This window comes from Acidovorax sp. Root70 (assembly GCF_001428225.1).
Classification (GTDB): Bacteria; Pseudomonadota; Gammaproteobacteria; order Burkholderiales; family Burkholderiaceae_C; genus Acidovorax.
The window spans coordinates 1-226,019 of sequence record NZ_LMHQ01000030.1 but is presented as its reverse complement, the minus strand read 5'-3'; the positions used below and the strand labels follow the sequence as shown (position 1 = coordinate 226,019).

Annotated in this window: 209 protein-coding genes and 2 tRNA genes (1 of these 211 running past the window's edge); 119 read left to right on the top strand and 92 right to left on the bottom strand. The window is 63.5% G+C overall.

What is annotated here, in order from left to right; genetic code table 11:
• The 5 genes from ASD94_RS19445 to ASD94_RS19425 form a co-directional block, all read left to right on the top strand.
• A protein-coding gene (locus ASD94_RS19445; RefSeq protein WP_056646482.1) for an ABC transporter ATP-binding protein crosses the window boundary here: on the top strand, window positions 1-729 show its 3' portion. The gene continues 66 nt to the left of window position 1, outside the view; only the last 729 of its 795 coding nucleotides appear in the window; its start codon lies off the left edge, out of view; the stop codon is at window positions 727-729.
• A gap of 2 nt (window positions 730-731) precedes the next feature.
• Window positions 732-1,460 carry an ABC transporter ATP-binding protein gene (locus tag ASD94_RS19440; protein WP_056646480.1) on the top strand — a complete coding sequence of 243 codons (729 nt, stop codon included), beginning with the start codon at window positions 732-734 and terminating at the stop codon, window positions 1,458-1,460.
• 211 nt (window positions 1,461-1,671) lie between these two features.
• On the top strand, window positions 1,672-2,034 hold the full coding sequence (locus ASD94_RS19435) for a DMT family protein (protein WP_015013099.1): 363 nt from the start codon (window positions 1,672-1,674) through the stop codon (window positions 2,032-2,034).
• A 170-nt stretch (window positions 2,035-2,204) separates the two neighbouring features.
• Window positions 2,205-2,852, top strand: coding sequence for a DUF47 domain-containing protein (locus tag ASD94_RS19430; RefSeq protein WP_015013100.1), 648 nt, complete (start codon window positions 2,205-2,207; stop codon window positions 2,850-2,852).
• Window positions 2,853-2,871: 19 nt separating this feature from the next.
• A complete protein-coding gene (locus tag ASD94_RS19425) occupies window positions 2,872-3,882 on the top strand; it encodes an inorganic phosphate transporter (RefSeq protein ID WP_056646479.1) in 1,011 nt (336 codons plus the stop codon).
• 150 nt (window positions 3,883-4,032) lie between these two features.
• On the opposite strand, the gene ASD94_RS19420 is transcribed toward ASD94_RS19425, so the two are convergent.
• Window positions 4,033-4,479: a TM2 domain-containing protein gene (locus tag ASD94_RS19420; RefSeq protein ID WP_056646477.1), complete on the bottom strand. Its 447-nt coding sequence runs from the start codon at window positions 4,477-4,479 to the stop codon at window positions 4,033-4,035.
• Window positions 4,480-4,492: 13 nt separating this feature from the next.
• Complete coding sequence (locus ASD94_RS19415; protein ID WP_056646475.1) at window positions 4,493-5,014, bottom strand: GNAT family N-acetyltransferase; 522 nt, start codon at window positions 5,012-5,014, stop codon at window positions 4,493-4,495.
• A 144-nt stretch (window positions 5,015-5,158) separates the two neighbouring features.
• Between ASD94_RS19415 and rpsP the strand changes: the two genes are divergently transcribed.
• From rpsP to ASD94_RS19385, 6 genes are all read left to right on the top strand, one after another.
• Window positions 5,159-5,410 (top strand): 30S ribosomal protein S16, encoded by a 252-nt coding sequence (rpsP, locus tag ASD94_RS19410; protein WP_015013104.1) that lies wholly within the window; start codon window positions 5,159-5,161, stop codon window positions 5,408-5,410.
• A 74-nt stretch (window positions 5,411-5,484) separates the two neighbouring features.
• On the top strand, window positions 5,485-6,057 hold the full coding sequence (gene rimM / locus ASD94_RS19405) for a ribosome maturation factor RimM (protein ID WP_056646474.1): 573 nt from the start codon (window positions 5,485-5,487) through the stop codon (window positions 6,055-6,057).
• Between the two features lie 29 nt (window positions 6,058-6,086).
• Window positions 6,087-6,845: a tRNA (guanosine(37)-N1)-methyltransferase TrmD gene (gene trmD / locus ASD94_RS19400; protein ID WP_056646472.1), complete on the top strand. Its 759-nt coding sequence runs from the start codon at window positions 6,087-6,089 to the stop codon at window positions 6,843-6,845.
• Between the two features lie 128 nt (window positions 6,846-6,973).
• Window positions 6,974-7,357 carry a 50S ribosomal protein L19 gene (gene rplS, locus ASD94_RS19395; RefSeq protein ID WP_056646470.1) on the top strand — a complete coding sequence of 128 codons (384 nt, stop codon included), beginning with the start codon at window positions 6,974-6,976 and terminating at the stop codon, window positions 7,355-7,357.
• Window positions 7,358-7,437: 80 nt separating this feature from the next.
• The gene (locus ASD94_RS19390) at window positions 7,438-8,157 is read left to right on the top strand and encodes a CoA pyrophosphatase (protein WP_199226469.1); all 720 of its coding nucleotides are present in this window, start codon (window positions 7,438-7,440) and stop codon (window positions 8,155-8,157) included.
• Window positions 8,158-8,214: 57 nt separating this feature from the next.
• The gene (locus ASD94_RS19385) at window positions 8,215-9,201 is read left to right on the top strand and encodes a CobD/CbiB family protein (protein ID WP_056646468.1); all 987 of its coding nucleotides are present in this window, start codon (window positions 8,215-8,217) and stop codon (window positions 9,199-9,201) included.
• A gap of 51 nt (window positions 9,202-9,252) precedes the next feature.
• Here the strand turns inward: ASD94_RS19385 and rsgA are convergent, their stop codons facing one another.
• From rsgA to ASD94_RS19370, 3 genes are read right to left on the bottom strand one after another with little or no spacing between them, the layout of a single operon-like run.
• Window positions 9,253-10,197 carry a ribosome small subunit-dependent GTPase A gene (rsgA, locus tag ASD94_RS19380; RefSeq protein ID WP_056646466.1) on the bottom strand — a complete coding sequence of 315 codons (945 nt, stop codon included), beginning with the start codon at window positions 10,195-10,197 and terminating at the stop codon, window positions 9,253-9,255.
• 12 nt (window positions 10,198-10,209) lie between these two features.
• Window positions 10,210-10,548: a 4a-hydroxytetrahydrobiopterin dehydratase gene (locus ASD94_RS19375; RefSeq protein WP_056646464.1), complete on the bottom strand. Its 339-nt coding sequence runs from the start codon at window positions 10,546-10,548 to the stop codon at window positions 10,210-10,212.
• On the bottom strand, window positions 10,545-11,852 hold the full coding sequence (locus ASD94_RS19370; RefSeq protein WP_056646646.1) for a M48 family metallopeptidase: 1,308 nt from the start codon (window positions 11,850-11,852) through the stop codon (window positions 10,545-10,547). The genes ASD94_RS19375 and ASD94_RS19370 overlap by 4 nt, the downstream gene beginning before the upstream one ends.
• A 37-nt stretch (window positions 11,853-11,889) precedes the next feature.
• On the opposite strand from ASD94_RS19370, the gene orn reads away from it, so the two are divergent.
• The 3 genes from orn (at window position 11,890) to ASD94_RS19355 (ending at window position 16,288) form a co-directional block, all read left to right on the top strand.
• Window positions 11,890-12,483, top strand: coding sequence for an oligoribonuclease (gene orn / locus ASD94_RS19365; protein WP_056646642.1), 594 nt, complete (start codon window positions 11,890-11,892; stop codon window positions 12,481-12,483).
• A 310-nt stretch (window positions 12,484-12,793) separates the two neighbouring features.
• Complete coding sequence (locus tag ASD94_RS19360; RefSeq protein WP_056646462.1) at window positions 12,794-14,674, top strand: DEAD/DEAH box helicase; 1,881 nt, start codon at window positions 12,794-12,796, stop codon at window positions 14,672-14,674.
• A gap of 144 nt (window positions 14,675-14,818) precedes the next feature.
• Window positions 14,819-16,288: a diguanylate cyclase domain-containing protein gene (locus ASD94_RS19355; protein WP_082576947.1), complete on the top strand. Its 1,470-nt coding sequence runs from the start codon at window positions 14,819-14,821 to the stop codon at window positions 16,286-16,288.
• 12 nt (window positions 16,289-16,300) lie between these two features.
• On the opposite strand, the gene ASD94_RS19350 is transcribed toward ASD94_RS19355, so the two are convergent.
• From ASD94_RS19350 to ASD94_RS19340, 3 genes are all read right to left on the bottom strand, one after another.
• On the bottom strand, window positions 16,301-17,533 hold the full coding sequence (locus ASD94_RS19350) for a multidrug effflux MFS transporter (protein WP_056646458.1): 1,233 nt from the start codon (window positions 17,531-17,533) through the stop codon (window positions 16,301-16,303).
• 312 nt (window positions 17,534-17,845) lie between these two features.
• A tRNA-Lys gene (locus ASD94_RS19345) sits at window positions 17,846-17,921 on the bottom strand.
• Between the two features lie 82 nt (window positions 17,922-18,003).
• Window positions 18,004-18,888, bottom strand: coding sequence for an NAD(P)-dependent oxidoreductase (locus ASD94_RS19340; protein ID WP_056646639.1), 885 nt, complete (start codon window positions 18,886-18,888; stop codon window positions 18,004-18,006).
• 210 nt (window positions 18,889-19,098) lie between these two features.
• On the opposite strand from ASD94_RS19340, the gene ASD94_RS19335 reads away from it, so the two are divergent.
• Complete coding sequence (locus tag ASD94_RS19335) at window positions 19,099-19,980, top strand: alpha/beta hydrolase (protein WP_056646457.1); 882 nt, start codon at window positions 19,099-19,101, stop codon at window positions 19,978-19,980.
• Between the two features lie 30 nt (window positions 19,981-20,010).
• On the opposite strand, the gene ASD94_RS19330 is transcribed toward ASD94_RS19335, so the two are convergent.
• Window positions 20,011-20,988, bottom strand: coding sequence for a GMP reductase (locus ASD94_RS19330; protein WP_056061124.1), 978 nt, complete (start codon window positions 20,986-20,988; stop codon window positions 20,011-20,013).
• A gap of 204 nt (window positions 20,989-21,192) precedes the next feature.
• Window positions 21,193-21,918, bottom strand: coding sequence for a hypothetical protein (locus ASD94_RS19325; protein WP_056646455.1), 726 nt, complete (start codon window positions 21,916-21,918; stop codon window positions 21,193-21,195).
• A 43-nt stretch (window positions 21,919-21,961) separates the two neighbouring features.
• Between ASD94_RS19325 and ASD94_RS19320 the strand changes: the two genes are divergently transcribed.
• Entirely contained in the window at window positions 21,962-24,427 is a 2,466-nt protein-coding gene (locus tag ASD94_RS19320; protein ID WP_056646633.1) for a UvrD-helicase domain-containing protein, read from the top strand.
• Between the two features lie 211 nt (window positions 24,428-24,638).
• Here ASD94_RS19320 and ASD94_RS19315 read toward each other — a convergent pair whose 3' ends face one another.
• The 5 genes from ASD94_RS19315 to ASD94_RS19295 form a co-directional block, all read right to left on the bottom strand.
• On the bottom strand, window positions 24,639-26,591 hold the full coding sequence (locus ASD94_RS19315) for a PhoX family phosphatase (protein ID WP_056646453.1): 1,953 nt from the start codon (window positions 26,589-26,591) through the stop codon (window positions 24,639-24,641).
• A gap of 260 nt (window positions 26,592-26,851) precedes the next feature.
• Window positions 26,852-27,643 carry a FecR domain-containing protein gene (locus ASD94_RS19310; RefSeq protein WP_056646451.1) on the bottom strand — a complete coding sequence of 264 codons (792 nt, stop codon included), beginning with the start codon at window positions 27,641-27,643 and terminating at the stop codon, window positions 26,852-26,854.
• A complete protein-coding gene (locus tag ASD94_RS19305; protein WP_056646450.1) occupies window positions 27,591-28,445 on the bottom strand; it encodes a BPSS1780 family membrane protein in 855 nt (284 codons plus the stop codon). The genes ASD94_RS19310 and ASD94_RS19305 overlap by 53 nt, the downstream gene beginning before the upstream one ends.
• A gap of 167 nt (window positions 28,446-28,612) precedes the next feature.
• Window positions 28,613-29,566 (bottom strand): homoserine kinase, encoded by a 954-nt coding sequence (locus ASD94_RS19300; protein ID WP_056646448.1) that lies wholly within the window; start codon window positions 29,564-29,566, stop codon window positions 28,613-28,615.
• A gap of 105 nt (window positions 29,567-29,671) precedes the next feature.
• Window positions 29,672-30,034: a hypothetical protein gene (locus tag ASD94_RS19295; protein WP_056646446.1), complete on the bottom strand. Its 363-nt coding sequence runs from the start codon at window positions 30,032-30,034 to the stop codon at window positions 29,672-29,674.
• A 64-nt stretch (window positions 30,035-30,098) separates the two neighbouring features.
• Between ASD94_RS19295 and polA the strand changes: the two genes are divergently transcribed.
• The 3 genes from polA to ASD94_RS19280 all read left to right on the top strand — a co-directional run bounded on the left by polA (window position 30,099) and on the right by ASD94_RS19280 (window position 34,140).
• Window positions 30,099-32,897 (top strand): DNA polymerase I, encoded by a 2,799-nt coding sequence (polA, locus tag ASD94_RS19290; protein WP_056646444.1) that lies wholly within the window; start codon window positions 30,099-30,101, stop codon window positions 32,895-32,897.
• Between the two features lie 218 nt (window positions 32,898-33,115).
• Window positions 33,116-33,838, top strand: a complete 723-nt coding sequence (locus ASD94_RS19285) for an AzlC family ABC transporter permease (protein ID WP_056646441.1) — start codon at window positions 33,116-33,118, stop codon at window positions 33,836-33,838.
• Window positions 33,835-34,140 carry an AzlD domain-containing protein gene (locus ASD94_RS19280; RefSeq protein ID WP_056646438.1) on the top strand — a complete coding sequence of 102 codons (306 nt, stop codon included), beginning with the start codon at window positions 33,835-33,837 and terminating at the stop codon, window positions 34,138-34,140. Before ASD94_RS19285 ends, ASD94_RS19280 begins: the two co-directional genes overlap by 4 nt.
• 348 nt (window positions 34,141-34,488) lie before the next feature.
• Here ASD94_RS19280 and ASD94_RS19275 read toward each other — a convergent pair whose 3' ends face one another.
• The 6 genes from ASD94_RS19275 to ASD94_RS19250 are packed head-to-tail and all read right to left on the bottom strand — an operon-like array spanning window position 34,489 to window position 39,779.
• Window positions 34,489-34,842: a RidA family protein gene (locus ASD94_RS19275; RefSeq protein ID WP_056646435.1), complete on the bottom strand. Its 354-nt coding sequence runs from the start codon at window positions 34,840-34,842 to the stop codon at window positions 34,489-34,491.
• A gap of 36 nt (window positions 34,843-34,878) precedes the next feature.
• The gene (locus tag ASD94_RS19270) at window positions 34,879-36,183 is read right to left on the bottom strand and encodes an FAD-binding oxidoreductase (RefSeq protein ID WP_056646432.1); all 1,305 of its coding nucleotides are present in this window, start codon (window positions 36,181-36,183) and stop codon (window positions 34,879-34,881) included.
• 23 nt (window positions 36,184-36,206) lie between these two features.
• Entirely contained in the window at window positions 36,207-36,974 is a 768-nt protein-coding gene (locus ASD94_RS19265; protein ID WP_056646630.1) for an ABC transporter ATP-binding protein, read from the bottom strand.
• 20 nt (window positions 36,975-36,994) lie between these two features.
• Window positions 36,995-37,759, bottom strand: a complete 765-nt coding sequence (locus ASD94_RS19260) for an ABC transporter permease (RefSeq protein WP_369818080.1) — start codon at window positions 37,757-37,759, stop codon at window positions 36,995-36,997.
• Window positions 37,760-37,776: 17 nt separating this feature from the next.
• A complete protein-coding gene (locus tag ASD94_RS19255) occupies window positions 37,777-38,763 on the bottom strand; it encodes an ABC transporter substrate-binding protein (protein ID WP_056646426.1) in 987 nt (328 codons plus the stop codon).
• Window positions 38,764-38,816: 53 nt separating this feature from the next.
• Complete coding sequence (locus ASD94_RS19250) at window positions 38,817-39,779, bottom strand: LysR family transcriptional regulator (RefSeq protein ID WP_156391483.1); 963 nt, start codon at window positions 39,777-39,779, stop codon at window positions 38,817-38,819.
• 454 nt (window positions 39,780-40,233) lie between these two features.
• Between ASD94_RS19250 and yghU the strand changes: the two genes are divergently transcribed.
• The 3 genes from yghU to ASD94_RS19235 all read left to right on the top strand — a co-directional run bounded on the left by yghU (window position 40,234) and on the right by ASD94_RS19235 (window position 42,806).
• Window positions 40,234-41,136, top strand: coding sequence for a glutathione-dependent disulfide-bond oxidoreductase (gene yghU / locus ASD94_RS19245; RefSeq protein WP_056646420.1), 903 nt, complete (start codon window positions 40,234-40,236; stop codon window positions 41,134-41,136).
• 21 nt (window positions 41,137-41,157) lie between these two features.
• Complete coding sequence (locus ASD94_RS19240; RefSeq protein WP_056646628.1) at window positions 41,158-41,790, top strand: glutathione S-transferase family protein; 633 nt, start codon at window positions 41,158-41,160, stop codon at window positions 41,788-41,790.
• Between the two features lie 86 nt (window positions 41,791-41,876).
• Window positions 41,877-42,806, top strand: coding sequence for a LysR family transcriptional regulator (locus ASD94_RS19235; protein ID WP_056646417.1), 930 nt, complete (start codon window positions 41,877-41,879; stop codon window positions 42,804-42,806).
• A gap of 74 nt (window positions 42,807-42,880) precedes the next feature.
• Here ASD94_RS19235 and ASD94_RS19230 read toward each other — a convergent pair whose 3' ends face one another.
• Window positions 42,881-44,095, bottom strand: coding sequence for a D-amino acid dehydrogenase (locus ASD94_RS19230; protein WP_056646414.1), 1,215 nt, complete (start codon window positions 44,093-44,095; stop codon window positions 42,881-42,883).
• Between the two features lie 359 nt (window positions 44,096-44,454).
• Here ASD94_RS19230 and ASD94_RS19225 point away from each other — a divergent pair, with 359 nt between their 5' ends.
• Window positions 44,455-45,345: an amino acid ABC transporter substrate-binding protein gene (locus ASD94_RS19225; protein ID WP_056646411.1), complete on the top strand. Its 891-nt coding sequence runs from the start codon at window positions 44,455-44,457 to the stop codon at window positions 45,343-45,345.
• An 11-nt stretch (window positions 45,346-45,356) separates the two neighbouring features.
• Window positions 45,357-46,169: an aspartate/glutamate racemase family protein gene (locus tag ASD94_RS19220; RefSeq protein ID WP_056646625.1), complete on the top strand. Its 813-nt coding sequence runs from the start codon at window positions 45,357-45,359 to the stop codon at window positions 46,167-46,169.
• 97 nt (window positions 46,170-46,266) lie between these two features.
• Here the strand turns inward: ASD94_RS19220 and ASD94_RS19215 are convergent, their stop codons facing one another.
• Both ASD94_RS19215 and ASD94_RS19210 read right to left on the bottom strand, forming a co-directional pair.
• Window positions 46,267-47,157, bottom strand: a complete 891-nt coding sequence (locus ASD94_RS19215; RefSeq protein ID WP_056646408.1) for an NAD-dependent epimerase/dehydratase family protein — start codon at window positions 47,155-47,157, stop codon at window positions 46,267-46,269.
• A gap of 93 nt (window positions 47,158-47,250) precedes the next feature.
• Window positions 47,251-49,641: a GGDEF domain-containing protein gene (locus tag ASD94_RS19210; protein WP_056646405.1), complete on the bottom strand. Its 2,391-nt coding sequence runs from the start codon at window positions 49,639-49,641 to the stop codon at window positions 47,251-47,253.
• A 261-nt stretch (window positions 49,642-49,902) separates the two neighbouring features.
• Between ASD94_RS19210 and ASD94_RS19205 the strand changes: the two genes are divergently transcribed.
• The 3 genes from ASD94_RS19205 to arsA all read left to right on the top strand — a co-directional run bounded on the left by ASD94_RS19205 (window position 49,903) and on the right by arsA (window position 53,834).
• On the top strand, window positions 49,903-50,799 hold the full coding sequence (locus ASD94_RS19205; protein WP_056646402.1) for a dienelactone hydrolase family protein: 897 nt from the start codon (window positions 49,903-49,905) through the stop codon (window positions 50,797-50,799).
• Between the two features lie 346 nt (window positions 50,800-51,145).
• Window positions 51,146-51,973, top strand: a complete 828-nt coding sequence (locus tag ASD94_RS19200) for a ZIP family metal transporter (RefSeq protein WP_056646400.1) — start codon at window positions 51,146-51,148, stop codon at window positions 51,971-51,973.
• Between the two features lie 52 nt (window positions 51,974-52,025).
• Entirely contained in the window at window positions 52,026-53,834 is a 1,809-nt protein-coding gene (gene arsA, locus ASD94_RS19195; protein ID WP_056646397.1) for an arsenical pump-driving ATPase, read from the top strand.
• A 126-nt stretch (window positions 53,835-53,960) separates the two neighbouring features.
• Here arsA and ASD94_RS19190 read toward each other — a convergent pair whose 3' ends face one another.
• Together ASD94_RS19190 and ASD94_RS19185 are read right to left on the bottom strand one after the other, a co-directional pair.
• Entirely contained in the window at window positions 53,961-54,710 is a 750-nt protein-coding gene (locus tag ASD94_RS19190; RefSeq protein ID WP_056646394.1) for a LytTR family DNA-binding domain-containing protein, read from the bottom strand.
• Window positions 54,691-55,941 (bottom strand): sensor histidine kinase, encoded by a 1,251-nt coding sequence (locus tag ASD94_RS19185; protein ID WP_056646391.1) that lies wholly within the window; start codon window positions 55,939-55,941, stop codon window positions 54,691-54,693. The genes ASD94_RS19190 and ASD94_RS19185 overlap by 20 nt, the downstream gene beginning before the upstream one ends.
• A gap of 52 nt (window positions 55,942-55,993) precedes the next feature.
• Between ASD94_RS19185 and argH the strand changes: the two genes are divergently transcribed.
• The 3 genes from argH to ASD94_RS19170 all read left to right on the top strand — a co-directional run bounded on the left by argH (window position 55,994) and on the right by ASD94_RS19170 (window position 60,170).
• Window positions 55,994-57,481, top strand: a complete 1,488-nt coding sequence (gene argH / locus ASD94_RS19180) for an argininosuccinate lyase (RefSeq protein ID WP_056646388.1) — start codon at window positions 55,994-55,996, stop codon at window positions 57,479-57,481.
• 41 nt (window positions 57,482-57,522) lie between these two features.
• Window positions 57,523-58,512, top strand: coding sequence for a Bug family tripartite tricarboxylate transporter substrate binding protein (locus tag ASD94_RS19175; RefSeq protein ID WP_056646385.1), 990 nt, complete (start codon window positions 57,523-57,525; stop codon window positions 58,510-58,512).
• A 200-nt stretch (window positions 58,513-58,712) separates the two neighbouring features.
• Entirely contained in the window at window positions 58,713-60,170 is a 1,458-nt protein-coding gene (locus ASD94_RS19170; protein WP_056646382.1) for a diguanylate cyclase domain-containing protein, read from the top strand.
• A gap of 119 nt (window positions 60,171-60,289) precedes the next feature.
• Here the strand turns inward: ASD94_RS19170 and ASD94_RS19165 are convergent, their stop codons facing one another.
• Window positions 60,290-60,898, bottom strand: a complete 609-nt coding sequence (locus ASD94_RS19165; RefSeq protein WP_056646379.1) for a hypothetical protein — start codon at window positions 60,896-60,898, stop codon at window positions 60,290-60,292.
• Between the two features lie 42 nt (window positions 60,899-60,940).
• Window positions 60,941-63,064, bottom strand: coding sequence for a catalase (locus ASD94_RS19160; protein WP_056646376.1), 2,124 nt, complete (start codon window positions 63,062-63,064; stop codon window positions 60,941-60,943).
• A gap of 221 nt (window positions 63,065-63,285) precedes the next feature.
• On the opposite strand from ASD94_RS19160, the gene ASD94_RS19155 reads away from it, so the two are divergent.
• The 6 genes from ASD94_RS19155 to ASD94_RS19130 all read left to right on the top strand — a co-directional run bounded on the left by ASD94_RS19155 (window position 63,286) and on the right by ASD94_RS19130 (window position 76,885).
• On the top strand, window positions 63,286-69,258 hold the full coding sequence (locus ASD94_RS19155) for an MG2 domain-containing protein (protein ID WP_056646373.1): 5,973 nt from the start codon (window positions 63,286-63,288) through the stop codon (window positions 69,256-69,258).
• A 79-nt stretch (window positions 69,259-69,337) separates the two neighbouring features.
• Complete coding sequence (locus ASD94_RS19150; RefSeq protein ID WP_056646370.1) at window positions 69,338-69,706, top strand: hypothetical protein; 369 nt, start codon at window positions 69,338-69,340, stop codon at window positions 69,704-69,706.
• Window positions 69,707-69,876: 170 nt separating this feature from the next.
• Window positions 69,877-70,746, top strand: coding sequence for a methylglyoxal synthase (locus ASD94_RS19145; protein ID WP_056646367.1), 870 nt, complete (start codon window positions 69,877-69,879; stop codon window positions 70,744-70,746).
• A gap of 24 nt (window positions 70,747-70,770) precedes the next feature.
• Entirely contained in the window at window positions 70,771-73,176 is a 2,406-nt protein-coding gene (gene pbpC, locus ASD94_RS19140) for a penicillin-binding protein 1C (RefSeq protein ID WP_369818079.1), read from the top strand.
• 84 nt (window positions 73,177-73,260) lie between these two features.
• Window positions 73,261-75,549: a diguanylate cyclase domain-containing protein gene (locus ASD94_RS19135; protein ID WP_056646362.1), complete on the top strand. Its 2,289-nt coding sequence runs from the start codon at window positions 73,261-73,263 to the stop codon at window positions 75,547-75,549.
• A 169-nt stretch (window positions 75,550-75,718) separates the two neighbouring features.
• Entirely contained in the window at window positions 75,719-76,885 is a 1,167-nt protein-coding gene (locus ASD94_RS19130; protein WP_056646619.1) for an alpha-hydroxy acid oxidase, read from the top strand.
• Window positions 76,886-76,900: 15 nt separating this feature from the next.
• On the opposite strand, the gene ASD94_RS19125 is transcribed toward ASD94_RS19130, so the two are convergent.
• On the bottom strand, window positions 76,901-77,314 hold the full coding sequence (locus ASD94_RS19125) for a cytochrome c family protein (RefSeq protein ID WP_056646617.1): 414 nt from the start codon (window positions 77,312-77,314) through the stop codon (window positions 76,901-76,903).
• A gap of 243 nt (window positions 77,315-77,557) precedes the next feature.
• On the opposite strand from ASD94_RS19125, the gene ASD94_RS19120 reads away from it, so the two are divergent.
• From ASD94_RS19120 to ASD94_RS19100, 5 genes are all read left to right on the top strand, one after another.
• Window positions 77,558-78,133, top strand: a complete 576-nt coding sequence (locus tag ASD94_RS19120) for an RNA polymerase sigma factor (RefSeq protein ID WP_056646358.1) — start codon at window positions 77,558-77,560, stop codon at window positions 78,131-78,133.
• 7 nt (window positions 78,134-78,140) lie between these two features.
• A complete protein-coding gene (locus tag ASD94_RS19115) occupies window positions 78,141-78,932 on the top strand; it encodes an anti-sigma factor domain-containing protein (RefSeq protein WP_056646615.1) in 792 nt (263 codons plus the stop codon).
• Window positions 78,933-79,079: 147 nt separating this feature from the next.
• Window positions 79,080-80,036: a DUF3034 family protein gene (locus ASD94_RS19110; RefSeq protein ID WP_156391482.1), complete on the top strand. Its 957-nt coding sequence runs from the start codon at window positions 79,080-79,082 to the stop codon at window positions 80,034-80,036.
• Between the two features lie 10 nt (window positions 80,037-80,046).
• Window positions 80,047-80,523, top strand: coding sequence for a group 1 truncated hemoglobin (locus ASD94_RS19105; protein ID WP_056646352.1), 477 nt, complete (start codon window positions 80,047-80,049; stop codon window positions 80,521-80,523).
• Between the two features lie 79 nt (window positions 80,524-80,602).
• Complete coding sequence (locus tag ASD94_RS19100) at window positions 80,603-81,292, top strand: hypothetical protein (protein WP_056646349.1); 690 nt, start codon at window positions 80,603-80,605, stop codon at window positions 81,290-81,292.
• A 116-nt stretch (window positions 81,293-81,408) separates the two neighbouring features.
• Here the strand turns inward: ASD94_RS19100 and ASD94_RS19095 are convergent, their stop codons facing one another.
• From ASD94_RS19095 to ASD94_RS19060, 8 genes are all read right to left on the bottom strand, one after another.
• Window positions 81,409-82,392, bottom strand: a complete 984-nt coding sequence (locus ASD94_RS19095) for a c-type cytochrome (protein WP_056646347.1) — start codon at window positions 82,390-82,392, stop codon at window positions 81,409-81,411.
• Window positions 82,393-82,585: 193 nt separating this feature from the next.
• Entirely contained in the window at window positions 82,586-83,656 is a 1,071-nt protein-coding gene (locus ASD94_RS19090; protein ID WP_056646344.1) for an ABC transporter substrate-binding protein, read from the bottom strand.
• Between the two features lie 50 nt (window positions 83,657-83,706).
• Complete coding sequence (locus ASD94_RS19085; RefSeq protein ID WP_056646340.1) at window positions 83,707-84,864, bottom strand: FAD-binding oxidoreductase; 1,158 nt, start codon at window positions 84,862-84,864, stop codon at window positions 83,707-83,709.
• Window positions 84,861-86,249 (bottom strand): NAD(P)/FAD-dependent oxidoreductase, encoded by a 1,389-nt coding sequence (locus ASD94_RS19080; RefSeq protein ID WP_056646337.1) that lies wholly within the window; start codon window positions 86,247-86,249, stop codon window positions 84,861-84,863. The genes ASD94_RS19085 and ASD94_RS19080 overlap by 4 nt, the downstream gene beginning before the upstream one ends.
• A complete protein-coding gene (locus ASD94_RS19075; RefSeq protein WP_233247278.1) occupies window positions 86,246-86,542 on the bottom strand; it encodes a (2Fe-2S)-binding protein in 297 nt (98 codons plus the stop codon). Before ASD94_RS19075 ends, ASD94_RS19080 begins: the two co-directional genes overlap by 4 nt.
• A gap of 15 nt (window positions 86,543-86,557) precedes the next feature.
• Window positions 86,558-87,352, bottom strand: a complete 795-nt coding sequence (locus ASD94_RS19070; protein WP_056646331.1) for an ABC transporter permease — start codon at window positions 87,350-87,352, stop codon at window positions 86,558-86,560.
• Between the two features lie 5 nt (window positions 87,353-87,357).
• Window positions 87,358-88,230, bottom strand: coding sequence for an ABC transporter permease (locus ASD94_RS19065; protein ID WP_056646328.1), 873 nt, complete (start codon window positions 88,228-88,230; stop codon window positions 87,358-87,360).
• A complete protein-coding gene (locus ASD94_RS19060; protein ID WP_056646325.1) occupies window positions 88,227-89,336 on the bottom strand; it encodes an ABC transporter ATP-binding protein in 1,110 nt (369 codons plus the stop codon). Before ASD94_RS19060 ends, ASD94_RS19065 begins: the two co-directional genes overlap by 4 nt.
• A 284-nt stretch (window positions 89,337-89,620) precedes the next feature.
• Between ASD94_RS19060 and ASD94_RS19055 the strand changes: the two genes are divergently transcribed.
• Window positions 89,621-90,466: an IclR family transcriptional regulator gene (locus ASD94_RS19055; RefSeq protein ID WP_056646322.1), complete on the top strand. Its 846-nt coding sequence runs from the start codon at window positions 89,621-89,623 to the stop codon at window positions 90,464-90,466.
• Window positions 90,467-90,521: 55 nt separating this feature from the next.
• Here the strand turns inward: ASD94_RS19055 and gcvA are convergent, their stop codons facing one another.
• Window positions 90,522-91,433: a transcriptional regulator GcvA gene (gcvA, locus tag ASD94_RS19050; protein ID WP_056646319.1), complete on the bottom strand. Its 912-nt coding sequence runs from the start codon at window positions 91,431-91,433 to the stop codon at window positions 90,522-90,524.
• A 136-nt stretch (window positions 91,434-91,569) separates the two neighbouring features.
• Here gcvA and ASD94_RS19045 point away from each other — a divergent pair, with 136 nt between their 5' ends.
• Window positions 91,570-92,505 (top strand): DMT family transporter, encoded by a 936-nt coding sequence (locus tag ASD94_RS19045; RefSeq protein ID WP_235510710.1) that lies wholly within the window; start codon window positions 91,570-91,572, stop codon window positions 92,503-92,505.
• Window positions 92,506-92,732: 227 nt separating this feature from the next.
• Here ASD94_RS19045 and ASD94_RS19040 read toward each other — a convergent pair whose 3' ends face one another.
• Window positions 92,733-93,644: a LysR family transcriptional regulator gene (locus ASD94_RS19040; RefSeq protein WP_200954258.1), complete on the bottom strand. Its 912-nt coding sequence runs from the start codon at window positions 93,642-93,644 to the stop codon at window positions 92,733-92,735.
• A gap of 244 nt (window positions 93,645-93,888) precedes the next feature.
• On the opposite strand from ASD94_RS19040, the gene ASD94_RS19035 reads away from it, so the two are divergent.
• The 5 genes from ASD94_RS19035 to ASD94_RS19015 all read left to right on the top strand — a co-directional run bounded on the left by ASD94_RS19035 (window position 93,889) and on the right by ASD94_RS19015 (window position 100,574).
• Window positions 93,889-95,424: an aldehyde dehydrogenase family protein gene (locus ASD94_RS19035; protein WP_056646313.1), complete on the top strand. Its 1,536-nt coding sequence runs from the start codon at window positions 93,889-93,891 to the stop codon at window positions 95,422-95,424.
• A gap of 23 nt (window positions 95,425-95,447) precedes the next feature.
• Window positions 95,448-96,644 (top strand): FAD-binding oxidoreductase, encoded by a 1,197-nt coding sequence (locus ASD94_RS19030; RefSeq protein ID WP_056646309.1) that lies wholly within the window; start codon window positions 95,448-95,450, stop codon window positions 96,642-96,644.
• Between the two features lie 76 nt (window positions 96,645-96,720).
• Complete coding sequence (locus ASD94_RS19025; RefSeq protein WP_056646305.1) at window positions 96,721-97,638, top strand: amino acid ABC transporter substrate-binding protein; 918 nt, start codon at window positions 96,721-96,723, stop codon at window positions 97,636-97,638.
• Window positions 97,635-98,861: a pyridoxal phosphate-dependent aminotransferase gene (locus ASD94_RS19020; protein WP_056646301.1), complete on the top strand. Its 1,227-nt coding sequence runs from the start codon at window positions 97,635-97,637 to the stop codon at window positions 98,859-98,861. Before ASD94_RS19025 ends, ASD94_RS19020 begins: the two co-directional genes overlap by 4 nt.
• A gap of 27 nt (window positions 98,862-98,888) precedes the next feature.
• The gene (locus ASD94_RS19015; RefSeq protein WP_056646299.1) at window positions 98,889-100,574 is read left to right on the top strand and encodes a thiamine pyrophosphate-binding protein; all 1,686 of its coding nucleotides are present in this window, start codon (window positions 98,889-98,891) and stop codon (window positions 100,572-100,574) included.
• A 39-nt stretch (window positions 100,575-100,613) separates the two neighbouring features.
• Here ASD94_RS19015 and ASD94_RS19010 read toward each other — a convergent pair whose 3' ends face one another.
• Window positions 100,614-101,495 (bottom strand): LysR family transcriptional regulator, encoded by an 882-nt coding sequence (locus ASD94_RS19010; protein WP_056646297.1) that lies wholly within the window; start codon window positions 101,493-101,495, stop codon window positions 100,614-100,616.
• Between the two features lie 135 nt (window positions 101,496-101,630).
• Here ASD94_RS19010 and ASD94_RS19005 point away from each other — a divergent pair, with 135 nt between their 5' ends.
• The 4 genes from ASD94_RS19005 (at window position 101,631) to ASD94_RS18990 (ending at window position 106,007) form a co-directional block, all read left to right on the top strand.
• A complete protein-coding gene (locus ASD94_RS19005; protein WP_082576945.1) occupies window positions 101,631-102,578 on the top strand; it encodes a DMT family transporter in 948 nt (315 codons plus the stop codon).
• 18 nt (window positions 102,579-102,596) lie between these two features.
• Window positions 102,597-103,931 (top strand): DNA polymerase IV, encoded by a 1,335-nt coding sequence (locus tag ASD94_RS19000; protein WP_082576944.1) that lies wholly within the window; start codon window positions 102,597-102,599, stop codon window positions 103,929-103,931.
• Window positions 103,932-104,079: 148 nt separating this feature from the next.
• Window positions 104,080-105,639: a PAS domain-containing methyl-accepting chemotaxis protein gene (locus tag ASD94_RS18995; protein WP_056646294.1), complete on the top strand. Its 1,560-nt coding sequence runs from the start codon at window positions 104,080-104,082 to the stop codon at window positions 105,637-105,639.
• A gap of 101 nt (window positions 105,640-105,740) precedes the next feature.
• Window positions 105,741-106,007 (top strand): hypothetical protein, encoded by a 267-nt coding sequence (locus ASD94_RS18990; protein WP_056646291.1) that lies wholly within the window; start codon window positions 105,741-105,743, stop codon window positions 106,005-106,007.
• A gap of 33 nt (window positions 106,008-106,040) precedes the next feature.
• Here ASD94_RS18990 and queF read toward each other — a convergent pair whose 3' ends face one another.
• From queF to ASD94_RS18970, 4 genes are all read right to left on the bottom strand, one after another.
• Complete coding sequence (queF, locus tag ASD94_RS18985) at window positions 106,041-106,886, bottom strand: NADPH-dependent 7-cyano-7-deazaguanine reductase QueF (RefSeq protein ID WP_056646289.1); 846 nt, start codon at window positions 106,884-106,886, stop codon at window positions 106,041-106,043.
• 97 nt (window positions 106,887-106,983) lie between these two features.
• The gene (locus ASD94_RS18980) at window positions 106,984-107,895 is read right to left on the bottom strand and encodes a 2OG-Fe(II) oxygenase (protein WP_056646286.1); all 912 of its coding nucleotides are present in this window, start codon (window positions 107,893-107,895) and stop codon (window positions 106,984-106,986) included.
• A gap of 36 nt (window positions 107,896-107,931) precedes the next feature.
• Window positions 107,932-108,717: a peroxide stress protein YaaA gene (yaaA, locus tag ASD94_RS18975; protein ID WP_056646283.1), complete on the bottom strand. Its 786-nt coding sequence runs from the start codon at window positions 108,715-108,717 to the stop codon at window positions 107,932-107,934.
• Between the two features lie 230 nt (window positions 108,718-108,947).
• The gene (locus tag ASD94_RS18970) at window positions 108,948-112,091 is read right to left on the bottom strand and encodes an Rne/Rng family ribonuclease (RefSeq protein ID WP_056646280.1); all 3,144 of its coding nucleotides are present in this window, start codon (window positions 112,089-112,091) and stop codon (window positions 108,948-108,950) included.
• Between the two features lie 599 nt (window positions 112,092-112,690).
• Between ASD94_RS18970 and ASD94_RS18965 the strand changes: the two genes are divergently transcribed.
• From ASD94_RS18965 to ASD94_RS18950, 4 genes are all read left to right on the top strand, one after another.
• A complete protein-coding gene (locus tag ASD94_RS18965; RefSeq protein ID WP_082576943.1) occupies window positions 112,691-113,692 on the top strand; it encodes an RluA family pseudouridine synthase in 1,002 nt (333 codons plus the stop codon).
• A 19-nt stretch (window positions 113,693-113,711) separates the two neighbouring features.
• Window positions 113,712-114,386, top strand: coding sequence for an HAD family hydrolase (locus ASD94_RS18960; protein WP_056646276.1), 675 nt, complete (start codon window positions 113,712-113,714; stop codon window positions 114,384-114,386).
• A gap of 30 nt (window positions 114,387-114,416) precedes the next feature.
• Window positions 114,417-114,794, top strand: a complete 378-nt coding sequence (locus ASD94_RS18955; RefSeq protein ID WP_056646272.1) for a Rieske 2Fe-2S domain-containing protein — start codon at window positions 114,417-114,419, stop codon at window positions 114,792-114,794.
• A 97-nt stretch (window positions 114,795-114,891) separates the two neighbouring features.
• Window positions 114,892-115,938, top strand: a complete 1,047-nt coding sequence (locus ASD94_RS18950) for a S49 family peptidase (RefSeq protein WP_056646269.1) — start codon at window positions 114,892-114,894, stop codon at window positions 115,936-115,938.
• A gap of 264 nt (window positions 115,939-116,202) precedes the next feature.
• On the opposite strand, the gene ASD94_RS18945 is transcribed toward ASD94_RS18950, so the two are convergent.
• Both ASD94_RS18945 and ASD94_RS18940 read right to left on the bottom strand, forming a co-directional pair.
• Window positions 116,203-116,979 carry an SAM-dependent methyltransferase gene (locus ASD94_RS18945; RefSeq protein WP_108627270.1) on the bottom strand — a complete coding sequence of 259 codons (777 nt, stop codon included), beginning with the start codon at window positions 116,977-116,979 and terminating at the stop codon, window positions 116,203-116,205.
• Window positions 116,976-117,575, bottom strand: a complete 600-nt coding sequence (locus ASD94_RS18940; protein WP_056646262.1) for a Maf family nucleotide pyrophosphatase — start codon at window positions 117,573-117,575, stop codon at window positions 116,976-116,978. The genes ASD94_RS18945 and ASD94_RS18940 overlap by 4 nt, the downstream gene beginning before the upstream one ends.
• A 25-nt stretch (window positions 117,576-117,600) precedes the next feature.
• On the opposite strand from ASD94_RS18940, the gene ASD94_RS18935 reads away from it, so the two are divergent.
• From ASD94_RS18935 to nagZ, 21 genes are all read left to right on the top strand, one after another.
• Entirely contained in the window at window positions 117,601-118,149 is a 549-nt protein-coding gene (locus tag ASD94_RS18935; protein WP_056646259.1) for a DUF177 domain-containing protein, read from the top strand.
• A 112-nt stretch (window positions 118,150-118,261) separates the two neighbouring features.
• Window positions 118,262-118,444, top strand: a complete 183-nt coding sequence (rpmF, locus tag ASD94_RS18930) for a 50S ribosomal protein L32 (protein ID WP_005794249.1) — start codon at window positions 118,262-118,264, stop codon at window positions 118,442-118,444.
• Between the two features lie 107 nt (window positions 118,445-118,551).
• The gene (plsX, locus tag ASD94_RS18925; RefSeq protein WP_056646256.1) at window positions 118,552-119,604 is read left to right on the top strand and encodes a phosphate acyltransferase PlsX; all 1,053 of its coding nucleotides are present in this window, start codon (window positions 118,552-118,554) and stop codon (window positions 119,602-119,604) included.
• Window positions 119,604-120,581, top strand: a complete 978-nt coding sequence (locus ASD94_RS18920) for a beta-ketoacyl-ACP synthase III (protein ID WP_056646253.1) — start codon at window positions 119,604-119,606, stop codon at window positions 120,579-120,581. Before plsX ends, ASD94_RS18920 begins: the two co-directional genes overlap by 1 nt.
• Before the next feature lie 59 nt (window positions 120,582-120,640).
• On the top strand, window positions 120,641-121,591 hold the full coding sequence (gene fabD / locus ASD94_RS18915) for an ACP S-malonyltransferase (RefSeq protein ID WP_056646250.1): 951 nt from the start codon (window positions 120,641-120,643) through the stop codon (window positions 121,589-121,591).
• On the top strand, window positions 121,588-122,346 hold the full coding sequence (fabG, locus tag ASD94_RS18910) for a 3-oxoacyl-ACP reductase FabG (RefSeq protein WP_056646245.1): 759 nt from the start codon (window positions 121,588-121,590) through the stop codon (window positions 122,344-122,346). Before fabD ends, fabG begins: the two co-directional genes overlap by 4 nt.
• Before the next feature lie 103 nt (window positions 122,347-122,449).
• On the top strand, window positions 122,450-122,689 hold the full coding sequence (gene acpP, locus ASD94_RS18905) for an acyl carrier protein (protein ID WP_056646241.1): 240 nt from the start codon (window positions 122,450-122,452) through the stop codon (window positions 122,687-122,689).
• A 48-nt stretch (window positions 122,690-122,737) separates the two neighbouring features.
• Window positions 122,738-123,982 (top strand): beta-ketoacyl-ACP synthase II, encoded by a 1,245-nt coding sequence (gene fabF, locus ASD94_RS18900; protein WP_056646238.1) that lies wholly within the window; start codon window positions 122,738-122,740, stop codon window positions 123,980-123,982.
• A 643-nt stretch (window positions 123,983-124,625) separates the two neighbouring features.
• Complete coding sequence (gene rpoE, locus ASD94_RS18890; protein ID WP_056646232.1) at window positions 124,626-125,252, top strand: RNA polymerase sigma factor RpoE; 627 nt, start codon at window positions 124,626-124,628, stop codon at window positions 125,250-125,252.
• A gap of 9 nt (window positions 125,253-125,261) precedes the next feature.
• Window positions 125,262-125,915, top strand: a complete 654-nt coding sequence (locus ASD94_RS18885) for a sigma-E factor negative regulatory protein (protein ID WP_082576942.1) — start codon at window positions 125,262-125,264, stop codon at window positions 125,913-125,915.
• Window positions 125,916-125,951: 36 nt separating this feature from the next.
• Window positions 125,952-127,013, top strand: coding sequence for a MucB/RseB C-terminal domain-containing protein (locus ASD94_RS18880; protein ID WP_082576941.1), 1,062 nt, complete (start codon window positions 125,952-125,954; stop codon window positions 127,011-127,013).
• Between the two features lie 159 nt (window positions 127,014-127,172).
• Window positions 127,173-128,642: a DegQ family serine endoprotease gene (locus ASD94_RS18875; RefSeq protein WP_056646229.1), complete on the top strand. Its 1,470-nt coding sequence runs from the start codon at window positions 127,173-127,175 to the stop codon at window positions 128,640-128,642.
• A gap of 510 nt (window positions 128,643-129,152) precedes the next feature.
• Window positions 129,153-130,961: a translation elongation factor 4 gene (lepA, locus tag ASD94_RS18870; RefSeq protein ID WP_056646226.1), complete on the top strand. Its 1,809-nt coding sequence runs from the start codon at window positions 129,153-129,155 to the stop codon at window positions 130,959-130,961.
• Window positions 130,961-131,935 carry a signal peptidase I gene (gene lepB / locus ASD94_RS18865; protein ID WP_056646223.1) on the top strand — a complete coding sequence of 325 codons (975 nt, stop codon included), beginning with the start codon at window positions 130,961-130,963 and terminating at the stop codon, window positions 131,933-131,935. Before lepA ends, lepB begins: the two co-directional genes overlap by 1 nt.
• A gap of 37 nt (window positions 131,936-131,972) precedes the next feature.
• A complete protein-coding gene (locus tag ASD94_RS18860; RefSeq protein WP_056646220.1) occupies window positions 131,973-132,335 on the top strand; it encodes a DUF4845 domain-containing protein in 363 nt (120 codons plus the stop codon).
• Complete coding sequence (gene rnc / locus ASD94_RS18855; RefSeq protein ID WP_056646217.1) at window positions 132,336-133,019, top strand: ribonuclease III; 684 nt, start codon at window positions 132,336-132,338, stop codon at window positions 133,017-133,019.
• A complete protein-coding gene (era, locus tag ASD94_RS18850) occupies window positions 133,016-134,020 on the top strand; it encodes a GTPase Era (RefSeq protein WP_056646215.1) in 1,005 nt (334 codons plus the stop codon). Before rnc ends, era begins: the two co-directional genes overlap by 4 nt.
• Before the next feature lie 92 nt (window positions 134,021-134,112).
• Window positions 134,113-134,877: a DNA repair protein RecO gene (gene recO / locus ASD94_RS18845; protein ID WP_056646212.1), complete on the top strand. Its 765-nt coding sequence runs from the start codon at window positions 134,113-134,115 to the stop codon at window positions 134,875-134,877.
• Window positions 134,874-135,656, top strand: coding sequence for a pyridoxine 5'-phosphate synthase (locus ASD94_RS18840; RefSeq protein WP_056646209.1), 783 nt, complete (start codon window positions 134,874-134,876; stop codon window positions 135,654-135,656). Before recO ends, ASD94_RS18840 begins: the two co-directional genes overlap by 4 nt.
• 58 nt (window positions 135,657-135,714) lie before the next feature.
• Complete coding sequence (acpS, locus tag ASD94_RS18835) at window positions 135,715-136,122, top strand: holo-ACP synthase (protein ID WP_056646206.1); 408 nt, start codon at window positions 135,715-135,717, stop codon at window positions 136,120-136,122.
• Window positions 136,123-136,185: 63 nt separating this feature from the next.
• Entirely contained in the window at window positions 136,186-137,277 is a 1,092-nt protein-coding gene (gene nagZ / locus ASD94_RS18830) for a beta-N-acetylhexosaminidase (protein ID WP_056646203.1), read from the top strand.
• Window positions 137,278-137,338: 61 nt separating this feature from the next.
• On the opposite strand, the gene ASD94_RS18825 is transcribed toward nagZ, so the two are convergent.
• The 18 genes from ASD94_RS18825 to ASD94_RS18755 all read right to left on the bottom strand — a co-directional run bounded on the left by ASD94_RS18825 (window position 137,339) and on the right by ASD94_RS18755 (window position 156,991).
• Window positions 137,339-138,007 (bottom strand): mechanosensitive ion channel family protein, encoded by a 669-nt coding sequence (locus ASD94_RS18825; RefSeq protein ID WP_056646602.1) that lies wholly within the window; start codon window positions 138,005-138,007, stop codon window positions 137,339-137,341.
• A gap of 62 nt (window positions 138,008-138,069) precedes the next feature.
• Entirely contained in the window at window positions 138,070-139,107 is a 1,038-nt protein-coding gene (locus ASD94_RS18820; RefSeq protein WP_056646200.1) for a diguanylate cyclase domain-containing protein, read from the bottom strand.
• Between the two features lie 63 nt (window positions 139,108-139,170).
• Window positions 139,171-140,715 (bottom strand): lysine--tRNA ligase, encoded by a 1,545-nt coding sequence (gene lysS, locus ASD94_RS18815; RefSeq protein WP_056646197.1) that lies wholly within the window; start codon window positions 140,713-140,715, stop codon window positions 139,171-139,173.
• Between the two features lie 64 nt (window positions 140,716-140,779).
• The gene (locus ASD94_RS18810; protein WP_056646194.1) at window positions 140,780-141,412 is read right to left on the bottom strand and encodes a sugar transferase; all 633 of its coding nucleotides are present in this window, start codon (window positions 141,410-141,412) and stop codon (window positions 140,780-140,782) included.
• A gap of 2 nt (window positions 141,413-141,414) precedes the next feature.
• Entirely contained in the window at window positions 141,415-142,572 is a 1,158-nt protein-coding gene (locus ASD94_RS18805) for a DegT/DnrJ/EryC1/StrS aminotransferase family protein (RefSeq protein ID WP_056646191.1), read from the bottom strand.
• Entirely contained in the window at window positions 142,569-143,264 is a 696-nt protein-coding gene (locus ASD94_RS18800) for a bifunctional 2-polyprenyl-6-hydroxyphenol methylase/3-demethylubiquinol 3-O-methyltransferase UbiG (protein ID WP_056646188.1), read from the bottom strand. The genes ASD94_RS18805 and ASD94_RS18800 overlap by 4 nt, the downstream gene beginning before the upstream one ends.
• Window positions 143,261-144,475: a glycosyltransferase family 4 protein gene (locus tag ASD94_RS18795; RefSeq protein ID WP_056646600.1), complete on the bottom strand. Its 1,215-nt coding sequence runs from the start codon at window positions 144,473-144,475 to the stop codon at window positions 143,261-143,263. Before ASD94_RS18795 ends, ASD94_RS18800 begins: the two co-directional genes overlap by 4 nt.
• A 255-nt stretch (window positions 144,476-144,730) precedes the next feature.
• On the bottom strand, window positions 144,731-146,149 hold the full coding sequence (locus ASD94_RS18790) for a lipopolysaccharide biosynthesis protein (RefSeq protein WP_056646185.1): 1,419 nt from the start codon (window positions 146,147-146,149) through the stop codon (window positions 144,731-144,733).
• On the bottom strand, window positions 146,127-147,464 hold the full coding sequence (locus ASD94_RS23795) for a glycosyltransferase (protein WP_158274185.1): 1,338 nt from the start codon (window positions 147,462-147,464) through the stop codon (window positions 146,127-146,129). Before ASD94_RS23795 ends, ASD94_RS18790 begins: the two co-directional genes overlap by 23 nt.
• 19 nt (window positions 147,465-147,483) lie before the next feature.
• Entirely contained in the window at window positions 147,484-148,110 is a 627-nt protein-coding gene (locus ASD94_RS23735) for an acyltransferase (RefSeq protein ID WP_108626863.1), read from the bottom strand.
• Window positions 148,111-148,128: 18 nt separating this feature from the next.
• Complete coding sequence (locus tag ASD94_RS23385; protein WP_082576939.1) at window positions 148,129-149,256, bottom strand: DegT/DnrJ/EryC1/StrS aminotransferase family protein; 1,128 nt, start codon at window positions 149,254-149,256, stop codon at window positions 148,129-148,131.
• A 14-nt stretch (window positions 149,257-149,270) separates the two neighbouring features.
• Window positions 149,271-150,299 (bottom strand): NAD(P)-dependent oxidoreductase, encoded by a 1,029-nt coding sequence (locus ASD94_RS18785; RefSeq protein WP_199226475.1) that lies wholly within the window; start codon window positions 150,297-150,299, stop codon window positions 149,271-149,273.
• 145 nt (window positions 150,300-150,444) lie between these two features.
• The gene (locus tag ASD94_RS18780; protein WP_056646179.1) at window positions 150,445-151,584 is read right to left on the bottom strand and encodes a DegT/DnrJ/EryC1/StrS aminotransferase family protein; all 1,140 of its coding nucleotides are present in this window, start codon (window positions 151,582-151,584) and stop codon (window positions 150,445-150,447) included.
• On the bottom strand, window positions 151,577-152,170 hold the full coding sequence (locus ASD94_RS18775) for an acyltransferase (protein ID WP_056646176.1): 594 nt from the start codon (window positions 152,168-152,170) through the stop codon (window positions 151,577-151,579). The genes ASD94_RS18780 and ASD94_RS18775 overlap by 8 nt, the downstream gene beginning before the upstream one ends.
• Window positions 152,167-153,114, bottom strand: a complete 948-nt coding sequence (locus ASD94_RS18770; RefSeq protein ID WP_056646173.1) for a Gfo/Idh/MocA family protein — start codon at window positions 153,112-153,114, stop codon at window positions 152,167-152,169. Before ASD94_RS18770 ends, ASD94_RS18775 begins: the two co-directional genes overlap by 4 nt.
• Before the next feature lie 4 nt (window positions 153,115-153,118).
• Complete coding sequence (locus ASD94_RS18765) at window positions 153,119-154,423, bottom strand: nucleotide sugar dehydrogenase (RefSeq protein WP_369818077.1); 1,305 nt, start codon at window positions 154,421-154,423, stop codon at window positions 153,119-153,121.
• A complete protein-coding gene (locus tag ASD94_RS18760; RefSeq protein WP_056646598.1) occupies window positions 154,420-156,330 on the bottom strand; it encodes a nucleoside-diphosphate sugar epimerase/dehydratase in 1,911 nt (636 codons plus the stop codon). The genes ASD94_RS18765 and ASD94_RS18760 overlap by 4 nt, the downstream gene beginning before the upstream one ends.
• A gap of 22 nt (window positions 156,331-156,352) precedes the next feature.
• A complete protein-coding gene (locus tag ASD94_RS18755) occupies window positions 156,353-156,991 on the bottom strand; it encodes an LON peptidase substrate-binding domain-containing protein (RefSeq protein ID WP_056646597.1) in 639 nt (212 codons plus the stop codon).
• Window positions 156,992-157,070: 79 nt separating this feature from the next.
• Between ASD94_RS18755 and ASD94_RS18750 the strand changes: the two genes are divergently transcribed.
• Entirely contained in the window at window positions 157,071-157,622 is a 552-nt protein-coding gene (locus ASD94_RS18750; protein ID WP_056646596.1) for a YggT family protein, read from the top strand.
• Window positions 157,623-157,736: 114 nt separating this feature from the next.
• Here the strand turns inward: ASD94_RS18750 and accD are convergent, their stop codons facing one another.
• The 16 genes from accD to grpE form a co-directional block, all read right to left on the bottom strand.
• Window positions 157,737-158,609 (bottom strand): acetyl-CoA carboxylase, carboxyltransferase subunit beta, encoded by an 873-nt coding sequence (gene accD, locus ASD94_RS18745; protein ID WP_056646167.1) that lies wholly within the window; start codon window positions 158,607-158,609, stop codon window positions 157,737-157,739.
• 115 nt (window positions 158,610-158,724) lie between these two features.
• Window positions 158,725-159,534, bottom strand: coding sequence for a tryptophan synthase subunit alpha (trpA, locus tag ASD94_RS18740; RefSeq protein ID WP_056646164.1), 810 nt, complete (start codon window positions 159,532-159,534; stop codon window positions 158,725-158,727).
• A complete protein-coding gene (trpB, locus tag ASD94_RS18735; RefSeq protein ID WP_056646160.1) occupies window positions 159,535-160,818 on the bottom strand; it encodes a tryptophan synthase subunit beta in 1,284 nt (427 codons plus the stop codon).
• Entirely contained in the window at window positions 160,796-161,593 is a 798-nt protein-coding gene (locus tag ASD94_RS18730; RefSeq protein WP_235510709.1) for a phosphoribosylanthranilate isomerase, read from the bottom strand. Before ASD94_RS18730 ends, trpB begins: the two co-directional genes overlap by 23 nt.
• Window positions 161,590-162,411: a tRNA pseudouridine(38-40) synthase TruA gene (truA, locus tag ASD94_RS18725; RefSeq protein WP_056646157.1), complete on the bottom strand. Its 822-nt coding sequence runs from the start codon at window positions 162,409-162,411 to the stop codon at window positions 161,590-161,592. Before truA ends, ASD94_RS18730 begins: the two co-directional genes overlap by 4 nt.
• Before the next feature lie 53 nt (window positions 162,412-162,464).
• A complete protein-coding gene (locus ASD94_RS18720) occupies window positions 162,465-165,077 on the bottom strand; it encodes a FimV/HubP family polar landmark protein (RefSeq protein ID WP_056646154.1) in 2,613 nt (870 codons plus the stop codon).
• A 288-nt stretch (window positions 165,078-165,365) separates the two neighbouring features.
• Window positions 165,366-166,496 (bottom strand): aspartate-semialdehyde dehydrogenase, encoded by a 1,131-nt coding sequence (gene asd, locus ASD94_RS18715; protein ID WP_056646151.1) that lies wholly within the window; start codon window positions 166,494-166,496, stop codon window positions 165,366-165,368.
• 399 nt (window positions 166,497-166,895) lie between these two features.
• The gene (leuB, locus tag ASD94_RS18710) at window positions 166,896-167,969 is read right to left on the bottom strand and encodes a 3-isopropylmalate dehydrogenase (protein ID WP_056646148.1); all 1,074 of its coding nucleotides are present in this window, start codon (window positions 167,967-167,969) and stop codon (window positions 166,896-166,898) included.
• Between the two features lie 78 nt (window positions 167,970-168,047).
• Window positions 168,048-168,698 carry a 3-isopropylmalate dehydratase small subunit gene (gene leuD, locus ASD94_RS18705; RefSeq protein WP_056646145.1) on the bottom strand — a complete coding sequence of 217 codons (651 nt, stop codon included), beginning with the start codon at window positions 168,696-168,698 and terminating at the stop codon, window positions 168,048-168,050.
• Between the two features lie 11 nt (window positions 168,699-168,709).
• The gene (locus ASD94_RS18700) at window positions 168,710-168,835 is read right to left on the bottom strand and encodes an entericidin A/B family lipoprotein (RefSeq protein WP_005795904.1); all 126 of its coding nucleotides are present in this window, start codon (window positions 168,833-168,835) and stop codon (window positions 168,710-168,712) included.
• A gap of 12 nt (window positions 168,836-168,847) precedes the next feature.
• Window positions 168,848-170,269 carry a 3-isopropylmalate dehydratase large subunit gene (leuC, locus tag ASD94_RS18695; protein WP_056646142.1) on the bottom strand — a complete coding sequence of 474 codons (1,422 nt, stop codon included), beginning with the start codon at window positions 170,267-170,269 and terminating at the stop codon, window positions 168,848-168,850.
• Between the two features lie 21 nt (window positions 170,270-170,290).
• The gene (locus ASD94_RS18690) at window positions 170,291-171,268 is read right to left on the bottom strand and encodes a LysR family transcriptional regulator (protein WP_056646139.1); all 978 of its coding nucleotides are present in this window, start codon (window positions 171,266-171,268) and stop codon (window positions 170,291-170,293) included.
• 229 nt (window positions 171,269-171,497) lie between these two features.
• Window positions 171,498-172,862, bottom strand: a complete 1,365-nt coding sequence (locus ASD94_RS18685) for an MBL fold metallo-hydrolase (RefSeq protein ID WP_056646136.1) — start codon at window positions 172,860-172,862, stop codon at window positions 171,498-171,500.
• 153 nt (window positions 172,863-173,015) lie between these two features.
• Window positions 173,016-174,161 (bottom strand): molecular chaperone DnaJ, encoded by a 1,146-nt coding sequence (dnaJ, locus tag ASD94_RS18680; RefSeq protein ID WP_056646134.1) that lies wholly within the window; start codon window positions 174,159-174,161, stop codon window positions 173,016-173,018.
• Window positions 174,162-174,245: 84 nt separating this feature from the next.
• Window positions 174,246-176,195 (bottom strand): molecular chaperone DnaK, encoded by a 1,950-nt coding sequence (gene dnaK, locus ASD94_RS18675; protein WP_056646131.1) that lies wholly within the window; start codon window positions 176,193-176,195, stop codon window positions 174,246-174,248.
• A gap of 93 nt (window positions 176,196-176,288) precedes the next feature.
• A complete protein-coding gene (gene grpE, locus ASD94_RS18670) occupies window positions 176,289-176,840 on the bottom strand; it encodes a nucleotide exchange factor GrpE (protein ID WP_056061476.1) in 552 nt (183 codons plus the stop codon).
• Between the two features lie 306 nt (window positions 176,841-177,146).
• Between grpE and rpsF the strand changes: the two genes are divergently transcribed.
• The 5 genes from rpsF to dnaB all read left to right on the top strand — a co-directional run bounded on the left by rpsF (window position 177,147) and on the right by dnaB (window position 180,178).
• Window positions 177,147-177,524 carry a 30S ribosomal protein S6 gene (gene rpsF / locus ASD94_RS18665; RefSeq protein ID WP_056646128.1) on the top strand — a complete coding sequence of 126 codons (378 nt, stop codon included), beginning with the start codon at window positions 177,147-177,149 and terminating at the stop codon, window positions 177,522-177,524.
• A 15-nt stretch (window positions 177,525-177,539) separates the two neighbouring features.
• Window positions 177,540-177,830, top strand: a complete 291-nt coding sequence (gene priB, locus ASD94_RS18660) for a primosomal replication protein N (RefSeq protein ID WP_056646124.1) — start codon at window positions 177,540-177,542, stop codon at window positions 177,828-177,830.
• Between the two features lie 17 nt (window positions 177,831-177,847).
• The gene (gene rpsR / locus ASD94_RS18655) at window positions 177,848-178,129 is read left to right on the top strand and encodes a 30S ribosomal protein S18 (protein WP_005795932.1); all 282 of its coding nucleotides are present in this window, start codon (window positions 177,848-177,850) and stop codon (window positions 178,127-178,129) included.
• A 12-nt stretch (window positions 178,130-178,141) separates the two neighbouring features.
• Window positions 178,142-178,594, top strand: a complete 453-nt coding sequence (gene rplI / locus ASD94_RS18650; protein ID WP_056420937.1) for a 50S ribosomal protein L9 — start codon at window positions 178,142-178,144, stop codon at window positions 178,592-178,594.
• A gap of 171 nt (window positions 178,595-178,765) precedes the next feature.
• The gene (gene dnaB, locus ASD94_RS18645) at window positions 178,766-180,178 is read left to right on the top strand and encodes a replicative DNA helicase (RefSeq protein ID WP_056061481.1); all 1,413 of its coding nucleotides are present in this window, start codon (window positions 178,766-178,768) and stop codon (window positions 180,176-180,178) included.
• Window positions 180,179-180,299: 121 nt separating this feature from the next.
• Here the strand turns inward: dnaB and ASD94_RS18640 are convergent, their stop codons facing one another.
• The 4 genes from ASD94_RS18640 to ASD94_RS18625 form a co-directional block, all read right to left on the bottom strand.
• Window positions 180,300-180,689: a hypothetical protein gene (locus ASD94_RS18640; RefSeq protein ID WP_056646121.1), complete on the bottom strand. Its 390-nt coding sequence runs from the start codon at window positions 180,687-180,689 to the stop codon at window positions 180,300-180,302.
• A gap of 1 nt (window position 180,690) precedes the next feature.
• Window positions 180,691-182,451 carry a PhoH family protein gene (locus tag ASD94_RS18635; protein ID WP_056646118.1) on the bottom strand — a complete coding sequence of 587 codons (1,761 nt, stop codon included), beginning with the start codon at window positions 182,449-182,451 and terminating at the stop codon, window positions 180,691-180,693.
• 248 nt (window positions 182,452-182,699) lie between these two features.
• Window positions 182,700-183,185: a peroxiredoxin gene (locus ASD94_RS18630; RefSeq protein ID WP_015013251.1), complete on the bottom strand. Its 486-nt coding sequence runs from the start codon at window positions 183,183-183,185 to the stop codon at window positions 182,700-182,702.
• Between the two features lie 225 nt (window positions 183,186-183,410).
• Window positions 183,411-183,782, bottom strand: coding sequence for an Mth938-like domain-containing protein (locus ASD94_RS18625; RefSeq protein ID WP_056646115.1), 372 nt, complete (start codon window positions 183,780-183,782; stop codon window positions 183,411-183,413).
• 149 nt (window positions 183,783-183,931) lie between these two features.
• Here ASD94_RS18625 and ASD94_RS18620 point away from each other — a divergent pair, with 149 nt between their 5' ends.
• From ASD94_RS18620 to moaD, 7 genes are all read left to right on the top strand, one after another.
• A complete protein-coding gene (locus ASD94_RS18620) occupies window positions 183,932-185,176 on the top strand; it encodes a pyridoxal phosphate-dependent aminotransferase (protein WP_056646112.1) in 1,245 nt (414 codons plus the stop codon).
• Between the two features lie 36 nt (window positions 185,177-185,212).
• On the top strand, window positions 185,213-186,241 hold the full coding sequence (locus ASD94_RS18615) for a DUF1176 domain-containing protein (RefSeq protein WP_056646109.1): 1,029 nt from the start codon (window positions 185,213-185,215) through the stop codon (window positions 186,239-186,241).
• Between the two features lie 72 nt (window positions 186,242-186,313).
• Window positions 186,314-187,648, top strand: coding sequence for a homoserine dehydrogenase (locus ASD94_RS18610; protein WP_056646106.1), 1,335 nt, complete (start codon window positions 186,314-186,316; stop codon window positions 187,646-187,648).
• Window positions 187,648-189,078 (top strand): threonine synthase, encoded by a 1,431-nt coding sequence (thrC, locus tag ASD94_RS18605; protein WP_056646103.1) that lies wholly within the window; start codon window positions 187,648-187,650, stop codon window positions 189,076-189,078. Before ASD94_RS18610 ends, thrC begins: the two co-directional genes overlap by 1 nt.
• A 162-nt stretch (window positions 189,079-189,240) precedes the next feature.
• On the top strand, window positions 189,241-189,810 hold the full coding sequence (gene mobB / locus ASD94_RS18600; protein WP_056646100.1) for a molybdopterin-guanine dinucleotide biosynthesis protein B: 570 nt from the start codon (window positions 189,241-189,243) through the stop codon (window positions 189,808-189,810).
• Window positions 189,795-191,057: a gephyrin-like molybdotransferase Glp gene (gene glp / locus ASD94_RS18595; protein ID WP_056646097.1), complete on the top strand. Its 1,263-nt coding sequence runs from the start codon at window positions 189,795-189,797 to the stop codon at window positions 191,055-191,057. The genes mobB and glp overlap by 16 nt, the downstream gene beginning before the upstream one ends.
• Window positions 191,058-191,062: 5 nt before the next feature.
• Window positions 191,063-191,314 (top strand): molybdopterin converting factor subunit 1, encoded by a 252-nt coding sequence (gene moaD, locus ASD94_RS18590; protein ID WP_056646094.1) that lies wholly within the window; start codon window positions 191,063-191,065, stop codon window positions 191,312-191,314.
• Here moaD and dapA read toward each other — a convergent pair.
• From dapA to ASD94_RS18575, 3 genes are all read right to left on the bottom strand, one after another.
• Window positions 191,301-192,188 carry a 4-hydroxy-tetrahydrodipicolinate synthase gene (gene dapA, locus ASD94_RS18585; RefSeq protein ID WP_056646091.1) on the bottom strand — a complete coding sequence of 296 codons (888 nt, stop codon included), beginning with the start codon at window positions 192,186-192,188 and terminating at the stop codon, window positions 191,301-191,303. The two genes, moaD and dapA, sit on opposite strands and share 14 nt — an antisense overlap.
• A 248-nt stretch (window positions 192,189-192,436) precedes the next feature.
• Entirely contained in the window at window positions 192,437-192,769 is a 333-nt protein-coding gene (locus tag ASD94_RS18580) for a hypothetical protein (protein ID WP_056646089.1), read from the bottom strand.
• A gap of 7 nt (window positions 192,770-192,776) precedes the next feature.
• Window positions 192,777-193,031: a hypothetical protein gene (locus ASD94_RS18575; RefSeq protein WP_056646086.1), complete on the bottom strand. Its 255-nt coding sequence runs from the start codon at window positions 193,029-193,031 to the stop codon at window positions 192,777-192,779.
• Between the two features lie 87 nt (window positions 193,032-193,118).
• On the opposite strand from ASD94_RS18575, the gene ASD94_RS18570 reads away from it, so the two are divergent.
• Window positions 193,119-193,349 carry a hypothetical protein gene (locus ASD94_RS18570; protein ID WP_056646083.1) on the top strand — a complete coding sequence of 77 codons (231 nt, stop codon included), beginning with the start codon at window positions 193,119-193,121 and terminating at the stop codon, window positions 193,347-193,349.
• Between the two features lie 48 nt (window positions 193,350-193,397).
• The gene (locus ASD94_RS18565; RefSeq protein ID WP_056646081.1) at window positions 193,398-193,874 is read left to right on the top strand and encodes a molybdenum cofactor biosynthesis protein MoaE; all 477 of its coding nucleotides are present in this window, start codon (window positions 193,398-193,400) and stop codon (window positions 193,872-193,874) included.
• Window positions 193,875-193,970: 96 nt separating this feature from the next.
• Here ASD94_RS18565 and ASD94_RS23380 read toward each other — a convergent pair whose 3' ends face one another.
• Window positions 193,971-194,273: a hypothetical protein gene (locus ASD94_RS23380; RefSeq protein WP_235510708.1), complete on the bottom strand. Its 303-nt coding sequence runs from the start codon at window positions 194,271-194,273 to the stop codon at window positions 193,971-193,973.
• 294 nt (window positions 194,274-194,567) lie between these two features.
• On the opposite strand from ASD94_RS23380, the gene rpsO reads away from it, so the two are divergent.
• The 22 genes from rpsO (at window position 194,568) to ASD94_RS18455 (ending at window position 215,315) form a co-directional block, all read left to right on the top strand.
• A complete protein-coding gene (gene rpsO, locus ASD94_RS18560) occupies window positions 194,568-194,834 on the top strand; it encodes a 30S ribosomal protein S15 (protein ID WP_005793232.1) in 267 nt (88 codons plus the stop codon).
• A gap of 207 nt (window positions 194,835-195,041) precedes the next feature.
• Window positions 195,042-197,285 carry a polyribonucleotide nucleotidyltransferase gene (gene pnp, locus ASD94_RS18555; RefSeq protein ID WP_056646078.1) on the top strand — a complete coding sequence of 748 codons (2,244 nt, stop codon included), beginning with the start codon at window positions 195,042-195,044 and terminating at the stop codon, window positions 197,283-197,285.
• A gap of 95 nt (window positions 197,286-197,380) precedes the next feature.
• A complete protein-coding gene (locus ASD94_RS18550; protein ID WP_056646075.1) occupies window positions 197,381-198,367 on the top strand; it encodes an NAD(P)H-quinone oxidoreductase in 987 nt (328 codons plus the stop codon).
• 4 nt (window positions 198,368-198,371) lie between these two features.
• The gene (gene tpiA / locus ASD94_RS18545) at window positions 198,372-199,121 is read left to right on the top strand and encodes a triose-phosphate isomerase (RefSeq protein WP_056646072.1); all 750 of its coding nucleotides are present in this window, start codon (window positions 198,372-198,374) and stop codon (window positions 199,119-199,121) included.
• A 42-nt stretch (window positions 199,122-199,163) separates the two neighbouring features.
• A complete protein-coding gene (secG, locus tag ASD94_RS18540) occupies window positions 199,164-199,529 on the top strand; it encodes a preprotein translocase subunit SecG (RefSeq protein WP_056646069.1) in 366 nt (121 codons plus the stop codon).
• Between the two features lie 115 nt (window positions 199,530-199,644).
• Window positions 199,645-199,729: transfer RNA gene (locus ASD94_RS18535), tRNA-Leu, on the top strand.
• 73 nt (window positions 199,730-199,802) lie between these two features.
• Entirely contained in the window at window positions 199,803-200,162 is a 360-nt protein-coding gene (locus tag ASD94_RS18530; protein WP_056061547.1) for an NADH-quinone oxidoreductase subunit A, read from the top strand.
• A 24-nt stretch (window positions 200,163-200,186) separates the two neighbouring features.
• Entirely contained in the window at window positions 200,187-200,666 is a 480-nt protein-coding gene (locus ASD94_RS18525) for an NADH-quinone oxidoreductase subunit B family protein (protein WP_007849129.1), read from the top strand.
• Between the two features lie 10 nt (window positions 200,667-200,676).
• Window positions 200,677-201,285 carry an NADH-quinone oxidoreductase subunit C gene (locus ASD94_RS18520; RefSeq protein ID WP_056646593.1) on the top strand — a complete coding sequence of 203 codons (609 nt, stop codon included), beginning with the start codon at window positions 200,677-200,679 and terminating at the stop codon, window positions 201,283-201,285.
• A gap of 27 nt (window positions 201,286-201,312) precedes the next feature.
• Window positions 201,313-202,566, top strand: a complete 1,254-nt coding sequence (locus ASD94_RS18515; RefSeq protein ID WP_056646066.1) for an NADH-quinone oxidoreductase subunit D — start codon at window positions 201,313-201,315, stop codon at window positions 202,564-202,566.
• The gene (gene nuoE / locus ASD94_RS18510; protein ID WP_056646063.1) at window positions 202,563-203,075 is read left to right on the top strand and encodes an NADH-quinone oxidoreductase subunit NuoE; all 513 of its coding nucleotides are present in this window, start codon (window positions 202,563-202,565) and stop codon (window positions 203,073-203,075) included. The genes ASD94_RS18515 and nuoE overlap by 4 nt, the downstream gene beginning before the upstream one ends.
• Window positions 203,072-204,427 (top strand): NADH-quinone oxidoreductase subunit NuoF, encoded by a 1,356-nt coding sequence (gene nuoF, locus ASD94_RS18505; RefSeq protein ID WP_056646061.1) that lies wholly within the window; start codon window positions 203,072-203,074, stop codon window positions 204,425-204,427. Before nuoE ends, nuoF begins: the two co-directional genes overlap by 4 nt.
• A gap of 14 nt (window positions 204,428-204,441) precedes the next feature.
• Window positions 204,442-206,577, top strand: a complete 2,136-nt coding sequence (nuoG, locus tag ASD94_RS18500; RefSeq protein WP_056646058.1) for an NADH-quinone oxidoreductase subunit NuoG — start codon at window positions 204,442-204,444, stop codon at window positions 206,575-206,577.
• A complete protein-coding gene (gene nuoH / locus ASD94_RS18495) occupies window positions 206,574-207,656 on the top strand; it encodes an NADH-quinone oxidoreductase subunit NuoH (RefSeq protein ID WP_056646055.1) in 1,083 nt (360 codons plus the stop codon). Before nuoG ends, nuoH begins: the two co-directional genes overlap by 4 nt.
• Before the next feature lie 12 nt (window positions 207,657-207,668).
• Window positions 207,669-208,181: an NADH-quinone oxidoreductase subunit NuoI gene (gene nuoI / locus ASD94_RS18490; protein ID WP_010463942.1), complete on the top strand. Its 513-nt coding sequence runs from the start codon at window positions 207,669-207,671 to the stop codon at window positions 208,179-208,181.
• A gap of 50 nt (window positions 208,182-208,231) precedes the next feature.
• Window positions 208,232-208,900: an NADH-quinone oxidoreductase subunit J gene (locus ASD94_RS18485; RefSeq protein WP_056646051.1), complete on the top strand. Its 669-nt coding sequence runs from the start codon at window positions 208,232-208,234 to the stop codon at window positions 208,898-208,900.
• Window positions 208,897-209,205: an NADH-quinone oxidoreductase subunit NuoK gene (gene nuoK, locus ASD94_RS18480; RefSeq protein WP_005793248.1), complete on the top strand. Its 309-nt coding sequence runs from the start codon at window positions 208,897-208,899 to the stop codon at window positions 209,203-209,205. The genes ASD94_RS18485 and nuoK overlap by 4 nt, the downstream gene beginning before the upstream one ends.
• A gap of 31 nt (window positions 209,206-209,236) precedes the next feature.
• Window positions 209,237-211,276, top strand: coding sequence for an NADH-quinone oxidoreductase subunit L (gene nuoL, locus ASD94_RS18475; protein ID WP_056646050.1), 2,040 nt, complete (start codon window positions 209,237-209,239; stop codon window positions 211,274-211,276).
• Between the two features lie 12 nt (window positions 211,277-211,288).
• Window positions 211,289-212,764, top strand: a complete 1,476-nt coding sequence (locus tag ASD94_RS18470; RefSeq protein ID WP_056646047.1) for an NADH-quinone oxidoreductase subunit M — start codon at window positions 211,289-211,291, stop codon at window positions 212,762-212,764.
• A gap of 29 nt (window positions 212,765-212,793) precedes the next feature.
• Window positions 212,794-214,287: an NADH-quinone oxidoreductase subunit NuoN gene (gene nuoN / locus ASD94_RS18465; RefSeq protein ID WP_056646045.1), complete on the top strand. Its 1,494-nt coding sequence runs from the start codon at window positions 212,794-212,796 to the stop codon at window positions 214,285-214,287.
• A gap of 72 nt (window positions 214,288-214,359) precedes the next feature.
• Complete coding sequence (locus ASD94_RS18460) at window positions 214,360-214,665, top strand: DUF2818 family protein (protein WP_056646043.1); 306 nt, start codon at window positions 214,360-214,362, stop codon at window positions 214,663-214,665.
• 158 nt (window positions 214,666-214,823) lie between these two features.
• Window positions 214,824-215,315, top strand: a complete 492-nt coding sequence (locus ASD94_RS18455) for a DUF1178 family protein (protein ID WP_056646039.1) — start codon at window positions 214,824-214,826, stop codon at window positions 215,313-215,315.
• A gap of 62 nt (window positions 215,316-215,377) precedes the next feature.
• On the opposite strand, the gene ASD94_RS18450 is transcribed toward ASD94_RS18455, so the two are convergent.
• Complete coding sequence (locus ASD94_RS18450) at window positions 215,378-217,228, bottom strand: ABC transporter transmembrane domain-containing protein (protein ID WP_056646036.1); 1,851 nt, start codon at window positions 217,226-217,228, stop codon at window positions 215,378-215,380.
• Between the two features lie 373 nt (window positions 217,229-217,601).
• Here ASD94_RS18450 and ASD94_RS18445 point away from each other — a divergent pair, with 373 nt between their 5' ends.
• The 5 genes from ASD94_RS18445 to ASD94_RS18425 all read left to right on the top strand — a co-directional run bounded on the left by ASD94_RS18445 (window position 217,602) and on the right by ASD94_RS18425 (window position 222,338).
• Window positions 217,602-218,372 carry an ABC transporter ATP-binding protein gene (locus ASD94_RS18445; RefSeq protein ID WP_015013285.1) on the top strand — a complete coding sequence of 257 codons (771 nt, stop codon included), beginning with the start codon at window positions 217,602-217,604 and terminating at the stop codon, window positions 218,370-218,372.
• On the top strand, window positions 218,372-219,085 hold the full coding sequence (locus tag ASD94_RS18440) for an ABC transporter ATP-binding protein (RefSeq protein WP_056061588.1): 714 nt from the start codon (window positions 218,372-218,374) through the stop codon (window positions 219,083-219,085). The genes ASD94_RS18445 and ASD94_RS18440 overlap by 1 nt, the downstream gene beginning before the upstream one ends.
• A gap of 59 nt (window positions 219,086-219,144) precedes the next feature.
• A complete protein-coding gene (locus ASD94_RS18435; RefSeq protein WP_056646032.1) occupies window positions 219,145-220,341 on the top strand; it encodes an ABC transporter substrate-binding protein in 1,197 nt (398 codons plus the stop codon).
• Window positions 220,342-220,439: 98 nt separating this feature from the next.
• Window positions 220,440-221,324: a branched-chain amino acid ABC transporter permease gene (locus tag ASD94_RS18430; protein WP_056646029.1), complete on the top strand. Its 885-nt coding sequence runs from the start codon at window positions 220,440-220,442 to the stop codon at window positions 221,322-221,324.
• A gap of 12 nt (window positions 221,325-221,336) precedes the next feature.
• A complete protein-coding gene (locus tag ASD94_RS18425) occupies window positions 221,337-222,338 on the top strand; it encodes a branched-chain amino acid ABC transporter permease (protein ID WP_056646026.1) in 1,002 nt (333 codons plus the stop codon).
• Window positions 222,339-222,394: 56 nt separating this feature from the next.
• On the opposite strand, the gene ASD94_RS18420 is transcribed toward ASD94_RS18425, so the two are convergent.
• From ASD94_RS18420 to ASD94_RS18410, 3 genes are all read right to left on the bottom strand, one after another.
• Window positions 222,395-223,564, bottom strand: a complete 1,170-nt coding sequence (locus ASD94_RS18420) for a lipocalin-like domain-containing protein (protein ID WP_056646591.1) — start codon at window positions 223,562-223,564, stop codon at window positions 222,395-222,397.
• 20 nt (window positions 223,565-223,584) lie between these two features.
• Complete coding sequence (locus ASD94_RS18415; RefSeq protein ID WP_056646022.1) at window positions 223,585-224,640, bottom strand: PLP-dependent cysteine synthase family protein; 1,056 nt, start codon at window positions 224,638-224,640, stop codon at window positions 223,585-223,587.
• A 96-nt stretch (window positions 224,641-224,736) separates the two neighbouring features.
• The gene (locus tag ASD94_RS18410) at window positions 224,737-225,687 is read right to left on the bottom strand and encodes a hypothetical protein (RefSeq protein WP_056646019.1); all 951 of its coding nucleotides are present in this window, start codon (window positions 225,685-225,687) and stop codon (window positions 224,737-224,739) included.
• Window positions 225,688-226,019: the final 332 nt, after the last annotated feature.

The following is a 226,019-nucleotide window of genomic DNA, read 5'->3' as shown; positions in this document are numbered from 1 at the left end:
TTTGGCGGCCTGCAAGCCCTCTCCGACGTGGGCATCACCATTGAGCGGGGCCAGGTGTATGGCCTGATCGGCCCCAACGGCGCGGGCAAGACCACGTTCTTCAACGTGATCACCGGCCTGTACACCCCCGATGCCGGCACTTTCGAGCTGGCCGGCAAGCCCTACGAGCCCACGGCCGTGCACGAAGTGGCCAAGGCCGGCATCGCCCGCACCTTCCAGAACATTCGCCTGTTTGCCGAAATGACGGCGCTCGAGAACGTGATGGTGGGCCGCCACATCCGCACCAAGTCCGGCCTGCTGGGCGCGGTGCTGCGCACCAAGGGCTTCAAGGAAGAAGAAGCCGCGATTGCCAAGCGTGCCCAGGAACTGCTGGACTACGTGGGCATTGGCAAGTTTGCCGACTACAAGGCGCGCACCCTGTCGTACGGCGACCAGCGCCGCCTCGAAATCGCCCGTGCGCTGGCCACCGACCCGCAGCTCATCGCGCTGGACGAGCCCGCCGCCGGCATGAACGCCACCGAGAAGGTGCAGCTGCGCGAGCTGATCGACCGCATCCGCAACGACAACCGCACCATCCTGCTCATCGAGCACGACGTGAAGCTGGTGATGGGCCTGTGCGACCGTGTGACGGTGCTCGACTACGGCAAGCAGATTGCCGAGGGCAACCCTGCCGAAGTGCAGAAGAACGAAAAAGTGATTGAGGCCTATCTGGGCACCGGAGGACATTGAGAATGGCCGAAAAATCCAACAAGGTACTGCTGCAGGTCAAGGGCCTGAAGGTGGCCTACGGCGGTATCCAGGCCGTGAAGGGCGTGGACTTTGAAGTGCGCGAAGGCGAGCTGGTCTCGCTGATCGGCTCCAACGGTGCTGGCAAGACCACCACCATGAAGGCCATCACCGGCACGCTGCCCATGAACGATGGCGACATCGAATACCTGGGCAAGAGCATCAAGGGCAAGGGCGCCTGGGACCTGGTCAAGGACGGCCTGGTGATGGTGCCGGAAGGCCGTGGCGTGTTCGCCCGCATGACCATCACCGAGAACCTGCAGATGGGCGCCTACATCCGCAAGGACAAGGCGGGCATCCTGGCCGACATCGAGAAGATGTTCACCATCTTCCCGCGCCTGCGCGAGCGCAAGGACCAACTGGCCGGCACCATGTCCGGCGGTGAGCAGCAGATGCTGGCCATGGGCCGGGCGCTGATGAGCCAGCCCAAGGTGCTGCTGCTGGACGAGCCGTCCATGGGCCTGTCGCCCATCATGGTGGACAAGATCTTCGAGGTGGTGCGCGACGTGTACGCCCTGGGCGTGACCATCGTGCTGGTCGAGCAGAACGCCAGCCGCGCGCTGGCGATTGCCGACCGCGGCTATGTGATGGAGTCGGGCCTGATCACCATGACAGGCCCCGGCCAGCAACTGCTCAACGACCCCAAGGTGCGCGCCGCCTACCTGGGCGAATAAGCGACTGCAGCCTGCGCGCCGCTTGCGTGGCGCGGTGCTTTCCAGCAAGGCACTCCCTCGGGAGTGCCTTTTTTTGTGCCCGCTGGTACGGATGGTGGTGAGGGTTTTGCTATTGAAAATATAGCTATCAAAGCATGTAACACCGGCGCTATCAGGCGATTTTGTTCATAATCGGCCGCTTCGTTCACCCACCTGACTTCACAGCACGACCATGAACGCGCTCCAATCCCTGCCCATCTCGCTGCAAACGGTGTTGCTGCTCACGGCCAGCAACATCTTCATGACCTTTGCCTGGTACGGCCACTTGAAGAACCTGGCGTCCTCGCCGTGGTACGTCGCCGCCCTCGTCAGCTGGGGCATTGCCCTGTTTGAATACCTGTTGCAGGTGCCAGCCAACCGCATCGGCTTTACCCAGTTCAACGTGGGGCAGCTCAAGATCATGCAGGAGGTCATCACGCTGGGTGTGTTCGTGCCCTTTGCTGTGTTCTACATGGGCCAGCCCCTGAAATGGGACTACCTCTGGGCCGGACTGTGCCTAGTGGGGGCGGTGTATTTCATCTTCCGCGGCGCCTGAAGCCTGAACCGATCCCCCAGCCGCGTATTTATGGCCCCGCGCATGACTGCATGACGCGGTGGCATCGGCCCCCGCAAGGCGGACGGTTAAACTCGCCGGGTCACGAAAGCGTCATGGTTCTGTCATGGCGCGGCCTTTTCTCACCATTCGTTCCCGATCCAGGAGTCCCCATGCTGTTTGCCAAGCTGTTGCCACGCGAAGGCAATTTTTTCGAAATGTTCAACCAGCATGCGGACCGCATCGTTGAGGCGGCCCGGGCCTTCTCGCAACTGGTGGCCAACTACAGTGATCCGCACCTGCGCGACAAATACAACCAGGACGTGGACAACGCCGAGCGTGCTGCCGACCGCGTGACGCACGAGGTCAACAAGGCCATTCACAAGACCTTCATCACCCCCATCGACCGTGAGCAGATCCACACCCTGATCAACACCATGGACGATGTGGCAGACCTGATCCAGGACTCGGCCGAGACCATGGCGCTGTACGACGTGCGCCACATGACGGAAGAGATCACCCGCCTCACGGACCTGAGCCTCAAGTGCTGTGAGCGCCTGCGTGATGCCGTCAAGCTTCTGGAGAAGATCGCCGATCCGGCTGTGGCCGAGGCCGCGCTCAAGACCTGCGAGGAGATCGACAAGCTCGAATCCGACGCCGACCGCGTGATGCGCAGCGCCATGAGCAAGCTGTTCCGAGAGGAGCCCGATGTGCGCGAGGTGATCAAGCTCAAGGCCATCTACGAGCTGCTGGAGACCATCACTGACAAGTGCGAGGACGTGGCCAACTGCATCGAGGGCATCGTCCTCGAAAACTCCTGAACCCCGCAGGCTGACCAGTATGGAAACCGTACAGACGGCCCTCTGGGTTGTGGTTCTGCTTGTGGCCTTGGCGATCCTGTTCGACTTCATGAACGGGTTCCACGACGCGGCCAATTCGATTGCCACGGTGGTCTCCACCGGCGTGCTCAAGCCCGCGCAGGCGGTGCTGTTTGCCGCCTTCTTCAATTTTGTGGCGATCTTCATCTTCCACCTGAGCGTGGCGGCGACGGTGGGCAAGGGCATCGTGCAGCCCGGCATTGTGGACACGCACGTGGTGTTTGGCGCCCTGGTGGGTGCGATCACCTGGAACGTGATCACCTGGTACTACGGCATCCCCAGCAGTTCCTCGCATGCGCTCATCGGCGGCATCGTGGGCGCGGTGATTGCGAAGGCGGGGGCAGGTGCACTGATCTCTGCGGGCATCCTCAAGACGGTGGCGTTCATCTTTGTGTCTCCGCTGCTGGGTTTTGCGCTGGGTTCGCTCATGATGGTGGCAGTGGCCTGGATCTTCCGGCGCACGCGTCCGAGCAAGGTGGACAAGTGGTTCCGCCGGTTGCAGCTGTTGTCTGCGGGCGCCTACAGCCTGGGTCACGGTGGCAACGATGCGCAAAAGACCATCGGCATCATCTGGCTGCTGCTGATCGCCACGGGGTACTCGTCGGCGTCCGATGCGTCGCCACCCACATGGGCCATCATCAGCTGTTACGTGGCCATTGGCCTCGGGACCATGTTTGGCGGCTGGCGCATCGTGAAGACCATGGGCCAGAAGATCACCAAGCTCAAGCCCGTGGGCGGCTTCTGTGCCGAAACGGGGGGCGCCATGACGCTGTTCCTGGCCACCATGCTGGGCATCCCGGTGTCCACCACGCACACCATCACGGGCGCCATCGTCGGTGTGGGCTCCACCCAGCGTGCCAGCGCCGTGCGCTGGGGCGTGGCGGGCAACATCATCTGGGCGTGGATTCTGACCATCCCGGCCAGTGCGTTTGTGGCCGCCGTCGCCTACTGGATCAGCCTGCAGCTGTTCTGATGGCGAAGATGTCCTGAATGCTATTGAAAATATAGCGTCTGAGGTAATTAAAACGGGCGCATACGGCCTGTTGAAGCTCTTTCGAGTCCCTTTTGACGCCCCATCGAGTGCAAACTCGCTGGGGCGTCTGCTTTTGCGGCTGTCTCGAGGTTACTGCGAGATCTTGCGCGCTTCCTCGATCTGGTACTCAAAGTACCGCTGGAAGCTGAACGCCAAGCTGGCCATCAGTACCGTGGTGCCGATCAGCAGGGACACCACGATGGCGCCCACGGTGATCCACTGCGTCCTGCCGGGGGGGGCGTCGGGCGCGGCTGTGGGGTTGTAGCGGGCATTCCACACCTCCGGCGTCATCAACGCGTACAAGATGGCGCGCAGCGCGCACGCCGCAATGGTGAAGCCCAGCAGCGGGATCAGCACCCAGCTGTAGTGGTCGTCCTGGCCGAGTTGCTGCACCCGCTGGATGCCGTAAATGCCCAGGGCCGTGGGAATGGGCAGCAACCAGCCCAACATGTCGGACAGGCCATGCAGATAGAAGCGGTGCAGGCCCAGAGGCCCGCCCACGAAGGCGAGCCAGGCCGCCACGGTTTTGTTTTTCATGCGGGGCATTGTGTTACTCGGGAGAGGTGGTGTCGCCCGCACCCAGGGTTTTTTCCATGAGCACGATGTCGCGCCAGGCACCGAACTTCCAGCCCACCGAGCGCATGACGCCCACATCCGTAAAACCCAGCGCCCGGTGCACCCCGATGGAGCCGGCGTTGGCGGAGTCACCAATCACCGCCAGCAGTTTGCGTACGCCGACGGCCTCGGCCTGCACGGCCAGCTCGGCCAGCAGCTTGCGACCCAGACCCATGCCACGGGCGCTGTCGGCCACGTAGATCGAATCCTCGGCCGAGAAACGGTAGGCCGGGCGGGGCTTGAACCAGTTGGCGTAGGCGAAACCCAGCACCTGCCCGTCCTGCTCGGCCACCAGCCAGGGCAGGCCACGTGCCAGCACGTCAGCGCGGCGGCCCGCCATGTCGGCTTCGGTGGGTGGATCAATCTCGAACGTGCCCGTGCCGTGGAGCACATGGTGTTGGTAAATGGCGGTAATTGCGGAGATATCGCTGTCGGTGCTGGGGCGGATGGTGGACATTGGAACAAATAGATATAATCGCGGGCTTTGCAGCGTGTCGCTGGCCGGGTGGCCATGTCGCGTGTCTCAAGCGTTGCGAATATGGTTGCGAACACTGTGGCTTACGGCAAATGTTGCCGGAGTTCACCACCCGAAGGATAAATCATGGTCGTCATTCGACTCTCCCGCGGCGGCTCCAAGGGCCGTCCTTTCTTCAACATCGTCGTTGCTGACAAGCGCGTGCGCCGTGATGGCCGCTTCATCGAGCGCATCGGTTTTTACAACCCCACCGCCAAGGAATCCGAAGAAGGCCTGCGCATCGTGCAAGACCGTCTGGCTTACTGGGTGGGCGTCGGCGCTCAGTCCTCCCCCACGGTGGACCGCCTGATCAAGCAAGCCGCCAAGAAGGCTGCTTAAAGCTCCCTGAAAAGGGCGGGTTCCGTCGGCTAGCCTGGCGGAACCCGCCCTTTTCTCATTCTGGATTCACTGCCATGGCCACCACACCATTGACCCTCGAACCCGCAGAACTACCTGCCGACGCCATTGAAGTGGGGCGTATCGCAGATGCCTGGGGCGTCAAGGGCTGGTTCAAGGTGCTGCCGCACAGCAGCAATCCCGAGGCACTTTTTTCTTCCAAGCAATGGTATCTGCAGCCGTCCGAGCGGGGAGCCAAGACCTTCAGCGGCACGGTACAGCTGCCCATCCGCCAGGCCAAGGCCCATTCGGATTCCGTGGTGGCGTGGGCGCAGGGCATCGACGACCGCAATGGTGCAGAGGCGTTGCGGGGCGCGCGGATCTTTGTGCCCCGGTCCACTTTCCCGTCCACTTCGGATGACGAGTACTACTGGGTCGATCTGATTGGCCTGTCGGTCCTCAACCGCGAAGGTGTGGCGCTGGGCCAAGTGCGCGAGCTGATGTCCACCGGTCCCCAGACTGTGCTCGTGCTGGCCTATGAGCAGGATGGCAAGCCGCAGGAGCGCATGATCCCGTTTGTTTCGGCGTTCGTGGACAAGGTGGACTTGGCCGAAAAGCGCATCACCGTGGACTGGCAGCCCGACTACTGACAGGCGCTCCCCGAACCGCGCCGCGCACCATGCGCTTTGACATCATCACCCTTTTTCCTGAGCTGTTTGCCCCTTTCCTGGCGAGCGGCGTGACCCGGCGCGCCTACGCCAGCGGCCAGGTCGATGTGCGTCTGTGGAATCCGCGCGACTACGCAGATGGCAACTACCGCCGGGTGGATGACCGTCCGTTTGGCGGCGGCCCGGGCATGGTGATGATGGCCGAACCGTTGGCGCGCTGCCTCGTGGCTATCCGGGCGGAGCGGGGTGAACCCGAGGAGGCTCAGGCGCCTCTGGTGCTTTTTTCTCCCATTGGTGAGTCGCTGAACCACGCCGCTGTGGAACGCTGGTCTGGCGGCGAGGGGGCGGTGTTGCTGTGCGGTCGCTACGAAGGCATCGACCAGCGGTTCATCGATGCGCACGTGAATGTGCAGATGAGCTTGGGCGACTTCGTGCTCTCGGGCGGTGAGATTGCCGCCATGGCGCTGTTGGATGCCGTGGCGCGCCTGCAGCCCGGTGTGCTCAATGACGAGGGCAGCCACCAGCTCGACAGCTTCAATCCGGCGCTCGATGGCTTGCTGGACTGTCCGCACTACACGCGGCCCGAGGAGTGGGCGGGGCTGCCAGTGCCCGCTGCGCTCATGTCGGGGCACCATGCGCAGATCGAGCGCTGGCGGCGCGACCAGCGCCTGGCCACCACGGCCCGCCACCGGCCTGATCTCATCGATGCCGCGCGCAAAGCGGGGCGTCTGGCGCCTGCCGACGAAGCAGTATTGGCCAAGCTCGTCTGAATTGCTATAATCAAAGGCTTTTCGATCCTCTGGCCGGCCGTTTTGACTGGGAGTTCTCCCGCAAAACACTGAGGCGTCAATCCCGACGCAGCCATTTTTGGCGCGGACAAGATCACTAGGAAACTCACATGAACCTGATCCAGACCCTGGAAGCGGAAGAAATTGCCCGCTTGAACAAGACCATCCCCGAATTCGCCCCTGGTGACACCGTCATCGTGAGCGTGAACGTGGTGGAAGGTACCCGCAAGCGCGTGCAGGCTTACGAAGGCGTGGTGATTGCCAAGCGCAATCGCGGCCTGAACAGCGGCTTCACCGTGCGCAAGATCTCCAGCGGCGAAGGCGTGGAACGTACGTTCCAGACCTACAGCCCGCTGATCGCCAGCATCGAAGTCAAGCGCCGTGGTGACGTGCGCCGTGCCAAGCTGTACTACCTGCGCGAGCGCAGCGGCAAGTCGGCACGTATCAAGGAAAAGCTGCCTTCGCGCGTCAAGGCTGCTGCCACCGCCGCATAAGGCGCGGGCTCGTCCTGACAAGCCGCTACAGCATCTGCCTGTAGCGGCTTTTTGTTTTTTGGCCCGTTGAATCAGCATCCGTGAACCCTCCTTCCCCTCCCGCCGTCTCATCGGTCATTGCGCCTCTGTCGAGCCTGCCCGACTTTGACCCCCGCCTGGTGCCAGTCGTGGGTGTGGACGCGCACCTGCCCGCCGTGCCCCTGACGGTACAGACGCCCGATGCGCTGCGTGCGCGTTTTGCGCAGCCGCCGCAATGGGAGCCGGAGGTGGTGCTGGAAAAGAAGTTCATGAACCGCGAGCCAGCCCACGCGTCCGTGTTGCTGGCGATTGTGCTGCGCGAGCAGCCCATGGTGCTGCTGACGGAGCGCACCGCGCATCTGTCCACCCATTCCGGGCAGGTCGCCTTCCCCGGTGGGCGGGCGGACCCTGAAGATGCCAGTCCGGCCGAAACTGCCTTGCGTGAAGCGCAGGAAGAAGTGGGCCTGGGCCGTGAGTTTGTCGAGGTGCTGGGAGCGCTGCCAACTTATGTGACCGGCTCTTCGTTCATCATCACCCCGGTAGTTGCGCTGGTGCAGCCGGACTGCGTGCTGCGGCCCAACCCTTATGAGGTGGCCGATTTGTTCGAGGTGCCACTGGCCTTCCTGCTCGACCCCTCCCACCACCGCCGCCATGTGTTCGATCGCGATGGCGTGCACCGCGAGTGGTTCTCCATGCCGTACCAGCAGGGGGACAAAACCCATTTCATCTGGGGTGCTACGGCGGGCATGCTGCGCAATTTCTACCGGTTCATGCAAGCCTGAGCCTGCTGCGCACGCCGTGGGGTGCACCAGCGCGAAGCGCCAGTATCATTGCTCCCCATGAGTTTCTTCGCCATCCTGTTCGCTCTGCTGATCGAGCAGGCACGCCCCCTGGCCCGCAGCAATCCCATCCACGCAGGGCTGCGCGCATGGGCGCTGTCCGTGAGCCGTAATTTCGATGCGGGCAAGTCGCACCACGGCTGGGTAGCGTGGAGCCTCGCAGTCCTCGTTCCCGCCTTGGTCACATTGGCCATCCACTGGCTGTTGTTGTGGGGCCTTGGTTGGCCGTTTGCAGTGCTGTGGAGTGTCGCGGTGCTGTACGTCACGCTCGGGTTTAGGCAGTTCAGCCACCACTTCACTGGCATTCGCGATGCATTGGAGGAGGGCAATGAAGATGCGGCGCGCGAGCGCCTGGCGCACTGGCAGCAGGTGGATGTGGGCGTGCTGCCGCGCAGCGAGATCGTGCGCCACGTGATCGAGTATTCGGTGCTGGCGGCCCACCGGCATGTGTTTGGCGTGCTGGCTTGGTTCTCGGTGCTGGCTGCGCTCGGCCTGGGCCCCACGGGGGCCGTGCTGTACCGTCTGGCTGAGTTTGTGTCGCGCTACTGGCATTACAAGCAACGCGCGGGGGCGCTACCCGCCAGCGAATCCCTGCAGCAGGCCTCTGCGCAGGCCTGGACCGCCATTGACTGGCTGCCGGCGCGGCTCACTGCGCTGAGCTTTGCGGTGGTCGGCAGTTTCGAAGAGGCCATTGAAGGCTGGCGCTTTCATGCGCAGCGGTTTCCCAACGACAACGATGGCGTGGTGCTTGCTGCGACGGCGGGCGCCATCAATGTGCGCCTCGGTGGCGAGGCTTTGAAGGCGCGTTCTGAACTGCATGCGCCACAAGGTCTGGAGATCGACGCCGACATGGGCGACAGCGACTCCACCCCCGGCCGCGAGCCCGAGGTAGGCCACCTGCGCAGCGTGGTCGGACTGGTGTGGCGTTCGGTGGTGGTCTGGATGCTGCTGCTGGCGTTGCTCACCCTGGCGCGCTTGCTGGGTTAGCCGGGACGGGGCCTGGTAAGCCGCCTTGCGCAGCGCTGCGCAAGGCGTGAATCAATACCGGGTGTGGCTCAGTTCTTCAAACAGGTCACTATATATTTTGTAGCGTGAGGGGCTTATCCCTCCAGCACTTGGGCCATTTTTAACGGCATCCAATACGCCACAGCCCGGTTCATGCAGGTGGGTGCAGTTGTAGAACTTGCAGTCGGTGGCATGCTCGGCGATGTCGGGCATGCAGGCGGCCAGTTGCATGGGGGCGATGTGGTGCAGCCCGAATTCCTGGAACCCTGGCGAGTCGATCAGCGCCGTGGTGCGCGCTGCATCCATCCAGTACCAGTGGGTGCTGGTGGTGGTGTGCTTGCCAGAGTTCAGCGCCTGCGAGATCTCGCCCGTCAGCACAGAAGCACCGGGCACCAGCAGGTTGATCAGCGTGCTTTTGCCCGACCCCGAGGGGCCGAGCACCAGCGTGGTCTTGCCTTGTAGGTGTTCCATCAGCAGGGCACGGTCCACATCGCTGGACAGTGCCAGCGATAGCGGTAGCACGCCGTAGTGTTTGCCTGCGCCCATGTGCCGGTAGGGCAGCAGGCGCTCCCAGGCGCGGGCGAAGGGCTCGACCAGATCACTCTTGTTGAGAGCAATGATGGGCTTGATGCCTTCGGCTTCCGCCGCAATCAGTGCGCGGGACAGCTGGCTTTCGGAAAACACGGGCTCCGCAGCGATGAGGATGAGTACCTGGTCCAGGTTGGCGGCGAAGGATTTGGTGCGGATTTCGTCCTGGCGGTAGAAAAGGTTGCGTCGTTCCTTGACCTTTTCGATCGTACCTTCTTCACCTTGGCCGGGCGGCGGTGCCTGCCACAGCACATGGTCGCCCACCACGGCCTGGTTTTTTTTGCCGCGGGGGTGGCAGATGCGGCGTGCGCCATCCGGGGTTTCGACCATGCAGTGGCGCCCATGGCTGGCCACCACGGTACCTTCCATGAGGGCGCTGCGTTCAGCCATGGTGGGCCTGCGTCACAGTGCGACCAGTGCGTCGAACTGGGTGGCGCACTCGAAGTCGGTGCTGGAGATGCCGTGCACGTCGTGCGTGTTCAGTCGCACCACGCAGCGGTTGTAGTGCACCGACAGATCGGGGTGGTGGTCTTGCGCGTTGGCGATGAACGCCAGTGCGTTCACGAACGAGATCGTCTCGTAGTAGTTGGCAAAGTGGTAGGTCTTCTCGATGGCGACGTTGGCGCCGTCGCCGCTGAGGCTCCAGCCTTCCAGCTTGGCGAGGTTCGCTACTACTTCTGTCGCTGTCAGGGCGCGACGGGTCAACTTGGACCAGTCTTTTTTCTTCAACATGGTGGTCATGGGTGGGCAGGGGTTTGCATGCGCGCCAGACGTTCTGTGGCGGGTGGATGCGAGTAGTAAAACTTCACGTACACCGGATCGGGTGTGAGCGTGGAGGCATTGTCTTCATACAGCTTGAGCAGGGCCGACGACAGATCGGCGCCGCTGGCCTGGGCCACGGCATATGCATCTGCCTGGAACTCATGGCGGCGCGACTGCTGCGAGAACAGCGGCGAGATGAAGAAGGTGAATACCGGGACGACCAGCATGAACAGCAGCAGCGCCAGCGCATCATTGGGGGCAGCTGCCATGGCTGGGTCCAACGAAATATTGGGCCGTACGCCCAGCCCGGTGTAGAACCACACTTGGGTGGAGAGCCAGCCCAGCATCGCGAAGCCTGCCAGGCTCAGCGCAAACATCATCACGACGCGCTGGACGATGTGGCGGTGCCTGAAGTGGCCCAGCTCATGGGCCAGCACGGCTTCGACCTCGCCGGGGGCCAGCTGGCGCAGCAGGGTGTCGTAGAACACCACGCGCTTGGCGGCACCAAAGCCCGTGAAGTAGGCGTTGGCGTGGGCGCTGCGACGGCTGCCGTCCATGACGAACAGGCCCTTGGCCGAGAAGCCGCAACGTTGCATGAGCGCCGTCACCCGGGCTTTGAGCGATTCGTCTTCGAGCGGCTGGAACTTGTTGAACAGCGGTGCGATGAAGGTGGGGTAGATCACCATCAGCAGCAGGTTGAAACCCATCCAGAAACACCAGGCCCACAGCCACCACAGTGGGCCTGCAGCGCCCATCAACCAGAGTATCAGCGCGGCGATGGGCAATCCAATGATTGCGCCTACCAGCAGGCCCTTGAGCGCATCCGCCACCCACAGGCGCCAGGTCATCTTGTTGAAGCCAAACCGTTCTTCCACCACAAAGGTCTGGTACAGCGACAGGGGCAGGTCGATCAGGCCGCTGATGGCGGCAAAGGCCACCAGCAATGCCATCTGTTGCCACATGCCGCCGCCCAGCACGGCAAGCAGCGCCTGGTTCAATGTGTCGAGGCCGCCCAGCAAAGTCCAGCCCATCAGCACTGCAGCGCCCAGCGTCAGCTCCAGCATGCCCAGGCGCGCCTTGGTCACGGTGTAGTCGGCAGCCTTCTGGTGAGCAGCGAGGGAGATGCGTTCGGCAAACGGCGCAGGGACCGCCGCGCGGTGACGTGCCACATGCCGGATCTGGCGCGTGGCCAGCCAGAACTTGAGTGCCAGGCCCAGCAACAGCGCGGCAGCAAAGGCCATAGTGAGCAGCAAAGAGGGGGAAAGGTCGTCGGATGTGGGCATGTGCGGCGAGTTTAGGTCATCGGCGACAATGCGCGCCATGTCAGAAGCCAACAACCCCACCCCGCCCGCGCTTGCCAAATCCGACCAGAACCTCGTCTGGCTGGACTGTGAAATGACCGGCCTTGAGCCCGATACCGACCGCTTGCTGGAGATCGCCGTGGTCGTGACTGGCCCGAGCCTGGAACCGCGTGTCGAAGGCCCCGTATTTGCCATTCATCAGTCGGATGAATTGCTGAACAAGATGGATGCCTGGAACAAGGGCACGCACGGCCGCAGTGGCCTGATCGACAAAGTGAAGGCCTCTACGGTGACCGAAGAGGAGGCCGAGCAGAAGATTCTTGCTTTCCTGGCCCAGTACGTGCCCAAGGGCACCGCGCCCATGTGTGGTAACAGCATCGGCCAGGACCGGCGTTTCCTGGTGCGCTACATGCCCAAGCTTGAACGTTTCTTTCACTACCGCAACGTGGATGTGAGCACGCTCAAGGAGCTGGCCAAGCGCTGGAAGCCTGAGGCCTACACCAGCTTCAAGAAGGCGCAGAAGCACACGGCGCTGGCCGACGTGCACGAGTCCATTGAAGAGCTGGCCCATTACCGCACTCATTTGCTGTCGGTGGACGTGAAGGCTGACTGAGTTGGTGGGCGCGGGGGCTGCGTGATTGACGCTGCTGCCGCGCGGCTCATTCGAGGGGTATTGCGGGCAAACCCTTAATCGTGCGATAATCGCTGACTGCGCAGGAATCCCTCGCAGATTGTGCATCTCCCCTCACACACCGGGCTTGTCAGCCGACTGTCTATCGACAGTGCAGGACTGGCGAAAAACGCCCACCCGCTCCGGCCTTTTCTGAGCCAGCGCAGGTTTCGTTTGATGGTTGATGTTTTTTAACCATTTGACGAAGCCAATCGTGGGCTGCGCCCGCGACCGTCTTCGTGAGAGAAAAATCATGACCGACACCTCTTTGGTGCAGGGCGAATTCGCGCCTGCAGAGACTTCTTTTGCTGCCGACATTTCCGTGCAGTCTTCCCCTCTCGATGCTGCAGTGGCCGTGGCCGCTGAAGCGGACGCCGCTGTGACCGCAGAGCCCAATGGCTTTGTCGAGCTCGGCCTGGCTCCTCAGCTTGTGCAGGCCGTGGCTGATCTGGGCTACACCCAGCCCACGGGTGTGCAGCTCAAAGCCATTCCATTGGCCATGGGCGGTGGCAACGATGCCACCAAGTTCATCGACCTGATGGTCTCCAGCCAGACCGGCTCCGGCAAGACGGCTGCTTTTCTGCTGCCCGTACTGCACACGCTGATCAACCAGCAAGCGGCAGCCGAAGCCGAGGAGCGTGCTGCGTTTGAGCGTGCCACGGCCGAAGCCGCTGCTCGCGGCGAACCCGCTCCCAAGCGCCCCAAGCGCAAGGACCCCACCAGCTCGCGCAATTTCAAGGCGGCCACCCCCGGCGCCTTGATCCTGTGCCCCACTCGGGAACTGGCGCAGCAAGTTGCGCACGATGCCATCGACCTGGTCAAGCATTGCCGCGGCCTGCGCGTGGCCAACGTGGTGGGTGGCATGCCTTACCAACTGCAAATCGCCAAGCTGCAGAACGCCGACCTCGTGGTGGCGACTCCTGGCCGCCTGCTGGACCTGCAGCGCTCGATGCAGATCAAGCTCGACAAGGTGCAGTTCCTGGTCGTTGACGAAGCCGACCGCATGCTTGACCTGGGCTTCTCGGATGACCTGGCCGAGCTGAACCAGCTGACCAGCCAGCGCAAGCAGACCATGATGTTCAGCGCCACGTTCGCGCCGCGCATCCAGCAACTGGCCATGCGTGTGATGCACGACGGTGGTTCGTCGGTGCAAAAGGTGACCATCGATTCTCCGCAAGAGAAGCACGCCAACATCAAGCAGGTGCTGTACTGGGCCGACAATGCTCAGCACAAGCGCAAGATGCTGGACCACTGGCTGCGTGACACCACGATCAACCAAGCCATCGTCTTTGCCAGCACCCAGGTGGAGTGCGATGGCCTGGCCAACGACCTGCAGCAAGACGGTTTCTCCGCCGTGGCACTGCATGGCGCCCTGAGCCAGGGTCTGCGCAACCGCCGTTTGATGGCCCTGCGCGCCGGCCAGGTGCAGATCCTGGTGGCCACCGATGTGGCGGCACGCGGCATTGATGTGCCTACCATCACCCACGTGTTCAACTTTGGCCTGCCCATGAAGGCCGAGGACTACACCCACCGCATCGGTCGTACCGGCCGTGCGGGCCGCGATGGCCTGGCCATCACATTTGCCGAGTTTCGCGATCGCCGCAAGATCTACGACATTGAGTCGTACAGCCGCCAGCAGTTCAAGGCCGAAGTGATTCCGGGCATGGAGCCCTCGCAGCGCGCGCCGCAGGCACCCCGTGGTGGTGACTTCGGTGGTGGCCGTGGTGCACCGGGCCGCTCGTACGACAACCGTGACAACCAGTCGCGTGGCCGTTTCGGTGGTCCCGCACGCGGTGGCAATGACCGTGGTGGTTTCGGTGGCGGTTTTGGCGGCGGCTTTGCAGGTCGTGACAACCGTGGCGCTCCGGCCCGGGGTGAAGGCGGTGGTTTTGCTGGCCGCGATGACCGTGGTGGCGATCGTGGTTTTGCACAGCGCCGCGATGGCGAAGGCTACGGTCGCAAGCCCGGCTTTGGTGACGCAGGCCGTGGCGGTTTTGCTCCCCGTGGCGATGCGGGTGCACCGCGCGGTGATTTCGCTCCCCGCAAGCCTGCTTTTGCCAAGCCTGCAGGTGGCGGTAGCAAGCCGTTTGTGGCCCACGACGCTCGCAAGCGTCCTGCTCGCCCGGCTCGCTGATCGTTGATAGGTTGGTGGCGCTAGCGCCGCCCCTGTTGTCAAGGCTGGTACTGCAAGGTGCCAGCCTTTTTTCATGGCCGATACCTTGACAGTCCCAGATTGTGAGCGGTGGCTCGTCAATAATGGCCGCCGGAGGAATCTGCTGTGTCGTCTTCTTTATCTTCGGGTGCGGACTTTGAGCACATGTTCGGGCTGGCACCAGTGTCACTCTGGCTGGAGGACTACAGCGCACTCAAACAGCTTTTTGAGCAGTGGCGCGCTGAGGGTGTGACGGATATTCGCGCGCACCTGTCCCAGGACCCGGCCCGCCTGCGGGCCTGCAGTGCCGCACTCAAGGTGCTCAAGGTCAATCAGCGCACGCTGGACCTGTTTGCTGCCGAGAACCAGCAGGTTCTGGAGGCCAATCTGGACAAGGTGTTCCGTGACGACATGCACGACGCGGTGGCGCACGAGCTATCGCAGCTTTGGGACGGGCAGCTGGAGTTTTCAAACCAGACGGTGAATTACGCGCTCGACGGGCGGCGGCTCGATGTGCAGATCCGCGCGCGCATCTTGCCGGGCTATGAGGACAACTGGAGCAGGGTGCTGGTGTCACTGGAGGACGTGACCGCCACCGTGCGCGCAGGTGCCGAGCTGCGCCGCAGCGAGCAGTATGCGCGTGACCTGTTCGAACATTCGCCTGTGTCGTTGTGGGTGGAGGATTTCAGCGCGGTCAAAAGCCTGCTCGACGGCGTGCGCGCACAGGGCATCGACGACTTCAAGACTTTCATCCGGGTGCACCCCGAGTTTGTGACGCGCTGCATGCACGAAATCCGGGTCATCGACGTGAACCAGCAGACCTTGCGCATGTTCGGTGCGGCGAGCAAGGAGATGCTGCTGAACAACATTGGCCGGGTGTTCCGCGGGGAGATGCACGAGTCCTTTGCAGAGCAGTTGCTGGACCTGTGGGAGGGCAAGACCTTCCAGCAACGCGAAGTGGTCAATTACGCCTTGTCTGGCGATGCGGTGCATATCCACATGCAGTTCTCGGTGCTGGCTGACCACATGAGGGACTGGGGCCTGGTACTCCTGTCCCTGGTGGACATCACGGCGCGCAAAAAGGCTGAGGCTTATCTGGAGTACCTTGGCAAGCATGATGTGCTCACGCAATTGCGCAATCGCGCCTTTTACGCAGAAGAGCTCAATCGCCTGACCCGCAAGGGCCCTTGGCCGCTGTCCATCATCGCCATCGACCTCAATGGTCTCAAGGGGGTGAACGATGAGCAGGGGCATGCGGCGGGGGACTCCATGCTGCGCCGTGTGGGCGAGGTGCTGGCCAAGGCTGTGGACGCCCCAGCGTGCGCCGCTCGCATAGGGGGGGACGAATTCACGGTGTTGTTGCCTGGCACGGATGAACGCGGGGCTATGGCTCTGCAGGAGCGCATTTTGTCGATGCTCGAACTCAACAACCAGTTCTACCCTGGCCAGCATTTGAGCCTGGCCATGGGGATTGCCTGTTGCCCGTCTGGCGACGCGGTGGAGGCTGCGATCCACCGCGCAGACCAGGCGATGTATGCGGAAAAGAATCGCTATTACCAGCAAAAGAACGTGGACCGGCGGCAGCCAAGTCCCTGATCCGCGCCTTGATTAGAGGTTGACCGGCGTGCGGCCGATCTCGGGCCAGCGATGGTGCAGAAAGATCCAGGACAGCATGCCAATGCACAACATCAGAAATGATGACAGCGCCAGCAAAACGGTGGAGTGCATCACCAGCGGTGCAATGAGGCCCGCCACCAGCCCGTTGGCCGAAGAGCCGACAAACGCCTGCATGGACGAGGCCATGCCCCGTCGCTCCGGGTAGAGGTCCAGCACCAGAAGCGTCACCACGGGCACCATCAGCGCCCAGCCAAAAGAAAAGACCGCAATGGGCGCAAGGGCCCACCAGGCATGGGCGGTGAACAGGAGATTGGCGACCAAATTCAACACGGCCACCGAAAACATGATGACGAACCCGTGGCGGATCTGGCGCTTGGGTGGAATCCGTCCGGCCAGCCGTCCACTGAGCCACGCACCGCCCATGATGCCCGAGATGGTGAGCGCAAAAAACCAGAAAAACTGCGTGGGTGCCAGCGACAGGTGCTCCCCCAGAAAGGCGGGGGCCGACAGCACGTACAGGAACATGCCATTGAAGGGCACACCGCTGGCCAGCGCCAGCAGCACAAAGCGTGCGCTGGTGCCCAGCTGCATGTACCCGCGCATGAGGTGGCGCACATGGAAGGGCTGGCGCTGCTCCACATGCAGGGTCTCGGGCAGCAGCCGAAAGTTGGCGGTCCACAGGGCGACCCCTACCAGGGTCAGAAACCAGAAGATGCTGTGCCACCCGGTGTGGACGAACAGCCAGCCCCCGATGATGGGTGCAATCGCCGGGGCCACTCCGAAGTAGATAGTGACCTGGCTCATGACCTTCTGCGCTTGTGCCGGGGGGAACATGTCGCGGATCACCGCGCGGGAGACCACGATGCCCGCTCCCGTGGACAAACCTTGCAGCGCGCGGAAAAAGACCAGTTGTCCGATCGTCTGCGACAGTGCGCACCCGGCGGAGGCGATCGTGAACACCGCGATGCCCCACAAGATCACGGGCCTGCGCCCGAAGCTGTCCGCCAGCGCTCCATGGAACAGGCTCATGAACGCAAAGCCAAACAGGTAGGCCGACAGCGTCTGCTGCATTTCTACCGGCGTGGCTCCCAGCGCCGCGGCGATGCCCGAGAACGCAGGAATATAGGTGTCTATGGAAAAGGGCCCCAGCATGCCCAGCACTGCCAGCAGAATCGCCAGCGCCCAGCGGGGCGCTTTCCAGAGCAAATGGGCTTGTGGGTTCATGGGTGACGATGGGATGGGGTGAGAGTCGGGCACCCTCGGGGCATCGGCCTCTGACGCTGTGCAGGCCGGTGCCGGTTGCATGGGGATTATGCGGGACATACACGGCCCATGGCGGGTGAGCGCTGCGGAGCATCAAGCCTTGCACTCTTCGTAAAGAGTTCTGGGCGAGGGGGCGTTGCAAAGATAAGCCTGAGGAGGGCGGGTAGCGCCGGCGGCGATAGGCCAGGGTCCTCGGGCTGTCGCAAGCGAGCTAGAAACAAAAAAACCTGCTATTTGTGAATAGCAGGTTTTTTGTGCCTTGCGGCTTTGATTTGGTGGGTCCTGAGTGACTCGAACACTCGACCTACGGATTAAGAGTCCGCTGCTCTACCAACTGAGCTAAGAACCCAAATCTTTGAATTCGTCTGCATTGCTGCAGAGCCTCGAATTATGCACTAGTTTTTGCGACCTTTGCAACTAGCGCCCAAAAATTATTGCATCGCGTTCCGGCTGGCCAGCTCGACAAAGAGGCCGCTGTGGTCCAGTTCGCCCAGGCCGTGGTCCACGCCCTCGGCATACAGCGCTTCGAACAGGGCCGTGATGGGGGCGTCGAAACCTGTTTCGCGCGCGGTAGCCAGCGCGTTGCGCATATCCTTCAACTGGACGGCCATGCGACCCCGGGGCGCAAAGTCGCGGTCCACCATGCGTTGGCCATGTAGCTGCAGGATGCGGCTGTCGGCGAAGCCACCGCTGATCGCCTCACGGACCTTGGCCATGTCAGCACCGCCTTTGGCGGCAAACAGCAGGGCCTCGGCCACAGCGCCGATCGTGATGCCCACAATCATCTGGTTGGCCAGCTTGGCCAATTGCCCGGCTCCGTGAGGGCCCACATGCGTGGCGCGGCCCAGGCAAGCAAACACGGGTTGTGCGCGGGCGAAATCCTCGGGCCGTCCACCGGCCATGATGGCCAGGGTGCCCGCTTCGGCGCCGACAGTGCCGCCCGACACCGGTGCGTCCAGGTGGGCCAGGCCCAGCTCGTCCAAGCGGGCCGCATGGTCGCGGGCCTCGCTGGGCTGGATGGAGGCCATGTCGATGAAAAGAGCGCCTGGGCGCATCGCCTGGGCGGTGCCCAGTTCAAACAGGACCTGGCCCACGACCGGGCCGTTTTCGAGCAGGCTGATGACAAGGTCCACGTCCTTGACGGCATCGGCTGGGATGCTGTGCACAGTGACACCCCATTGCGCCAGCGGCTCTGCCTTGGCCCGGGTGCGGTTCCATGCGTGCACTTGGTGGCCTGCTTCGCTGAGGCGCCTAGCCATGGGCAACCCCATCATGCCAATGCCAAGAACAGCGATACGAAGCGGAGTGGTAGTCATGGCGTTGTTCTTCTTGGGAAAGGAGTTCAAGAGCGTCTCTGTTGCCATCATGTGCCTTTTTGGCGCTGCAGTCTGTCACGGAGCTTGCAGCGCACAGCGATTGGCCAGATGATTCTGCAGCGCCAGCGCCGTTACTGCGTCTGCCGAGCCTGTTGGCCGGGCCGCGGTATGGCACCGAAGGCCGCCCACACAACTCGGAGACCCTTGCCCATGACCTTGCCCCTGTACGACCCTGCCTGGCTGGAGCGCATGTACAACAACCGTGCCCTGGTCCCAGACCACATGGACTACTTTGAGCGCTGGGCACGAGACTCCGCCCAGGTACGTGCCAACATTCCCTGTGCGCTCGATGTCGCGTATGGAACAGGTTTGGGTGAAACCCTGGACGTGTTTCCCTCGGCCCGCGCCACCGGTGGGCCGGTGCCGGTCCTGGTGTTCATCCACGGCGGCTACTGGCGGTCCCTCGACAAATCCGATCATTCGTTCATTGCTCCGCCCTTTACCCAGGCGGGGTTTTGTGTGGTGGTGGTGAACTACGCGCTGTGCCCGGGCACCCCAGAGGCGCCGGTGACCATCCCTCATATCGCACGGCAGATGGAGAAAGCGCTGGGCTGGGTGTGGCACCAAATTGCCGCCCATGGTGGCGACCCCAAGCGGATCACGGTAGCGGGGCATTCTGCCGGCGGGCAGCTGGCGGCCTTGTTGCTCACCAGCGTATGGCCTCTCATTGGCAAGGGACTGCCCAATGGGCTGGTGCGTAACGCACTGTCGATTTCAGGTGTGCATGACCTGGAGCCCATCATGCACACGCCCATGTACCAGTCTGTGCTGAAGCTCACCGAGCAGCAGGTGCTGCAATGCAGTCCCGCGCGTTTGCTGGAGCCACCCACCGGCACGCTGTATTGCGCTGTCGGAGCCGATGAAAGCCCCGAATTTTTGCGGCAGAACCAGCTCATGCAGGACGCGTGGGGGAGCCATTTTGTGCCCCGCAGCGTGGCGTTGCCAGGGTTGAACCATTTCAGCGTCGTGGATGCCCTGGCCAAGCCCGGGCATGACCTGCACCACATGGCGCAGAACCTGCTGCGGGCCTGACCGCGCGTTGATCTGGGCCCGGGTGTGGGGTTACATCAGCAGGTGTTCACCTGCGTTGTCGCCGCCCAGGATCACGTAATTGACCTTGCGCACATCCATCAGCTTGGTGCCACCCGCATAGCTGATAGAGCTTTGCACGTCCTGCTCCATCTCGATCAGCGTCTCGGCCAGTTTGCCCTTGATGGGCTCCAGGATGCGCTTGCCTTCGACGTGCTTGTATTCGCCCTTGTTGAAGTCGCTGGCCGAGCCGTAGTACTCCTTGAACAGCGCGCCGTCCACTTCTACCGTCTTGCCCGGTGATTCCTCGTGGCCTGCAAACAGCGAGCCGATCATCACCATGCTCGCACCAAAGCGGATGCTCTTGGCAATGTCGCCATGGCTGCGGATGCCGCCGTCGGCAATGATGGGCTTGGTGGCTACTCGAGCACACCACTTGAGTGCGCTGAGCTGCCAGCCACCCGTGCCAAAACCCGTCTTGAGCTTGGTGATGCACACCTTGCCGGGGCCCACGCCCACCTTGGTGGCGTCGGCGCCCCAGTTTTCCAGGTCGATGATGGCTTCGGGCGTGGCTACGTTGCCAGCAATCACGAACGACTGGGGCAGGTGCTTTTTCAGGTAGCCGATCATGTTTTTCACACTGTCGGCATGGCCGTGGGCAATGTCGATGGTGATGTACTCGGGCGTGATGCCCTGGGCCACCAGTTGGTCCACGGTGGCGTAGTCAGGTTGCTTCACACCCAGCGAGATCGATGCGTAGCAACCCTTGGCATGCATGTCCTTGACGAACTGGATGTTGTCCAGGTCAAAGCGGTGCATGACGTAGAAGTAACCGTTCTGTGCCATCCAGGTGCAGATGGTTTCGTCCACCACGGTCTTCATGTTGGCGGGCACCACCGGCAGCCGAAAGCGGCGGCCGCCCAGCTCCACGCTGGCGTCGCATTCCGAGCGGCTTTCCACGCGGCACTTGCGGGGCAGCAGCAGGATGTTGTCGTAGTCGAAGATTTCCATGAGATTCCAAGCTCCATAAAGGGACGCCGCCAAACTATTTCGACGGCGGTGGGCGCTTGGCTGTCAGACCGGCTTTGCGGGAGTGAACGTGACAGTCACTCCGAACCCTGCTGAGCGCAGGCACAAAAAACCGGGCGTCAAGAAACTTGGGCCCGGTGATTGATTCTACCCGCCTGCCCAATGGCCGTCATAACGGCCCCGGTATTACCTGCATACGGATTGGGCGGCCGCCACGATGCGGCCCGAGGCGTCCTGTACCCAGCCAACCAGGTGCAGCCGCTCGGCCTGCGCGCCATCAGGGATGCGCATGGGACGGGTCTCCATCCACACCCGCGGCCGGCCTTTGTCGCGTTCAGACCGTTGGGCCTGGGGCCAGGAGCCCTCGAACTGACTGCGCACGATGTGGCGGGGCACGACCGTGCCGTCGGTGCCTGCTGGGATGGTTTCCACCAGCAGCAGGTGAAACGCAAGGGGCGCTGCTGCCTCCTGGCGCTGCATTGGCGCGGGAGAGGGCGTGAAGCTGATGCCTGTGCCCACATAGTCATTGAACGCAACCCCGTGGGCCACACGCAATCGCCCACTCGCCGCCCCATCGACCGAGGTGATGTGCACATCGGTGGAGGTGGGGGGCTTGCGCCCCAGGGCCTGGAGGCGGGGAAGGGCGTCGGTGGAGGCCGCCGCCGACAAAGGGGCGTCATCACCCGCCGTGCCGGGCACGATCCAGTCCAGCACCACGGCGCTCGAATTGGTCGACGGTGCCGGGGTGGCCGCATCGCCCCAGCAGGCTGCGCAGTCCGCGCTGATGAAGCGCTCGAACAGCGCGACGGGCTTTGGTGTGCCGTCGCTGCTGCAACTGGCCTGGGCCAGCGCCTGCGGGGCATGCACCAGTGTCAGTAGCAGGCTGGCCAGGGTGGGGGCAATGTTTTTCATGGTGCGTGGCGGCATGGGACAGGGCGCTTTCTACAATGGCTGCATGTTCCCACAAGACCCGTTTTCGGGTGTGCCAGATGCCCTGGTGCCCCCACACTCCGGTGCGCCCTCGGCCGCATCCCCCCTTCTGGCCAATCTGAACGACGAGCAGCTGGCTGCGGTGACGCTGCCCGCAGGCCATGCGCTCATTCTGGCGGGGGCCGGCTCGGGCAAGACCCGGGTGCTCACCACCCGCATCGCCTGGCTGCTGCAAAACGGCTATGCCACGCCCGGCGGCATTCTGGCTGTCACATTCACCAACAAGGCCGCCAAGGAGATGGTGGCCCGCTTGTCGGCCATGCTGCCGGTGAACGTGCGCGGCATGTGGATCGGCACCTTCCACGGCCTGTGTAACCGGCTGCTGCGCGCCCACCACAAGGCTGCAGGGTTGGCCCAGTCGTTCCAGATTCTCGACACGCAAGACCAGCTCTCGGCCATCAAGCGTCTGTGCAAGCAGCACAACGTGGACGATGAGCGCTTTCCGCCCAAGCAGATCGCGTACTTCATCGCCAACTGCAAAGAAGAAGGCCTGCGCCCCGCCAACGTGGAGGCCCACGACAGCGATGCGCGCAAGAAGGTCGAGATCTACCAACTGTACGAAGAGCAATGCCAGCGCGAAGGCGTGGTGGACTTTGGTGAGCTGATGCTGCGGTCTTACGAGCTGCTGCGCGACAACGACTCCATCCGCGAGCACTACCAGCGCCGGTTCCAGCACATCCTGGTCGATGAGTTTCAAGACACGAACAAGCTGCAGTACGCCTGGCTCAAGCAACTGGCGGGCAACGACGTGGGCGGGCGCTACGAGGCCCGGGGCAGCGTGATCGCCGTGGGCGACGACGACCAGAGCATCTATGCCTTTCGCGGCGCCCGCGTGGGCAACATGACCGACTTTGTGCGCGAGTTCGATGTGCAGCGCCAAATCAAGCTGGAGCAGAACTACCGCAGCTACAGCAACATCCTCGACTCGGCCAACCACCTCATCAGCCACAACAGCCGCCGCCTGGGCAAGAACCTGCGCACCACGCAGGGCGCGGGCGAGCCCGTGCGTGTGTACGAGGCCAGCTCCGACCTGGCCGAGGCGCAGTGGATGGTGGACGAGATCAAGCAGCTGGTGCGCAACGACGGCTTTGAGCGCAAGGAAATCGCCGTGCTCTACCGCAGCAATGCACAAAGCCGGGTGATCGAATCGGCGCTGTTCAATGCCAGCGTGCCCTACCGCGTGTACGGCGGCCTGCGGTTTTTTGAGCGTGCCGAAATCAAGCACGCGCTGGCGTATTTACGCCTCTTGGAGAACCCACATGACGACACCAGCTTCACGCGCGTCGTCAACTTCCCGCCGCGTGGCATTGGCGCGCGCAGCATCGAGGTGCTGCAGGACGCGGCCCGCGCCGCCGGCTGCTCGCTGCACGATGCGGTGAGCGCCGTGCCTGGCAAGGCAGGCGCCAACCTGGGCGCGTTTGTGGCCATGGTGGATGTGCTGCGCGAGCAGACCCAGGGCCTGAACCTGCGCGGCATCATCGAGCAGATGCTCGAATCCACGGGGCTGGTGGAGCACTTCCGCACCGAGAAGGAAGGCGCCGACCGCATCGAAAACTTGGAAGAACTGGTCAACGCCGCCGAGAGCTTTGTCACGCAAGAGGGCTTTGGCCGTGATGCGGTGGCGCTGCCGCTGGATGAGCACGGCACGCCGCTGACCCAAAGCACGGTCAGCCAAGGGCTGGACCCGAACGCGCCGGTGCTCGACGAGCCTTTGAAACCCGCTGTGCCCGGCATTGTGGACGCCGACACCGGCGAAACCCTCTCGCCCTTGGCAGCCTTCCTGACCCACGCCGCGCTGGAGGCGGGCGACAACCAGGCCCAGGCCGGGCAGGACGCGGTGCAGCTCATGACCGTGCACGCCAGCAAGGGCCTGGAGTTTGACTGCGTGTTCATCGGCGGCATGGAAGAGGGCCTGTTCCCCCACGAGAACTCCGCCAGCGACCGCGACGGCCTGGAGGAGGAGCGCCGCCTGATGTACGTGGCCATCACCCGCGCCCGCAAGCGCCTGTACCTGAGCCACTCGCAGACGCGCATGCTGCACGGCCAGACGCGCTACAACATCAAGAGCCGGTTTTTTGACGAGCTGCCCGAAGCGGCCCTCAAGTGGATCACGCCCAAGCAGCAGGGCTTTGGCTCGTATGCGCCCAGTTTTGCTACTAATTCAGGAGCTGGTGGCGCATACGGATCTAGCACTAGAGGCCAATTTGGCTTCAAGTCTGAGACATTTGCCAGCCCCCCAGTGCCTGCGCAGAAGGCTGCGCCATCGCACGGCCTGCGCGTGGGCATTGCCGTGTTTCACACCAAGTTTGGCGAGGGCAAGGTGCTGGCCATTGAAGGCACCGGCGACGACGCGCGTGCACAGGTCAACTTTCCGCGCCACGGCACCAAGTGGCTGGCGCTGTCGGTGGCCAAGCTGACGGTGGTCGAATAGCAGGTTTTGAGCCAAATCGCCTGGTAGTGCTAGTACCTTATGCCTGGGTAGCTATCGTTTGTATAGCTAACCAGCGCCACCAATGACAACGGGGCCCTCGGGCCCCGTTGGTTTTTGAAGCGGGCCGCACCGGGTGCAGCCCTGTTAGCCTCTAGCTCAGGCGGGTTTCAGGCTGAGTTCAGGCCTGGTTCAGGCCTGGTTCAGGCCTGGTTCAGGCCTGGTTCAAGCTGGGCTGTTTGGCAGCAGCCGTCAGGTAGCCCACGGCCGCGCCGTTCTTGTTTTTGTAGTTGGCCTTGATCATCGGGTCCAGCGTGTCCTTGACCACGCTGTGGATGCTGCCCCAGTCACCGGGGTGCTGGAAGTTGCTCATGATGTATGTCCAGCCGTTGATCTCGTCCACAGCGTGCAGGCCGGTGGATTCGCCGCCCGCGGGGATCGACATCACGCGCGACAGCTGCTTGGTGTCCACGTTGTAGGCCCACAGGAAGTTGTTGACGTGCTGGCTGCTGTCCTCGCCGATGAACAGCGTGCGCATCTTTTCGGAGAACTTGAGGTTGTCCGGGTTGGCGATGTTGTTGGGGTTGGCGGTGTTGCCCAGGGCGTCGGCGGTGATGTCTTCACCGGCCAGCAGCACCTTAGTGTCCACGGGCATCCATTCGCTGTTGATGTTGCCGCCAGCGGTGTCTTTCTGACCGCCACGCAGGTTCAGGGCGAAAACGCCACCGGCCACCAGTTGCTTGGGTACTGAGATGCCGTTGCCCGGCACGTTGGCGGCGTTGCCTGCCACCATGGACGACTGGATGTTCTGCAGCGCAGAGTAGGCAATCTTGTCCTTGGCGTTGACCGTGGTGCCTTCCATCTTGGTGAAGCCCAGGCTGGCGCCCAGGTAGGCGGCGTAGCGGTGGGTTTCCAGGAAGGCGGCGGCCTTTTCCATGCCGGGGTTCAGCTTGATCCACTCGGTCTTGCCGTTGGCCACGATCTTGGTGTAGCTGGCGTCGGCCGGGTCGGTGGTCTTCACGGTCATGATGTCCGTGGGCTTGAGCGTGTTGGCCAGGTTCTCGATCTCGGCGCTGGTGGCCGAGCCCATCTTGATCCAGGTGAGGGGCGCTGCCGTGCCGACCTTGGGGTCGATGGAGAAGCCGCTGCCCACCTTGGCAACGTACAGCGTGCCGGACGACAGGTCTTTTTCCTTGTCGGCCACGAACACGAAGTAGCCGCTGTTGGTGGCGTCGTCGCCCATCAGCGCCGTGCGGTTGTCAGGCATCACTTGCACCAGCTCGTGCGAGATGCGGCCCATGCAGAAATGCTTCTTGATGCTGGCGGTTCCGTCGGGGTTCACCGTCACTTCGGGCATGTGGCCGTAGTGGTAGGGGTTGGCCTTGGTTTCGTCGCCAAGCAGGTTCTTGCTGTAGGCCTTGAACATGGCGTTGCTGGCGATGCTGAACGCATCGGGTTCGTACTCTTCGCTCGACAGGTGGGTGCCCCAGGGCGACAGGCTGGCGCCGCAGGTGATCCAGAGGCCGTGCACCTTGGAGGTGTCCACGTTGTGGTACTTCACCAGGCTCAGCTTGCCGGTGGTCTGGTCCTGGTCCAGCGTCAGCACGGCGATGGGCGATGGCAGCTTGCCGTACATGTCGGTCTTGCCGTCTTGCGCCCAGGTGGTGTATTCAAACTGCACCACGGCAAACACGGCCTTGCCCTTGAGGCCGGTCACGGTGGGGTTGGCCACGGTCAGCAGCGAGGTGCCGTCAGGCGAGTCCGAGAAGTACTGGCGCTCCTTGCCAGCCACCGTGGCGTCGATGATGGGCTTGTTGTTGATGTCGTAGTAGCCGCCCGACAGGATGGTGCCGCCCTTGCCGTCGGACACCATGTCGCCCGTCACGAAGAACGGCTGGTAAGCCAGCTGGTACGAACGCACCGAGTCGTCGCTGAGCTTGAGGTTGAGCGTGGAGCCCACGGTGGTGGTGGCCATGGCAGCGGCGTTGGCCAGGGTAGGGGCTGCCATCGACGTGAAGCTGGCCGACACAAAGCTGGGCGCGGCGGAGTCGCTGCCACCGCAGGCGGTCAGCAGGGCGGCCGAGGCGCTGGCGCTGAGCGGCAGCATGGGAACTCCGGCCAGCAGTTGCAGGGCCTTGCGGCGGGTGGGCATCGTCGGTTGGGTCATTTTCGGGGTGTTTCCAAGTGGGTATGCGAACGGGCATGCCACGCCCTGATCCGACCGGGAGCCTTCTTGGAAAGGCGTGTGGGGCGGGTGGCATGGAGTCCAGCCCGCGATCCTAGGAACGCCCCGTGACAGTGGTTTGACGTTTGTGTGACGGTTTGACGCAGTGCCTGGCGCACTGCGTAAAGGCACCTCAAGGCCCGCCGCGCAGCCATCGCGGCGAGCGCTGCGGCTCAGCGCGGCAGAGTACCGCTGAGCAGCGTTCAGTCCCGAGAGCCGGGCGGGCCGTAGGAGTTGCCAGTTCCGTAGTTGTTGGCCGGTGCGGCCGCGCCACCGCTGCCATCCTTGACGCCCTTGCGGCCCGACACCTGCCACGCGGTGCGCTGGTTGACCAGCCCGGCCAAGAACTCCATCTCTTCGTCCGTGTGGTTGATGGCCCCTGCCGGTGTCAGCAGCCTGCCATTGCGGGGTGCGGGCTCAGCCCAGAACGCCTGGTGGTAGCTGGACTGGCTCACCAGACGCTCGCCGCCCGCCGTCAGCTCCACCGTGCCATAACAGTTGCAGAGGTAGCCGCGCTGGTCCTGGTCGGCAAACACCTCGGCATACACCCCTGTGCCGCGGATGCCTGCGGTGGCGGTGGGTAGCGCAATCTGCCGGTCAGGGCCGCGTCCCCACACCGTGGCCACCGCACCGCTGAGCAGGCGCAACAGCTTGACGGCCGTGGGGGTGTCGCTCTCCATCGCCATGCGTGAGTTCTGCCGCACCATGAAGGCGCTGTCGCCCACCGAGAACACCAGGCTGGCGCCCGGCCCGGTCTCGATGCGGTCGTTGGCGGTGACGGTGTGCTGCGCCGTCAGGGGCTCGCCATTGCGCAGCACGTCGCCGCGCACCTCCACGATGTTGCTGCGCGCCTGCGCATGGGCGGCAGCCCAGCCACCGCTTGCCACCCACAGCGCGGCGGTTTGCACCACGCTGCGGCGCTGGAACCAGACCAGCTCGTCGTCAGAGCGGCCCTGCAGGTGGTGCGTCGGGGGGGCTGGGGGGCGGGGTGTCATGGGGCGCCTCTTCTTGCTGGGGGGTGTAGGGGGGCTCGAAGCAGTCGCGGAAGGTGAAGACCACCGAGGTGAAGAACATGGCCGCCATCATCATGGCAGCGCCCACCATGATGCCACCGGCCATCGAGCCCGCAAGCCCCGCCACAGCCAGCAGGGCCGACACGATGCTGACCACCAGCCCGCCCAGCAAAAACACCCCCAGCCAGCCCAGTCCATAGACCAGAAACGCGCCAAAGTTGCGCACGCAGGCCACGATGGAGAAGAACAGCGCCTTGACTGGCGGCACGCCATGCCAGTGCACGAGGCCCGGTGCGTGCCAGAACAGCAGCGACAGCGGCAGGTACAGCAGCATCGACAGCCACATGGCGCGCTGGAAGTCTGGGTTCTCGGCAATCTCCCGGGTCATGGGCGCACCACCCAGGTACACCTGCGCAAACTGGCCGCCGTCAAGGAGGGCCGACAGGCCCATGATGCCAAGGAAAGCCACTGCATACAGCACGCCCAGTGTGAGCATGTCGCGCAGCCGCTCGCGCCCGGTGCGAAACGCCACCAGCAGCACCGTGGGCATCGGAAACCGCCCTTGCGTTGCCTGCGCCGCCGCCACCATCATGGCCAGCGTGGCCGAGGGCAGCAGTGCGAGGGCAATGGCCGGGCCCACCAGTGGGATCATGGTGGCCAGCGACATCGCCGCCATGGTCATGAAGAACAGCGCAGCCAGCGCCATGGGCTGCCGCCAGAACGCCCGAACGCCGAGCTTGACCCAGGCCATGCCAGTGCGTGCGGGAACGATGTGGAGTTTCATGAATACGTTGGAAAGGAGGAGAGGCCCGCACCGCTAGCTGTGCCCTGGCGCCAATAGGGGGCGCCGAGCGGCATCGGATGTCGGGTGGGCGAATAAGGTCGAATTTACCCCACCGCCCCAAACCGGTGGTTGGGCCAGGGGTTAGAGGCTGCTCGCCTGTGGTGGGCTCAGCCCGCGTGTACGGGCAGAGCCAGGCGCCCGCGCAGCACGCGCTCGAAGTGCGTGGGGTCGTGGGGCTTGAGCATGGAGGCCTCGCGCGGCAGGTAGAAGTCCCACAGGCGCGAGATCCAGAACCGCAACGCCCCGGCGCGCAGCATGGCGGGCAGCAGCTCGCGTTCGGCGGCCGTCAGCGGGCGCACGGCCTGGTACGCGTCGAGCATGCGCGTGGCGCGCTCGGCGTCGTGGGTGCCGGTGGGCAGGTCGATGCACCAGTCATTCAGGCACACGGCCAGGTCAAACAGCCAGGTGTCCACCCCTGCAAAGTAGAAGTCGAAGAAGCCCGTCAGCTCTTCGCCCTCAAACATCGCGTTGTCGCGGAACAGGTCGGCATGCACGGGCCCGCGTGGCAGGGCGGCATAGGCAGAACTGGCGGCCACATGGTTCTGATAGGCCAGCTCTGACCGCAGCAGTGCGGCCTGTGCATCGTCAATGTGGGGCAGTACCACCGGTACCGTCTCATTCCACCAGGGCAGCCCGCGCAGGTTGGGCTGGTGGCGGTCAAAGTCGCGGCCCGCCAGGTGCATGCGGGCCAGCATGGTGCCCACGGCCGCGCAGTGCACGCCTTGCGGGGCCAGCTGGCTCTTGCCGCGCAGCTTGTTGACCACGGCGGCGGGCTTGCCGCACACGGTGTGCAGGATGTCGCCGTTCTTGTCGGCACGCGGGTCGGGCACGGGTACGCCGCCGTGCGCCAGGTGCTTCATCAGGTACAGGTAGAACGGCAACTGCTCGGCCGTGAGGCGCTCGAACAGCGTCAGCACGAACTCGCCTTGGTCGCTGGTCAGAAAGTAGTTGGTGTTCTCGATGCCGCCCTCAATGCCGCGCAGCTCCACCAGCTCGCCCAGTTGCAAACGGCGCAGCAATTCGCGCGCCTCGGGATTGGAGACTTCGGTAAAAACGGCCATCGCTCAGGGGGTCGAAGAAATGAGAAAGGGAAGGGGCGGGACAACGAGTGGCAAGCGGAACTCAACCGGTGGCAGCGCAGTGTTTGCGCGCCACCCTGCAGTCCATCAGAACTTGAACACGTTCCAGACGCGGGGCGCCGTGGTGGTCTCGGCGCCATTGTTGCCACCGGCGCGGCTGCGCGCGCCGTCAGGAGACTGCACTTCGTAGGCGGGCAGGTTGCCGGTTTTGGGCTGCACCGAGATGTTCTGGGTTTGCCCGCCGACCCGCAGCTCATCCACACGGCTGCCTGCGTCTTCGATCTGGATGCGCTCCGTGCGCTGGTTGCTGCGGCCAGACAGGGGCTCCGGATCGGGCAGAGCCTCGCGCTGGGCGCCCGCAGCGGTGGGTGCAGGGGATGAGGGCGAGGTTTGGGCCAGGGCATTGCCGCAGGCCATGCCCAGCAGCAGGAGAAGGTGAACAGCGCGCATCGGGCGATTGTAGAGCGCCGCCCGGCAGGCGCTGCGATAGGCCCTGCCCGTGCACAATTGCCGGATGAGCAACAAAAAGACCCTGGTGCTGGTGGACGGCTCCAGCTACCTCTACCGCGCCTTCCACGCCATGCCCGACCTGCGGGCCGTGCCGGGCGACATGAGCAGTGCCGCCACGGGCGCTATCCGCGGCATGATCAACATGATGCAGGCCCTGCGCAAAGAGGTGGCGGCCGACTACGCCGTGTGCGTGTTCGACGCCAGCGGCCCCACCTTCCGCGACGCCCTGTACACCGAATACAAGGCCACGCGCTCGCCCATGCCCGACGACCTGCGCAGCCAGATCGAGCCCATCCACCAGGTGGTGGACCTGCTGGGCTGGAAGGTGGTGGCCGTGCCCGGCGTAGAGGCCGACGACGTGATCGCCACCCTGGCCCACACGGCCGCCGCGCAGGGCATTGAAGTCATTGTGTCCAGCGGCGACAAAGACTTGAGCCAGCTGGTCAACGAGCACATCACCATCATCGACACCATGAGCGGCAAGCGCCGCGATGTGGCAGGCGTGACAGCAGAGTTTGGCGTGCCGCCTGCGCTGATGGTGGACTACCAGGCCCTGGTGGGCGACACCGTGGACAACGTGCCCGGCGTGACCAAGGTGGGCCCCAAGACCGCCGCCAAGTGGCTGGAAGAATATGGCTCGCTCGACAACCTGATTGCCAACGCCGACGCCATCAAGGGCGTGGCGGGCAACAACCTGCGCGAAGCCATTGCCAGCGGTCAGCTGGCCTTGAGCCGCCAGCTCGTCACCATGAAGACCGACTGCGCGCTGGCCGACTACATCCCCGGCCTGCCCGCGTTTGACGACATCACGCTGGACGCGCCCGATAACACGGGCCTGCTGCCGTTTTACGAAAAATACGGCTTCAAGGGCCTGGCCAGCGCCATCAAGGGCGCAGCGGCCCCCGCCGCCACAGCCCCCACCGTCGCCATGCCCGGCCAAAGTGGCGACCTGTTTGCCGACCATTCCGCCAGCACCGTGGCCGAAGAAGCCCAGCACCGCACGGTGGTGTACGACACCATCCTCAACTGGGCTGACTTTGACCAGTGGCTGGAGCGCCTGCACAAAGCCCCGCTCACGGCCATTGACACCGAAACCGATTCCCTCGATGAAATGCGCGCGCAAATCGTCGGCATCAGCTTCAGCGTGCAGCCCGGCGAAGCCGCCTACATCCCTCTGCGGCATGAAGGCCCCGATGCGCCCGCGCAGTTGCCGCTGGATGAAGTGCTCGCCCGCCTCAAGCCTTGGCTGGAAGATCCCAAGCACCCCAAGCTGGGCCAGCACATCAAATACGACCGCCATGTGTTCGCCAACCACGGCATTGAGGTGCAGGGCTACGCGCACGACACCATGCTGCAAAGCTACGTGCTTGAAGTGCACAAGCCCCACAACCTGACCAGCCTGGCCGAGCGCCACACCGGCCGCAAAGGCATTACCTACGAAGACCTGTGCGGCAAGGGCGCGCACCAGATCCCGTTTGCGCAAGTGCCGGTGGACAAAGCCGCCGCTTACTCGTGTGAAGACTCTGACCAGACCCTGGACGTGCACAACGCCCTGTGGCCCCTGCTGCAGGCCGACGACAAGCTGCGCTTCATCTACGAACTGGAGATGCAGAGCAGCGAAGCCCTGTACCGCATCGAACGCAACGGCGTGCTGATCGACGCGCCCACGCTGGCCGCGCAAAGCCACGAGCTGGGCCAGCGCATTCTGCAGCTCGAAACCGAGGCGTACGAGATTGCAGGCCAGCCCTTCAACCTGAGCAGCCCCAAGCAACTGGGTGAAATCTTCTTCGACAAGCTGGGCATGCCCGTGGTGAAGAAGACCGCTACCGGCGCCCGCAGCACCGACGAAGAAGTGCTCGAAAAACTGGCCGAGGACTACCCCCTGCCCGCCAAGCTGCTGGAGCACCGCAGCCTCGTCAAGCTCAAAGGCACCTACACCGACAAGCTCGCGCAATTGGCCCTGCCACGCACCGGCCGCGTGCACACGCACTACGCGCAGGCCGTGGCCGTCACCGGGCGCTTGTCCAGCAACGACCCCAACCTGCAGAACATCCCCATCCGCACCCCCGAAGGCCGCCGCGTGCGCGAAGCCTTTGTGGCCCCCGCAGGCCGCGTGATTGCGAGCGCCGACTACTCCCAAATCGAGCTGCGCATCATGGCCCACCTGAGCGGCGACCACTCGCTGCTGCACGCCTTCCACGCCGGCCTGGACGTGCACCGCGCCACCGCTGCCGAAGTGTTTGGGGTGGAGGTGGACCAGGTCACCAGCGAGCAACGCCGCTACGCCAAGGTCATCAACTTCGGCCTCATCTACGGCATGAGCAGCTTTGGCCTGGCCAAGAATCTGGGCATCGAAACCAAGGCCGCAGCCGCTTACATTGACAAATACTTCCAGCGCTACCCCGGCGTGAAGCAGTACATGGACGACACCAAGGCCGCCGCCAAGTCCATGGGCTACGTCGAAACCGTGTTTGGCCGCCGCCTGTATCTGCCCGAGATCAACTCCCCCAACGGCCCCCGCCGCGCCGGGGCCGAGCGTGCCGCCATCAACGCGCCCATGCAGGGCACAGCGGCAGACCTCATCAAGCTGGCCATGGTGGCGGTGCAGAAAGAGTTGGATGCCCACAAGCCGGACATCCAAATGATCATGCAGGTGCACGACGAACTGGTGTTCGAACTGCCCGAGAGCGAGATGGACTGGCTCAAGACTCACGTCCCGCGCCTGATGGCGGAGGTGGCGGCGCTGAAGGTGCCGTTGCTGGCAGAGGTGGGGGTGGGGGCGAACTGGGACAAGGCGCATTGAGGGGCGGAAAGCCTTCCTGAAGCTGCTTTCCAGCTTTCCCTGTCTGGTGCGGCCCCGTGCTTCGGGGCTGTCTTTGCACCGGGGGCGCTGGCATAGGCACGGCGTCACCCACCCGCCAGACGCCCCAGCCGTTCAAGCGCCGTTCGGCTCGATATTGAAGCGTTATGGGCTTCTAGTGCCCATGATAAAAGCGCTAGCAGCTATCAAATTTGAAGCAAATGATCTCTCCCCCGCCCACTCTGCGACCGTCCACCTGGACGCCCGCCATCCGCATGGGTTTATCGATTGCCGCCGCCACCGGCCTCTACGGCATCTCCTTTGGCGCCCTGGCCGTGGCGGCTGGCCTCACGGTGGGGCAGGCCATGGCACTGAGCCTGCTCATGTTCACGGGCGGTTCTCAGTTCGCCTTCATCGGCGTCATTGCCGGTGGCGGTGCCGGTTCTGCGGCCCTGGGGGCTGCTGCGCTGCTGGGTGTGCGCAACGCGGTTTACGGCATGCAGATGAACGCCATGGTCGCTCCCACCGGCTGGCGCAAGGCCGTGGCCGCGCAGCTCACCATTGACGAATCCGCGGCCACCGCTGCAGGGCAGATGGCGTCGGATGAGCAACGGCGCGGCTTCTGGACGGCGGGCGTCGGTGTGTTTGTGCTCTGGAACCTGTTTACCCTGCTCGGCGCCGTGCTGGGCGACGCGCTGGGCGACCCGCGCCGCTGGGGCTTGGACGGCGCCGCCGTGGCCGCCTTTCTGGCCCTGTTGTGGCCGCGCCTGAAGCAGCGCGAACCCGTGGCACTGGCCTTGCTGTGCGGCGTGGCTACTGCACTGGCGGTGCCGTTGCTTCCACCGGGGCTGCCCATTCTGCTGGCCGCTGTGGCGGGGGCCGCCTGGGGCTGGTGGGTGCGCAGCCCGGACGCGCCGTCCGCGCGCGGGGAGGGCGCGCCTTGACGCTTTGGACCGCCATCGTGCTGGCTTGCGCCTCCACGTACCTCACCAAACTCGCGGGCTATGCCGTGCCCGCACGCTGGTTGCAAAACCCCCGCATGGCCCGCGTGGCGGGGGCCATCACCGTGGCCTTGCTGTCGGCGCTGACCGTGATGAACACGTTTGCCGCAGGCACCGCCTTGGTGATCGATGCCCGGCTGGCGGCGTTCGGGGTGGCAGCGCTGGCCCTGTGGTTGCGGCTGCCGTTTTTGCTGGTGGTGGTGCTCGGGGCGGTAGCCGCCGGGGCTGTGCGGTGGTGGGGGTGAGTGCCACGGGCCAGGAGTTGCTGCTGGCCCGGGGCGGAGCCAAGAGTCTTGCACTGCCTCTCACGGGACGGTCTCGCCAACGCGTTGAGCTTGGCCGGTGAATCGGCCAAGAGATCGATACCCTTTGGCAGATACGGTCTGATACGGCTTTGCCTTCAAACGCATGACGTCGTTAGTTCGCCTTGCCGTGCTACAGCACTGTCTGCGGCTTCCCGCCTGGTTATCCGATGGAATGCAAAACCGTATGAGCAGGCCGTTCGTGTGCTCATTGCAGCCTGACCCCCCGTAGGCTCTGTGGGTCACCTCAGCCAGTTCGGCACGCAGATCTACGGGTTGAGGTTTTGGGTGTTAGCTGGCCGCGGTGACGCAGATCTCAATCAACTTCTCCGGGCTTGCCAACCTGGCCTCGACGGTCGCGCGCGCCGGCGCATGGCCCTTGGCCACCCAGTTGTCCCAAACCTCGTTCATCTTGCTGAAGAGGCGCATGTCGGACAGGAAGATCTGGCACGAAAGAATGCGCTCCTTGGAACTGCCGTGTTCCTTGAGGATGCCGTCAATCGTACTGAGGACTTCCTGGGTCTGCTCGGTGATACCCACATCCACCTTGGTGGGGACCTGGCCCGCCAGATACAGCACCCCGTTGTAAGAGACCACGTTGGACATTCGGTGATTGCCACCGGTGCGGACGATGTCTTCTGTCATTGCTTTTTCCTGTTGAAGTGATGAAAAGGATGCTGCTCAGCGTTCGAGGCCAGCCTTGTGCTTTTGGTACTGGATGGCGCTCAGCACTGCGACACGGCGAATGGGGTCTGGAGGCAGCCACGTTGGTCGCTGGAAACCGAGTGCATCGGCCAGCTCGGTGGATTGATGGCCGCACGCCATTTCGCCCATGAGCTTCCCAAACATGCTGCCTTTCAACATGCCTGCGCCGTTGCAGCCAATGGAGATGTAGATGCCCTCATCCAGTCGGCCAAAGTAGAGGGCGCCATTGCGCGTCAATGCCGTGACTCCGCCCCAGACATGCTCCAAATCGTGGGACGCCATGTGAGGATAGCGATTGCGGTAGCACTCCTGGAGCATGGCGTGCACGGTCGTGAGCGACTGCTCCTTCTCATACGAGTAGGCGCTGCGCACCATGAAGCGGCCGCCAGCGGCCTTGCGCAGCGTGGTGCCCAGGCGGTTCGCCGGAATCACGCCCCACTCCTGGGTGTCACCCAGCTTGGCAAGCTCCCCCTCGTCCAGTTGAGGCGTAAAGGCTGCATATGTGTAGATGGTGAAGACGCGGTCCTTGGCGAACCCTAGCTTGCGCGCAAAGCCATTGTTTGCCACGACGATCCGTGGCGTGGTGATGTCCTTGCCGCGTGTTCTGATGCGATGAGGCTTGCCTTTTTCGATCGAGAGGACGGGCTCGTTCTCCCAAACGAAGACGTTCTCTGGCAGGTGGTCTATCAAGCCGCGAATCAACGCGGCAGGCTGCACGAAGATGTTGTTGTGTGAGTGGTACCCGTAGCGGTAGTACGAGGTACCCAACCGCTGCTCGAGCTCTGGTTGGCCCAGTTCTGTGTACTCAACTCCCCAGTCCTGGTACTGGTTCAGCGTGCTGCGCAAACTCTGCTCACCATCGGCTGTCGCGGCCGCGTGGTATTTGCCTACAGGGTTCCATCCACAGTCGATGTGGTATTGGTCAATGAGCGACTTCAGCCACTTCAAGCCAGTGTCGTAGAGCGCAATCTGCTTGCGGGCAATCTGCGCAGGGCTTCCGTGCCCGGACATGCCCGTGTTGTGCGGCAGATTGATCAGGAAGCCTGAGTTCCGGCCCGCAGAGCCCTCACCGGCCCCTGTCGCATCGACCAGCAGAATGCGGGAGCCCGGCTCCAGCTCGGCAATTCGCCGAGCGGCTGCCACCCCGGTGACGCCGGCGCCGATGACCACGGTATCGAAGTGCGTTTCTTTGGGAGCAGAGTCCCTTGGCGCCCTGTTTGGAAGCAAAGCATTCCACCCCGAGCCAGCTTGGTAGCTCGGAAAAGTCTGTGAACGGGTCATGGACTGTTCTTTCTTTATGGCCTTCAGTGGCTGGTCGCTTTGAGGCTGCGCATCACCTCGGACTGCACCGTGTCCCAGATCTGGGACTTGAGTTCGTTGTAGCGCGGCGAGAGCTGAACCTCCGCGTTTCTCGGCATCGGCAGGTCGTTCACCATGTCGGTCACTACCCGGCCCGGCCGTGCGCTCATGATGAGCATGCGCGTCGAGAGGAGCAGTGCTTCGTCGATGGAGTGCGTGATGAAGATGATGGTCTTCTTGCTCTTCTCGTAGATTTGGAGCAGCTCGTCCTGGAGTACCTGGCGTGTCATGGCGTCCAGCGCGGCAAACGGCTCGTCCAGAAGAATGACGTCTGGGTCGTTGGCCAGCACCCGAGCGATGGATACGCGTTGCCGCATGCCGCCGGACAGGGCGTTCGGGTACTTGTGCTCAAAGCCCTTGAGGCCGACCATCTCGATGAAGTGCGTGGCGGTCTTGTGCCGCTCGGCCTTGGAGATGCCCTTCATCTTGAGACCGAACGCGACGTTGTCGATCACCGTCAACCAAGGGAACAGCGCGTACTGCTGGAAGACCATGCCGCAGTGCGGGTCTACCTTGTTGACCTGGCGGCCATTGACAAGGATGCGTCCACCGGTGGGGCGATCAAACCCCGTCACGAGGTTCAGCAGGGTGGATTTGCCACAGCCTGATGCGCCGAGCAGCACCACGAATTCACCCTTGGCAATTTCCAGATCGACATGCTGAAGCGCTTGGAAGTCCCCGTAGTGCTTGGAAATTCCCTGAACGGAAATCATGGAGGAAGTGTCTGCTTGGCTCATCGTTGCCACCTCAATACCCGGTTTTCAAGGACACGAAATACAAAGTCGGTGACCAGAACAGTGATGCTGATGAGCAGCATGCCGAGCACCACAACTTCGGTCTGGAAGAACTCTTTGCCGTTCATGATGAGGAAGCCAAGGCCCTCGCGCGCCGCAACTAGTTCAGCGGAAATCACGCAGGTCCAGGCCAGGCCCAGGATGACCTTCATGCCGCTCAGGATCTGCGGGAGACTCCCTGGAAGAATCACTTCTTTCATCACCTGCCAGCGGTTGGCCCCCAGGTTTTGGGCTGCGCGAATCAGCAATGGGTCGACGTTGCGGGTCGCCTCGATCACATAGACGAGCGCGGGGGCGAATGTGCCCATGAACACGATGCTGTACTTCTGCGTCTCGGTGATGCCGAACCAGAGCAACGAGAGGGGGATCCAGCTCATGGATGGCAGCGGCCGCAGGAAGGACAGGATGGGGTCGAAGGCTGCCCTGGCATAGGTTGAAGTGCCCAGGATGATGCCCAACGGGATGGCCACGGCGGTCGCCGCCAGGAAGCCAATCATGACGCGACGGCCGGAAGCGAGCACGTTGCCAATCAGTGTGCCTTCGCCAACCATCCCCATGGCTTTGGCGAAGACGGCGCTGGGAGGAGGCAGGAAGATGGGGTCGATCCATCCAGCCCTGCAAATCAGCTCCCATACCGCGAGGAACACGATGATGGAGGCAGCGCTTGTGCTGAGCAATGCGCTGCGCGAAGGTGGTTTAGAAATCACGCGGATGCTCCTGCTCAGACAAAAGACGTGTCAATCCACTCTTTGACGGTGGGCGCCTTGTCAATCTGCTTGTGCGAGACCAGCAGCTCGGCGAGCTTTTGCAGGCCTTCGATGTAGGGCCCCTTGAGCAGTTCGGCCTGCTGGGCTTGGCTATACCAGTCGGCGCCCTTCACGGCGGCGAGCTGGTCTTCGGTGGACAGGTTGGTGAGCTTGGACAGCGGGCCCGCCGCCTGCTCTGGCTTGTCACGCAGAAGGGCGGTTGCCCTGAAATAGGCCGAAAGGTAGGCCTTCACGGCTTCTGGGTTCTTCTCCGCAAAGGCACGGCGCACCACCAGAACGTCGGGGCCAGGCGTGACCTTGTTGCTTTGGTACAGGCTGAATTGGGTGTCGTCAGCCAGCACCATCACACCAGGTTGCTTGCGGATAGCGTCGAACTGGGGCGTCCACGCGGCTGCCGCATCGATTTGCCCAGCTTGCATGGCGGCAGGCAGTTCTGGGGCTGGGACGTTCAGGACCGTGACTTCATCTGGCTTCAGTCCAGCCTTGGCGATGAGATCCAACACCAGCAGGTGGGCGCTCGACGCGAAGGTCACGCCGACCTTCTTGCCCTTCAGTTCCTGGATGCTTTTGACACCGCCCCGGACCATCAGGCCTTCGACCCGTCCGAAGTTCTCGGGAATGGCAATCACGGAGAACTGCTTGGCTCCCCGCGCCATCAATGCCAGCGCCGAGACGATGCCCGTGCAGGCGATGTCCACGCCGCCGGACATCACCGCGCTCATGCGGGACGAGGATGTGCCGAAGGATTGCCAGTCTTGCTCAATGCCTGCTTCCTTGAGGAAACCCTCCGTCATCGCCAGGTAGGCGGGGTAGTGCCCAAGCCAGGCGGAGCCGCCGTACTTGACCTGCGTAGCCGCAAGCGCGGTCAGCGGCATGCCCGCGACAGCAACGGCCGAACCGGCGGCCACGGTGTGCAAAAAAACTCGACGGCTGAAAGCCATAGTCATCTCCTTTTGTTGAAATAAATGGGGCGCGAAAGCAGGGTGGGTGACCGTCAGCACAGCGCTATGCCGCTGCGCAGCCAAGGAATAGACGCCCTGACTTCGGGGAAGATTTCCGATTCGAGGATGCTGCGGCTGACTTGAAAGCAGTTCTCCGCCATGTCCTCGTACTCACCTTCTCTGGACAGCTGATAGATCGTTCGACTGAGCTGGGGGCCCGGCAGGGGCAGCGTGGCGATTTGCGATTCGTACATCCGGCCTTGCAGCAGGCACAGCGGTGTCGTGATGGTCCAGCCGAGGTCTGCGGCCACCATCGACATCACGACGTCGGAGGTGTCTATCTCCAGGAAGGGGCGGGCCGTGTGCCCACTGCGGCGCAGGTGACGCTCGATGACCGCTCCGAAGTGCGAACGTGCGCTGAACCGGATGAGCGGTGCACGTTGAATCAGCTTGGTGAGGTCCGCGTCCTGAAATTCCTTCAGGCGAGCCCGGGGCAGCGCAATGACGAAAGGCTCCGTGAAGACCGCCCTTCGGACGATGTTGTCGACGTCTTCCAGCGAGTCAGAGGTGACGATGAGGTCCAGCTGCCGGTTCAAGAGTGCCTGGGCGTGGCTGTTGGCCAACCCCGACCAGAGCAGCAGTTGGCTCGCCGACGCCGTGATCCGCTTCACGATGGCGGGGCCCGCCGTTGCTGCGAACGAATCAATCATGCCGACCCGAATGGCGGGTCGGCTGGCCAAGTCTGCGTCTCGCACGTGAACCACGAGCCGGTCCATCTCGTCCACGATGGAGCGCGCCCGGCGGCTCAACGCGATGCCCGCAGGCGTGAGTTTGAACGGCCGGCGGGTCCGGTCAAACACCTGCGTGTCCAGAATCTCCTCGATTTGGCTGAGGGATTGAGACACTGCCGACTGCGTGATGCCGAGCAGTTTCGCGGCGGATGAAAGGCTTCCGGACGAGGCAACGGCCTCGAAAACTCTCAAGGCTCGGACGTCCAAGCCAACGGCTCGATTCATCTTGTCTCCGATTGATTATTAGAAGTTGTTTAGATGCTATTTGATCGATACGAATAAACAATTCACATTAAGTAAATCTAATAATGATGTTCAGACGATCTTCTGTTTGACGCCTTTAGAGCCATCTGGTGTTCGGGTAATCCCTCGGTTTGGCAGGCGACAACGTCTGTCGTGCGCTCGGTGTGTTGCTGGCAGCTTGGATGAGCGGCAGCGTGCGTCGTTTGCTGGATGGCGTGCCAGACATTGAGTCCCAGGCGCGTCTACCTCGGAGACCGCGTTGGTTTGGGGCCAGTGCGTTTGTGTCTCCAGATTCAAAGGCCGCAAAGCCTCCCCCTGCGAGGTCTGGTTCAGTGGGTTGCCGTATCCCTGCAGACCCGAAGCCGCATCGGTAAACTCATCCAGCAATTGGCTGCTCAGCCACCTTCCCTAACCGCTTTCCCCCGGGAGTCCCTGCATGTCTGACCCTACCCCTTACACCCCACCCGCCATCTGGCAATGGAACAAGGAAAACGGCGGCCAGTTCGCCAGCATTAATCGCCCCATCGCCGGGGCTACGCAGGATAAAGAGCTGCCTGTGGGCAAGCACCCGCTGCAGCTGTATTCGCTGGGCACGCCCAATGGTGTGAAGGTGACGGTGATGCTGGAAGAGCTGCTGGCGCAGGGTCACAGCGGGGCGGAGTACGACGCGTGGCTGATTCGCATCAACGAGGGGGAGCAGTTTGGCAGCGGGTTCGTGTCTGTGAACCCCAACTCCAAGATCCCCGCGCTGCTGGACCGCACCGACCCCGCCAGCCCGGTGCGCGTGTTCGAGTCCGGCGCCATCCTGATGTATCTGGCCGAGAAGTTCGGCAGCGCCTTCTTGCCCAAAGACGGCGCGGTACGGGCGGAGTGCCTGTCGTGGCTCTTCTGGCAGATGGGCAGTGCGCCGTTTGTGGGCGGCGGGTTTGGGCATTTTTATGCCTATGCGCCGGTCAAGATCGAGTATGCGATTGATCGCTATGCCATGGAGGCCAAGCGCCAGCTGGATGTGCTGAACCAGCGCCTGGCCGTGACCGAGTACGTGGCGGGCGATGAGTACACGGTGGCGGACATTGCGATCTGGCCCTGGTATGGCCTGCTGGTGAAAGGGCAGGCCTACAACGCGGGCGAGTTTTTGCAGGTGCACGAATACACGCATGTGGTGCGTTGGGCCGAGCAGATTGCCAAGCGCCCGGCCGTGCAGCGGGGGCGCAAGGTGAACCGTGTGCAGGGCGACCTGGCCAGCCAGTTGCGCGAGCGGCACGACGCCAGCGACTTTGACACCAAGACGCAGGACAAGATCGAGGCGGCAGCAGCAGCTTCTTCACCTGCACGCTGAGTGTTTTTGCAAGGCGTCACCATGATCACTTTGTACGACTGCGCCACGGCGCCCAGCCCGCGCCGTGCGCGCATCCTGCTGGCAGAAAAGGGCGTGGCCCACGATACCGTGCAGGTGGACCTGCGCAATGGCGAGCAACTGGGCGAGGCCTATCGCCAGATCAACCCGCAGTGCACGGTGCCTGCGCTGCGCGCGGAAGACGGTTTGCTGTTGACCGACAACGCGGCGATCACTGCGTATGTGGAGGCGCGCTACCCGCAGCCTGCACTGCTGGGCGAGACGCCCGCAGAAAAGGCCGAGATTGCAAGCTGGAACTGGCGCATGGAGTTCGAGGGCCTGCAGGCCATTGCCGAGGCACTGCGCAACAGCGCGCCCGCCATGGCCAACCGGGCCTTGCCCGGAGCGGTGGACTACCCGCAAATCCCGGCCCTGGCCGAGCGTGGGTTGGTGCGTGTGGGGCAGTTCTTTCAGCTGCTCAATGATCGCCTGGCGGGACGCGACTTCATTGCCACTGACCGTTTCAGCGTGGCCGACATCACGGCCGTGGTGGCGGTGGACTTTGCGCGTGTGGTCAAGCACAAGCCGGGTGAGCAGCACCCGCACTTGCTGCGCTGGCGTGCGGCCATGGCGCAGCGGCTGTCGATGTCGCTCTAACCATCGCGCTGCTCCATTCCCCGTTGGAGTCGCAATGGGTGGATGCAAGGATTGCGCATCGGGCCTGTTCCTTGCATTGTTAGTTGATGCGCCTTCGCCACATAGAAGTCTTCAACGCCGTCATGCTCACCGGCAGCGTGAGCGCGGCGGCTCGCCTCATCAACGTCACGCAGCCTGCGGTCAGCCGCATCCTGGCACATGCTGAACTGCAGCTGGGCTTTCCGCTGTTTCACCGGCTCAAGGGCAAGTTGGTGTCCACCACCGAGGCGCAGACGTTGTACCCGCACATCGAGCGCCTGTTCACCCAGCTGGATGATGTGCAGCGCTTGGCCAACAGCCTCAAGAGCGACCGGCGCGAAGGGGAGTTGCACATCCTGAGCGTGCTGGCGCTGAGCTACGAGGTGCTGCCGCGCGCATTGCGGTTCTTCAGGCAAAAGCACCCGGATGTGCAGGTCACCATCGATGCGCTGCACTCGCCCCAGATCGTCTCGGCCCTGGTGCTGCAGGAGGCGGATGTGGGTTTTGTGTTCAGCGCCATCGCCCACCCCGCGCTGACGCAAGAGCATCTGGCCGACGGGCGCATGGTGTGTGTGGCGCCCAAGGGCATGCTGGGTGCTGAGTTGGTGATGGCCGGGGTGGTGCATCTGGCCGACCTGGCAGATACACCTGTGGTGCGGCTGGATGTGCGCGACCCCATCGGCACGGTGGTCAACCACGCGTGCCGCGAGGCGGGTGTGGGCCTGCAGACGGCGTTCACGGTGCAGACCTACCACGCTGCACTGGCACTGGCACACCATGGTCACGCGGTGGCGCTGGTGGATGCCTGCACGGCGGCATCGGCCGACCGCAGCAAGGTGGATGTGCTGGCGCTCGCGCCGCACATTGCGGTACCCATCAAGTCGCTGCGCACCGTGAACCGGCCCAGCTCACTGCTGGCCAGTGCCATGACGCAATGCATGCGCCAGGCGGTGGCTGAGACGCTGGAAGCGGTGGGCCTGCAGCCCGAGGCGGAGTAAACGGGCGACCTGCCGAGGCAGGTGGTGCCTGTGTGGCTGCAGAGCGGAGGAGTATGGGTGTGCGTGCGGGTGGGTCAGGCGGGTGCCAGCAGCTCGGCCACCTGTGCCGCCGTGCCAAACGACAGCGTGAACCCCAAAGAACCGTGGCCTGTGTTCAGCAACAGGTTGTCGGGCGCGCCCGCCCACCGGCCCACCACCGGCAGCCCGGTCGGTGTGGCGGGGCGCATGCCGGTCCAGGCATGCGGGTCCCCGCCTTGATGGCAGTGGGGGAAGACGGCGCGGGTGGCGTCGCGCAGGCTCTGGATGCGCGCGGCAGGTATGCGGGCATCGTGCCCCACCAGTTCGGCCATGCCCGCCACCCGCAGGCGCTGGCCGATGCGCGCAAACACCACCTTGCGTGCAGCGTCGGTCACATTGACGCGAGGCGCTGCTGATGGTGCTGGGCTGGTGTCGAATGTGATGCTATAGCCCTTGAGGGGGTACACCGGCAGGCGAAAACCCATCGTCTGCACCACCTGGTGGCTGCGGCTGCCCAGTGCCAGCACAAACTGCTGCGCCTCGATGGCGCCTGCACTGGTCCGCACCGCAGCAATGCGGGAGCCCCGGCGCACAAAGCCCTGGACCGTGGTACCGACCATGAAGCGCACGCCCCGAGCGGCCAGCACCGCCTGCAAGCCTTGGCAGACCCGGAGGCAGTCGGCCGCGCATTCGCTGGGGGTGTAGATGGCTCCGGCAATGCGCGGCTGGTAGTGCTGCAGCGCGGGCTCGATCTCTGTGCAGCGCTGGGCTGACACCGCCTGTTGTTCGCAGCCCCACTGGCGCTGCAGGTCCATCTGGCGTTGCGCAGCGGCCAGGCCGGTGGCGGTGTCGTACAGCACCAGCTTGCCGGTGCGGGAGAAGTCGCAGTCCAGAGCTTCTGCCCGCAGCATGGCCTCGAAGTGGTGGCGGCTCAGGGCGGCCAGCGCCAGCAGCTGCGCGGTGCTGCGTTCAGAGGTGGGTCGGTTGCAGGCGCGCAGCAACTCCAGCCCCCAGCGCCACTGGTGGGTGTCCCACTGCAGGCGCAGCTTGAGCGGTGAGCTGGGCGAGAGCAGCAGCCGGGGCAGCTGCCGCCAGATGCTGGCGTCTGCCAGGGGCTGCACATAGCTGTAACTCAGCTGCGCGCCATTGCCACCGCTGGCGCCCGTGCCGGGCTGCGCCTGGTCGATGACGGTGACCTGCAGGCCGCGCTGTTGAAGTTCATACGCCGTGGCCAGGCCGACGATGCCTGCGCCCAATACACATACCTGCATCGGAGAGAGTGAAACGGTTGGAGGAGATGCCAACGAATGTAGGGGGCGATGCACCTGCTGAACAATGCCAAAGCCGTGCCTTGCCATGCCGGGAAGTTATGCGCATGTCCGCGCCGGGCGCATTCAGCCAGGCACGTGGATGAGGCGTTTGGGCTGCCGACGCCATGGTTCAAAAATGAGGGCGCGGCGGTCCACGATGGTGCATGGATGTGCACCGAAACAGAGCCATAACTTTTCATCATGGTGGACCCGTGCAAATGAATTGTTCAAGACCGCCGCAAATTTTTACAGTGCCCCTGCGTCTTGCTTTCTCGTCTATCCGACTGTCTGTTCACCTGCTTTTTTGCAAAGGGATTCCCATGAAGCTCTCCGCTGTCACCGCTGCTGTCCTCGTGGTCGCCGGTGTGCTGGCCAGTACCGTGGCCAGTGCCGACACCCTCAAGAAGATTGCCGACACCGGCAAGATCACGCTGGCCTACCGCGAGTCGTCCGTGCCCTTCAGCTATCTGGCGGGCCCGGGCAACCCGGTGGGCATGTCGGTGGACATCTCCAACGCCGTGGTCGATGCGGTGAAGAAGCGGTTGAACAACCCCGCTATCAAGGTGGAGCTGCAGGCCGTGACTTCGCAAAACCGCATTCCGCTGCTGACCAACGGCACCGTGGACCTGGAGTGCGGATCGACCACCAACAACACAGCCCGCGGCAAGGACGTGCAATTTGCCATCAACTATTTCTACACCGGCACCCGGCTGCTGACCAAGAAGGCCTCGGGCGTCAAAAATTACGCCGACCTTGCCAAGAAAACAGTGGCCAGCACCTCGGGCACCACCAACGCGCAGGTGATCCGCAAGTACAACCGCGATAACAATCTGGACATGGACATCGTGCTGGGCAAGGACCACGAGGACTCCCTGCTGCTGGTGGACACCGGCCGTGCAGAGGCCTTTGCCATGGACGACATCCTGCTGTTTGGCCTGATGGGCAACACACGCAACCCGGCCGACTGGGTGGTGGTGGGCGACTCGCTGCAGGTGGAGCCCTATGCCTGCATGCTGCGCAAGGATGACCCGCAGTTCCAGACGCTGGTCAACGGCGTGATCGGCGGGATGATGAAGTCCGGCGAGTTCGACAAGCTCTATGCCAAGTGGTTCATGTCGCCGGTGCCCCCGCGTGGCCAGAACCTCAACCTGCCCATGAGCAAGGAGCTGCGCGACAACCTGGTGGCCCAGAGCGACAAGCCTGCGCTGTGATGAGCGTGAGCATGTTGCCGCCCACCCCGCACTCCCAAGTCCCGCAGGTAGTGGGCATTCTGGGCGGCATGGGGCCTGCTGCGGGCGCCGACTTTGTGCGCCTGTTTGTGCAGGCCTGCACCGACCGCATGGCGGCCCTGGGCATCCCCGTGCACGACCAGGCCTACCCCGAGCACTGGCTGGCGCAGGTGCCCATTCCTGACCGCACGGCGGCCTTGCACGACACCCGCCCGGGCGCTCACCAGCCCGCAGACCCCATGCTGCAGGCCACGGGCCGACTGGCGGCGCTGGGCGCGCGCGTGGTGGCCATTGCCTGCAACACGGCCCACGCCTGGCATGGCTTGCTGCAGCAGCGCTTTCCGCAGCTGATGGTGCTGCACGGGGTGCAAGAGGTGGTGGCCGACCTGGCGCTGCGCGAGGTGCACGGCGTGGGCCTGCTGGCCACGCAGGGCGCCTACGAGGCGGGCCTGTACCAGCGCGAGCTGGAGCACCGCGACATCGACTGCTTTGTACCCGAACCCCGCGAGCGCGACCAGCTGATGCAGGGCATCTACGACGGCGTGAAGGCCGGCAACTACGCACTGGCCCGCCAGCGGTTTGAAGCGGTGTCGCTGGTGCTGCATCAGCGCTATGGGGTCTCCACCCTCATCATGGGCTGCACCGAGATTCCGCTGGCACTGTCGGAGCATTCCCGGCTGGAGGGGCTGACGCTGGTCAACCCGTCTCTGGTGCTGGCGGCCGCCTTGGCGCGGCATGCGTACGGAAATAGGGACACGGGTGTACCACCCGCCGTTGGGTCATCCGCCTCACGGGTTGTGGTGTAGTGCGCGAGCACGGCTGCTCCCGCGCGCCACGGCGTAAAGGCCGCTGCCCAGGTGGTCGGACGATGTGCCTGCGTGATTGAAGCCCAGGCTAAGCGAATCACCGCCAGGCGGTCGCCACCAGCTGGCTGTAGTGCACCCCCTTGCGACCCAGCAGTTGCTCGAATACTGCGGGGTTGCCCACGTTGTCGCTGCCCAGCATGCTCAGGGTCTCGGTGCACCAGGGAACGCTGGGCACCGCGTCGCCCAGGCGGGCGCTCAGCTGGGTCAACGGGTCGGGCAGGCGCAGCACATGCGCCTTGCCATAGCCCAGTTGCTGGCGCAGGCTGGCAATGAAATCGCCCATGGTCAGCGCCTCGGGCCCGGCGCATTCGATGATGCCCTGGGTGGCAACGGCGGGCCCCAGCAGCGCAACGATGGCCGCGGCCAGGTCGTGAACCGACACCGGCTGCACCCGCGCCGTGAGCATGGGGCCGGGGAACAGCGCGACCGGCAGGCGCGCCAGGTTCATGAACAGCGCACTACTGTCCCCGCCTTTGCCAAACACCACGCTGGGGCGCAGGACGGCGGGGTGCAATGCCCCTTGCCTGGCCAGCGCCAGCAGGTGGGCGTCGGCGGCGCGTTTGGTAGTGGCATAGCGGGTGGCGCTGCCCTCAATGCCCAAGGCCGAGATGTGTACCACGCGCCGCACGCCCGCCTGGGCGCATGCGTCAAACAGCGCGACCGGCGTGTGTTGGTGCACGGCGTCTATGGGGCGCGCGCGGCTGTCGCGCAGCACCCCTACGGCGTTCACAACGGCATCGATACCCGCGAGGCGCGGCAGCCAGGCCTGGGCAGAGGTGTCCCGCGCAAAGTCCATGGGTACTTGCAAGGCGCCGGGTGACTGGTGGCGGGGCGATACGCCGCCGTGCACCTGGTGTCCTGCCTGGGTGAGTGCGGCAGCCACGGTGCGGCCCACAAAACCCGTGGAGCCGGTGAGCAAAATGTTCATCAGCGTTGTCCTGCGAAGAGTGTGACGTGCGCAAAAAAAGGGAGGCCCTGCACGGACCCGCTCAGGCCTTCGGCACACCCGCAAGCAACACGGTCACTGCGGGGGCGTGAAAACCTCGAAGCGGTTGCGGCCCCCGTACTTGGCGCGGTACAGGGCCGCATCGGCCGCCTGCACCAGTGTGTCAGAACTGGTTCCGGGGCGTGGGACCAGGCTGGCAATGCCCGCACTGAGTGTGACGTAGGGGGCGGTGGGGGATCGGGGGTGGGCCAATGCGGCCTCGCGCAGGCTGGCCATGCATCGCTCTGCCACGGTGACGGCCTCGGGCAGCGGCACATCGGGCAGCAACAGCACAAACTCTTCGCCGCCGTAGCGTGCGGCCACCTCGTCGGCACGGCGAATGGTGCCCTGCAGCAGCTGGGCCACGCGGCGCAGGCATTCGTCGCCGGCCAGGTGGCCATAGTGGTCGTTGTAGAGCTTGAAGTGGTCGATGTCGATCAGGATCACGGCCAACGGCAGCTGGTGCCGCGCGCAGCGCATCCATTCGGTGGCCAGCCGTTCGTCAAAGCGCCGGCGGTTGCCGATGCCGGTCACCCCGTCGGTGGTGGACAGCAGGGCCAGCTTGGCATTGGCGGCGGCCAGCTCCTGCTCCTTGCGTACCAGCTGGGTCACGTCGGTGCGTACCCCCGCAATGCCGCCCTGGGGGGTGCGCCGTTCATCGGCCTGCAGCCAGCGGCCTTCGGGCAGGCGCTGCAGCACGGCGTGGTTGGCGGCGCGGTGGTCGGCCATGCGCTGCGCCAGCCAGGCTTCTTCGTTGCCCATGGCATCGAGGTACTGGCCGCGCTCGGCGCCATAGCGGGCGATTTGTTCAAACGTGCTGCCGGGCACGATCAAGGGAGCCGAGATGGGGTACAGGCGCCGGTACTGCGCGTTGCACACCACCAGCCGATCGTCGGCGTCAAACAGGGCAAAGCCTTCGGGCAGTGACTCCACAGCGTCCTGCAGCAACTGGCGCGCCTGCTGCGCGGCCTGCTGGGCAGCTTCCAGGGCCTGGCGCTGCTCGATGAGGTTGGTGATGTCCAGGCGCACGGCCACCACGTAGTTTTCGGGGGTGCGGGTTTCGTAGATGTTGATCCAGCGCCCATCGCTCAACCGTTGCACCAGCGTCGAGGTGCTGCTGCCATGCTCCGACAGGCGCTCCGCGATCCAGGCCTCTTCGCGTCCTTTGGCCGAAGGGATCAGGCCGCGCGAGACCGAGTAGCGCAGGATGTCCACAAAGCCCTTGCCCAGGTGCTCCGCATAGTCGATGTACGGGTACATGCGCGACAGCTGCTGGTTGTACAGCACCAGCCGGTCCTGCTCGTCGAAGATCTCGATACCCACGGGCAGGGCCTCCACCGCGCGCTCCAGCAGCTGGCGCATGCGCTGGCTCTCGTGGCGGGCAGCCTCGACCTTCTGGCGCTGTTCGATCAGGTCGCTGATGTCCAGGCGCACGCACACCGTCATGCCGGATGGGGTGCGGCATTCGTGCATGTGCATCCACGTGCCATTGGGGTAGTGGCGCACCTCGGGGCCGGGCCGGTGACCCCGGATGGCCAGCTCGTGGGCCAGCCACAGCTCTTCCTGACCCTTGGCCTCCTCGGGGATGCCATAGCGCAGGCCTTCACGCAGCAGCTCTTCGTAGGTCTTGCCCAGGGATTCCGCCACGGGCAGGTGCGGGCGCAGGCGGGCCATCTGGTCATTGCACAGCACCAGCCGGTCTTGCTCGTCATAGATGTCCAGCCCAGCGGGCATCGCATTGACGGCTTCGCGCAGGCTGCGCTCGGCGCGCTCGGCGTCGTGCAGGGCTTGCTTGAGTGCGCGCTCCTTGTGCACGGCGTCCGTGATGTCGGCGCGCAGGACCACCATGCCGCCCCCGTCCTGCAGGCGCTCGGTGATGAGCATCCAGCGGTCGCCCTCGACCTCCTGTACCTCGGGGTGGCCGGGGGAGCGGTGGCGGGCCATGCGGTCGGCCAGCCATGTACTGGTGTCCTGCCGCGCCGCCACGATGTGGCCCGATTCGGCTGCGCGGCGCAGCACGTCTTCAAAACGGGTGCCGTACTCCACGGCCATGGTGGTGCCGGGGCTGACTTCCCGGTACCTGGCATTGCACAGCACCAGGCGGTCGTCAGCGTCATAGATGGCCAGGCCGTCGGGCAGGATGTCGAGCGTGGCGCAGAGCTGGTTGGTGGCCCGCTGCGCGGCATCCTGGGCGGCACTGGCCGTTGCATGTATCGCCACCAGCCGCAGGCTGAGCCACCAGCACAGCACGGCACTGGCCACCAGCCCCAGCCCGGCCCCCACGCTGGCCAGGCGCATGGCGGGGTCCATGCTCTGGCGGGCCAGTGCCCAGGTCAGCAGCCCTAGGCCCCCCGCGCCGCAAATTCCGGCCACCAGCCGGACCAGCAGCTGTCCGTGCAGAGGAAAGGGTGTGGGAGTAGGGGGCATGCGCTCGGGCCGGTGCGGGTGGTCTGCAGGAAGTGGTCGGGCTTTGGAGTCCAAGAAGAAAGGTGGAAAAGGGGCGTGTGGGCAAGCGTCTGCGCGGTGATGTGCCAGTGGGGCACTCCCTGGGAGACGGTGCTCGCAGAAAGTCTAGCAGTGCTCCCCGTTTTTCGGTACCCGAAAATGCGGAGCCTCCGCAAACCCCATAGACTCCGGGGCTGGCACTTTCCGGCCCGTGGCCCATCCCCCCCTTTTTTGGAGAAACCGATGTTCAATGACGACCTCCATGCTGACGCCCAGGCGCTGTTGCCGGGCCGCACCACCGAAGCGGGCGCCACGCGTCGTACTGCACTGCAGGCGGCGCTGGGTCTGGGGTATGCGGCGGCGGCCGCGCCCATCATGGCGCAGACGGCCATTGCCACGCCGGCAGATGGCCTGACGGTGGGGGAGGTGAGCTTCACGGTCAACGGCTTCAAGGTGCCGGCCTACCGCGCGGCGCCCGCAGGCAAGACCGGCCTGCCTGTGGTGCTGGTGATCCAGGAGATCTTTGGTGTGCACGAGTACATCGCCGACACCTGCCGCCGTTTTGCCAAGGCGGGCTACCTGGCCATTGCCCCGCAGCTGTATGCGCGCCAGGGCGATGCCACCACCTACACCGACATTGCCAAGCTGATGGCCGACGTGGTGTCCAAGGTGCCCGACGCCCAGGTGATGGCCGACTTGGACGGCGCCGTGGCCTGGGCCACCGCCAACGGGGGCGATGCTGCCCGGGTGGGCGTCACAGGCTTTTGCTGGGGGGGGCGCATCACCTGGCTGTATGCCGCACATGGCCCCGTGAAGGCGGGCGTCGCCTGGTATGGGCGGCTGGTGGGGCAGGCGAGCGAACTCACCCCCAAGCACCCCGTGGACCTGGCGCCCATCCTCAAGGCGCCGGTGCTGGGCCTGTATGGCGAAAAAGACACCGGCATCCCCCTTGACACGGTTGATAAGATGAAAGCTGCCTTGTCCGGTGGCTCGCCACAGGCCAAGGCGTCGGAATTTGTGGTGTACCCCGATGCACCGCATGCCTTCCATGCCGACTACCGCGCCAGCTACCGCAAGGAAGCGGCCGAAGACGGCTGGAAGCGTGCGCTGGCCTGGTTCAAGACGCACGGCGTGGTCTGATGTCCAGACCCCTGGCCCGCTAGGCCACCCGCAGCCGCCCCAGACCCGGGGCGGCTTTTTTCATCTTGCATCGGGTGTGCAGATTTTGAATAAAAAATGAGCGCAAGAACCTGTTCAAGCTCTTGGGCTCGTGCCCATGCAAGCAGCCGGGGCGTTCAATCACCCGATTTCACTCCAACCCTTCGGGCAAGTGCCTTGCCGGGCGGTCTGCGGCGTTGCGGCACTTGTGGATAGCCGGGCTATCCACTGCGCCCCGTGCCTTGCATCCCATCCCGGCAAGGTACTTGTGCGGCCCTGAAAAGAGCTTGAACAGGTTCTTAGGCTTACAGATAAAGCGCAACAAGCTATGACTTTGGTAGCAATCATTTTGGCCACCCTGGCCGCTGGTATTGGCAGTGTGTGGCTGGCCGCCTTGCTCATGCGGCTGGGCCTGGGCGGGCGAGCCGATAGCGTAGGCCCGCAGCACCTGCTCAGCCTGGCGGCGGGCGCTTTGCTGGCCACGGCCTTCATGCACCTGCTGCCCGAGGCGTTCGAGAGCCAGGCGGGTGCGCACGACCTGTTTGCCACCTTGCTGGTGGGTGTGGTGTTTTTCTTTTTGCTGGACAAGGCCGAGCTGTGGCATCACGGGCACGAGCACAGCCACGCGGGGCCTGCCCCGCACAGCCACGCCCATCACGATCACGGCCATGACCACGGCCATGCGCACCACCACCACGGCACCCGCTCGGGCGGCTGGGCGGTGCTCACGGGCGACAGCGTGCATTGTTTTGGCGACGGCATCCTGATCGCCTCGGCCTTCATGGCCGACATCCGCCTGGGCGTGATCGCTGCCGTGTCGGTGCTGGCGCATGAGGTGCCCCACCACATGGGCGACCTGGTGGTGCTGCGCCAGACCAGCCCCAACCGCCGCATGGCGCTGGTCAAGGTGTCGCTGGCGGGTGCGGTGACGGCGCTGGGCGGCGTGGTGGGCTATTTTCTGGTGGGGCAGTTGCAGGACTTCTTGCCCTACTTTCTGGCCGTGGCGTCGAGCAGCTTTGTGTACGTGGCGCTGGCCGATTTGATTCCCCAACTGCAAAAACGCCTGACAGCGCGCGAAACCGTGCTCCAGATTGCCTGGCTGATTGCGGGCATGGCGGTGGTCACGCTGGTGAGCGGGGCGGCGCACGCGCACTGACGCACTTGACCTGGCTCAAGGCTGTGCCAGACGGCTATGCCATGCTGGGGGCATGACCGCACTGCACGCCACCACCGTTTCCCTGGGCCTGCTCGCTCAGCCCACGCGCTTCCTGTTCTTTACCGGCAAGGGCGGGGTGGGCAAGACCTCGCTGTCCACCGCCGCGGCCATCGCCCTCGCTGACGCTGGCCGACAAGTGCTGCTGGTCAGCACCGATGCGGCCTCCAATCTGGATGAAATGCTGGGCGTGCCGCTGTCCAACCAGCCAGTAGCTGTGCCGGGGGCGCCGGGGCTGTACATGCTCAACATCGACCCCGACACGGCCGCTGAGGCCTACCGACAGCGCGTGCTGGCACAGCTGGAGGCCACGGCCACCAGCGACGAGCGTGCCACCGTGCGCGAGCAGCTCTCGGGTGCCTGCACCACCGAGATTGCGGCGTTCGACGAATTTGCGGCATTGCTGGCCAGCGAGGGCGATGCGGCGGGCCACCGTTTCGACCATGTGGTGTTCGACACCGCGCCCACCGGCCACACGCTGCGCCTGCTGAGCCTACCCAAGGCCTGGACCGGGTTTCTGGCGGGCAACGACCGGGGGGCGTCGTGCCTGGGCCCGCACTCGGGGCTCAAGATGCAGGAGGCACGCTTCAACGCCGCTCTGACCGCGCTGAGCGACCCGGCCCTGACCACCGTGGTGCTGGTCACCCGCCCCGACCCCCGTCCGATGCAGGAGGCAGCCCGCACTGCGCGCGAGCTGCGCTCCCTGGGTCTGGCCAACCAACGCCTAGCCATCAACGGCGTGTTCCATGCCAACCAGCCGGGACAGGACGCGATTGCCGACGCCATTGAGGCGCTCGGCCGTGAGGCTGTGGACCAGATGCCGGATGCGCTTGCGCAGCTGCCGCGCGACGAGGTACCGCTGCGTCCCTTCGACACGGTGGGTTTGCCGGCGTTGCGGGCCTTGCTGGGTGGCGGCGACGTACCGAGGACCTTGCCCCCTGCGGCCGCGGGTGTTTCGCTAGAGGCCGAACCCCTGTCGTCCCTGGCCGACGTGCTGGCCGCCAAGGGCAACGGCCTCATCATGGTGATGGGCAAGGGTGGGGTGGGCAAGACCACCATTGCCGCCGCGCTGGCCGTGGGCCTGGTACGCCGGGGGCACAGCGTGCACCTCACCACCACCGACCCGGCGGCCCATGTGCAAAGCCAGCTGGACGGCACACTGCCAGGGCTGAAGGTGGGGCGCATCGACCCGCAGACTGAAACCCAGGCCTACATCGACAAGATCATGGCCACGCGCGGCAAGGTGCTGGACGACGCGGGCCGTGCCCTGCTGCTCGAAGACCTGCAGTCGCCCTGCACCGAAGAGGTGGCTGTGTTCCACGCGTTCAGCCGCGTGGTGAACGAAGCCCGCAGCGCCTTTGTGGTGCTCGACACGGCGCCCACGGGCCACAGCCTGCTGCTGATGGATGCCACCGGCGCCTACCACCGGCAGATGACGCAGCAGTACGAAGGCAGCGCGAACTCCAAACACATCATCACGCCGCTGATGCGCCTGCAGGACGCCGACATGACCCATGTGGTCATCGTCACGCTGCCTGAAGTCACGCCCGTGAGCCAGGCCGCCGCGCTGCAGGACGACCTGCGCCGCGCCCACATCGAGCCCTGGGCATGGGTCATCAACAAAAGCGTGGCGGCCACCGGCACCAGCGACCCGCTGCTGCAGGCCCGGCTGGCCGGCGAGCAACAGCAGGCTGCACGCATTGCCAACGGCCTGGCGCAGCGTACCTACGTGCTGCCCTGGCTGGCGACGCCACCCGTGGGGGTGGAGGCGTTGGGGCGACTGGTGGCCCCGCAACTCCCGTAGTGACAGGGGATCTGCTATCTCATTGATAGCTTCACAGGCATATGGAATTGGCGCTGGTGGCCAAAATGACCAGAAAAAACCTGTAGGGGCATGCAAGAGCCCGTGAGGGGCTGCTGGGGCCTGTTACTAGCGCGCCAGTTCCTCGCGCACGGCCGCCACCTGCCGTCGCGACACCGCCAGCAGCTCGGTCGATCCCTGCAGCCGCACGGCCCAGCCTTCGCCCTCTTCAGGGTCGTAGTGCTTCTCCAAAGCGCGCACGGCGCGGCGTGCCACCAGTGCATTGCGGTGGATGCGCAGAAAACGCGGCGCAAACTTGGTTTCCAGCTCGCTCAGCGATCCGTCCATGATGTAGCTGCGGGTGGTGGTGCGCACGGTCACGTACTTCTGCTCGGCCTTGAAGTACAGCACCTCGGCCAGGGGCAGGCGTTCGGTGCGGCCCCGGTCCTGGATCAGCAGGGTCTCGCCCTCGGGCAGTCCGGGCGCGACGCTGAGCGCGGCGGGGCGGCTGGTGCGCTGCACCTTGGCCAGGGCCTGTTGCAGGCGCTCGCGGCGCACAGGCTTTGTGAGGTAGTCCACGGCGTCCAGTTCGAACGCGCTCACGGCGTGGTCCGCATGGGCCGTCACAAACACCACGGCCGGGGGTTGGGGCAGGGCCTGCAGTGCATGGGCCAGCGCCAGACCATCCTGCCCGGGCATGTGGATATCCAGCAGCACCAGGTCAAACGCGCGGCCGCCCGTGGGACTCAGCAGTGCCATGGTCTCGGCGGCGTTGGAGGCCTCGGCCACGGTGCAGCGCTGGATGTCCGAGCAGTCGGACAGCAGGGTGCGCAAGCGGCTGCGCGCCAGGGCTTCGTCGTCAACGATCAGGATGTTCATGGGGTTTGGAGGGGGTAGGTGCGGTGGGCGCGACCACGCCACGGCGGGAGTTGCCCCGCAGGTCGCCACGCCCGCGCGGTGTAGTGCGCTGGCGGGACGCAGGGGTAGGGTCGGCAGCGGGCAGGGTGATGCGCACCTGGTACAGCCCGTCCTGCACGCCAGCGGTGAATTCGCCCTGCACGTCGTGCAGCAAGGCCAGCCGCGCACGCACGTTGGCCAGTGCGATGCCATGGCCCCGGGTGCTGGGCTCGTCGTGCTTGCCTGCTCGGCTTTCTTTGGGGGGCAGGGTGTTGGTGATGCGCACGACCACGCGGTTGCCGCGCAGCTCGGTCAGCACGCGCAGCTTGCCGCCCCGGGCGCTGGGCTCCACGCCATGTTTGACAGCGTTTTCCACCAGCGGCTGCAGCAGTAGCGGGGGCAGGCGCGCGCTGTCGGTGCGCGGGTCCAGGTTCCATTGCACTTGCAGGCGCGTTCCAAAGCGCACCTGCTCGATGCCCAGGTAGCGCCGCGCCAGCGTGATCTCCTCGGCCAGCGTGGTGGATTCGCCCTGCTCGACGAGGGCCACGCGGAACAGGTCCGACAAGTCTTCGAGCAGCGACTCGGCCTTGGCGGGCTCCTCACGCACCAGCGCAATGGCGCTGTTAAGCGTGTTGAACAAGAAATGCGGGCGGATGCGCGACTGCAGCTCTGACAGGCGCGCCGTGGTGGCGGCCGGGGTGCGCCCCCGGGCACGCAGCACCAGCGCGGCCACCAGCATGGCCGCCAGCAACGCGCCCGTGGCGGCGCTGGCCAGCCAGGGGGGCGATGCCGACAAGCCCACCAGCGCCAGCATGGCGCAGGCATAGACCCCGGCCACGGCGCCCAGCAGCACCCCGGCGGCATATTGCTGAGCGGTGGACAGGCGCTGCAGCAGCGTCTTGAGGCTGCAGGCCGTGATCAGCCACACCAGCGTGGCCGGCAGCGCACCGCCCGTCAGCAGCGCCAGGCTACTCAGCCATTCGACGGGGGTACTGACGCCATACATGGCGCCCACGCCGACCACCACCTCCACAAACAGCACGGCCCGCAGCACCACACCCACTTGGCAGGCATCGAACACCAGGGCCCGCCCACGTGGCGGCTGCCCGCCCGGCCCGGCTCCAGCGGCTGCCCGTACGCTGCGCGCAGGCCTGTCTGGCAGGGCGGAATCTGGCGGCAGGGGCGGGGTCGATAAAATTTGCGTATCTTGCATTGCGGCATCCGGACAATCCGGGTGTCTGAACCACCGGATTATTGCCCTCCTTATGTCCAATTCCCAAGCCATTGGCTCGGCCGCTGCGCCATCCCACAACCAGCTCGACACCAAGGCCCAGGCCTGGTCAGCCCTGTTCTCCGAGCCTATGAGCGATCTGGTCAAGCGCTACACCTCCAGCGTGTTCTTCGACAAGCGCCTGTGGCAGGCCGACATTGCAGGCAGCCTGGCGCACGCCGAGATGCTGGCCGCGCAGGGCATCATCTCTGCCTCCGACCACGCCTCCATCCAGCGCGGCATGGCGCAGATCAGCTCCGAGATCGAGTCCGGCGCCTTCGAATGGAAGCTGGACCTGGAAGATGTGCACCTCAACATCGAAGCCCGCCTGACCCAGCTGGTGGGCGATGCCGGCAAGCGCCTGCACACCGGCCGCAGCCGCAACGACCAGGTGGCCACCGACGTGCGCCTGTGGCTGCGCGGTGAGATCGACCTGATTGGCGACCTGCTGAAGGAACTGCAGGTGTCGCTGGTGGACGTGGCCGAGCAAAACGTCGAGGTGATCCTGCCCGGCTTCACCCACCTGCAGGTGGCCCAGCCCGTGAGCTTTGGCCACCACATGCTGGCCTATGTGGAAATGTTCAAGCGCGACGCCGAGCGCATGGCCGACGTGCGCCGCCGCACCAATGTGCTGCCGCTGGGCAGCGCAGCCCTGGCCGGCACCACCTACCCGCTGGACCGCGAACGCGTCGCAAAGACGCTGGGCATGGTGGATGCGAACGGGGCCCCCGTGGTCTGCCAGAACAGCCTGGACGCCGTGAGCGACCGCGACTTCGCCATCGAATTCACCGCCGCCGCCAGCCTGTGCATGGTGCATGTGAGCCGCCTGTCTGAAGAACTCATCATCTGGATGAGCCAGAACTTCGGCTTCATCAAGATCGCCGACCGCTTCACCACGGGCTCGTCGATCATGCCGCAGAAGAAGAACCCCGACGTGCCCGAACTCGCACGCGGCAAGACCGGCCGCGTGGTCGGCCACCTGATGGGCCTGATCACCCTGATGAAGGGCCAGCCCCTGGCCTACAACAAGGACAACCAAGAAGACAAGGAGCCGCTGTTCGACACGGTGGACACGCTCAAGGACACGCTGCGCATCTTTGCCGAAATGGTCGGTGGCCAGCTGAACCCTGCCACGGGCAAGAAAGAGGGCGGCATCACCGTCAACGCCCAGGCCATGGAGCAGGCCGCGCTCAAGGGCTACGCCACCGCCACTGACCTGGCCGACTACCTGGTCAAAAAGGGCCTGCCCTTCCGCGACGCGCACGAAACCGTGGCCCACGCCGTGAAGGCGGCCACCACCCATGCGTGTGACCTGTCCGAGCTGCCCCTGACCGTGTTGCAGGGCTTTCACCCGCAGATCGAGAAGGACGTGTACGAATGCCTGAGCCTGCGCGGCTCGCTCAATGCCCGCAACACGCTGGGTGGTACGGCCCCGGCCCAGGTGCGCGCCCAGCTGGCCCGCCACCGCGCCCGCCTGGCCTGATCCTTGCACCGCCGCTTGACCTTCTACCCTGGAGCTTTTTCATGACAACTTCTCGCCGCAGCCTGCTGTCTCGCCTTGTGCGCACCAGTGCTTTTGTGGGGGCCGCACTGGCCGTGGGCCTGGCGTCTGCCCAGCAGGCCAAGCCCATTCGCCTGCTGGTGGGCTTTCCGCCCGGCGGTGGCACGGACGCCATTGCGCGCACCTTGTCCGAGAAGCTCAAGGACGAGCTGGGCCAGCCCGTGGTGGTCGAAAACCGCCCGGGCGCGGGCGGCCAGATTGCCGCGCAGGCCCTCAAGGCCTCGGCGCCCGACGGCACCACGCTGTTCCTCACGCACGACCACACCATCTCTATCCTGCCCCAGGTGGTGAAGAACCCGGGCTACGAACCTGCGCGCGACTTTGTGGCGGTGGGCGGTTTTGCTACCTTCGTGAACGCGTTTGCGGTGTCGGGCGGCACGCCGGCCAAGTCGTTCACCGAGTACGTGGGTTGGGTCAAGGCCTCGGGCGGCGGCAAGGGGGCCGTGGGCATTCCCGCCCCGGCGTCCACGCCGGAGTTCCTGGTCAAGCTGATCGGACAGAAGTACCAGCTGGACCTGGTCTCGGCACCCTACCGGGGCAGCGCACCCATGATGGCCGACATGCTGGGCAACCAGATCAGCGCGGGCGTGGCCTCGGTGCAAGACTTCATGGAGAACCACAAGGCCGGCAAGGTGCGTGTGGTGGGTGTGCTGGGCACCAAGCGCCAGGCCTCCATGCCCGACGTGCCCACGTTCGACGAGATGGGCCTCAAGGGCTTTGAAGACCTGCCGTACTACGGCATCTACGCCCCCACCGGCACGCCGCAAAAGTTCATCACCGACTTCTCGAATGCGCTGGCCAAGGTCGTGGCCCAGCCCGATGTGCGCGAACACCTCACCGCCATGGGCCTCACAGTGGGCTACATGTCGCCCCAGCAGCTGGCCACGCGCGAAAAGGCCTACACCGAAGCCTGGACGCGCATCATCAAGACCAGCGGGTTCGTGGCGCAGTAAGGGCTGTCAAACGGGCGGCGGGTCATACACCTGACCCCGCCCGGATTCGCAGCGCCGGCGGTGCGGCCCCTGAGGGGCCGATGTGAAGTCCTTGCACTGACCGGCCTGGATGCCATCCCAGCGGCCGGCGACTGCGCATTCGGTGCTGGCTGGGCTGCGCAGACCATGGCACCATCCGGCACCCACCCCGGACCTCATTCATGCCCACCAGCCGCCTTCCTTCGAACTGGATCCATCACCGGTACCTGCCCCTTGCGGTGGGCGTGTGCAGCAGCACACTGGCTGCCTTGCTGGCCTGGGTGGTCATCGACATCTCCCACACCAAGGCGCGTGCCGAGATTGCCGCGCAGGCGCAGAGCCATCTGCTGCAGATCCGCGACCGCCTGGACCGGCAATTGCAGAGCACGCTGTCGGTGCCCGAAACGGTGTCGGCCTTCATTGCTGCACAAGGCAGCATGTCGCCCGACATCTTTGCCACCGTGGTGGGCCGCCTGCTGGAGCACCAGCGCAATATCCGCAACCTGGCCCTGGCGCCCGACAACGTCATCAGCGACGTGTACCCGCGCGTGGGCAATGAGCGGGCGATTGGCCTGCGGTACCTGGACAACCCGCAGCAGCGCGGCGCGGTGGAGCGGGCCATCCAGACCCGCCGCACGGTTGTTGCGGGCCCCATTCCTCTGGTGCAAGGGGGGCTCGGCATCATCAGCCGCACGCCGGTGTTTCTGGCGCATCCGCCGGGGCGCGCACCGGTGGGCGGGCCCCGTTACTGGGGCATCGTGTCGCTCACCGTCAATGCCGACACCCTGTTCGCCGATGTGGGCTTGAACTCTGACCAGATGGGCTTTCAGGTGGCGGCACGCGGGCTGGACGCGATGGGCGCGCAGGGCGCGGTGTTCATCGGCCGATCCCAGTTGTTCGACGAGAAGCCCGCCACGCTCGATGTGCCTTTGCCGGGGGGCGGCAGCTGGATTCTGGGCGCCGTGCCCACCGGTGGCTGGGGGGCTGCAGGCCGCGCACCCGTGCTGGTGGTGATGCTGGCCTATGCGTTTGCGCTGGTGCTGGGGCTGTTGAGCGCGCGGCTGGTGCGCGCCCACCAGCAGGTGCTGGCCTTGGCCAGCCATGACCGCCTGACAGGCTTGCCCAACCGGCGCCTGTTTGAAGACCGCTTGTCGCAGGCGGTGCTGACGGCCTACCGCGACCACCGTGCTGGCGCGTTGCTGCTGGTGGATCTGGATGGCTTCAAGGCCGTGAACGACAGTCTGGGGCATGGCAGCGGCGACCAGGTGCTGGTGCGTGTGGCGCAGCGTCTGGCCGGACTGGCGCGCGCCAATGACACCGCCGCCCGCCTGGGCGGCGACGAGTTTGCCCTGGTGCTGAACGCTGTGGCGTCCCCCGAGGCCGCTATGGAAATGGCCCAGAAGGTACTGGCAGCGCTGGTGGCACCCATCGGATTGGACAGTGGCCAACACGTGCTGACCGGTGCGAGCATTGGGGTCGCCTTGTTCCAGGGCCCTGCGGTGGAGTCCATGCCGGCGCTCATGGACCGGGCGGACCGGGCGCTGTACACCAGCAAGCGCAGCGGCAAAGGGCTGGCAATACTGGCCGAAGCCCCTGGAGTTGCCGAGCCGCCGCAGGAGACCTCCACGCCGTCGGCGTGAGGGGCGGGTTTTGCCGATCTCCAACGAAAATAGCTGCAAGCGCTAGTGCATCAAGCGCTTGCAGCTATATTTTTAGGAGCGCAGCCTGTCGCGAGGCTGCCGCTCAGCCCGCAACCCGGTCACAGCATGGCCGTGCGCTGCTGCTCGGCGCGCGATGCGCCGATGGCGGTCTCCACCTTTTTGACCTCTTCAGGCGGGGGCAGCACGGCGGGCATGCCCAGGGCCTGAATGGCCAGCTCGCGGCACCAGCCCTTGGTGTGGTACAGGTGGTGGTCCTCGTCTTTTTCCACGGCCTTGTGCGCCACTTTGAGGGTGTGGCCCACATCGCCCGTGGCCACCTTGGCCACCTGGCCCAGCAGCTCCCAGTTGGCATGGTCCTTGGTTTCGGCATGCACCACACATTCGCAGGCCACCAGCTGTGCGGCGTCTGGCGTGCCCGACTTTTTGGCCAGCTGCATCGCCTGGACCAGGGACGTGCCAATGTGCTTGACCACGGCCCGTGTGGGCGACTGCGCATCGGGGTCCAGGCCCAGGGCATCGCAGATGCCGCGCACCACGTTCTGGTGCGCCAGCGTTTCTTCCAGATAGCCTTCCCATTCCTTCTTCAGGTCGGGGTTGATGACGCAGGTGAGGGCGGTGCGGTACACCTGTTCGCCGCCGAGTTCGGTCTCCATCATCTGCAGGACGAGGTCGTCGAGTTGATGGCTGTCGTAGTGGCTTTTGGGCATGGTGACTCCTTGGGGGTGGGTGAACAAAAGGGGGCGATGCGGTCAGGCCAGGGTGCGCACCTGGGGCTCGCGGTCCCACTGGCGTGTCTGGGCGGCGGCGACGAAGCCCTGCGCATCGGCCGGGTCCACCACGCCTGCATCAGGTTCGATGCCACCGGCCTGCAGGATGGCCCGCGTGCCCTTGCAGGCGGCAATGGCCTTGAGGTGGCCAAACGCGTCGCGGAACCAGTCCACGGCCGCCGCCTCCTTGGCCAGCTGTGCGCCCATGTCGGGCGACAGGATGGAGGCCACGGCGTCAAACACCGCCGATGGGGTGCCGGCCAGTTGGCCGTCTGCGGGCAGCAACGTGCCGTCTTTCAGGATGGCGCCGCCCACCTTGGGTGCGACGATCTTCACGGTGGCGCCGACTTTCTCCAGCGCCTTGCGCAGGTTGGCCACCGAGGTGCCGTTGGAGCCGTCGGCCACCAGGATGCCGATGCACCGGCCCTGCAGCGTGGGCTTCATGCGGTCGATGATGCGCAGCGCGGGCGACAGGGGCAGGTCCTGCACCGGCTCGGTGGTGGTAGGGGCCGGCGGCAGGGTTTGCAGACCCAGGCCGTCGGCCACGCGCTGGGCCAGGTCGGCGTCCACATGCAGCAGATGGCCCACCACGGCTTCGCGCACATGGGGTGTGCCCACCTTGGACAGCTCGAACACCAGCGCCGACGCCATGTGCGCCTGCTCCAGCGGGCTCTGGCTGCGGTAGAACATGCGCGCCTGGCTGTAGTGGTCGGCAAAGCTCTCGGGGCGCACGCGGCCCTTCACGCCATCGTCGGCCTGGGCCACATGGCGAAAGCCTTGCGCCAGCGAGGCGCGGGGCGTGTCGCCTTGCAGGCTGCTGGGTTCGTAGTTGACGCGGCCTTTTAGCGCCTGCACTTGCATCTGCATGTGACCGTCGCGCTGCATGTTGTGGAACGGGCACTTGGGCGCGTTGATGGGGATCTGCGCAAAGTTGGGTCCGCCCAGGCGCGACAGCTGCGTGTCCAGGTACGAGAACAGGCGGCCCTGCAGCAGCGGGTCGTTGCTGAAGTCGATGCCGGGCGGCACGTTGGCGGGGCAGAACGCCACCTGCTCGGTCTCTGCAAAAAAGTTGTCGGGCCAGCGGTTGAGCACCATGCGGCCAATCGGCTGCAGGGGCACCAGTTCTTCGGGGATGAGCTTGGTGGGGTCGAGGTGATCGAACGGAAAGCGCTCGGCATCCTGCTCGGTGAACAACTGCACCGACAGCTCCCACTCGGGGAAGTCGCCCGCCTCGATGGCTTCAAACAGGTCGCGCCGGTGGTAGTCGTTGTCGGCCGACTGCAGCTTGACGGCCTCATCCCACACGGTGGACTGGATGCCCAGCTTGGGCCGCCAGTGGAACTTCACAAACGTGCTCTCGCCCGCCGCGTTGAGCAGGCGGAAGCTGTGCACGCCAAAACCTTCCATCATGCGCAGACTGCGCGGGATGGTGCGGTCGCTCATGGCCCACATGATCATGTGCATGCTCTCGGGCATCAGCGAGACAAAGTCCCAGAAGGTGTCGTGCGCGCTGGCAGCCTGCGGAAAACCCCGATCAGGCTCCATCTTCACGGCGTGTACCAGGTCCGGGAACTTCATCGCGTCCTGGATGAAGAACACGGGGATGTTGTTGCCCACCAGGTCCCAGTTGCCTTCGGGCGTGTAGAACTTGACAGCAAAGCCGCGCACATCGCGCGGTGTGTCCACCGAGCCCGCCCCACCGGCCACGGTGGAAAAGCGGGTGAATACAGGGGTCTGCACGCCGATCTCGGTCAGCACCTTGGCGATGGTGTACTTTTTGAGCGAGTGCGTGAGTTCAAAGAAACCATGGGCCGCTGTGCCCCGGGCGTGCACGATGCGCTCGGGAATGCGTTCATGGTCAAAGTGGGTGATCTTCTCGCGCAGGATGAAGTCTTCCAGTAGCGCCGGGCCGCGAGGCCCCGCGCGCAGCGAGTTCTGGTTGTCGGCGACCGGAATGCCCTGCTGCGTGGTCAGTACCGGGTGCTTGCCGCCAGCCTGTTGCTGCAGTTCGCCCGCGTTGCCGCGAAAGTTGTCGGACTGGGTGGAAGAGGGCAGGGCAGACGGCGATTTGTGAGCCGCGCTGCGCGAGGTAGGGGGTCGTGCCATGGGCGCTCCTGAGGGTGCATGGGGTAAAACGAAGCCGTTATCTTTGGACGCTGTGCAGGGGCAGCGGGTAGGACGTGGCCCCATCGGTACGTCGTCATGCGCAGGAGATGCCCGCTGGCCCGGTCGATACGTAAGTGCTTGCAACACACACCCGTGCGACATGGCACTTTGTTACGCTTGCCGGTTCCTTCGGAGGGGATAGCGTGAACGCAAAACAATGGATGTTGGCCGCCAGCCTGTCTCTGGTGGCCTGGGGGGCGCAGGCCCTGCAGATCACCAGCTTTTCGCCCCAGGGCGAGGTGGCGCGCGTGCGCCAGGTGGTGGCCAAGTTCGATAGCGCTGCAGTCAATTTTGGTGACCCCAAGGCGCCCGCGCCGCTGAGCCTGAGCTGCAGCGACGCCAGCGTGACCAAGGGCACGGGCCGCTGGACCGGCGAGCGCGAGTGGGTGTTTGACTTCGAGCGCGACCTGCCGCCGGGCGTGCGCTGCACCGCCAGCGTCAAGCCAGGCTTCAAATCGGCCGCTGGCGCAGAGCTGACGGGCGCCAAGAGCTATCAATTCAATAGCGGAGGGCCGTTTGTGCAGAACCTCCGCCCCAGCACCTACGAGCAGATCGACGAGGAGCAGTTCTTTGTGCTGTTCCTCAATGGTGCTGCCACCACGGCCAGCGTGCAGGCCAATGTGTGGTGCACGGCCGAAGGCGTGGGCGAGCGCATCCCCGTGCGCCTGATCGAAGGGGCCCCGCGCGCCGAGATCCTCAAGGGCCTGGGCCTGGAGAAAGACGCCGCACGCGATCCCTTGTCGTTTGCCACGCTGGCCTGCAACCGCCGGTTCACCTCGGGCTCGCGCATGCAGCTGGTGTTTGGCAAGGGTGTGGCAACCCCCAGCGGGGTGGCCAACACGGTGGAACGGCGCTTCGACTTCAAGGTGCGCGAGCCGTTCTCGGCCGAGTTCAACTGCGAGCGTGAAAACGCCCAGGCGGCCTGCCTGCCGATCCGCCCCATGATGCTGTCGTTCAATGCGCCCGTGCCGCGCAAGCTGGCCGCAGCCATTCGCCTGAAGTCCGCCAAGGAAACCCTCAAGCCCCAGATCGACGGCGGGACAGAAGGCGCGCAGGCCGATGCCGTGGTCAACAGCCTGCAGTTCAATGCGCCGCTGGCCGAGAACACGGCCTTCACTATCGAGCTGCCCAAGGACTTCAAGGACGCCTCGGGCCGCCCGCTGCGCAATGCGGACAACTTCCCGCTCAAGGTGTCCACCGGCGGCATGCCGCCGCTGGCCAAGTTTGCGGCAGCGCCGTTTGGCATCGTGGAGCGTTTTGCCGAAGGCCCCGCGTCGGGCAATCCCCCTGCGCTGCTGCCCGTGACGCTGCGCAACGTGGAGGCTGCGCTGCGTGTGCAGGGATTGCAGGCGGGCGCTGCCACAGCCAGCGCGCCAGCGGGCAAGGTGAGCACGCTCAAGCCCCGCACCGATGCGGACATCATTGCCTGGTTCCGCAAGGTGCAGCGCTACGACAGCTATGTGGTGAACCGCAAGCAGGCGCGCCAGGACGTGACCGGCCCCCTGCCCAAGGTGCTGGATGACGACAAGGAATACGTGCAGTCGCGCATGCTGTCGCTGCTGGCGGGCAAGGGTGGCGTCAAGACGCTGGACTTGCCCAAGCCCGCGAGCAACGACCCTCGCCCGTTCGAGGTGGTGGGCATTCCGCTCACGCCCGGCTTCCATGTGGTGGAGATCGCGTCGCAAAAGCTCGGCGCCTCGCTGTTGGACGACCGCCATGGCGAAAGCCGCACGATGTATGTGCGCACCTCGGCGCTGGTGACCAACCTGGGGGTGCATTTCAAGCTCGGCCGCGAAAACGCCATGGCCTGGGTCACCACGCTGGACAAGGGCCAGCCCGTACAGGGCGCCACAGTGCGCGTGTCGGACTGCCGGGGCAACGAACTGGCCAACGCCACCACCGATGCCCAGGGCATAGCCCGCATCGAAGGGCTCTCGCCCGAGCCACCGGGCTGCAATTCCAATTCTGAGGAGGAGGCCGGTCAGTCGTACTTTGTGAGCGCACGCCACAAGGGCGTGGATGGTGTCGAAGACATGGCCTTCACCTGGAGCGACTGGCAGCGGGGCATCGAGCCCTGGCGCTTCAATGTGCCCACCAGCCGGTCCCCTTCGCCGGACGAGCGTGCCCACACGATCTTTGACCGCACGCTGTTCCGCGCGGGTGAAACGGTGTCGATGAAACACCTGCTGCGCGCCGAAACACGCCAGGGCTTTGCTCTGTCCGCATCGCGCCCCGACACCCTGGTCATCACCCACCTGGGCAGCGGCCAGCAGTTCACCCAGCCTCTGGCGTGGCGCGGCACGGCCACGGGCGGTCTCAGTGCGCAAAGCACCTTTGCCATTCCGCCCACGGCCAAGCTGGGCGTGTACCAGGTTGAGCTGGCGGGCAACGGCACCGTCAACGGCAGCTTGGCGTCCGGCTCGTTCCGGGTGGAGGAGTTCCGCCTGCCCGTGCTGGAAGGGCGCGTTGCCCCGGTCGATAAAAAGGCGCTGGTGCGCGTGCGCTCGGTGCCCACCGATGTGCAGATCAACTACGTGGCCGGTGGCGGCGCGGCCAATCTGCCGGTGCGCGTGTCGGCCCTGGTGCGCGGCAAGTCCCTGGAGTTCAGCGACTACGACACCTTCCGCTTCAGCCCGCCGCGCAAGCGCGAGCAGAGCAATGCCAACAGCGACGACGAGGAAGCTTCCGCCAGCCAGGACGCGCGCGTGATTGCCGACAAGCTGCCGCTCACGCTGGACAAGAACGGTGCGGGCAAGGTCACCATCGACAACGTGCCCCAGGCGCGCCAGCCGCAGGAGCTGCTGCTGGAGGCCACCTATGCCGACCCCAATGGCGAGGTGCAGACCCTGCGCAGCACGCAGACGCTGTGGCCCGCCGGTGTGGTCGCGGGCATCAAGACCGAGGGATGGGTGTCTGCGCGCCAGAAGATTCGCTTCCAGGCGCTGGCGCTGCAACACAACGGCAAGCCGGCGGCCGACACCTCGCTGCAGGTGCAGGCCGTGGCGCGCATCACCACCACCACGCGCAAGCGCATGGTGGGCGGCTTCTACAGCTACGACAACCAGACCGAAACCAAGGACCTGGGCACGCTGTGCACCGGCAAGAGCGACGCGCGCGGCCTGCTGCTGTGCGAGGCCAAGCTCGACGAGGCGGGCGAGGTGGAACTGGTGGCCACGGCCACCGACAAGGACGGCAACACCAGTGTGGCCGCGTCGTCGGTGTGGGTGACGCGCCAGGGCGAGCTGTGGTTCGGCGGCGAAGACCACGACCGCATCGACCTGCTGGCCGAGAAAAAGAGCTACCAGCCCGGCGAGACCGCCAAGTTCCAGGTCCGCATGCCGTTCCGCTTTGCCACGGCCCTGGTGGCGGTGGAGCGCGAGGGCATCATCGACACGCAGGTGGTGCAGCTCAACGGCCAGGACCCCACGGTGAGCCTGAAGGTGCAGCCCGACTGGGGCCCCAACGTGTACGTGAGCGTGCTGGCCCTGCGCGGTCGCCTGCGCGAGGTGCCGTGGTACAGCTTCTTCACGTGGGGCTTCAAGGCGCCGCGCGAGTGGTGGAACTCGTTCTGGTACGAAGGCAAGGAATACCAAGCGCCCACGGCGCTGGTGGACTTGTCCAAGCCCGCCTACCGCCTGGGCGTGGCTGAAATCCGCGTGGGCACGCAGGCCCACCAGATCGACGTGAAGGTGCAGGCTGACAAGGAGAGCTACGCCGTGCGCGGCAAGGCCCAGGTCACCATCACCGCCACCCTGCCGGGTGGCAAGCCTGCCGCCAATGCCGAAGTGGCGCTGGCTGCCGTGGACCAGGCGCTGCTGGAGCTGATGCCCAACAACAGCTGGAACCTGCTCGAAGCCATGCTGCAGCGCCGCAGCTGGGGTGTGGAGACATCGACTGCGCAGATGGAAATTATCGGCCGGCGCCACTACGGCAAAAAGGCTGTGCCTGCTGGCGGCGGCGGCGGCAAGTCGCCCACGCGCGAGCTGCTGGACACCCTGCTGCTGTGGGAGCCTGCACTCAAGCTCGACGCCAACGGCCAGGCCAAGGTGACCGTGCCGCTCAACGATGCACTGACCACCTTCAAGATCGTGGCGGTGGCCGATGCATCCACCGGGCTGTTTGGCACCGGCAGCACCAGCATCCGTGCAACACAAGACCTGCAGATCATCAGCGGCCTGCCGCCGCTGGTGCGCGAGGACGACCAGTTCCGCGCGCAGATCACGCTGCGCAACACCACCAAGGCAGCCATGAAGGTAGAGGTGGCCCCGCGCGCCACGCTGCTGGAGCTGAAGCCCCAGACCATCGACATCCCGGCCGGAGAGGCGCGCGAGGTGGCCTGGGACGTGACCGCCCCCGCGCAGCTGGCGCAAACGCGCGCCGAGGCCATCCTGTGGGAGATCGAAGCCAAGGACCAGGTCAGCGGCGCCCGCGACGCCCTCAAGGCCCGCCAGCGCATCGTGCAGGCGGTGCCGCTCACGGTGCAGCAGGCCACGCTGGTGCAGGTGGACGGTAGCTACAACCTCGACGTGAACCCACCCGCCGACGCATTGCCCGGCCGAGGGGGGCTCAATATGTCGCTGCAGCCCAAGCTGGCCGAAGGCCTGCCCGGCGTGCGCGACTGGTGGGCGCGCTACCCGTTTGCCTGCCTGGAGCAAAAAACCAGCAAGGCCGTGGGTCTGCGCGACGGCGCGCTGTGGCAGACCGTGGTGGCGCAGTTGCCCACCTACCTCGACAGCGATGGCCTGGCCAGTTACTTCCCGCCGCGCGACGGCGACGCCAACCGGGGCAGCGACACCCTCACGGCCTATGTGCTGGCCGCCACGCACGAGGCCGCCAGCATTAACCCCGCGTTTGCCCTGCCCGATGAAGCCCGCGCGCCCATGGAGCGTGGCCTGATCGCGTTTGTGGAAGGCCGCATCCAGCGCAACTTCTGGAGCCCGCGCAAGGACCTGGACATGCGCAAGGTGGCCGCACTCGAAGCGCTGTCGCGCTACGGCAAGGCTCAGGGCCGCATGGTGAGCAGCATCACCATCGCGCCCAACCAGTGGCCCACCCACACGGTGATCGACTGGGTGAATGTGCTCAAGCGCGTGGCCGATGTGCCCGAGCGCGACAAGCGTCTGGCCGAGGCGATGCAGATCCTGCGCGGCCGCCTGTCGTTCCAGGGCACCAAGCTCATCTTCAGCAACGAGCAGGACGACTACTGGTGGTGGCTGATGCAGAACGGCGACGTGAACACCGCCCGCCTGATGCTGGCCGTGATGGACGACCCGGCCTGGAAGGACGACATGGGCCGCCTGGCCAACGGCTTCATCAGCCGCCAGCAGGCGGGCGCCTGGCACACCACCACGGCCAACCTGTGGGGCGGCCTGGCGTTGGAAAAATTCAGCGCCAAGTTCGAGGCCACACCCGTGTCGGGCACCACCAAGGCCAGCATGGGCGGCAACACCGCCAGCGTGGACTGGAGCAAGGTGGACCGCGTGAAGGCATCGGACGCCACCGGCGCTCCCAACCAGATCACCTGGTTTGGCGCGCCCGCATCGCCCGGCAATCTGAAGAACAACGGCATGTTCCTGCCCTGGAGCAAGACGGGCGGCAAGGAGCAGTTGGCCGTCACGCACCAGGGACCGGGCAAGCCCTGGCTCACGCTGCAGTCGGTGGCGGCCATCGATCTCAAGGCGCCGTTCGCGGCGGGCTATGCGATCAAGAAGACCATCACCCCGGTGGAGCAGGCCAACAAGTCGCTGCCCGCCGGCCAGTACACACGCGGCGACGTGCTGCGCGTGACGCTGGAGGTCAACGCCACGGCCGACATGACCTGGGTGGCCATCACCGACCCCATCCCGGGCGGCGCCACCATCCTGGGCAGCGGCCTGGGCCGCGACTCCGAGATCGCCACGCAAGGCGAAAAGAAGACCGGCGCGGGCTGGCCTGCGTTCGAGGAGCGCAGCTTCGAGTCCTTCCGCAGCTACTACGAGTACCTGCCCAAGGGCACCGTCAAGATGGAGTACACCGTGCGCCTGAACAACGCGGGCGACTTTGCGCTGCCGCCCAGCCGCGTCGAGGCCATGTACGCGCCCGAGATGTTTGGCGAGTCGCCCAACGCACGGGTGAAGGTGCAGGTGGCCAAATAAGCAGCGACGCCCCAACGCCACTCTGTCATAACGCCGCCATGCACCGCCTTGCCCATCGCCCACCCCGGGCCCATATGCCATGAGCCTCAGCGTCTTTCTGGAGCTGCGGTTCTGGCTGCTGGTGGGGTTCTCGCTGGTGCTGCCGGTGGGTATCTATGCGCTGCTGCTGGTCACCCGGTCGATCTCGCGCTGGGCGGTGCTGGGGTTTGGCGTGGCGCTGGTGCTGATCGCGGGCGTGGATGTGTATCTGCTGCAGTCACTGGCCGCGCAGGCCAAGAGCACCCTGTCGCCGGCGGATGACGCGTGGTTCAGCTCCGAGCTGACGATTGCGCTGTACCTGCTGCCGGTGGTGTTCGGCGGTATTGGCGTCAATCTGATCTCGCACGTGCTGCTGCGCCACCTGACCGAGGCCGAGGGGCGGTTTGACCGTGAGCACTCCGATCGCTGAGTCATTAGATCGGCTAACACAACTCCCCTGGCGTCGTTGTCTCGCCTTGTCGTACTACTTGTACTGCCTGCGGCGAAACGCCTGGCCAGGGCCGCTTTGCTGAGTTTTGTTAGCCGCTCTTAAGGGCTTACGATGCCTCGATCCCTTCGTTTTCAGAAAGTCAAACCGCCATGATCCTGGGTCTCGCTGCCAACCGCTTGCACCACCACACCGAAGACGCGGCGCTCTTTTCCTGGTTGCGCGCCTGCGAGGCGGGCATCCGGGAACTGCAGCTGGGGCTGCACGCCGTGGGCCGCACGCACGATGCCATCGTCGCTGCGGGCATGCTGCAGGGGTACCGTCCGCTGGTGCGCTATCCGTACGGGCGCGAAGGTGGGCTGATGAAAGTGGTGGCAGAGGTGGTGGGCATGGGGGAAGGGCGCACGCTCGATGGTGCGATTTACCTCACCGACCCTGTGGACCCTTCTTCCATCTTTCCCGAGGCGCTGGCGCTCAAGCGGCAGTGCGTGATCCATGGCAAGCCGTTTCTTTCTACCGTGGCCAGCGCACGCGACTGGATCGAGATGGAGCGCATCCACGCCGGGCTGCCGCCCGACCCGCAGGCCGACCGGTTTCATGACCATGGCAACCAGACACTGGCCCTGATTGCGCACGACGCGTGCAAACAGGCCATGCTCGACTTCGCGGATCGCAACTTTGATGTGCTGTCGCAGTTTCGCCACCGGGTGGCCACCGGCACCACGGGCCAGCGACTGAACGCCCTGGCGTGGAGCAAGGGCTGGCCCGAGGGGCAGCCCTGGGTGCAGCGCTTCAACAGCGGGCCGCTGGGTGGCGACGCGCAGATTGCCGACCTGGTGCTGGAACGCCGCTGCCACCGCGCTGTTTTTTTTGAGGACCCGCATGTGGCGCGCCAGCACGAGGCCGATATCCAGCTGCTGGAGCGCGCCGTGACCACTGCCACGTACGATGCGGTGTGTGTCACCGTGCCTGGCGTGGCGCAGCGCTGGTGCGACGCCGTGCGCCTGCGCGCAGCGCGCTGATGGCGCTTTCATTTCTGTGCGTTTGTGTTCCTTCCCTTCGATTTCTTCTTCACCTTGCGCCTGCGCACACAGGCCGCCGCTCTGGTGCTGGCGGCCTGTGCCTCGGGCGCCTGGGCTATCCCCACGTTTGACGAGGTGCGCGCGGACTTCAAGCCCTCGGACACCCTGATCCTCTCGCGCGAAGGCGAGGTCTTGCAGCGCCTGCGCACCGATGCCACCGTGCGGCGCGGTCAGTGGGTGCCGCTGGCCGACGTGTCGCCCGCGCTGCGCCAGGCGCTGGTGCTGAGCGAGGACAAGCGCTTTTTTGAACACAGCGGCGTGGACTGGCGTGCTGCGTCGGCGGCCGCCTGGGGCAACCTGTGGAACCAGCGCACGCGCGGGGCCAGCACCATCACCATGCAACTGGCTGGCCTGCTGGACGGCGACTGGCGCCAGGGCCCGGGCGGGCGCACCGTGGCGCAAAAGCTGGGCCAGACGGTGGCAGCCCAGGTGCTGGACCGGCGCTGGCGCAAGGACCAGATCCTGGAGGCGTACCTCAACCTCGTTCCGTTTCGCAGCGAGCTGGTGGGCATCGACGCGCTGAGCCGTACCCTGTTTGACAAGGCAGCCCACGGCCTGGACGACCGCGAAGCTGCGGTGGCAGCGGCCCTGGTGCGCGCGCCCAACGCGCGGCCTGCGCTGGTGGCACAGCGTGCCTGCGGCGTGCTGCGCGACATGCAGCAGCGCCCCTCCACCCCTTCCACCCCCGCCTTGCCCGCTGCACCGGCGGCGCGCGTGGACTGCGACGCACTGGACCTGTTCATCACGGCCGCGTTGCAGCGCCGCGCCTTTGATGCCAGCGAGGGGGTAGCGCCGCACTTTGCGCGCTACCTGCTGCGCCAGCGAGACAAGGATAGCGCCGTGCCCGAGCGAGTGACCAGCACCCTGCGCGCACCGCTGCAGCGTTTTGCCATGCAGAGCCTGCAGCAGCAACTGCGCGAGCTGCGGGGGCGGCATGTGGAAGACGGCGCGGTGCTGGTGCTGGACAACGCCACGGGCGCGGTGCTGGCCTGGGTGGGGTCGTCCGGCCAGCTCAGCCAGGCCAGCGAGGTCGACGGGGTGCTGGCGCTTCGCCAGCCAGGCTCCACGCTCAAGCCCTTTTTGTATGCCGAGGCGATTGCAGAGCGGCGGCTCACAGCGGCGTCGCTGGTCGAAGATTCGCCCGCGCAGATCACCACGGCGGGGGGGCTCTACATCCCGCAGAACTATGACCGCCAGTTCAAGGGCTGGGTGTCGGTGCGCACGGCGCTGGCGGCGTCGCTCAACGTGCCTGCGGTGCGGACGCTGGTCATGGTTACGCCCGATGCGTTTCACCGCCAGCTCGGTGCTGTCGGAATGCCGCTGCGCGAAAGTGGCGACTACTTTGGCTACAGCCTGGCATTGGGCAGCCCCGAGGTGCCGTTGCTGCACCTGACCAATGCCTTCCGCACGCTCGCCAACGGCGGGCGGGCGAGTCCTGTTGCAGGCACGTTCGCCAACGGCGGGCGGGCCAGTCCTGTTGTAAGCACGCTCGCCAACGGCGGGCGACAGGGCACCGTAGCCCCGGCCGATGCCAAGCCCCGCTTCACGCCCGCCATCGACCCACGCGCCGCGTTCATCGTGGGTGACATCCTGTCCGACGGCAATGCACGCGCACGCACCTTCGGCACCGACAGCGTGCTGGCCACCCGCTTCTGGACGGCGGTGAAAACCGGGACCAGCAAGGACATGCGCGACAACTGGGCAGTGGGTTGGTCGGAGCGCTATACCGTGGGCGTGTGGGTGGGCAACGCCAGCGGTGCAGCCATGCACGAGGTCAGCGGCACCAGCGGCGCAGCACCCATCTGGGCGGCGGTGATGGGCTTTCTGCACGCCCGCGAGCCCAGCCGGGCGCCCAAGACCCCTCCGGGCCTGGTGCGGGCGGCCGTGCGGTTTGGCCCGGGGCCGTCGTCTGGCGCAGGCGGCCCCCAGCCGCTGGAGGCTGCACGCGACGAGTGGTTTGTGCCTGGCACGCAGCAGCCGTTGTTTGCTATGGATTCAATAGCTGGTGAGGTATATGACACTAGCGCATCAAGCCAAAAAACCTCAAAAAGTGCCGCCCGTGCCCCAGCAGCGCCTGCGGCCGCTGTCCCGGCGCGCATCACCGCTCCAGCATCCGGCACGGTGATTGCGCTGGACCCGGACATTCCACCCGCGCGCCAGCGCCTGCAGTTCACGGCCACCGGCGATGCGGTGCAGTGGCGGCTGGACGGCAAACCCCTGGGTCGGGGCTCCCGGGTAGCCTGGCTGCCTTGGCCCGGGCGGCATCTGGTGCAGATCACCGACGCGCAGGGCCAGGTGCTCGACGAGGTCCGGCTGGAGGTGCGTGGCGCGGGTGTGGTGGCCGTGCCTCCCCGGGCAGGTGCGCATTGACTCGGACAAATCCGAGGAATAGGGTGTGACTTGGGGCTGAGTCCCGGTTAAGGCGACTGTTTAAAATAGTTACAAACTATCCATATGCCCTCGTTTCGCCAGTTCTTCTCTCACCGCCTGATCTGGCTGGCCTTGCTGGTGGCTCTGGGCATTGGTGCATTGTTTGCCCGCACCATCTGGACCATCCGCAACGACGAGTGGAGTTACGCGGTGCAGACCAACACCAACCTGGCACGCACGCTGGAGCAGGGCCTGGCCTGGTCGCTGGACTCGTTCGACAAATCCCTGGAGGGCGTGGCCCGCGAGGTGGCACGGCCCGAGGTGTGGGCGTTGCCCCCCGACCTGCGCTCGCGCGTGGTGTTTGACAACTCGCTGCGCGCACGCGGCGCGGGGGATGTGCTGGTGCTGGATGCGCAGGGCAACGTGGTGCTGGACTCGGGCTCCCTTGAGCCCCGCCGGGCCAACTTTGCCGACCGCGACTACTTTCTGGCAGGGCGTGACCATGGCGAGCGCGGGCTGTTCTTTGGCAAGCCCGTGCCTTCGCGGGTCACGGGACTGAACATCCTGCCCATCTCCCGCGCGTACTACCATCCGGACGGTAGCTTTGCCGGTTCGGTGGTGGGCGCCATCCGCCTGAGCTACTTCAACGAACTGTTTGGCTCGCTGGACCTGGGTCCCAACAGCGGTATCAACCTGTTCCGGCAGGACGGGGTAGTGATCTCCCGCTTCCCGTATGGCGATTCGGATGTGGGCAAAACGATTGCGGGCACTCCTAACCTGCTGCGCTTTCAGACGGAGGGCACGGGTTCTTTTGTGGGCAAGGCGGCGCTCGACGGCGTGGAGCGTCTCTACTCCTTCCGGCCTGTGGGCAACTACCCGCTGATCCTGAACGTGGCCCAGTCCACCGACACCATCCTGGCCAAGTGGACGAACAGTGCCTGGGTGCTGGGTGGCTTTGCCGTGCTGCTGATGCTGGGTTGCCTGGGCCTGGCCCTGCTGTTTGTCCGCGAGCTTCTGCTGCGCCAGCAGGTTTCCGCGCGCCTGGCGGAGGCAGAGCACGACCTGCGCACCATCCTGGACAACGTGCCCTCGATGATTGCCTATTGGGACGCCAATATGCGCAACCGCTTTGCCAACCGTGCGGCGCTGGAGGAGTTCGGCACCTACCCGGCGCCCGTGCAGGGCCGGCACATCAGCGAGCTGCTGAGTGACTCCCGCTACGCGGCCAGCAAGCCGTACTACGACCAGGCTCTGGCCGGCGCGCTGCAGCGCTTTGAGCGCACGGACGAGGACTCGCAGGGCCGGCAGCGGCACTGCATCGTTTCCTACCAGCCCGACGCCGACGAGCGGGGCGTGGTGACCGGCCTCTTTGTGCAAGTGACGGACATTACCGAGCGCAAGCGCATGGAGGACGAGCTGTTTGACGAGAAAGAGCGCGTGCGCCTGACGCTGCAGGCCATTGGCGACGCCGTGGTCTGCTCGGACGCTCAGGGCATGGTGACTTACCTCAACCCGGTGGCTGAGCGCCTGACGGGCTGGCAGGCGTTTGATGCCGCGGGCCACACGGTGAATGAAGTGGTCTGCCTGCGCAGCCCCGATAACGACATACTTCTGTCCAACACGCTGCGCACTGCCATTCAGCTGGGTGCGGCCTCAGACCCCGTGCGCGGCGTACTGGTACACCGCACCAGCGGCCAGCGCTTCCAGGTGGAGGAGACTGCCAGCCCCGTCACCGACCGCCATGGCGTCGTGACCGGTGCCGTGGCCGTGCTGCGCGACGTGACCGAGGCGGTCGCCATGGCCGAACGCATGGCCCACCTGGCGCAGTACGACGCGCTCACCGATCTGCCCAACCGCGTGCTGCTGCAGGACCGCGCCCAGCTGGCCATGGCCCAGGCGCAGCGCGACGGCAGGTCGCTGGCGGTGATGTACCTGGACCTGGATGGCTTCAAGGGGGTCAATGACCGCCTGGGCCACGATGTGGGCGACGTCCTGCTGGTGCAGTTTGCCCAGCGGCTGCAGGCGGCGGTGCGCGCATCCGACACGGTGTGTCGCCAAGGAGGCGACGAGTTTGTGGTGCTGCTGCCTGGCCTGGACGGGGTGGAGCCCGCCTGCCTCGTGGCGCGCAAGATCCTGGCAGCCTGCAATCCTGCGTTCGATCTCGCCGGTCAGCGGGTGCAGGTGGGCGTGAGCGGCGGCATTGCGCTGTTTCCGCAGCATGGCAGCACCTTCGATGAGCTCTCGCGCCATGCGGACGGTGCCATGTACGCGGCCAAGCGTGGCGGGCGCATGCGCTTCATGCTCTACCGGGGGCCCGAGGCCGAGCCCGAGGTGGTGCTGCCCGAGCCCGCCCTGGTGACCACGGCCAAGTAACGCACCTGCGAGGTTGTGGATGGGCGCCGTATGTCAGGGCTTTGGGCTGGCTGGCAGGCCCAGATACCCGTTCGCTGGAAATTTGTTGTAGGCCGCTAAAAAAATTTTGATGGCTGGCCCGCGTGCCACCGCCTACCATTTGGCGCATTTCCCATACCGGAGAGCCTGCGTGCCCAATCTGTCCAAAATCACCTGCATCGAAGACCTGCGTGTCATTGCCCAGCGCCGCGTGCCGCGCATGTTTTATGACTACGCCGATTCGGGCTCGTACACCGAGGGCACCTACCGCGCCAACGAAAGCGACTTCCAGCGCATCAAGCTGCGCCAGCGCGTGGCCGTGAACATGGAAGGCCGCACCACCCGCACCACCATGGTGGGCCAGGACGTGGCCATGCCCGTGGCCATTGCGCCCACGGGCCTCACCGGCATGCAGCATGCCGACGGCGAGATCCTGGGCGCCAAGGCGGCCAAGGCGTTTGGCATCCCGTTCACGCTGTCGACCATGAGCATCTGCTCCATCGAGGACATTGCCGAACACACGGGCCGCCACCCGTTCTGGTTCCAGGTGTATGTGATGCGCGACCGAGACTTCATCAACCGCCTGATCGACCGCGCCAAGGCCGCCAACTGCTCGGCGCTGCAGCTCACGCTGGACCTGCAGATCCTGGGCCAGCGCCACAAGGACATCAAGAATGGCCTGTCGGCCCCGCCCAAGCCCACCCTTGCCAACCTGATCAACCTGGCCACCAAGCCGCACTGGTGCCTGGGCATGCTGGGCACCAAACGCCGCAGCTTCGGCAACATCGTGGGCCACGCCAAGGGCGTGGGCGACCTGTCGTCGCTGTCGTCATGGACGGCCGAGCAGTTCGACCCACAGCTCAACTGGGGCGACGTGGAGTGGATCAAGAAGCGCTGGGGCGGCAAGCTGATCCTCAAAGGCATCATGGACGCCGAAGACGCGCGCCTGGCGGTCAACAGCGGTGCCGATGCGCTCATCGTCAGCAACCATGGTGGCCGCCAGCTCGATGGCGCGCCGTCGTCCATCGCTGCGCTGCCCAGCATTGCGGCAGCGGCGGGCAAGGACATCGAGGTGTGGATGGACGGCGGCATTCGCAGCGGGCAGGACGTGCTCAAGGCCCGCGCGCTGGGCGCGCAAGGCACGTTGATCGGCCGCAGCTTTCTGTACGGACTGGGGGCCCATGGCGAGGCCGGGGTGACGCGTGCGCTGCAGATCATCCAGAAAGAGCTGGACATCACCATGGCGTTCTGTGGCCATACCAACATCAACAACGTGGATTCGTCGATCCTGCTGCCCGGCACCTTTCCCACTGCCTGAGTCGAGGCAATCTGTTCAGCGGGTGGCCGCCTCTGGCACCGGCAGGCGTTTGAGCGTGGCCAGATAGGCCACCACGTCTTCGCGGTCGCGCGCATCTTCGAGCCGGTAGTCCATGCCCTGGCCAGGGATGAGCGCCTCGGGGTCGCTCAGCCAGGCCTTGAGCGTGGCGCGCGTCCACAAGATCTTGCTCGCGCGCAGCGCAGGCGAATAGTCAAAGTCCTTCAGCGCTCCCGCGCGGCGCCCCACCACCCCCCGGTGGGCGGGGCCGTCTCCATGCTGGTCGATGCTGTGGCAACCGCTGCAATGCGCAGCGTACAGCGCTGCACCACGCTCCACCGACTGGGCGGTGGCGGCGCCGTGGGCCGCCCAGACCAGGGCGGCTGCCACGGCAACACGACAAACAGGGGACAGCGGGCGGGGCAGGGGCATGGTGGTGGCGAGGGGTAGAAAGCGCAGGGGTGTGAGCGGCACGGTCTCTTGCAGTACGGGCGATCCCGCCGCCTGGATTCAGCCGCCCGGCATTTTGTGTCATCGGGGGCTGTGCCCGCTCCCATTGCCGGCGCCAATTGCTGCGTGTGCCTCGGCCACATCCAAAACGCCCGCTGTGGCGTATTCACCTACAGCAATGCCCCGAAGGCACTGCCAACCCCACCAATCTCAGAGAATGGGCGCATGAGCACCCTCCACCCAGACAGTGAACTGATGGACCTCCTAGACCGCATCGCCGCGCAGGACGACTCCGCGCTGAAAAGGCTGTACGAGCGCACCTCGTCGCAGCTTTTTGGCCTGGCCCTGCGCATCGTCCGCAACCGCGACGCGGCGGAGGACGTGCTGCAGGAGGCGTTCTTGACCATTTGGCGCGGCGCGGGCAGCTACCGGGCATCGCTGAGCCCGCCCATGGCTTGGATGGGGCTGATCGTGCGCAGCCGGGCCCTGGACGCCCTGCGCAAGCGCACCACCGACCGGGCCGACCTCATGAACGAGCTGGATGACGCAATGGCGCAGACGCTGGAGGGAGATTCGCCCAACCCCATGGACACCGCCGATGCCAGCGAGCAGGCGTTTGCACTACACCAGTGCCTGGGCAAGCTCGATCACAAGCAGCGCGAGGTGGTGAGCCTGGCCTACCTGCGCGACCAGAGCCATGGCGAGCTGGCCGAGCAGCTCAAGCTGCCGCTGGGCACCGTCAAGACCTGGATTCGCCGGGGGCTGGAGCAACTGCGTGCCTGCATGGCGCGCTACGCCTGAGGTCGCCATGAACATCACCCAACACCCCGATCTGCTGGACCGCCTGGCCGCCAGTTATGCCCTGGGCACGCTGCGCGGCGGCGCCCGCCGCCGTTTTGAGGCCCTGGCCCGCGAACACGCCACTGTGCGCGCCGCTGCCCTGGTGTGGCAGACCCGCTGGTCGGGCCTGACCGAGTTGCAGTCCGCCATCGACCCCGCACCGGCCGTGTGGACCCGTATCGACAACCTGGTGCAGGCCGACCGAGCCGCCACCGCCATGCAGGCTGCGCGTGTGCCCCAGGCTGCTACAGCCCCCGGTGGCTGGTGGCGCAACCTGCTGGTATGGCGCGGCGCCGCAGCGGCAGGCGCCATGGCCACGCTGGCGGCCGTGGTGGTGGGCATGCAGGTCAACGGCGGTCTGCGTGCCAACACTGGGGCGCAGATTGCCGCACTGCAACAGCAATTGCAGACCACCCCGCAGATCCAGTACGTGGCCGTGCTGGCGGACGACAAGGCCGACGCGTCGATGTTGGTGACATTCGACCCCAAAAACAACCAGCTCGTGCTGCAGCGCGTGGGCGGCTTCCAGGAGGGGGCGGACAAGTCCTTGCAGCTGTGGGCACTGCCTCCGGGTCAGGGGCCGCGCTCGCTCGGTGTGTTGGGCCAGGACAAGCTGCTCAAGCTGGTGGCGCAGGAAGGCGATGTGAAAGAAGTGCCCACGCTCGCCATCAGCCTGGAGCCCAAGGGGGGGGTGCCCAGCGCCACGGGGCCCACGGGGCCGGTGCTGTTCAAGGGTGAGCTGATCCAGCGGATGCTGTAGCCCCGCCGGAGCACGGGTGGCCAGTGGCGGGGCGGCGGCGCGGATCACCCCTGAAAAAAATTTCTGTCGTTTTTGAATCCACCGACTACCGGCGCTCGTAAGTTGAGAGCAACATCCACTTACAACCCTCACGCTTCGGAGATGACGATGACACACAGGCTGAAACATGGGCTGCGCCCCTTGGTGGGCGGCACGCTGCTGGCCGCTCTGGCAACCACCGCTGGGCTGGTCCACGCAGATACCGGCAAGCTGTTGCTCACAGGCGGTGTCAGCACCATCGCCGGGTCGGCCGGTGGGGGGCTGACCCCTTGGGCGGTGATTGGCAGCAACGCCACTGAGGGCGAGGTGGGTGTCAGCGCCTATGCCACCCGTGCGGCCACGCAGGACTACAGCCTGAACGGCTATGGCGTGGCACTGGGCCTGCACGACCGCGTGGAGCTGTCGCTGGCGCGGCAGGACTTTGATGCGTCGCCTGCCATTGCGCTCAACGGCATTGCGCCGTTTGGTGTCACGCCCGGCCAGCACATCAAGATGGACGTGCTGGGCATCAAGCTCAAGGTGGCGGGCGACGCCGTGCTCAACAGCGACAACTGGATGCCGCAGATTGCGGTGGGGCTGGAGCACAAGCAGGTGCACCCGGGCTCCATCGGCTCGGTGCTGGACTTTCTGGGCACCAAAACCAGCGGCACCGACGTGTATGTGAGTGCCACCAAGCTGCTGCTGGCGCAAAGCGTGCTGGTCAACGGCACGCTGCGCTACACCAACGCCAACCAGAACGGTCTGCTGGGCTTCGGCTCGGCCGCACCCGGCAAGAACAGCCGCAGCCTGCAGCCCGAGTTCTCGGTGGCGTACCTGATCAACAAGAACCTGGCGGTGGGTGCCGAATACCGCTTCAAGCCCAATAACCTGCAAGCGCTGGGTGCCGCGGCGGGCTTGGGCGCTGCGCTGCGCGAAGACGACTGGAAGGACATTTTTGTGGCCTGGGCGCCCAGCAAGAACGTGTCGCTCACGCTCGCCTATGTGGACCTGGGCCGCATCGTCCCTGGCATCACCAACAACCGCCGCCAGACGGGCTACTACCTGTCGGCCCAAGTCGCCTTCTGAGGAAATTGTCATGACGCACTCCAAAACCTTCATCGCCCTGGCCATCTCCCTCGGCGGTTGGCTTACTGCCCCGGCCTTTGCGCAGACCGCTGCGGCTCCGGTAGCGACTACTGCCGCTCCTGTAGCTCCTGCAGGCCTGTACCAGGCGCTCGGCGAAAAGCCCGGCATCACCCGCCTGGTGGACGATTTTGTGAACCGCGTGGTCAAGGACCCGCGCATTGGCGGCCACTTCAAGGACACCAAACCGGCCGCGCTCAAAGAGAGCCTGACCGACCAGTTTTGCCAGCTGAGCGGTGGCCCTTGCAAATATGAGGGCGCTGACATGAAATCGGCCCATGCCGACATGGACATCAACAAGGGCCATTTCAACGCCCTGGTGGAGGTGCTGCAAAGCGCCATGGATGCCCAGGGCATACCGTTCGCTCAACAAAACCGCCTGCTGGCCTTGTTGGCGCCCATGCATCGTGATGTGATCACCCAGCGGTAAGACGATGAAAAACGCTATTTTTTTCATAGCGACTAGCGCAATATTCACTAGCGCTTGCGCCGGAAATGTCCAAATACAGGTGCTGGACCGCGAGGGCAAGCCCGTGCCCGACGCCGTGGTGGTGATGTACCCCGGTGCCACGGTGGGTGCTGCGCCCAGCTTGCTGCAGGCCAGCCCCACCATCGAACAGGAGCGCATGCGCTTTGTGCCCGCCGTCACCGTGGTGATGCCCGGCACCACCGTGCGTTTTACCAACCAGGACCGGTGGGACCACCATGTGCGCGGCAACCCCACCGGGGCGTCCACCGCGGCGGCACCGGCTGCGGCGGGTTCCAACTTTGAGCTGCGCCTGGCGGGCAAGGCCGATGGCAAGCCCGCCAACTTTGCCGACGTGAAGCTGGACACGCCCGGCGTGGTGCTGCTGGGCTGCCACTTGCACGGCTCCATGCGTGGCCATGTGTTTGTGACCGATTCGGCCTGGACACTCAAGACCGACAGCGACGGCATTGCCCGTTTTGCCAACGTGCCCGATGGCGCCGCGCAGGTGCGCGTGTGGCACGCCGAGCAACTGGTGGACCTGCCGCGCAAGGCGCTGAATGTGGTGCCCGGCCCGGTGCTGGATACCGTGCAGCTCAGCGTGGTGCCTCGCGTGCGGCGTGCGCCCCCTGCCGCGCCTGCGGGCCCTGGCAACAGCCCGGGCGGGCCCATGGGGTCGTACAGCCTGGCGCCCGTCTCACCTCACGGTGTACACCAGCACCCTGGCAGCTGACCCGCCACCGCAGCGGGTGGTCCACCGGGGCGGTCATTGGGGCGCAGAGTTCTTCGCTCTTTCTTTGCTTGAGTGTCTGGGAACGGCTCCTGCCGGGCCTTTCCCGGGCTTTGAGGTCAACCAGGCAGCTTGAGCCCGCTTGGCCCCGAGGGCACGGTGTTGGCGCTGCTCTTCTGGCCGCCGGCCGCTGCGCTGCCGACTTCTTGCTTCACGCTGCCGGGGGGCGCGTTCAGATACAGGTACAGCGCCTGCGCATCCACATCGCTGAGCTGGCCGAGCGACTCGAAGGGCATGACCTGGATGGGCGTGCCGTCCGGCCGCTTGCCGGTGCGCAGCATGGCCACAAAACTGGCGGCATTGGGGTAGCGTGCCAGGGCGCTGTCGGTACTGTGTGTGCCGGGACGGATGTCTGCTGCCGCAGGCCAGTCGGGCGGGCCGCCGGGGATCTTGCCGCCCGACAGGTCGGCGCCGTGGCAGCCGATGCACATGTTGGCCACGTACTGGCCGTTGGCCAGCGTCACGCCGGCAGCGGTAGGGCGCGAGGGGGCCAGCTGGTGGTCGATGCGCGAGGCCGCATCGGGGATCGCGCCCAGCCCATACAGCACCCAGGCGGGGTGGGGCAGTTCGATGACGGCGGGCGTGCCTTCCTTGGGCGGGAACTGGCGCACGTACGACACCAGAGCGTTCAGGTCTTCATTGGTAAAGCGGTTGTAGTCTTCGCTGGGCATCACCAGCACCGGGCGGCCGTTGGGCTTGACGCCATGGCGGATCACGCTGTTCCAGTCTTCAGGCTGGTAGCGCGCCACTACACCGGCAGACGTGATGTTGGGGCCTGCCAGGCGCGTGCCCTTGCCATCGTTGACGAACTCGCGGCCCGTGCCCTGCGCGCCATGGCAGTCGGTGCAGCCGCGCGATGCATACAGGTAGCGCCCGCGCTCGATGGTCTGCGCGTCGGTGGTGTAGGCCACGGGGCGGGGCTTGATGTCGATGTAGCGGTTGCGCTTTTGCTCGGCCAGGTACAGGCCGCTGGCGGCGGTGGCGACAACGATCACGCCCAGCAGCAGCGCGCTGCCTGCGGTCCATTTGATCCAGCGTTTCATGGTGGTATCCGTCTTCTTCGAATGTGGGCGGACTGGCTGAAAGGATCAGCGTGTCCTGGCGCCGGATTCTGAAGTCGAAGAAGGGGTTTGTGACACCCCACCACCGCAGGGGACAGCGGAGCCGGTGACATTTGTCACAAACGGCCCGCCGGTGTGAGCAGGTGTAGCCCGCTCACACGCTCTCCATATCCTGTCAGCGCTCGATGGTTTTGTTCCAGCGTGCATTCCAGGCAGGGCGGTTCGCGTTCACGCTGTCCCAGTCCAGCGTCACGGCGTTTTTCATCCACTGGCTGATTTGCGCCACTTGCGCCGCGCCTTCACCCACTGCGGGTGCCTTGGGGTTGGTAGGGATCTGCGCGCCAAACTGCAGCACGTTGGCCTGGGCCAGGGGGCTCAGAAGAAACTCGGCCAGCTTTTGGGCCAGCTCGGGCTCGCTGTTCTTGGCGATCACGCACTGGCCGGTCATCAGCACCACCGAACCTTCCTTGGGCTGTGCGTATTCCACCGGAATGCCCTTGGCCTTGAGGGCCGCCACGCTGGTCGGGGTGAGCGGGAAGATCGCGGCTTCACCCGTCTGCACCATCTCCGAAATCTTGGCCGAGCTGGGGATGTACTCCAGCACGTTCGGCCCGATGGTCTTGGCCCAGTTGTTGAAGCCTGGCTCCACGTTCTTGTCGTTGCCGCCTTGAATGCGGTTGAACATCAAGAAACCGTGCAGCCCGAATGACGACGAAGGCATGGACTGGAACACCACCTTGCCCTTGTACTTGGGGTCGGCAAAGTCCATCCACGAGGTGGGCGCAGCCCAGCCCTTTTCGGCAAACATCTTGGTGTTGTAAGCAATGCCCGTCATGCCCAGGCTCACGCCGCTGGCCAGGTCGTCCTTGAAGCGGGCGGCGGGGTAGATCTCGTTGAGGTGCTGGTTGGGTTTTTGCTTCTCGCACAGGCCCATTCCCATGGCGCGCACCATGATGCCGTCGTCCAGAAACATCACATGCATCTGCGGCTTGTCCTTGTTGGCCTGCGCCTTGGCCAGGATGTCCGAGGACGTGCCGGGCACCACCACCACCTTCACGCCGTGCAGCTTTTCAAACGCCGGGAACACGTACTGCGTGTACGCCTTCTCCATGGTGCCGCCGTTCATGCCGATGTACAGCGTCTTGGTCTGCGCGGTGGCGGTGCCTGCGGCGGCCACGGTGGCCAGTGCGGCGGCCGCCACAAGGGCGCGGCGGGTGCGGCTGGCAAAGCGGGGGGTGAAGGTCATGGTGGTTTCCTTTCTGGTGGGAGAGTGGGGACGGGTCGGTGGCAAATGGGTCACTGGACAGCCGCAGTGCTGGCCACTTCAGCCACTGCTTTGGGAACAAATCGCTCAATCGCGAAGGCATCAATCGGCGTGGTGCTGCGGCCATCGCGGGCCAGCTCGGCCAGCACCTCGCCCACGCCGGGACCAATCTGAAAGCCTGCGCCGGCAAAGCCAAAGCCGTGGATCAGGCCGGGCGTGGTACTGCTTTGGCCCAGCACGGGCTGGCGGTCAGGCAGGTAGCCCTCGGTGCCGCTCCAGGTGCGGATGAAGTGCGCGTTCTTCAGCGCGGGCAGCAGCTCTACCGCCTGCACGGCCAGGGTGGCGATGGCGCTGCGCTCGGAGCGGGCGCGGTCGGCATCCAGTGCCACGCCCGATCCGCCGCCCAGCACCAGGTTGCCGCGGGCCACCTGGCGGCAGTAAATGCCGCCGCCTTCCACGCCCAGGCTCCAGTGCATGAAAAAGGGCAGGGGCTCGGTCACGGCCATGGCCGGGTGGCCGGAGTGGATGGGCACGGCCTCGTCAAATTGCGCTGTCAGCGCACCGGCCCAGGCGCCTGCGCAGTTGATGAGCACGGGCGCACGCACGGCCACGGTAGTGCCCGAGCGCACGGTGAAGATCTTGCCGTCGTGCTCCACCGAGGTCATCGGTGTGCGTTCCAAAATCTGCGCCCCCGCACGCCGCGCAGCCAGCGCAAAGGCGGGCGACACCAAGCGCGGGTTGGCTTGCCCGTCATCGGGGCACAGCGATCCGCCCACAGCGCGCCCGCCCAGCCAGGGGCAGCGCTCGCGCAGCGCGGTACCGGAGATGAGCTGTATGCCCAGATCAAAGTCGCGGCTCAGGTTGGCATAGGCTTCCAGCGCAGCCATGTCCGCCTCGCTGCGGCCGATCTTGAAATGCCCGCTGCGCTGGTATTCGCCATCCGTGCCAATCAGCGCAGGCAGGTCGGCCCACACCTGGTGGGCGCGCTGCGCCAGCGGCAGCTGGCTCACAGGGCGGCCTTGGCGGCGCACGCCGCCGTAGTTCACACCGCTGGATCGGGAGCCGCACAGGTCGCGCTCCAGCAGCACCACGCTCACGCCCTTGCGGCGCAGCGCCAGTGCGGCGGATGCACCCATGATGCCGCCGCCCACGATGGCGACGTCGGTGTCGATGGTTCGGGTGGCGGTCATGTGCGGGCCTCCGCCTGGGCTTGCAGGTGGATGGGGATGGGCTTGATCGGCGCTTGTCCGCGCAGCCGTCCCACCCGATCAATGGGCTTGCCCGTGGCCTGGGCCAGGATTTCTGCCGCCGCCACGCCGCACATGCGGCCCTGGCAACGGCCCATGCCCACGCGGGTCAGAGCCTTCAGTCGGTTCATCTCGTCAGCACCCGCATCGCGCGCACAGGCGCGCAGCTCACCCGCCGTGATGTTCTCGCAGCGGCACACCACCAGCGCATCGGGTGCGTGCGCAGCCCAGTCGGTGGGGAAGGGGAAAGCGCGCTCCAGCCCTTGGCGGAACTGCATCAGATCCGTGAGCTTGCGTTCCAGCTCTGCAGCACGTGCTGTGTCTACCTTCACGCCATGGTCGGCCAGCAGCGCCAGTGCGGTGCGCTCGCCCGCCCACTCGGCCGCATCGGCACCCATGATGCCCGCGCCATCGCCCGCTAGGTACACGCCTGCCACGCTGGTGCGGCCTGAGCTGTCGCGCTCGGGCAGGTGGGCGCGGTGCATGGGCGCCCAGGCAAAGCGGCAGCCCAGCAGGTCTGCCAGTTGGGTCTCGGACCGCAGGGCGTAGCCAAAGCCCACGGCATCGCAGGGCACGGTGTTTTCGGCTTGGCCGTCGCTCCACACCACGGCATTCACCCGCGTGTCGCCTTCCACGCGCACCGGCCGCACGCCGGTGTGCACGGCCACACCCTGCGCGCGGAGCCAAGCTACGTAGTACAAGCCCTTGGCGAGCACGGTGGGCTGGGTGAGCATGCCGGGCAGGGCGGCCAGTTGGTCGGCAAACCGCGCGGTGTCCAGCACTGCGGCTACCTTGGTGCCCGCTTTGGCATATTGGTATGCCACCAGGTACAGCAGTGGCCCGGTGCCCATCAGCACCACGTTGCGGCCAATGGTGCAGCCCTGAAACTTGAGCGCCACCTGTGCGCCACCCAGCGTGTACACACCGGGCAGCGTCCAGCCGGGCACGGGCAGCACACGGTCGGTAGCACCGCTGGCCACAATGAGCTGGCCGTAGGGCACCGTGCGCGTGGTTTGCGTGGGGCCGTGCAGCACGTCGAGCAGGCCGCCTTGGGCGTTCCACACCAGGCTGTCGGGTTGGTAGTTGATGTGGGTTTGTAGGCCGTCGAACGTGCTGTGTAAAGCTGTGGCGCGTGAGGCCTCGGTGCCGTACAGCGTTTGTGCGCTGCGGGCAAAGTGGGCGGGCGGGCGGCGGTAGATCTGGCCGCCGCTGCGCGCGGCCTCGTCAATCACTACGGGCCGCACGCCATGCGCCACCAGGGTTTGCGCGGCGCGAATGCCCGCAGGGCCTGCGCCCACGATCACGGGTTGCAATGCGGGGGCGGTCATGCGGGCGCTCCGGTGGTCAGCTGCATGCCCGCCTGGATGAAGGTGGCGCAAGACCGCAGCCGTTCGCCGGTGGCGGTTTGCACCCAGCAGTCCTGGCACGCACCCATCAGGCAAAAGCCAGCGCGCGGCTCGTGGCTGAATTCGTTGCGGCGCAGCTGGGCGCGGTGCGTGAGGATGGCCGTGAGCACCGTGTCGCCTTCGAGCGCAGTGGCGGGTTCGCCATCGAGCGTGAAGGGCACGGGGGCGCGGTCTTTTTCGGCCACGCGGTGGAGCAGGGCTGTGTTCACAGTCATGGAATTCGTGCCCATTTATTTCTTGCCTACGAGCACACGGTCCAGGCCGTACACGCGGTCAAGAATCACCATCGCGCAGGCTGTCAGGCCCACCATCAGCGCAGACACCGCCGCCATCAGCGGGTCAATGGATTCAGTGGCGTACATGTACATGCGCACCGGCAGCGTCACCGTGCTGGGCGAGGTGACAAAGATCGACATGGTCACTTCGTCAAAGCTGTTGATGAAGGCCAGCATCCAGCCACCCGTCACGCCGGGCAGGATCATTGGCAGCGTGATGCGCGTGAACACCGTGGCCTGGCTGGCACCCAGCGACAGGGCGGCATGCTCGGCACTGCGGTCAAAGCCCACGAGGGCAGCCACCACCAGCCGCAGCGTGTAGGGCGTGACGATGAGCGCATGCGCAAACACCAGCCAGCCAAAGCTGCCCGTGCCGCCGATCAGCGCAAACAGTCGCAGCAGAGCCACGCCCAGCACCAAGTGCGGAATGATCAGCGGCGACAGGAACAAACCATTGAGAAAGCCGCGCCCGGGGAAGTCGTAGCGTGTGATGGCAATGCCCGCAGGCACCGCCAGCACCGTGGCCAGCGTGGCCGATGCAAGGGCTAGCCACAGGCTGTTCCAGAACGACTGCATAAAGTCTGGGTGCTCGAACACCGCCTTGAACCAGCGCAGCGAGAGCTCGGTGGTGGGCAGCGTCAGCGTGTTGTGCGGCGTGAAAGCCACGATGCACACCACCAGCAAGGGGGCGAGCATGAAGGTGATGACCAGCGCGTTGAACGCGAGGGCGAGAGGGCCGTTCTTTTGCATCGTGCTCACCCGAGTGATTTCTTGTAGCGGCCTTCAACCAAGCGGTTGTAGCTCAGCATGACCACCAGGTTGGCCACCAGCAGCGTCAGCGCAATGGCTGCGCCCAGGGGCCAGTTCAGCTCGTGTAGGTACTCGTCGTACACCACCGTGGCCACCATCTTCAGCCGCCGCCCGCCCAGCAGGCCGGGGATGGCAAACGAGCTGGCGGCCAGGCCAAACACGATCAGGCTGCCCGACAAGATGCCGGGCAGCACCTGCGGCAACACAATGCGCCGCAGCGTGGTGAAGGGCGTGGCCTGCAGCGACAGCGCCGCGTTTTCTACCCCAGGGTCCAGCTTTTGCAGCGAGGTCCACACGGGGATGACCATGAAGGGCAGCATCACATGCACCAGGGCGATAACCACCGCGATCTCGGTGTAGAGCATCTTCACGGGCCCAAAACCCAGCAGCCCGAACAGCCCATTCACCAGCCCCTCAGGGCCCAGCAGCATGCTCCAGCCAAAGGCGCGCACCACTACCGACACCAGCAGCGGCGCCAGCACCACCAGCAGCAAGATGGAGCGCCACGGGTTGCCCATGCGGCTCAGTATGTAGGCCTCGGGCGCTCCAACGAACACGCAGATCAGCGTGACCAAACCTGCAATCCAGAACGTGCGCCAAAAAATGGAGTAGTAGTACGAATCGGTGAACACATGGGCGTAATGCTCCAGCGTGAACTCGCCCGCCTTCACCCCCGTGGTCGGGTCGAACGCGTTGAACGACAGCACGGCGGTGAGTGCCAGCGGCACCAGCAACAGCACCGTGAACAGCAGCATCGCCGGGCCGGACAGCCACCAGGGCGCGGCCTTTTTGTGCAGCAAGGTGGTGGCCAGGCTCATGGCGCCACCTCGGCGGCTGTGTCTTCGGCTTCCAGCTCAGCCAGTGCGGTTTCATCGGCGGGCAGCAGGCGCATGCAGTGGTCGGGCCAGTCCACGCCGGTGCGCTCACCCTCGGCCAGCGCGGCGCGGCCGTCATTGGGGGCCAGCACCATCAGGTCACCCACGGGGGTACCCACGCGGTACAGCCATTGGCTGCCCAAAAAGAAGCGCTCGCACACCTGGCCGTCCATCCGGCCCTGCACGGGGGGCACCAGCTGCACTTTTTCAGGCCGCACGCTCAGCAGCACGGAAGCGCCGGGGCGGTAGCGGGCACCGTCCACCTCCATCGTGAGGGCTCCCAACTTCACCTGCGTGTGCGTGCCGCTCGCGTGGGCGACCTGTCCCGGCAGCAGGTTCGCCTTGCCCACAAAGGTGGAGATGAAACGCGTACGCGGGTGCTCGTACACGCGGTGCGGGTGGTCGATCTGCGTGGCGCGGCCGGCCTCCATCACCACCACGCGGTCGCTGATGGACATGGCCTCGCTCTGGTCGTGTGTGACCATGATGGTGGTGGTGCCCACCTTGCGCTGGATTTGCCGCAGCTCAAACTGCATCTCCTCGCGCAGCTTGGCGTCGAGGTTGGACAAAGGTTCGTCCAGCAGGAGTACGGGCGGCTCGATCACCAGCGCACGGGCCAGTGCCACGCGCTGGCGCTGGCCGCCAGACAGCTCGCGGGGGAAGCGCGTGGCGTGCTTTTCCAGGTGCACCAGGGCCAGGGCCTGGGCCACGCGCTCGGCGCGCTCGGCCTTGGGCACCTTGCGCATTTCCAGCCCAAAGCTCACGTTGGCCGCCACCGTCATGTGGGGGAAGAGGGCATAGCTCTGGAACACGATGCCCAGCCCGCGCGTGTTGGCCTTGGCGTGGGTGATGTCCTTGCCGTCCAGCTCGATGCGCCCGCTGGTCACGGCCTCGAACCCCGCCACCATCTGCAGCGTGGTCGTCTTGCCGCAGCCCGAGGGGCCCAGCAACGACACAAATTCACCCTTTTGCACCGTGAGGTTCATGGCCTGCACCGCGCAGGTGCTGCCATAGAACTTGGTCACATCCGTGAGCTTGAGAAACGACATGGCGAAAGCCTTTCCGGTGGTGGCGTTGCACGGGTTGCCTGGGGGCGGTGCATGCCACCTGCTGTGGAGTTGCAGGGATGGGCTGCGGGCCTTTGGGTGTCTGCACCGGTGTGGTGCAAGTAGTTTTCAAAGGTTGAAGCAGCCGCTCGATTCAATTGAATCTATTGCAATAAACAAACCAGAATGCTTCGGGTATTCCATTAAACGGAAGTTTTATTGAATTTATTCCATTCAATGAAATATAATGCCTTCAGTTTGATCAACGAATTCCACAGGAGCGAGGTATGGAAGCCGCATCCACCGCCACCGGCGGCGTACCCCGGGTGTTTGCCGTCATCCGGGCCCTGTCGGCCGTGCAGGCCGAGGGCGGGCGAGTCACCCAATTGGCGCGTGCCGTGGGCCTCACACAGGCCACCACGCACCGTTTGCTGCAATCGCTGGTGGCAGAAGGCATGGTCGAGCAGGACGAGCGCAGCAAGCTCTACCGCCTGAGCATGGATTTCTTCGCCTTGGCGGCGAAGGCTGGCAACCCTGGCGACCTGCGCAGCCTGTGCCGCCCCGCGCTGCTGCGCCTGTGCGCCAGCCTGGGTGACAGCATCTTTCTGTTGGTGCGCAGTGGGTTTGACGCCGTGTGCCTGGACCGCAGCGAGGGCCCGTTCCCCATCCGCTCGTTCACCGGCGATATCGGCGGCCGCGTGGCCCTGGGCGTGGGGCAGGGCGCGCTGGCCATCCTGGCGTTTTTGCCCGAGGCCGAGCGCGAAGAGGTCATCCGTTTCAACCTGTCGCGCGTGCGCGAGTACGGCGTGTTTGACGAGGTTTACCTGCGCACCGAGATTGAGCGGGTGCGCCAGCTGGGTTATGCGGGGCGCAATACCGGGTTGCTGGAAGGCATGGCCGGTGTGGCCGTGCCCATCCTCGACCGCGAAGGGCGCGCCGTGGCAGCGCTGAGTGTGGGCACCATTTCTGCGCGGTTGAACGATGACCGACTGCCCACGGTGGTGGAGCTGCTCAAGCGCGAGGCGGCTGCCGTGGGACCGAAGATCAATCCGTTTGATGCGACGTTGAGACGGCCGGCGCAGAGTTTGGGAGGCGGGGCGCAGGGGTTAGCGATTGGGGTGTCGGGTGAGTAGGGACGGGAGTTTTTGACCCATTGCAGACCATCACAAGGGTTTTGTGTGTCCGCTTCTATGCATCCGCCTCTGATGTGAACGCCTGTATTTCGGTGGTCAACCAATTCCGCAACGCTACAACCTTGGGATGGTCTCGTTCACCGACACGGTAGACCAAGTCATAGCCGCGCTCGGCTTTCAGGCGCAATGCTGAGTATGGTGCTATCAGCCTGCCGGCTGCAATGTCGTCGGCCACCAAAGTGCTACGGGCCAGTGCGACTCCCTCACCCCGTATCGCAGCTTCCACCGCCATTGAACCGTGGCTATAGCTCGGACCGTTGGGCGGACGTTTCTTGTCCAGCCCCGCCAGCGCTAACCACTGCGCCCAATTCGCCATCATTCCCACTTCGTGCAGCAGGTGGGCGCGAAGCAGCTGGGCCGGCTGCTCCAGTCCGCCGCATCTTGAGATGTAGTCTGGGCTGCACACTGGCGTGACTGTCTCTTCCAGAATGCGCTCTGCCATGGCGTTCGGGTAACGGCCGAAGCCGTACCGAATGGCGGCGTCCACATGCCCCAGGCGCAAATCCACGTTCACGTCGGTCACATCCATGTGCACATCGAAGGGGTGGCACGACGCCCGCAGCCTTCCCAGGCGAGGTGCCAGCCACTTGCTGGCAAATGACACGCTGGTGCTCACCGTCAGTCGCTTACCAGTGTCATCACCGCGCAGGCGCTGCGCTTCTCCGGCTAACTCGCCCAACAAGCGGGCAACCACCGCATGAAACTCTGCCCCTGCTTCGGTGAGCACGATGCGCCGGGTCAGCCGCAGAAACAGCTGGCAGCCCAGATCGTCTTCCAGCGTCCGAATATGGCGGCTGACAGCGCCGTGCGTGAGATGCAATTCCTCCGCCGCGCGCGTCATGCTGAGCAGGCGCGCCGCTGCCTCGAAGGCACGCAGGGTTTGCAGGGGTGGAAGCCGGTCGAACATGGGTTGCGCTTTGATGCGTGAGTGAGGCTCACGCATTATGTGAGAACAAATCGTTTGTCAGCCGATTGCCTCAACGCCACTATCGGTCTTACCCCTTCTGACGTCCTGGGGCGCCCTCCCCCAGCAGGCCCCATCCATGAGCAATAGCACCACTTCCAGCACTATCACAGCGAATCCCTCCAAGACCTCAGGGGCCCAAGCGCATGACTACAGCCCGCGCCACCTGGGGGCCATGCTGCTCCTGGCATTGATCTGGGGCTTGTCGATTCCGATCACCAAACTGGGCTTGCAGGACTTGCCACCGCTCACCCTCACGGCACTGCGCTTTGCCTTTGCCGTGCCGTTAATGCTGTTGTTCACCCTGGGGCGCCAAACCCTTCCTTGGCGGGCCTTGCCCAAGGTGGCTGCGCTCGGGCTGTTGGGCATCGGCATAGGCCAGGTGGCGCAGACTTTTGGCGTGGCGGGCACCTCCGCCTCGGTGGGCACCATCGTATCGGCCACGATCCCGCTGTTCATCGTGGTGTTTGCAGCGATACGGCTGGGTCAGCATGTTTCGCGCATTCAGACACTGGGCCTGCTGACTGCCTTCGCGGGGATCGCGCTGGTGGCTTTGGGGGATATGGACGCAGCTGCCACATCGGTCACCACCGTGTGGGGCGTGGGCTGGATGCTCCTGTCATCGGTGGCCATTGCGTTCTATTACGTCTGGAGCGTGGAGCTGACCAACGAGCACGGCACCGCTACGGTGGCCGCGTGGAGTACGACCTTCGGTTTCCTGGCATTGCTGCCCTGGGCAGGCTGGGAATGGACGCAGGCACCCGCCCAGTTCACCGCCATGGGCATCGGTGCAGCGGCTTACCTCGGCGTATTCGTGACCGTGGCAGGCCTTTACATGTGGCTGGGCTTGCTGCGGGTGGTGCCTGCGCGGGTGGCTGCGGCTGTCCAGTACCTGCAGCCTATCTTCGGCATTGCCGCAGCGGCTGCGCTGCTGGGAGATCGCCTGGGTCCTGCGTTTGTGGTGGGCTCCGTGCTGGTCCTTGCAGGGCTTGGCATTACGCTATCGCGGCGCTGAATCTCTAGCGTGACCCAGTTGGTCATCTGCCCCTTAATCGAACAGCTAGATCGATTCCTTGACTGACTGCCTTTGACTGACAGCTGGCCTACCGGCGCACGCTCATCCTGCTGCGCATCAGACGCATTTAATTCACTTTTGATAGCTGGTAGCGCTTATTCAATAAGCGCCCTAGGCATCTTTCGCTTGTATTTCTCACGATGCGAAAGCGATCGGCAACCATGTCCTTACCCCTGCCGCTGCCCCGCACACTCCCCCACCACCCAGTCCCTGAACGCCTTCACCAGCGGCGTCTGCGCTCGCGCCTCGGGATACACCAGGTAGTACGCATCGGTGCTCGTCAGCACCTGGTCTGACAGCTCCACCAGGCTCCCGGCCGCCAGTTCCTGCTCAATCAGGAAGCGCGGCAGCAGCGCCGCGCCCAGGTGCGACACGGCCGCCTGGGCAATCATGGCGAAGTGTTCCGACTGCGGGCCGCGCAGGGCCAGGGCGGTGGGGGCGCCCACCAGCTCAAACCATTCGGCCCATTGCGTGGGGCGGGTGCTTTGCTGCAGCAGCACCACGCGCGTCAGGTCCTGCGGGGTGTGGATGTTGTGGCGGTCGCGGTAGGTGGGGCTGCACACGGGCACGGTTTCTTCGTGCATCAGGTATTCGCACACGGCACCCGCCCAGTGCGGGGTGCCGAAGTGGATGGCGGCGTCAAACGGCGTGCCCGCAAAGTCAAACGGCTCGGTGCGGGCCGAGAAGTTGACCATGGCCTCGGGGTGCAAGGCCATGAAGCCACCCAGGCGCGGGATGAGCCAGCGGGTGCCCAGTGTGGGCAGCACGGCCAGGTTGAGCAGGCCGTCGGTGCTGGAGAACGCCATGGCTTTTTGTGTGCTGGCCGACAGTTGCTGCAGCACGTTTTGTACATCGGCCGCATAGACGCGCCCTGCGTCGGTCAGCACCACACGCTGGCGCACGCGGTGGAAGAGGGCGGTGCCGATCTGCTCCTCCAGCTGGCGGATCTGGCGCGACACCGCGCTTTGGGTGAGGTGCAGTTCCTCGGCAGCGCGCGACACGCTCTGGTGGCGCGCCGCCGCTTCAAAGGCCAGCAGGTCGGCGGTGGAGGGGAGGAAGGCGCGGCGCAGCAGGGTCATACCGGGTTATGCACTGGGGGAATGATGGTAGATACCAAAAATTAAGCCTTTTGAGTCCCTGCCGCGCATTGGGTATGGGGTGGCAGTCCTGATATTTTCAGGCACTTCATTCTGATTTGTGATCAAGTAGTTCCATTTTTTTGCTATCCACTGCCCTGAGATTGGCGGATATTGGCGCATTCATTGCGTGTGTTCTCCCATGCTGTTGCCATCTCTCTGCCTCCATCCACCTTTGCGAGCCGCCATGTCTGCCACCCCTGTCGCCACCCCCCTTGTGTCCGAAGTCGATCAACTGCTGCAACGCCTGGGCGTGCCCCGCGCCGCCTACACCGGCGGCACGCTGGCGGCCCGTTCGCCCATCACGGGCGAGGTGCTGGCCCAGGTGCCGCAGCAAAGCGCGGCCGATGCCACGGCCGCCATCGGCCGCGCGCATGCGGCCTTTTTGGCATGGCGCAATGTGCCCGCACCACGCCGGGGCGAGCTGGTGCGCCTGCTGGGCGAAGAGCTGCGCGCCGCCAAGGCCGACCTGGGCCTGCTGGTGACCATCGAGGCGGGCAAGATCCCGTCCGAAGGCCTGGGTGAAGTGCAGGAGATGATCGACATCTGCGACTTTGCCGTGGGCCTGTCGCGCCAGCTGTACGGCCTGACGATTGCCACCGAGCGCCCCGGCCACCGCATGATGGAAACTTGGCATCCGCTGGGCGTGTGTGGCGTGATCTCGGCCTTCAACTTCCCCGTGGCCGTGTGGTCGTGGAACGCAGCACTGGCGCTGGTGTGTGGTGATTCGGTGGTGTGGAAGCCGTCGGAAAAGACCCCGCTCACCGCCCTGGCCACGCATGCGATTGCACAGCGCGCCATTGCACGTTTTGGCAGCGACGCACCCGAAGGCCTGCTGGAGCTGATCGTGGGCCAGCGCGACATTGGCGAGGTGCTGGTGGATGACGCCCGCGTACCCGTGCTGTCGGCCACCGGCTCCACCGCCATGGGCCGCGCCGTGGGCCCGCGCCTGGCAGCGCGTTTTGCGCGCGGCATCCTGGAGCTGGGCGGCAACAACGCGGCCATCGTGGCGCCCACGGCCGATCTGAACCTGGCCCTGCGCGGCATCGCGTTTGCCGCCATGGGCACGGCGGGCCAGCGCTGCACCACGCTGCGCCGCCTGTTTGTGCACGAGAGCATTTACGACCAGCTGGTGCCCCAACTCGCCAAGGTCTACGCCAACGTGCAGGTGGGCGACCCGCGCACCGCTGGCACGCTGGTGGGCCCGCTGATCGACCGCATGGCCTATGACGGCATGCAAAAGGCGCTGGAGCAAAGCCGTGCGCTGGGCGCCACCGTACACGGCGGCGGCCGCGTGGAAGGCGTGGGCGGTGCGGACGCGTACTACGTGCGCCCCGCGCTGGTGGAGCTGCAAAAGCACGAAGGGCCCGCGCTGCACGAAACCTTTGCGCCCATTCTGTATGTGGTGCGCTACAGCACCATCGACGAAGCCATTGCCATGAACAACGCCGTGGGCGCGGGCCTGTCGTCGTCCATCTTCACGCTCAACGTGCGCGAGGCCGAGCAGTTCATGTCGGCCGCCGGTTCGGACTGCGGCATTGCCAACGTGAACATCGGCCCCAGCGGCGCCGAGATTGGCGGTGCGTTTGGCGGCGAGAAGGAAACCGGCGGTGGCCGCGAAGCGGGCTCGGACAGCTGGAAGGCCTACATGCGCCGCGCCACCAACACCATCAACTACTCCACCGCTTTGCCGCTGGCGCAGGGCGTGACGTTTGACGTGTAAGCCACGCGCTGCTGGCACCGTTCATGTTGACCGCTACAGCCCCACACCCCATCGTCATCATTGGCGGTGGTGTCATTGGTAGCGCGATTGCGTACTTCCTCACGCTGCAGCAACCGGGCTGCGAGGTGGTGGTGGTCGAGCGCGACCCGACCTATGCGCGGGCGTCGTCGGCGCTGTCGGCCAGCTCCATCCGCCAGCAGTTTTCTACCGACATCAACATCCAGATCTCGGCGTTTGGCATCGGCTTTTTGCGCAACGTGGGTACGCTGTTGGCGTGCCATGGCGATGTGCCCGATATCGGTCTGCACGAAGGCGGCTACCTGTACCTGGCCACCCAGCCGGGTGAGGCCACGCTGCGCGAGAACCACGCGCTGCAAAAGCAGCATGGCGCCGATGTGGCGCTGCTCAGCCCGCAGCAGCTGGCCGAGCGCTTTCCGTGGCTGGCGCTGCAGGACGTGGTGCTGGGCTCACTGGGCCTCTCGGGCGAAGGTTGGTTTGATGGCTACCTGCTGCTCACGGCCTTGCGCAAGAAGGCGCAGAGCCAGGGCGTGCGCTACGTGGCCGATGAAGCCGTGGGGCTGGATACGGTGAGTAGCGATGGCGTGCTGCATGTGAACGCGGTGCGCTTGCACAGCGGTGCGGTGCTGCCATGCCGTTATGCGGTGAATGCCGGTGGCCCGTGGGCCGCTGCCATTGCGGGCTGGGCGGGCATGGATCTGCCCGTGGTGGGCAAGCGCCGCACGGTGTTCAACCTCGCGAGCCCCGCCGCATTGCCGGGCTGCCCGCTGCTCATCGACACCAGTGGCATCTGGCTGCGGCCCGAGGGCAAAGGCTTTATCTGCGGCTTTGCGCCCGACGCGGACAACGACGCCGACTTTGCCCCGCTGGAGCCCGAGTACGACGCGTTTGACAACCACATCTGGCCCACGCTGGCCGAGCGCATCCCCGGTTTTGAGGCACTGCGCATGCAGGGCGCCTGGGCGGGCTACTACGAGATGAACACCTTTGACCACAACGCCATCGTGGGCCTGCACCCGGCGTGCGACAACCTGGTGTTTGCCAACGGCTTTTCGGGCCACGGCCTGCAGCAGTGCCCTGCCGTGGGCCGGGGCGTGGCCGAGTTGTTGCTCACGGGCAGCTACCAAAGCCTGGACCTGTCGCCGCTGTCCATCGAACGCATTGCGCGTAACGCGCCGCTGCTCGAAAAAAACGTGATTTGAGCGTCACCAAAGCCGCCCGATTTCTCTCTCACCGATTCATCCACCTGCCAACCACAACACACAAGGAGACAACGACATGGCAATTTCCCGCAAGACCTTCACTGCGCTCGCCGCAGGCCTGGCCCTGGCCTGCATGGCCACAGCCCCCGCGCTGGCGCAGACGGTCACCCAGCCCACGCTGGAGAAGATCAAGTCCAGCGGCAAAGCCGTGCTGGGCGTGCGCGAGACCTCGCCGCCCATGGCCTATGCGCTGGGCGCGAATGAAAAATATGTGGGCTACCACGTCGAGCTGTGCGAGCGCGTGCTCAAGGAGGTCGCGCCCGACGCCAAGCTCGAATACATGGCCGTGACGGCGCAAAACACGCTGCCCCTGGTGCAGAACGGGACGCTGGACATTGGCTGCGGCCCCACCACCAACAACACCGCGCGCCAGCAGCAAGTGGCCTTTGCGGTGACCACCTATGTGAGCGAAGTGCGCATGGCGGTGCGCAAGGATTCCGATCTCAAATCCATCAGCCAGCTTGCAGGCCGCACCATTGCCGCATCCACCGGCACCACCGCCGTACAGCTACTGCGCAAGCAAGAGCGCGCGCTGGGTGGTGCCCCCATCAAGACCGTTCTGGGTAAGGACCACCACGAGAGCTTCCTGCTGCTGGAGACCGGCCGCGCCGATGCCTTTGTGCTCGACGACAACCTGCTGGCCGGGATGATTGCCAACTCCAAGGACCCCTCGGCCTACCGCATCGTGGGCGAGCCGCTGGGCGCCGAGCCGATTGCACTGCTGTTCCGCAAGGACGACCCCACGTTCAAGGCCGCAGTGGACGGCGTGCTCACCAAACTGATGCAGTCCGGCGAAATGGAAAAGATCTACACCAAGTGGTTTGTGAACCCCATTCCGCCCAAGAACATGAGCCTGAACCTGCCGCTGGGCACCACGCTGCGCCAGCTGTTCGCCACCCCCAACGACAAGCCCCTGGAGACCTACCAGCAATGAACGCTCCCATCCCCGCCACGGCCTTCCGCGCGGCCGACCGTCTGGGCGCCATTGGCGTTTCGGAAATCGTGCGCCTGACGCAAGAGGCCAACCAGCTCAAGCGCCAGGGCCAGCCCGTGATCGTGCTGGGCCTGGGCGAGCCCGACTTCGACACGCCCGCCCACATTCTGGAAGCCGCCCAGCAGGCCATGGCGCGGGGGGAGACGCATTACACGGTGCTGGATGGCACGGCCGAACTCAAGGCCGCCATCCAGCACAAGTTCAAGCACGACAACGGGCTGGACTTTGCGCTGAACGAAATCACCGCCGGTGCAGGCGCCAAACAGATCCTCTACAACGCGCTGATGGCCTCAGTGAACCCGGGTGACGAGGTGATCCTGCCCGCGCCGTACTGGACGTCATACGCCGACATGGTGCTGATTGCGGGCGGTGTGCCCGTGGTGGTGCCGTGCACCGAGGCCAACGGCTTTCGCATCACGCCCGAGCAGCTGGAGGCGGCCATCACGCCGCGCACGCGCTGGGTGTTCATCAACTCGCCCTCCAACCCCAGCGGTGCGGCCTACAGCGCCGAGCAACTGCGGCCCGTGCTGGAGGTGGTGGAGCGTCACCCGCAGGTGTGGCTGCTGGCGGACGATATCTATGAACACATCCTGTACGACGGCCGTGCGTTTGCCACGCCTGCTGCCGTGCTGCCGTCACTGCGCGATCGCACGTTGACGGTGAACGGCGTCTCCAAGTCGTATGCCATGACGGGCTGGCGCCTGGGCTACGGTGCAGGCCCGAAGGCGCTGATTGCGGCCATGGCTGTGGTGCAGAGCCAGGCCACATCGTGCCCCTCGTCCATCAGCCAGGCGGCTGCCGTGGCGGCGCTCACGGGGCCGCAAGACGTGGTGCGCGAACGTTGCCAAGCGTTCCAGGACCGGCGCGATCTGGTGGTGGCCGCGCTCAACGCCTCACCCGGCCTGCGCTGCCGTGTGCCCGAGGGCGCGTTCTACACCTTTGCCTGCTGCGAAGGCGTGCTGGGCCGCACCACGCCCGGCGGCATGCAGCTGGGCACCGATGCCGACTTCTGCGCCTACCTGCTGCGCGAGCACCATGTCGCCGTGGTGCCCGGCGGGGTGCTGGGGCTGGCGCCATACTTCCGCATCTCGTACGCCGCCTCTACCGCCGATTTGCAAGAGGCCTGCGCGCGCATCCAGCGCGCCTGCCAGGCTCTGTTCTGAATTTTTTCTGATCCAGTCACTGAAGACATGAATACCTCGTCCCTCACCCCCCGCACCGGCGGCCAGATCCTGGTGCAGCAGCTCATCACCCATGGTGTGAAGCAGCTCTTTTGTGTGCCCGGCGAAAGTTATCTGGCTGTGCTTGATGCGCTGCATGACGCTGATATTGGCGTGACCGTGTGCCGCCAGGAAGGCGGCGCGGCCATGATGGCCGAGGCGCAGGGCAAGCTCACCGGCCAGCCCGGCATCTGCTTTGTGACGCGCGGGCCAGGCGCTACCAATGCTTCGGCCGGTGTGCACATTGCGCACCAGGATTCGACGCCGATGATCCTGTTCGTGGGCCAGGTAGCGCGCGGTGCCATGGGGCGCGAGGCGTTTCAGGAGCTGGACTACAGCGCCGTGTTTGGCACCATGGCCAAGTGGGTGGTGCAGATTGACGACCCGGCCCGTGTGCCCGAACTGATCTCGCGCGCCTTCCACGTTGCCACCTCGGGCCGCCCCGGCCCCGTGGTGGTGGCGCTGCCCGAAGACATGCTGACCGAGGCCGCCACCGTGGCCGATGCGCTGCCCTACCAGGTGACGGAAACGCACCCCGGCGCCGCGCAAATGGCCGAGCTGGCGCAGCGCCTGCAAGCCGCCCAAAGCCCCGTCGCCATCCTGGGCGGCAGCCGCTGGTCCGAGCAGGCGGTGCGCGAGTTCACCGCGTTTGCCGAAGCGTGGTCCCTTCCCGTGTACTGCTCGTTCCGCCGCCAGATGCTGTTCCCGGCTACGCACGCTTGCTACGGCGGTGACCTGGGCCTGGGCGTCAACCCCAAGCTGCTGGCACGTATCAAGGCGTCCGACCTGGTGCTGGTGGTGGGCGGCCGCTTGTCGGAGGTGCCATCGCAGGGCTACGAGCTGTTCCACATCCCCACGCCTGCACAGCCGCTGGTGCACGTGCATGCCGATGCGGATGAGCTAGGCAAGCTCTACCGCCCCACACAGGCCATTCACGCAACGCCCCAGGCGTTTGCTGCAGCGCTCAATACGGTGCGGCCCACAGCGGCTGTGCCCTGGAAGGCTCATGCCGAGGCTGCCCATGCCGAATATCTGGCCTGGAGCGATACGGCACCCATCCGCATACCCGGCAACCTGCAAATGGGCCAGGTGATGCAGCACCTCAAGGAAGTGCTGCCCGCCGACACCATCTTCTGCAACGGCGCGGGCAACTTTGCCACCTGGATTCACCGTTTCTGGCCCTTTACCACCTATGCGAGCCAGCTCGCGCCCACCAGCGGCTCCATGGGCTACGGCCTGCCCGCAGGCGTGGGCGGCAAGCGCCTATGGCCGCAGCGCGAGGTGGTGATCTTTGCGGGCGATGGCGACTTTGTGATGCACGGCCAGGAGTTTGCGACCGCCGTGCAGTACGGCCTGCCCATCATCGTGGTGCTGCTGGACAACGCCATGTACGGCACCATCCGCATGCACCAGGAACGCGAGTACCCCGGCCGCATCAGCGCCACGCAGCTCAAGAACCCCGACTTCAAGGCCTATGCCCAGGCCTTTGGTGGCCATGGCGAACGCGTGGAGCGCACCGAAGACTTCGCACCCGCGCTGGCCCGCGCCCGCGCCAGCGGCCTGCCCAGCGTGCTGCACTGCCTGATCGACCCCGAGGCGATCACGCCCACGGGCACGCTGCAGGGCATTCGCAGCGCGGCACTCTCCAAGAAGTAGGCTCCCGTTTCGTAAGCAGTCCCTTAGGCGCTCAGACGTTCAGTCGTTCACGCGGGCACCGCCGGATTGCCGCAGGGTCTGCACCAGCAGGTTCTGCAGGCTGTCCACCGCCTTGGAGCCGCGCGATGCGCGGCTGCGGTAGACGGCCACCTCCATGGGGGCCAGCGGCCCCAGGCCGTGTTCGGTGCCGAGCACCTGCAGCTGTGGTGGCACGCTGCAGTGGGTGAGGGCGGCCACGGCCAGGCCACTTTCCACCGCCGCAATTTGCCCCGCCAGGCTGGAGCTGTGATAGACCACCTTGTAGCGGCGCCCCTGCTGCGCCAGTGCGTGGATGGCGCCGCGCCGCGCCAGGCTGGCCGATTCGTACACCGCAATGGGCAGCGGGTCGCGCCTCCACAACTCGAACTGCGCTGATCCCACCCACACCATGGGCTCATGGAACAGCAGTGTGCCCCGGCGGGCGTGGTCGCGCGAGATCAGCGCCAGGTCCAGGTCGCCACTGGCCACGCGCGGGATGAGGGCGGTGGACTGCTCGCAGTCCAGTTCAATCTCCACCGCGCTGTGCCGGGGCGCAAAGCGTTTGAGTACGGGCGTGAGATATCGCGCCGCATAGTCATCCGGCACCCCCAGCCGCACCCGGCCTGTGAGGGCGTCGCCGTTCAGGGCATCGTGCGCTTCTGCATGCAGTTCCAGAATGCGGCGCGCATAGCCCAGCAGGGTTTCGCCCTCGGGCGTGAGGTGTTGCTTGCGGGCGTCTCGCTCCAGCAGTCGGTGGCCAACGGCGTCTTCCAGCTTCTTGAGCTGCATGCTGACCGCCGACTGGGACCGGTGCACCTCGGCCGCCGCGCCAGAGAGCGAGCCTGCATCCACCACCGCCACCAGGCACTGTAGCCAGTCGAATTGCAAATCGCGGTAGCTCATGGATTGCCTCAGTGATGATGTATTCGATGATCGAATGGTTGATGCGTAAATTATGCGCTTTCGGTTACAGAGGCTGGCAGCCACACTGCGAGCATGCAGCAGTCGTCCTCTACCGTTTCAGGCACATCCGTCCCCGTGGTTCCCGCGTCCGCTTTCCCTGCGGGCAGCGCGCGTGGGCTGTCGTCTGTCCACCGGCTGGACGGCTGGATCGCTTTTTTGCTGGGCAACGTGCTGCTGGGCACCATCGGCGTGTTCGTGCACGAGGCGCAGGCGGCGCCGTTGACGGTGACCTGGTTCCGCTGCGCTTTTGGTCTCGTGGGGCTCACGTTATGGATGGCCTGGCGCCACCGGTCATGGTCGGGACTGTGGCGGGGGCTCTGGGTGGGCTGGGCGGCTTTGCCGTGGGTGTTGCTGCTCAGCGGGCTGATGCTGGCGAGCTGGTGGCTGTTTTTCACCGCGATCCAGCAAGTGCCCACCGGGGTGGCAGTGGTGCTGTTCCATGTGCAGCCCCTGTGGGTATTGCTGCTGGGGGCCTGGTGGCTCAAAGAAGCTGTGCCCCGGCAGCGCGTGGTGTCAGTGCTGATTGCGATGGTGGGGTTGGTGCTGGCCACGGGCGTGGCCGGGGGGCTGACTTCGTCTGGCGCCGGGCATGCGCCTGGCTACTGGGTGGGCGTAGGCCTGTGCCTGGTCGGTGCGCTGTGCACAGCCACCGTCACCGTGGTTGCCAAGCGCTTGGGGGTGCTGCCGGTGGGGACCCTGGCGTGGTGGCAATGCGCGCTGGGTGCCGCCGTGCTGTGGGTGGCCCCAGTGGGCCAAGGTTGGCCTGCCTGGGGTGCCTCATGGGCATGGCTGGCAGGGCTGGGGCTGATTCACACTGGCCTGGCGTACACCCTGATGTATGCAGGCATGGCCCGGCTGGCAACGGCCCGGGTGGCGGTGTTGCAGTTTGCCTACCCGACGGTCGCCATTGTGGTGGACTGGGTGTACTTTCAGCACACCTTGGGCGGTTGGCAGATGGCAGGTGTGGTGCTGATGCTGGGCGCCATCGCGGCAGGGGAGCGTGGTGCGAGGCGCAATCGCTAATGCACCGCCTGCGCTGGGATGGCTCCGCCCCGCACAATATCGGGTGTGACCGCCACCGAGCCCGATTCCTCTGAAACCCCCACTCCTGCGCAGGCTGCCCCTTCCTGCAAGCGGCGCCGCATCGCGCACCTGGACATGGACGCGTTCTTCGCATCCGTCGAGCTGCTGCGCTACCCCCAGCTCAAGGGCCTGCCCGTTGTGATTGGCGGCGGGCGGCGCAAGGTGGACGAGTTGCTGCTGCGCGGCCCGGACGGCACCGCAGAGCGCGAGCGGCGCTTCATCCCGGTGGAGGACTTTCCGCTGCTCAAGGACTATGTGGGCCGGGGCGTGATCACCACAGCCACCTACGCTGCGCGTCAGTTCGGCGTGGGCTCGGCCATGGGCATGATGAAGGCGGCCAAGCTGTGCCCGCAGGCCATCGTGCTGCCGGTGGATTTTGAGGAGGTGCGACGTTTCTCGCGCCTGTTCAAGAGCACCATCACCGAGATCGCGCCGGTGATGCAGGACCGGGGCGTGGACGAGGTCTATATCGACTTCACCGAGGTGCCCGGTGGCCAGCGCGAAGGCGGGCGGGTGCTGGCGCGGCTCATTCAGAAAAGCATCTTTGAAAGGACCGGGCTGACTTGTTCCATCGGCGTGGCACCCAACCGGCTGCTGGCCAAGATGGCCAGTGAGTTCAACAAGCCCAACGGCATCTCCATCGTTTACGAGGAAGACCTGCAGAGCAAGATCTGGCCCTTGAACGTGCGCAAGATCAACGGCATCGGCCCCAAGGCGGGCGAGAAGCTGGCGCGGCTGGGCATTGAGTCCATCGGACAGCTGGCCGCGCAGGATGAGCAATGGCTGATGGGCCACTTTGGCAAGTCCTCCGGCGCGTGGATGCACCGCGTGGCCTGGGGCCGCGACGACAGCCCGGTGGTGACCGAGAGCGAGCCCGTGAGCATGAGCCGCGAGACCACCTTTGACCGCGACCTGCATGCGGTGCGCGACCGGGCCGAGCTGGGCGCGATCTTTACCGACCTGTGCATGCGCGTGGCCGAGGACCTGCAGCGCAAGGGCTATGTGGCGCGCACCATCGGCATCAAGCTGCGCTACGACGATTTCAAGATCGCGACGCGCGACCACACGGCGGACAGCTATACGGCAGACGGGGCCACCATCCGCCAGCTGGCAGGGCAATGCCTCAAGCGCGTGCCGCTGGACAAACGCCTGAGGCTGCTGGGTGTGCGGGCCAGCACGCTGGTACGACGTGGCGAGGAGCCCGCGCCGCAGCCAGACACTGCTGCGCCCGCTGCGGGCAGCCGGCGCAGGCCGCACGCAGATGCGGACAAGGGCACCGGGCAGCTCTTCTGACGCAGCACGCGCCGGCCGCAGGCGGCGCTTTGGAGGGGCAAAACGGCAGGGTGAGCAGTTAGACTTGATTCGTATCAAGCGGTTACTTACAACACCCCACCAAAAGCCGCGCTGCCTGCCCCTGCCGCAGGCCCTTCAGGAGCTTTGAATGCGCATCAACCTGCCTGTGACCCAGCAGAACTTCGACTACCCCGGTGATGAGCTGCTGGTGTCCAGCACCAACACCAAGGGCGAGATCACGCACTGCAACCCGGCGTTTGTGCGCGTCAGTGGCTACAGCCATGACGAACTCATCGGCCAGCCCCACAACATCATTCGCCACCCCGACATGCCGCCCGAGGCCTACAAGGACATGTGGCGCACCGTTGGCCGGGGCGAGCCGTGGACGGGCCTGGTCAAGAACCGCCGCAAGAACGGCGACCACTACTGGGTGCGCGCCAACGTCACCCCCATCATGGAGGGCGGCAAGCCGCGCGCCTACATGTCGGTGCGCACCAAGCCCAGCGCTGCAGAAATGGCAGCTGCCGAGGCCTTGTATGCCCAGATGCGCAGCGAGGCCGCTTCGGGCGCCAGCAGCTTCTACCTCGACTCGGGCAACGTGCGCTACCGCGGCGTGCGTGGCTGGCGGCAGCGCATCGCGCACATGGCACTGTTGCCCCGCATGGCGGTGCTGCTGCTGGTGACCGTGCTGCTGGCCTTGCTGCCCGATGTGATCGGACTGCAAGGCACCACGGCCTGGGTGGCGCGCCTGGTGTTGCTGTTGTTGGGGGCCGGGTGGACGCTGTGGCGCTTTCAGGCCACCGTGTTGCAGGGCATGCACGATGCCACCCGCTTTGCGTCCGACATCTCGGCGTGCAACCTGGCCACGTCGGTGGGCACCGACTACCCCCAGCCCCTGGGCGCACTGATGCAGCGCCTGCAGCAGACCCAGGTCAACCTGCGTGCGGTGGTGGGCGATGTACGCACCGAGGTGCGCAACTTCATCGAATCGGCCGACGAGATCGCACGCGGCGGCGTGAACCTGTCGGCCCGCACCGAATCGCAGGCCAGCAGCCTGGAGGAGACCGCTGCGGCCATGGAGCAACTGGCCAGCACGGTGTTGCAGACCTCCGAGACGGCGGCCAAGGTCTCGCACGAGAGTGCGCAAAGCAGCGACATTGCCAAGCGCGGTGGTCAGGCTGTGCAGGAGGTGGGCGCGGCCATGCAGCAGATGAAGCTGTCGTCTACCAAGATCAGCGAGATCGTGGGCGTGATCGAGGGCATTGCCTTCCAGACCAACCTGCTGGCGCTCAACGCCGCCGTCGAGGCCGCCCGCGCGGGCGAGCAGGGCCGGGGCTTTGCGGTGGTGGCGGGGGAGGTGCGCGCGCTGGCCCAGCGCAGCGCCAGTTCGGCCAAGGAGATCAGCGGCTTGATTGGTGTGACGGTGGACCAGATCGCCAGCGGCGCACAGCAGATGGACCATGCGGGCACCACCATCGGGGGCGTGGTGCATGCCGTGGAGCGGGTGAGCATGCTGGTGCAGCAAATCAGCAGTGCGACCAAGGAGCAGTCGCAGGGCATCGCCCAGGTCAACGAGGCGGTGACCCAGCTCGACACGGTGACGCAACAGAACGCGACGCTGGTGGAGGAGTCGGCGGAGGCGGCCCAGGGCCTCAAGGAGAGCGCGGTATCGCTCGGCCGCTCGGTGGATGTGTTCCGCCTGGGGTAGGGGGCGGCGACCAGAGGCGGTCAGCCACTGGCGGCGATACAGTCCTTGACGAATTCTTACTCGTAACTTACAGTGATTTTCCCGTTTTCCGGGAGATCACCATGACCCTCGACGAGCTGCAGCGCATCAAGCAGTGGCATGTGGCGCACAAGGCCGACCACCCGCTCGAATACCACCTGTGGGACCTGATGCTGACCGTCTGGATGCTGGGCTGGGTGGGCTGGTTTCCCATCTGCGCTTTTGGCGAGCCCTGCGCCGCGCCGGTCTGCCTGATCGGCATTTTTGTCCCCAGCCTGTATGTTGCCTGGCGCACCCGTGCGCACCTGCGCCACACCCTGCGGTGTGACTGGATTGATGCGCGCAACTGACGGACGCGGTCGGTTGACGGGGATGGTCGGGGCCTACTGCCGCGCCGTTCGCACGTTGCGCGGCAGGGCCTGCGGGTGGCTGGTGCGCAGGGGGTTGATGTCCAGCCCGCCCCGGCGCGTGTAGCGCGCGTACACCGTGAGCTTGATGGGTTTGCAGCGTGTCCACACGTCCATGAAGATGCGCTCCACGCACTGCTCGTGGAATTCGTTGTGATTGCGAAAGCTCACCAGGTACTGCAGCAGCCCTTCCTGGTTGATCTGCGGGCCGCTGTAGCTGATCTGCACGCTGCCCCAGTCGGGCTGGCCGGTCACCAGGCAGTTGCTCTTGAGCAGGTTGCTGGTGAGGGTCTCGGTCACGGGCGCTTCGTTGAATGTGGCCGTCAGCAGTTCGGGGGCCGGCTGGTACTGGGTGCATTCCACGTCCAGCCGGTCCAGGCTCAGGCCGTCCAGCTCGTGCACGGGCTCCTGGTCAAACAGCTCGGGTGCAATGAGCTTCACGCCCACGGTGGCAGGGTGCTCGGCGCCACGCCACACGGCTTCGCTGATGTCGGTGCGGATGCGGGCCTGCACCTCGGCCGCATCGGCAAAGCGCGTGTTGTTGAAGCTGTTGAGGTACAGCTTGAACGACTTGCTCTCGATGATGTTGGGCGTCTCGCAGGGCACCGTGATGTGCGCAAGCGCCACCTGCGGTTTGCCACGCTGGTTCAGCCATGACAGCTCGAACGCCGTCCACAGGTCGGCGCCGAAGAAGGGGGCTGCGCCGGTGATGCCGATCTCGGCCCGCTTGCCCGCGCGCGGGATGGGGAACAGCAGCGAGGCGTCGTACTGGTCGATATAGGCCGAGGCCTTGCCAAGCTGGGATTGTTCTGGCGTGTTCATGGCCTGGTCTTTCAGGTGTATGGGTTCCAAGGGGAGGTGTGCTTGCTACTATTTTTGTAGCTACTGGCGCATATTCGACTAACGCATACCGGCGTTTTTACTGAAATTCCCGCTCACGCAGCCATTTGGTGGCAATCCACTTGTCCCCGGCGATCACCGGGGCGCCGCCGTGCAGCGTGCGGGTGGATGAGTGCGGCCGCTCATAGCTGAAGAACACGGCATTGCCGCGCTGTGGTGCGACCTCCAGGTGCACGTCCGGGAAGGTGGTGCCGCCGCCTTTGTCGGGCGTGTTGAGGTACATCACCAGCGTGCCCACGCGCTGGCCGCCGCGCTTGATGATGCTGGGCGTGCCGGGCTCGGCGGGGTCAAAGTAGTCGTAGTGGGGCTTGTACTCGGCGCCGGGGCGGTAGTGCAGCACCTGCAGGCCCTCACCGTTTTCGATGGGCCAGTGGAGCAGGCGCGCAATGCGTTCCTCGATGCGCTGGATCAACGGGCTTTGGCCACGCTGAAAGAACATGCCGTCGCTGGTGCGGTCGGCGTTGATCTCTTCGCCCCCCGTGCGGGTCTCCACGGTGAGTGAGCGCGCCATGCGGGGCTCTGCGGCGGCGATCAGGGCATCACATTCTTCGGGCGACAGCAGGTTGCCAAACACCACAATGCGCGGCTGGGCCATGGCCAGCAGCACATTCACGATGCGGTCGCCGCAGTCCACCTGGGCAGGCGATTCATCCAGCCGGGGCTCGGGCACCCGCACGGCCGAGGGCAGGCCCTGCTGCACGGCCAAGTCGTTCAGGTGCTCTTGCAGCGTAACCTCCAGCGCGTCGGCGGCCACGTCTTCGTCCCAGCCCGCATCGCGCATGGACTGCAGCACCACGGGCGCGGCGTAGCCGGCCTGGGCCTGCTCAATGATCCAGCGGCGCAGCTCGGGTGTGACGGCCTGCCGCGCGGCACTGGCGTGCCGGGCGTTGGTGGTGGAGCTGTCGGGGTGCTGGTCAGAACGCGATGCCATGGCGGTCCTTCAACAAGAAAGAGCAGGGAGGGGTGTTTATAAGGCTGGCGGGGCCTTGCGCCGGAAGACCAGGCGCTCAGGCGTGGACGAGGCCGGGGCAAAGGCATAGCCGTCCAGATCAAAACCTTCGAGCTGGTGGGGCGTGGCAAGGCGGTGGGTGATGGCATAGCGGGCCATCAGGCCGCGTGCGCGTTTGGCAAAGAAGCTGATGATCTTGTAGTTGCCACCCTTCCAGTCCTCGAACACGCATTCGATCACGCGGGCCTTGAGCACCTTGCGGTCCACGGCCTTGAAGTATTCCTGCGAGGCGAGGTTGATCACCACTGGCGTGGTGTCGGCGCGCAGCCGGGTGTTCAGGTGCTCGGCAATCTGGCGGCCCCAGAACTGGTACAGGTTGCTGCCTGCCTCGGTGGCCAGGCGTGTGCCCATCTCCAGGCGGTAGGGCTGCATGCGGTCCAGCGGCCGTAGCACGCCATACAGGCCACTGAGGATGGCGACATGGCTCTGGGCCCAGTCCAGGTCGTCGGCGCTCAGGCTGCGGGCCTGCAGCCCCTCGTACACGTCGCCATTGAAGGCCAGCACCGCCTGGCGCGAGTTGTGGGCCGTGAAGCGGGGGCGCCAGGCCTGGTAGCGCGCCACGTTCAGGGCCGCGAGCGTGTCGCTCAGTTCCATCAGCGACGCGATCTGCTGCGGCGACTGCTCGCGCAGTACCTCGATGAGGGCTGTGGACTGCGGCACGAACTGGGGCGTGGTGTGCGCCAGCCCCTCAGGCACGGGTGTGTCGTAGTCGAGCGATTTGGCGGGAGACAGCAGGAACAGCATGGGGCGAAGGGTCCGTGGATCGCGGAGGGTAAGCGGGCGGGGCCTGGCAAGCAGAGGACGGCTGGCGGCGCCAGCGACCTGAAATGGTACCTGCTGACAGGCTGTCTTAAAGCGCTTGCGGGTATTGGTGCCAATGGCAGTGCGTGCCCAGGGGCCCAAAAAAAGAAGGCGGCCTGAGCCGCCTTCTTTACGTAGGCTGCGGCCCCGGGGGCAGCAACCATTGCAGCGCATCAGGCGGCTGGGGGCTGCTCAAACGGCAGTGCCATGGTCGACAGATCGCGGCGGGTTTCCACCAGCACCAGCGGGCCTTCGTCCAGCACCACGGCCGGGGGGCGCTCGCGGGGCACGCGGATGGGCTTGGGCTCGGCAGCGATGGCGGCCTGCACGGCCGCGATCTTGTCTGCGTCAGAGTTCACCCACTGCAGGCCCGATGCGGCAGCCACTTGCTGCAGTTCATCGATGGGCAGCGTGAACGCCTGGACGCGAGGCAGGCCCTTGGCTTGCGCTGCTGCAGGGGCCACGGGGGCCGGTGCGGCAGCCGCCGGTGCGGGTGCGGGTGCAGCGACAGGGGCCGGTGCGGCCACCGGTGGGGCTGCAGGCGTTGCGACGGGTGCGGCAGCAGGGGCTGCTGCAGCGGGCTCAGAGGCTACAGCGGCTGGCGCCACCGCGGGGGCGGTAGCCGGAGCGGCTGGCTCTGCGGCGGCCGTGCTGCTGAAGTAGCTGCGGCGCGGTGCTTCGTCCTGTGCAGGCACGGGTTCTGCCTGGGTGGGGTCGAAATCGAGCATGGCCGGTGCGGCTGCTTCGGCATTGCCGTTGTTGTCACGCGGACCGCGCTCACCGCGTTCGCGGCGGTCGCGGCCGTAGCGGTCACGGGAACGGCGCTCGCGGCGCTGCTCTTCGGTGGCGCCATTGCCGTTGGCGGGTGCATCATTGCCGCTCAGGTCCAGGTCCGGCAGGGATGCCAGTGGAGCGGTGTCCGCAAAGTCACCAGCGGCGGCTGTGGCGCCTGCCTCCTGGGCCTCGACCGCACGGGGAGCGCGTTCACCGCGCTCGCCACGGTTGCCACCGCGATCACCACGTTCGCGGCGTGGGCCGCGTTCGCCACGGGGTTGCTGGGTCGGTTGGCCTTCTGCGCCACCGGTGTTGCCCGCGTTGGGGCCTTCCACCGGAGTGGTTGCTGCGTTGGTGTTGTCACCATTCACGCCAGCGTTCAGGTTGCGCGGCTCGCTGTCGCGGCGGCCACGGCCCCCTTCACGGCCTTCGCCGCGCCCGTTGCGACCGCCTTCACGGCCTTCGCCTTCGGGGCGGCGCTCTGCGTCGCGTGGTGGACGGCTGTCTGCATCGCGGGGGGCGCGGCCTTCGGCAGAGCGCTCGCCACGGCGGCCACGGCCTTCGCCGGAGCCGCCTTCACGGTTGCCGTCACGCGGTGCGCCTTCGCGCTGGCCGTCCCGGTTGCCGTCGCGGCCACCACGGCGGCCACGGCTTTCACCGTTGCGGCCTTCGCGGCGGGGCTCGCCACGGCCGGCGGTGTCAGCGGCGGCCGGTGCGGCTGCGGGCGATGCCGTCGTCACAGGGGCGGGCGCTGCAGGTGTGCTGCCAAAGCCAAACAGGCCCTTGAGCCAGGCGAAGAAGCCTTGTTCCTGGGGTGCAGCAGCGGCGGGGGCTGGAGCGGCCACGGGGGCTGGCGCAGGGGCTGCATTGGCTGCGGGGCGTTGGCCACCACGCGGTGGGCGTGCAGCGCCTTCGGGGCGGGGCTCGGCCACGGGGGCGGGTGCGTCGGGCAGCACGCCCTTGATCACCGGGGTCTGCTTGTTGGTGGGCTCTTGCGAGCGGCGCGTCACGGCGGTGGGGTCTTCCACTTCTTCCGCGAGCTTGTAGCTGGCCTCGATGTGGTCCAGGCGTGGGTCGTCGTGCTTCAGGCGCTCCAGACGGTAGTTGGGGGTTTCCAGCGTCTTGTTGGGAACCATCAGCACGGCCACGCGCTGCTTGAGCTCGATCTTGGCGATCTCGGTGCGCTTTTCGTTCAGCAGGAACGAGGCCACTTCCACCGGCACCTGACAGTGCACGGCGGCCGTGTTGTCCTTCATCGATTCTTCTTGAATGATGCGCAGGATCTGCAGCGCCGACGATTCCGTATCGCGAATGTGCCCCGAGCCGCCGCAGCGGGGGCAGGGGATGGACGAGCCTTCGGACAGCGCGGGCTTCAGGCGCTGGCGGCTCATTTCCATGAGGCCGAACTTGCTGATGGTGCCGAACTGCACGCGGGCACGATCCTGGCGCAGCGCATCGCGCAGGCGGTTTTCCACTTCGCGGCGGTTCTTCGACTCTTCCATGTCGATGAAGTCGATCACGATCAGGCCGCCCAGGTCGCGCAGGCGCATCTGGCGGGCCACTTCGTCGGCGGCTTCCAGGTTGGTGCGGGTGGCGGTTTCCTCGATGTCGCCGCCCTTGATGGCGCGGGCCGAGTTCACGTCCACGCTGACCAGCGCTTCGGTGTGGTCGATCACGATGGCGCCGCCCGAGGGCAGCTGCACGGTGCGCGCGTAGGCCGATTCGATCTGGTGCTCGATCTGGAAGCGGCTGAACAGGGCGGCGTCGTCGCGGTAGCGCTTCACCCGGGCGGCATGCTCGGGCATGACGTGCGCCATGAACTGCTGCGCCTGTTCGTAGATGTCGTCGGTATCGATGAGGATGTCACCGATGTCGTTGTTGAAATAGTCGCGGATCGCGCGGATGACGAGGCTTGATTCCTGGTAGATCAGGAAGGCGCCCTTGCCGCCCTTGGCGGCGCCGTCGATGGCGTTCCACAGCTTGAGCAGGTAGTTCAGATCCCACTGCAGCTCGGGCGCGGTGCGGCCGATGCCGGCGGTGCGCGCGATGATGGACATGCCGTTGGGGTACTCCAGCTGGTCCATCGCCTCCTTGAGCTCGGCGCGGTCCTCGCCCTCGATGCGGCGCGACACGCCACCACCACGGGGGTTGTTGGGCATCAGCACCACATAGCGGCCAGCCAGCGAGACAAAGGTGGTCAGGGCGGCGCCCTTGTTGCCACGCTCTTCTTTTTCGACCTGGACCAGCAGCTCCTGGCCCTCCTTGATCACTTCGTTGATGCGCGCCTGGCTGGGCGAAACGCCAGGGGTGAAGTAGCTGCGCGAGATTTCCTTGAACGGCAGGAAACCGTGGCGGTCTTCACCGTAATCGACGAAGCAGGCTTCCAGCGAGGGCTCAACGCGCGTGACGACGGCCTTGTAGATGTTGCCCTTGCGCTGCTCGCGCCCCTCGATCTCGATTTCGTAGTCGAGGAGCTTTTGTCCGTCGACGATGGCCAAGCGCCGTTCTTCGGGCTGCGTGGCGTTGATGAGCATCCGCTTCATGATGCGATTCCTTCAGTGTGTTGCGGACAGCAGCGGTGCAACCAACCCTCTCAGCAGGGAAAGCTGCGCGGGCTGCCGCCCACAGTTCCAAACCATTAACAACAAGCTCTACAGGAGCTGTGAATGCCTGGACTGACGCATCGAAACGAAGGGAATTGCCGGGAATGCCAATGATCTGCCGCGCTCTAGCGCAGCATCGTGAGGCAGGGGCGCGTGGATGGGGGCGAGTGGTAGGAGCGCAGTTTTGCTAGCAAAAAAGTAGCTGATTGCGCTTGCTGGCTGGGCGCTGGAGCCGAATAGGAGCGTGCAGCCGGGGGCATCAGCCACCGCCACAAGGTCACCATCCAGCTCATCAACAACCACATGCTCGCTTTGATCCGCTGACAGGCTGCGCCCGGGTAGGGAACATCTGCCAGCTTGGGGGATTCCGTATCAGTGTTTCAATCTGTCAGCCCGCCGCACGGCGTGCTGGCCATCACAGGCATCTGGCCTGCAATCTGCGCGCACGACGCCCGCTGGCATCGACCTGCCTGCGTGAGGGGCAAGGGCTGTGTGGACTAAACTCCAGACAAATCAACCACTTACATAACAACGCGCAGGTGAAACACATTATAGGGGCCAAACTGCCCACCGCCCCTGCGGGGCTACCCGCAGCCCGCCTGGTGGAAGTGGATGCTGACTCCGCCGGCCAGCGGCTCGATAACTTTTTGATACGCCACTTGAAGGGTGTGCCGAAAACGCATGTCTATCGCATCATCCGCAGCGGCGAGGTACGCATCAACAAAGGCCGCGTGAGCGCCGACACCCGCGTAGAAGCCGGGGATGTCGTGCGCCTGCCGCCCGTGCGCATCTCCGACAAGGTGGCCGAGAAGGCCGAGCGTCCGGCGCCCGCGCGCGAATTTCCTGTTCTATTGGAAGACGAGCACCTGATCGCCATCGACAAACCCGCCGGTGTGGCGGTGCATGGCGGCAGCGGCGTGAGTTTTGGCGTGATCGAGCAGCTGCGCCAGGCGCGGCCGGCTGCCAAGTTCCTGGAGCTGGTGCACCGGCTGGACCGCGAAACCTCGGGCATCCTGCTGGTGGCCAAAAAGCGGTCAGCGCTTACTCACCTGCAGGACCAGTTCCGCGAGCGCGAGACGGGCAAGACCTACCTGGCGCTGGTCACAGGCACCTGGCCTGCCAACAAGAAGGTCATCGACCTGCCGCTGCACAAATACCTGCAGGCTGATGGCGAGCGCCGCGTGCGCGTGACCACGCCCGACGACCCGGACGGCATGCGCTCCATCACGCTGGTCAAGGTGCGCAGCACCGTGCCCGCGCGTTCCGCGCAGGGCCTGCCGGCCATGTCGCTGCTGGAGGTGACCATCAAGACCGGCCGCACCCACCAGATCCGCGTGCACCTCGCCAGCCAGGGGCACGCCATCGTGGGTGACGATAAATATGGTGATTTCGACCTCAACAAGCGTCTGCAGAAGCTGGGGATGAAGCGCATGTTCCTTCACGCGTGGCGGTTACAGTTCAACCACCCCGCCTCGGGCGAACGTGTGCAGTTGAATGCCGAACTGCCCCCCGAGCTGGCCGATTTTGTGTCCCCCGCCTGAGAAGGCATGAACGAACCCCATGCCCGCCAAAACCTTCCGTCCGCGCCGCTTCGACCTGATTGCCTTTGACTGGGACGGCACGCTGTTTGATTCCACAGCCATCATCGTGCGCTGCATCCAGGCGGCGGTGCGCGACGTGGGTGGCACCGTGCCTACCGACAAGGAGGCGTCGTACGTGATCGGCATGGCGCTGACCCAGGCCCTGGCCTATGCAGCCCCGGATGTGCCCCCCGAAAAATACCCTGAACTGGGCAATCGCTACCGCTTTCACTACATCCAGCACCAGGACGACCTGAGCCTGTTTGAAGGCGTGCTGCCTTTGTTGACCGACTTGCGGGAGCGCGGCCACTTGCTGGCGGTGGCCACGGGCAAAAGTCGGCGTGGGCTGGATGAGGCGTTGCATACGGTGCAGCTCAAGGGTGTGTTTGATGGCTCACGCACGGCCGACCAGACCGCGGGCAAACCGCACCCTCTGATGCTGCAGGAGCTGATGGCCGAATTTGACGTGTCGCCCGAGCGCCTCTTGATGATTGGCGACACCACCCATGACCTGCAGATGGCCGTCAACGCGGGCTGCGCCAGCGTGGGGGTGAGTTACGGTGCCCACGAGCCCGACGCCTTTCACGCGCTGAAGCCCCTGGCGGTTGCCCATTCGGTGCGCGAGCTGCACGATTGGCTGCTGCAAAACGCCTGACGCCGGGTAGTAGAGGAGCGGACCGAGCCCATGACCACCTCGCCTGAGCAGGCTGTTGCGCTGTGCAACAGTGCCGACCTCGTCGATGGAGGCCTGGCCGTGCCGTTTGATGTGCAGTACGCCGGCCAGACCTGCCGGGCCTTTGCGATCCGCTACCAAGGCCTGCCGCACGCCTACCTCAACCGCTGCACCCATGTCGCAATGGAAATGGACTACCAGCCGAACCGTTTTTTTGACGATACAGGCCACTGGCTGTTGTGCGCCACCCACGGGGCAGCCTACCTGCCCAGCACCGGCCAGTGTGCAGGCGGGCCCTGCCGCGGCGGGCTGGTGAAAATTGCCTTGTCAGAGAGCGATGGCGTGGTGCACTGGCATACTGCCTATAACCTGCAACCCGTAGAGTTCTAGAAAACCCAGATCAGATGAAGCCCCCTCATGTGCTGTCGCGTGGTGTGAGCCAGCGCAGCGCACAGGCCGCGGCGGTGCAGCGCCCAGGACACAAGACATGACAGACCCTCAGCAGCCCGGTTCCTCGGGCTTTGACCCCAAAAGCAATTCCGCCCCCGATCTGTGGGCACAAGCAGCTACTAATTCAGGAGCATCTGTGAGCGATTCATCGCGTGAACCCGGCTGGGAACGTGCCACGCTGGAAAAGCTGGCCTTTGCCGCCCTCAATGAGCAACGCAGCTCCCGCCGCTGGAAGATCTTTTTCCGCCTGACCTGGCTGGTCTTGATTGCGGTCGTGGCGTTCGCGGCGCTGCGCCAGGCATCGCCCAGTGCCAGCAAAAGCACGCCGCACACGGCGGTGGTGGACATCAAGGGCGAGATCGCCAGTGGCGCCGAGGCCAGCGCCGAGTTCGTGGTGGCTGCCATGCGCAGTGCGCTGGAGGACGAGGGCTCGCAAGCGCTGGTGCTGCTCATCAATTCGCCCGGCGGTAGCCCCGTGCAGGCCGGCATCATCAACGACGAGATCGTGCGCCTGAAGGCCAAGCACAACAAACCGATCTACGCCGTGGTGGAGGAAACCTGCGCCTCGGCCGCGTACTACATCGCTGCTGCAGCGGACGATATCTACGTGGACAAGGCCAGCATCGTGGGCAGCATCGGCGTGCTGATGGACGGTTTTGGTTTCACCGGCGTGATGGAAAAGGTGGGTGTAGAGCGCCGCCTGCTCACCGCGGGCGAAAACAAGGGCTTTCTCGACCCCTTCAGCCCGCAGACCGAGAAACAGCGCGCCTATGCGCAGACCATGCTCGACCAGATTCACCAGCAGTTCATCGCTGTGGTGAAGGCAGGGCGGGGTGACCGCCTCAAGACCACGCCCGACACCTTCAGCGGCTTGTTCTGGACGGGCCAGCAGGCCGTGGAAATGGGTCTGGCCGACAAGCTGGGCAACCTGGACTATGTGGCGCGCGAAGTGGTCAAGGCGGAAGACATCATCGACTACACCCGCCGCGACAACGTGGCAGAGCGTCTGGCCAAGCGCTTTGGTGCGGCCGTGGGCATGGGCGCAGTCAAGTCGCTGGCCGTGTCGGGGCCGCAGCTGCGCTGACATTCGCCAGGGAGTCGGCCGGGGGCTTGATCCTCTGCAAGCCCTTGAATTGACTGGAGATGTGTATTTAAAGCCCCGGCAGAGGTCTCTGCCGGGGCTTTTTTGTGGGCCCAGTTTGGTGTTGCGCCTCGGTTGTCGGTGCAAGGCCGTTATGCAGTGGTTCGGGGCGTTTTGGGGTGAATGCGCCGGTGAAATATGCCTGAAGTGCTCCTTAATATGTAGCAAGCAGACCCTGTCCCCGCACTGTGCCGCCCCGCCGCCGTTTCAGCGCCCCAGCGCAAACACCACGGGCGTGCGGTTGTCCGGGGGTGCGGGCTGCTGCTTCCACTGGCGCACCAACTGGCTCTGCACCCGCGCGTCTGGCAGGGTCAGGCCGCTGGCCAGCGCCAGGCGGGTATGGGGCTGCAGCGTTTGCACCAAGGCCTGCCACAGGGCAGGGTTGCGGTACGGGGTCTCGATGAACAGCTGGGTCTGGCCCGTGCGCAGTGCGATGCTTTCCAGCTCTTTGATGCGCTGAGTGCGCTCTTGCCCGTCTTGTGGCAAGTAACCGACGAAGGCAAAGTTTTGCCCGTTGAGGCCGCTGGCTGCCAAGGCCAGCAGCAGCGACACAGGCCCCACCAGCGGCACCACGCGCAGGCCCAGGTCGTGCGCGGCCCGCACCACCGACGAGCCAGGGTCGGCCACAGCGGGCATGCCCGCTTCGCTGACCAGTCCGATGTCGTGACCGTTGAGTGCTGCAGTCAGCAGTGGGCGTGCGTCGAACGGGGCTGAGCCTTTGTCGCCATGGTCGCCCTTCTTGTGCACCTCGCGCGGCAGCTCGGTGATCTGCTGCTGCTGCAGGGGCAGGGCCAGAGGGTGGAGCGCGTCGATGCGCTTGAGGTAGGCCCGTGTGCTCTTGGCGTTCTCGCACACCCATTGCGTCAGGCGGGCTGCAGTCTGCAGGGTGGCGGAGGGCAGGGCGTCCTGCAGCGGGGCCTGTGTGTCGCAGCCAAAGTCCAGGGGGGCGGGCACCAGAAACAGGGTGCCGGTTTTGACGCTCATGGCAGCACCAGCCCCGCTGCGCGCAGCATGCGGCATGTGCGAATCAGCGGCAATCCGATGAGTGCTGTGGGGTCGTCGCTGTGGATGGCGTCCAGCAGTGCAATGCCCAGGCCTTCGCTCTTGGCACTGCCCGCGCAGTCATACGGTTGCTCAGCGCGCAGGTAGCGCTCGATTTCTTCGTCGGACAGGTCGCGGAACTTCACCTCCACCGGGGCGAGGTCCACCTGCTCAAAGCCGGTGGCGGCGCATACCACGGCCAAGGCGGTCTGGAACACCACCGTCTGGCCGCGCATCTGGCGCAACTGCTGCACTGCGCGTTCGTGCTGGCCCGGTTTCCCCAGCGGCTCACCGGCCAGGTCGGCCACCTGGTCGGAGCCAATCACCACGGCCTCGGGGTGCTGTCGCGCCACGGCGCGTGCCTTGGCCAGCGCCAGGCGCAAAGCCAGAGTGCGCGGGGCCTCGCCGGGCAGGGGGGTCTCATCCACGTCGGGGGCAGCCACTTCAAAAGGCAGATTCAGCCGCTCAAGCAGTTCGCGCCGATAGCGCGAGGTCGAGCCCAATACCAGAGGGCGTTGCGGGGAGGGGGATTGATGCATGCGCCGATTCTCTTACACTGCCGCCATGACCAAGGAATACTCCGCACAGCGCCTCGACGTGAAAGCCTTTGCACAGGCAGGTGGTCGGCTGGCGGGCCACGACTCGCTGCTCAAGTACGAACGCCTGGCGCAAGAGGCCAAGGGCTTGCACCCCGACCTGCTGGTGGACTGGGAGGCGGTGGGCGAGGTACGCACTGCGCTGGGTGGTATGGGGCAGGTGTGGTTGCGCATCAAGGTGCGAGCGAGCTTTCCCATGGAGTGCCAGCGCTGCCTGACCCCGGTGGATGTACCCCTGGAGGTGGAGCGCGAGTTTCGCTTTGTGGCCGACGAGGCCACCGCCGAAGCGCTGGACGACGAGAGTGAAGAAGACCTGCTGGCCCTGAGCCGGGAGTTTGATCTGCATGAGCTGATCGAAGACGAGCTGCTGATGGCGCTGCCCGTCGTGCCCAAGCACGACGAGTGCCCTACCTCGGTGCCCCTGGCGTCTTCCGATGACGATTTTGAAGAAGCCAACGCCGAAAAACCCAACCCGTTTGCAGCCTTGGCCGCCCTTCGAAAGGATGGCAAGGATTGATGAATCGACCCCAAAAAGCATTTGGGTTATAATCGTGGGCTTCACGCGAACCCCATCGTGTCTTTTTGGGCTGATCGCGTTTTTACCAACCTATTCCAGATCAGGAGCCATCATGGCCGTTCAGCAAAACAAAAAGTCCCCTTCCAAGCGCGGTATGCACCGCTCGCACAATGCCCTGAACGTGCCGGGCATTGCTGTGGAACCCACCACCGGTGAAACGCACCTGCGTCACCACATCAGCCCCAACGGTTTCTACCGTGGCCGTCAGGTGCTGAAGAACAAGTCTGAAGCCTGACCTTCACCCCATCCAAAGGCCCGTTGCTACAAACTCTGTAGCGCGGGCCTTTGTTTTGACCGTCGTATTCATCTCTCGGCCCCTCGGGCCGGCCGGACAAGTCGCCCATGATCACACTGGCTGTTGACTGCATGGGGGGCGACCATGGCCCCCGCGTCACGCTCGCGGCGTGCCGCCAGTTTCTCGAACACCATCCCGATGCCCGTCTGCTGCTTGTTGGCCTGGCGGACAGCTTGCAGTCGTTTTCCCACGACCGCGCCACCATCGTTCCTGCTACCGAAGTGGTGGCGATGGACGACCCGGTGGAGGTGGCTCTGCGCAAGAAGAAGGATTCTTCAATGCGCGTGGCCATCCAGCAGGTCAAGGATGGCACGGCTTCGGCTGCTGTCTCTGCAGGCAACACAGGCGCCTTGATGGCGATTGCCCGCTATCTGCTCAAGACGCTGGACGGCATTGATCGCCCTGCCATCGCCACCCAATTGCCCAATGCCACCGGCGGAGCAACCACGGTGCTGGACCTGGGGGCCAATGTGGATTGCTCGGCCGAGCATCTGCTGCAGTTTGCCGTGATGGGTTCCGCCCTGGTGTCGGTCCTGCAGGAGGGCGGCGAGCCCACCGTGGGGCTGCTGAACATTGGTGAAGAAGTCATTAAGGGCAGCGAAGTCATCAAAAAAGCAGGCGAACTGCTCCGATCTGCAGCCAACTCGGGTGATCTTAACTTCTATGGGAACGTCGAAGGCAATGACATCTTCAAGGGAACGGTGGACATCGTGGTCTGCGACGGTTTTGTGGGCAACGTGGCCCTCAAGGCCAGCGAGGGTGTTGCCTCGATGATCATTGGCGCGCTTAAAACGGAGTTTTCGCGCCATATTTTTACCAAAATTGCTGCCATCGTTGCCTATCCGATCTTAAAAGCGCTGATGAAGCGCATGGACTACCGTCGATACAACGGCGCAGCGCTGTTGGGTCTGCGCGGCCTGGTGTTCAAGAGCCACGGATCGGCGGACGCCATGGCATTCGAGCAGGCGTTGAACCGGGCGTATGATGCAGCCCGCAACAACCTGCTCGACCGTGTCCGGACCCGGATTGCGCATGCGGCGCCCCTGTTGGCGCCTGCAGATGCCCAGCCCCTGCCTGGCGTTGCGGCGACCGCACAATAATGAGACGTTATTCCCGCATTACCGGCACCGGCAGCTATTTGCCCCCCCGCCGGTTGACCAACGCCGATCTGGTCGCCGAACTGGGCCAGCGTGGCATCGAGACCTCTGACGAATGGATTGTGGAGCGCACGGGTATCCGGGCGCGCCATTTTGCTGCGCCCGACGTGACTGCGAGCGACCTGGGTCTGGAAGCTGCGCGCAATGCCTTGCAGGCCGCCAATTTGCAGCCGACCGATATCGATCTGATCATAGTGGCCACGTCCACGCCGGACATGGTGTTCCCGTCCGTGGCTTGCATCTTGCAAAACAAGCTGGGTGCCAATGGCTGTCCCGCTTTTGATGTGCAAGCGGTGTGCAGCGGTTTTGTCTATGCCCTGTCGGTGGCGGACGCCATGATCCAGACGGGTGCTGCCAACCGCGCCCTGGTGATTGGCGCCGAAGTTTTCAGTCGCATTCTGGACTTCAATGACCGCACCACCTGCGTGTTGTTTGGTGACGGGGCTGGTGCCGTCGTGCTGGAAGCCTCTGAGACGCCCGGCATCTTGTCTAGCGACCTGCATGCTGACGGCAAGCATGTCAATATTCTGTGTGTGCCAGGCAACGTGTCCGGTGGTCAGGTGCTGGGAGATCCCGTCCTCAAAATGGATGGGCAGGCGGTCTTCAAGCTGGCAGTAGGGGTGCTGGAGAAGGCGGCCCACGCCGCTTTGGCGAAGGCGGGCCTGACGGAGGCTGACATCGACTGGCTGATCCCGCACCAGGCCAATATCCGCATCATGCAGGGCACCGCCCGCAAACTGAAGATGTCGATGGACAAGGTTGTGGTCACGGTGGACCAGCACGGCAACACCTCGGCGGCATCCATTCCGCTGGCGTTGGACCATGCGGTGCGCTCCGGTCAGGTCAAGAAAGGCGAAACCTTGCTGCTCGAAGGCGTGGGCGGCGGTTTCACCTGGGGTGCCGTGCTCCTGAAGTTGTAGCTGCTAGCGCAATAAAGACCGGCGCTATCGGCCAATTTCATCATATTTCTGGATATTTCATGAAGTCTTTTGCATTTGTCTTTCCGGGGCAAGGCTCGCAATCGGTGGGCATGCTCGACGGCTGGGCTGACCACCCTGTGGTGGCGCAGACCCTTCAAGAGGCCTCGGATGCCCTGGGCGAGGATGTTGGCCTGTTGATCAAGGAAGGTCCCAAGGAGGCTTTGGCCCTGACCACCAACACCCAGCCCGTGATGCTGGTGGCGGGTGTGGCTGCATGGCGGGTGTGGCGCGCAGAAGGTGGTGCGGCGCCGGTGGCTGTGGCCGGGCACTCGCTGGGCGAATACTCGGCCTTGGTGGCTGCGGGTGTGCTGACGCTGGCGCAGGCCGCGCCGCTGGTGCGACTGCGTGCCGCTGCCATGCAGGAAGCGGTGCCAGTCGGCACGGGTGCCATGGCGGCCATTTTGGGTATGGAGGCTTCTAAGGTCATCGCAGGCTGTGCCGAGGCCTTGGCATCGTTCGGGGCGGGCACCCCAGAGGTGGTCGAAGCGGTTAATTTCAACGACCCGATCCAGACGGTGATCGCGGGTACCAAGGCCGGTGTGGACAAGGCCTGTGAAGTGCTCAAGGCAGCGGGCGCCAAGCGTGCATTGCTTTTGCCGGTGTCGGCGCCTTTCCACTCCAGCCTGATGAAGCCTGCGGCCGAAAAGCTGCGTGTGGCTCTGGTGGATGTTGCCTTGGCTGCCCCCCAGATTCCGGTGATCAACAACGTGGACGTGGCGGTGCAGCAGGACGCTGACGCCATTCGCGACGCGCTCTACCGCCAGGCCTTCGGTCCCGTGCGCTGGGTCGAATGCGTGCATGCACTCAAGGCGCGTGGCGTGACCCACCTCATCGAATGTGGCCCCGGCAAGGTGCTGGCAGGCCTCACCAAACGCATCGATCCCGAGCTGGTCGGTGCCGCATTGTTTGACTCGGCCACGCTGGCCGAAACCCGGGAGTTGTTGGCATGACGGAATTGACCCAAACGGTAGCGCAGGCAGCGCAAGTCGCGCTGGTGACCGGCGCATCGCGTGGCATTGGTGCGGCCATTGCCCTCGAACTCGCCGTGCGTGGTTACCGCGTCGTTGGCACAGCCACCACCGATGAGGGCGCCGAGCGCATCAGCCAGGCGTTGTCTGCTTACCCCGGCTGCCGGGGTGCCAACCTGAACGTGAACGATGTGACGGCGGTCGAGGCCCTGATGGACGCCATTGTCAAGCAGCAAGGTGGTCTGCATGTGCTGGTGAACAACGCGGGCATCACGCGCGACACCCTGGCCATGCGCATGAAGGACGACGACTGGAATGCGGTGCTGGACACCAATCTCAAGGCCGTGTTCCGCACGAGCCGCGCTGCCATCCGCCCGATGATGAAGCAACGCTTTGGTCGCATCATCAGCATCACCAGTGTGGTGGGTGCGTCGGGCAATCCGGGTCAGGCCAACTACGCAGCAGCCAAGGCGGGCGTGGCGGGCATGACGCGCGCACTGGCCCGTGAGCTGGGCAGCCGCAACATCACCGTGAACTGCGTGGCGCCCGGTTTCATCGAGACCGACATGACCTCTGTGTTGCCCGAAGATCAGCAAAAAGCGCTCAATGCGCAGATCCCGCTGGGCCACATGGGCAAGCCAGCAGACATCGCACACGCGGTGGCGTATCTGGCGTCGCGTGAGGCTGGCTATGTGACAGGGCAGGAGTTGCATGTCAATGGCGGCATGTACATGTAATTAAGGCAAATTAACGCCGGTTCATCCGGACGGCGGGTCGCTTAGGGGCTTCTCCTTAACCGGCTAGAATCGCGGATTCATTCACAACCCCCAGAGGGAAACCATGAGCGATATCGAAGCACGCGTCAAAAAAATCATTGCCGAACAACTCGGTGTGGAAGAGTCCCAAGTCACCAATGAAAAGGCCTTCGTGGCAGACCTCGGTGCCGACTCGCTCGACACGGTGGAACTGGTGATGGCTCTGGAAGACGAATTCGGCATCGAGATCCCGGACGAAGACGCCGAAAAGATCACCACGGTGCAAAACGCCATCGACTACGCCAACAACCACCAGAAGGCCTGAGCAGCGCACTGCGCCTGACTCAAGCGATCAGCAGAAGGTTTTATACGCATGAGCCGTCGTCGCGTTGTCGTGACCGGCCTGGGTTGCATCAGCCCCGTGGGTAACACGGTGGCCGAGTCCTGGGCCAACCTCCTTGCCGGCCAATCCGGCATTGACCTCATCACCAAGTTCGACGCGTCGAACTTTGCCTGCAAGATTGCGGGCGAGGTCAAAGGTCTTGACCTGGAGTCGTACATCAGCGCCAAGGATGCGCGCGCGATGGACACCTTCATCCACTACGGCATTGCTGCTGCGGCGCAGGCCGTGCAGGATGCGGGGCTTCCTACGGGCGAAGCGCTCAGTGAGGAGTTCGCCACGCGCATTGCCTGCGTGATCGGCTCCGGCATTGGCGGCCTCCCGCTGATCGAAAATACCCACGCCGAACTGGCCAGCCGTGGACCGCGGCGTATCACGCCATTTTTTGTCCCCGCGTCCATCATCAACATGGTGGCAGGGCATGTGTCCATGCGCTTTGGCTTCAAGGGCCCCAACCTTGCTGTGGTGACTGCCTGCACAACGGGCTTGCACTGCATCGGCGAGGCGGGGCGCATGATCGAATATGGCGATGCAGACGTAGTCGTGGCAGGCGGTACCGAATCCACGGTATCCCCGCTGGGCATTGGCGGCTTTGCCGCCATGCGTGCCCTGTCCACGCGCAACGACGACCCCAAGACAGCATCCCGGCCCTGGGACAAGGACCGCGACGGGTTTGTGCTGGGCGAAGGGGCTGGTGTGCTGGTGCTTGAAGAGTACGAACACGCCAAAGCCCGCGGTGCCAAGATTTATGCCGAACTCAGCGGTTTTGGCATGAGCGCCGATGCAGGCCACATGACGGCACCCAATATGGATGGGCCTCGGCGCGCCATGCTCAGTGCGCTGCGCAACGCCGGGATCAATGCCGATCAGGTGGACTACCTCAACGCCCACGGCACCTCTACCCCCCTGGGTGACATCAACGAGACCAACGCTATCAAGGCGGCCTTGGGCGACCACGCCTACAAGACCGTCGTGAGCTCTACCAAATCCATGACGGGCCATTTGCTTGGCGGCGCCGGGGGTATCGAGAGCGTGTTCACTGTACTGGCACTGCACGAACAAAAAGTGCCGCCCACCATCAACCTGCTTAACCAGGATCCGGAGTGTGATCTTGATTACTGTGCCAATACGGCACGGGATATGAAGATCGATGTGGCCGTCAAAAACAACTTCGGTTTTGGTGGCACCAATGGAACGCTGGTGTTCAAGCGCATCTGATTTCCCACCGAAATCACGGCTTCGGTCGTAGCATGTGTCGCGCGCTGGCGTGCTTACAGGGCGTCCGCCGCCGTGACGGCAGTTCAGCGTCGCTCTGGAGTGTGATCAGCCTTCCGCGGCGATTCGTCCTGTGATACGGCTCACGCGGCGACCCCCTTCCGTCCAGTATCCGCTGCGGCGCAGTAGGGTTTTGGGCGCGTTGCTGGCTGCTTTGGTATTGGCGGGTGCCTTGGTGCTGCTTGCCTGGGTGGCTCTGGGAAGCAGGGCTGCCGTTCTGTCCATCGGGGTAGCCTTTTGCCTTTGGGCGGCGGCCCTGTTGGGTGCGGTGCATTTTTGGTGGCACCAACCTTGTGGATCGCTGCAGTTCGATGGCGAGGCCTGGAGCTTGTACCGCGCATTGCCCGCCGGCAGGGCGCTAGCACTGTCAGCGTCTCCTGAGGTGCTTCTGGATCTGCAGGGGTACCTGTGGGTGCGCATCTTGCCGGTCGGACACTCGCCCTTGTGGTTATGGCTGGAGCGCTCGAGCCAGCCAGAGCGCTGGATGGACTTGCGCCGTGCGGTATATTCGCGCGCCAGACCGGGCATTGACAACGCTGACGAAACCGCCCGGCAAGCTGCCGCAGGGCGTGAATCTTGAGTATCCATGACTGTAATTCCGCCTTCCCCCTCCGAAGACAGCGACCTCCAACTGGTGGAGCGCACGGTTGCGGGCGACCAGCGCGCGTATGAATTGCTGGTCATCAAGTACCAGCGCCGCATTGAGCGACTGATCGGTCGCATGGTGCGTGATACGGACTCGGTCCAGGACATCGCCCAGGAGACTTTCATTCGTGCCTACCGGGCGCTGCATCAGTTCCGAGGGGACGCCCAGTTCTACACGTGGCTGTACCGGATTGCCGTCAATACGGCCAAGAAGGCGTTGATGGACATGAAGCGCAACCCGGTCATTTCCGAGAATGCGTTCCGTGGTTCTGAGGATGAGGATGAAACTTCCCGCCTTGGACACGAACTAACCAGCGACGAAACCCCCGAAACTGTCCTTGCGGCCCAGGAAATCGCCCAGGTCGTGAACGCAGCCATGGAGGCCTTGCCCGACGATCTGCGTCAAGCGGTCACGCTGCGAGAGATCGAGGGGCTCAGTTACGAAGAAATTGCCACCGCGATGGGGTGCCCCATTGGTACGGTGCGATCTCGAATTTTTCGGGCGCGTGAAGCCATTTCGGCCAAAGTGCGTCCCTTGCTTGAAAACCAGTCGGGCAAACGGTGGTGAGGTGATGGAATGAACAAGGCGGAAACAGGTATCAATGTCTCGGCAGGTGTCAGCCTGCGCGAGGGGCTGGGGCGCGGCGAGCAGTTATCGGCCCTGGCGGACGGCCAACTTCAAGGCGATGAGTTCGCTGCTGCGCTGGCCTGGGCTGCAGAGGATGAAGGGCGTGACACCTGGGAGGTCTATCACCTCGTGGGTGACGTGCTGCGCTCTTCGGAGCTGGCGCGACCTGTGAGTCCGGCATTTCTGTCCCGCTTGCGCGAAGAGCTTGCCAAGGAAGCCCCGCCGCAGCGCCCCCAAGTTCCGGCCCAGTTGGATAACGTAGCGGTCCACCTGCCTGTGGCTGCCAACGCTTCGGTCTTCCGTTGGAAGATGGTTGCGGGTTTTGCTTCACTCGCTGCCGTGGCAGCCATCGGCTGGACTTCTTTCTCCCAACTGCAGGGGGCGGGCGGGGCAGGTTCTCAGTTGGCTGCTGCCCCAGAAGGTGCGCGGGCCCAGGGTGCACCTGTCGTGGCTGTTGCTGACGCAGACGGCCAGCAAGTGATGATTCGGGACCCACGCTTGGACGAGCTGCTGGCCGCCCACAAGCAGTTCGGCAGCACGTCTGCGCTGCAGATGCCGGCAGGCTTTTTGCGCAACGCTACTTTTGAGACTCCTGGCCGCTGAACCTTGAATGGCAATTTCTGGCGCTGAGATTGTGTGATGAACCCCTCTGGAGTAGCGAAGGTCTTTGAAATTCCCTGGGTTCGATGGTTTGGCACGCTGATAGCTGCCGTTCTGTGCGGATTGTGCGCGGCACCGGCGATGGCAGCTTCTGCCGCATCCCCTGAATCCACAGCCAGCGCCGCGGCAGAACGCGATACGGCACAGTGGATCGAGCGCATGCACAGCGCACCCTGCAGCCGCGCCTATGCCGGGACCTTTGTGGTGTTGGCGGCCAACGGTGCGATGTCCAGTTCGCGCATTTGGCATGCCTGCGATGGGCAGCAACAATTGGAGCGGGTCGAGTCACTCAGCGGCACACCGCGCACCGTCTATCGGCGCAATGACGAGGTTCGTACCTTCCTGCCTCAGGCGCGCATCGTGCGATCAGACCGCCGCGATGCGTCGGGGCTCTTTCCGCGCGTGCCTGTGGTCAGCGGCACATCCATCGCCCAGTTCTATACACCCCGCATGCTGGGGCAGGAGCGGGTGGCGGGCTTCGTGTCGGATGTGGTGTGGCTTCAACCCACAGACACCCTGCGCTTTGGCTACCGCCTATGGAGTGAGCGTGAAACCGGATTAGTGATGAAGCTGCAGACGCTGGCCCCAGACGGCCGGGTGCTGGAGCAGGCGGCCTTTTCGGAGTTGGACCTGAATGCCTCGGTGAAGGTCGATCAGCTTGCACGCCTGATGGACACCACCTCGGGCTACAAGGTTGTGGCGCCCTCGGTGGTCAAGACCACGGCCAAGGCTGAAGGCTGGGCCTTGCGGCAGCCCGTGGCGGGCTTCGTGCCCGTCAGTTGCCATCGGAGGGCGGTGTCTGACGCGCAGGACGCCCCCAGCGTGCTGCAGTGTCTCTACTCCGATGGACTGGCCTCTGTGTCGTTGTTCATGGAGCCCTTCGACCCTCAGCGGCACCCTGCTCAGCCCCAGGTATCGAGCATGGGTGCTACACAGTTGCTGGCCCAGCGCGGGCCATCGGACGTGTGGGTCACCGCCGTAGGTGAAGTGCCATTGCAGACATTGCGCCTTTTTGTGGGCCAGTTGGAACGCCTGCGCTGAGGGGCGGGGTGCAGCGGTCTGAGTTCTCATCTCCGTGTCTGTGCCCGGCCGTGGGGACATGGAGAGAGCCACACGTCCGGGGAACCATTTGGCGTCACACTCTTCACAGTCACACACAATTCGTGAACAGCATTCGCCAAAAATCAAGAAAGGTCAAAGATGCCGAAGTTTGATGGAAGTATGTTGCGTTCGATGGCACTGGCATCCCTGATGGGTGTTCTGGCCACGGTCTCGTTAGCACCCCATGCTGCGTTGGCACAACCCGCCTCGTCGGTTCGGGGTTTGCCAGATTTCACCGATTTGGTTGATCAGGTGGGGCCTTCCGTGGTCAATATTCGCACCGTGGAAAAAGCGTCCAGCCGAGCCAACGCCAATGGCATGGACGAAGAGATGCTGGAATTTTTTCGCCGGTTCGGGGTGCCTATTCCCAATGTTCCGCGCCAGCAGCGGCCTCAACGCCCTCAGCAAGAAGAAGAGCCGCAACCACGCGGCGTAGGGTCGGGTTTTATCTTGACTGCCGACGGCTTCGTGATGACCAATGCGCACGTGGTTGAAGGCGCCGATGAGGTCATCGTGACCTTGACCGACAAGCGCGAGTTTAAGGCGCGCATCGTGGGAGCAGACAAGCGCACCGATGTCGCCGTGGTGAAGATCGAAGCGTCTGGCCTGCCTGCGGTGAAGGTGGGGGATGTGAGCCGTCTCCGCGTGGGTGAATGGGTGATGGCGATTGGCTCACCCTTCGGGCTGGAAAACACGGTCACTGCGGGCATCGTCAGCGCCAAGCAGCGTGATACGGGAGACTATTTGCCCTTTATCCAGACCGACGTGGCCATTAACCCCGGAAATTCCGGCGGCCCCCTCATCAATATGCGTGGCGAAGTGGTGGGCATCAATAGCCAGATCTATTCCCGCTCGGGCGGGTTCATGGGGATCTCGTTCGCCATTCCCATGGATGAAGCCATGCGTGTGAGCGAGCAGTTGCGCGCATCGGGCCGTGTCACGCGTGGTCGCATTGGTGTGCAGATCGGGCAGGTCACCAAGGACGTTGCTGAATCGATTGGCTTGGGCAAGGCACAAGGTGCGCTGGTGACCGGCGTGGAGACAGGATCGCCCGCTGACAAGGCAGGCGTGGAGGCGGGGGACATCATCACGCGCTTCGATGGCAAGCCCATCGAGAAGGTGGCCGACCTGCCGCGCCTGGTGGGCAACACCAAACCAGGCAGCCGCAGTACTGTGACGGTATTTCGTCGCGGAGCATCCCGCGACCTAGCCATCACCATCGCGGAGATCGAGCCCGACAAGCCAGCTGCCAAAGCGACCGAGCGCGAGGAGAAGCCCAAGGCTTCTGCGGCGGCACAACAGATCGGGTTGTCGGTGACGGACCTGACGGATGCGCAGAAGAAGGAGCTCAAGCTCAAGGGCGGGGTGGTGGTAGCTGCCGCTACCGACGCGGCGGCACGCGCTGGCCTGAGGGAAGGGGACATCATCTTGTCGGTCGCCAACACCGAAGTGTCGGGCGTGAAGGAGTTTGAGTCCGTGCTGTCCAAGGCCGACAAGAGCAAGTCCATCAACGTGCTCTATCGCCGTGGAGAGTGGGCGCAGTACGCGCTGATTCGCCCTGGCAAGTGAGCGTTGTAAACCCACAGGGGATGGTCCAACAGCGGGCGATTCCCTACCTGGTGAGGGGGCCATTGCAGCAGTTGGTGGATTTTTTATCGAACCGATTCCGGGTGTCTTGATCTGCCTGGATGTTAGCTTTTGCTAACTTTTTGGAGGCCCATCAACCAGTTTCGATAGAATAGAGACTTGCGTTCAACGCTTATCTGCATATCGACCGGCTCACTGTTCACGATGTGGGATGTTTTTGTGCAATGCACAGTTGATCCACAGCTCACCCACAAGTTGTCCAGCGTTGTTCTTGTGCAGACTGTGTATAAACTGTGTATAAAATTCCTGTTGCACCCTGGCAACTTCCCTGGGATACCGAGGGACGGGCTTTTTCAGATGGCCTTTTTGCCTACAATGAAGCTCCAACTATCGCAGTTGCCAATGATTGTTGGTTCAGGGCGCGTCGCCACTCGACGCGCCCTTTTTTCTTGTGCGCGCTGTTTTAATTCAATCACTTGACGCTTTCCGTTGATGAATCACATCAGAAATTTTTCCATCATTGCGCACATCGACCATGGCAAGTCGACGCTTGCCGACCGCTTGATTCAGCGGTGCGGAGGTCTTGCAGACCGTGAGATGGAGGCCCAGGTTCTGGACTCGATGGATATCGAAAAAGAGCGTGGGATAACCATCAAGGCGCAGACCGCTGCGCTGCAGTACAAGGCCCAGGACGGACAGGTTTACAACCTCAATCTGATCGACACGCCGGGGCACGTGGACTTCTCTTACGAAGTGAGCCGCTCGCTGTCTGCGTGCGAAGGTGCACTGTTGGTGGTGGACGCATCGCAAGGGGTGGAAGCGCAGACCGTGGCCAACTGCTATACCGCGCTGGACTTGGGCGTGGAAGTGGTCCCGGTGCTCAACAAGATGGATCTGCCCAATGCCGACCCGGAGAACGCGAAGGCTGAAATCGAAGATGTGATCGGCATCGATGCGACCGACGCGATTCCCTGCTCCGCCAAGACCGGCATGGGCATCGATGAGATTCTGGAAGCCATCGTTGCCAAGGTTCCCGCACCGCGAGGCCGTGCCGACGGTCCGCTGCGCGCGATGATCATCGACAGCTGGTTCGACAGCTATGTGGGCGTGGTCATGCTGGTGCGTGTGGTCGATGGCCGTTTGCTCAAGGGTGAGCGCATCAAGATGATGGCCACGGGCGCGGTGTACAACGCCGATAACCTGGGAGTGTTCACGCCTGCCAACGAGCCGCGCAACTCACTCGACGCTGGGCAGGTGGGCTACATCATTGCGGGTATCAAAGAGTTGCAGGCCGCCAAGGTGGGCGACACCATCACGCTGGAGAAAAAACTCCCCAACAACGCCGGCCCAGCGGCCGAGGCGCTGCCAGGTTTCAAGGAAATCCAGCCGCAGGTGTTTGCCGGCCTCTACCCGACCGAGGCGAGCGAATACGACTCCCTGCGCGACGCCCTTGAGAAGCTCAAGCTCAACGATGCCTCGCTCCACTACGAGCCCGAGGTAAGTCAGGCGCTGGGGTTCGGATTCCGCTGCGGATTCCTGGGGCTTTTGCACATGGAGATCGTGCAGGAGCGGCTGGAGCGTGAGTTTGACCAGGACCTCATCACGACCGCCCCCAGTGTGGTCTATGAGGTCGTCAAGGCCGACGGCGAAGTGATCATGGTCGAGAACCCTTCCAAGATGCCTGACCAGGGTCGTCTGGAGGAAATCCGCGAGCCCATCGTGACGGTGCACCTGTACATGCCGCAGGACTACGTGGGCCCGGTGATGACACTGGCCAACCAAAAGCGTGGTGTGCAAATGAACATGGCGTACCACGGTCGCCAGGTGATGCTCACTTACGAAATGCCGCTGGGCGAAATCGTGCTGGACTTCTTCGACAAGCTCAAATCGGTCTCGCGTGGCTATGCGTCCATGGACTATGAGTTCAAGGAGTACCGGGCCTCCGATGTGGTGAAGGTCGATATCCTGCTCAACGGCGACAAGGTGGACGCCTTGTCCATCATCGTGCACCGCTCGCAGTCGCAGTACCGTGGCCGCGCGGTGGTCGCCAAGATGCGGGAAATCATCAGCCGCCAGATGTACGACGTGGCCATCCAGGCCGCCATCGGGGCCAACATCATTGCGCGCGAAACCATCAAGGCGCTGCGCAAGAACGTGCTGGCCAAATGTTATGGGGGCGACATCACCCGTAAACGCAAGCTTCTTGAGAAGCAGAAAGCCGGCAAGAAGCGCATGAAACAGATCGGATCGGTCGAAGTGCCCCAAGAGGCGTTTCTGGCCATTTTGCAGGTGGAAGACTGATGCAGTTCATGCAAATTTTGACGTCGCTGGTCCTGGCAGCCTTCGTTGGCTATATCGGTGCCTGGTACACCGGCGCGATCGAGGGCAACTTTGCGCTGCTCCTGTTTCTGGCGACGCTCGTGACCGGTGTCTACTGGCTGGCGGAGCGTATTTATTTTCTGCCCCGGCGCCGCAGGGCGGCGCAGGCCATCGAGGACGCTGCTACCGAGCGCCGTGCAGAACTTGATCGCATGGGCATCCAGAAGGTGGACGTCGATGTGCAGGAGACCAAGGGCCGCATCCTCATGCAACCCTGGTGGCTGGACTGGACGGCCGGTCTCTTCCCGGTGATTGCTGCCGTGTTCTTCTTGCGCTCTTTCCTTTTTGAGCCCTTCAAGATTCCTTCCGGCTCGATGATTCCAACCCTGCTGGTGGGGGACTTGATCCTGGTGAACAAATTCACCTACGGCATCCGACTGCCCGTCATCAACACGCGGTTGACCGAGGGCACCAGGCCGGTGCGTGGCGACGTGCTGGTGTTCCGTTATCCGCCCCAGCCCAGCATGGACTACATCAAGCGGGTGGTGGGTGTGCCGGGCGATGAGGTGGCCTATCTCAACAAGCGCCTCACCATCAATGGCAAAGCTGTTGACACCAAGGCGCTGCCTGACTTCCTTGAAGAAGACTCGATGCGCTACTTCAAGCAATTTGAAGAGCAGCTGGGCGACCCGCCACACCGGCTGTTGAACAACCCCGACGTGCCTGCCTTTGTGCAGGGCGCCAGCAACTTTGCCTATCGTGAAAACTGCCGCTACAGTGTGGAAGGTGTCACCTGCAAGGTGCCAGAGGGGCACTACTTCATGATGGGCGACAACCGTGATAACTCGCTCGATTCCCGTTATTGGGGGTTCGTGCCTGAGGGCAATATCGTGGGCAAGGCCTTTTTTGTCTGGATGAATTTCGGTAATCTCAAGCGGATCGGCGCGTTCCATTGAACGCGAGCGGTTGCACACAACATTGAGGGGGTCATTGATGAAGACACATCGCACTGCAAGCCGCTCGCGCCAGCGCGGGCTGTCGTTTTTTGGACTGATTTTTGTGGGACTGATCGCAGTGGCTGCATTTGCGATTGGTGGACAGTCAATCCCGATCTTTCTGGAGTACGCATCAGCCAAAAAGGCCATTGAAAAAGCCAAGGTCGAAACCACAGTGCCTGGAATTCGTGCTGCTTTTGACCGCGCCGCGTCCATTGATGACATCCGGTCCATCAAGGGGTCAGACCTGGAGGTGACAAAGCGTGGCGAGAAGGTGGTGGTGTCGTTCAAATATGCGCGCGAAATTCCCCTGGCGGGTCCGGCCTATCTGGTCTACCGCCTTGAAGCGCAGACCAACTAGGTGCAGGCCGGTCTCCTCGCGCTTCAGGGGCGCCTGCAGCATGTGTTTGCTGATCCCTCTCTGCTCCAGCGTGCCACCACGCACCGCAGCTTTTCTGCGGACCACAACGAGCGGCTTGAATTTCTGGGTGACTCCGTTTTGAACCTGGCGGTGGCCAGCTTGCTCTACCGCCGGCTGTCGGCCTTGCCTGAAGGCGACCTCTCTCGGGTGCGTGCCAATCTGGTCAAGCAGGACACCCTGCACCAGCTGGCCCTGCGACTCAAAGTGGCTGATGTGCTGCGTTTGGGCGAGGGTGAGGCCAAATCCGGGGGGCAGCAGCGTCCCTCCATCCTGGCGGATGCATTGGAAGCGCTGATTGGGGCTGTGTATCTGGATGCGGGTTACGCCAGCGCGGAAGCCCTGGTGCATCGTCTCTTCGAGGGCGTGGAGATTAACCCGCAGATGCAGGCGGCGTCCAAGGACGCCAAAACCGCATTGCAGGAGTGGCTCCAGGGCCGCAAAATGAAACTCCCGCAATACAAGGTGGTGGCGACGGTGGGGGCGGCCCACCGCCAGACCTTTGACGTCGAGTGCGATATTCCCGAACTGGGCCTGACCGAGCGTGGCATCGGTGGGTCACGCAGGGCGGGCGAGCAGGCCGCCGCTGCGGCCATGCTGGCCACATTGAAAGCAAAGAATTTATGAATGACGCTACCCAAGATGTAGCTGCCGACGACGGTGCCGAAGGCGCCCCGGTGCAAAACGATCTGGAAGCCATGCTGGCTGCTGCGGGGGCTCCGGCGGCGGTGCCTGGCCAACGCTGCGGCGTGATCGCCATTGTTGGCAAGCCCAACGTGGGCAAGTCCACCCTTCTCAATGCTCTGGTGGGCCAGAAGATCAGCATCACCTCGCGCAAGGCACAGACCACGCGGCACCGCATCACGGGCATTCGCACCCTGGAGCAGACGCAGTTCATCTTTGTGGACACGCCGGGCTTTCAAACCCGGCATGCCACAGCCCTCAATAAGTCGCTCAACAAGACCGTGATGGGCGCGATTGGCGACGTGGACCTGATCCTGTTTGTGGTCGAGGCCGGCAACTTCACCCTGGCCGACGCCAAGGTGCTGTCGCTGTTCAAACCCGGCATTCCCACGCTGCTGGTGGCCAATAAACTGGACATGGTGCACCGCCGTGCCGAGCTGGCCCCCTGGCTCAAGAGCATGCAGGAGCGCCACCCGTTCGCCGAATTCGTGCCCATGTCGGCCAAAAACAAGGGCGATATCGAGCGCTTGTTTGGCATCTGCGCCAAATATCTGCCCGAGCAGGCTTGGTGGTATGCCGAAGACGAGTTGACAGACCGTAGCGAGAAGTTTCTGGCCTCCGAAACGGTGCGTGAGAAACTGTTCCGCTTTACCGGTGATGAGCTGCCCTACACCTCGACTGTGGTGATCGACAAGTTCGACGAGGAAAAGAGCAAGCAACACAAACGCCTGGTCAAGATCGCCGCCACCATCGTGGTGGAGCGTGACAACCACAAGATGATGGTGATTGGCGACAAGGGAGAGCGCCTCAAGCGCATTGGCACCGAGGCCCGCCAGGAGCTGGAAAAGCTCATGGACGCCAAGGTGTTCCTGGAGCTGTGGGTCAAGGTCCGCTCCGGCTGGGCCGATGACGAAGCCCGGGTGCGCTCCTTCGGCTACGAGTGAATCCCGAACGCTGACTTTCCCTTCCTCCTGCTCGCGCACACCGCAGCAGGCGTCACAGGCGATCCTTTCCCACCCTCCATCCCTGCAGCACCGTGGCCGTAGCCAAGCGCGTTTCCGATGAGCCTGCGTTCGTGCTGCACAGCTACGACTGGAGCGAGTCCAGTCTGATCCTGGAGGTCTTCTGCCGCCAGCAAGGGCGAACTGCTCTGGTGGCCAAAGGGGCCAAGAAGCCCAGCTCCAACTTCCGCCCGGTGCTGCTGCCGCTACAGCCCTTGCTGGTGACCTACACGCTCACAGGCGATGGCCATGCGGACATCCATACGCTCAAGGGCGCGGAGTGGGTGGGCGGGCATGTGATGCCCACGGGGGATGCTCTGCTGTCGGGCATGTACCTCAACGAACTGCTGCTGCGCCTGCTGGCGCGTGCAGACCCGCACCCAGCCTTATTTGATGCCTATGCGGGCGTGGTGCGCGTGCTGGCCAGCGAACATGGCGATGCGCTGGAGGCGGTGCTGCGCAGTTTTGAGCTGCTGCTTCTGCGCGAGATCGGACTCTTGCCCGGTCTGGACGTGCAGACCATGACCTTCGACCCCCTGAAGCCCGACACCCGCTACACGCTGGTGCCCGAAGGCGGCTTGCGCGCCGCGTCCGCCGCAGACCGTGCAGGCCTGACGGGCAGCCAATGGCAGGCCCTGCAGCGTGGCCTGGATGATGTGGCCAGCTACACCGCCACCTTGCGCGCGTGCGCCCCCGTGGCGGCCGAACTCAAGCCGCAGCTGCGTGCCTTGCTGCAATACCATTGCGGTAGCCCGACGCTGCGCACCCGCCAGCTCATGATCGACTTGCAGGCCCTATGAACCCATCCTCCCGTTCCCTTCAGCGCACCGCCTTGTCCGTCAACGTCAACAAGGTGGCCCTGCTGCGCAACACGCGCCATCTGGGCATTCCCAGCGTCACCCGCGCGGCCGAGCTGTGCCTGAAAGCGGGGGCCCAGGGCATCACGGTGCACCCACGGCCCGACGAACGCCATATCCGCAGCCAGGACGTGTTTGAGCTGGCAACGCTGATGAAGGCCTGGCCCGATCGCGAATACAACATCGAGGGCAACCCTTCGCAGAACCTGATGGACTTCATCCGTCAGGTGCGCCCCCACCAAGCGACCTTTGTCCCCGACAGCGAGGACCAGTTCACCAGCGACCACGGCTGGAGCTTTCCGCAAGATGCCGAGCGTCTGGCGCCCCTGGTGGCCGAATGCAAGGCGTTGGGCGTGCGTGTGAGCCTCTTCATGGACCCGGTGCCCGAGCAGATGGCCGCCGCCAAGGCGGTGGGCGCTGACCGGGTGGAGCTGTACACCGAGCCCTATGCAGCCGCTTGGGGCTCGCCGCAGCAGGCGTTGGAGCTGAAACGCTATGCCGCAGCCGCCCAGGCGGCGCTGGATGCAGGTTTGGACGTGAACGCAGGCCATGACCTCAACCGGGACAATCTGGCGGCCTTTGTGCGCGAAGTGCCGGGCGTGCTCGAGGTCTCGATCGGCCATGCGCTGATCGCCGATGCGCTGGAGCTGGGCTACACCGCGACCGTACAGGCCTACCTGGATTGCATTGCCCAGGGATTTGCGGATGTGGGAAACTCCTGATTTGATAGCTTTAGAGGCATATCACACTAGCGCTTCCAGCCATTTTGATTGAAATTTCATGATCTACGGTATCGGTACCGACATCTGCGACGTGCGGCGCATTGCGGCCAGCTTGGCCCGCCACGGCGACCGTTTTGCAGAAAAGGTGCTGGCCGAGGGCGAACTGGCCACCTGGCGTGAACGCAGCGCGCGCTGGCCCGACCGGGGCTTGCGCTACCTGGCCACCCGGTTCTCCGCCAAAGAGGCTTTCAGCAAGGCGGTCGGCCTGGGCATGCGCATGCCGATGACGTGGCGCCACTGCGAGGTCGCCAAGCTGCGCAGCGGCCAGCCCGTCATCGTGCTGCACGGCGCGCTCAAGGAATGGTTTGAGGCCCAGGGCCTGCAGGCGCACCTCAGTGTGACCGACGAGACCGACTATGCCGCCAGCTTCTGTGTGGTGGAGAAAATTCAAACCAAATCACCTTGAAGCGCTGGATTGATATGCGCTGATAGCTATCCATTGAGTAGCAATTGCCCTTTGAAATGTCCCATGACTGAACACGCTCCCCTGATCCTTGACGTCGCTGGCACCACCCTCAGCGCGGATGACCGCCGTCGCCTGGCGCACCCGCTCACGGGCGGCGTGATCCTATTTGCCCGCAACTGGGAAAACCGCGCGCAGCTGCTGCAGCTCACCAGCAGCATCAAGGCCGTGCGCGACGACCTGCTGATCTGTGTGGACCACGAAGGCGGCCGCGTGCAGCGCTTTCGCACCGATGGTTTCACCCACTTGCCGCCCATGCGCGCGCTGGGCGAGATGTGGATGGACGATGGCAGAGGCGCCAAGGCCGTGCCCGGTAGCGGCGCCCTGCGTGCCACCAACGCAGCCACGGCGGCGGGCTATGTGCTGGGGGCGGAGCTGCGTGCCTGCGGCGTGGACTTCAGCTTTACACCGGTGCTGGACTTGGACTGGGGCGAAAGTGGTGTGATCGGCGACCGCTCGCTCCACCGCGACCCCCGTGTGGTGGCGCTGCTCGCCAAGAGCCTCATGCACGGCCTGCTGCAGGCGGGCATGGCCAACTGCGGCAAACATTTCCCTGGACACGGCTTCGTCAAGGCCGATTCGCACACTGAAGTACCCGTGGACAAGCGCAGCCTCAAGGCCATCCTGGCCGACGATGCAGCGCCGTACCCCTGGCTCAGCAGCACGCTTACCAGCGTAATGCCGGCCCACGTGATCTACCCCAAGGTCGACAGCCGCCCCGCCGGTTTTTCGCAGCGCTGGCTGCAAGACATCCTGCGCCGCCAGATGCGCTTTGACGGCGCTATCTTCAGCGACGACCTCAGCATGGAAGGGGCTCGGCGCCTGGACGGCCAGGTGGTCAGCTACACCGATGCCGCCGTGGCGGCGCTGGAAGCAGGTTGCGACCTGGTGCTGCTGTGCAACCAGAGCGTGGGCGATGGCAAGGCAGTGGACGAACTCATTAATGGCCTGGAAAAGGCTCGCAACCAGGGCCGCTGGCAGCCCAGTGTGGACAGCGAATCCCGCCGCCTGGCGTTGCTGCCCGAAACCCTGCCGCAGGCCTGGGACGAACTCATGTACCAGCCCGCCTACCTGCAGGCGCTGGATCTGTTGCTCTGACCTCGCCGGTGGCGGGACGTGCGCTGCGGCGCTACCCCGCGCGGCGGTGCACCCGCACCCGCTAGGGCGTGTTGAAAGGCCCCGGCATCACCGGCGTCGGTGCGGCCGGGGAGGCGTTGGCTACCCCATCCGTGGCGGTAGCCGGTGGTGTGGGTGGGGTGGGGGGCGGTGGCACTCCCTGAAATCGGCGCACTACGCGCTGGAACACCAGCGCATTCGGAATCTGCAGCCAAGCCACCTGGCCGGTTGCTGCGCCGTGGTCTTCCAGCGTGGTGTAGAGCAGGTTGATGTCCACCACGCGCCCCTTGGCGCCTGGCTTCTCGGCGGTGTCTAGCACCTCGATGTAGTCGCCAATCTTGAAAGGCCGCACGGTAAAGATCAGCAGCGCGCAAAACAGATTGGACAGCACGCTCCAGGCCGCGAAGAACGCCACGGCCCCCACGGTGGCAAAGCCGGTGAACGCGGTCCAGAGCACCGTGGCCGACACCCCCATGCGCTCCAGCACCAGCAGCAAGGCGCTCGCAATGATGGTCCATCGGATCAGGCCGTTGATGGGCACCAGCAGTTCATTGGGCAACTGGTAGTGTGCGCTCGCACGGCGCACCAGGCGGCGCAGGGTGCGCTGCAGCAGCCAAGCAGCGAACAGGATCAGCAGGATCTGCGAGCCCGGAATAATGACTTCGAGCCAGTCCTGCATCCACTCGGGCAGTCGGGTTTTCAGAACTTGCATGCGGGAGACGGCGGTACGGGCGTTGCGTTCGGTCGCGTCAAACGAGAGGAAATGAAAGAAACTCAATTGCGCAACTGCTCCACGGTGTCCATCTGCATTTCAAAGCTGAAGAAGCGGTTGCGGCCCTGGGCCTTGGCGGCATAGAGCGCCTGGTCGGCACGCATGATCATGCTCTCGGCGTTGGTGCTGTCGTCGGGCACGCAGGTGGTGATGCCGCCTGACAGGGTCAGCGTGTCGCCCAGAGGGGAGCCAGCGTGCGCAATGGCGCGCACCTTGAGCACTTGCCCCAGTGCCCGCGCAAAGGTCATGGCGCCCGAGCGCGGCGTGTTGGGCAGAATGAGGGCGAACTCTTCACCCCCGTAGCGCGAGGCCACATCCCGGGGCCGCACGCAGACCTCACGCAGCAGCCGGCCCACCTCTTTCAGGCAGGCATCGCCTTGCACATGGCCGCTGGCATCGTTGAACAGCTTGAAGTGGTCCAGGTCGCACAGCATCAGCGTCAGCGGCGTGCCATCCCGTCGCGCGGCCAGGATCTCGTTGTGCAGGATGCGATCAAACCCGCGGCGGTTCACGAGGCCTGTGAGGGCATCGATTTCCACCATTTCATTGAGCCGCTGGTTGGCCGCGTGCAACTCGGCCGACATCGACACCAGCCGTCGGCGCATGTCCAGCAGGCGCCGCATGGCGCGCAGCTTGGCCATGAGCACGATGGGTGTGACGGGTTTGACCAGGTAGTCGTCGCCCCCCACCTCAATGCCGCGCCACACGTCCAGTTCATTGTCCAGGCCCGACAGGAAGATGATCGGCGTCCAGTCCCCGCCTTCACTAGCGCGCATCTGCTGCGCCACCCAGTAGCCATCCTGGCCGGGGAGCCGGATGTCCAGCAGCACCAGGTCGGGGCGATGGGTTTTGAACAGGTGCAGCGCTGCGCTGCCTTCAGGGGCCTCAAAGATGTCTGATACGCCCGCCCGCCGCAGTTCGGCCACGAGCGCCGCCCGCACGGAGCCCTGGTCTTCGACCACCAGCACCGAGAAAGCATTGCCAGAAGGCAGGGGAGACCCGGTCGAAGGGTAGGGAGCGCTGCTGGAACTGAAGGGCACGGTGTGTCTCCTTGGGGCCGGGGGCGAGGACGGTCAAGACCGCCCTCAGGGCAAATCCAGGCCTCAGGACTCGCGGCGCAGCGCGGGGAACAGGATCACGTCACGAATGCTGGGGCTGTCGGTCAACAGCATCATGAGACGGTCAATGCCAATGCCGCAGCCCCCGGTGGGAGGCATGCCGTATTCCAGCGCGCGCACGAAGTCGTGGTCATAGAACATGGCTTCGTCGTCGCCGCTGTCCTTGGCGGCCACCTGGGCGTGAAAGCGTGCTGCCTGGTCTTCGGCATCGTTGAGCTCGCTGAAGCCGTTGCCGAACTCGCGGCCGGTGATATACAGCTCAAAGCGCTCGGTCACCTCGGGGCGGTTGTCGTTGGCGCGGGCCAGGGGCGAGATCTCGGTGGGGTGTTCCATGATGAAGGTGGGCTGCCAGAGCTTGTCCTCCACCGTTTCTTCAAAGTACAGCACCTGCAGGCTGGCCAGGGTTCGGGCCGAGAGCTTGTCCTTCTCTTCGGTCATGCCCAGCTTCTTGAGCGCACTGATGAGCCAGGCGGCGTCGTCCACATGGGCACCGGCCTCGGTGTACTGGAAGATGGCTTCGCGGATGGTCAGGCGTGCAAAGGGTTGCGACAGGTCTACCGCGCGGCCCTGGTAGGTCATCTGCAGCGAACCGGTGGCCTTGAGCGCCACTTCACGGATCAGCGTTTCGGTGAAGTCCATCAGGTCCAGGTAGTTCCAGTACGCCGCGTAGAACTCCATCATGGTGAACTCGGGGTTGTGGCGCACCGAGATACCTTCGTTGCGGTAGCTGCGGTTGATCTCGAACACGCGCTCAAAGCCGCCCACGATCAGGCGCTTCAAGTACAACTCGGGCGCGATGCGCAGGTACATCTCCTGCTCCAGCGCGTTGTGGTGTGTGACGAACGGCTTGGCATTGGCGCCGCCCGGGATGGGGTGCAGCATGGGTGTCTCGACTTCGAGGAAACCATGGCTCACCATGAACTCGCGCAGGCCACTCACGGCCTTGCTGCGCGCCATGAAGCGTTTGCGGGCTTGCTCGTCGGTGATCAGGTCCACATAACGCTGGCGATATTTCTGCTCCTGATCGGCCATGCCATGGAACTTGTCGGGCAGGGGGCGCAGGCTCTTGGTCAAGAGTCGCAGGCTGGTCACCTTGACCGACAGTTCGCCGGTCTTGGTCTTCATCAGCGTGCCTTCGGCGCCCACGATGTCTCCCAGGTCCCAGTGTTTGAAGGCCGCATACAGTTCTTCGCCCACAGCGTCGCGCGTCACGTAGAGCTGGATGCGTCCGCCTACTTCGCCGAGAGAACCATCTTGGATGGTCGCGAAGCTGGCCTTGCCCATCACACGCTTGAGCATCATCCGGCCTGCCACGGAGACGCTCACCGGCGCAGCTTCCAAGGACTCGTTGGTCGCAGCGTTGTGCTCCAGGTGCAACTGTGCCGCCTTGTGGCCAGGTTTGAAGTTGTTGGGAAAAGCAACGCTACCGCCATTGGCCTGGGCTTCGCGCAGAGCGCGGAGCTTTTCGCGGCGCTCTGCGATGAGCTGGTTGTCGTCCTGGGGTGCGGGGGCGTGGATTTGGTCTGACATAGGTGCCGTCGATGCGGGGCGTGAAATGGAGGGCTGGGTTCAGCCGAACCACTGATTTTATCGGCTACGGGCTGTCTTCCGGCGCCATGCCCTTGGCAGGGCGGTCGCTCCATAGTGCCCTGGCGGTCATGGCGATGATTTTCACGTCGGTCCAGAGCGGGTGCGAGCGGGCATACTCGGCGGCATAGCGCAACTTGATGGGCAGTATTTGCTCCACATACGTGCGCTCCGGGTCTTTGCTATGGCTCAGCAGGGTGCTTTCGTCGCGGAATTCGATGGAGGCGCGGTCGGTGATGCCTGGCCGCACGCTGAGCACCAGATCCCGCACGGTGTCCGGGTAGAGCGCGACATAGTGCGGCACCTCGGGCCGGGGGCCGACGAGACTCATGTCACCCCGAAGCACGTTGAAAAGCTGCGGCAGCTCGTCGGCCTTGGTGCGTCGCAGCCAATGGCCAGCCCGGGTAATGCGAGCGTCTGCCCCGATGGTGATGGCCGGGCCCGCAGCTTCTGCGCGCGAGTGCATGGTACGGAACTTGTAGATGCGGAACAACCTGCCCGCGCGGCCCACACGCTGTTGGCGAAAAAGTGCCGGACCGGGCGAGTCCCACACCACCCACAATGCCACGGCCAGCAGCACGGGGGCGAGCAGCAGCAGCCCGAAGGCGGCAATGCACAGGTCGAACAGCCGCTTGGGCATGTTCAGCCCAGCACCTCGTGCAGTGCTGCAATCACGCGGTCCTGGTCGCTGTCACCCATGGCGGTGAACAAGGGAATGCTGATCATGGCTTGGTAAGCTGCATCGGCCTGGGGGAACATTGCCGGCGTAAGCTGATAGCGGTCCCGCCAGTACGGGTGCCGGTGCAGCGGCACATAGTGCACGCTGGTGCCGATGCCCCGGTCTGACAGCGCCTGGATCGCCTCGTCACGACCCATTGGCGCATCCGCTCGCAGCCGGATGACATAGAGGTGCCAGGCGTGGGTGTCGCCTTGAGGAGCCCGGGCGGGCAAGGTCAGGGGCAGGGGCGCCAACTGCTCATGGTAGCGGCTTGCCAGCACCTCGCGCCGCTGCACAAATTGCGGCAGCCGCGCTAGTTGCTCCACGCCCATGGCGGCGGCTACGTCCGTCATGTTGTACTTGAAGCCGGGCGCGACGACCTCGTAGTACCAAGCGGGGGTTTTGGAGGTGAATCGGTCAAACGTATCGCGGCTCATGCCGTGCAGCCGCATGGTGCGCATGCGCTGCGCAAGTGCCGGGTCGCGCGTGACGGCCATGCCCCCTTCACCGGTGGTGATGGTCTTGTTGGCGTAGAAGCTAAACACCGTGACATCGGATGCCAACTGCCCCACCAGGGTGCCACGCCATGTGGTGGGCAAAGCATGAGCCGCATCTTCCACCACCTTGAGGTGATGCTCTTTAGCGATGGTCAGTATGGCGTCCATGTCGCATGCCAGCCCCCCGTAGTGCACCGGCATGATGGCTTTTGTACGGGGTGTGATGGCCGCACGTGCTTTGGCCGGATCGATATTTAGAGTCACCGGGTCTACGTCCACCAGTACCGGTTCGGCGCCCAGATAGCGCACCACCTCTACCGTGGCGGTAAATGTGAGGGTGGGTGCGATCACTTCGTCGCCCGGGCCGATGCCTAGAGCTTCCAGCGCCAGGTGCAGCCCGGCTGTGGCGGAGTTGACGGCGATGCTCTGTAGCTCATTGCTTCCCAGATAATCTGTAAAGGCTTGCTCGAAAACGCGTGCCTTTGGGCCAGTGGTCACCCAGCCCGAGCGCAGGGCCTCGGAGACGGCCGCGATCTCGGCCTCGCCGATATCAGGGCGAGCGAAGGGGAGGAAAGGCTGGATCATGACTTGGCAATCCAGCAAATGATGTGTGTGCGCAGCCAGGGCAGGCTGTTAAACAGGGTGTAAAGCATGGGGTGAATGGGGGCCACGCGGCGCGCGAGTGGCGGGGCGAGTGTGACGCGCTGTGCACTGATGGTAGCTTGGGGGAACAGTGCTTTCACGCGCTGTAGCGGTACACCGCGCACGTCAGGATTATGTGGGTTATCGAAGGTGAAGTCGTACCAAAGCACTGCGCCGCCTGGCTTGACCCATTGCCACAGGGCGGCGGCCAGTTGCTGTTGAAATAATTCATCCAGCAGCGAAGAAAAAACCGTAGAAACCATCACGACGTCTTGAGACCCGGGAGCAATGGGGACTTGCAGCGCATCGCCCTCCACTAGCTCCAGCGTCAGCGGAAGCGTCTGGCGCGCTTGGCGGTAGCGTTCGGGCAGCAATTCAATGCCGCTGAGGTGTTGGGGGGCGAAACCCACGCGCAGAAGTTCCAGCAAATTGCCGCCGGTACCGCAGCCGACCTCCAGCAAGCGCAGCGCTGCCAGGTCGGTCATGCTGTGCTGTCTGAATAGCTGCAGCATCGCGCGCTGCCGTTCTTGCACGCCCAAATAAACCTCGGGGCGCAAGAAGTTGTAGCGCCCATCGCCCGGCGAGCGGCGGGCATACCTAATGCTGACCGCGCTGGGCTCGTCCGCGGGGCTCATGCCATGGCCTCCAGAAACTGCTGCGCAAGCACAGGGTAGGTGTGGTGAGCCAACACAAAAGCGCGCCCTCGTTGGCCCATGTCGCGTCGTTGTTGGGGTGTGGCTGCTGCGAGTTGGCGCAAGCCCTGAGCCACGGCCTGGGGTGACTCAGGCGTCACGGTCAGCCCGCAGTTTGCCTCTGCCACGGGGTCATTGCCCGCCTCTACCGAGTGCAAAACAGCGCAGCCCGCCATCATGTAGTCCATGAGTTTGTTGGGGGCAATGCCGAACCGATACAAAGGTGTGCGCTGCCAGCCAATATAGGCAATATCGAACTGTGCTAACAAAGCCGGTATCTGCGTTTTAGGAATGGGATCAAACAGCGCGACGTTGTTCAGACCCTCGCTCTGCACCCGTTGTGCAAGCCGCGCCTTTTCATGACCGCTGCCCACCAATACGAAAGAGAACGGTGCATTGCGTAGCAGCACAGCAGCATCCAGAAGCACATCCATCGCGTTAGGCAGCCCGTGCGAGCCAGCGTAGCCGACGATGGTTCTGTCTACGCTCTTCAGTACCTTCAGGTAATCCGCCAGTGGGCCCGTCAGCGGCGCTGGTAGGTCGGGCCAATCTTCTGGCGATATGCCGTTGGGCACGATGTGCAGCTTGTGAAGGCTCAACCCGTGATTGGCCATATGCTCTGCCACCTTGGGCAGCATGGACACCACACAATTCGCATCGCGGTAGGCGTCGTTCTCTGCCTTTTGACACAGCAGAATGAAGGGGTGCCACCAGGGCATGCCTGAAAGTTCCATTGGCGAGGCCGGCCAGAGGTCATGCACCTCATAGACTAGCTTTGCGTTCGCCAGCCGGGCGATGCGCCTTGCAACCCAGATATCCATGGGGTAAGTGCTGGATGCAATCACCACGTTGGGTTTGCACTCGACCACCAGTGAAGGCGCCATTCGCCACACCTGGTGCAGAAAACTCCAGATGTTCTTTACCCGGCCTAACCCGTTACCTTGATAGGCTGGGGTGGGTAGCCAACGGTAAGCAATCCCGTCCACTTCTTCTCGTGCCTTTCGCGGCTGCCGGGCGCGTACGTGCGAGAAGTCGGCCGCAACGATGGTGACCTCGTGGCCAGTCCGCACCCATTCGCGGGCCAGGTAGTAGGGGCGGTATTCCATGCCCAGCGATGGGGTGCCGGCATAGTGATTGAGGTAGAGGACGTTCACGTACACAGGTCCGCGTAAAAGTACTGCACAACGCGCGGTGCAACGTACCCCTCGCCATTGGGGCGGATGTCTGAGCCCTGAGTACACACCGTCTGAAGCACTGTCACGCCGACAGCCCCGGGCGAAAGTGAGGGGGGCAAACAATTCCAACCCGATTCCATGTGAGCAATTACGTGTAATGTTATGCCTGTCTTGATAAATTGCAGATTGACGTCCAGGATGGCGAGGGGGTTTTTCATTGTGAACTACGAGACATCAACCGGGGGACTCGACGTTGGATTGATATCTGAATAGTCCTATCAAACTACAAACGATACACATGCTTATCAGCAAGCTAAAATTGATAAAATGGATCAACGGCTGGTCCAGTTCGATTGACTTCATGATGAAACCTATACCGAGAAAAACTATATAGGCCAATACTGCGAGAACGATTCGTCCGAGCTGAATCGGCAGTCGGTAGCTTTGCTGGCTTGCTCGGGCCCAAATCCAAAGATATAGCACTGCAGTGATCAGAGTGGAGATTGCAGCGCCTAAGCCTTGAGCTATTGGGACAAAGATGAGGTTGAGAATCAATGCTACTAGACCGGTTAGCACGGTGATTGATAGCTGGGTCAGTGAGCGACGCGCAAGGGCTAAGCCCGGGAAGAATACATACATTTGCGACAGTAGTGTCGCTGGAACTAACCAAGCTACTAGTACGGCACTTGACAGGTATGCGGGTCCCGAAATCCACAAAATGAGATCTTGCGCATACAAGCTCAAACCCAAGCTAAGTACCAATGCCACTGTGGTGAAGCCTTCGAGCAAGCGAACTAATTGCCCCGGGGTTGCGGGTGCCGCATGGTAGCGGTACACGAGTGGGGTCAGGGCAGTCTGAACGCCGACGGTCAGTAGCGCAGTAACTGCCGCCGCTCTTGACGCGACAGCGTAGTATCCCACCTGCTCCAAATTAGCATAGGCGTTCAGAATGAAACGATTTACGTGAAAGCTGGTGAAGGTTGCCAGGCCTGCTGGAGCCAACGGCAGTGAGTAGGCAAGCATGCTGCGCAAAGGTTTCAGATCGAGCGTCCAATCGAACTGGGTTCGCAAGGCCCAGATGCTCACCCCGACCGCGCTGGCAGCCGCTAGCGTCTGGCCTGCCAGCACACCGGTAACGCCCCACTCGCGACCGAGGCTATACCCGAGTAGTAGTGTCAACAGGCTATACAAAACGCTAGTTGCAGCGTAGCTTAACGGTCGCATCGACCAGCGGAATTGGGCTTGTAGCTGAAGATACAATGCGTTGCAAGCGATGTAAGCTAGACCTGCCTGTACCAAGCTTGAGCGGTTTGTGGTGCGGTACAGAATTTCGGACAACGACTCAGAAAACGACAGAGCTAGCGCTAGAAAAGCACTGTGCATCAAAGTAGTGAAGCTTAGTGCGGTGCCTGCCATCTTGCGCCGTGCCTCCGGGTTCTGCAAGGCGGCCCACTCACGAGCTAGGCCTTGACCAACTTCCAGGGCAACTACTAGTGTTACTAGGACGCCCGAAGTGAGGATCAGATCTAGTGCGCCAAATGCTTCAGGGTCAAGGAAGCGAGTGTAAACAGGCACAGTGAGCAAAGCGAGTCCACGTGACGCGATCGCGCTGGCGGCATAAATACTGCCGTCACGCGCGAGTTGCTTCAACATTGCTTGCCTTGGATTCGTCGTGCCGGGCCCAAAAGAGGTAGGCTTTGCTAAGCGATGGCTTGTCGTCCAAGCCCAGCGCACTTTCTCCATACGCGTCAACCAACTCGCGAACGCGACGGCGTCCTTCAATTTCGTCAAGCCCGCAACCGTGTAGGTAGGTTGCCGTCCGCGGGTCAAACCACCAAGCATCTGGCACCTCACCCCTTAGACATGCCACCAAACGACCTGCCACTGCCTCGCAGGACCACGTAGATTGGACAAAATTGATGGCAGCTTTGCCCAAAGATCGACGTGCGTCTGCGTCTCTCACCAACGCCTCCAGCGCCGACTCGAATTGATCAGGATCTACGAAGCGGCTGGGGGGCATTGGCCAATCGCCTTCTATCAAGCTCGGTGCGCGTGCGAGGTAGCTGCCTACGATTGCAGGCTTGCCGAGCTGGGCTGCCTCGGTTGCTAGCCCAGCCATCGGTGTATCAGAAAACAATTGATCCACAACCAGATCGCAACGTCGGATTTCGTCGAGCACGTGGGCGTTACTGAGGCCGCTGATCTTTATCCACTCGATTTGAAGTCCACGCGACAACAAAGAGTTGACTATCCGCTCGATCCTCTCCGTTCCCTTCACTTGAGGATTGGAAGGGCTGTGGAGTAACTTAATTTTTTTATTGGTGGGTGTGGTCTGTATATCCAAGTGCTCGTCTTGCATTGAGGCTGGTTGTGCTTGACGTTCAGTGAGCGTGCAGGGAAAACCAAAGGCAAACCAGTTGATGACAGGTCTGCGATTGAACTGCGCGGTGCCCGGGGCATTGATGCAAGTCACTCCAGCACTTTCGAAACGATGAACGCGTCGGCGAATCTTTTGAGTGAGTCGTTTCATCGCCTTTGCTCCAGACCAAGGCCAGGCACCATTAACGTATGGCGGACGAGCATCTGAGCCTACAAATAGCACTATGGTGCGTTTACCAAGATGACGCATCAAGAGGAGTTCAAAGCGAGTATTCGTGATGGACTTGCCAGATAGAAATACAAACGCTTCGTACCGGATCAAAGAAAGCACAAGGACCGGCCATGCCAACAGCAGGTGGATCGCCGCGACCGGCCAAGTCCACACAGAACCTCTGGACCGCAGGTTGCGCGAAATACCTCCAGTGGCATGCCACCATCGAGTGACGATATTAGTGTGTTGAACTGCCTCGTATGCGAAAGGGTGCGGTGACTCGAAGACTCCGTCGGCGTGGTAACCCAGACGGCGCAAACCGTGTGTCAGGCCATGTCCAATGCCAGCAACCTCAGTTGGACCGATAAAGATTCTCACGTATTTTCTCTATTCAGACTTACTCACCGCGTTGAGCCTGCAACTCAGCTTGGAGTGCGGTAAGAAAGCTGTCATTCACTTGGCCAACCGGCCGCGCAGGTGCGCCAGCGACTATCACTCCGGCTTCCACATTGGATGTGACGCACGAATTGGGAAGTACAACCGCACCGTCTCCGATCGTTATCCCTGGATTGAGTACGGTATGACCAACGATGTAGCATCGGCTGCCGATGCGTGTCTGGCGTTGAATCACGTGTGCTCCACCGGGTATATTTGTTCCTAGTAGGTTGGCTAAGATACTGGTATGAGTCCAAACGTACACGCCAACACCTATCGTCGTGTGGTCGCCGATCTCAAGTCCTCCTGATGCATCTATATAAGTATTTTCACCAATCCAGACATGCTCGCCGCAGATCAACTTCTCTGGCATAAGAATTTTGGTTTGCTCGCGGACTCGGCAACTTTCAGGTAATCCATAGAGCTTGGCTCGTTCGTCGTCAGCCAGTAATTCAGAGAGCCATCGAAGCGATATTTGCCGACGCAGCGCGGCGTTTCTTGGACTTTCTATTTTGGCCGCTAAGACTTCATCAATCAGGCCATCAAGATTTGGTACAAAGGCTCTTAGTAGTTGATCAAGGGCATCCATCGCGAGTAATCAGGTGGTCTAATGGTTGTTTGGGTGCAACAGCAGTCGACTCAGCAAATTGGTGACTCGCTCCACCTCTGGTGATCCATAGCTTTCGCAGAACGGGAGTGCCAACCCGTGCTTGTAAAGATTCGAGGCATTGACTCCAGTTGGTAGGGGTTGAATATTTTCAAACGCCGGTTGCATAGAAAGGCATTGGGCGCCAATGTTGGTCTCGATACCTTCTCCGGCCAAGTCGCGTATCAGCCTGTCCCGGTCGATGTCGGCTCTCAGCACGACCATGAAGGTTTGCCAACTGTGTCCTGGATGTTTGGCTGGGAGGGTCATGATCCCCGCAGACACCATAGGTGCTAAGGCTTGGCAGTAATTAGCTGCAAGTACGCGCCGTTGATCAATCCAACGTGGCAGATGCGGTAACTGGACTACTCCCATTGCGGATTGAATGTCTGTCAATCTCAGGTTGTAGCCAGGCTCCTCGAATCGGACTCCCTGGGGTTGACGAACGATGCCATGATTACGTAAGAGGCGAAGCTTGGCCGCCAAGACGTCGTCGTCCGTCGAAAGAATGCCGCCTTCACCAGTGGTCAGAGTCTTGCGCGGATGCAATGACCAGCAGCCGATGTCTCCCTGCGTGCCGCAAGCCTTCCCGTTCTCAGTTGCGCCTATGGCGCAGGCCGCGTCTTCGACCACCTTCAAGCCGTGATATCGTGCGAGCGGGAGGAGCGCTCGCATGTCGGCGGGATGGCCAAATTCGTGTACAGGGATGAAGGCTCGTAATAGTTCAGGGCCTCGCCATGCGTCGATTGCGGCCGCGACTGAGTCAGGTGTGACGCAATAGGTCGAAGGGTCAACGTCTACCAGAACGGGGTGGGCGCCTACCAAGCGAACGACATTACCAGTGGCTGGAAACGTGAAATTTGGAATGAGCACTGCATCACCTGGTCCGATGCCTAGTGCTACGAGCGCAAGGTGTAAAGCCGCCGTGCCGGAGGAGACGACTATTGCATGGCGCACGCCAAGAAAGTCTTGCAATATGGCTTCGAAGTGCTGACCTTGCGCGCCATAAATGAGTTGACCCGATCGCAAAACAGCGTTGACAGCCTCGATTACAGACTCGTCAATTGAGGGAGTGGACAGGCGAAGCATCGAAGCATTCCGATTCAGTTAAGGAAGATCGGCGCTAAGCTAGGCAGACTTGTTTCGTTAGCTGCGATCCATTTGGCTGTTTGTCGTAAACCATCTTCAAGCTCGATGGCCGCTGAGAAACCGATTAGTTCCCGCGCCTTCTCGACATTGGGAATTCTTAACTCAATGTCTGCGGATAAGGCTGGGCGAAATTGTACCCGCGAACGGCTTCCGGTCACGCGTAATACTGCCTCGGCTAGACCATAGATGGTCACCACGGCACGAGCATTACCGATGTTGAAGGATTCGCCGATGGATTTGGGATGCTGCAGACACTGCATAACGCCCTCTACCATATCATCGACAAAACACCAAGCGCGAATTTGAGTGCCATCTCCAAAGATGAGTAGATCCTCGTTTTTTAGTGCTTTGCGGATGAAGATGGAAAGTGCGCCCTCTCCGGTTTGCCCTGGCCCGTAGACGTTGAAGGGCCGTACCGTTACTGTCGGTAAGCCGTACTGCTTGAAGTATGCGTGAGCAAGGTGTTCCCCAGCTAGTTTGCTGACTGCATATGTCCAGCGCGCTTCACCGACTGCGCCGGTTACTGTACTGGCTGTTTCCTGCACCCGAAAGGCGTGGGAGCCGAATACTTCGGAAGTTGAGAATTCCAAAAAACGCTCTACGCCACCGATCTGGTGGGCCGCTTCGAGTGTATTAGCTGTGCCGATCATATTGACCCGCATTGTGGTCACCGGGTTACGAACCGTGCTCTCGATACCTGCAATTGCGGCAGCGTGTACCACCAACTGGGAACCAGCCATAGATTTCTTTAGATGGTCAAAATCCAGCACATCCCCTCGAATTTGCCGTACGTTTGAATGATTGGCGTAGGTGGTGTCTTTCAAAGTATTGCGCGTATAGTTATCAAAAACAACGATGTGATTGTGGTCTGCCAAGCGTGCAATTAGAGTGCTGGCGATGAAGCCGGCACCGCCGGTGATGAAAATTGTTTTATTGCTAATCATTTTTTTCTGTGGACCCAGTAAATAGCCCTTGGGGTTCAACTTTGCAAGTGTCCTTGCCAGATGCCTGCGATATTAGCCTTTATCAGAGCGCGGGGCAAATGAGAAGATTAAACTGAACTCTCGTCTCTGCGATGAGGTACTGTTTTTAGATCGATTTTTAATTATCGTCTTTCCCCCAAAGGGGCTAAAAATAATATTTTCCAAAAGCAGCCTCGATAGTGGCTTGTGCGACGCGATGAATAATATTTACATCCAAATACGGGTGCATAGGCAAACCCAGCACACTTTGTGCTACCGCATCGCCCACGGGTAAAATGGCGCGGGTATCAGCTACGGCAGGTTGTTGATTCAAAGGGAGTGGATAATGCACCGCGGTGGGGATGCCAACTAGCTTCAGTTGGTCTTTCACTTGTTCGCGGTGGGGCACTTGCACGGTGTATTGTGCCCAGGCACTGGTATTGTGGGGTTCGATATGAGGCGCGGTGATAGCGAGAGGGCCATCACTTCCGCCCTCTCCTTGAAGTAGGCGAGGGCGTAATAGCGCGGTGTAATGTTTGGCCGCTTGTTGGCGGGCTGCAATTTCTTCGTCCAGGATACCTAGCTTGGGCAGCAGAATGGCGGCCTGCAGCGTGTCCAGTCGGCTATTGACGCCCACGCGGATGTGGTGGTAACGGCGGTCCTGGCCATGGCGGGCGATCTGGCGCATCACCTTGGCCAGTTCATCGTCATTAGTGAAAATAGCTCCGCCGTCCCCGTAGCAGCCCAGGGGTTTGCTGGGGAAGAAGCTGGTACAGGCGATTGAAGTCAAGTTACAACTTTTGCGGCCTTTGTAAGTGGCGCCAAAGCTTTGAGCCGCGTCTTCGATGACGGTAATGCCGTGTTTTTGGGCGACAGCGTTAATGGCGTCGTAGTCTGCACACTGGCCGTAAAGACTGACGGGGATGATGGCTTTGGTACGTGGTGTGATTGCGGCCTCCAGCAGGGCTGGATTCAAGTTGTAGGTACGCGGGTCAATGTCCACATATATGGGTTTGGCGCGCAGCAATGCCACTGTTTCTGCTGTCGCAATGTAGGTAAAACCGGGTGTTATGACTTCATCGCCCGGGCCTATGCCCAGGGCCATTTGCGCGATCTGCAGTGCGTCAGTGCCATTGGCCACAGTGATGCAGTGTTTGGCGCCAGTGTAGGCGGCTAACCTTTCTTCCAACTCGGCGACCTCAGGGCCTAGGATGTACTGCCCGTGTGCCAACACACGGGTAATCGCGGAGTCGATCTGACTTTTGATACGTGCCTGCTGGGCCTTGAGGTCGATGAAGTCAATCATGGCGTGACGTCGGCAGCTTGGTAACCGTTTGGTCTTTAAGCATATAGCGGGCCCCAGTGTGGGGGCAGGTGGCTTCACCGTGGCCTTGCAGGGGGAGCGCGAGTTGCTCGCCATATTCACTCATCCAGCCTACGTGTCGTGCGGGCACTCCCACCACCAAGGCATAGGCGCGTACGTCCTTGTTGACCACTGCGCCAGCCCCTACAAAGGCGTATTCGCCAATAGTGGTGCCGCACACAATGGTGCAGTTGGCACCCAAGGTGGCGCCTTTTTTGACCAATGTGTTGCGGAACTCGTTCTTCCGTTCGATGAATGCGCGCGGGTTGTGGACGTTGGTAAATACCATGCTTGGACCGCAAAAAACACCGTCTTCGAGCGTGACGTTGTCGTAAACGCTGACGTTGTTTTGTATCTTGCAGTGGTCGCCAATCGCAACCCGGTTGCCCACAAAGACGTTCTGGCCTAGCGTAACGCTTTTGCCAATGCGTGCACCGCTGCACACGTGAACCCAGTGCCAGATTCGCGACCCTTCGCCAATGGCTGCACCTTCGTCCACGACGGCGCTGTGATGGATGGTGGTTCTCATTTCAACCGCGACACAAACGGGTGCATTTCGCGCAGCGTGCTGATGTGCGGCATGGCTGTGCGAATGGCGTGCACAGTTTCAATACAATGGCGCGCATCTTCGAGTCCATAACCCCGGCCCGCCAGAATTTCGGCATAACTTATGGTGTGCAGGTCGGTAAAGCCGTCAGAGAACTCGAGAGGCTCTCCGCGGATGTCAATGTTACGGTAGGTTGTCTTTTTGCCTTTGACTGCATCGGGCAGGTCGTGGGCATCAATGGAAAGAAACCACCGAACCCGTGCGCGCTGGTATTCGAGATACCCGCCAGCCTTGGTTTCGCCGTTGTAATGGACTTCATTGTGCTGCAGCGCACCAAAAATGAAGTGCAGCATGTCGAAAAAATGGACGCCGATGTTGGTGGCAACGCCAAACGATTTGCGGGGGTCACCCTTCCAGCTGGCGGCATACCACTTGCCGCGCGAGGTGATGTAGGTCAGATCGACATCAAACTTGGTGTCTTGTGGGGCTGCAGCCACCTTGTCGCGTAGCCGGACAATCGCTTCGTGGTGGCGCAGTTGCAATATGTTGAATACACGTTGACCGGTTTCTTGTTCCACCCGAGCGAGCTCATCCACCATTGAGGGCGTGGGTACCAAGGGCTTCTCGCAAATCACGTCACCGCCCAGGCGCAATCCTGCCGCGATGTGCGCGTGGTGCAGATGGTTGGGGGAGCACACAGCCACGTAGTTCAGCGCCCGATCAGGGTTGCGCCTCAGCGTGTGTGCATGCTCGTAAAAGCACTCGAAGTCGGTGAAAAAATCGGCGTCCGGCGCCAAGCTGTCGATGATGCCCACGGAGTCGTTCACGTCGTAAGCGGCGGCTAAGCGATTGCCGGTGTCTTTGATGGCGCGCATGTGGCGCGGGGCTATGTAGCCAGCGGCACCGATCAGTGCAAAGTTTTTCATGGGTTCAAAGTCGGTATACGGTGAATCCCGCTTGACTCAGCTCGTCTCGGTCATACAGTGACTTGATGTCCGTCAGAACCGGGCTGGGATGGCGGCAGTAGGAGCGCAGTTGTACGGCGCTCAAGGTGCGATAACTATTGTGTCCAACAGCTACCACCAGTGCATCCACGGGGTGGGTTTCGTCCACAATGCCGAGGTTCAGGTTGTATTCATGACGCACTTCGTCTGCGCTGGCTACCGGATCGGCCACAACAACTTCTATGCCCCAGGCCTGCAACTCGTGCACCAGATCGACGACCTTGCTATTGCGGATGTCGGGGCAGTTCTCTTTGAAGGTGATGCCGAGCACTCCTACTTTGCAGCGCGGCGCATCCATGCCCGCGCGCAGCATCATCTTGATGGTATTGCGCGCAGCGTACCCCGCCATGGTGTCGTTGATGCGGCGTCCTGCCAGAATGATTTGCGGGTGGTAGCCCACTTGCTCGGCTTTATAGGTCAGGTAGTACGGGTCAACCCCGATGCAGTGGCCGCCGACTAGACCAGGGCGGAAGGGAACAAAGTTCCATTTGCTGCCAGCGGCTTCTAGAACATCCAGCGTGTCAATATTCAGTCGGTCGAAAAGCACAGAAAGCTCGTTCATCAGCGCGATGTTCAGGTCGCGCTGTGTGTTCTCGATGACTTTGGCCGCCTCTGCTACCTTGATGCTGGGTGCTTTGTAGGTGCCCGCTGTGATGATGCGGCCGTAGAGTTCATCAATGGCGTCTGCAGCTCCCGGCGTGCTGCCGCTCGTGATCTTCCGAATGCGTGTGAGGGTGTTTATCTTGTCGCCGGGGTTAACGCGCTCGGGACTGTAACCGCAAAAGAAGTCTTGGTTGAACCGGAGTCCGGACGACTGTTCTAGTACCGGCACGCAGACCTCTTCGGTGACGCCTGGATATACCGTGGATTCATAGATCACCAGGACATTCTTGCTCATGGCGCCGCCAACGGTCTGGCTTGCTTTGATGAGCAGCGACAGGTCCGGACGGTTGGCCGAATCCACGGGGGTGGGCACGGTGACAATGAATACATTGCAATCGTGCAGGTCCGCCGGGTTGGCGCTGTATTGCAACAGTCTGGCTGCCTGCAACTGCTCGACCGATGTTTCACGCGTGCGGTCATGCCCGGACTGAAGTTCATGGATGCGTTGCGGCAGTATGTCGTAGCCGATGACAGGGAGCACTTTCCCAAATTCCACGGCCAGTGGAAGGCCTACGTAGCCCAGGCCAATGACTGCAATTTTTTGGGGAATGTTGGGCTGGTGCATCATGGGCTGATTATTGTTTCTGACCGATAGCCGGGCACGATTTGATTTAACAATTGTTTCAAGGTTGCTTCATCGCCACTTTGCGCTGCCTGGTACAGAGGCTGTAGGAGCGCACGTAAATCAGGCCAGGTACGGTGCTCTTCCCTCGCCCGCAGGATGCGCGGGTGTGCGGTGGGCAAGGGGTTGTCGCCGATGAGTAATTCTTCGTAGAGCTTTTCGCCGGGGCGTAGGCCGGTGAATTCGACGGCGATGTCTGCGTCTGGGTGTTGCGCGTCGCGTACGGTCAGGCCTGATAGTGCAACCATACGCCGAGCCAGCTCCAGGATGCGGATCGGCTCGCCCATATCGAGCAGAAACAGGTCGCCGCTTTCGGCCATGGCGCCGGCCTGTAGGACAAGCTGGGCGGCCTCTGGGATGGTCATGAAATAGCGTGTGACATCTGGGTGCGTGACCGTGACGGGGCCACCCGCTGCGATTTGGCGTCGGAACAATGGAATCACGCTGCCGCTCGAACCCAGCACGTTCCCGAACCGAACCATGGAAAAGCAGGTGGGACATTGCCACTGTCCGTTGCTCAGGTGCTCTTCCTCAAAGGGCGGTTGACGGCTAGCCGCAATAGCCTGCAGAACCAACTCAGCAACACGCTTGCTTGCTCCCATGACGTTGGTGGGGCGAACAGCTTTGTCGGTGGAGACGAGTACGAAGTGAAGTGTGCCGCTCTCCAGAGCCATCTGGACCATGTTGAGCGTGCCAAAAATATTGTTCAGAACGCCCGCGCCTGCGTTGATCTCGACCATGGGTACATGCTTGTACGCAGCTGCGTGATAGATGGCGTAAGGGCGGTGTAGCCGGCAGATGTCGGCCATGCGGACGGAATCCACCACACTTGCCAGCAGCGGCAGTAGTTCACACCGAAGTTGACCCTGGTCGCGCAACGTCTGAAGTTCCTGGTGGATGAGGTACAGCGCGTGTTCGCTGTGGTCCACCAGCAGTAGGTGAGATGGACCTTCGTGGATGATCTGGCGGCATAGTTCACTTCCTATGCTTCCCCCGGCTCCAGTGACCAGAATCACTTTATCTTTTAGGTTGCGGCTCAACAGCTCGGGGTTGGCTGCCACAGGTTCACGGCCCAGCAGGTCTTCAATATCCAAGTCTTGAAAGTCTGTGACGGTGACTTTTCCGCTGGCGAGGTCTGTCAGGCCTGGCAGCGTACGTATCCGCACAGGCAAATCGCGCAGGCTTTGGATGATTTCGCGGCGGCGTTGGCGAGAAGCACTGGGCAACGCCAACAATACGTCGGTGATACCGAATCGATCAACGATTGTCGGTAGCTCTTTCGGTGCGTATACCCGGGTGCCGTTGATACTGCGCCCGGCCTTAGCAGGGTCGTCGTCGACGAAGCCCTGGAGTTGGTATTGGTGTACGCCACCAAGCCCCGCTGCAGTTTGGGCTCCTGCACTCCCTGCGCCATAGATCAGTAAGCTGCTGGACGCTTTGCCTGGTCTTCCCTTGAGCCAAAGCCAGCCAAGCGCGCGGCTGGCGCCGACCAATAGCAAGAAGATGAGTGGCTGTAGGATACCTACGCTACGTGGAACACCTTCCCACTGCACGTTCAAGAGGATGGCCAGCAGCATTGCGCCGTAGATGGCCACCGCTCTGCCCGTGGTAATGAGTGCGGTGATCCCGGTGTACCGAAAGATTGCGCGGTAGAGTCCTTGATTCACAAGAACGGGGAACGCCAGGGCGGGTGCCAGGGCGTACGCAATCCACTGTAGTCCCTCGGGCCAATGCAATGTGTCAAGCCGCAAACTGAAGGCAAGCCACATGGCAAACACGCCCATGACCGCGTCCATTGCAGCTACAAACAGCCGCTTGGCTGGGCGTGGCCACTCAAGAATATGACTCAGCAGATACGGGCCTGGGTTCATCGATTTACTGGGGCGCTATCCCTGTCCGCTCCAACACATCCCCCACCAACTCCAAGCGCACCAGCGGATTGTCCAGCTCCATCAGCCGTTGTTTCAGCTCCAGCGGCACAGGCAGTAGTTCGCACCATCGGTTCGCCACCCAGCCGCAATCATCCAGTTGCGCCGCAGTGGGGGTCAGCAGGTGGGGCATGTCCGGGTCGCGCAATTGCAGTGTGTGCAAAACCTGCGCCAAAGCGGTGGATGCCTTCTTGAGATCGTCAGGAACCGGTATCGGCAGATCTTTTTCGATGTGGCCTACATCGGCAATCCACAGGCCGTGTGGCAGGTAGTGGCGCTGGGTGATACGGAAGCGCTGGCTGCCTCGGCACAACAGCGTGATCAGACCAGGCTGGGGGGTGTCGATCTGCTCGATCACGGCCAGGGTGCCGACGTCATTGAAACGTTCCTCCGGAGCGCCGGCCTGGCGCACTTCCTGGCCGTGCGTGAGGGCGACCACGCCGAAGGGGGCTCCAGCCTGGTGGCACTTGCGCACCATGTCCAGGTAACGCACCTCAAATACCCGCAGTGCCAGCACTCCGTCAGGGAACAGAACGGAGCCCAGGGGGAAAAGCGGCAGAGACGACAAGGTAAGGGGTGGGGTCATGGACGCGTGAATGCCTTCGCCCGCTATCATCCCATGACACTGTCGGCTTTTGCTGCGCCCCACTGCTTTTGTCTCATCCATGCTCTATCAGATCGCCTCTTTCCTGCTTGATGTTGTTGGCGGCTTGCTGACCGGGGCCTGCCTCTTGCGGCTGTACATGCAGTGGCAACGGGTGCCGTTTTCCAACCCCGTCGGTGGGTTGGTGTTTGCGTTGACCGACTGGTTGATCATGCCGCTGCGCCGGGTGATACCTCCCGTGGGGCGTTGGGATGTGTCCAGCCTGGTGGCAGCGATGCTGGTCCAGCTGGTGCAGTACGCGTTGTTGACGTTGCTGCTGGGAGCTGGCTCGGCGTGGGCATGGTTACCCTGGCTGGCCTTGTTCGGGCTGCTGCGCGTGGCGGTCTCGGGGCTGATCGGCCTGTTGATCGTCTATGCGGTCCTGTCCTGGATACAAGGCGGTCGTTCGCCCCTGGCCGATGTGATTGCGCGCTTGTGCGAGCCAGTGTTGCGACCATTTCGCCGGGTGATTCCGCTGATGGGTGGCTTTGATCTGTCACCCTTGGTGGCGCTGGTGGTGCTGCAGGTCGCGATGATCGTTTTGGGCCATTTGCAGGCCAGTGTGATGCGTTGAAGCACCAAAAGGCCTGATGTGCTAGTCGTGCATGTCTTGTTTGCTATTGAAAATATAGCATTGGCGGGCGGATGGTAGGCCCGACCCAGTCCCCTCGCGAGGACTGGGTGTTGTTCACATCACCGCATCGGCGGGCAGTCGCTGCAGCATGGCCAAGCTGCTGGCCACGGTGTTGCGCAGTTCACGGCGGTCGCAGATGAAGTCCACGGCGCCCTTGGTCTGCAGGAATTCGGCGCGCTGAAAGCCCTCGGGCAGGGTCACACGCACGGTGGATTCGATCACTCGGGGGCCGGCAAAGCCAATCAGGGCCTTGGGCTCGGCAATCACGATGTCGCCCACAAAGGCAAAGCCAGCGCTCACGCCGCCCATGGTCGGGTCGGTCAGCACGCTGATGTAGGGCAGGCCCTTCTTGGCCAGGCGGGTGAGGGCCGCGTTGGTCTTGGCCATCTGCATGAGCGACAGCAGGCCTTCTTGCATGCGCGCGCCGCCGGTGGCGGTGAAGCAGATGAAGGGTACTTTTTGCTCGATGGCGGTTTCCACGCCGCGCACGAAGCGCTCGCCCACCACGGACCCCATGGAGCCGCCCATGAAGTCGAACTCGAAGCAGGCGGCGACCACGTTGATGCTCTTGACGGCACCGCCCATCACGATGAGGGCGTCGGTCTCGCCGGTGTTCTCCAGGGCTTCCTTCAGGCGCTCGGGGTACTTGCGGCTGTCCTTGAACTTGAGGGCGTCCACGGGCAGCACTTCCTGGCCGATTTCATAGCGGCCTTCGGCGTCCAGAAACGCATCCAGGCGCGCACGGGCGCCGATGCGGTGGTGGTGGCTGCAGTGGGGGCAGACGTTCTGGTTCTGTTCCAGATCGGCCTTGTAGAGCACCGTTTCGCAGCTCGGGCACTTGATCCACAGGCCTTCGGGCACCTGGCGGCGCTCGGTGGGGTCGGTTTGCTGGATTTTGGCGGGCAGAAGTTTCTCGAGCCAGGACATGGTGTTCTCCTCTTCATTGGCGCGACCTGTTGCAAAGCCCGTGGGCACTTGCGGGGCAGGCCGGGTGTGAATCTGTCGGCGCACCCCGCAGGATGCGCCGGGCTGCATTATGCGACTAGGCGTCCAGGGCCTTGCGGATGCCGCGCAGGAAGTCGATGGTCAGGGGCACCACCTTGGCGTGCTCCTGGTCTTCAATCAACTGGATGATGCGGCTGCCGATGACCACGGCGTCGGCCACCTTGCCGATGGCCTGGGCGGTGGCTGCGTCGCGGATGCCGAAGCCCACACCCACGGGAATGGTCACATGCTGTCGGATGCGGGGCAGCATCTGCTCCACGGCCGCCGTGTCCAGCGCGCCTGAGCCGGTCACGCCCTTGAGCGACACGTAGTACACATAGCCGCTGGCCACACGCGCTACCTGGGCCATGCGCTCGTCCGTGCTGGTGGGAGCCAGCAGGAAGATCAGGTCCATGTCATGCGCGCGCAGGCTAGCAGCAAAGGCTTCGCATTCTTCGGGCGGATAGTCCACGATGAGCACGCCGTCCACGCCCGCTGCCGCGGAGTCGCGCACAAACGCGGCGTCACCGTGCTTCTGGTCGTAGCGTTCCACGGGGTTGGCATAGCCCATCAGCACCACGGGCGTGGTGTTGTTGCGCTTGCGGAACTCGCGCACATGGTCCAGCACTTGAACCATGCCAATGCCCAGGCTGAGGGCCTTTTCGCCCGCTTTCTGGATCACCGGGCCATCGGCCATGGGGTCGGAAAATGGCACGCCCAGCTCAATCACGTCGGCACCGGCCTCGACCATGCCATGCATGAGCGCGGGGGTGATGTCAGCGAACGGGAAACCGGCGGTCACATAAGGAATCAGCGCCTTACGGCCCTGCGCCTGCAGGGCAGAGAAGGTGGATGCGATACGGCTCATTTATTTCACCACCTTGATGGGTTGCTCGCCGCCCTTGACAGACTGCCCCTGGCAGCTGGGTCGGCAGTAAAAGTCGGCGCCGCTCAGATCGGCCACGGTGCCGATGTCCTTGTCGCCCCGGCCCGAGAGGTTGACCAGGATCGACTGGTCTGGGCGCATGGTTTTGGCCAGCTTCATGGCGTAGGCCATGGCATGGCTGGATTCGAGTGCGGGGATGATGCCCTCGGTGCGACACAGGTAGTGGAAGGCTTCCAGCGCCTCCTGGTCGGTGATGCCGACGTATTCCGCGCGGCCGATCTCCTGCAACCAGGCGTGCTCCGGGCCCACCCCGGGATAGTCCAGGCCCGCGCTGATGCTGTGGGTTTCGGTGATCTGGCCGTTGTCATCCTGCAGGATGAAGGTGCGGTTGCCATGCAGCACGCCCGCGCTGCCTTTTTGCAGCGATGCCGAGTGCTTGCCCGACTCCAGGCCTTCGCCTGCGGCTTCGACGCCGATGAGGCGCGTTTTCTCGAACGGGATGTAGGGGTGGAAGATGCCCATGGCGTTGCTGCCACCGCCCACGCAGGCGATCACGGCGTCAGGCTGATTGCCCAGCACCTTTTGCTCGGCCAGCATGGCAGGCATCTGCTCGATGCATTCCTTACCGATCACGCTCTGGAAGTCGCGCACCATCATGGGGTAGGGGTGCGGGCCCGCCACCGTGCCGATGATGTAGAAGGTGTTGTCCACATTCGCCACCCAGTCGCGCATGGCGTCGTTCAGGGCGTCTTTCAGGGTCTTGCTGCCGGACTCCACGGGCACCACGGTGGCGCCCAGTAGTTTCATGCGGTACACGTTGGGACTTTGGCGCTTCACGTCTTCGGCACCCATGTACACCACGCATTCCAGGCCGTAGCGCGCGCAGATGGTGGCGGTGGCCACGCCGTGCTGGCCGGCGCCGGTCTCGGCAATCACACGGGGCTTGCCCATGCGCTTGGCCAGCATGGCCTGGCCGATCACGTTATTGATCTTGTGCGCGCCCGTGTGGTTCAGGTCTTCGCGCTTGAGGTAGATCTGCGCGCCGCCCATTTCGCGGCTGGTGCGCGCTGCGTGGTAGACGGGGGAGGGGCGGCCGACGAAGTGCTTGAGTTCGTAATGGAATTCGGCCAAAAACTCAGGGTCATTCTGGTAGCGCGCGTAAGCCTCGCGCAGTTCCTGGATGGCGTGGGTCAGGGTTTCGCTGACGAAGCTGCCGCCATACGGACCGAAATGGCCGGAGGCATCAGGTTGCTGATAGGAATTCATGGGGATTCTTTGCAAGTTGGGCATCGGCCGCACGCACGGCGGCAACGAAACGTTGAATCTTCACGGCGTCCTTAATGCCTTTGATGGGCTTGCCATCAGGGCCATCGGCTTCGACGCCGGAGCTGACATCAACCGCCAGCGAGTAGCCTCGCGGGCGGACTTGCAAAATGCCATCGGTCACGTTTGCAGGCGTGAGTCCACCAGACAAAACGAGGTGAGAGCTGACGCTTGGTGGAAGGAGTGACCAATGGAATGCCTTGCCGCCGCCGCCAAAACCTTCGACATGGGCGTCGAGCAGGATGGCCTGGGCGTGAGAGTAATTGTGTGCGTATTTTACGAGGTCAAACTGTGCCGCTCCGTCACCGAGGGGAATTCGGGCGGCGCGCAGGTAGGGGCGCGCGCCTTGGCCGGTGGCGGCGAGGCAGTCCTGGGGGGTCTCATCACCATGAAATTGCACGGTAGCGCCGGCAATCATTGTGCTGGCTGCTATCACATTAGGAGTGAGCTCGTTCACGAACAGCAGCACGGGCGTGACAAACGGCGGCAGGCGACGGGCCAACTGTGCGGCCCGCTGGGGGGTGACCGCGCGTGGACTGGGGGCGTAGAGCACAAAGCCGACCGCATCGGCGCCTGCGGCCACGGCTGCATCCACGTCTTCCTCGCGGGTCAGCCCGCAGATCTTGATGCGGGTGCGAACGTTGGCGGACGCCTGCAAAGGGGCGTGGAGGTGTTGGCTGGAAGCGGTGGTGGCGGTCGGAGCGGTGGCCTGGTTCATGGAAGCCAATCATACGCAGCCGTGCGCTGGGGCAGCCCCCAGGCGGCGTCGTAGACGGGCCCTTGAAAATACAGCCCGTCCGGTGAGAACGTCGGTGCCGCCACCTTGCGCGACCGGGCGGCGAGCACCTGGGCCATCCACTCAGGAGGCTGCGTGCCCTGACCGATGGCGATCAGGCAGCCCATGATGTTGCGGATCATGTGGTGCAAGAAGGCGTTGGCTTCGAATTCGAATCGCCAGTAACAGGGGCTCCAGCCCAGCTCCGGATGCGGGGCGGTCGCGCCCCGTCGCACGATGTCGATGCGGTGCAAGGTCTTGACGGGGGTCTTGGCCTGGCAGGCAGACGCGCGAAACGAGGTGAAGTCGTGCTCGCCCAGCAGGCAATCGGCCGCCTGCCGCATGGCATCGTGGTCCAGCGGGTGAAACACCCAGCCCACCCGCCCGGCATCTACGCTGGGCCGTACCGGCGACTGCAACAGCACATAGGCGTAGCGCCGCGCCACGGCACTGGCGCGGGCGTGAAAGTGGTCGGGTACGGCCTGCGCCCACTGGACCGCAATGTCGGGTGGCAAGAAGGTATTGGTGCCTCGGACCCAGGACGCGGCGGGGCGATTGAGCGGGGTGTCAAAGTGGACCACCTGCATCAGTCCGTGTACCCCGGCATCGGTACGGCCTGCGCACAGCGTGCTGACAGGATGCGTAGCAAAGCGGCCCAGGGCCGCTTCGAGTTTGTCCTGTACGGTGTTGCCAGACAGCTGACTTTGCCAGCCACTGTACGCTTGGCCGTTGTAGCTGACACCCAGCGCCACCCGGGTCATGGGGTGGCCTGGAGAAGTGCTGGAGGCTGGATCAGCGCCAGAACTGGGCGGCATCAGCCCAGTTCGGCCAGCATGCGCTGGGCGCGGGTCTTGAGGGCTCCGCTGGACTCCGCCACAACCTCTTCAATCAGCGTGCGGGCTCCATCGGTATCTCCAATGGCGTTGAACTCTTCGGCCAGCGCAAGCTTGGTGGCTAGTGGGTCGTCCTGCGCTGCTGCCGAGCCATCGTCGGTGAATTCTGGTGCAGGGGCCGGGGTTTTGGCGGCAGGAGCCGCCATGGGCTTGGAGGGAGCGTTCAGGTCCAGCGACAGGTCGCCCAGGTCAAACTCCATCGGGCCGGAATCTTGGGGCTCACCGCTCAGCGGCATGGGGCCCGAGGGCGCCATGGTCAGATCGTCGCTGCTGGGGAAGTCCAGGTTGGCAACCGGCGGCGGTGCCATCGCAGGGCTGGGAGCGATGTCCTGGCTGCTCCAGGCGGCTGTGGGCTCGTCGGGAAGGCTGGGCAGGTCGAATTCGGGGTGCAGCGTCTGGGGCTCGTTGGCCTTGCTGTGGCTATTGGCTGCGGCGGCGGCCGCTGCAGCGGCAAAGCCACCGGCTGGTGCGGGGGGAGCGTCCGTCAGCGCGTCATCGGGAAGGTCCAGATCCAAGTCCAGATCCAGGTCTGGCGGCAGGGCGGCTGCAGAGGCTCCTGCGCCGGAGAAGGTGCTGGGGAATCCACCCGGTGGCACGGAGGGGGATTCGTCCTCGCCCATGCCAGGGCGGCCGCCTGGCTGGTACAGGCGGTTTTCTGGCTCCAGATCGCGCCCAAGTTCGGCAATGCGGTTCCAGTCAGGCCCTTCGCCCTGGGTCAACTTGAACACTTCACCCGCAACGGCCTCCAGGGCTTTGCGGTCTTGGCGCTTGGCGTAAATTTCACCCAGCTTGACGTGTACGGAGACGCGGCCGGGATTGTGGCGTACGGCTTCTTTCAGGATTTCTTCGGCCTGGAGGTCGCGGCCATAGGCCAGGTAGACGTCTGCTTCAGCCACAGGATCTACGTCGCCGCCTGCGTCCAGCTGGCTGGGCGAATAGGCCATGGACGAACCCGTGGTCATGTCGCTGTTGGCGGTATCCACGCGCTGGCCGCCGCTGGCACCAAAGAAGGAGTCGGGCTGAATGCGGCTTTCGAGGAAGGAACTGTCCACCCCGCCGTTCTGGCGACGGCGCTGCACCAGGCGGTATGCGCCAAAACCGAGCAGACCAGCTACCAGAATGCCGCCACCGATGGGCAGCAGCGGGTCGTCCATGAGGGTGGACAGGAAGCCTGGCTCTTCCACGGGAGCGGGAGCAGATTTGGGAGCCGGTGCTGGCTTGGGGGCCGGTGCTGGTGCAGATGCCTCTGCGGCGGGCGCCGAGGCCGCCGCTTCCGCTGCCACTGCGGTATCTGCCGGGGTGCTGGCCGCCGCTGTGGGGGCAGATGCCGGGGTTTCGGGAGCCGGTGGTGCGGTCGGCGTTGCGGGAACGGCTGGGGCCTGCACGGCCACCCCTGCAGGAGTGCTGGCCGCACCGGCTGCGGCTGGCGCAGGGCTGCTGCCGGCGGCTGCAGATGCCGCGCTCAGCTTGTTCAGATCGGTGATGTTCTTGGACAACTCCGCCATCCGGGTGGCGGATTCATTGGCCTGTTTGTCCTTGGCGACTTGTTCTTCAGCCGCCTTTTGGCCCTTGACCGAGCCCTTGGACAGGGTGAGTTTGTCGGGTGCCGCCGTCGCGGGCTTTTTGTCTTCGACGCGTGTCTGGACGGTGCCGGAGGCGGATCGCTGGGCCGCAGCCACCTCGGTCGAAGGGGCTGCACCGGCAAGCTTGCGGCGGAAGTCGTTGAAGTCGCGGGCCTGCGCAGTCAGAATCTGACGCGCCTCCGGGGCCGTCGTGGACTGGGCCGTGGCCTGATCGGGCATCTGCAGCACAGCACCCGCCTTCAGGCGGTTGACGTTGCCCTGGATGAAGGCGTCCGGGTTAGTGCGCATCATCGCCACCAGCATCTGGTCGAGCGAGACGCCTGCAGGTTTGTATGCGTTCGCAATCCGGCCTGCGGTATCACCCGCTTGCACTGCAACGCCATCTGCCGGTGCCGGGCGTGGTGCTGCTGCAGCGCGGGGCGTGGCTGGTGCGGCCGCTGGCTCGGTAGCGCGGGTCGCTGCTGCGGAGCGCGCTGCAGGTACCTGGGGCGCGGTGGGGGCCGAAATCTGGGGGGCAGCTGTGACGGCAGGCGCGGCACGGCGCATGCTTGGAGGGTCAAACAGCATGGTGTAACTGCGAACGATACGGCCGGAGCCCCAGTTGGCGTCCAGTACCAGATCCAGGAAGGGCTCGTTCACAGGCCGGTCGCTCGACAGGCGCAACACGGCGGTGCCGTCGGCACGGCGCTGCAGCTGGATCTGCAGGTTGTTCATGGTCTGTGTGTATTCCATGCCCTGGGCACGGAAGACCTCAGGCGTTGCCATCGTGGCACGCAGCGAGTCGGCTTCGGCGGGAGTGATCTGTGGCAGGTCGATTTCAGCGCGCAGGGGCTCGCCCAGGGCAGACTGCACGGTGATGCGGCCCAATGCCAGCGCAGACGCGTCGCTGGTGTAGAAGCCAGCGCAAGCCACGGCAGCCGCCGCCAGGACAGAAAATTTCCAACGATGCATGTTTGCCAACAACTGATTAGGATTTTTTGCGGCTCGGACGAGCGGTGCTTTTGTTCTCATGGTCTGGTCCCGCCCCGGCGCGTGAAAATATGTAAAAAGCACCATAGCATCAATGTTTTGCACTGACAAGCTGAGGTGGCTCCGAAGCTTTGAGAGGGGTCCCGGCGCCCCAAATTGGGGCGTGAGGATGTTGCCAATTGCCAACGTCACGTAACCGAGTGTGTCCTTCGCTTCAGACGTAAAAAAGCGCGCGCAACGGAGTTGCGCGCGCTTTTTGAGGCGGGGTGATCAGGCGTCGAGCAGGATGCGCAGCATGCGGCGCAGGGGCTCTGCAGCACCCCACAGCAACTGGTCGCCAATGGTGAAGGCGCCCACATACTCGGGACCCATGGCCAGTTTGCGGATGCGGCCCACAGGAATGGTCATGGTGCCGGTGACGGCCACAGGGGTCAGGTCCTTGATGGTGGCTTCGCGGGTGTTAGGTACCACCTTCACCCACTCATTGTCCGCAGCGATCATGGCTTCCAGATCGGCCACAGGCACGTCTTTCTTGAGCTTGAAGGTCAGGGCCTGGCTGTGGCAGCGCATGGCGCCCACGCGCACGCAGAAGCCGTCCACGGGAATGGCCGCAGAGCCGAAGCCCTCGCCCAGTCCGAGGATCTTGTTGGTCTCGGCCATGCCCTTCCATTCTTCCTTGGACATGCCGTTGCCCAGGTCCTTGTCGATCCAGGGGATCAGGCTACCGCCCAGGGGCACACCAAAGTTGGCGGTTTCTGCGCCGGTCAGTGCGCGCTGCTTGGCGATGACCTTGCGGTCGATTTCCAGGATGGCGCTCTTGGGGTCGTCGAGCAACGCCTTCACTTCGGCGTTCAGCGTGCCGTACTGCGTGAGCAGCTCGCGCATGTGTTGGGCGCCGCCGCCCGAGGCCGCCTGGTAGGTCTGGGTGCTCATCCACTCGACCAGGCCGGCCTTGTAGAGTGCGCCCACGCCCATCAGCATGCAGCTCACGGTGCAGTTGCCGCCCACCCAGTTCTTGCCGCCGTTGGCCAGCGCGTCCTTGATGACGGGCATGTTCACGGGGTCGAGGATGATGACCGCATCCTTTTCCATGCGCAGGGTGGAGGCGGCGTCGATCCAGTGGCCGTTCCAGCCCGCAGCGCGCAGCTTGGGGAAGACTTCGGTGGTGTAGTCGCCGCCTTGTGCGGTGATGATGATGTCGCAGCGCTTCAGGGCGTCGATGTTGAAGGCGTCTTGCAGGGTGGTTTCGTTCTTGGCCTGTGCGGGGGCCTTGCCGCCCGCGTTGGACGTGGAGAAGAACAATGGCTCGATCAGGTCGAAGTCTTTTTCCTCGACCATGCGGTCCATCAACACCGAGCCGACCATGCCGCGCCAGCCGACCAAACCTACCAACTTGCTCATTTCAACGCCCCTTTCAGATTAAGAAACAGTGCCAGACCAGACTGTTTGCCCCGGCTCGTCTGGCCGGGAGAGGGCGCACGACGGTACGGGAGCTGGATCAGCCCTTAATAATGGTCGTGGTTTTGGTGGTGATTGCGCGCACAGCCACGCCTGCCAGGGCGGCAGTAGCGGTGTTCAGGGTGAACGGGCGGGCGGCAAACATGGGCATTATTGTAATGGATCGCGGCTTGCACGGGGCTTGCAGCGTTGCGCCAACGCCATGAAGCCCTGTGCAACGGCCCCCATAGGGCTGGGGGATCTGCGAGCCAGTGCCCGCCCATGAAAAAGGCGACCACAGAGGGTCGCCTTGGATGGACGCCGCTTGCCGCCGCTATGAACAGTTCGTGGGGCTGGGGCGGTTTACGCCTGCAGTGCCTTCACCACGGCGTCGCCCATCTGCGCCGTGCCGACCTTGGTAGTGCCTTCGCTATAGATGTCGGGGGTGCGCAGGCCTTGCGCCAGCACCTTTTGCACGGCGGCTTCAATGCGCTGGGCAGCAGCCTCTTGGTTCAGGCTGAAGCGCAGCATCATTGCGGCACTCAAGATGGTGGCCAGAGGATTGGCCACGCCCTTGCCAGCGATGTCGGGCGCGCTGCCGTGGCTGGGTTCGTACAGGCCCTGGTTGCTGCTGTTCAGGCTGGCCGAGGGCAGCATGCCGATGGAACCGGTGAGCATGGAGGCTTCGTCCGACAGGATGTCGCCAAACATGTTGCCCGTCACGACCACGTCAAACGCCTTGGGGGCCTTGACCAGTTGCATGGCGGCGTTGTCCACATACATGTGCTGCAGTTCCACGTCGGGGTACTGCTGGCCCACTTCGGTCATCACGTCCTTCCAGAACTGGAAGGTTTCCAGCACGTTGGCCTTGTCCACGCTGGTGACCTTCTTGCTCCGCTTGCGGGCGGCCTGGAAGGCGACGTGGGCGATACGCTCGATCTCGGGGCGGCTGTAGCGCATCGTGTCGAAGGCTTCCTCGGCGCCCGGGAAGTGCCCGTCCACCGCCGTGCGGCGGCCGCGGGGCTGGCCAAAATAGATGTCGCCGGTCAGCTCGCGGATGATGAGGATGTCCAGGCCCGCGATCAGTTCAGGCTTGAGGCTGGAAGCGCCCACCAGCTGCTCGTAGCAGATGGCGGGGCGGAAGTTGGCGAACAGGCCCAGGTTCTTGCGCAGGCCCAGGATGGCCTGCTCGGGACGCAAGGGGCGGTCGAGCTTGTCGTACTTCCAGTCGCCCACGGCGCCGAACAGGATGGCGTCGGCCTCCTTGGCGAGCTTGAGGGTGGACTCGGGCAGCGGGTGGCCGTGGGCGTCATACGCCACGCCACCCACGAGGGCGGATTCCATCTCGAAGGGAAGCTCCAGCGCTTCGAGCACCTTCACGGCTTCAGAGACGATTTCTGTGCCGATGCCGTCACCCGGCAGAACTGCGATTTTCATGAATTTTGCTTTGTTTTTGATAGCTGCTAACGCATATGGATGTAGCGCTAGCAGCCAATTTGGCTGAAATTTGGTGGATCACGACACCATGGTGTGTGCCAGCCAGGGCTTGGTAGCCAGGCGTTGGGCTTCAAAGGCCTTGATCTTGTCGGATTGGCGCAGGGTCAGACCGATGTCGTCAAAACCGTTGAGCAGGCAGTACTTGCGGAAAGCCTGCACGTCGAACGGAATCTCTTCGCCTTGGGGGCGAACAATCACCTGGCGCTCCAGGTCGATGGTGAGCTGGTAGCCGGGGAAGGCCGCCACTTCGTCGAACAGCTGGGCCACGGTGGCCTCGGGCAGCACGATGGGCAGCAGGCCGTTCTTGAAGCAGTTGTTGAAGAAGATGTCGGCAAAGCTGGGGGCAATCACGGCGCGAAAGCCGTACTGGTCCAGCGCCCAGGGCGCGTGTTCGCGGCTGGAGCCGCAGCCGAAGTTCTTGCGCGCCAGCAGGACGGAGGCGCCCGCATAGCGCGGCTGGTTGAGCACGAAGTCGGGGTTGGGCTTGCGGCTGGCGGGGTCCTGGCCGGGCTCGCCGTGGTCCAGGTAGCGCCATTCGTCAAACAGGTTCACGCCAAAGCCGGTCTTCTTGATCGACTTGAGGAACTGCTTGGGGATGATCGCGTCGGTGTCTACGTTCTCGCGGTCCATGGGGGCCACAAGGCCCTTGAGCAAGGTGAATTTTTGCATGGCGGTACGGGTTACTTGGCGGCGCGCTCGATGGCGCTGCCGGCTTTGCCAATGTCCTGGCCCACACCCTTGACGGTGTTGCAGCCAGCCAGCACAAAGGCCAGTGACAGGGCGATGAGGGTGGCGGTCTTTTTCATGACAAGGCTCCTTCAGGCAAATTGACGAATATCCACAAAGTGGCCATGCACGGCCGCGGCGGCTGCCATGGCGGGGCTCACCAGGTGGGTGCGGCCACCGGCGCCCTGGCGGCCTTCGAAGTTGCGGTTGCTGGTGGATGCGCAACGCTCGCCGGGCTCCAGGCGGTCGGCGTTCATGGCCAGGCACATGCTGCAGCCGGGCTCGCGCCACTCGAAGCCTGCGGCCACGAAGATCTTGTCCAGGCCTTCGCGCTCGGCCTGTTCCTTGACCAGGCCCGAACCGGGCACCACCATCGCCAGCTTGATGTTGCTGGCCACCTTGCGGCCCAGGTTCTTCACCACGGCAGCGGCTTCGCGCATGTCTTCGATGCGGCTGTTGGTGCAACTGCCGATGAACACCTTGTCGATGGTGATGTCGTTGATCGGCTTGCCGGGTTGCAGGCCCATGTAGGTCAAGGCGCGCTCGATGGCGCCACGCTTGTTGGCGTCCTTTTCCTTGTCGGGGTCGGGCACGCGGGCATCCACGCCCAGCACCATTTCGGGGCTGGTGCCCCAGGTGACCTGCGGCACGATCTCGGCGGCGTCGAGCTTGACGACGGTGTCGAACTTCGCATCAGCGTCGGAGTGCAGCGTCTTCCAGTAGGCCACGGCCTGGTCCCATTCCACGCCCGTGGGCGACAGGGGGCGGCCCTTCACGTATTCGATGGTCTTGTCGTCCACCGCCACCAGACCGGCGCGCGCGCCGCCTTCGATGGCCATGTTGCACACCGTCATGCGGCCTTCCATGCTCATGGCGCGGAACACGGAGCCAGCAAATTCAATGGTGTAGCCCGTGCCACCGGCCGTGCCGATCTTGCCGATGATGGCCAGCACCACGTCCTTGGGCGTCACGCCCTTGGCCAACGTGCCGTCCACCTGCACCAGCATGTTCTTGGCCTTCTTGGCCAGCAGGGTCTGCGTAGCCATCACGTGCTCGACCTCGGAGGTACCGATGCCGTGGGCCAGTGCGCCAAATGCACCGTGTGTGCTGGTGTGGCTGTCGCCGCAGACCACGGTCATGCCGGGCAGGGTGGCACCGTTTTCGGGGCCGATCACGTGCACGATGCCCTGGCGCTTGTGCATGAAGGGGAAGAACGCTGCGGGCGTGATGGTGGCGATGTTGTCGTTCAGCGTGGTGATCTGTTCCTTGCTGATCGGGTCAGTGATGCCGTCGTAGCCGTTTTCCCAGCCCGTGGTGGGTGTGTTGTGGTCGGCGGTGGCCACGATGGAGCTCATGCGCCACACCTTGCGACCGGCTTCGCGCAGGCCTTCAAACGCCTGGGGGCTGGTGACCTCGTGCACCAGATGGCGGTCGATGTAGAGGATGGAGGTGCCGTCCTCTTCGGTGTGGACGACATGCTCGTCCCAGATCTTGTCGTACAGGGTGCGTCCCATGGCGTGGCTTTCTTTCTGCTTTCAGGTGGGTGATTGGATTTTAGTGTCGGGGGCTGGGTGCGCCGGGGCGGGTTCTGCCCGGGGTGAGAGGTGTTCCACCAGCAAGCGCGCCGTGACGGGCAAGGCGTCAAAGTCGCGGGCCACCACCCGTAGTTCGCGGTGGGCCCAGGCATCGGTCAACGGGATGGCCTGCAGGTTGCCCACGCCGCGCATCAGCGCAAACGCCCGGTCGGGCAGCAGGCCAACGCCCAGGCCGTTGTCGATCATGCGGCACATGGCGTCCAGCCCGGTGACCTGGATGCGCTGGCGCAGCGGGCGCCCGGCGGCAGCGGCGGCTGCGCGCATGGCCAGGCTGATGCTGCTGTTGGCGTGCAGGCCTACGATGTCCCAATCCAGGATTTCTTCAAAATTGATAGCATTCAGCGCAGATAAATCATGCGCCCGGGGCACAACCAGCACCAAATTGTCGGCACGGTAGGGGCGGCTTTGCAGTGCAATGACGCCCCCGCTGTTCGCCATGCCGATATTGCAGATGCCGAGGTCGGCGGCGCCTTCTTGCACGGCGTGCAGCACGTCGCTGGAGAGGTGCTCCTGCAGGTCGATCTTGATCTGGCTGTGCTCGCGCGCAAAGGCGCCCAGGTCTTCGGGCAGAAACTGGAAGATGGCGGAGATGTTGGCGTGCATGCGCACATGGCCGCGCACGCCATCGGCGTATTCGCTCAGTTCGCCTTGCATGCGCTCCAGGCCGAACAGCACGGTGCGCGCATGGTGCAGCAGGCTCTCGCCAGCGGGTGTGAGGGTCACGCCCCGGCTGTGGCGGTAGAGCAGCGCGGTGTCCACGGCCGTTTCCAGGTCCGACAGGCGCTTGCTGACGGCCGATGCCGCAATGAACTCGCGCTCGGCCGCGCGACCAATGCTGCCGAGCTCGCACACCGCCACAAACAGTTGCAGCGAGGTGAGGTCGATACGGCGCGCAAAACTGCGCTCGGAGCTTTTCATAGTGGGGGGCGGAGTCTTCTTGTTCTGAGAAGACTAGTTATTTTCCACCCATTATTTTGCCCTTGTCATCGCCGAATGCGATGGCATTCATCGTGCAAGGGCGATGAAACCTCAAAAAGTGAGCTGCTCACGCTCCATTGAAATGCATTTCAGGTGTTTTTGCCCAGAAACCCAATGGATACGTGCGCTGACAGCTCATCTTTTTGATGCATTGCGGTGGGGGCGCACCTTATGCGGGCAGCGTGCTGTCATGTTCCGGCACGGCGGCCCGCCAGCGCAGTTCGTGCTCAATGCGCTGGCGCAGCATGTCGGCGGCGCCCATTTCGCCATGCACCACATACACCTGGTCGGGCGCGTGGCCCATGCTGCGCAGCCAGGCAATGAGCTGGTTGCCGTCGGCATGGGCCGAAGCGGAAGACAGCTTGACCACCTCGGCGCGAACGGCCACGTCCTGGCCGTGGATGCGGATGGTCTTTTCGCCCTCTGCCAGGCGCGCGCCGCGGGTGCCCGGCGCCTGGTGGCCCGTCAGGATGATCATGTTGCGGTGGTCGCCTGCGTGCAGCGCCAGGTGGTGCAGTACGCGGCCCCCGGTGGCCATGCCGCTGGCCGACAGGATGACCATGGGACCATGCAGCCGGGCCAGGCCCTTGGATTGCTCGGGCGTCTGGACCATGGTGGCACCATGCTCCAGCGCCTGCACCTCGTGGCCGCTCAGGCGGTGCTCTTGCATGTGGTGCTGGAACAGCCCGGTCGTGCTGACAGCCATGGGGCTGTCCAGGAACACCTTGAGCGATGCGGGCACCACGCCCTCCGCCTTCAGCAAGCCAATCGCATGCAGCACCACCTGCGCTCGGCCCACGGCGAACACCGGCACCACGGCAATACCGCCGCGCGCTGCCAGGCGCTGCAGCGCGGGGCCCAGCTCTTCGAGCAGGCCCTCGGGCGGGTGCTCGCGGTCGCCGTAGGTGGACTCAATGAGCACCGTGTCGGCCTGGGGGGGCGCGTCGGGCGGGTTCATGAGCAGGTCATCGGGCCGGCCCAGGTCCCCCGAGAACAGGATGCGCTTGCCGCCTACCTCCAGCAGCACGCTGGCCGCACCCAGGATGTGGCCAGCCGGCGAAAACGTCACGCGCCAGCCGGGCAAAGGCTCGAAGGCTTTGTGAAAGGGATGGATCTGGAACTGCTTGAGGCAGTGCAGCGCATCCAGCCGGGTATAGAGGGGCAGGGCGGGGCTGTGGCTGCTGAGCTGGTGGCGGTTGAGGAAGGCCGCATCTTCTTCTTGCAGATGCCCGCTGTCAGGCAGCAGGATGGTGCACAGGTCGCGCGTACCTGGCGTGCAGTGGATGGCATGGGTGTAGCCATCGCGTGCCAGCAGTGGCAGGTAGCCGCTGTGGTCCAGATGGGCATGGGTCAGCACCACGGCGTCGATCTGGTGCGGCGTGACGGGCAGGGGCTGCCAGTTGCGCAGTCGCAGCTGCTTGTAGCCCTGGAACAGGCCGCAATCGACCAGCAGGCTTTTGCCGTTGTAGCGCACCAGGTATTTGGAGCCGGTGACGGTGCCGGAGCCTCCCAGGAAAGTGATGTTGACGTTCATAGATCCAAACTCCCGGGTGATCATCGATAGAACCCATCCTACTTTGCCGATCGCGCTGGTAGACGTTGCCAGGGAGTTTCTTGCCCTGCATCAAGAAAAAACCGCCTGGGGCCAAAGGCCGCAGGCGGTTTTCGGTGGGAGACCGGGGTGCGGTCAACTGAAGAAGTTCTTCAGCCGGTCCGTCCAGCTCTCGCCGCTGGGCGAATGGCGTGCACCACCCTTCTTGAGGGAGTCCTCCAGTTCGCGCAGCAACTTGCGCTGGTGCTCGGTGAGCTTGACAGGCGTCTCGACCGCAATGTGGCAGTACAGGTCGCCGGGGTAGCTGGCCCGCACACCCTTGATGCCCTTGCCGCGCAGGCGGAACTGCTTGCCGGCCTGCGTGCCTTCGGGGATGTCGATCGCAGCCTTGCCCGCCAGTGTGGGCACCTCGATCTCGCCACCCAAAGCGGCCGTGATGAAGCTCACGGGCACCTGGCAGTGCAGGTCGTCGCCATCGCGCTCAAAGATGTCGTGCTTCTTCAGGCGGATCTCGATGTACAGGTCGCCCGGTGGGCCGCCGTTGGTGCCCGGCTCGCCGTTGCCGGTGGAGCGGATGCGCATGCCATCGTCGATGCCGGCGGGGATCTTCACTTCCAGCGTCTTTTGCTTCTTGAGCTTGCCCTGGCCGTGGCAGGTCGTGCAGGGCTCAGGAATGATCTTGCCCGTGCCGCGGCAGTGGGGGCAGGTCTGCTGCACGCTGAAGAAGCCCTGGCGCATCTGCACCGTGCCCGCACCCTGGCAGGTGCCGCAGGTCTTGGCGCTGGTGCCGGGCTTGGCGCCGCTGCCGTGGCAGGTGTCGCAGGTGTCCCACGAGGGGATGCGGATCTGCGCGTCCTTGCCGCGTGCGGCTTCTTCCAGCGTGATCTCCATGGCGTAGCTGAGGTCAGAGCCCCGGTACACCTGGCGGCCACCCGCTCCGCGACCGCGCGCGCCTTGCTGGCCGAACATGTCGCCAAAGATGTCGCCAAACGCCTCGGCAAAGCCGCCAAACCCTTCCGCACCCGCACCGCCGGGCCCGCGCATGTTGGGGTCCACCCCGGCATGGCCGTACTGATCGTACGCAGCACGCTTTTGCGGGTCGGAGAGCATCTCGTAGGCCTCCTTGGCCTCCTTGAACTTCTCTTCGGCAGGCTTGGCAGCATCACCCTGGTTGCGGTCAGGGTGGTGCTTCATCGCCAGCTTGCGATAGGCCTTCTTGATTTCTTCGTCCGAGGCGTTTTTTGGAACGCCCAGGATTTCGTAAAAGTCTCGTTTGGACATAGTGATTCAGAACCCGGTTGGAACAGGAACGCCGCGCAGCTCGCTCAGAGCAATGCGCGGCGGCTCGGATCAACGGGGGCTCGTTCAGCCCTTCTTGACTTCCTTCACCTCGGCATCAACGACGTTGTCGTCATCTGCGGGCTTGTTGGCGGCACCGGCCGATGCACCTGCGGCGTCTGCACCACCTGCCGCCTGGGCGGCTTGCGCTGCCTGCGATTCTGCGTACATCTTCTCGCCCAGCTTCTGGCTGGCGGCCATCAGCGCCGTCGTCTTCTCGTCGATGGCAGCCTTGTCTTCACCCTTGAGGGCTTCTTCCAGGTCCTTCACGGCGGCGGTGATCGCATCCTTCTCGCCTGCGTCAAGCTTGTCGCCGTGTTCGGCCAGGCTCTTGTTCACGCTGTGCACGGCGGCTTCACCCTGGTTGCGGGCCTGCACCAGCTCCAGCTTCTTCTTGTCGTCGGCGGCGTTCAGCTCGGCGTCCTTCACCATCTGCTGGATTTCTTCTTCCGACAGGCCGGAGTTGGCCTTGATGGTGATCTTGTTTTCCTTGCCCGTGCCCTTGTCCTTGGCGCCCACGTGCAGGATGCCGTTGGCGTCGATGTCGAACGACACTTCGATCTGTGGCACGCCGCGCGCTGCAGGCGGAATGCCTTCGAGGTTGAACTCGCCCAGCAGCTTGTTGCCCGTGGCCATTTCGCGCTCGCCCTGGTAGACCTTGATGGTCACTGCGGGCTGGTTGTCATCGGCCGTCGAGAAGGTCTGTGCAAACTTCGTCGGGATGGTCGTGTTCTTGGTGATCATCTTGGTCATCACGCCGCCGAGGGTTTCGATACCCAGCGACAGGGGCGTCACGTCCAGCAGCAGCACGTCCTTGCGGTCGCCCGACAGCACCTGGCCCTGGATGGCAGCGCCCACGGCCACGGCTTCATCGGGGTTCACGTCCTTGCGGGGGTCCTTGCCGAAGAATTCCTTGACCTTCTCTTGCACCTTGGGCATGCGGGTCATGCCGCCGACCAGGATCACGTCATGGATGTCGCCGACGCTGACGCCAGCGTCCTTGATCGCCATGCGGCAAGGCGCGATGGTGCGCTCGATCAGCTCTTCCACCAGCTGTTCCAGCTTGGAGCGGGTCAGCTTGATGTTCAGGTGCTTGGGGCCCGACGCATCGGCCGTGATATAGGGCAGGTTGATGTCGGTGGCGGCCGAGTTCGACAGCTCGATCTTGGCCTTTTCGGCGGCTTCCTTCAGGCGTTGCAGAGCCAGCACGTCCTTGGACAGGTCCACGCCCTGTTCCTTCTTGAACTCGCCGATGATGAAGTCGATGATGCGCTGGTCAAAGTCTTCGCCGCCCAGGAAGGTGTCGCCGTTGGTCGACAGCACTTCGAACTGCTTTTCGCCATCCACGTCGGCGATTTCGATGATGGACACGTCGAACGTGCCGCCGCCCAGGTCATACACGGCGATCTTGCGGTCGCCCTTTTCCTGCTTGTCCAAGCCAAAGGCCAAGGCCGCAGCGGTGGGTTCGTTGATGATGCGCTTGACGTCCAGGCCTGCGATGCGGCCAGCGTCTTTGGTGGCCTGACGCTGGGCGTCGTTGAAGTACGCGGGCACGGTGATCACGGCCTCGGTCACGGGCTCGCCCAGGTAGTCCTCGGCCGTCTTCTTCATCTTGCGCAGGATGTCGGCAGAAACCTGCTGGGCCGACAGCTTGTTGCCGCGCACTTCGATCCAGGCATCGCCGTTGTCGGCAGCCACGATCTTGTAGGGCATCAGGTCGATGTCCTTTTGCACTTCTTTTTCGGTGAACTTGCGGCCGATCAGGCGCTTGACGGCGTACAGCGTGTTCTTGGGGTTGGTCACGGCCTGGCGCTTGGCCGATGCGCCGACGAGGATCTCGCCGTCTTCCTGGTAAGCCACGATGGAGGGCGTGGTGCGAGCACCTTCGCTGTTTTCGATCACGCGGGTCGTGTTGCCCTCCATGATGGAAACGCAGCTGTTGGTCGTGCCCAAGTCAATGCCGATGATTCTTCCCATGATTTTTCTCCGAATGCTTGAATGGTTTGGATGGCTAGTAACTTGTGGATAACTTGGTTTGGTTCAAGTCTTCCAGGTCGATTTTTTTGAGGCTTACTTGGGCGCCGTCACGGTGACCAGAGCTGGGCGCAGCACGCGCTCGGCGATCACGTAGCCCTTTTGCAGCACTGCCACCACCGTGTTGGCTTCTTGCTCGGCGGGTACCACGCTGATGGCCTGGTGCTGATGGGGGTCGAACTTGGCACCTGCGGCGGGGTTGATGGCCACTACCTTGTTGCGCTCCAGCGCAGACGTCAGCTGACGCAAGGTGGCGTCGGCGCCTTCGCGCAGCTGCTGGGGCGTGGCTTCCTTGATGGCCAGGGCGGCATCCAGGCTGTCGGCCACGGGCAGCAGGCTCTCGGCAAAGCTCTCGATGCCGAACTTGCGGGCCTTGGACACTTCCTCTTCAGCCCGACGGCGGGCGTTCTCAGCCTCGGCCTTAGCACGCAGGAACTGGTCAGCCAAATCGGCACTTTTGGCCTTCAGCTCGGCCAGCTCGCCCTGCAGGCGTGCCAGCTCATCGGAGGCGTGGGCAGCCATGGCGGCTTCGACTTCTTCGGGGGCGGGGGCGCTTGGGGCGGGGTTGGTTTGGCTGTGGTCTGACATGTCAGGATTTGAAGGGGTGAAAAAAAGGTACGCGCGGCAGTTGGGGGCTTGCCGGGCAATATCAAGGTCCGCGCCAGGGATATGCCATTGTGATGGCCCCGACTCGCGCGCCTTGTTGTAACGCATGTCGGCCCGGCCGTCGTTTTTGCAAGGGCCGGGCCTCTGGTGGCTGGGTAATTTGGCGCGGCCGATGCGGTTGCGGGAGCCTTGAGTGTACAAGCGCAAGCGGCCGGGCTATAATCGCAGGCTTTCCCTTGCCACACCACTTCTAGACGCGGTGGGTGGTCTCACCCAAAAGGAGTCTGCATGCGTCATTACGAAATCATTTTGTTGATCCATCCGGATCAAAGCGAACAAGTTCCAGCCATGCTGGAGCGCTACAAGGGCATGATCACCACTGGCGGTGGCAAGGTGCACCGCGTGGAAGACTGGGGCCGTCGTCAACTGGCGTACCTGATCAACAAGCTGGCCAAGGCCCACTACCTGTGCGTGAACATCGAAGCCGACCAGGCTGTGATGGCTGAACTGGAGCACGCCTTCAAGTTCAACGACGCTGTGCTGCGCCACCTGACCGTGCAAAAGAAGAAGGCTGAAACCGGCCCATCTTCCATGATGAAGACGGTCGAGCGCGAAGAAGCCCGCAAGGCCAGCCAAGCTGAATACGCAGCGGCCGGCGAGCGCTGATCTTCTCTCTTTGGAGTGGAGAACCGCGTTGCCCTGACCGCCTGTATCGCAGAGGCTGAACCCCTGCGCTACACGCCCGCCGGATTGCCTGCTCTCACGCTGCGCCTCGAACACGAGTCCCGGCAAACAGAGGCAGGCCACCCCCGCGAAGTCAAGGCTGCCATGAAAGCCATTGCGTTTGGAGCGATGGCCGAGCGACTGGCAAGGCAGAACATCGGAAGTCTCTGGACTTTTCATGGATTTCTGGCCAATCCGCGCAATGGCAAGACCGCAGTGCTGCACATCCAGGATATTCAACAAAATTAATTTTCAAGGGGTCCGCAATGGCCACGTTCAAGAAGTTCAACAAAGACAAGCGCCCAAAGCGCAACACCCAGTCCCTGCTGTTCAAGCGCAAGCGCTTCTGCCGCTTCACGGTGACCGGTGTTGAAGAAATCGACTACAAGGATGTTGATACGCTGCGCGATTTCATCGCCGAAAACGGCAAGATCATCCCCGCACGCCTGACCGGCACGCGCGCCATCTTCCAGCGTCAGCTGAACACCGCCATCAAGCGCGCACGCTTCCTGGCCCTGGTGCCTTACAGCGACCAGCACAAGATCTAAGGAGCACAACCCATGCAAATCATCCTGCTCGACAAGGTTGTGAACCTCGGCAACCTCGGTGAAATCGTCAAGGTCAAAGACGGCTACGCCCGCAACTTCCTGATCCCCGCTGGCCGCGCCCGTCGCGCCACCGAAGCTGCCAAGGCAGAGTTCGAAGCCAAGCGCGCTGAACTCGAAAAGGCTGCTGCCGCCAAACTGGCAGAAGCCCAAGCCCAAGGCGAAAAGCTGGCCGGTACCACCGTCAAGCTGACGCAAAAGGCTGGTGTGGACGGTCGTCTGTTTGGTTCCGTGACCAACCACGACATCGCTGAAGAGCTGAACAAGCAAGGCTACAAGGTCGCCAAGTCGCAAATCCGCCTGCCCAACGGCCCGATCAAGGTCGTGAGCGAAAGCACCGTGAGCGTTGCTCTGCACACCGACGTGGTGGTGGACGTGACCGTGTCGGTCTACGGCGAAACTGCCTGATTGATCGTCCCTCAGGACTTTTCAAAAAAGCCGCCTTCGGGCGGCTTTTGTCTTTGTGTGACTGTGATTTGTACACGGTTGCCCACGGGTTACCCCCGCCTTATCCACAGACTTGTGCCATGACGACGCGCCGTGTGGGCGATAGCATGCCGGGTTAGCTCCAAGGATTCCATGTCTGCCGTGTTCCCCCCCCTTGACGATGGCTTCACACCCGTGCCGGACCGTGAAATTGCCCAGTTGCGTGTGCCGCCGCACTCCATCGAGGCAGAGTCCAGTGTGCTGGGTGGCTTGCTGCTGGACAACAACGCCTGGGACCGCGTGGGCGACCTGCTGGTAGAGAGTCATTTCTACCGCCATGAACACCAGATGATCTACACGGCCATCGGCGCTCTCATCAACGCCAGCAAGCCGGCCGACGTGATCACGGTGTTCGAGCACCTGCAGAACCAGGGCAAGGCCCAGGAGATGGGCGGGCTGGCCTATCTGAACAACCTGGCGCAGTATGTCCCGAGCGCCAGCAACATCCGGCGCTACGCCGAGATCGTTCGCGAGCGCGCCATCCTGCGCAAGCTGGTCACCGCCAGTGACGAGATCTCGACCAATGCATTCAACCCCCAAGGCAAGACGGTCGAACGCATCCTGGACGAGGCCGAGGCGAAGATCTTTGCCATTGGCGAAGAAGGTTCGCGCACCAAGCAGGGTTTTCAGTCGCTTGACACGCTGGTCATCGACCTGCTCGACCGGGTGCAGGAAATGGCGGATAACCCGGTGGATGTCACGGGCGTGCCCACCGGTTTCGCCGACCTTGACCGCATGACCTCGGGCCTGCAAGCGGGTGACATGGTGGTGCTGGCAGCGCGTCCCTCGATGGGCAAGACTTCGTTTGCGGTCAACATCGCCGAGCATGTGGCGCTCAACGAGGGTCTGCCGGTTGCCATCTTCTCGATGGAAATGGGCGCTGCCCAGTTGGCTGTGCGTATCGTGGGCTCCATTGGCCGCGTGAACCAGGGCAACCTGCGCACCGGCAAGCTCACCGACGACGAATGGCCGCGCCTGACCGAGGCCATCGAGAAGCTGCGCACGGTGTCGCTGCACATCGACGAAACCCCGGGCCTCACGCCCAGCGAGCTGCGCGCCAACGCCCGGCGACTGGCGCGCCAGTGCGGCAAGCTGGGCCTGATCGTGGTGGACTATTTGCAGCTCATGAGCGGCTCAGGTTCGTCGGGCTCGGACAACCGGGCCACGGAGCTGGGCGAAATCTCCCGGGGCCTCAAGATGCTGGCCAAGGAGCTGCAGTGCCCGGTGATCGCGCTGTCTCAGCTCAACCGCTCGGTGGAGCAGCGCACCGACAAGCGCCCCATGATGTCCGACCTGCGCGAGTCGGGCGCCATCGAGCAGGACGCGGACATCATCATGTTCATCTACCGCGACGACTACTACAACAAGGACTCCAAGGAGCCCAACGTGGCCGAGGTCATCATCGGCAAGCAGCGTAACGGCCCCACCGGTACCGTGAAGCTGTTCTTCCAGAAGAACCAGACGCGCTTCGAGAACCTGGCGATGGGTTCGGGCGACGATTTCTAATAAAAATAGCTGCTAGCGCATGATTTATATACGCGAGCAGCTATTGAATGCATAGCAAACGAAGGCGGGCGCTATGCAACCCTGCTTTTGTGGCCCCGGTCGCGCAGCGTGCGTGTTGGCTCTATTGCCGCAACACCCACACCAGCAACCCCGTGCATGCCACGGCAAGGACGCCTGCGGCTACCGTGAGCCGTTGCTGGCGTTGGCGTAGCACTTCCACAGCCCGCACCACCTGGGCATTCTGTTCGGCCAGCGACTGGATCAACACGGCAGACTCTTGCTGCTCCTGCTCCAACTGCGCCACCCGGTCGCGCAGATGCTGGAGCTGCAAGGCGACCGGCATGGCGGGTTCGCCACCCGTGCCGCCTTCCAGTGCACCCGCGGCAGCGTCGGCATTTCCTTTTTGGGTGGTGCCCAGCAGCTTCCTGGCTGCCTGCAGGATCTGGGGCGTCGCCTCGATGACGTCGCCCCAGGGCACCAGCTTCAGTGCTGCAACCCAGCCCGCCGCCAACTCAGAGCACCTCGCTCGCGAAATCCGCCAGGCGCGAGCGTTCGCCGCGCGCCAGCGTGATGTGGCCGCTGTGTGGCCAGCCCTTGAAGCGGTCGACCGCGTAGGTCAGACCCGACGAGCCCTCAGTCAGGTAGGGCGTGTCGATCTGCGCCAGGTTGCCCATGCAAATGATCTTGGTGCCAGGGCCGGCGCGGGTGATCAGCGTCTTCATCTGCTTGGGCGTCAGGTTCTGGGCCTCGTCGATGATCACGTACTTGTTCAGGAAGGTGCGCCCGCGCATGAAGTTCATGCTCTTGATCTTGATGCGGCTGCGGATTAGCTCGTTGGTGGCCGCACGGCCCCACTCGCCGGCGTTGCCGCCGTCGCCCTTGGCCAGGAACTCCAGGTTGTCGTCCAGCGCGCCCATCCAGGGGCCCATCTTTTCTTCTTCGGTGCCGGGCAGGAAGCCGATGTCTTCGCCCACGCTCACGGTGGCGCGGGTCATGATGATCTCGGTGTAGCGGCGGTCGTCCAATACCTGGGTGAGGCCTGCGGCCAGGGCCAGCAGGGTCTTGCCGGTGCCAGCGGTGCCGGTCAGCGTCACGAAGTCAATCTCGGGGTCCATGAGCAGGTTCATGGCGTAGTTCTGCTCGCGGTTGCGCGTGGTCACGCCCCACACCGCGTTCTTGGCAGAGCCGTAGTCCTTGAGCGTCTGCAGGACCGCCGTCTTCTCGCGGATCTCGCTCACCCGTGCAAACAAGCTGGGCTCGCCAGGGGCCTCGAAGTACACGAACTGGTTGATCATCAGCTGCGGCACGATGGGCCCGCCAATGCGGTAGTAGGTGTGTGCGCCGCTCTGCCAGCTTTCCACGTTCTTGCCGCTCTTGGCCCAGAAGTCGGGGGGCAGGGCCAGCACGCCTGCGTAGAGCAGGTCGCCGTCTTCCAGCGTCTTGTCGTTCTGATAGTCCTCAGCGTTCAGGCCCAGCGCGCGTGCCTTGACACGCATGTTGATGTCCTTGGACACGAGCACGACCTCACGCGGGGCGTGCAGCTTGCGCAGCGCCTCGACCACCCCGAGGATCTGGTTGTCGGCCTTGCCGGGGGGCAGGCTGGTGGGCAGGCTGTAGTCCAGCGGTACCGTCTGGAAGAACAAGTGGCCGCCCGCGGCGCGCTGGCCGGTGGAGTCGAGCTTCAGGCCATGGGCGATATCGGCGCCTTGCACGCCGGCCAGCGCGTCGAGCGTGCGGCTGGTCTGGCGGCCATTGCGGGCGACTTCGGTCATGCCCTTCTTGTGGCCGTCGAGCTCTTCCAGCACGATCATCGGCAGGAAGATGTCGTGCTCTTCAAAGCGGAACAGGCTGGTCGGGTCGTGCAGCAGCACGTTGGTGTCCAGCACAAAGAGCTTGGTCGGGCCTTGGGGTGCTGATTTGCGTGTACGGGGGGTCGTCGTAGTAGCGGGCGCGGCGCCGGCGGCAGCAGCGGTGGTGCCGGTGCTGCGAGCCTTGCGTGTACCGGTGCTGCGGGCCACGGCGGGGGTTGCTGCGGGTTCGGGAGCGCGTGCGCGGGTCTCGACCTGGACCAGCGAAGCCGTGTCTGGTCCAGCCGGCGAAGATGCTGCACTGTCCGCCTTGCGTCCTGCGCGGGCCGGGGCTGCAGCGGTGCGCTGAGGGGTGGCAATGGCCTCGTTGGCCGAGGCAGTGGCTATGCGGGGGCGGGCTGTGACTTCAAAGGCTTCTGGCGCGAGGAGTGCAGCGCGCCGGCTGGGGGCGGGGGGCAGGGGCATGGTGGCAGGGCCTCGGTCGGTAGATGGAAAACGGGCGGTCAAAAAGCAAAAAGCCGCCTGGAGGCCAAGGCGGCTTTTGGGGGAAGGGTTGGCGGTGCAATAACCAGGGGCATTGATCCATTATGCCCACTCCGTGTGTCATGCCAGGGCAAAACCAAGAGGGTGTAGCGTGGATGCTCCAAGCCCCTGTGGCGGCGCGACGGCCCGGACGACCCTTATGCAACCAGATCGTCAGCTAGATCATCAGCTCAGGCAGCCTTTTTCAGGGCCTTCAGGGACTTGACGGTCTTGAGGACCTCGTCCACATGGCCCGGCACCTTGAGGCCACGCCATTCTTGTACCAGCAGGCCATCGGGGCCGATCAGGAAGGTGCTGCGTTCAATACCCTTGACCTTCTTGCCGTACATGATCTTGTTCTTGACCACACCGAACATGTGGCACATCTTCTCTTCGGTATCAGCGATCAGCTCGAAAGGCAGTTCCAACTTTTCCTTGAAGTCGTCGTGCGACTTCATGTTGTCGCGCGACACGCCGAACACGGCGGCGCCAGCCTTCACAAAATCCTTGTACTTGTCGCGAAACTGCATGGCCTCCGTGGTGCAGCCCGGTGTGTTGTCCTTGGGATAGAAGTAGAGAACCAGAATTTGGCCAAGGTGGGAGGTGTTGGAAACCTTGATACCACCGGTTGCGTTGGCTTCAAATTCAGGGAGGGGTTTGTTGACAACGATCGCCATATCACTTCAATCTCTCAGGATGTAGTCGTTGGTAAGCCGGGGGAGTGGGTGTGTTATTGCTTTTGGTGGTGCCCCCGACCGCAACCCGTGATTTTACCCTGAAATCGGTTCCTGGCCAAATGTAAGACAGTGTGTCTTGCACGGGTTGGCGGGCACTTTGGCAAGGCCGTGCATAGGTTGCAGTGCTGGTACGCCCGGCCCCCGCGCCAGGCGATGGGCTGGTGCTCAGACTTCCAGGATCAGCGCGGCGACCACGTTGCGCCCTTCGCTGGCCAGGATGTTGTAGGTCCGGCAGGCTGCCTGGGTGTCCATGGTCTCCAGCCCGAGTCGCCGCGCGATCAGGGGCGCGAGCCACGCGGGCGGTGGAAAACGGTTGCGCAGACCGCTGCCAAAAATGACCAGTTCCGTCTCCAATCCGGCCAATTGGGCGAAGTGCTCAGGGGTCAGGTCCTCGAAGCGGGTGCAGGGCCAGGGCTGGCGCAGCCCCCCAGAGCCGATGATGACGCTGTGGTTGATTTTGTCGGCGTCGATGCCGATCCAGCCGGGGCCGTAGCCGCTGATGGTCTGTGCGTTGGAACGATCGGGCTGGAATTTCATGGCGGGAGGTGGTGGGCCGCAGGCGCCGCGGCGGGTGGCAGCGGCGCTGGGCGCCGAGGGAGGGCTGCGGTTCTGTGGTCAAATTATAGGTTTCGCCTGAGGGCGCCGTCTCTGGCTGCCTCCTGACCCCACCGCACTACTGTCAGCGCATGAAAACCGTCCAAAAATCTGCCAAGCTTGCCAATGTTTGCTACGACATCCGGGGCCCGATCATGGACGCGGCCAAGCAGATGGAGGAAGACGGACACAAGATCATCAAGCTCAACATCGGCAATCTGGCCGTGTTTGGCTTTGATGCCCCCGAAGAAATCCAGCAGGACATGATCCGCAACCTGCCCAACTCGGCGGGCTACTCGGACAGCAAGGGCATCTTCGCCGCGCGCAAGGCGGTGATGCACGAGACCCAGAAGCAGGGCATCAAGGGCGTGGCGCTGGACGACATCTACTTGGGCAACGGCGCCAGCGAGCTGATCGTGATGGCCACCAATGCGCTGCTGGACACGGGCGACGAGCTGCTGCTGCCGTCGCCGGATTACCCGCTGTGGACCGCTGCGGCCAGCCTCTCGGGCGGCACGCCCGTGCACTACCTGTGCGACGAGGCCAATGGCTGGATGCCTGACCTGGATGACATTCGCGCCAAGATCACGCCGCGCACCAAAGGCATCGTGGTCATCAACCCCAACAACCCCACGGGCGCGCTGTACTCGGATGCGCTGCTCAAGGGCATCGTCGCCATTGCCCGCGAACATGGCCTCGTGATCTTCGCGGACGAGGTGTACGACAAGGTGCTGTACGACGGCGCCAAGCACACGGCCATTGGTTCGCTGAGCGAGGACGTGCTCACACTCACCTTCAACTCGCTGTCCAAAAGCTACCGCTCCTGCGGCTACCGCGCGGGCTGGCTGGTGGTGTCGGGCGACAAGAAGCCCGCCCGTGACTACATCGAGGGCCTGAACATGCTCTCCAACATGCGGCTGTGCGCCAACGTGCCGGGCCAGTGGGCCGTGCAGACGGCGCTGGGCGGCTACCAGAGCATCAACGAGCTGGTGTGCGAAGGGGGCCGCCTGCGCAAGCAGCGTGATCTGGCGTATGAGTTGATCACTGCCATTCCGGGCGTCACCTGCGTGAAGCCGCAGGCCGCGCTGTACATGTTCCCGCGCCTCGACCCGGCGGTGTACCCCATTGAGGACGACCAGCAGTTCTTCCTCGAACTGCTGCAGGAAACCAAGGTCATGCTGGTGCAGGGCACAGGCTTCAACTGGCCCGCAACTGACCATTTCCGCATCGTGTTCCTTCCCCATGAAGACGATCTGCGCGATGCCATTGGCCGCGTTGCACGCTTCCTGGAGCAGTACCGCAAGCGCAAGCAGTCCGCAGCGGCTCTCGCGGCCTGATCCGGCGCATTGCTCACATACAAGGCGATCAGTTCCATGCGTTGCCTCCCCGCTTTTGACCTGGCTCGGCTTGCTGTTGCCTGTGTGCTTGCGGTGGCGGGGTTTCACGGCTCTGCGCAGGCCGCCGACAAGGGCAAGGAGCCCGTGAGCTTCCAGCACAAGGACTGGGCCTTGCAATGCGACAACACCCGCACTTGCCGGGCCGTGGGCTACCAGTCGGAGGGTGGCGAATCAGAGCCGGTCTCCATGCGCCTGACCCGCGAGGCCGGGCCTGATACGCCGGTGCTGGTAGACCTGCAGGTGTCCACCGAGAAAGCCTCCCCGGCGTCGCTGCACCTCAAGGTGGGCGCGCTCTCGTTGCCGGGGCTCAAGGGCGACACACCCAGCGCGCCTGCAGCGCAAGTGCCCCGCCTGCTGCAAGAGATGCTCAAGAACGAAGAGGCCACGGTGGCTGCTGGCAAGGACCGCTGGGTGCTGTCACTGGCGGGTGTCACCGCTGCTCTGCTCAAGATGGACGAGGCCCAGGGCCGGGTGGGCACACCGGGCGCCCTGGTGCGCAAGGGCACGAAGCCAGAGGCTTCCGTGCTGCCCCCTTTGCCAGCTCCCGTGATCAAGGCGTTGACCCCGCTGCCTGCGCGCAAGGGGGATTCGGCGCTGGCCAAGCCGCTACTGGCAGCGTTGGACCGTGCGAGCACGGAAGGGCAGTGCAACGGCGACGATGCGTTCAACCCCGCCAATGTGCAGGTCTATCGTCTGACCGAGCGCAAGGTGTTGCTGTCCGTGCCGTGCGGCATGGGGGCCTACAACTTCAGCAGCCTGCTGTGGGTAGCCAATGACCGTCCCCCCTACAAGCCGGAGGCCTTGCAGGATGTGGATGGCGATTTTGATCCTGCATCGGGCTCTGTGCACTCCGCCATGAAGGGCCGCGGAATAGGTGACTGCTGGTGGGTGCGTGAGTGGCAATTCGACGGTCGGGGCTTTGTGCTCAGCAGCGAGGCGGGCGACGGCATGTGCCGAGGCTTTGCGGGCGGCGCCTGGCAGTTACCGACCTACGTCACGCGCTGATGGAGTCCTGACAAAACACCGCGCCTCCTTCGTCCTCTCTGATTCATTGTTTTTGTTTCTCTTTCTATTGCTATGAAACCCATCCAAGTAGGCCTTCTGGGCATCGGCACCGTCGGTAGCGGCGTGTTCAACGTGCTGCAGCGCAACCAGGACGAGATCAGCCGCCGCGCTGGCCGTGGCATCGAGATCACCATGGTGGCCGACCTGGACGTGGAGCGCGCCAAGGCCGTGGTGGGTGACGGCGTCCAGGTCGTCAACGACGCCCGCGCCGTCATTGCCAACCCCGACATCGACATCGTCATCGAGCTCATCGGTGGCTACGGCATTGCGCGCGCGCTGGTGCTGGAGGCGATTGCCGCAGGCAAGCATGTGGTCACCGCCAACAAGGCGCTGCTGGCTGTGCACGGCACCGAGATCTTCGCGGCCGCATCGGCCAAGGGCGTGATGGTGGCTTTCGAAGCGGCTGTGGCCGGTGGCATCCCCATCATCAAGGCGCTGCGCGAAGGCCTCACCGCCAACCGCATCCAGTGGATCGCCGGCATCATCAACGGCACCACCAACTTCATCTTGAGCGAGATGCGTGACAAGGGCCTGGACTTTGACGTGGTGCTCAAGGAAGCCCAGCGACTGGGTTATGCCGAGGCCGACCCCACCTTCGACATCGAAGGCGTGGACGCTGCGCACAAGGTCACGCTGATGAGTGCCATTGCCTTCGGCATTCCGGTGCAGTTCGACAAGGCCTACGTCGAGGGCATCACCAAGCTCGGCGCGGCCGACATCAAGTACGCCGAGCAACTGGGCTACCGCATCAAGCTCTTGGGCATCACCAAGCGCGCGGACAAGGGCATCGAGCTGCGCGTGCACCCGAGCCTGGTGCCCTCCAAGCGCCTGATCGCCAACGTCGAAGGGGCGATGAACGCCGTGGTAGTGCAGGGCGATGCCGTGGGCAGCACGCTGTATTACGGTAAGGGTGCGGGCAGTGAGCCCACGGCCAGCGCCGTGATCGCCGACCTGGTGGACATTGCCCGCCTGCACACGGCCGACCCTGAGCACCGCGTGCCTCACCTGGCCTTCCAGGCGAACACCCTGGCGGACGCCATGGGCACGCTGCCACTGCTGCCGATGAGCGAAGTGGTCACCAGCTACTACCTGCGCCTGCGCGTGGCCGACCAGGCCGGTGTGCTGGCCAAGGTCACGGGCCTGCTGGCCGAGGCGGGTGTGAGCATTGACGCGGTGCTGCAGCGCGAAGCCGACGAAGTGGGTGGCGAAGGATCGACGCAAACCGACCTCATCATCCTGACCCACGACACCCGCGAAGGCATCATGGATGCCGTCATTGCCCAGATGCAGGCCCTGCCCACCGTGCTGGCGCCCATCACGCGCATCCGCAAGGAGGAACTGAACTGATGCTGTACATCTCCACGCGCGGCCATGCCGACCGCAAGCATTTCTGCGACATCCTGCTCGAAGGCCTGGCGCCCGATGGCGGCCTGTACCTGCCCGAGCAATACCCCAAGGTCAACGGCACCATGCTCACGCGCCTGCGCAAGGCCTACCATGAGCAGGGCTACGCGGAGCTGGCGTTCCAGATCCTGTCGCTGTACATCGACGACATCCCCGCTGCGGATCTGAAGGCCATCTGCGCCAAGACCTACACCGCGGAAGTCTTTGGCACGGGCGAGATCGTGCCCCTGCGCCACCTCGAAGATGGCCTGTGGCTCGAAGCCCTGTCCAACGGCCCCACGCTGGCCTTCAAGGACATGGCGATGCAGCTGTTGGGCAATTTGTTTGAGTACGAACTCAAGCGCCGTGGCGAGCAGCTCAACATTCTGGGTGCTACCAGTGGCGACACCGGCAGCGCCGCCGAATACGCCATGCGCGGCAAAGAGGGCGTGCGTGTTTTCATGACCAGCCCGCACGGCCGCATGAGCGCCTTCCAGCAGGCGCAGATGTTCAGCCTGCAGGACGAGAACATCCACAACATCGCCATTGAAGGCGTGTTCGACGACTGCCAGGACATCGTCAAGGCTGTCTCCAACGACCATGCCTTCAAGCACAAGTACAAGATCGGCACGGTCAACTCGATCAACTGGGCGCGCCTTTTGGCGCAGGTGGTGTACTACTTCGCAGGCTACATCCAGGCCACCGAGAGCAATAGCCAGAAGGTCAGCTTCACGGTGCCCTCGGGCAACTTCGGCAACGTGTGCGCAGGCCATGTGGCGCGCATGATGGGCCTGCCGATTGCCAAGCTGGTGGTGGCCACCAACGAGAACGACGTGCTCGACGAGTTCTTCCGCACCGGCGTGTACCGCGTGCGCGCTGCGGCCGACACGCACGAAACATCGAGCCCCTCGATGGACATCAGCAAGGCCAGCAACTTCGAGCGCTTCATTTTTGATCTGCTGGGCCGCAACGGCCAGCGCACCAAGGCCCTGTTCAGCGCCGCGCTGCAAACCTACGGCCGGTTCGACCTGAGCGCCGACCCGCTGTTTGCCGATGCCGCCAAGAAATACGGCTTTGAAAGTGGCAAGAGCACGCATGCCGACCGCCTGGCCACCATCAAGGACACCTATGAGCGCCATGGTGTCACCATCGACACCCACACCGCCGACGGCGTGAAGGTGGCCCGTGAGCACCACAGCGACGCCAAGGTGCCCATGATCGTGCTGGAGACCGCACTGCCTATCAAGTTCGCCGAAACCATCGTCGAGGCCCTGGGCCATGCGCCCGAGCGGCCCGCCAAGTTCGCGGGCATCGAAGACCTGCCCAAGCGGGTTCAGGTGATGCCCGCTGACGTGGAGCTGGTCAAGGCCTACATCGAGCGCCATTGCGCCTGAACCGGCGCAGGTGGAGGGCTCTGCCAGGGTCCAGGCCGACGCGAAGTGCCTGCAGGCACTTCGTGGGCCTGGGTGGCGCGGATTTGTGATCAAAATTGCCCCAAGCGCTAGTCTGATATGCGCTGAAAGCTATAAATAGCATAGCTAATCAAGGAGCGGTGGATGAAGGTTGTCGGTTTTGCGGGGTTCTCCGGCAGTGGCAAGACCACGCTGGTCGAGCAGTTGATCCCGGCGCTGCGGCTGCGGGGCCTGCGGGTATCGGTGGTCAAGCACGCGCACCACAGTTTTGATGTGGACCACCCGGGCAAGGACACGTACCGTCACCGCGAGGCAGGGGCTTTCGAGGTGGTTGCCGCATCGGACAAGCGCCTGATGCTGGTGCGCGAGTTCGAACAGCCCGCCACCCTCAGCGTGCACCATCTGCTGGCCGAGCTGTACCAGGGCGTGGACTGGGTGCTGGTGGAGGGCTTCAAGGACAGCGATCTGCTCAAGATCGAAGTCTGGCGAGCGCCCGAGCCGGGCCAGCTGGCCAAGGCCGTGCGCTATCCCGAAGACGACTTTGTGGTGGCCGTGGCCACCGACGCGCCCGACAGCCTGCCGGTGCCCACGCAACGGCCCGTACTGGACCTGAATGCGCCCGACCAGGTGGTGGACTGGCTCCTCCAGTACGAGCACCGCTTTGAATACAACTGGGAACTGCACGGAGGGTTGCTGCCATGCGCCCCGCAATGAAGCCCCTGAAGCCGCTGGACGAAGCGCTGCGAGACCTGCTGCTGCAGGCTGCGCCGCTGCAAGGCCTGGACACCGTCACGACTTTTGACGCCGACGGTCGCGTGCTGGCACAAAGCTGCGTGTCGGCGCTGCAGGTGCCACCGCAGGACAACAGCTCCATGGACGGCTACGCCGTGCGTTGCGCCGATGTGACGGCGGCGGGCGTGGTGCTGCCGGTGTCGCAGCGTATTGCTGCGGGCAGCGCAGGCGACCCGCTGTTGCCAGGCACGGCGGCGCGTATCTTCACCGGCGCGCCGGTGCCTGCAGGCGCCGATGCGATCCTGATGCAGGAAGACTGCGAAGCGCTTGCCGCCCCTGCGGCCGAAGATGGCCTGGGCTCGGTACGCATCAACGCCGTGCCCCAAGCAGGCCAGTGGGTCCGTAGCGCGGGTGAGGACATCACCCGAGGAGCGGTGGTGCTGTCCGCTGGCACGCGACTCACCCCCGCCGAGCTGGGCCTGGCGGCCAGCATCGGCCAACACCAGCTGCAGGTGGCGCGCCGCCCGCGCGTGGCGCTGTTCTCCACTGGTGATGAACTGGTCATGCCTGGCGAGGTGCCCCCCGAGCAGATGCGCCCCGGGGCCATCTACAACAGCAACCGCTTCTTCCTGCGCGCCATGCTGCTGCGCCTGGGCTGCGAGGTGACGGACTTTGGCATCGTGCCCGACCGGCGCGAGGCCACCATCGAGGCCTTGTGCGCGGCCAGCGCGGAGCATGACCTGATCCTGACCAGCGGCGGGGTGAGCGTGGGAGAGGAAGACCACATCAAGCCCGCGGTGGAATCGCTGGGGCGGCTCGACCTCTGGCAGATTGCGATGAAACCCGGCAAGCCGTTTGCCTACGGCCAGATCCCGCGTGAAGTCGGCGCCGCCCACTTCATGGGCCTGCCTGGCAACCCGGTGTCGAGCTTTCTGACCTTTGCCTTGTTGGTGCGACCGTTTGTGCTGCGGCTGCAGGGCGTTACCGAGGTGGCTCCTCAATCCACGGCTGCACGTGCAGATTTCACCTGGCCCAAGGCCGACAAACGCCGCGAGTTTCTGCGCGTGCGGCACAACGCGGCGGGCGGGCTGGACCTGTTCCATAACCAGAGCTCGGGCGTGCTCACATCGGCCGCCTGGGGCGACGGCGTGGTGGACAACCCGGCGGGGCAGACGATTGCGCCCGGCGATACGGTGCGTTTCATTGCGTTTTCGGAGTTGCTGGCATGACAGGCATGAAGATATCTGTGCGCTACTTTGCCTCGATCCGCGAGGCCATTGGGCAAGGCAGCGAGGCGGTCGAGACCTCTGCCACCACGCTGGGCGCACTGCGCGACGAACTCATCGCACGCGGTGGTGCCCATGCCAGCAGCCTGGCGCGGGGCCGTGCCGTGCGCATGGCGCTCAACCAGACCTTGAGCGAGGAAACCGCCACCCTGGCCGATGGGGCCGAGGTGGCTTTCTTCCCCCCGGTTACCGGGGGCTGAGCCCCGGCAGGGTTTGCAGGCGCTGCGTCAGGGCGGACGAGGCAGCCACCATCGGTGCGCGCAGTTCATTGCGCATCCAGCCCGCGTGTGCCAGTGCGGCCTTGAGCGGCGCGGGGTTGGGTTCGGCAAAGCAGGCCTCCACCCACGGTCGCAAGGTTTGCCACACGCGGCGGGCCTCGGGCAGGTTGCCCACACGCAGCAGATCCACCAGTTCCACAAAATGCGGCGCGTGCCAATGCGCGCTAGCGGCAATGGCGCCGTGGCCGCCCCATGCCAGGGTGCTGAACATTTGCGCATCCTCGCCCGCCAGCACGGCCAGGCGCCCGTCAGCAATCAACGCCTGCGTCTTGGCTGTGTCACCTCCACAGTCCTTGATGGCGCGGATGCGCGGGTGCTCGGCCAGGGCCAGCAGGGTGTCGGTGGTCAGCGTGGCGCCGGTGCGGTAGGGAATGTCATAAACGATCAATGGCACGGCGCTGGCATCGGCCAGCGTGCGGAACCAGTGCAGCAAGCCCTGCTGTGATGGGCGGATGTAGTGCGGTGGGGGCACGAGCAGCCCGGCCAGCGGGTGCTGCGCCAGAGCCGTCACCCATTCCGCCGTGTGGCCCATGTGGTAGCCCGACAGCCCCATCACCACCGGCAGGCCCTGCGCCGCGCCGAGCACGGTGTCCAGCACGGCCAGTTGCTCGGCCTCATCGAGCGCAGCGGCTTCGCCGGTGGAGCCACAGGCCACGAAGCCTGAGACACCTTGTCGGGCCAATGTGGTGGTCAAGGCCGCAAGGGCAGGGTGGTCCACGGCGCCGTCCTTGAACGGGGTGACCAGGGGAATCCAGAGACCCTGAAATGGGGCGAGGGAAGCAGAGGCTGCAGGCATGCGAAAAATCCTTGGAAGGTTCGACCGATGGAAGAACCGTCTCAGGTGCGCGCGCGGAGTGCCAAGATTCAAAAAAGGAGAGTTTTTGCCAAGGGTTCCGTCGCTCATCCGGGACGGAACCACACAGCTCCGGTCAGATGAGCTGGGGTTTTTTGGCTTTGACCACGCACTGCAATGCCAACGCGGGTGCGGTGGTCATGGCAAAGAGGCTGCGCGTGGTCATCGGCGGAGTATAGCGAAGCGTGCGTTCAGCTGGCCGGCCTGACTTCTGGCGCTACCAGCTCAGGACACGGCCAGTTCAGCAGCTCGGCCAGTCGGATGGTGATCCAGGTGGCCTCCGCCACTGGGACGCCCGATTCGGCGGTGCACAGGCCGGCGTGGATGCGCCGCAGGATTTCGGCTTCGGAAGGAGCCTGCACGTGGTAGAGCGTCTGCGCCTGCTCCACCAAGTGGCCGGCCAAGTCCTCGCACAGCTCGTAGCGGGTGCGCACGCCGTCTGCCTTTTCGGTCAGGCGCCCCCGTGCGTCGGTGTATACCGCCATGAAGGATGGCGGCACATGAATCTGGTTGTCGTCGTACATGGAGGTCTCAGTCCGGCGTGAATAGCCGCTCGAACTTGGTCTGGTCCGAGGCCAGCTCGAAGGTCACGACCTGACCCATTTTCATGTCCGACAGGCGGCACGCGCCAAACAAGGTGGTTTTTCCTGCCAGCTCCATCACATCCAGGTCGATGATGGCGTAGGGGTGAGGCACGAACACCTGGTGCTCGAACACGTCACGGACCATATTGCGTGGGGACGGGTAGAGCTTGTAGAGATCGGTCTGAATCGTTTGTGTGGCCATGGGCTTTGAGGGCTTGGAAGATCGCGGACAGGATCGCATGCGGGTACAGTGCGGGCGAATCGTACAGACAAACCTTTTTACCGATCTATGGCACGCAACAAAAGTGAATGGCCCGCCAAGGTGCTGGCGCTGGTCCGTGGCGGCAACCTTCCTGCCGCCATTGCACAGATCAAGGTGGCGCCCACCGTAGGTGACATCACGCGCCTGCAGACCCTTTTGTCCCAACTGCCCTCATCGCCCGCCCTGGCGCAGTTGAACAAGGTGGTGGAAGAAGAGCGCGCCCTGTTGGCCGCCCCACGGCTGCACCGCTCGCCCTGATGCGCCTTCGTGCCCGACGTTCACATGCCCCGCTGAGAGTTTTTTGCCATGACTTTGCCCCGCGTTTCCATCCAGACCGAAGACTTTGACCTCTCCGCTGAGATCGCAGCCCTGCGCCGCGAGAACAAGGGAGTGGGCGCCGTCTGCAGCTTTGTGGGTACCGTGCGTGATCGCAATGATGGCGACCAGGTGTCCTCCATGGAGCTGGAGCACTACCCCGGTATGACCGAAAAATCCATCGAAGCCATGGTGGACGAGGCCTTTCGGCGCTTCGATATTTTTGGCGCCCGCGTGATCCATCGTGTGGGGCTGCTGCAGCCTCTGGACCAGATCGTGCTGGTGGCGGTGACCAGTGCCCATCGGGGCCAGAGTTTTCAGGCCTGCGAGTTTTTGATGGATTACCTCAAGACCCAGGCGCCATTCTGGAAAAAAGAGGAAACAGCCCAGGGCGCCCGTTGGGTCGATGCGCGTGTGAGCGACGACGCGGCGCTGGCGCGCTGGGGAATCACTGTCACAAATGCCTGAACCAAGGGGCCGTCGTCGCATCGCACAGCCTCTGCGCGAAAGCCGAGGGTGGGACCCGGTCGTCACGACGCGCGGGCTGAGCGGCGGTGCGTTAGCTCACGGCTTTTGCGTATAACCCAGACAAGCGCCCGCGTTGGCGCGGCCCTTGCACTCCCGGTAAAGCCGGCGATCACGCTCGGAACGGCTTTCTTCTGAGGGGCTGCGTCCTTGTTTCACTTTGGTGGATTTCTTCTTTTTGCTGACTTCGCCGTGGGCGCTCCTGGTCGAGTCCTTGGTGGTGGCATGGCCCACCCCGGGTAGCGGCGCCAGGCATAACGTCAAAACCAGCAAGAGCAGTGGTGCCGTCCCCGTGCGACGCGCGGATGAGCGGGTGAACTGTTGACGTGGTGGAAATGGCATGGCGAGTTTTCTGGAATATTGCGTGGCCTGAAACTGGGGTGCCGCGCCATCTTAAGGCGCCCCGTGGCTGCCTGGGGGTCCATGCTCGTCGCACACACTGCAGCTGTGGGAAACCCGCGACGGCCTGCGGGCGCGCAGACAGGGCGCCGGCCGCGCCATCCGTGGTTTTGAGCGCTCGGGTTATAATCCGCAGGTTTTGCATGGTGCAAGACGCACGCCTGCGGCCGTTCCAGCTGCTGGCGCAAGTAAAACCATGGCCTTCCGCCTGCGGCAGGCCACATCCAAGGAAAAAACATGATCGCATCCTCCATCAAGGCCGAAGTCGTCAAGGCGAACGCCCGTGCTGCCAACGATACTGGTAGCCCAGAAGTGCAAGTGGCCCTGTTGACCGCTCGCATCAACGAACTGACTCCCCACTTCAAGACGCATGCCAAGGACCACCACGGTCGCCGTGGCCTGCTGCGCATGGTGAGCCGTCGTCGCAAGCTGCTGGACTACCTCAAGGCCAAGGACGCTGACCGTTACACCGCGCTGATCGCCAAGTTGGGTCTGCGCAAGTAATCTTCATTGCATGCCAAAACGCCTGGGTTAGTCCGCTAGCTCAGGCGTTTTTTACTTCGGAGCCGCAAAACAGAGCGAAGCTGTGTCATTCCAATGAAGTTGTTGCTACTGTACGGCGCAGCGCTTCCCTGGAATGGCATCGTGTTCTGAATTGCTCTCCAAGACAATCTGGTAGGGCACTACCAGCTATTAAATCAGGAGCTGAACATGAGCATTTTCAACAAAGTCACCAAGACCTTCCAATGGGGTGACAAGACCGTCATCATGGAAACGGGCGAGATCGCCCGCCAGGCCTCCGGCGCCGTGCTGGTGAACATTGACGACACCGTGGTGCTGGCCACCGTGGTGGCTTCCAAGTCCGCCAAGCCCGGTCAGGACTTCTTCCCCCTGACGGTGGACTACATCGAGAAGACGTACGCTGCCGGCAAGATCCCTGGTAGCTTCTTCAAGCGCGAAGCCAAGCCCAGCGAGCACGAAACCCTGACCAGCCGCCTGATCGACCGCCCGATCCGCCCGCTGTTCCCCGAAGGTTTCTTCAACGAAGTGCATGTGGTGATCCACACGGTGTCGCTGAATCCTGAAGTGGACGCTGACATCGCGGCCCTGATCGCTACCAGCGCAGCCCTGGCCGTCTCTGGCATTCCGTTCAACGGCCCCATTGGTGCCGCCCGCGTGGGTTACATCAACGGCGAATACGTGCTCAACCCCGGCCAGACTGCGCGCAAGAGCTCGCAGATGGATCTGGTGGTGGCGGGGACCGAGGCCGCTGTGCTGATGGTTGAATCCGAAGCCCAGCAGCTGTCCGAAGAAATCATGCTCGGCGCCGTGGTGTTCGGCCATGAGCAAGGCAACGTGGCCATCAACGCCATTCACGAACTGGTGCGCGATGCAGGCAAGCCTGTGTGGCAATGGGAAGCACCTGCCAAGGATGAAGCCCTGATCGCCAAGGTGGTGGCTCTGGCCGATGACAAGCTGCGCGCTGCCTACCAAATCCGCAACAAGCAAGCCCGCACCCAAGCGTGCCGTGAGGCCTATGCCGCTGTGATGGCTGGCCTCAAGGCCGACGGCGTGGAATTCGACTCCGTCAAGGTCGAAGGCATGCTGTTCGATATCGAAGCCGGTATCGTGCGCAGCCAGATTCTCGCCGGCGAGCCCCGCATTGATGGTCGCGACACACGCACCGTGCGCCCCATCGAGATCCGCAGCAGCGTGCTGCCCCGCGCCCACGGCTCGGCCCTGTTCACGCGCGGCGAAACCCAGGCGCTGGTCGTGACCACGCTGGGTACCGAGCGCGATGCGCAGCGCATTGATGCGCTGGCTGGCGAGTACGAAGACCGCTTCATGATGCACTACAACATGCCTCCCTTTGCCACCGGCGAAGTGGGCCGCATGGGCTCGACCAAGCGCCGCGAAATCGGCCACGGTCGCCTTGCCAAGCGCGCGCTGGTTGCTGTACTGCCAACCAAGGAAGAGTTCCCCTACACCATGCGTGTGGTGTCGGAAATCACCGAGTCCAACGGTTCTTCGTCGATGGCTTCGGTGTGCGGCGGCTGCCTGTCGCTGATGGACGCTGGCGTGCCCATGAAGGCGCATGTGGCGGGTATTGCGATGGGCCTGATCAAGGACGCCAGCCGCTTTGCCGTGCTGACCGACATTCTGGGTGACGAAGATCACCTGGGTGACATGGACTTCAAGGTGGCAGGTACCACGGGCGGTATCACGGCCCTGCAGATGGACATCAAGATCCAGGGCATCACCAAGGAAATCATGCAGGTGGCACTGGCCCAGGCCAAGGAAGCGCGCATGCACATCCTGGGCAAGATGCAAGAGGCCATGGGTGAGGCCAAGACCGAAGTGTCGAACTTCGCTCCCAAGCTGTACACCATGAAGATCAACCCCGAGAAGATCCGTGACGTGATCGGCAAGGGCGGCGCTGTCATCCGTGCGCTGACCGAAGAAACCGGCTGCCAGATCAACATCGAGGAAGACGGCACCATCACCATCGCGGCCACCGACGCTGCCAAGGCTGACGAAGCCAAGAAGCGTATCGAGCAGATCACCGCGGAAGTCGAGATCGGCAAGATCTACGAAGGCCCTGTGACCAAGATCCTCGATTTTGGCGCGCTGATCAACCTGCTGCCTGGCAAGGACGGCCTGCTGCACATCAGCCAGATCGCTCACGAGCGTGTCGAGAAGGTGTCCGACTACCTGACCGAAGGCCAGATCGTGAAGGTCAAGGTCATGGAAACCGACGAAAAGGGACGCGTCAAGCTGTCCATGAAGGTGTTGGCCGATCGCCCTGCAGGTGGTAGCGACCGTCCCGCGCCCGCAGAGCGTGGAGATCGCGAGCCACGCCGCGACCATGGCCGTGATGGTGGACGCCATTCCGCAGAGCAGCAACAGCAGCAGACCTTGCCTGCAGATGGTGCGCCTGCTCAGGTGAACGGCTAAATTGTTGATCTGCTATTGATTTGGTAGCTGCTGGTGCATATAAATCATGCGCTAGCGGTCCAAATCACCTCTATCCATCCCCGATGAACCCTGCTATGCATGCTGTCGAGATCACATCTTTTGGTGGGCCTGATGTGCTGCGTCTGGGCGAGCGCCCGGTGCCCGTGGCGGGTGCTGGTGAACTGCTGATCCGCGTCACGGCCAGTGGCATCAACCGACCGGACGTGTTGCAGCGCCTGGGTCACTATGCGCCGCCTCCTGGGACCTCGGATCTTCCGGGGCTGGAAGTCGCGGGTGTGGTCGAGTCGGGTGATGCGTCGGCCATGACAGAGGCGGGTATCCGTGTCGGTGACCGCGTTTGCGCGTTGGTGGCCGGCGGTGGGTACGCGCAATGGTGTGTTGCGCCGGTGGTGCAGTGCCTGCCGGTGCCCGAAGGCTTTAGTGATGTGGAGGCCGCCTCACTGCCTGAGACGTTCTTCACGGTGTGGAGCAATGTCTTTGACCGTGCCCGCCTGCAAGCGGGTGAGACACTGCTGGTGCAAGGTGGGACGAGTGGCATTGGTGTGACAGCCATCCAGCTGGCTCGCGCTTTTGGTGCCACCGTGATTGCCACGGCTGGTAGCGATGACAAGTGTGCAGCCTGCCTGACGCTGGGCGCACACCATGCCGTCAACTACAAGTCTCAGGACTTTGCGGCTGAGGCGAAGCGAATCACCGGAGGGCGTGGTGTTGACGTGGTGCTCGATATGGTCGCTGGTGACTATGTCGCTCGCGAGGTGGAGTGCCTGGCGGAGGATGGCCGTATCGTCATCATCGCCGTGCAAGGGGGAGTGCAAAGTGGCTTCAATGCCGGGCTGGTGCTGCGCAAGCGGCTCACCATCACGGGGTCTACCTTGCGTCCGCGTCCCGTGGCTTTCAAGGGAGCGATTGCACGGGCACTGCGTGAGCATGTCTGGCCCCTGTTGGCTGCTGGCAAGGTGCGGCCGGTCATTCATAGCACGTTTGCTGCTGCCGACGCTGCCCAAGCGCACGCTTTGATGGAATCCAACCAGCACATCGGCAAGATTGTTTTGACCTGGTAATCACATGAGCAACAAGAAAAAACTCATCGCGGGCAACTGGAAGATGAATGGCAACCTGGCTGCCAACGAGGCCTTGTTGAAGGCCTTGATTGCAGGTGTGGCGGATGTGGCTTGCGATGTGGCCGTCGCAGTGCCCATGCCTTACCTCGCACAGGTGCAGGCGCTGACGCTTGGCACCGCGATTGCGGTGGCGGCGCAAGATGTGTCTTCGCACGAGATGGGGGCCTACACGGGTGAGGTGTCGGTGGGCATGCTGAAGGATTTTGGTGTGCAGTACGCTTTGGTGGGGCACTCGGAGCGTCGTCAGTACCATGGCGAGACGGATGGGGTCGTGGCTGAGAAGGCTCAGCGCGTATTGGCGGCAGGCGTAACCCCCGTGGTCTGTGTGGGTGAGACGCTGCAAGAGCGCGAAGCAGGGCTGACCGAGGCAGTGGTCAAGCGGCAACTCGCGGCGGTGATTCATCTCAACGGCCACTGCATCAGCGAAATCGTGGTGGCTTATGAGCCTGTATGGGCGATCGGCACGGGGCGCACGGCGTCGCCGGAGCAGGCGCAGGCCGTGCATGCGGTGCTGCGCACCCAGCTTGCTGCGGCGAGCGAGCATGCCGACCGCATCCGGTTGCTGTACGGCGGCAGCATGAACGCCGCTAATGCGGCTCAACTGCTGGCGCAACCCGATATCGACGGCGGTCTGGTCGGCGGTGCCTCGCTGAAGGCGCCCGACTTTCTACAAATCATCGCAGCGGCCCGTTGAGGCGGCTGCGAAGCAAATAATTCAATCAGGAGTGAACAGAGAATGAACGTGATCGTGAATGTGATTCTGGCGGTGCAGATGTTGGCGGCCTTGGCCATGATTGGCCTGATCCTGATCCAGCATGGCAAGGGTGCTGACATGGGGGCGGCCTTTGGCAGCGGTAGTTCGGGCAGTCTCTTCGGTGCCAGCGGAAGTGCCAATTTCCTGTCGCGCACAACGGCCGTGTTGGCTGCTGTGTTCTTTGTTTCGACGCTCGCGTTGGCCTATTTTGGTAACTCGCGTCCCGTCAGTTCGGGCAGCGTTCTTGAAACGCCTGCGGCTGCTGTACCTGCGGGCGCGCCCGCCTCTGAGGCTGCAGTGGCGCCTGCTGCTCCTGCCTCCGGTGCAGCGCAGATTCCGACCAAATAATTGAACTGAATTTCGGCCTGATGGGCCGAAGCAGGGTTTTTCCGGAGTAGAATTCTGGATTGTCTGGAAAGCGAAAAGCCGTAAGGTTCCTCATGCCATCCAGATGCAAAAATCAGCCGTCGTGGTGAAATTGGTAGACACGCTATCTTGAGGGGGTAGTGGCGAAAGCTGTGCGAGTTCGAGTCTCGCCGACGGCACCAAAACAAAGGCCTGCCTGCATGACCCGGCTTGGGTCCTGACGGGCAAGGCCACAGCGGTGAGCACATCCTCAAGATGAACCTCGATCAGTACCTCCCCGTCCTTTTGTTCATCTTGGTCGGCATCGCCGTTGGCGTTGTCCCCCTCGTACTCGGCTACATACTGGGTCCCAATCGCCCAGATGCCGCAAAGAACTCCCCCTACGAATGTGGCTTTGAAGCCTTCGAGGATGCGCGCATGAAATTCGATGTGCGCTACTACCTCGTGGCCATTCTCTTCATTCTGTTCGACCTCGAAATCGCATTCCTTTTCCCTTGGGCAGTGACGCTGCACGAGGTGGGTGTGGCTGGTTTTGTGGCGGTCGTGATTTTCCTGGCCATCCTGGTCGTGGGTTTTGCCTACGAGTGGAAAAAGGGTGCCCTGGATTGGGAATGAGCGGACTTCAACAAGGACAATGCAATGATTGAAGGCGTGATGAAGGAAGGCTTCATCACCACGAGCTATGACTCTGTGGTGAATTGGGCCAAGACCGGTTCTCTGTGGCCGATGACGTTTGGTCTGGCCTGCTGTGCTGTCGAGATGATGCACGCTGCAGCTGCCCGGTATGACATTGGCCGTTTTGGTGCGGAAGTGTTTCGTGCCAGCCCCCGTCAGTCCGATCTGATGATCGTGGCGGGCACGCTGTGCAACAAGATGGCACCTGCGCTGCGTAAGGTGTACGACCAGATGTCCGAGCCGCGCTGGGTCTTGTCGATGGGCTCGTGTGCCAATGGCGGTGGTTACTATCACTACAGCTATTCGGTGGTGCGCGGTTGTGATCGCATCGTGCCTGTGGATGTCTACGTGCCCGGCTGCCCCCCAACGGCAGAAGCCCTGATCTACGGGATCATTCAGCTGCAGCAGAAGATCCGCCGCACCAATACCATTGCTCGCGTCTGAAGGGTTGATGATGACAGCTGTTGCCATTCGGCCTGAAAAGCTCAAGGACAATATCTCTGCGGCGCTGGGTGCCAAGGTGCGCCAGATCTCTGTAGCCCTCGATGAAGTGACTGTGGTCGTTGCTCCTGCGGACTACCTGGACGCCATGCTTCTGTTGCGTGACGCGGAGGGTTGCCGTTTCGAGCAATTGATCGATTTGTGCGGCGTGGACTATTCCGCGTACGGCGATGCAGTCCACGAAGGTGCTCGCTACTGCGTGGTGTCTCATCTGTTGTCTGTCAGCCTGAATCAGCGCGTGCGTGTGAAGGTCTTCTGCCAGGATGATGATTTCCCGGTGGTTTCCTCGGTGTCCGAGTTGTGGAATTCTGCCAACTGGTATGAGCGGGAAGCGTTCGACCTGTTTGGCATCGTGTTTGACGGTCATAACGACCTGCGCCGCATTCTCACCGACTACGGATTCATCGGTCACCCTTTCCGCAAGGACTTCCCATTGTCCGGTCATGTCGAAATGCGGTACGACGCCGAGCAGCGCCGCGTGGTGTACGAGCCCGTGTCCATCGAGCCGCGTGAGATCACGCCGCGCATCATCCGCGAAGACAAGTACGGAGGCCTGCACTGAGCCGCTTTGCGCCTCATGTGATCCATCATGGCTGAAATCAAGAACTATTCCCTGAACTTTGGTCCGCAGCACCCTGCGGCGCACGGTGTGTTGCGTCTGGTGCTCGAGCTCGATGGCGAGGTCGTGCAACGCGCTGACCCGCACATCGGTCTGCTCCACCGTGCCACCGAAAAGCTGGCTGAGCACAAGACCTACATCCAGTCGCTGCCCTACATGGACCGCCTGGACTACGTGTCGATGATGTGCAATGAGCACGCCTATTGCCTGGCCATCGAAAAGCTGCTGGGCCTGGAAGTGCCGGTGCGCGCGCAGTACATCCGCGTGATGTTCTCCGAGATCACGCGCCTGCTGAACCACCTGATGTGGCTGGGTTCGCATGGTAATGACTGTGGCAGCTCCACCATCCTGATCTATACCTTCCGCGAGCGTGAAGACCTGTTCGACATGTACGAAGCCGTCTCTGGCGCGCGCATGCATGCGGCCTATTTCCGGCCTGGTGGTGTGTACCGCGATTTGCCCGACAGCATGCCGCAGTACAAGGTCAGCAAGATCAAGAACGCCAAGGCGCTGGAGGCGTTGAACCAGAATCGCCAGGGTTCGATGCTCGACTTTATCGACGACTTCACCCAGCGCTTCCCCGGCTGTGTGGATGAGTACGAAACCTTGCTTACCGATAACCGTATCTGGAAGCAGCGTACCGTGGGTATTGGCGTGGTGCCGCCTGAGCGTGCTCTGAATCTGGGCATGACGGGGCCCATGCTCCGGGGCTCCGGCATCGCCTGGGATCTTCGCAAGACCCAGCCCTACGACGTCTATGACCGCATGGACTTCGACGTGCCGGTGGGCAAGACGGGCGACTGCTACGACCGCTACCTGGTGCGCGTGCAGGAAATGCGCGAGTCTAACCGCATCATCAAGCAGTGCGTGGACTGGCTGCGCGCCAACCCCGGCCCTGTGATCACCGACAACCACAAGGTGGCTGCACCGGCACGCGAATCGATGAAGTCCAACATGGAAGAGCTGATCCACCACTTCAAGCTCTTCACCGAAGGCTTTCACGTTCCCGAAGGCGAAGCCTATGCGGCCGTCGAGCACCCCAAGGGCGAGTTCGGCATCTACCTCGTGAGCGATGGCGCCAACAAGCCCTATCGCCTGAAGATTCGTGCGCCCGGCTTTGCGCATCTGGCCACATTGGATGAAATGGCCCGAGGTCACATGATTGCCGACGCGGTAGCCATCATCGGCACCATGGATATCGTGTTCGGAGAGATCGACCGATGAGCAACAACAGCAATACCAAGATCACCGACGCCACGCTGGCGCGCTTTGCGCGTGAAGTGGCCAAGTACCCGCCTGAGCAGGCGCAGTCCGCCGTGATGGCTTGCCTGTCCATCGTTCAGCAGGAGCAGGGCTGGGTCAGCGCCGAGAGCGAGGCCGTGATCGCCGACTACCTGGGCATGGCCCAGATCGCGGTGCACGAAGTCACCACGTTCTACAACATGTACAACCAGCAGCCGACGGGCAAGTACAAGCTCAACGTCTGCACCAACCTGCCTTGCCAGCTGCGCGACGGCCAGAAAGCGTTGCACCACCTCGAGAAGAAGCTCGGCGTGACCATGGGCGAGACCACGCCCGACGGCCTGTTCACGCTGCAGCAGTGCGAATGCCTGGGCGCTTGCGCCGACGCACCCGTGATGCTGGTCAATGACCGCACCATGTGCAGTTTCATGGACAACGACAAGCTCGATCAGCTCGTCGATGGCCTCAAGGCAGCGGAAGGACAAGCATGACCACCGCCGCACAGATCCTCTCGCAGTTCCAGGCCACCGGCGTTCAGACCTGCTTCCACGACCGCCACATCAATCCGCAGATCGTCGCGGGCCTCGATGGCACGAACTGGAGCATCAAGGACTACGAAGCGCGTGGCGGCTACGCTGCGCTGCGCAAGATCCTGGGTACCGACGGTGGAGAGCCGCTGACACAGGACCAGGTGATCGCCACCGTCAAGGAATCCGGCCTGCGTGGCCGTGGTGGCGCGGGCTTTCCCACGGGTCTCAAGTGGAGCTTCATGCCCCGCTCGTTCCCTGGCCAGAAGTACCTGGTGTGCAATTCCGACGAGGGCGAGCCGGGCACCTGTAAGGACCGCGACATCCTGCAGTTCAACCCGCACATCGTCATCGAAGGCATGATCATCGCGGCCTACGCGATGGGCATCTCCGTGGGCTATAACTACATCCACGGCGAAATCTTCCAGACCTACGACCGTTTCGAGGAAGCCCTCGAAGAAGCACGCGCGGCGGGCTACCTGGGCGACAAGATCCTGGGCAGCAACTTCAGCTTCCAGCTGCATGCCGCACACGGCTTCGGTGCGTACATCTGCGGCGAAGAGACAGCTCTGCTCGAATCGCTGGAAGGCAAGAAGGGCCAACCGCGCTTCAAGCCACCATTTCCGGCCAGCTTCGGTCTGTACGGCAAGCCCACCACCATCAACAACACCGAGACCTTCGCGGCCGTGCCGTGGATCATCCGCAATGGCGGGGCTGCCTACCTTGAATGCGGCAAGCCCAACAACGGCGGCACCAAGATCTTCTCGGTCTCAGGCGACGTGGAAAAGCCCGGCAACTACGAAGTCCCCCTGGGGACGCCGTTTGCCAAGCTGCTCGAGCTCGCCGGTGGCGTGCGCAAGGGTCGCCAGCTCAAGGCCGTGATCCCCGGCGGCTCGTCTGCCCCGGTGCTGCCAGCGTCCATCATCATGGAATGCACGATGGACTACGACTCCATCGCCAAGGCCGGCTCCATGCTGGGTTCGGGCGCCGTCATCGTGATGGACGATTCCCGCAGCATGGTCGAAAGCCTGTTGCGCCTGTCGTACTTCTACTCGCACGAATCCTGCGGGCAATGCACGCCCTGCCGCGAAGGCACGGGCTGGATGTGGCGCGTGATCGACCGCATCCAGCACAACCAGGGCCGCGCGGGCGACCTGGACCTGCTCAATTCGGTGGCAGACAACATCCAGGGCCGCACGATCTGTGCTCTGGGTGACGCTGCCGCGATGCCGGTACGCGCAATGATCAAGCATTTCCGTCCCGAGTTTGAAGCACTGATCCGGAACAACGCCTCCCAGGCCGCGACCTCCGCCTGATCGCGAGAAGACATATGGTTGAAATTGAACTGGACGGTCAGAAAGTGGAAGTCGCCGAAGGCTGCATGGTGATGCATGCAGCCGAAAAGGCGGGCACCTACATTCCGCATTTCTGCTATCACAAGAAACTCTCGATTGCCGCCAACTGCCGCATGTGCCTGGTGGACGTCGAGAAGGCTCCCAAGCCCATGCCCGCCTGCGCCACGCCCGTGACGCAAGGCATGATCGTGCGCACCAAGAGCGACAAGGCCATCAAGGCCCAGCAGTCGGTCATGGAGTTCCTGCTGATCAACCACCCGCTGGATTGCCCCATCTGCGACCAGGGCGGTGAGTGCCAGCTGCAGGATCTGGCCGTGGGCTACGGTGGCTCTTCCTCGCGCTACGAAGAGGAAAAGCGCGTAGTGCCCGTCAAGGACGTTGGTCCGCTGATTTCGATGCAGGAAATGAGCCGCTGCATCCACTGCACCCGCTGCGTGCGCTTCGGCCAGGAAGTGGCCGGCGTGATGGAGCTCGGCATGATCCACCGTGGCGAGCACTCCGAAATCACCACCGTGGTGGGCGACACGATCGACTCCGAGCTGTCGGGCAACATGATCGACATCTGCCCTGTGGGTGCCCTGACCAGCAAGCCGTTCCGCTACAGCGCCCGCACCTGGGAACTGTCGCGCCGCCGCTCCGTCAGCCCGCACGACTCCACCGGCGCCAACCTCATCGTCCAGGTCAAGAACCACAAGGTCATGCGCGTCGTTCCGCTCGAGAACGAAGCCGTGAATGAATGCTGGATCGCCGACCGCGACCGCTTCTCGTACGAATCGCTCAACAGCGACGACCGCCTGACCCAGCCCATGCTCAAGCAGGGCGGGGTGTGGAAGACCGTCGACTGGCAGACCGCTCTCGAGTACGTGGCCAACGGCCTCAAGAACATCAAGAACGACCATGGCGCCAACAGCATCGGCGCCTTGGTGAGCCCGCACAGCACCGTGGAAGAGCTGTACCTTGCCAGCGCCCTGGTGCGCGGCATAGGCAGCGACAACATCGACTACCGTCTGCGCAACGCCGAGTTCGCGGCGCCCGAAGGCATTCGCTGGCTGGGCACGTCCATCGCTTCGCTGTCCACGCTGCAACGCGTGCTGGTGGTGGGCTCCAACCTGCGCAAGGACCATCCGCTGTTTGCCCAACGCATCCGCCAAGCGGCTCGCCATGGCTGCCAGGTCAGCGCCATCGCTTCGGCCGCCCAGGACTGGGCCATGCCTGTGCAAACACTCGTCGCCCAAAGCGCCGGCGAATGGGTCCAGACGCTTGGAGGCATCGCCTTTGCCATCGCCCAGGAAAAGGGTGTTGCCGCTCCGCAAGGCGCGACTGCCGCCAACGACGCTGCCCAAGCCATCGCCCGCTCGCTGCTGGGCGGCGAGCGCAAGGCCGTGCTGCTGGGCAACGCGGCAGCGCACCATGCGCAAGCCACGCAATTGCTGGTGCTGGCCAATTGGATCGGCGAGAACACGGGAGCTTCCGTGGGCTACCTGACGGAAGCCGCCAACACGGTGGGCGCGCAGTTCGCGGGTGCTCATCCTGTCAACGGTGGTTTGAATGCGGGCCAGATGCTCTCCGGTGGTCTGAAGGCGGCTGTGCTGCTCAACACCGAGCCGGTGCATGACTCGGCTGCCGGTGCCAGCGCCGCTGCTGCACTGTCTGGTGCTGACATGGTGGTGACCATGAGCCCCTTCAAGGCCAACATGGAGTTCAGTGACGTTCTGTTGCCAATTGCTCCGTTCACCGAAACGTCGGGCAGCTTCATCAACGCCGAAGGTCGCCTGCAGAGCTTCCATGCCGTGGTGCGTCCGCTGGGCGATACCCGCCCCGCATGGAAGGTTCTGCGTGTGCTGGCCAACCTGCTGGGCGTTCCAGGCTTCGACTTCGAAACCTCGCAAGACGTGCTGGCCCGCGCCACCAACGCAGCAGCCGGTGCGGTCACTGAAGTGCCTGCAGCCCAACTGTCGAACGTGGTGATGAACGCCGCGCCTGCGTCTGCCGCCGCTGCCGGTGAGCCCGTGGTGGCCTCCATCTATCAACTTGACGGCCTCGTGCGCCGTTCGACGTCGCTGCAGCTCACCGCTGACGCACGCCTGGCACGTGAAGGAGTGGCCGCATGATCGACGCGATCTACAACGCGGGCCTGAACCTGCTCTCCTTTGGCTGGTGGACGGGCATCGTCTGGCCAGTGCTATGGATTTTGATCAAGATCGTCTGCATTCTGGCGCCCCTGATGGGGGCGGTGGCTTATCTCACTTTGTGGGAGCGTAAGCTGCTGGGTTTCATGCAGGTGCGCCATGGTCCCAACCGCGTGGGCCCCATGGGTCTGCTGCAGCCTATCGCCGATGCGCTGAAGTTGTTGACCAAGGAAATCATCCAGCCCACGGCGGCTAGCAAGGGGCTGTTTGTGCTGGGCCCGGTCATGGCGATCATGCCTGCCCTGGCTGCCTGGGTCGCCATTCCGTTCGGACCTGACGTGGCCCTTGCGAACGTAAACGCCGGTTTGCTGCTCGTCATGGCCATAACCTCCATCGAGGTCTATGGTGTGATCATTGCCGGCTGGGCGTCCAATTCCAAGTACGCTTTTCTGGGCGCTCTGCGCGCGTCGGCCCAGATGGTGAGCTATGAAATTGCGATGGGGTTCTGCTTCCTCGTTGTGATCATGGTGTCGGGCAGCATGAATCTGACCGAGATCGTGTTGGGGCAGGGCCGTGGCATGGCCGCGGACAAGGGCCTGACTTTCCTGTCCTGGAACTGGCTGCCGCTGCTGCCGATTTTCCTGGTCTACCTCATCTCCGGCGTAGCTGAAACCAATCGCCACCCCTTCGACGTGGTGGAGGGCGAGGCCGAGATCGTGGCCGGCCACATGGTCGAGTATTCGGGCATGGGGTTTGCCATCTTCTTCCTGGCAGAGTACGCCAGCATGTGGCTCGTATCCATCCTCGCCGCGCTCATGTTCCTGGGCGGCTGGTTGTCGCCTATCGATAGCGCGGTGTTCAACTGGATTCCTGGTTGGATCTGGCTGGGTCTCAAGACCTTCCTCGTTGTGTCCATGTTCATCTGGATCCGGGCCACCTTCCCACGGTTCCGGTATGACCAGATCATGCGTCTGGGCTGGAAGATTTTCATTCCGGTCACGCTGGTGTACTTGTTGATTGTTGGCGGGTGGTTGCTCTCGCCTTGGAATATCTGGAAATAAGCGGGGACACAAATGACTGCTGTTGCTGCTGCTGCACCTTTTTCGTTCAAGGATTTCTTCAAGAGCTTCATGCTCGTGGAGTTGCTCAAGGGGATGGCCCTGACTGGCCGCTATGCGTTTCGCCGCAAGGTGACCGTACAGTTCCCTGAAGAGAAGACGCCTTTGTCGCCACGTTTTCGTGGACTGCATGCGCTGCGCCGTTACGACAATGGCGAGGAGCGTTGCATCGCTTGCAAGCTGTGCGAAGCCGTATGCCCAGCGATGGCCATCACCATTGAATCGGATGTGCGTGCCGACGGTTCGCGCCGCACCACGCGTTATGACATTGATCTGACGAAGTGCATTTTCTGCGGCTTCTGCGAAGAGAGCTGTCCTGTCGATTCGATCGTCGAAACACACATCTTTGAGTACCACGGCGAAAAGCGTGGTGACCTGTATTTCACGAAGGACATGCTCTTGGCCGTGGGCGACCGGTACGAAGGTGAAATTGCGGCAGCCAAGGCTGCAGACGCCAAGTACCGCTGAGCGGTGCGGGGTTCAGCCTCTTTGCCAGACTTTCTATAAAGACCCGATTCATGGACGCCAAGACTGGTTTCTTCTATCTCTTCTCGGTGGTGCTGCTGTTCGCGGCCTTCCGGGTGATCACTGCGCGCAACCCCGTGCACGCGGTGCTGTATCTCATCCTCGCGTTTTCGCAGGCGGCGGCTGTCTGGCTGTTGCTCAAGGCTGAGTTCCTGGCGATTGCACTGGTGCTGGTGTACCTGGGCGCGGTCATGGTGCTTTTCCTGTTCGTGGTGATGATGCTGGACATTCACATCGATACCGTGCGCAAGGGGTTCTGGAAACACTTCCCATTGGCGGCCCTCATCGGGGCGGTCATCGCCCTGGAAATGGCGGCCGTGTTGATGGGGGGATTCCGTGGCATTGAAGAGCCCAAGGCCGTCGCTGCCGTGGTCGATGCTGCTGGCCATGTGGTCCCTTACTCCAATACCAAGGCGCTGGGCAAGCTGCTGTACACCCAATATCTGTACCCTGTTGAGATCGCGGCAGTCATTCTGCTGGTGGCCATGGTTGCTGCCATCGCTCTGACCCTGCGTCAGCGCAAGGACAGCAAGGCCATCAATCCTTCCACGCAGATTCGCGTGCGTGCGTCCGATCGTCTGGCAGTGATCAAGGTGGCCGCCACTCAAAAGCCTGCGGCGGAAGATCCTGCTCAAGCTGCTGCCGAGGAGAAAAAAGCATGACATTGACTCTGGGCCACTTTTTGTCGCTGGGCGCCATGTTGTTTGCGCTCGCTGTGATCGGCATCTTCCTGAACCGCAAGAACCTGATCGTGCTGCTGATGGCGATCGAGCTCATGCTGCTGGCCGTGAACATGAACTTCGTGGCGTTCTCCCACTACCTGGGAGACATGCACGGCCAGGTGTTCGTGTTCTTCATCCTTACCGTGGCAGCCGCTGAATCGGCGATCGGCCTGGCCATCCTGGTGCTGCTGTTCCGCAACAAATCCAGTATCAACGCGGAAGACCTCAACACCCTCAAGGGTTGATGGGTCACGAGTATTCCCAAGGTTCTCAAGAATGAGTCAAACCCTCTCTGCTTCAACGCTCCTGGCTGTGCCTTTGGCACCGCTGGCGGGCGCCGTGCTGGCCGGCATCTTCGGTACGACCTTCGGTGGTAACTGGATCGGTCGGCGTCTGAGCCACACCCTGACCATCCTCGGCGTACTGGTTGCGTTCATCCTGTCGGCCATGACGCTCAAGAGCGTTGCGCTCGACGGTGCCCGCTTCAATGAAACCCTGTACACCTGGATGGTGGTGGGTGGCCTGAAGATGGAAGTGGGCTTCCTGATTGACAGCCTCACCGCGATGATGATGGTGGTCGTGACCTTCGTGTCCTTGATGGTTCACATCTACACCATTGGCTACATGGAAGAGGACGAGGGCTACAACCGCTTCTTTGCCTACATTTCGCTGTTCACGTTCTCCATGCTCATGCTGGTCATGAGCAACAACCTGCTGCAGTTGTTCTTCGGCTGGGAGGCCGTGGGCTTGGTGTCCTATCTGCTGATTGGCTTCTGGTTCAACAAGCCTACTGCCATCTTCGCCAACATGAAGGCGTTTCTGGTCAACCGCGTGGGTGACTTCGGCTTCATTCTGGGCATTGGCCTGATCGCCGCCTATACCGGCACCCTGAACTATGGCGAGATCTTCGCCAAGGCCGGCGATCTGGGCGCACTGTCTTTCCCGGGCACCAGCTGGATGCTCGTCACCGTGATCTGCATCTGCCTGTTCATCGGTGCCATGGGCAAGTCGGCACAGTTTCCTCTGCACGTCTGGCTGCCGGATTCGATGGAGGGTCCCACCCCCATTTCCGCGCTGATCCACGCCGCCACCATGGTGACTGCGGGCATCTTCATGGTGTCGCGCATGTCACCCCTGTTCGAGCTGTCGGATACCGCACTCAATTTCATTCTGGTGATCGGTGCCATCACGGCGCTCTTCATGGGTTTCCTGGGCATCATCCAGAACGACATCAAGCGTGTGGTGGCGTACTCGACGTTGTCGCAGCTGGGCTACATGACGGTGGCACTGGGTGCTTCGGCCTACTCGGTGGCCGTGTTCCACCTGATGACGCATGCGTTCTTCAAAGCCTTGTTGTTCCTGGGCGCTGGCTCGGTCATCATGGGCATGCACCACAACCAGGACATTCGCTGGATGGGGGCTGTGCGCAAGTACATGCCCATCACCTGGATCACCTCGCTGCTGGGCTCGCTGGCCCTGATCGGCACGCCGCTGTTCTCGGGCTTCTATTCCAAGGACAGCATCATCGAGGCAGTGCATTTCAGCCACCTGCCAGCCGCCGGTTTCGCGCATTTTGCGGTGCTTGCAGGTGTCTTCATCACGGCGTTCTACTCCTTCCGCATGTACTTCCTGGTGTTCCATGGCAAGGAGCGTTACGACCAGAACCCGGACGCGCATCATGACGATCACCATGGTCACGGCCATGACGACCACCATGAGCCGCACGAATCCCCTTGGGTGGTGACCGTGCCTCTGGTGTTGCTGGCAATCCCTTCGGTGGTAGTGGGCTTCCTGTTCATTCAGCCCATGCTGTTTGGTGATTTCTTCAAGGATGTCATTTTTGTGGATGCGGCAAAGCACCCCTCCATGGCGCACATGACAGAGCACTTCCATAGTGCCTGGGCCATGGCATTGCATGGTTTGCAAACGGCACCGTTCTGGTTGGCATTGGCGGGTGTGGCGCTGTCGTACTACATGTACATGGTCAATCCCGCGCTGCCCACTGCGATCAAGGCGCGCGCGCAGCCCATCTACACCCTGCTGGAAAACAAGTACTACCTCGACTGGATCAACGAGAACATCTTGGCCCGTGGTGCCCGTGCGCTGGGCATGGGGTTGTGGAAGGGCGGAGATCAGGCAGTGATCGATGGCGCCTTGGTCAATGGTTCTTGGAAACTGGTGCGTGGCGTTTCCGGAGTCGTCCGTTGGGTGCAGTCTGGCTTTATCTTCCATTACGCGCTGGTGATGATCCTGGGTGTATTCGCACTGATGACCTGGTTTGTCTGGGGCGATGTGTTCATGCAGCTCATCAAATAAGGAAAACAACAAATGGGTCTGTTGAGTCTTGCAATCTGGACACCGATTGCTTTTGGCGCGCTGTTGCTCGCCATCGGGCGCGACGAACATGCGCGTGCGGTGCGGTGGTTGGCGCTGGTGGGTGCCTTGATTGGGTTCCTGGTCACGTTGCCTCTGTACGACGGTTTCAAGCTGGGTACGGCGGCCATGCAGTTTGTGGAGAAGGCCGACTGGATCGAGCGTTTCAATGTCCACTACCACCTCGGGGTGGACGGCATTTCGTTCTGGTTTGTGCCGCTCACGGCCTTCATTACCGTCATCGTGGTGATTGCCTCATGGGAGTCCATCACTGAGCGCGTGAACCAGTACATGGGCGCTTTCTTGATCCTTTCGGGGCTCATGATCGGCGTGTTCAGCGCACTGGACGGCATTCTGTTCTACGTGTTCTTCGAGGCAACGCTGATCCCGATGTACCTCATCATCGGGATCTGGGGGGGGCCGAACAAGATCTACGCTGCGTTCAAGTTCTTCCTGTACACGCTGCTTGGCTCGCTGTTGATGCTGATCGCGCTGATCTACCTGTACAACCAGTCCGGCGGCAGCTTCGACATCGCCACCTGGCACCAGTTGCCTTTGAGCGGTCGTGCGCAAACCCTGTTGTTCTTCGCCTTCTTTGCCGCCTTCGCTGTGAAGGTGCCCATGTGGCCTGTCCATACCTGGCTGCCTGATGTGCACGTGGAAGCACCCACTGGCGGTTCTGCGGTGCTGGCTGCCATCATGCTCAAGCTGGGCGCCTATGGTTTCCTGCGGTTTTCGCTGCCGATCGCTCCTGACGCAGCACGTCAATGGGCTTGGCTCATGATTGCCCTGTCGCTGATCGCGGTGATTTACGTGGGCCTGGTGGCCATGGTCCAGAAGGACATGAAGAAGCTGGTGGCCTACTCGTCGGTGGCGCACATGGGGTTTGTGACCCTCGGCTTTTTCATCTTCAACGACCTGGGTGTTTCGGGCGGCATCGTCCAGATGATTGCGCACGGCTTCGTGTCCGGTGCGATGTTCCTGTCCATCGGCGTGTTGTACGACCGTGTGCACTCGCGTGAGATCGCCGCCTATGGCGGCGTGGTCAACACCATGCCCAACTTCACCGCGTTTGCTCTGTTGTTTGCCATGGCCAACTGCGGCCTGCCGGGTACGGCCGGTTTTGTGGGTGAGTGGATGGTGATCCTGGGCGCGGTCAAAGCCAACTTCTGGATTGGTCTGGCTGCGGCCACGGCGTTGATCTTTGGCGCCGCTTACACCTTGTGGATGTTCAAGCGCGTGTACCTGGGCCCTGTGGGCAACGACAACGTCAAGGGCTTGACGGATATCGACAGCCGTGAATTCCTCGTGCTTGCGGTGCTTGGCATTGCGGTGCTGGCCATGGGCCTGTACCCCCGTCCGTTTACCGATGTGATGGACGCCTCGGTGGCAGAACTGCTCAAGCATGTGGCGCTGACCAAGCTGAACTGAACAGACCAGACTGAACTGAGAGATTCGAGATGATTGACAACATCAGCTGGCTAGCGATCTACCCTGAAATTGTGCTGTTGACGATGGCCTGCGTGATTGCGCTGGTCGATCTGGGTGTTCACAGCCCTCGCCGCACCAGCACCTATGTGCTGACGATGCTCACCCTGGCCGTGGTGGCCGCCCTGCAGGCCATGTACGCAAGCAGCGGCAATACCTTCTACGGTTTCGGCAACATGGTGGTGAGCGACGCCATGGGCAACTGGCTCAAGTGTTTTGCCACCGTGGCCATGATGGTCACCCTGGTGTACGGACGTCCGTATGCAGCTGACCGCGACATGCTGCGGGGCGGCGAGCTCTTCACGTTGTCCATGTTTGCCTTGCTGGGCATGTTCATCATGATTTCGGGCAACAACTTCCTGGTGATCTACCTGGGCCTGGAACTGCTCACGCTGTCGAGCTATGCCCTCGTGGCATTGCGCCGCGACAACGCCACGGCCACGGAAGCAGCGATGAAGTATTTTGTGCTGGGTGCCATGGCCAGCGGCTTCCTGCTTTATGGCCTGTCCATGGTGTACGGAGCCACGGGCTCGCTGGATATTGGCCAGGTGTTCAAGGCCGTTAACTCCGGCCAGATCAAGCATCAAGTGTTGGTGTTCGGTCTGGTGTTTGTGGTGGCGGGTCTGGCTTTCAAGCTGGGCGTGGTTCCGTTCCACATGTGGATTCCCGACGTGTACCAAGGTGCGCCTACGGCCGTGACTCTGATGATTGGTGGCGCCCCCAAGTTGGCAGCCTTTGCCATTACGGTTCGTCTGCTGGTCGATGGCTTGCTGCCACTGGCCATTGACTGGCAGCAGATGCTGGCTGTGCTGGCAATTGGGTCACTGTTGGTCGGTAACCTGGCGGCCATTGCACAGACCAACCTCAAACGCATGCTGGCGTACTCCACCATTTCCCAAATGGGTTTCGTGTTGCTGGGCCTCATGTCGGGCGTCATCAACGGCAATGTGGATGCCACTGCAGTGGAGAACGCCTACAGCGCGTCCATGTTCTACGTCATCACTTACGTGCTGACTACCCTGGCTGCTTTTGGCGTGATCCTGCTGCTTGCTCGCGAGGGTTTTGAGAGCGAAGAGATTTCCGACTTTGCGGGTCTTAATCAACGCAGTCCTTTGTATGCTGGCGTGATGGCAGTGTGTCTGTTCTCGATGGCGGGTATTCCTCCGCTGGTGGGTTTCTATGCCAAGTTGGCCGTCCTGCAAGCTCTGGTGGCCTCGGGCCAGGCGATCTACATCGCAATGGCTGTCTTTGCGGTGATCATGTCGTTGATTGGTGCGTTCTACTATCTGCGTGTGGTGAAGGTCATGTACTTCGACGCGCCACTGACGGCGACCAGTGTTTCCGCACCCGTCGATGTGCGCGTGGTGCTGACCATCAACGGCGCTCTGGTGCTGGTGTTGGGCTTGCTGCCGGGCGGTTTGATGGCCTTGTGCGCCGACGCCGTGGTCCGCGCGTTGGCAACCTGAGCCGTTGCGCCGGCGCACGCATAGCGTCGGCTGCATTTCCCACTCCTTTTTGCTGCCTGGATCCCTTTTTCTGTGTCACTCACTGGTTCGGTTTGGCTTGTGATTGTGGCGGCGTTGGTCGCTGCCAATCTGCCATTTGTCAATCAACGCTGGATGGTGGTGGGTCCTTCGGCGGCCGCTGGCAAGCCGCTGGTAGGGCGTTTGGCCGAGCTGATCCTGCTGTATTTTCTGGTGGGTGGCCTCGCCTTGTTACTGGAGCGCCGCGCGGGTCAGATTGCGCCGCAGGGCTGGGAGTTTTACGCCATCACCGGCACCATGTTCCTGACCCTGGCCTTCCCTGGCTTCGTCTATCGGTACCTGTTGCGCAGGCACAGCTGAGTGGACTGCGAGCCATTGGCCAAGGGCTACAGGGTTTGTGGCCTTGCAGCATCCTGGCCACTCCGGCTGGGAGAGGCACCTCCGAGCATGATGACGCAGCTCGACGTGCGTGATCGCGCCCATCACCGGTTTTCGCCCTCCGGCGTACCATGTCAGCTATGAAGGTTCTGGATCTCCAATGTCAGCATGGCCATGTCTTTGAAGGCTGGTTTGGTTCTGAAGATGACTTTCAGAGCCAAAAGCAACGCGGATTGGTGCAGTGTCCCTTCTGCGCCGATGACCAGATCGACAAGCGCCTCAGTGCACCGCGTTTGAACCTTGGTGCGCGCGAGCCCGCTGCGTTGACAGCCTCCTCCCATTCCTCTTCTGTCACGCGCCCTCTCACCACCCCCAGCGCGCCGGTCGAGGCATCGATGCTTCCCCCTGCGCTGCAGGCCGCATGGCTGGAGCTGGCCCGAAAGGTGGTAGCGGGTACGGAGGATGTGGGCTCCCGCTTTGCCGACGAGGCCCGGCGCATGCACCATGGCGAGGTGCAGGAGCGGGCCATTCGTGGGCAGGCCACCGCGCACGAGGCGTTGCAGCTGCTGGACGAGGGCATCGCCGTCATGCCCTTGCCACTGCCTGCCGCAGCCAAGGAGACGCTGCAGTAACTGGCGTTGTCACCCGCGGCTACCGAGGTGCTTGTGGTGAGGCTACCGGCTCCCAATGGGAGTCACGCCGTGAACTGCAGAGCAGCCAGACGCGCATACACCCCACCTTGTGCCAGCAAGGTGCTGTGAGTGCCTTGCTCCACGATCCGCCCATGGTCCAGCACCACGATGCGGTCGGCATTTTGTACGGTGGCCAGGCGATGGGCGATCACCAGAGTGGTTCTTCTGCCCGTGTGGCGCTGCATGGCGGTGTCCAGCGCTGCCTGTACCATGCGCTCGCTTTCCGCGTCCAGCGCGCTGGTGGCTTCGTCCAGCAGCAGCAACGGCGGGTTTTTGAGCATGGCGCGGGCGATGGCGATGCGCTGGCGCTGGCCGCCCGAAAGACGTACCCCCCGCTCGCCCAGAAACGTGTGGTAGCCCTCGGGCAGGGCCATGATGAAGTCATGCGCAAAGGCGGCGTGGGTCGCTGCCATGACATCCTCGTCGGACGCGTCTGGGCGCCCATAGCGGATGTTGTCCATGGCAGAGGCGGAGAAGATCACTGCGTCCTGGGGAACGGTGCCCGTATGTGCGCGCAGCGTGTCGAGCGCAATGTCTCGGATGTCCACGCCATTGAGCAGGATGCGTCCTGGCCTCGGGCGGTGCGCTACGGCGGCACTGGCGCCTCCCGTCGCATGCTCGTCCACGTCATAAAACCGCTGCAGCAACTGGAACACCGTGGTTTTGCCTGCACCGCTGGAGCCGACGAGTGCCACGGTCTCACCGGGAGACAGGTGCAGCGAGAAGTCTTGCAGCGCAGGCTGATCCTGGCGCGACGGATAGTGGAACCAGACGTTGTCAAATCGCACCTCCAGACCCTGCCCGGACGTCGGGAGCTGTTGGGGCGACGCAGGGTTCGCCACGGGCGAGCGGCTGGACAGCAGTTCCATCAACCGCTCGGTGGCACCGGCGGCTCGCAGCAGGTCTCCATACACCTCACCCAGCACCGCCACTGCACTCGCCAGCAGGATGACGTACACCACGGTCTGACCCAGGTGGCCAGCGCTCATCTGTCCGGCCAGCACGGCTTCCGTGCCCCGGTACAGCCCCCACAACAGCAGGGCCGCGTTGGCGATGATGATGAAGGCCACGAGCAAGGCGCGTGCCTTGGTGCGTTTGACGGCGGTGTAGAAGGCGTCCTCCGTTGCCCGCGCAAACCGCGCGGCCTCGCGCGGCTCGGCGGTGTAGCTTTGCACCACGGGAATGGCGTTGAGCACCTCTGCGGCGATGGCGCTCGAGTCCGCTACCCGGTCCTGGCTGTCCCGTGACAGCCGGCGAACCCTTCGGCCTATCCACATCGTGGGTAGCACCACCAACACGACCGCCAGCAGCACCACGGCCATGACGTAGGGATTGGTCCACACCAGCATGGCGAGGGCCCCCAGGCCCAGCACAGCGTTGCGGAGGCCCATGGACAGCGAAGAACCGACCACCGTCTGCACCAGCGTCGTGTCGGAAGTCAGGCGCGACAGCACCTCTCCGGTCTGTGTGGTTTCAAAGAACTCTGGACTCTGCTGCAGCACATGGCCATACACGGCGTTGCGCAAGTCGGCGGTGACGCGCTCACCCAGCCAGCTCACCATGTAAAAGCGTGCCGCAGAAAACCCACCCAAGGCAATGGCCACGGCAAACAGCTCTTCAAAGTGCCCGCGAAGTGCCATGGCCTGCGCGCCCCGGTCGCCGGTGGCACTGACCAGGCCTCCATCAATGAGATTGCGCAATGCCATGGGAAACGCCAGTGTGGCCAACGCGGCCAGCACCAGGAACACCAGCGACAGTGCAATGCGGGCCCTGTAGGGACGCAGAAAGGGCAGCAGCCCCGTGAGCGAGCGGGGCGCACCCCGGGCGGGTGTGGAAGAGGGGAGGGATGCCATCGTGGCAGTGTAGGGCGCGGTGAGGGAGGCCGGGTGAACGGGCGCGAAGGCCCCAGGTTCGAGGTGACTGCGCCCGCCGCGCAAGGCGACGGATGTCAGCAAAAAGTCAGTGATGAGCGCGAGGCCGCGCGACCTTCGTGTGCCGGTCTTCGAGCTTGGAAAGGCGTCAGATCGAGCGCTAGCGCGCAGCACATGCCCGCGCCATTGCCTCGCAGTGGATGCTCAGGGCGGGTACGTAGGCATTTATACATAGGCATTAGTCCCAGTATCTACGGCAGGGTTGGGGGACATACGATGCGTTGCGATCCAAACTACCTGGAGACCTTGTCGCAAGGCTCCTCTTTTCAGCACCCAACGGAGCGGCCAAGGCGCAATGAGCGACGTCATTCTTGAAACCAACAGCCTGACCAAAGAGTTCAAGGGCTTCACCGCCGTCAGCGATGTGAACCTGGCCGTTCGCCGGGGCTCCATCCACGCGCTGATCGGCCCCAATGGGGCGGGCAAGACCACGTGCTTCAACCTGCTCACCAAGTTCCTGGAGCCCACCTCGGGCGTCATCCGCTTCAACGGACATGACATCACTCGGGAGCAGCCCGCGCAGATCGCGCGCCGCGGAGTGATTCGCTCGTTCCAGATTTCGGCGGTGTTCCCGCACCTCACACTCATCGAAAACGTGCGCCTGGGTTTGCAGCGCAAGCTGGGCACCTCGTTCCATTTCTGGCGCAGCGAGCGCACCCTGCGCCAGCTGGACGACCGTGCCATGCAATTGCTGACCGAGGTGGGTCTGGAAGACTTGGCCGACGAAGTCACCGTGAACCTGCCCTACGGCCGCAAGCGCGCGCTGGAGATTGCCACCACGCTGTCGATGGAGCCGGAGTTGATGCTGCTCGACGAGCCCACCCAGGGCATGGGCCACGAAGACGTGGACCGCGTCACACAGCTCATCAAGAAAGTGTCGGCGGGCCGCACCATTCTGATGGTGGAGCACAACATGAAGGTGGTCTCCACCATCGCGGACCGCATCACGGTGCTGCAGCGCGGCGCTGTGCTGGCCGAAGGGCCCTACGCAGAAGTGTCCAACAACCCCCAAGTCATGGAAGCCTACATGGGCACGACCGACGGCCAACTGCAGGGAGCGCACTGATGGCTGGCGTTCCCGCACTCGAAATCAAGAACCTCGAAGCCTGGTATGGCGAGTCGCATGTGCTGCACGGCGTGGACATCGTCGTGCAGCCGGGCGAGGTGGTGACGCTGCTGGGCCGCAACGGCGCGGGCCGCACCACCACCATGCGCGCCATCATGGGCCTGACCGGCGCACGCAAGGGCTCGGTCAAGATCAACGGCGTGGAAACCGTGAACATGCCCACGCACCGCATTGCGCACCTGGGCGTGGGCTACTGCCCCGAAGAGCGTGGTATTTTTTCCAGCCTCTCTTGCGAAGAAAACCTGCTGCTGCCGCCCGCCCTCAAGACGGGCACGCCGGGCATGTCGGTGCAGGAGATCTACGCCATGTTCCCCAACCTGGCCGAGCGCAAGAACAGCCAGGGCACGCGCCTCTCGGGGGGCGAGCAGCAGATGCTGGCCGTGGCCCGCATCCTGCGCACAGGGGCCAATCTGCTGCTGCTGGATGAAATCTCCGAGGGCCTGGCGCCCGTCATCGTGCAGGCCCTGGCCCGCATGATCACCATGCTGCGCCAAAAGGGCTACACCGTGGTCATGGTCGAGCAGAACTTCCGCTTTGCCGCACCGCTGGCTGACCGCTTTTATGTGATGGAGCACGGCCGCATCGTCGAGAAGTTCGGCGCCGCCGAACTCGAGGCGAAGATGCCTGTGCTCAACGAACTGCTGGGCGTCTGAGCCACGTCCACACCTTTTCCCCACCGTTTTCTTCCACCACACCAACAGGAGACAAATCCATGAAGAAACAACTCAAAGTGCTGGCACTGATGCTGGGCGTTGCAGGTCTGGCCACCTCGGCCGCGCACGCGCAGGACAAGGTCAAGATCGGTTTCATCACCGACATGTCCAGCCTGTACGCGGACGTGGAAGGCAAAAACGGCGCAGTGGCCATTCAGATGGCCATTGACGACTTCGGCGGCAAGGTGCTGGGCATGCCCATCGAACTGATGAGCGCCGACCACCAGAACAAGGCCGACATCGCAGCCTCCAAGGCCCGCGAATGGATCGACACCCAAGGCCTCACCATGGTGTTTGGTGGCACCAATTCGGGCACCGCACTGGCCATCGCCAAGGTGGCAGCCGAGAAGAAGCGCGTCTACATCAACAATGGTGCTGCCAGCTCCGCGCTGACCAACGAACAGTGCTCTCCCTATACCGTGCACTATGCCTACGACACCGTGGCACTGGCCAAGGGAACGGGCTCGGCCATTGTGGATGGCGGCGGCAAGAGCTGGTACTTCCTGACGGCAGACTACGCCTTCGGCCATGCGCTCGAGGCCGACACCACCTCAGTGGTTAAGGCCAAGGGCGGCAATGTGGTGGGTGCAGTTCGCCACCCATTGAACGCGTCCGACTTCTCGTCCTTCCTGCTGCAGGCGCAGAACTCCAAGGCGCAGATCCTGGGTCTGGCCAATGCAGGTGGTGACACCATCAACTCCATCAAGGCCGCCAAAGAGTTCGGCATTGGCAAGAGCATGAAGCTCGCTGGCCTGCTGATCTTCATCTCCGACGTGCACAGCCTGGGCCTGCGCAACACCGAAGGCCTGCAGTTCACCACCAGCTGGTACTGGGACCTGAACGAAGACACCCGCAAGTTCTCGGCCCGCTTCTTCGAGAAGACCAAGCGCATGCCCGGTGAAATTCAAGCGGCAGACTACTCGGCCACCATGAACTACCTCAAGGCCGTGGAAGCAGCCAAGACAGTGGATGCCGACAAGGTCATGGAAACCTGGCGCAAGATGAAGATGAACGACTTCTTTGCTTCGGGTCAGATTCGTCCGGACGGCCGTTATGTGCACGACATGTACCTGATGGAAGTGAAGAAGCCCGCCGAGTCCACCAAGCCCTGGGACTACTACAAGCTGATCAAGAAGCTGCCTGGTGACTCGGTGTTCACCACCAAAGCCGAGAGCAAGTGCCCGCTCTGGAAGTAAACCCCTGAGAGGGCTCACGCCGGCCTGGCTGTCCCTGCGGGGCGCCGGGCCCGGTGTGGTCCTCTGACCTGAACTCTCTCCACCTGCCGCTGCCTCCCATGGAAATCTTTGGTGTCTCATTGCCTGGTTTGTTGAGCCAGCTCCTTCTGGGGCTGGTCAATGGATCGTTTTACGCAATCCTCAGCTTGGGGCTGGCTGTGATCTTTGGCCTGCTCAACGTCATCAACTTCGCGCATGGTGCGCTGTTCATGACCGGGGCGTTGTTGACATGGATGGCCATGAACTACTTCGGCATCAACTACTGGTTGATGCTGGTGCTGGCACCGCTGGTGGTGGGCCTGTTCGGGGTGCTGATAGAGCGCCTGTTGCTGCGCTGGATCTACAAGCTCGACCACCTGTACGGGCTGCTGCTTACGCTGGGCCTCACGCTGCTGATCGAAGGCGTGTTCCGCTCCATCTACGGCGTCTCAGGCCTGGGCTACGACACGCCTGAACTGCTGGAAGGTGCTACCAGTCTGGGCTTCATGATCATGCCCAATTACCGCGCCTGGGTCGTGGTGGCTTCGGTGGTGGTGTGCCTTGCCACCTGGTATGTGATCGAAAAAACCAAGCTCGGTGCCTACCTGCGCGCGGGCACTGAAAACCCGCGTCTGGTCGAGGCCTTCGGCATCAACGTGCCGGTGATGGTGACACTGACCTACGCCTTTGGCGCAGCGCTGGCCGCCTTTGCCGGGGTGTTGGCCGCCCCGGTGTACCAGGTTACGCCGCTCATGGGCCAGAACCTCATCATCGTGGTGTTTGCCGTGGTGGTGATCGGGGGCATGGGTTCCATCATGGGCTCCATCCTTACCGGGCTGGGCCTGGGGATCATCGAAGGTTTTACCAAGGTGTTCTACCCTGAAGCGTCTTCCACCGTGGTGTTTGTCATCATGGTCATCGTTCTTCTCATTCGCCCCGCCGGCCTGTTCGGCAAAGAAAAATAAGGGGCTGCCAGCATGAATCCCAAGAACACTGCCACCATTGGTTACGGCCTGCTGTTGCTGGCCCTCATTGCCGCACCGTTTCTCGGCGCCTACCCGGTCTTTGTGATGAAGCTCATGTGCTTTGCACTGTTTGCTTCAGCGTTCAATCTGCTGCTCGGTTACACCGGCCTGTTGTCCTTCGGCCATGCAGCCTTCCTCGGTGGCGCTGCCTACGTGGCTGGCCACGCCATCAAGGTGTGGGGCCTGACGCCTGAGGTGGGCCTGCTGCTCGGCACTGCTGGTGGCGCGCTGCTGGGCCTGCTGTTTGGTTGGCTGGCCATCCGCCGCCAGGGCATTTACTTCTCCATGATCACACTGGCGCTGGCGCAGATGCTGTTCTTCGCCTGCCTGCAAGCTCCCTTCACGGGCGGTGAAGACGGCCTGCAGGGCGTGCCGCGCGGCAAGCTGTTTGGCGTGATTGATCTCCAAAGCGACCTGGTGATGTACTACGTGGCGCTGGTCATCGTGGTCGCCGCCTTCCTGCTGATCGTGCGCACCATCCATTCGCCGTTTGGCCAGGTGCTCAAGGGCATCAAGGAGAACGAGCCCCGCGCCATCTCGCTGGGCTACGACACACACCGCTTCAAGCTGCTGGCATTTGTGCTGTCGGCCGCGCTGGCGGGCCTTGCTGGCTCTCTCAAGACCCTGGTACTGGGCTTTGCCACGCTGTCCGACGTGCACTGGACGGCGTCGGGCCAGGTCATCTTGATGACGCTGGTGGGGGGGCTGGGCACGTTGTCGGGTCCGCTTATCGGCTCGGCCGTGGTGGTGCTGCTGGAGAACAAGATTGGCGAATTCGGCAACCTGCTGGCCGCACTGACCAGCGTCGAATGGTTCAAGACCTTGGGCGAGTCCGTCACCATGGTCACTGGCCTGATCTTCGTCGTCTGCGTGCTGGCCTTCCGCCGCGGCATCATGGGCGAGATCATCGCCTGGCTGGCACAACGCCGCGCAGGGAACTCCGCCAAGCATTGAGGATGTGACACCGCCCGATCTGGCGGTATCTTTCTGACACCAAGCCGCTGCAGCCTTTAGAGGCGCAGCGGCTTTGCATATCCGGTCATCTCCAGGTACCCCCTGCCCACGGGTTGGCCTTTGGGACCCATCAGGTCCGACAGCCCTTCCCAATAGATCGCACCTGTCGATCCGCTGCTGTCCAGCTCCTGGTTGTCCAGTAGCGCGTTCACTGCAAAGGTGCCTGCGGGCGTTTGCACCTGCCATTGCACCGGGTAGCGCGCGCCACTGCGCGGGCTGGTCCACCACCGCAAGGGCGTGAACGCCACAGATTGCGCCCCAAACACCTGCGCCGGCTGCCCGGGCGCCCGCCACGACCCCCCCGCCCATAACGCAGTGCCATCAGCTCGCCGCAGTCGGAAGGCTGTCAGCGCGCTGCCGTCGTGCAGGTTCATGCCGATCCAGTCCCACCCTTGGGCCTCGGGGTGCAGCAGTGCCTCGCTCCACTCGTGGTCCATCCAGGCGCGGCCCGTGTCGGGCGTCACCGCCATGCGTTTATTGCCCACCTGCAAGGTTCCGCTGACGGCGAGCTGGGGCTGGCTGTAGTAGTAGCTGGCCTGCTCGGCGTCCGGCCCCTTGCGGGACAGCCCTTGTTGCCCCTGCAGCAGTGCGGGCTGTGTGCTGTCAAACACCAGGTCCAGCCCAAATTCGCTGCCCACGATGTGGGTGGTGTAGCGGCTGGCTGCAAAGTCTGGCTTGCCGCGTGCGGTGTTGCTGCGCTCCAGCGTCCAGTCCTGCAGGCGGATGCGGGTGTCGGCCTCACTGGCTTGCGCCACCCCAAAACCGGCACGCGCAATCCGCTGGTCATGCACCAGCCGCTGGCCGCGCACATCGGTGATGGCGGCGTGTGCAAACAGCAGGTGTTTGGCCGCAAAGGCCGACTGCAGCTGCTGTGTGCCATCTACCCGAGAGCGGAAGAACGTGATCTGAAAACCCCAGGGTTGCCCCTGCGCCTGCACATGACCGGTGATGTACCACCACTCGGTGCGCAGCTCCGGGTGGCTGCCGTGATCGCGTGGAAAGACCAGCGTACGTGCCGGCAAGGCATGCGCGGCAGGGGGCAACCACCCTGCAGCCCCCACGGCCGCCAGGCCCCAGGGCATCTGCTGTGCCAGCCACTGCCGGCGCGTGACCATGGGGCCGGGGACGAGCGGCAAAGAACCTAAGGGCAACGGAGAAGAGGGCATGGTGCGGTGCGTGGCTGGCATCAGCCGATCAGGCCATCCACCTTCTGCTGTGCGGCCGAGCAATCGCCAAACGTGCGGTCTACCCACGCCGTGTCGAAATACGTGGGTAGGTAGCGCTCGCCCGCATCGCACAGCAGCGACAGGATCGAGCCGCGCTCGCCCCGCTCACGCATCTCGCTGGCCAGTGTGAGCATGGCCACAAAGTTGGTACCGGTGGATGGCCCCACGCGCCGCCCCAGCAGCTGCGACAGCGCGCGCATGGCGGCGATGGATTCGCAGTCCGCCACATCCACCATGCGGTCCACGAGCGTGCGGATAAAGCTCGGCTCCACACGCGGGCGGCCAATGCCTTCAATGCGCGATCCTGGTGCCGTCAGCTGGGCATCGCCCGTGCGGTGGTAGGCGCTGAACACCGACCCCGCCGGGTCGGCCACACACACCTGCGTGGCATGGCGCTGGTAGCGCACATAGCGGCCAATGGTCGCACAGGTGCCACCCGTGCCCGCGCCCACCACAATCCAGCGCGGCACAGGGTGCGGCTCGCGCGCCATCTGCGTGAACATGCTCTCGGCAATGTTGTTGTTGCCCCGCCAGTCGGTCGCGCGCTCGGCATAGGTGAACTGGTCCATGTAGTGGCCGCCCGTTTCTTCGGCAATCGCACGGGCTGCGTCGTACACCGCGCCCGCGCTGTCCACAAAGTGGCAACGCCCGCCATGGAACTCGATCTGTGCGATCTTTTCGGGCGAGGTGCTGCGCGGCATCACCGCCACAAACGGCAGCCCCAGCAGGCGTGCAAAGTAGGCCTCGCTCACCGCCGTGGAGCCGCTGGACGACTCGACGATGGTCGAGCCCTCATGCACCCAGCCATTGCACAGCGCGTACAGAAACAGCGACCGCGCCAGTCGGTGCTTCAGGCTGCCCGTGGGGTGGGTGGATTCGTCCTTGAGGTACAGGTCAATGCCATGCGCGGCAAAGGCGGGCAGGCGCAGCGGGATGAGGTGCGTGTCGGCGCTGCGCTGGTAGTCGGCTTCGATGCGGGCGATGGCTTCGTGGAGCCAGGGGGAGGGGAGGGGCATGGGGGCGCTTGTGTGTAGTCACACAATGGTTTCTGCTGCAAGTCAAGAACAGCCGACAGTCAAAAGAGAACATTGACAACCGAGGATGTTTAAAAGCTATGTTCCTCGAATACTCTTGATGAGATTCGCAAGCTGTTCCGCACCATCAAATGTCGAAGGAATACCTTCGCTCTCTGGAACTAGGCTGCTAAAAACGACTGCTTCAAACTTTGCGAGAGTGCTCGGATCATCCTTTTTTATTTTCGCTGAATACTCGGCATAGCTCTGAATAAATTGGCACAACACTATGCGGAGGTCAAGCTGAAGTACCTGGGCCTTTACGGATCTGAACTGGCCTAAGACTACGCGAAAGAAGTAAACCAGCAAGACTTCGATAGTCAGGATAGTAGGGAGCGTGTAGAGAAGCAGTCCTTTTTTCGATTCGATGATTTCCATGTGCGCAAGTACATATCCAATTTGGGCTGCGGGTGGAACGACCATCACCAAAGCAAGTGCCATCAATGACCAAAATGCGATTCTGCGCTCGGTGACCTTCGCCGTTGCCAACTGGCGGAATCCATCCACAAGTCCAACAAAGTTGTAGGAAGACGTTAGTCCTTTTAAACCCTCGCTGAGGGAGTCAACGTGGGCTCGTCTCTGATCCAGTTCTGAGTCCCAATCTTCCTTGAGCTTAGTCGCCGCTTCCACGGTCTGAGAAAACTTACGGAACTCGGCAATAGCAGGATCATTCAGCAGTTTTTTTGCGATTTGCACCGGCATCGCGTATCTTGCGAAAGTAATTTGGTGCCTATCGTTTCCCTTGAACATCTCAAGGTTCTCGTCGACAAAGTTCCCGATCCGCCGGATTTCGAAGCTAGGTTCGGCCGGTTGCGTGAACTCCAGCTCACACAAGAATCGATAGGCTGAAGTGAAGTCGGAAGTGACCGCTTCTGCTTTCTTGTCATGTGGTAGGTCGGGGAAGTCACGTACGGCGCGCATGAAACTATCGCCGATCCACTCAATGTTGACTGCGCAGTACTCGTCAAACTTTGCGGCGTTGGAGATCATCAATTCAATGATCTATAGTAGCAACTTGGCAATCTGAGGTGATTCAGAGAGAGATGCATAGCTTCGCAGCGTTCTGGAATAGTGTCGCAGTGCTTCCAGATTCTCTGGCGTGGAGAAGAAGAGCATTTGAGAGTGTCTCGTCGTAGTTGCTCTGCTGACTATATCGTTCAGATCCCGCAGCTTGAGAGCGCTTGCATATGGGGACGTTTAACGGTTTGAATCGCCCCGGGTTTCGCGGAGGCTCAACACTCTGAGAGGATTGAGCCATGAAGAAGACAAACAAGTTCTCGCCTGAGGTGCGTGAGCGCGCCGTAGGTGCGTGAGCGCGCCGT

Bases quoted from the DNA above. Each gene is read 5' to 3' on its own strand.
- ASD94_RS19440 (WP_056646480.1), top strand. From the start codon at position 732: ATGGCCGAAAAATCCAACAAGGTACTGCTGCAGGTCAAGGGCCTGAAG.
- ASD94_RS19435 (WP_015013099.1), top strand. From the start codon at position 1,672: ATGAACGCGCTCCAATCCCTGCCCATCTCGCTGCAAACGGTGTTGCTG.
- ASD94_RS19430 (WP_015013100.1), top strand. From the start codon at position 2,205: ATGCTGTTTGCCAAGCTGTTGCCACGCGAAGGCAATTTTTTCGAAATG.
- ASD94_RS19425 (WP_056646479.1), top strand. From the start codon at position 2,872: ATGGAAACCGTACAGACGGCCCTCTGGGTTGTGGTTCTGCTTGTGGCC.
- ASD94_RS19420 (WP_056646477.1), bottom strand. From the start codon at position 4,479: ATGAAAAACAAAACCGTGGCGGCCTGGCTCGCCTTCGTGGGCGGGCCT.
- ASD94_RS19415 (WP_056646475.1), bottom strand. From the start codon at position 5,014: ATGTCCACCATCCGCCCCAGCACCGACAGCGATATCTCCGCAATTACC.
- rpsP (WP_015013104.1), top strand. From the start codon at position 5,159: ATGGTCGTCATTCGACTCTCCCGCGGCGGCTCCAAGGGCCGTCCTTTC.
- rimM (WP_056646474.1), top strand. From the start codon at position 5,485: ATGGCCACCACACCATTGACCCTCGAACCCGCAGAACTACCTGCCGAC.
- trmD (WP_056646472.1), top strand. From the start codon at position 6,087: ATGCGCTTTGACATCATCACCCTTTTTCCTGAGCTGTTTGCCCCTTTC.
- rplS (WP_056646470.1), top strand. From the start codon at position 6,974: ATGAACCTGATCCAGACCCTGGAAGCGGAAGAAATTGCCCGCTTGAAC.
- ASD94_RS19385 (WP_056646468.1), top strand. From the start codon at position 8,215: ATGAGTTTCTTCGCCATCCTGTTCGCTCTGCTGATCGAGCAGGCACGC.
- rsgA (WP_056646466.1), bottom strand. From the start codon at position 10,197: ATGGCTGAACGCAGCGCCCTCATGGAAGGTACCGTGGTGGCCAGCCAT.
- ASD94_RS19375 (WP_056646464.1), bottom strand. From the start codon at position 10,548: ATGACCACCATGTTGAAGAAAAAAGACTGGTCCAAGTTGACCCGTCGC.
- ASD94_RS19370 (WP_056646646.1), bottom strand. From the start codon at position 11,852: ATGCCCACATCCGACGACCTTTCCCCCTCTTTGCTGCTCACTATGGCC.
- orn (WP_056646642.1), top strand. From the start codon at position 11,890: ATGTCAGAAGCCAACAACCCCACCCCGCCCGCGCTTGCCAAATCCGAC.
- ASD94_RS19360 (WP_056646462.1), top strand. From the start codon at position 12,794: ATGACCGACACCTCTTTGGTGCAGGGCGAATTCGCGCCTGCAGAGACT.
- ASD94_RS19350 (WP_056646458.1), bottom strand. From the start codon at position 17,533: ATGAACCCACAAGCCCATTTGCTCTGGAAAGCGCCCCGCTGGGCGCTG.
- ASD94_RS19340 (WP_056646639.1), bottom strand. From the start codon at position 18,888: ATGACTACCACTCCGCTTCGTATCGCTGTTCTTGGCATTGGCATGATG.
- ASD94_RS19335 (WP_056646457.1), top strand. From the start codon at position 19,099: ATGACCTTGCCCCTGTACGACCCTGCCTGGCTGGAGCGCATGTACAAC.
- ASD94_RS19330 (WP_056061124.1), bottom strand. From the start codon at position 20,988: ATGGAAATCTTCGACTACGACAACATCCTGCTGCTGCCCCGCAAGTGC.
- ASD94_RS19325 (WP_056646455.1), bottom strand. From the start codon at position 21,918: ATGAAAAACATTGCCCCCACCCTGGCCAGCCTGCTACTGACACTGGTG.
- ASD94_RS19320 (WP_056646633.1), top strand. From the start codon at position 21,962: ATGTTCCCACAAGACCCGTTTTCGGGTGTGCCAGATGCCCTGGTGCCC.
- ASD94_RS19315 (WP_056646453.1), bottom strand. From the start codon at position 26,591: ATGACCCAACCGACGATGCCCACCCGCCGCAAGGCCCTGCAACTGCTG.
- ASD94_RS19310 (WP_056646451.1), bottom strand. From the start codon at position 27,643: ATGACACCCCGCCCCCCAGCCCCCCCGACGCACCACCTGCAGGGCCGC.
- ASD94_RS19305 (WP_056646450.1), bottom strand. From the start codon at position 28,445: ATGAAACTCCACATCGTTCCCGCACGCACTGGCATGGCCTGGGTCAAG.
- ASD94_RS19300 (WP_056646448.1), bottom strand. From the start codon at position 29,566: ATGGCCGTTTTTACCGAAGTCTCCAATCCCGAGGCGCGCGAATTGCTG.
- ASD94_RS19295 (WP_056646446.1), bottom strand. From the start codon at position 30,034: ATGCGCGCTGTTCACCTTCTCCTGCTGCTGGGCATGGCCTGCGGCAAT.
- polA (WP_056646444.1), top strand. From the start codon at position 30,099: ATGAGCAACAAAAAGACCCTGGTGCTGGTGGACGGCTCCAGCTACCTC.
- ASD94_RS19285 (WP_056646441.1), top strand. From the start codon at position 33,116: ATGATCTCTCCCCCGCCCACTCTGCGACCGTCCACCTGGACGCCCGCC.
- ASD94_RS19275 (WP_056646435.1), bottom strand. From the start codon at position 34,842: ATGACAGAAGACATCGTCCGCACCGGTGGCAATCACCGAATGTCCAAC.
- ASD94_RS19270 (WP_056646432.1), bottom strand. From the start codon at position 36,183: ATGACCCGTTCACAGACTTTTCCGAGCTACCAAGCTGGCTCGGGGTGG.
- ASD94_RS19265 (WP_056646630.1), bottom strand. From the start codon at position 36,974: ATGATTTCCGTTCAGGGAATTTCCAAGCACTACGGGGACTTCCAAGCG.
- ASD94_RS19255 (WP_056646426.1), bottom strand. From the start codon at position 38,763: ATGGCTTTCAGCCGTCGAGTTTTTTTGCACACCGTGGCCGCCGGTTCG.
- ASD94_RS19250 (WP_156391483.1), bottom strand. From the start codon at position 39,779: ATGAATCGAGCCGTTGGCTTGGACGTCCGAGCCTTGAGAGTTTTCGAG.
- yghU (WP_056646420.1), top strand. From the start codon at position 40,234: ATGTCTGACCCTACCCCTTACACCCCACCCGCCATCTGGCAATGGAAC.
- ASD94_RS19240 (WP_056646628.1), top strand. From the start codon at position 41,158: ATGATCACTTTGTACGACTGCGCCACGGCGCCCAGCCCGCGCCGTGCG.
- ASD94_RS19235 (WP_056646417.1), top strand. From the start codon at position 41,877: ATGCGCCTTCGCCACATAGAAGTCTTCAACGCCGTCATGCTCACCGGC.
- ASD94_RS19230 (WP_056646414.1), bottom strand. From the start codon at position 44,095: ATGCAGGTATGTGTATTGGGCGCAGGCATCGTCGGCCTGGCCACGGCG.
- ASD94_RS19225 (WP_056646411.1), top strand. From the start codon at position 44,455: ATGAAGCTCTCCGCTGTCACCGCTGCTGTCCTCGTGGTCGCCGGTGTG.
- ASD94_RS19220 (WP_056646625.1), top strand. From the start codon at position 45,357: ATGTTGCCGCCCACCCCGCACTCCCAAGTCCCGCAGGTAGTGGGCATT.
- ASD94_RS19215 (WP_056646408.1), bottom strand. From the start codon at position 47,157: ATGAACATTTTGCTCACCGGCTCCACGGGTTTTGTGGGCCGCACCGTG.
- ASD94_RS19210 (WP_056646405.1), bottom strand. From the start codon at position 49,641: ATGCCCCCTACTCCCACACCCTTTCCTCTGCACGGACAGCTGCTGGTC.
- ASD94_RS19205 (WP_056646402.1), top strand. From the start codon at position 49,903: ATGTTCAATGACGACCTCCATGCTGACGCCCAGGCGCTGTTGCCGGGC.
- ASD94_RS19200 (WP_056646400.1), top strand. From the start codon at position 51,146: ATGACTTTGGTAGCAATCATTTTGGCCACCCTGGCCGCTGGTATTGGC.
- arsA (WP_056646397.1), top strand. From the start codon at position 52,026: ATGACCGCACTGCACGCCACCACCGTTTCCCTGGGCCTGCTCGCTCAG.
- ASD94_RS19190 (WP_056646394.1), bottom strand. From the start codon at position 54,710: ATGAACATCCTGATCGTTGACGACGAAGCCCTGGCGCGCAGCCGCTTG.
- ASD94_RS19185 (WP_056646391.1), bottom strand. From the start codon at position 55,941: ATGCAAGATACGCAAATTTTATCGACCCCGCCCCTGCCGCCAGATTCC.
- argH (WP_056646388.1), top strand. From the start codon at position 55,994: ATGTCCAATTCCCAAGCCATTGGCTCGGCCGCTGCGCCATCCCACAAC.
- ASD94_RS19175 (WP_056646385.1), top strand. From the start codon at position 57,523: ATGACAACTTCTCGCCGCAGCCTGCTGTCTCGCCTTGTGCGCACCAGT.
- ASD94_RS19170 (WP_056646382.1), top strand. From the start codon at position 58,713: ATGCCCACCAGCCGCCTTCCTTCGAACTGGATCCATCACCGGTACCTG.
- ASD94_RS19165 (WP_056646379.1), bottom strand. From the start codon at position 60,898: ATGCCCAAAAGCCACTACGACAGCCATCAACTCGACGACCTCGTCCTG.
- ASD94_RS19160 (WP_056646376.1), bottom strand. From the start codon at position 63,064: ATGGCACGACCCCCTACCTCGCGCAGCGCGGCTCACAAATCGCCGTCT.
- ASD94_RS19155 (WP_056646373.1), top strand. From the start codon at position 63,286: ATGTTGGCCGCCAGCCTGTCTCTGGTGGCCTGGGGGGCGCAGGCCCTG.
- ASD94_RS19150 (WP_056646370.1), top strand. From the start codon at position 69,338: ATGAGCCTCAGCGTCTTTCTGGAGCTGCGGTTCTGGCTGCTGGTGGGG.
- ASD94_RS19145 (WP_056646367.1), top strand. From the start codon at position 69,877: ATGATCCTGGGTCTCGCTGCCAACCGCTTGCACCACCACACCGAAGAC.
- ASD94_RS19135 (WP_056646362.1), top strand. From the start codon at position 73,261: ATGCCCTCGTTTCGCCAGTTCTTCTCTCACCGCCTGATCTGGCTGGCC.
- ASD94_RS19125 (WP_056646617.1), bottom strand. From the start codon at position 77,314: ATGCCCCTGCCCCGCCCGCTGTCCCCTGTTTGTCGTGTTGCCGTGGCA.
- ASD94_RS19120 (WP_056646358.1), top strand. From the start codon at position 77,558: ATGAGCACCCTCCACCCAGACAGTGAACTGATGGACCTCCTAGACCGC.
- ASD94_RS19115 (WP_056646615.1), top strand. From the start codon at position 78,141: ATGAACATCACCCAACACCCCGATCTGCTGGACCGCCTGGCCGCCAGT.
- ASD94_RS19110 (WP_156391482.1), top strand. From the start codon at position 79,080: ATGACACACAGGCTGAAACATGGGCTGCGCCCCTTGGTGGGCGGCACG.
- ASD94_RS19105 (WP_056646352.1), top strand. From the start codon at position 80,047: ATGACGCACTCCAAAACCTTCATCGCCCTGGCCATCTCCCTCGGCGGT.
- ASD94_RS19095 (WP_056646347.1), bottom strand. From the start codon at position 82,392: ATGAAACGCTGGATCAAATGGACCGCAGGCAGCGCGCTGCTGCTGGGC.
- ASD94_RS19090 (WP_056646344.1), bottom strand. From the start codon at position 83,656: ATGACCTTCACCCCCCGCTTTGCCAGCCGCACCCGCCGCGCCCTTGTG.
- ASD94_RS19085 (WP_056646340.1), bottom strand. From the start codon at position 84,864: ATGACCGCCACCCGAACCATCGACACCGACGTCGCCATCGTGGGCGGC.
- ASD94_RS19080 (WP_056646337.1), bottom strand. From the start codon at position 86,249: ATGACCGCCCCCGCATTGCAACCCGTGATCGTGGGCGCAGGCCCTGCG.
- ASD94_RS19075 (WP_233247278.1), bottom strand. From the start codon at position 86,542: ATGACTGTGAACACAGCCCTGCTCCACCGCGTGGCCGAAAAAGACCGC.
- ASD94_RS19070 (WP_056646331.1), bottom strand. From the start codon at position 87,352: ATGCAAAAGAACGGCCCTCTCGCCCTCGCGTTCAACGCGCTGGTCATC.
- ASD94_RS19065 (WP_056646328.1), bottom strand. From the start codon at position 88,230: ATGAGCCTGGCCACCACCTTGCTGCACAAAAAGGCCGCGCCCTGGTGG.
- ASD94_RS19060 (WP_056646325.1), bottom strand. From the start codon at position 89,336: ATGTCGTTTCTCAAGCTCACGGATGTGACCAAGTTCTATGGCAGCACC.
- ASD94_RS19055 (WP_056646322.1), top strand. From the start codon at position 89,621: ATGGAAGCCGCATCCACCGCCACCGGCGGCGTACCCCGGGTGTTTGCC.
- gcvA (WP_056646319.1), bottom strand. From the start codon at position 91,433: ATGTTCGACCGGCTTCCACCCCTGCAAACCCTGCGTGCCTTCGAGGCA.
- ASD94_RS19045 (WP_235510710.1), top strand. From the start codon at position 91,570: ATGAGCAATAGCACCACTTCCAGCACTATCACAGCGAATCCCTCCAAG.
- ASD94_RS19040 (WP_200954258.1), bottom strand. From the start codon at position 93,644: ATGACCCTGCTGCGCCGCGCCTTCCTCCCCTCCACCGCCGACCTGCTG.
- ASD94_RS19035 (WP_056646313.1), top strand. From the start codon at position 93,889: ATGTCTGCCACCCCTGTCGCCACCCCCCTTGTGTCCGAAGTCGATCAA.
- ASD94_RS19030 (WP_056646309.1), top strand. From the start codon at position 95,448: ATGTTGACCGCTACAGCCCCACACCCCATCGTCATCATTGGCGGTGGT.
- ASD94_RS19025 (WP_056646305.1), top strand. From the start codon at position 96,721: ATGGCAATTTCCCGCAAGACCTTCACTGCGCTCGCCGCAGGCCTGGCC.
- ASD94_RS19020 (WP_056646301.1), top strand. From the start codon at position 97,635: ATGAACGCTCCCATCCCCGCCACGGCCTTCCGCGCGGCCGACCGTCTG.
- ASD94_RS19015 (WP_056646299.1), top strand. From the start codon at position 98,889: ATGAATACCTCGTCCCTCACCCCCCGCACCGGCGGCCAGATCCTGGTG.
- ASD94_RS19010 (WP_056646297.1), bottom strand. From the start codon at position 101,495: ATGAGCTACCGCGATTTGCAATTCGACTGGCTACAGTGCCTGGTGGCG.
- ASD94_RS19000 (WP_082576944.1), top strand. From the start codon at position 102,597: ATGGCTCCGCCCCGCACAATATCGGGTGTGACCGCCACCGAGCCCGAT.
- ASD94_RS18995 (WP_056646294.1), top strand. From the start codon at position 104,080: ATGCGCATCAACCTGCCTGTGACCCAGCAGAACTTCGACTACCCCGGT.
- ASD94_RS18990 (WP_056646291.1), top strand. From the start codon at position 105,741: ATGACCCTCGACGAGCTGCAGCGCATCAAGCAGTGGCATGTGGCGCAC.
- queF (WP_056646289.1), bottom strand. From the start codon at position 106,886: ATGAACACGCCAGAACAATCCCAGCTTGGCAAGGCCTCGGCCTATATC.
- ASD94_RS18980 (WP_056646286.1), bottom strand. From the start codon at position 107,895: ATGGCATCGCGTTCTGACCAGCACCCCGACAGCTCCACCACCAACGCC.
- yaaA (WP_056646283.1), bottom strand. From the start codon at position 108,717: ATGCTGTTCCTGCTGTCTCCCGCCAAATCGCTCGACTACGACACACCC.
- ASD94_RS18970 (WP_056646280.1), bottom strand. From the start codon at position 112,091: ATGAAGCGGATGCTCATCAACGCCACGCAGCCCGAAGAACGGCGCTTG.
- ASD94_RS18960 (WP_056646276.1), top strand. From the start codon at position 113,712: ATGCCCGCCAAAACCTTCCGTCCGCGCCGCTTCGACCTGATTGCCTTT.
- ASD94_RS18955 (WP_056646272.1), top strand. From the start codon at position 114,417: ATGACCACCTCGCCTGAGCAGGCTGTTGCGCTGTGCAACAGTGCCGAC.
- ASD94_RS18950 (WP_056646269.1), top strand. From the start codon at position 114,892: ATGACAGACCCTCAGCAGCCCGGTTCCTCGGGCTTTGACCCCAAAAGC.
- ASD94_RS18945 (WP_108627270.1), bottom strand. From the start codon at position 116,979: ATGAGCGTCAAAACCGGCACCCTGTTTCTGGTGCCCGCCCCCCTGGAC.
- ASD94_RS18940 (WP_056646262.1), bottom strand. From the start codon at position 117,575: ATGCATCAATCCCCCTCCCCGCAACGCCCTCTGGTATTGGGCTCGACC.
- ASD94_RS18935 (WP_056646259.1), top strand. From the start codon at position 117,601: ATGACCAAGGAATACTCCGCACAGCGCCTCGACGTGAAAGCCTTTGCA.
- rpmF (WP_005794249.1), top strand. From the start codon at position 118,262: ATGGCCGTTCAGCAAAACAAAAAGTCCCCTTCCAAGCGCGGTATGCAC.
- plsX (WP_056646256.1), top strand. From the start codon at position 118,552: ATGATCACACTGGCTGTTGACTGCATGGGGGGCGACCATGGCCCCCGC.
- ASD94_RS18920 (WP_056646253.1), top strand. From the start codon at position 119,604: ATGAGACGTTATTCCCGCATTACCGGCACCGGCAGCTATTTGCCCCCC.
- fabD (WP_056646250.1), top strand. From the start codon at position 120,641: ATGAAGTCTTTTGCATTTGTCTTTCCGGGGCAAGGCTCGCAATCGGTG.
- fabG (WP_056646245.1), top strand. From the start codon at position 121,588: ATGACGGAATTGACCCAAACGGTAGCGCAGGCAGCGCAAGTCGCGCTG.
- acpP (WP_056646241.1), top strand. From the start codon at position 122,450: ATGAGCGATATCGAAGCACGCGTCAAAAAAATCATTGCCGAACAACTC.
- fabF (WP_056646238.1), top strand. From the start codon at position 122,738: ATGAGCCGTCGTCGCGTTGTCGTGACCGGCCTGGGTTGCATCAGCCCC.
- rpoE (WP_056646232.1), top strand. From the start codon at position 124,626: ATGACTGTAATTCCGCCTTCCCCCTCCGAAGACAGCGACCTCCAACTG.
- ASD94_RS18885 (WP_082576942.1), top strand. From the start codon at position 125,262: ATGAACAAGGCGGAAACAGGTATCAATGTCTCGGCAGGTGTCAGCCTG.
- ASD94_RS18880 (WP_082576941.1), top strand. From the start codon at position 125,952: ATGAACCCCTCTGGAGTAGCGAAGGTCTTTGAAATTCCCTGGGTTCGA.
- ASD94_RS18875 (WP_056646229.1), top strand. From the start codon at position 127,173: ATGCCGAAGTTTGATGGAAGTATGTTGCGTTCGATGGCACTGGCATCC.
- lepA (WP_056646226.1), top strand. From the start codon at position 129,153: ATGAATCACATCAGAAATTTTTCCATCATTGCGCACATCGACCATGGC.
- lepB (WP_056646223.1), top strand. From the start codon at position 130,961: ATGCAGTTCATGCAAATTTTGACGTCGCTGGTCCTGGCAGCCTTCGTT.
- ASD94_RS18860 (WP_056646220.1), top strand. From the start codon at position 131,973: ATGAAGACACATCGCACTGCAAGCCGCTCGCGCCAGCGCGGGCTGTCG.
- era (WP_056646215.1), top strand. From the start codon at position 133,016: ATGAATGACGCTACCCAAGATGTAGCTGCCGACGACGGTGCCGAAGGC.
- ASD94_RS18840 (WP_056646209.1), top strand. From the start codon at position 134,874: ATGAACCCATCCTCCCGTTCCCTTCAGCGCACCGCCTTGTCCGTCAAC.
- acpS (WP_056646206.1), top strand. From the start codon at position 135,715: ATGATCTACGGTATCGGTACCGACATCTGCGACGTGCGGCGCATTGCG.
- nagZ (WP_056646203.1), top strand. From the start codon at position 136,186: ATGACTGAACACGCTCCCCTGATCCTTGACGTCGCTGGCACCACCCTC.
- ASD94_RS18825 (WP_056646602.1), bottom strand. From the start codon at position 138,007: ATGCAAGTTCTGAAAACCCGACTGCCCGAGTGGATGCAGGACTGGCTC.
- lysS (WP_056646197.1), bottom strand. From the start codon at position 140,715: ATGTCAGACCAAATCCACGCCCCCGCACCCCAGGACGACAACCAGCTC.
- ASD94_RS18810 (WP_056646194.1), bottom strand. From the start codon at position 141,412: ATGCCCAAGCGGCTGTTCGACCTGTGCATTGCCGCCTTCGGGCTGCTG.
- ASD94_RS18805 (WP_056646191.1), bottom strand. From the start codon at position 142,572: ATGATCCAGCCTTTCCTCCCCTTCGCTCGCCCTGATATCGGCGAGGCC.
- ASD94_RS18800 (WP_056646188.1), bottom strand. From the start codon at position 143,264: ATGAGCCCCGCGGACGAGCCCAGCGCGGTCAGCATTAGGTATGCCCGC.
- ASD94_RS18790 (WP_056646185.1), bottom strand. From the start codon at position 146,149: ATGTTGAAGCAACTCGCGCGTGACGGCAGTATTTATGCCGCCAGCGCG.
- ASD94_RS23735 (WP_108626863.1), bottom strand. From the start codon at position 148,110: ATGGATGCCCTTGATCAACTACTAAGAGCCTTTGTACCAAATCTTGAT.
- ASD94_RS23385 (WP_082576939.1), bottom strand. From the start codon at position 149,256: ATGCTTCGCCTGTCCACTCCCTCAATTGACGAGTCTGTAATCGAGGCT.
- ASD94_RS18780 (WP_056646179.1), bottom strand. From the start codon at position 151,584: ATGATTGACTTCATCGACCTCAAGGCCCAGCAGGCACGTATCAAAAGT.
- ASD94_RS18775 (WP_056646176.1), bottom strand. From the start codon at position 152,170: ATGAGAACCACCATCCATCACAGCGCCGTCGTGGACGAAGGTGCAGCC.
- ASD94_RS18770 (WP_056646173.1), bottom strand. From the start codon at position 153,114: ATGAAAAACTTTGCACTGATCGGTGCCGCTGGCTACATAGCCCCGCGC.
- ASD94_RS18765 (WP_369818077.1), bottom strand. From the start codon at position 154,423: ATGATGCACCAGCCCAACATTCCCCAAAAAATTGCAGTCATTGGCCTG.
- ASD94_RS18755 (WP_056646597.1), bottom strand. From the start codon at position 156,991: ATGACCCCACCCCTTACCTTGTCGTCTCTGCCGCTTTTCCCCCTGGGC.
- ASD94_RS18750 (WP_056646596.1), top strand. From the start codon at position 157,071: ATGCTCTATCAGATCGCCTCTTTCCTGCTTGATGTTGTTGGCGGCTTG.
- accD (WP_056646167.1), bottom strand. From the start codon at position 158,609: ATGTCCTGGCTCGAGAAACTTCTGCCCGCCAAAATCCAGCAAACCGAC.
- trpA (WP_056646164.1), bottom strand. From the start codon at position 159,534: ATGAGCCGTATCGCATCCACCTTCTCTGCCCTGCAGGCGCAGGGCCGT.
- trpB (WP_056646160.1), bottom strand. From the start codon at position 160,818: ATGAATTCCTATCAGCAACCTGATGCCTCCGGCCATTTCGGTCCGTAT.
- ASD94_RS18730 (WP_235510709.1), bottom strand. From the start codon at position 161,593: ATGAACCAGGCCACCGCTCCGACCGCCACCACCGCTTCCAGCCAACAC.
- truA (WP_056646157.1), bottom strand. From the start codon at position 162,411: ATGACCCGGGTGGCGCTGGGTGTCAGCTACAACGGCCAAGCGTACAGT.
- ASD94_RS18720 (WP_056646154.1), bottom strand. From the start codon at position 165,077: ATGCATCGTTGGAAATTTTCTGTCCTGGCGGCGGCTGCCGTGGCTTGC.
- asd (WP_056646151.1), bottom strand. From the start codon at position 166,496: ATGAGCAAGTTGGTAGGTTTGGTCGGCTGGCGCGGCATGGTCGGCTCG.
- leuB (WP_056646148.1), bottom strand. From the start codon at position 167,969: ATGAAAATCGCAGTTCTGCCGGGTGACGGCATCGGCACAGAAATCGTC.
- leuD (WP_056646145.1), bottom strand. From the start codon at position 168,698: ATGCAAAAATTCACCTTGCTCAAGGGCCTTGTGGCCCCCATGGACCGC.
- ASD94_RS18700 (WP_005795904.1), bottom strand. From the start codon at position 168,835: ATGAAAAAGACCGCCACCCTCATCGCCCTGTCACTGGCCTTTGTGCTG.
- leuC (WP_056646142.1), bottom strand. From the start codon at position 170,269: ATGGGACGCACCCTGTACGACAAGATCTGGGACGAGCATGTCGTCCAC.
- ASD94_RS18690 (WP_056646139.1), bottom strand. From the start codon at position 171,268: ATGAAAAGCTCCGAGCGCAGTTTTGCGCGCCGTATCGACCTCACCTCG.
- ASD94_RS18685 (WP_056646136.1), bottom strand. From the start codon at position 172,862: ATGAACGTCAACATCACTTTCCTGGGAGGCTCCGGCACCGTCACCGGC.
- dnaJ (WP_056646134.1), bottom strand. From the start codon at position 174,161: ATGTCCAAACGAGACTTTTACGAAATCCTGGGCGTTCCAAAAAACGCC.
- dnaK (WP_056646131.1), bottom strand. From the start codon at position 176,195: ATGGGAAGAATCATCGGCATTGACTTGGGCACGACCAACAGCTGCGTT.
- grpE (WP_056061476.1), bottom strand. From the start codon at position 176,840: ATGTCAGACCACAGCCAAACCAACCCCGCCCCAAGCGCCCCCGCCCCC.
- rpsF (WP_056646128.1), top strand. From the start codon at position 177,147: ATGCGTCATTACGAAATCATTTTGTTGATCCATCCGGATCAAAGCGAA.
- rpsR (WP_005795932.1), top strand. From the start codon at position 177,848: ATGGCCACGTTCAAGAAGTTCAACAAAGACAAGCGCCCAAAGCGCAAC.
- rplI (WP_056420937.1), top strand. From the start codon at position 178,142: ATGCAAATCATCCTGCTCGACAAGGTTGTGAACCTCGGCAACCTCGGT.
- dnaB (WP_056061481.1), top strand. From the start codon at position 178,766: ATGTCTGCCGTGTTCCCCCCCCTTGACGATGGCTTCACACCCGTGCCG.
- ASD94_RS18635 (WP_056646118.1), bottom strand. From the start codon at position 182,451: ATGCCCCTGCCCCCCGCCCCCAGCCGGCGCGCTGCACTCCTCGCGCCA.
- ASD94_RS18630 (WP_015013251.1), bottom strand. From the start codon at position 183,185: ATGGCGATCGTTGTCAACAAACCCCTCCCTGAATTTGAAGCCAACGCA.
- ASD94_RS18625 (WP_056646115.1), bottom strand. From the start codon at position 183,782: ATGAAATTCCAGCCCGATCGTTCCAACGCACAGACCATCAGCGGCTAC.
- ASD94_RS18620 (WP_056646112.1), top strand. From the start codon at position 183,932: ATGAAAACCGTCCAAAAATCTGCCAAGCTTGCCAATGTTTGCTACGAC.
- ASD94_RS18615 (WP_056646109.1), top strand. From the start codon at position 185,213: ATGCGTTGCCTCCCCGCTTTTGACCTGGCTCGGCTTGCTGTTGCCTGT.
- ASD94_RS18610 (WP_056646106.1), top strand. From the start codon at position 186,314: ATGAAACCCATCCAAGTAGGCCTTCTGGGCATCGGCACCGTCGGTAGC.
- thrC (WP_056646103.1), top strand. From the start codon at position 187,648: ATGCTGTACATCTCCACGCGCGGCCATGCCGACCGCAAGCATTTCTGC.
- mobB (WP_056646100.1), top strand. From the start codon at position 189,241: ATGAAGGTTGTCGGTTTTGCGGGGTTCTCCGGCAGTGGCAAGACCACG.
- glp (WP_056646097.1), top strand. From the start codon at position 189,795: ATGCGCCCCGCAATGAAGCCCCTGAAGCCGCTGGACGAAGCGCTGCGA.
- moaD (WP_056646094.1), top strand. From the start codon at position 191,063: ATGAAGATATCTGTGCGCTACTTTGCCTCGATCCGCGAGGCCATTGGG.
- dapA (WP_056646091.1), bottom strand. From the start codon at position 192,188: ATGCCTGCAGCCTCTGCTTCCCTCGCCCCATTTCAGGGTCTCTGGATT.
- ASD94_RS18580 (WP_056646089.1), bottom strand. From the start codon at position 192,769: ATGTACGACGACAACCAGATTCATGTGCCGCCATCCTTCATGGCGGTA.
- ASD94_RS18575 (WP_056646086.1), bottom strand. From the start codon at position 193,031: ATGGCCACACAAACGATTCAGACCGATCTCTACAAGCTCTACCCGTCC.
- ASD94_RS18570 (WP_056646083.1), top strand. From the start codon at position 193,119: ATGGCACGCAACAAAAGTGAATGGCCCGCCAAGGTGCTGGCGCTGGTC.
- ASD94_RS18565 (WP_056646081.1), top strand. From the start codon at position 193,398: ATGACTTTGCCCCGCGTTTCCATCCAGACCGAAGACTTTGACCTCTCC.
- ASD94_RS23380 (WP_235510708.1), bottom strand. From the start codon at position 194,273: ATGCCATTTCCACCACGTCAACAGTTCACCCGCTCATCCGCGCGTCGC.
- rpsO (WP_005793232.1), top strand. From the start codon at position 194,568: ATGATCGCATCCTCCATCAAGGCCGAAGTCGTCAAGGCGAACGCCCGT.
- pnp (WP_056646078.1), top strand. From the start codon at position 195,042: ATGAGCATTTTCAACAAAGTCACCAAGACCTTCCAATGGGGTGACAAG.
- ASD94_RS18550 (WP_056646075.1), top strand. From the start codon at position 197,381: ATGCATGCTGTCGAGATCACATCTTTTGGTGGGCCTGATGTGCTGCGT.
- tpiA (WP_056646072.1), top strand. From the start codon at position 198,372: ATGAGCAACAAGAAAAAACTCATCGCGGGCAACTGGAAGATGAATGGC.
- secG (WP_056646069.1), top strand. From the start codon at position 199,164: ATGAACGTGATCGTGAATGTGATTCTGGCGGTGCAGATGTTGGCGGCC.
- ASD94_RS18530 (WP_056061547.1), top strand. From the start codon at position 199,803: ATGAACCTCGATCAGTACCTCCCCGTCCTTTTGTTCATCTTGGTCGGC.
- ASD94_RS18525 (WP_007849129.1), top strand. From the start codon at position 200,187: ATGATTGAAGGCGTGATGAAGGAAGGCTTCATCACCACGAGCTATGAC.
- ASD94_RS18520 (WP_056646593.1), top strand. From the start codon at position 200,677: ATGACAGCTGTTGCCATTCGGCCTGAAAAGCTCAAGGACAATATCTCT.
- ASD94_RS18515 (WP_056646066.1), top strand. From the start codon at position 201,313: ATGGCTGAAATCAAGAACTATTCCCTGAACTTTGGTCCGCAGCACCCT.
- nuoE (WP_056646063.1), top strand. From the start codon at position 202,563: ATGAGCAACAACAGCAATACCAAGATCACCGACGCCACGCTGGCGCGC.
- nuoF (WP_056646061.1), top strand. From the start codon at position 203,072: ATGACCACCGCCGCACAGATCCTCTCGCAGTTCCAGGCCACCGGCGTT.
- nuoG (WP_056646058.1), top strand. From the start codon at position 204,442: ATGGTTGAAATTGAACTGGACGGTCAGAAAGTGGAAGTCGCCGAAGGC.
- nuoH (WP_056646055.1), top strand. From the start codon at position 206,574: ATGATCGACGCGATCTACAACGCGGGCCTGAACCTGCTCTCCTTTGGC.
- nuoI (WP_010463942.1), top strand. From the start codon at position 207,669: ATGACTGCTGTTGCTGCTGCTGCACCTTTTTCGTTCAAGGATTTCTTC.
- ASD94_RS18485 (WP_056646051.1), top strand. From the start codon at position 208,232: ATGGACGCCAAGACTGGTTTCTTCTATCTCTTCTCGGTGGTGCTGCTG.
- nuoK (WP_005793248.1), top strand. From the start codon at position 208,897: ATGACATTGACTCTGGGCCACTTTTTGTCGCTGGGCGCCATGTTGTTT.
- nuoL (WP_056646050.1), top strand. From the start codon at position 209,237: ATGAGTCAAACCCTCTCTGCTTCAACGCTCCTGGCTGTGCCTTTGGCA.
- ASD94_RS18470 (WP_056646047.1), top strand. From the start codon at position 211,289: ATGGGTCTGTTGAGTCTTGCAATCTGGACACCGATTGCTTTTGGCGCG.
- nuoN (WP_056646045.1), top strand. From the start codon at position 212,794: ATGATTGACAACATCAGCTGGCTAGCGATCTACCCTGAAATTGTGCTG.
- ASD94_RS18455 (WP_056646039.1), top strand. From the start codon at position 214,824: ATGAAGGTTCTGGATCTCCAATGTCAGCATGGCCATGTCTTTGAAGGC.
- ASD94_RS18450 (WP_056646036.1), bottom strand. From the start codon at position 217,228: ATGGCATCCCTCCCCTCTTCCACACCCGCCCGGGGTGCGCCCCGCTCG.
- ASD94_RS18445 (WP_015013285.1), top strand. From the start codon at position 217,602: ATGAGCGACGTCATTCTTGAAACCAACAGCCTGACCAAAGAGTTCAAG.
- ASD94_RS18440 (WP_056061588.1), top strand. From the start codon at position 218,372: ATGGCTGGCGTTCCCGCACTCGAAATCAAGAACCTCGAAGCCTGGTAT.
- ASD94_RS18435 (WP_056646032.1), top strand. From the start codon at position 219,145: ATGAAGAAACAACTCAAAGTGCTGGCACTGATGCTGGGCGTTGCAGGT.
- ASD94_RS18430 (WP_056646029.1), top strand. From the start codon at position 220,440: ATGGAAATCTTTGGTGTCTCATTGCCTGGTTTGTTGAGCCAGCTCCTT.
- ASD94_RS18425 (WP_056646026.1), top strand. From the start codon at position 221,337: ATGAATCCCAAGAACACTGCCACCATTGGTTACGGCCTGCTGTTGCTG.
- ASD94_RS18420 (WP_056646591.1), bottom strand. From the start codon at position 223,564: ATGCCCTCTTCTCCGTTGCCCTTAGGTTCTTTGCCGCTCGTCCCCGGC.
- ASD94_RS18415 (WP_056646022.1), bottom strand. From the start codon at position 224,640: ATGCCCCTCCCCTCCCCCTGGCTCCACGAAGCCATCGCCCGCATCGAA.
- ASD94_RS18410 (WP_056646019.1), bottom strand. From the start codon at position 225,687: ATGATCTCCAACGCCGCAAAGTTTGACGAGTACTGCGCAGTCAACATT.